The sequence below is a fragment of the Candidatus Defluviibacterium haderslevense genome, from assembly GCA_016712225.1.
GTDB lineage: Bacteria > Bacteroidota > Bacteroidia > Chitinophagales > Saprospiraceae > Vicinibacter > Vicinibacter haderslevensis.
This window is the reverse complement of record JADJRL010000003.1, coordinates 1377501-1608186: the sequence shown is the minus strand read 5'-3', so window position 1 is coordinate 1608186 and position 230686 is coordinate 1377501. Positions and strand designations below refer to the sequence as shown.

The window sequence follows — 230686 nt, the reverse complement described above, 5'->3', positions numbered from 1 at the left end:
TAAGGATTAAATGATCGGAATGTAACTTATAAAAATGTGCAAAATCTATAGCAGATCCATTCGGGATGATATTAATTTTGTTTGAATCTAACAAGTATTTGGAAAGATAATAGGCCTTTATAAACTCTGAGTTAAAAACAATAAAATCAGATTTTGTTAAAATGCGCTTTTCATAATATTTCATCAATGGTTTAAATAAAGGATATAAAGAATTTGTAGGATTCTCTGAATAATTATCACCAATATCTGCAATCCAACATATTTTTGGATTTTTAAGTTTTAATAATAATCCAATTAAATGGGTTGAAAAGGGTTGTGAAATGGTTATAACAACATCTAATGGTTTAGAATATCTTAGCCAATATGAATTGGCTATAGATAAATTATGAAAAACATATGAATCAGGCCAAATAAATTTTTTTAAAACCCTTACTATTCTAGATAATATTGGAGAATTACTTAAATTTTGTTGAACAAATATTTTAATGCCAACCCGTGAAACCAATGATTCTGTTTGATCCTTTGAAGAACAATTTTTTGAGCAAAATAATATTATGGAATAATTCGCCTTTAAAGATTGAATTATTCTGCGAATCCTTAAAGTACGTGGATTGCGAATAGGTAAATAAAATGGATTAAATAAAACGATTCGCATCTAATAATCGATTATAAATATCTATAAGTTTGTTTCCAGTTAAATTTATATTCAATTTGCAAGTTACGCTTTCCTTGGCATGATATGAGTATTGTAGATATTCATTTATGGATAAATGCGCAATCAATTCCAATTTAGAAACAGCTTCTTGGACATCACCTTCTCTAATCAACCAACCATTATAATCATTAACTCCAATGTCAGGAATATCACAATGATAAGTAGTAAAAATAGGCTTCCCTAATACCAATGCATCCTTTAAAAAAACAGGGCATCCTCCTTCCGTATCCATCACTGAGCTTCTCATACTTAAATTGACAGCAATATGCGCTTGACCTAAGGTAATCAAATAATCATCAACCGTTAATTTTTTATTTAATTTCACATTATGTAAAGCATGGGTGTTAATAAAATTCACTAACTCATTATAGTATCTCAGATTCCCAATTTCTCCATAAAATTCCAGAATAAATTGATTTCTATTTTTACACAAAAGCAAGGCTTGAAGTAATATTAGCTGGCCCTTCTTCTCAGTATAAGTTGCAACCTGAATAAGTCGGATTGGTCGTCCAAAATGATTCGAAGAATCTACTCCAGTTCTATTAAAAATCATTTGAAGGATATGGATCTTTCCCTTAGGGATTTGATAAGATAATAATAATTGCTGACTAAAATGTCCTTCGACAATATAATGAGCACCATACTCAGCAAATTTGCTATATAGATTTTTTGTTTCTGGTTTGCGATACACTAAATATTCATAATCGTAACCATATAAAGAAATAATGGACGGTTTAATTTTTGACAAAATTATTGATTCAAATTCAACAGCTACATTTCCAAAATGAAAATGCAATAAATCAATATCATTATTTTGAATATATTGAACAATCTTATTTGAAAAAATCAGGATTTGAACTTTACTCAACAATTTATTACCAAATGTCAAGGGAGTTTCTGCTTTAATACCAATAAAGGGAATTCGTTCAAAAGATACATTTATTTTAGGATCAAAATATTTAAAACAAAGTATATGCTGACATTGATCTGCACTGGATTGCAATAATTTTTCCAACCAATTCATGGTCTCAGGTAGAAAATAATCCAAAAAATGCAATACTTTAAACTGGGTCATGTGACTTCAACTTTTCTCTTGACAACCATAAATAAACCGACAACAAATTAAATTTTTCGTTTAAATTTTTAGGTTTATAACCAACTAATAATGATATGTATTGAACGGCATATTTATCTATTAATAAATCAACTGTATGTTCAAGTTTTGTGTAATTATAAAATTGTCTACTCCTTCCTAGTTTTTGATAGACCCAATTGAGTACTTCTGGGATTTTTATTTTTAAAAAAAATGAATTCAGTCTTTGGTAATAAGGTGCAATTCCCGTTTTTTGCCATTTAAGCATTCTTAAAGGCCTACTTAGGAATTGATTTATGGTGCTCAAATAAAATTGATGATTAGCTTGTTGTGTTTCATCAATACTATAATTATACTTTAACCAATCTAAATTATAAAAGGGAATCCCCACTTTAAAACAATGACTTAGATTATATACATGCAATCCGGCTAGGTTTCTGATTTTTTGATCAATTATATAAGGATCTATTGAATTGAAATTATAAAATGAATCACCTGTGTGGTGTCTATCATTATAACTATAAAAAAATTGACTTGAAATATTCTTGTTTATCCTTGTATTGACCTGATCAGTATTCGCATAAATCCCACCACCAAAAAATCCGGTCATAATAATATCAAACTTCTCTTTAAGTTCCTTGTATATATTCCCTTCATGAAAATGGTTGATTGGTACCATACCATTACATTGCAGGAATGCAAATAGTCTATCTTCTAACCAATTATCATATTCCAATTCAAAATGTATAAGCTGACAATTCAATTCCTTAGAAACTTTTTTTGCTATAGTTAAATCAATACTTTCATTGGTAGAAAATGTAAACGTATGAAAATCAAAATATTTCTTTGAAATGAAAGCAATAATTCTACTATCAAGTCCACCACTTAAACTAAGGCCAATGTTTTGTGATTGGATGGACAAATTAGTAATGCTTTTTTCAAGTAAAGAAAAATAGGTCTCTCTAGATTCGTTAATCAACGCGTTAGTCTTCGTCCATTCATTCCATGACCAATAACGATTTATATTAATTTGTTTAGTAATGAAATCTAAAGTACAAATACTTGCAGCTGGTAATCTACCAATATGATGATACCAAGTTTCGTTATCTAAGAAATGGCCATTATGTACATAATTAAAAATAGCAACTTCATTATACTTAATATCTACTTCTGGAATTGCAATAATATTTTGAAGATTAGATGACCAGCACCATAATTCTTCGTATTGATATAGATAAAATGGAAAAAATCCCAATGGGTCTGTAATGATACAAACTTTTTGTGCTGATACTGTCAACACGGCAGAAATGCCATTGAGATGTCGAAATAACTCATACCAAGATTTAGAACCATTAGAAAGATCGGCCGGTATGATTGTATCCCAAATAGTATCAAAATCCGTATAAAGTATTGGGTTACCAAGTAAATAAAACTGAGTTCCCTCTATACTTTTGGATCTTAAAAAAGGACTATCAGAAAAACCTGTTTTAAAATGCTTGGAGTAATTGTTGTCACTTTTCAATTCATCAACATGTTGCTGGTATTGCAAAAATTCTGTTGAAAATGCAAAATGACACTTATTAATTCCAAAAATGTGTGCCATCATACTATTTTTAAATTCAGCAAATTAAACAAACGCTTGCGATCCAAAATTAAAAATAATAAAACATAAACTAATATACTTAATATGAGTAAAATTATTGGATTGTGCAAAAGCATTTGAAGTCCTAATAAACTTAAGACCAAAAATAACAACATCAAAAAAGCCATGAACCCATTTGATTTTACTTCATCAAAAAATAACGGAAAGTGATAGGATGTTTGAATCATAAGAAACAATAAAACAACAAAACTATATGCAACACTAAAATAGAGAAAATGATCCATAGACCATTGATTCCAATATAATATAAAACAAATGGAATAATTAATCAACAATATTCCAGTATTCCAATAAAAAATTGATTTCGTAGCTCCGGATGCCAATAGATAGGTAAATAAAATATTATTAAAAGCTTTAATTAGTGCTACAAATAAAATAAATGAAGAATAATAATATATTTCAGAACCCTTTTCTAAATATGCCCAAGTTAAAATTGAATTGGAATTCACATAAAGTATTACATACAAGGGAATGATTACACAAATAAAATTAATAAATTGTCTGGCCATCATTGAATCAGGTACTTGATGCTCCTTCTTTGCCTTAGCAATTACAGGAAAGATAGATTTATTAAAAAGTGGGTTCACTTTTGAAAATAAAATAAAACTAAATTCAATGGCGAGATTATATGGACCTAAAATGGATAATCCAAACATCAATATAATAAAAGCTGTATCATAATGACCTTGAATAAAACTCAAAACTTGGTTGTATAAATTAAATCGACTTGAATGAATATGACTATCAAAATCTATTTGATTGCCATTTGTGCTATCCGGTAATGTTATTCCATATAAATAATTGATGAGGTACATGACAAAAAAACGAATAATAATCGAAAATGAAAAACAATAAACTGGGCTATAATACCTAAGTAGAATAAGGAGAACGACTAATTCTATAGAATAAGCTAGCATTTGAATAATAGCTATATCTTTTTGTTTATCCTTTAAAATAAGCACCTGTTGAGTATAAGAGCCAATACCTATGAGGAATAATATTAGAAACGAGAAAGCAATTAGAATGATATTACTAATATAATTTATTTTAAAAATAATAATAGAAAAACACAATATTATGATACAAATAAATAAATATAAGAGCTGATGTCTGGTCAACAACTTCAATAATTTTGAAGTTACTTCGTGTTTTTGAACAACGGAAAAAAACATCCCGGGGTCGAAAATAGCAAGTGCCATTCTAAAGATCATTTGAAAAACAGCAAATGATCCTAAAGCAGTGTTATCCAGATATCTTCCTAATAAAATTAATGTTACTACTTGTAAAATAGTAATGTATATAGTTGCAAAAAATTGCCATTTAAAAGTATTATTGATAAGATTAAAATACCGATTCATTTGATCTGGAATACAAAGATTTTACATTATAATATTATTTCTGGTCACGATGTATAAAATAAACTGTAAAATTCGAAATAACTATCAAAAGTATTCTATTTTTGAAGAAATATTAATTATTTGTTTTAATGATTAATCAGCATACTGAGGTTTTTTTAAATCAAGATTGGTTTAATTTGGTTTCAAAACCAAATTCATCTCTTTTCATTGAATTAAGTTATAAGGGAAGTAAACTCATAGCTGGATTTGAACAAAAGCAATTTGGCTTTTTAAGTTATTTAAAATGTCCCAAGTTCACGCCTTATAATATTTCCATAAATCATATCGATGATAATTCAAATGAATATTCTGTTTATGCGAAAGAAGTCCATTTAATAAATGAATTGAAGCAACAATTAAAAAAATATAATCGATTCCAAATCAAATGTTTACCTACACTTAATATTGTTAGCCCATTTCTAGACAAACATACAAAAGCTTATTATTACACTACCTGCTTTATTAATCAATCCATTCCAATTGAACAATGTTGGAACAATATGGAATCTGCAACAAGAAACCATATACTTTATGGTGAAAAAAATTTAGCTATTGAGCTTAATGGAACCCTAGAAGAAGTAAAATCTTTCATAACCGTAAATTCCTATTATCATAGAGAAGGTTTAAGCTATGAATTATTAGAACTTGTATTTGATGCTTTAAAACCTTTAGGGTTAATAAAACTATTTATTGCTAAAAAAGAAAATGAACTCGTATCTATTGCCTTCTTAATTAAGAGTGGGGATGTTTGGTATTATTGGTTGAATATCAATAATCAAGATATTAAATCAAGGGGTTCAAATGCTGTATTAATTTGGGAGGGCATTAAATTAGCCAAACTCCAAAACTGCCATTTTAATTTTGATGGATCTATAGTTCCACATTTAGAGCAAGTATTTAAATCTTTTGGAAGTAAGAATTTAGCTTATTGCAATATTATTAGTAACCAACATTTGTTTTTTAAACTCATTTCAAAATATTAATTTGAAACGTTTAATCATCAATGAACATTCCATTCAACTTGCTGAAGATCTAGCTAAGTCTTGGTTAATTCATGCATTTAATAAATGCCATGAAACTGGATTTTCGCATAGCAGATGGATGTTCTTACCAAGGATGATAGCGTGGAATAAGCCCTATCCGGAAACAAGTGGATACATCATTGAAAATTTTCTAGAATTCAATTTCAAAAATGAACACATAGATGGCACTATTGGTATTAAAACTGGAAATGCTTTACTTACCAATCAATCTCATGAAGGCTATTTTTACTCAGGAGTGAATCAAATAAAACCTAGTGTATTTAATACCGCTCAAATACTTTTTGGTTTAATGCAATGTTACCAAAAAACGAAGGAAGAAAAATACATGACTGGCTTTAATCTGGCTAGAAATTGGCTGATTAAAATGATGGATAAAAATGGCATATGGCAACATGGCCTTTATGTTGATTCCTTCCTCCCAAGCTATTATACAAGAGCACTTTGGCCTATGTTATTAATCCCTTCAAACGATAATGATGTCATAAAATTAGAAAAATCATTAGATCATTTTTGGAAAAACAAAACTTCAAATTATAGTTTTATCCATTCTGGCTTCCAACCGAATGATAACTTTTATCTAACTCATACCATTGCATATACAATTGAAGGTTTTATGGAATGTGCCCTACTCATGAAACGCCAAGATATTCTAGAGTACTGTTTGCAATCCCTTGAAGTTTTAGCTCAAATCATTGAACATGAAAATGGCCTGGCTGGGAAATATAATGCTGAATGGCAATCATCTCATTCCTTTAAATGTGTAACAGGTCAGGCACAATTCTGTAGCATTTATGCTAAAGCATTTCAAATTAATCAAAATGGTGTCTTTAAAAAAACAGCGCTCTTCCTTTTTGAAGAATTAATGTCCTGGCAAATCAAATCAAAAAATATTGAATTAAATGGTGCATTTCCTGCTTCACTTCCCATTTATGGAAGCTATTTTCCATTCAGATATGTCAACTGGACTAATAAATTTTTTCTTGATGCTTGCTACCAAATAAAAAAAATAATTGAATAGACTACATTTTACCTTAATGATTTCAATCATCTATCTAATGATAACCATTTTCCCTAAATTATTTTTAAAGAATTTATCGGTATCCGTATCATACTTACTGACTTCTTCTCCTGATTTGTTCTTAAATACCATTCGATATAAATAAACACCATTCGCAAGTTTTGCACCAAATTCATCTGTCCCATCATATTCGAATTCGGTCATGTGTGTTCCAATCTTTAATGGACCGATTTCATCTTGAGTTAATTCACGGACCACTCTTCCGGACACAGATAATATTTGGATCTTATAATAATCGGGTACATTTCTACCTGTTAGCGTATAAACAAATTTTGTTTTGGTCGTAAATGGATTCGGGTAATTGAATACATTTGACGCACCACTTTTAGAAATGACCTGGAAAGAAATATTATAGTCATCATCACTGATTGAATTATTTGTGGCATCTTTAGCTCTAACAATCAATCTGTAAGTTCCGTCCATAGTAAAATCATTACTAATAATTACTTTTGCTTCATTTTTGGTTCCATTTACATTCGCAGGAATAAAGCTCACATTTGATGCACCTAAATACACCGGGTGAACGGATCTATCCGGATATTCAAATTTAATCGTAAACAATCCAGTATCAACTAAAGGCTGACCAATATTTTCATCTCGCAATGCTATTTCTATATTGGATTCAGGTGAAATAATTTCTCCATCTGTTATTTGTACTCCATTAAATACGACGGTTAATTTTGGTCTTCTAATATCTTTCCGTACATAATAATCGATAACACCAATATTATTAAAAGAATATAATTCTGCTTGATCTTGATCTGGATTTAATTCAACAAATAATTTATAAGCTCCAACTTGGCGGGTAGTGCTAATATCAAAAGGTATTTTAATAGATGCCAAGGCTTTAACAGGAATAAAACGTCTATATGTATTTACCGTTGCATTTTTTGAATCGACTACACTAAATTTTACTAACAAACTATCCATGTCGTATTCGCTAACATTCTGCGCGAGAATCTCAACTCTCAATATATTTCCTTGATTCAAAGTATCTTTACTTTTAGTAAACCATTGAGCCGGATTCAATGCTACATCCGGAAGTCCCTTATAATGTACCCGCCAAAAATCATTACTTGGAGATGTTCTGCTGATTTCATCCTCCGTCTTCCACTCTAATTTCAACTGGGGATATAATTTCGCATCAACACCCCTCAAATCTTTTTCTAAATCAACAAAAGGTCCGAATAACTTGGTTTCTATACCTTTAGAGTCTATTCCATAAATATTGATTTCTTGCTTGTCTTCATTTCCATTAAACCCTTTATAATTCCATAGAAATTTGTCATAAGAAATTGCAGGGCCAATAATTCTGGATTGAACGTAACCAGACGTTTGACTTATATTTAAATGATGACCTATTTCAATTTCTGTAAATTTATTTCCCAAACTTTCTTTGACTTCAAACTGAGCATCTTCCTTTTTAAATACCATCAAATAAGGAATAGAACCAAAAGTTTTCAATGCTTCAATTTCTTTAGCACCAAAACCTTTTAATACAGTATATAAATTATTGGGTCCATCGCTTTCCCAAAGTTCAGGATAAAAAGAATAATCCAATTGCACTAATGTACTTATAGTTACAACTGAATTCGTTGGAACGACGTTTGTCAAAAAATTTATTAATTGTTGTCTTTGGTCTTTGGTCTCAGTTCTAAATAAAAAATATTTTTGCCCCACAAAGGTTCCATTACCAGAACTGTTGAAATCACTACCTGTTTGGTTAATCCATAAGTGTCCATCCAAAGCATCAAATACAGAAACAAGAATTCCTGATACATCTGTCATTCGGTTCCAATAATCATAATCAACTTCTACTTGAGAATTGATAAAAATTTTAGGCCTAATGAATATACCAGGTATTTCTATATACCCATTATATACTCTAAAGTCTACAACCTCATCATTGTATTTAAACTTACGATCTGGTTCACTTATATTCATTTTAGTAAAGTCATTCTGCGTGTGTTGAAAAAAATGAGATTGATTCCAACCTGTTGAAGAAGAAGGAATATATATGAACGAACTGTTTTTCCATGCAATGATTCCTGAACCACTACTATCAGGTCTAATTCTCCAATAATAAACGGTATTAGGTAATAAGGACTGGTCAATATTCCAACTAATAACGCCTCCAACCTGATTTACTGATTTAGTTCTTTTTAATGAACTATTAAAATATGCTGTTGTGTCGATTTCAAAATAATAATTTGAAGATTTTGCAAAGGTGTTACCGTTACTTGCAATCAATTGTATTTTATCCTTGGTTATGATAGCAAATTCAGTTGGGTAGACGGGAATGGCATCATTTCCAATTACATAGTATTTAAAGCCATTTTCTCCATTTGCAAAAACTAAATCATTATTTTTCTCTGCTTGAGGGCTTGGCAATTCATCAATTTTATCATCTGAATCTACGGTAACAAATAAGGTATTAAATCCAACCGAACTTTGACCAAATAACGGAATTGTAAAGGTATAATTTGATCTAAGTGTTGGTGTCAATATCGAACCATTAAAAACGGTAGTTAATTTACCATCAGGTCCTTGATTTCTAACTAGAACCCGCACACTATCTTTATAGCTCACTCCTAAATTAAGGATATCTACACTAAATTTAAATTCTTTCTGCGATGAGAATAATGGATTAGGACTTGCTTTTGCGGTCAATGGATCCGCTACAATATCTTGACCAGGATTGTTATTTAGTCTTATAGAAGGATCTCCATCAAAACTAGTTGACAATGATTGATGTAAAATGGCTTCATTGGTTAAATTAGCCAAATTTTTATTAGCATCTGATATTAAATTTCTGTTTGATTCCCTTACTGCTTCTCCTACACTTAATCCATAATATTTACCCCCTAATTGTCTATATAGTTCTCCACCAAATGTAGATAGTATGGTAGGAAGACCCGCTGTAGAATTAGATAAATAAATAATAGATCCTCTATCTGGTGTTAGATTATGAACTTCGCTGATACTCCTTATTGAATTATACATTTGTCCGGCATAACATCCCATGGCAACAAACATATGATATCTGCCTTTATTGTTGTAGGAATATATACTTTCAAGATTGAAGTCTAGTTTGAAAGCAACTGAATGGCCCATAAAAGTAATAATCGAAACTCCATTATTTATTAAATTAATGAGTTGTTCTGATTTAGATTCTTCTACAGCACCTGATGTTTGTTTGTAAAAAGTTTCTACTTTGGATCCATACAAATTATTCTCTATTACATCCTCCATATTAAACAACTGAGAATTGATAATAGAATATAATGCTGGATCTCCTCCAGCCAAATGGAGTACTCGCTTCATCCATTCTTTATTCTCAATAGTATGTTCTTTAGTTGCCAAATAAGCTTCATGTTCCTTAACCTTATTGACATAATCAAGAATTTCCTGACCATTAATTACAGGCAATCTTCCGATAGCGTAAAATGGAATTCTCAAAGAATCAGAAATGAGCATGGCATCGGATGCAGGTGCACCATAGGTAGGAACAAAATTTAATTCTGTTAAATTACTATTTTGTCTGTAAACTGGATATTCTAATCCCTTACCAATTATAAAGGCATATTTTACATTGGGCCATATTGTTCTTGTGTATTGGAAAAAATTCCTTAAAGAAATAGCATGTCCCTGTATACCAAATCCAAATGCATTATAAATATTTTCGACTTCAACAATTTTAACTTTATGGTTTCCTCCTGCTGAACTAGATCTATAGCTCGCATAATCTTGCACCTGATTATTTCCCAAGGTTCCATTCAATAATTGACTCGATGTTAAGATAATAAAATCAATGGTTCCATCACTTACATAATTTTCAATGAAGGACTTTTTGATATTATTTACTGACTTGACTTCACTAGGATTTAATAAGATTAGTGTTCGATCTGATGTTGATTCCGGAATTGAGATTCGATAAATGCCGTTATTTTCTCTAGAACTTTTAATAAACAATTTATTGGTTAAATCATAGATTAAAAGTTCAGGTCCTCCATCAAAATTTTCTATTTCAAGATATTTACGAATGATGGATGACGGAATTTTAATCTGGGCATATTTACTTTGATTGAATTTAAATTCAGACGGATAACTATATTTAATTACAGAGACACTCAATTTATCTTCTATATTTCCTTCAGCCTTTATTTTTAAATTCATTTGAGAACTTAAGTCTGCTGCTGCAATTGTCAACGCATTTCTTCTTACTTTATATCCACTAAAAGGATCTGTTTTCAGCAAATTATTATTCAAATAAAATGCAGCCTTATGTGCTGAGGCATCTTCACCATAACCTGTAATGGCAACATTAATATTGGCATCAATATCATTTTTATATACATTTTCAAGCATTAAATCCCAGGCTCTTTCAACAAAATAATCCGTTCCATAACCCTGCCCTTCATCAAAATCTGGTAATTTTTGACTATGCCCATAACCAAAAGAACGCTTAATGGTGACTTCTTTGAATGAAGTTGTTATTTCTCGAATAAAATAATTGTCCTTAGGAATTGGATTGGTAAGATCATTTTGAATTTCTTGATATTTAAATGTACTTGGTGTAGCATTCCAAGTTATAAAATAGGCTGAAGTGTCTGAATAAATACTGTAATCCTCATTAAACACAAAACTTGCTTTCTTAAATAATGGAGCGTCCAGTTCTCCTCTGTTTCTCACTGCAAAAAATTCTATGAAATCATCTTTCCCCATCAAGCCGTTGGTTGAAGTTCTAATTTCAACCTCTTGGCCTAGGTGATACAGGCGTATTTTGTCTAAAGTTATATTTTGAATGGGTAAATCGGCTTTTCTTAAATCATCTAAAGTGATTTTATAGATCCCGTCTGTACCAATGTTAAATTTATAATATTCTTGCGTTGGAATTAACCATTCATTACCATAAATGAACTTTCCTTCAAAATTCATTTGAGCATGGACCGTAAAATACAATAAACAAAGGCTAAGGGTTATAATCCGAGTCATAAATTAATCGTTTTACCTGAAATAATACACATAATCAGCTGCAAACATATAAAGATATTTCGTAATATTTAATATTTAGGGTATATTTTTATTTCTTTGTACTATGATTTTAACTATAATCACTTGGATTGCGTTTCTAACTTTTGCTATCCAATTGGGCTTTTGGATCTTTATTTTCTCAAAAATAGGCTTTTTATCACCAATTCAGCCAATTTTAACACATTTTAAAGAGGTTTCCGTTATTATTTGTGTAAAAAATGAAGCAGAGAATATTTCAAGACTAATTCAATTGATCTTAGACCAAAACTATCCAGAATTTGAGCTTATCATTATTGATGATCATTCTCAAGATCAAACCTGGGAGATCATATCAAATTATGCCAATAAAGATTCAAAGATTAGGGTTTTTAAAAATCCTAAAGCAGGTAAAAAACCAGGAATTATTTATGGAGTAAGCCAGGCTACACACTCTTGGTTATTATTTACGGATGGAGATTGTACACCATCCAGCAAATTATGGATTCAAAGTATGATTGAGCATACATCCGAATCAAAAATAATTGTGTTAGGGTACGCTCCATATTTCAACACGAATAGCTGGCTCAATAAAATGATCCGTTTTGAATGTGTTTTCAATACCATTCAATCCTTTTCTAGTGTATTAATTGGAATCCCTTACATGGGTGTCGGCAGAAACTTAATGTATCATAAGTCCATTTCAGACCCGTTGAAAATGCGGCTTGAATTGGCATTTGGAGATGATGATCTATTGGTCAACCGGCAAGCAACTTCTGAAAATACTACTATTGCTACTCATGTGAATAGCTTTGTTTATACCCATGCAAAGAAAACCTGGTCTTCGTATTTTAATCAAAAAAGGCGACATTTCTCGAGTTCTCTTTATTATAACTTAAAATCAAAAATACTTATCAGTAGCTTTTTTATGAGTCTGTTTGTCTTTTATTTCACCTTGACAATTTTATTTATAAATGGATATTATGGGCTCACTTTTTCATTATATTTCATTAATATTATCATATCCTGGACACTCTATTCTAAATGCTGTAATAAATGGAACGAAAAAGATTTAATCCCTTTATATCCGATCTTAGAATTGCAATATGTATTGTTTTTATTAGTTCAAATTCCTTTTTTATTTATTCCTAAAAAAACGTGGTAATATGGAATCTATTGTCAAATATTTCAATGGTCTGAGTGACCATCAGATACAACAACTATCCCAATTAAAATCTCTATATGAAGAATGGAATGAAAAAATAAATGTTATTTCGAGAAAGGATATGGATGATTTCTATCTTCATCATGTCCTGCATTCCTTAACCTTAACTTCATTTATTAAATTCGCTTCTGGTACCACGATATTAGATTTAGGTTGTGGTGGTGGATTTCCGGGTATTCCTTTAGCCATATTTTACCCGGATGTACATTTTACATTAATCGATGGAACTGGAAAAAAAATAAAAGTAGTTCAAGCCGTTAGTGATGCATTAGAGTTAAAAAATATTACTGCCATTCACACCAGGGCAGAAAGTCATAAGGAACAATATCATTTCGTTATTAGCCGCGCAGTTGCTACTCTTCATGAATTATTAAATTGGTCCTATGGGAAGTGGAAAAAAGAACAAATCAATGCATTACCCAATGGACTTATAGCATATAAAGGTGGCGATCTCAATCTTGAAATCAAAGAAATTAAAAAAGGAAATTATATTGAAAAATGGGACATATTCGACAAATTCCCGGAGCCTTATTTTACAGAAAAGTATTTGATTTATGTACAAAAAAAGTGATATTCTATTTACATTATCCTAAACAATTTGTTGATTTTATTCTGATAAAGACAAATTACAAAGACTTACTCGACAAGTACAAAACCCGCCCATTGATAAGGATCCAGACCAAGATCACGTAATTCTTTCTGTGCAGCATGGAATGCATCCGGAATGTTCAACTTTTCTTCTAACCATTTTTTATAAAACGTGGTCATCAATATGGAAGTTTGTTTATCTGGAACTTGCCATAAAGACATAATAAGATATTTTGCTCCTGCAATTTTGAAAGCTCGTTGCAACCCGTATACCCCTTCATTGCCTTGTATGTCTCCTAGGCCTGTTTCACAGGCAGAAAGGACAACTAGTTCCGTATTTGAGAGATTCATTAGTGATATTTCATAAGCTGTAAGAATTCCGTCTTCTCTTCCTTCCAACGTCTGTTTACCTTGCCAAGAAGCATTTCCTCCAGCCATGATTAATCCGGACCTAAGCATTGGGTGTTCAGACATTTTAAATACAGGTTCATCATGATTTCCGCCAACTAATGACTGACGACTTCCTTTTGGATCCGGAAAAAAATAACCATGAGTGGCAATGTGTAAAATTCTGGGTGAAGATGCATTATTTACTCCGATATTTTTAAATGATTCTTCTGTGGCCTCATATCCTGTTTTCAAAATCACTTTTAAACCTGAAGTTTCCATTATTTTTTCAATCGAATTCACTTCGCGCTCTGTTCCCGCAAGGTAATTCCATGAACCTCCTCTTAAAGTGGAATCTATGGACGAGAAGGATAATTCTCCTCTTGACCGAGAGACAATTAAAGGTTCATTATTTTGAAATGTACTGTCTTGTTCAAATTGTATTCCTCCATACAAAACCGCATCGTTGTTTCCGTTTTTGATTTGTCTGGGAATTACCAATTGACGGGTGCTGTTTAATTCAACTAATTTATATTTGTCCGCCAGAGTTTCCGTTTCTGAGATAGCTATTGCGTCTAAATTGATACGATGCAACAATCCACTGGGTGAAAAATAAATCGTTTTGATTCCTGTTAACTCTTTCTCAAGTGGTTTCCAAAGAATTTCATATAGAGATTTTTTAGGACCTGGTTCTGCAACTATTCCACGTTCAGCAAGTGTGTATAATGAATTTACATAATCTGCTTTACGTTCGGATTTGGAATGTAAAAGTGAGTCCAAAGATTTTGATTCGAAAAGTGGAATAAACTTTGGTTGCTTGTCACCAGGTTTAACCAATAAAGCAGCATAAAGATTACTGTCTGTTGTAAGCGGAAAATTTACTTTAAAGGAAATAAACTCCATTGCAGCGTCTGTTTGTTTCAAAGTAGCTTGAACTTCTTTCCATTTTATTTGTCGAATGGCATCTGCATAACCAGCTACTGATCTGGCAAGTTCCTTTTCAGCAATATTGGCTTTCTCTTCCAATTCGTTAATATCGTTTCTTTCGGCGATGGGCTTTGCATATTCAGTAGCAAGTTGCCGTTGGTAAACTTTAAGACGAACATTAATTTCCTTTGATTCAGTTGAGGCAGCAGATAGTGTATTTTGTCTGGAGGCAGCAGTAAGGAGAAATCCTTTGTAAAAGAGAACATGGTCATAAACCAAAGCGGATAGATTTCCAGTCTGTGATTTCTCAGCTTGACGTGCTAGCAGGTATGCACTTAATTCGGCAGTACTATTTTGAAAGTTTGTAATGTATTTGGAAAGTTCTTTTTCGGAAAGAAATGACATGGAATTTATAAGTCTGGTTTGTGATAGAATAAATGCTTCTTCATTTAAAGGATCCGAGTCTAAATATCTGTTTTGTCTTTCATACAAACGCACTAGATTAGTCAGGCTTGAAGTATAATCAGGATGCTCCTTACCCAGCACCTTCTGTCGTAGGGCTTTGGCTTCAAGATGGAGGGACTCGACTCTTTCATATTTGCCCATTTCATAATAAAGGTTTGCAAGGTTATTCGGGCTTGAGGCATAATCGGGATGATCCTTACCTAGCACTTTTTCCATTATGACTTTGGATTCGAGATAGAGGGGCTCTGCTTTTTCATAGTTACCCATGTCATCATAGAAAACAGCTAAATTGTTTAGGCTATTGGCATAATCAGGATGCTCCTTACCCAGCACTTTCCCCAAAATTGCATTGGCTTCTAAGTAGAGTGACTCAGCTTTTTCATAGTTACCCATGTCATGATAAAGTACCGCTAGGTTGGATAGACTATTGGCATAATCGGGATGTTCCTTGCCCAACACTTTTTCGCGGATGGCTTTGGATTCGAGGTAAAGGGGCTCAGCTTTCTCATAGTTACCCATTTCATAAAAAAAGATTGCTAGGTTGGATAAGCTTTTGGCATACTCGGGATGATCTTTACCCAGCACTTTTTCGCGGATGGCTTTAGATTCGAGGTAGAGGGGCTCTGCTTTTTCATAATTACCCACAGCAATGTATAAGTTTGCTAGGTTGGCCATACTTGATGCATAATCGGGATGTTCCTTCCCCAACACTTTTTCTCGAATGGCCATGGCTTCAAGGTAAAAAGGTTCAGCCACTTCATAATTTCCAATAGTCTTATAAAGGAGTCCAAGATTATGAAGGCTCCAGGCATATTTGGGATGCTCCTTTCCAACGGCTTTTTCTAGGATAGCTTTGGATTCAAGAAACCATTTTTCGGCTTCAGTGTAATCAAATTTATAATAAAATAGCCTACCCTTATTGTAGGCACAATTTCCATATGCGGCTGATATCTTACCAAAATTCACAATAGCAAGTCTTTCAGCAGCTGCATTGACTTCGAGGCCTTTATCGAAGTCGTGTTTATCTACGAGGGCGCGGGAGACCTTTAAAAGACTATCCACCTGTTTCTTTATAGCCACTGAATCGATTGTTTGCGCCTGCAAAAGTCCTAAACATGGCATTAATAGTGTAAGGATCATGAATCTCATTTTAGTTTATTTTTTATCAATTTAAATTAAAAAACTGTTAACTCTCAACTGAGTATCACAAAATCACAACCAATGATGACGAATCCAAAATGCTTATCAACATACCAACTTCAAGTGTCTGCTCAAACCAAGAAAGAAAATATGAGAATGAAAGCAAACACGCAATTTACTATTTATTCTACCAAAACAAATCCCGCCCATTGATAAGGATCCAGACCAAGATCACGTAATTCTTTCTGTGCAGCATGGAATGCATCCGGAATATTCATTTTTTCTTCTAACCATTTTTTATAAAATGTAGTCATCAATATGGAAGTTTGTTTGTCTGGAACTTGCCATAAAGACATGATAAGATATTTCGCTCCTGCAATTTTGAATGCTCGTTGCAACCCGTAAACCCCTTCATTGCCTTGTATGTCTCCTAGGCCTGTTTCACATGCTGATAATACAACTAATTCTGTATTGGATAAATTCATTTGAGATATTTCGTAAGCGGTTAATATTCCATCTTCTTTACCTTCGAGTGTTTGATTTCCCTGCCATGCTGCATTACCTCCGGCCATAATGAGTCCTGAACGAAGCATTGGATGTTCGGATGTTTTAAACACAGGTTCGGTTGTTTCAAATTCAACTTTTAGCTTTGATGATGCAGCTTTCAAAGTTCCCTCACTTGCCGTCCCGCCAGAATAGGCGGGATCATTTGTCATTCTGACTTTGGCAGAAATTGTTCGGTCAGAATCCGGAAAAAAGTATCCATGGGTTGCTATGTGCACAATTCTTGGTGAACCATTTAATGTCCTTCCGATTTCTTTAAATGACTCTTCTGTGCCTTCATATCCTTTTTTAATTTCAACTTTTATCCCTGATGAAGTTAAAATTTTCTCTAGGGAATTTACTTCCCTTTCTGTTCCTAATAGATAATTCCAGCTCCCAGATCTATTTACTGAGACAATTTGACTATCAGCATTATCACTTCGATCGTTGGATGCCATGAGTATACCATGATTTAATTGAGTACTATCATAATCAAAACGAAGCCCTCCAAACAAAACGGCTTCATTGTTTTTTATATCTACCGAATTCGATATCACTAATTGACGAGTACTGTTTAATCCAATCAAAGTATATTTATCTGAAAGGATAATTTCTTGATTAATGGGAATTGCATCTAAATTAATTCTATGAATTAAGCCACTTGGAGAATAATAAATTTTATTTATTCCCAATAATTCAGTTTCCATTGGCTTCCATAATAATTCATACAATGACTTATTTAGACTCTTATCTTCCATAATGCCTCGGTCTGTGGTGTTATATAAACCATTTACATAATCAGATTTTTTAGTAGAATGAGCTTGTAATAAATTGTTTAATTCCTTTTCTTCAAAAAGCAAAATAAATTTAGGTTTTAAATCTCCTTTCCTCAAAATCATTGCTGCATATATGATGCTATCTATTAATTCTGGTGAGTATAATTGATAATGAACAAATTCAACTGCAGCTTCTCCGGTTTTTAATTGATTGCAAATCTGATTCCATTTCACTTGATTTATTGCTGAAGAATATAGTTTATTATTTGTAATGAGTAACTTTTCAAGTGAATTTGCTTTTTCTTCCAAATCCGATACATTCCTTTGAGAAGCTATTGGTTTACTGTATTCTATAGAAAGTAATCTGTGTGCAGCTTTTAATTGGTTAAAATAATCTTCTGAAATAGAATCAGAATTTGCATAATTTTTTAATTGGGATCTAGAATTTAATAAAAAGCCTTTAAAAAATAATATATCATTATAGCATTCCTCAACCAACTCGTTTTTGTGTGGAATAAAAGAAAAACTATAACTCAACCTTTTAGAAAAATCGACAATAAAAGATCTTAACTCCTTTTCTGAGAGATGGGTACTTGCCGTTTGAAGTGAACTTATATCATTGTGCAAGACTTGAATTAAATATTGTGATGCTAAATTAAAATCTTGTTTTTCCCAATATAGAAAAAATAGTGCATTCAAACTATTGGTATAAAATTCATTTTTCTGTCCAAGACTTAATTCAAGAATATTTTTAGTCTCAAGTAAATACTTTTCAGCTTCTACAAAATGATGGTTTATTGTTTCAATATAACCCAAATAGGACAAGACACTGGCATAATCTTGATGACTTTTTCCAACAATTTTATCATATTTATTTAAAGCTATCTTAAATAAAGAATCTGCTACTGGGTAATTTTTTTTAGTCATGTGATATACTCCTAAATTTTTTACAACGGTGGCATAATAGGAGGTTTCCATTGCTGATAATTCTTCCCATATCGATTTAGCTTCTAGAAAATATTTTTCCAAGTTCTCATCCTTACCCATATTCTTATACAAAAGGGCCAAATTATTTAATTCAATTGCAACCGGCTCGCTCCTTCTTCCATATACCTGTTCTCTAATATGTAATGACTGAAGCATCAAATTTTCAGCTTTATCATAATTACGCATGAAAGCATAAAGTGTGCCTAGATTAGATAAACTAGCCGCATAATCCTGATGGTTTGTGCCAACCGTTTTTTTTCTAACATCAATGGCTTGTATATATAATAATTCAGCTTTCTTATATTCACCCATTGTCGTGTACAAAACTGCGAGCGAATTAATACTTACTGCGAAATTGGGATGCTCTGGAGCTTTAGTTTCCCAGATCGATTTACTCTTTATGAAATATGATTCAGCTTTCTCATAATACCCGAATTCCGTATAAATTCCGGCCAAATTATTCATACATTTAGCATAATCGAGATGTTCCGTTCCAATTGTTTTTTCATAATTCAATTTTGCTTCAAGAAAATAGGGCTCAGCTTGAATAAAATTTTTTTGTACATAAAAAAGTACCCCCAGAGCCATAATACATTTTGTATAAACAGGATGAATTTTACTATTCAACTGTTTATAAATTGCTATTGATTCATTATAATAAATTTCTGCCTGATGATAATCTTTTTTGAAATACGAAACCCTTCCTTGCAAAAAACGTAATTCCCCAAATTGAAATGAACTTGATTCTCCTACTTCTTGAATTCCCTTTTCAGCTTCAGTTAATTTAATTAATGCATTAGGAAAATCCTTTTTGTCTATATAAACTTGCGCCTTTAACACCATACTGTCAAAGTTTTTAATCCATACTGAGTCTAAAACTTGAGTAGAGGCACTTATTGGGAAAAAAATAATAAATAAGAATAATATTCGATTCATAGCCACAAAAATAATGGTTAATTATTTAATATGGGTTTAAATTATCAATTAGACTTATAATTGTACTCAACGTTGTAAATACCAACTTACATCTTAAAAGGTTCGTTGTGAATAACTTTAAAAAAACAAAGATCCATTTATGACCCTAAACACTAAATTGAGTTCACTGGGTTATGAAAGATTCGTTGTGAATTCGATTCAATCAATTTTTTTCCAAACATTGAATGAAATATTGAACATTAAAAATGAATATAGTTAACCATTTAAATAGAAATATGCGACGGAATTCTATTCATACCATCAGAACAAATTCTGGCAAAGCCTAAAATTTTATCAGCATGCCGACCGTTTGCGTCAGCACCAAATCTAATTATTTATTTACTCTTACTCCACCAACACAAATCCCGCCCATAAATATGGATTGCTGTATTTCTCCCGCATCTCTTTTTGAGCTATTCTAAATGCTTCTGGAATGCTTAACTTTTCATTTAACCAATTTCTATAAAAGCTAATCATAAATTCTTTGGTTTCTTCATCTGGTACTTGCCATAGACTCATCATGAGATATTTGGCGCCAGCTATTTTAAAAGCTCGCTGCAGGCCGTACACACCTTCATTGCCTTGAATATCTCCAAGTCCTGTTTCACATGCAGACAGAACGACAAGTTCAGTATTGGATAAATTCATTTGTGAAATCTCGTAAGCTGTAAGAATTCCGTCTTCCATGCCTTCTTTAAAAGGTTTACCTTCTTTCCATGCGTAATTTCCTCCAGCCAATATTAATCCAGAACGAATCATCGGATGATCTGACATTTTAAACACAGGTTCTTCCTGTGGATTGACCACTGACGATTGTTGACTTTCCTTTGGATCCGGAAAGAAAAATCCATGCGTGGCTATATGTAATATTTTTGGTGATAATTCATTTGTTCCAATAAGTTTAAATGTTTCCTCTGTTGCCATTGATCCATTCAAAAAATTTGTAACAAACTTAGATCTATTTAAAATACCTGATACTGCATTACACTCCTTTTCAGTACCTGGCAAATAATTCCAATTGTTTCCTTGAAGTTGAATACCACGTCTAAAAGATATTAATGAATTTTGGTAGTCACTTAAGTTTTTCAATTTTTCATTATTTTCGTTAGATTGTACTGAATTAATAACTAATAATTCCTGTGTGTCTTTTGGATCGAAATTTATACCACCATATAATATCGCATTGTAATTTAATTCATTATTTGATAAATCTGGTATAGCAATGGTACGCAAACTACTTAATCTGACTAATTCATACTTATCTGATAGATGAAGGGCTTCATTTAAAGGAATAGCGTCAAAGTTAATACGATGCAAAAGACCGGTTGGAGAATAAAATATTTTCTTCACACCTAAGAGCATAGAATCCAAAGGTTGCCAAATCAATTGATATGTATTTTTTAATGAAACAATTGAGTTTTGTTTAATACCACGACTTGCATATAATTGATCCACCTGTTTCGTATCCTTATTTTTAGATAACAAATTGACAAGTTGGCTTTTATCAAATAAAGGAATTAATTGTGGGTAATCATTTCCAGCTTTAAGTAATAACACAGAATAAATAATGGTATCTGATATTTTCTTTGGATGTTTTTTATATTGCACAAAGTCTAGAACTATTTCTCCTGGTTCAAGCTGTTTTTGAACTTCCTGCCACGTCACTTGCTTCATAGTCTGACCATATTCTTTATTGATTCGCGCTATTTCTTTTTCAAGAATCTTACTTTTTTCTTCTAATTCTTTTACTCCATTTCTTTTGTCAATAGGTTTAGCATATTCTTTTGCCAAAAGGTGACTAAAAGATTTTAGTTGGTCCAATTGCTCTTGACTTGACGGATTAGATAATTGTACATGTTTTTTTTGATTATATGCATTGAGTAAAAATCCTTTAAAAAAAAGTGAATTATCAAAACAAATTTGAGCAATGGCTGTATCATTTGTGGTACTTTGTGCAAAGTTTAAAATTGATGCTTGCATTGTAGCAAATGTTTGAATATACTGATTCATCTCTTGTTCCGTTAGATGATGCAATCCTTTTAGAATATTATTACAAGTAGCTTTTGAAGAATTTGCAAATAATGCTGCAGATTTTGCAGTCTGTCCTAATTTCTCATAAATCAATGCCAAATCAAATTCTCCTGAAGCATAAGAAATATTTTCCTTTCCGAAAACATGGTCGGTAATCTGATTAGATTCCAATTGTAATGATTTAGCCATTTCATAATCCCCTTTTTCCATATACAATGCAGCTAAATAGCTCAAATTTGTAGCGTAAGAAAAATGATTTTTTCCGAATTTTTTTTCTTCTATTGAAGCTGCTTCCTTGAAATAATTTTCAGCAACTTCTAAATTTCCAATATTTAAATTATAGCTAGCAAGTAATGTAAGCGCTGTTGAATATTTAAGACTTTTTGAGCCCGCTATTTTTTCCCAAATTTTATTGAGTTCCATTTGCATTTCAATAGCTTTTAGATAATTTCCTTTACGTGCTTGAATTGTGATGATATTTTGTTGTATGGAACAATACCAATCACTTTCTTTACCCAAAGTTTTCTCTAATATTTCGTTTGCTTCTGATAAATACGAGGCTGCTTCGTCATATTTACCCATTTGTCTAAATAAAGTAGCGCAATTGTTTAAGCTAATAGCATAATCAGGGTGACTCAAACCGATAGTCGTTTTACGAATATTTAATGCTTCCAAAAATTTACTTTCAGCCATTTCATAATTACCCATGATTTGGTACATTTTTGCAATATTATCCATTACTATAGCATATCCTGGACTGTTTTTACTAAATAATTTTTCTCTGATTGTTGCAGCTTGCAGATATGATGCCTCAGATTTTTCAAATTTACCAATTTCAGTATAAAGCCCTCCTAAATTATTCATCACACTAGCATATGTATCAAACTCTTTTCCTAGAATTTTTTCATATAATTCTTTTGATTCCAAAAGTACCTTCTCGGCCTTTTCGTAATTCGCTATATACTGATAAAAACTACCAATATTATTAAGTACTACAGCATAGCCTTCATTTTCTTTACCTTGATATTTTTCTTTAAGTTGTTTTGCTTCCAATAACTTTTCTTCAGCTTTTATAAAGTCACCCTTTTCAACATACAAAGCTCCCAATGTATTGATGGTGGCTGAATAATATGGATGCCCTTCCCCAAGTACTTTAATTTGTACTGCTTTGGCTTCATAAAACCATTTTTCAGCTTTATCAAATTCATTTTTACTTTTATAGACTATTCCACGAAAAAAACAAACATCTCCATAATATGCTGATTCTTTACTAAATATTTCAATTGTAGTCTTTTCCGCTTTATCTAGAATAATAAAAGCATCACTGAATGCACCCGATTGTGAACTTGCTTGAGCAACTTCAAAAAGACTATCCAATTGAGCCATTACAGCATTTGTATCAATTTGTGAATATCCTATTTGTAAAAAATAAGTTAAAAAAATAATCATCTGTAATTTCATTTCAAATATATTTTTTATATGCTTCTGAATTATTTTAATTTTATTATTACAAATCAAATATGATAATGGTTTATGTTATATTAGCAATAAAACCAGAATGCATTCTTGAATGTTCCTGTATAAGTCTTTATTATAATGGCCAAAGGTAGAATTAAATATAGTATATAATTTGCTTGTATTTAATTTATTTAGCTTTAAAATCATTTACTGTTTTCAGCTTAGATTGAATTATATCTTACTCCACCAAAACAAATCCTGCCCATTGATAAGGATCCAGACCAAGATCACGTAATTCTTTTTGCGCCGCATGAAATGCATCAGGTATTGTCATTTTATCTGTCAACCATTTTTTATAAAATGTAGTCATCAGTAACGATGTTTGCTTATCAGGAACTTGCCACAAACTCATGATGAGATATTTCGCTCCTGCAATTTTGAATGCGCGTTGTAAGCCATATACACCTTCGTTCCCTTGAATATCTCCCAGACCTGTTTCGCAAGCTGATAATACTACTAATTCTGTATTAGATAGATTCATTTGCGATATTTCATACGCCGTGAGTATTCCATCTTCTTTTCCTTCCATTGTTTGTTTTCCTTGCCATGCTGCATTGCCTCCAGCCAGTATCAATCCGGAACGCAACATAGGGTGGTCGGAGATTTTGAACACGGTTTCCTCCTGACGGCTGATGACTGATGACTGATGACTTTCCTTTGGATCAGTAAAAAAATATCCATGCGTTGCTATGTGTAATATTCTATGAGATGGATTATTATTTGTACCGATATTTTTAAAGGATTCTTCTGATGCGCTATATCCTTTTTTTAAAGTGGTTTTGACTCCTGCCACTTGCATGATCTTTTCAATGGAATTCACTTCGCGTTCTGTTCCTGCTAGATAATTCCAGCTGCCACCTCTAAGCGTACTATCAATGTAATTAAATGATAATTCTCCTCTTGATTTTGAAGCAAAAATTGGTTCATTGATAGCAGTCAAAGAATCTTGTTCAAATTGTATTCCACCAAATAGCATTGCTTCATTATTCGCAATTTTGATTTGATTGGTGATGACCAACTGTCGAGTGCTGTTTAGTTCTATCAATTGGTATTTGTCGGCCAGGGTTTCTGTTTCGGATATTGGCATAGCATCAAGGTTTATTCGAAGCAATAAACCTGTTGGAGAAAAATATATTTTTTTGATTCCGGTTAATTCTTTCTCCAATGGTTTCCAAAGAATTTCATAAAGGGATTTTTTGGGAGCTTCGATAGCAACTGCACCACGATCAGCAATGGTGTATAAATTATTTACATAATCTGCCTTGCGTTCTAATTTGCTATGCAATAATGAATCCAGCGATTTTTCTTCGAAGAGCGGGATGAATTCGGGTTGTTTTGTTCCCGGTTTTAAAAGCATAGCGGCATAAATGATGCTATCTGTCTTACGAGGAAAATTCACTTTAAAAGAAACAAACTCTATGGCTGCTTCCTCCTTTTTTAAAGTAGCCATGACCTCTTTCCATTTTACCTGCCGCTTTGTTTCTGCATAGCCAACAACAGCTTGTGCTAGTTCTTTTTCAGAGGTATTGGCTTTTTCTTCAAGTTCGGTTACATTTTTTCGCTCGGCAATGGGTTTGGCATATTCGGCTGCAAGGCGGCGGCGGTAACTTTTGAGGTTAAGGCTGATTTCTTTTGTTTCTGGTGATTGCTTCGTCAATGTATTTATCTGAGTGGCGGCTGTAAGCAGGAAGCCTTTGTAAAAAAGGGCATGGTCAAAAGCCAGAGCTGGCAGGATTCCATGTTCACCAACTTCCGCACCGGTTGCTCTTTGCCCAAGACGAACGAGGATATAGGCTCCCAAATTGTTTCCCTGGGTTTGAAAAGTGGCCATATAACTCGCCAGTTCCCGTTCCGAAAGGAATGTGATTGCTTTCGACAGTCTAGCTTGATCCAGTGCGAACTTTTCTGCAAGTAATGGCGCAGATACAGAAAATCGACTTTGTCTTTCATATAAATCCACCAGGTCTTCCAAGCTACTGGTATAATCGGGATGCTCTTTTCCAAGCACATTTTCACGGATAGCTTTGGATTCAAGATACAGCGGTTCGGTTTTTTCATATTTGCCTAGATAGAAATATATGTTTGCCAGATTATTCAGGGCTTGGGCATATCCCGGATGTTCAAGGCCCATAGTCTTTTCATATATCCCTTTGGTCTCTAGAAAGAGTGGTTCAGCTTTTTCGTAGTTGCCCATATTCTTGTAAAGTATTGCAAGGTTGCTAAGGCTTGCTGCATAATCGAGATGCTCCTTTCCCAGCACTTTTTCCGAGATAGCTTTTGATTCGAGGTAGAGCGGTTCAGCTTTTTCGTTGTTACCTAAGACATTGTAAGTGGCTGCGAGGTTGTTCAGACTTGCTGCATAATCGGGATGCTCCTTTCCCAGCACTTTTTCACGAATAGCTTTGGATTCAAGGAATAGGGGCTCGGCTTTTCCGTAGTTGCCCATAGACCAGTAAAGTCCTGCGAGGTTGTTCAGGCATAGAGCATAACCGGGATGCTCCATTCCCAGCACTTTTTCCCAGATGGCTTTGCATTCAAGATACTGCGGTTCAGCTTTTTCATATTTGCCCATATGCCAGTAAAGGGCTGCGAGGTTGTTCAGACTTTGGGCATAATCGGGATGCTCCTTTCCCAGCACTTTTTCACGGATGGCACTGGATTCAAGGTACAGCTGTTCGGCTTTTTCATATTTGCCCATATACCGAAAAAGGTTTGCGAGGTTGTTCAGACTTGCTGCATAATCGGGATGCTCCTTTCCCAGCACTTTTTCACGGATAGCTTTGGATTCAAGGAATAGTGGCTCGGCTTTTCCGTAGTTGCCCATATCCATATAAAGGATTGCAAGGTTGTTCAGACTCCAGGCATAATCAATATGCTCCTTTCCCAGCACTTTTTCCCGAATGGCTTTGGATTCCTGGTACCATTTCTCAGCTTCCTGCATATCCCCTTTATAATAATTGACTCTACCCCGATTGAAACAATAACTGCCATATGGAGCTGACACCCACCCAAATTTTTCCAACGCTAGCTTTTCAGTCACAGCACTGACCTCAAGTGCTTTTTCGAAGTCTCTCTGTGCAGTTAGTTCTCGGGAAACTTTAATGAGGCTGTCCACTTGTTTTATAGAAAGGGAATCAACCGATTGGGCAGCAACGCTAGTTAGGGTTGATGCAATAAAAAATAGATATCCGTATTTCATCAAGGAAGGTATTTTGCCCTTAAAAATAAACTTTTATTTTAAAAATGCAATGCTAAAATATTACCGGCATGTCTACCCATCAACAAACAAGGATTTAAATTTCTGTGACAAAGTGCAATAATATAATTTAACATTGATTATTTTTTCATTATCCAATATTCAACAAACATTTTTCAATATTCAATTTTACTCAACCAGAAAAATGCTGACGAAGCCATAGTTTGTCAGCATGCCGACCTTCAGCGTCGGCATCCCGCCAAAAATCAGAGTGAGAATGATAGCGAAGAATGAGGTAATTTACACCACCAATATAAAACCCGCCCATTGATACGGATCCAATCCCTGATCTCTTAATTCTTTTTGTGCCGAATGAAATGCCTCAGGAATAATCATTTTTTCTTCCAACCATTTTTTATAAAAAGTAGTCATCAATAAGGAAGTTTGTTTGTTGGGAATTTGCCTCAAACTCATAATCAGATTTATGGCTCCAGCGATTTTGAATTTTCCCTAATAATTCATACTATCTACTGACCATGATAACTTCAACCTTGTCTATAGTAAAAATTTGACTAAAGTCTTTTTTACTAAAATGGAAGTACCATTGCCTATTCCATTTAATGACAACAGTTTTAACTTCATTAATTTTTTTCACTTTATTGTAAATATTAAAGTTGACAAAACTCTTTTACATGATATATTGGGTATTAATATTATCATAAAAATGTTTTTTAACCACTTCTTTTCTTGACATGAATTTTTCCCGAAACTTTTAAATATATTTCCATCCTTACTATTGCCAAGCTCAAACAATTTTTTACTCCTGTTTTGATTTGAAATTAAATTAATTAATTGGTCTGAAAGTACCCAAAAAATGATGGTTTACTTATGAAAAAACGCATACTCGTCTGACCTAAAAGACCTGATATATTTGACAACAAAAACGATTTACCCCACTAATGGTTCCAATTACGACAAGATATTCTCAACAGATTTGACCGTTTGAAATTAAAAGAAAAGAATGTCCAATTGCTTTCTGATATCAATACTTCCAATTATATTTTGAAACCAATGTATGGCCATCCATTGGTTTTTTTCATCGGCAAAAAAATACAAAAAATACATGCATATCTTATTTCACTATTCATCTCACTCGTTTTCACTATTTCTGAAAATTTCCACTACATAATGTAGATGGTAACTTTTGCAAATTGTATTGCAAACTGAAAATTGACTGATCTGGACGCTAAAAATAACTTATTCTTCAAATACATTTTGACTTTTACTCGAATTGGAATTTCCTATTATCTTTTTCGTATTTTTTTGAATTCAGTAATAATTATATATATTTGATTGTCCGTTATTCAAAAAGATAAATAAGTTAAAATGAAAACAGCATCATATCATTTATTTATTACATTGAGCATGTTTTGTATTTTCTTGTCATGTATTGTTAGAAAGCCGTTAGAAGATGAATGCAACTCCTTCAAAGTAACAATTACCCAGGAAGGTTCAGATCAGTTGGTTGCAAATCCGGAAAATGGTTTGGGACCATACGAGTTTAAATGGTCAAATGGCATTGGCAATTTACCAAGAATAAGTGTACTTGAATCTGGCGTTTATTCTGTAACGGTTACCGACCTTACCAACTCATGCACTGCCAATGAAAGCTACTCATTCACCAAGGCTTCTGGCAATGGTTGCGGTAGTTTTACTGCTGTGAACGACGCAGAAAACAATCTTTATGATATAGTAACCATCGGTACCCAATGCTGGTTAATGTCCAACCTAAATATTGAAACAGGTATTCCAAAAATTACTGATCCAATGGAATGGGCTTCCGCTACAACTCCCGCATGGTGTTATTACAACAATGATCCTGCCAATGGACCCAGATACAGAAAACTCTATAATTGGTATGCTGTAAATTCAGGCAATCTTTGTCCTCAAGGATGGCATATACCAAGTATGGCAGAATGGGAAACGCTTTTTAAACATTTGAAAAATGATTCACTTGCATCCATTGCGCTTAGAAAAATTGATCCATTATGGAGTGGAACCATACATGCAAGCAATGAAAGTGGCTTCAGTGCATTGCCTGCTGGCAGAAGACAAGCCAACGGATCATTTATTTTTGAGGGTACTGAAACAGATTTTTGGTCTTCGGATGAGAGCTCCCTCGCTGGAAGTGCAAAAGCAATAACGCTTAAGGGGAGCTTTGACGGTATCAGTAGAATCGATTGGGGAAAAAATCATGGATTTAGTTGCAGATGTATTAAAAATTGAAAACTCCATTGACGGAGAAGGAGTATTTTTACTCCACCAACACAAATGCTGACGAAGCTCTGCTTGTCAGCATACCGACCGTCAGCGTCGGCACCTCGCTACAATGAAGAGTACGAATGAAAACATAAGTTAAGTTTATTCCACAAGAACAAACCCCGCCCAATTATAAGGATCCAAACCATTGTCGCGCAATTCTTTCTGCGCCGCATGAAAGGCATCCTGAATATTCATCTTTTCTTCCAACCATTTTTTATAAAATGTCGTCATCAATAATGATGTTTGTTTATCTGGAACCTGCCACAAACTCATAATCAAATATTTTGCTCCAGCGATCTTAAAAGCACGCTGTAATCCGTAAATACCTTCATTACCTTGTATTTCTCCAAGACCTGTTTCACAGGCTGACAATACAACCAATTCTGTATTGGATAAATTCATCTGCGAGATTTCATATGCTGTCAATATTCCATCTTCTCTACCTTCTAATATTTGCTTCCCCTGCCATGCTACATTGCCTCCTGCCATGATCAGCCCACTTCGCAACATAGGATGATCGGAAATTTTGAATACAGGTTCTGAATTGGATAAAGATTCCTTATTTATTTTTGGATCGGGAAAGAAGTAACCATGGGTAGCGATGTGTAATATTTTAGGAGAAGCTGAATTATTTGCACCTATATTTTTGAATGATTCTTCTGTGGCTTGATATCCTTTTTTCAAAGTGGTTTGAACTCCCGATGTTTGCATGATTATTTCGATTGCATTCACTTCGCGTTCTGTGCCAGCAAGGTAAGTCCAGCTACCTCCTCTCAATGTTGTATCCACATTATTAAAAGACAATTCTCCTCTGGATAATGTAACCATCATGTGTTCATTGTTTTGAAACATACTGTCTTGTTCATATTGAATACCACCATACAAAACAGCATCGTTGTTGACATTTTTCATTTGAATGGGAATGACCAATTGGCGAGTACTATTTAGTTCAATGAGTTTATATCTATCCGCTAATGTTTCCGTTTCATTTATCGGAATGGCATCCAGATTAATTCTATGCAATAATCCGCTTGGTGAAAAATAAATCGTATTTATATTAGTCAATTCTTTTTCAAAAGGTTTCCACAATATTTCATACAATGATTTCTTGGGCATTTCAATTGCTACTGCACCTCGATCAGCAAGTGTATATATAGAGTTGACATAATCTGCTTTGCGTTCTGATTTTGAATTCAATAAAGAGTCAAGAGACTTTTCTTCAAAAAGCGGGATAAATTTTGGTTGCAGATCTCCGGATTTAAGAATCAATGCTGCATACAAAATACTATCTGTATTCTTGGGAAAATCAAGCTTACAATGAACAAATTCGATTACAATTTCGGATGGTTTTAATCCTGCTTGCACATTCTTCCATTTAACTTGTCGGATGGCGTCAGCATAACCTGCATCAGATCGGGCAAGTTCCTTTTCTGACGCGTTGGCCTTCTCTTCCAGTTCGGCGATTCCTTTGCGCTCGGCAATAGGCTTGGTGTATTCAGCAGAGAGTCTGCGACGATAGCCTTTTAGTCGAAAATTGATTTCCATGGTTTCAGCTGAAGTCATAGAAGGTGCATTCAGTCTGGAAGCGGCGGTCAAGAGGAAACCTTTGTGAAACAGGGCATGGTCATAAGCCAGGTTGGGTAGAATACCAAGTTCTGCTTCAATAGAATGGCGTGCAATGATGTATGCAATCAATTCATTTCCACTGTTTTGAAATGCATGTGTATATTTAGTAAGTTCTGCTTCGGAAAGAAAGGTCGTGGCATTGACCATTGTGACCTGAGATCGGGTTAGTAATTCTAAAAGCAGGAGTTCGGCTTCTAAAAATCTGGTTTGTCTTTCATACAAATCAGCCAAGTTGTTCAGACTACTGGCATACGCGTGATGTTCCTTCCCCAGGACTTTTTCGCGGATGTTTTTCGCTTCGAGGTAAAGCGGTTCTGCTTTTTCGTAGTTGCCGATATCCTTGTAACCATCCGCCAGATTGTTTAGACACAATGCATATAGGGGATGTTCCTTACCAAGGGTTTTTCCCCAAATGTCTTTCGCTTCGAGGTAAAGCGGTTCCGCTTTTTCATGGGCGCCCAAACCAAAGTAAAGGGAAGCTAGGTTGTTAAGGCTCATTGCATAATCAGGATATTTCTTGCCTAGGGTTTTTTCGCGGATATCTTTCGCTTCGAGGTAAAGGGATTCTGCTTTTTCGTTGTTCCCCATGTTCTTGTAAAGGACTGCAAGGTTGTTCAGGTTTGAGGCATAAGTACGGTCTTCCTTGCCCAAGACTTTTTCGTTTATGCTTTTGGCTTCAAGATACAGCGGTTCCGCTTTTTCGTAGTTGCCCAATTCAAAGTAAAGGGAAGCCAGGTTGTTAAGACAATTGGCATATGCGGGATGTTCCTTACCAAGGGTTTTTTCTCGGATGTCTTTCGCTTCGAGGTAAAGGGGTTCTGCTTTTCCGTAATTGCCTTTATCAGTGTAAAGATTTGCGAGGTTATGTAAAGTTAAGGCATATTTAGGATTTTCTTTGCCCAATAACTTTTCCTTAATGTCTTTTGATTCTAGGAATAAGGGTTCTGCTTTTTCGTAGTTGGCCATATCAAAGTACAAAATTGCTAGGCTTTCCAGGTTCCATACATAAATGGGATGTTCCTTGCTCAAAACTTTTTTGCAGATGTTATTGGCTTCCAAATAAAAGGTCTCGGCTTTTTCATAGTTGCCCATATCTGAGTAAAGAATACCCAAATTGGTGAGGCTCTCAGCATAATCGGGATGTTCCTTGCCCAAAACTTTTTCACAGATGTTTTTGGCTTCCAAATAAAAGGTCTCGGCTTTTTCATAGTTGCCCCTTCTCCTGTAAAACAGAGCCAGGTTATTCATGATCATTGCATAATGGGGATGTTCCTTACCAAGGGTTTTTTCCCAGATATCTTTCGCTTCGAGGTAAAGTGGTTCCGCTTTTTCGTAGTACCCCATGTCCCAGTAAAGAACTGCTAGGTTGTTCAGGCACCAAGCAAAATCGGGATGCTCCTTGCCGAGCACTTTTTCACGGATGGATTGGGATTGGAGATACCAGGTTTCTGCTTCCTGATTGTTTCCTTTAAAGTAATTGACCCTGCCCCGATTGAAAGCGCAACTTCCATATGCAGCTGACGCTCTACCCAATTTGTCGAGGGCCAGTTTCTCGGCGGCTTCATTCACTTCTAGTGCCTTGTTAAAATCTTTTTTGGCAGTGAGGTCACGGGATACCTGGATGAGACTGTCCACTTGTTTAATTACAAGGGAATCAACCTGCTGGGCTGAGGTAGTGCTTAAACAAAAGATATTTAAAATAAACAAAAAATATTTCATTAAACCTTATTTCAATTTTTGTAATTGTATTACTCCACCAACACAAAACCCGCCCACTGATAAGGATCCAATCCAATCTCCCGCAATTCTTTTTGTGCCGCATGAAATGCATCCGGTATCGTCATTTTATCTTCCAGCCACTTCTTATAAAAAGTTGTCATCAGCAATGAAGTTTGTTTATCAGGTACCTGCCACAAAGACATGATCAAATATTTTGCGCCAGCAATTTTAAATGCACGTTGTAAACCATACACACCTTCATTGCCTTGGATGTCTCCCAATCCGGTTTCGCAGGCCGACAGCACCACTAATTCTGTATTCAATAAATTCATTTGCGATATTTCGTAAGCCGTAAGAATGCCGTCTTCTCTTCCTTCCAATGTTTGTTTTCCTTGCCATGCTGCATTTCCTCCAGCCATAATTAATCCCGATCTCAGCATCGGATGTTCTGACATTTTGAACACGATTTCCTCCTGACGGCTGATGACTGATGACTGATGACTTTCCTTCGGATCTGCAAAAAAATATCCATGCGTTGCTATATGTAATATTCTAGGGGATGGATTATTATTTGCACCTATATTTTTAAATGAATCTTCTGAGGCATCATATCCTTTCTTTAATTTGGTTTGTATTCCGCTTGTCAGCATCATTTTTTCAATGGTATTCACTTCACGTTCTGTGCCTGCCAAATAATTCCAAGTGCCACCTCTTAAAGTAGAATCAACATAATTAAATGACAATAATCCTCTCGATCGCGAAGCGACTAAGGGTTCATTGTTAGGAATAATACTGTCTTGTTCAAATTGAATGCCACCATATAAAATGGCATCGTTATTTCCATTTTTTATTTGTGTTGGAACGACTAATTGACGAGTACTGTTTAATTCGATCAATTGATATTTATCGGCTAGCGTTTCGGTCTCAGAAATGGGAATCGCATCTAAATTAATTCTAAGCAATAACCCGCTTGGAGAAAAATAAATGGTTTTGATTCCGGCCAGTTCTTTTTCAAGGGGTTTCCAAAGAATCTCGTACAAAGATTTTTTGGGCGTTTCTAAAGTGACTGCACCGCGATCAGCAAGTGTGTATAAACTATTTACATAATCAGCTTTGCGTTCTGATTTAGAATTCAATAAAGAGTCAAGAGATTTTTCTTCGAATAATGGGATAAAAAGTGGCTGATTATCTCCATGTTTAATTATTAAGGCAGCATAAAAAGTACTGTCTGTTGATTCTGGAAAATTTATTTTAAAAGAAACAAATTCTAAAGCAAGTTCTCCTGGCTTTAATGCTGCCTGAACTTCATTCCAAGTAACCAATTGCTTCGTTTCTGTGTAACCTGCAATTGTTCGTGAAAGTTCTTTCTCTAAGGTATTAGCTTCTTCTTCTAAACTGTTGACTTTGTTTCTTTCCAATATGGGTTTGGAATATTCTTTTGCTAGAAGTCGTTGCTTACTTTTTAATAAATCACTAATTTCATTCGCCTCTAATGTCATTTTTGAAAGCTTTTTTAATCGAGCAACTGATGATAATACAAAACCCTTATAGAAAAGTGTTTGATCATATATCAATGCTGCCATCACGCTAGGATGATTTTGATGGATATCTGAATTCCTTCTAAACATCATAGAACTAACCTTATTATCTTTATCTTTTAGTATTGCTAAATAACTTGTGAGTTCATTTTCAGAAAGATAAGAAATTCCGTTTAATAGCTGCTTTTGTTGCAATGAAAAATGTTCTTTAAGTAATTGTTCTGATTCAGAATACCGCATTAACTTTTCATACAATTCTGCAAGATTAATTATATTTAATCCATAAGACAAATGTTCTTTGCCAATAACTTTTTCAAATATTATTTTTGCTTCTTTGTATAAATTTTCTGCGTTATCAAATTGTGCAATAGCTAAATGTAAATCTGCTAAGTTGAGAATTCCTGTAGCATACGTTGGATGTTGATTGCCCAATTTTTCTTTCCATATTCTTGTACATTCAAATATTAGTGCCATAGCTTTCTCAAAATTTCCATTTGATTTATATAAATCACCCAGATTAAATAGACTGATTGCATAATCAGGATGGTCTGTACCTAAAACTTTTTTTCGAATTTCAATAGTCTCTAACAACAGACTTTCTGATTGTTCATATTTCCTTATACTTTTATAAAGACTTGCTAGATTTGTCAAAACATTAGCGTACTCAGGATGCAATTTTCCTTCATATTGTTCTCTTAAAGATTTACATTCAAGAAATTGTTCTTCTGCTTTAGTAAATCTACCCATTGAAATATACAATATTCCTAGGTTATTTAAGCTTGCTGCAAAATCAGAGTGTTGTTTTCCTAATACTTTTTCTCTAATTTTTTTACATTCAATCATTAATATTTCAGCTCGATCATATTCACACAATGCTACATACAAATTTGCAAGATTGTTGAGACTCCAAGCATATTCAGCATTCTCTTTTCCAACTGTTTTTTCTCGAATTTCTAAGGATGCTTTATAAAGTGGTTCAGCCCTTTCATACTTTCCCATCAAATAATATAGAAGTGCTAAACCATTTATTGCTGCTGCATATGAAGGATGGATTTTTCCCACATTCTTTTCTTGAATTGCAATACATTGTAAAGTAAGCGATTCCGCTGGTATGTAATTTCCTTGATCACGAAATAAAACAGCTAAATTAAAAAGACTCCATGCATAGTCAGGATGGTCTTTTCCTAAAGTTTGTTCTCTAATGATTTTGCATTCCGTCCAAACTTGTTCAGCTTTACTGTATTGCCCTGTTTGCCAATATAAAATTCCTAAATTATTAAGACTGTTTACATAATCCGGATGTTGATTTCCAAAATAATTTTCTCTTATTGTTTTAGATTCAATATAATATTTTTCTGCGTCTATAAATTTGCCTTGATCTTTATATAAACTGCCTAAATTAATCAAACTCCAGGCATAATCCGGATGGTTTTTGCCTATAGTACTTGCTCTGATATCTTTAGCTTCTATATACCATTTCTCCGCTTCTGACAAATTACTTTGCAAATAGTAAATTCTACCTTTATTAAAACAACAAGATCCATATGTCGCTGATAATTTTCCGAATCGTTCTATACTTAATTTCTCAGCAACTCCAATTATTTCCATTGCCTTTTCAAAGGCATTCTTTGAGGCTAATTCACGACAAACGCTAATCAAACTATCAATTTGTTGTATTGATATTGAATCTCCATTTTGTCCATTTAGTGTCATTGTTAAAGAAACAAAAAATAAAATGTAAATAACCTTCATAAAAGTCTAGTTAACATCTTTTAGGTGTTAAAATTACCAAAAATCTATTATTTTATCTATCAGAAAAAGAAAATTTATATTTAAATACCAAATATAAAAATAAATAACATATATTATGGTAGTTAATATAGTTTATTCCACCAACACAAACCCCGCCCAATTGTAAGGATCCAATCCATTGTCACGCAACTGCTTCTGGGCAGCATGAAAAGCATCCGGTATCGTCATTTTATCTTCCAGCCACTTCTTATAAAAAGTTGTCATCAGCAGGGAAGTCTGTTTATCCGGTACCTGCCACAAACTCATGATCAAATATTTCGCACCGGCAATTTTGAACGCACGTTGCAATCCATAAACTCCTTCATTGCCTTGGATATCACCAAGTCCAGTTTCACATGCTGAAAGCACAACTAATTCAGTATTGAATAAATTCATTTGTGAAATTTCATATGCCGTAAGAATTCCATCTTCTCGTCCTTCCAGAGTTTGTTTACCCTGCCATGCCGCATTTCCTCCAGCCATAATAAGACCAGAGCGAAGCATTGGATGTTCTGACATTTTGAATACCGATTCCTCCTGACGACTGATGACTGATGACTGATGACCCTCCTTTGGATCAACAAAGAAATATCCATGCGTTGCTATATGTAATATTCTAGGGGATGGATTATTATTTGCACCTATATTTTTAAATGAATCTTCTGAGGCATCATATCCTTTCTTTAATTTGGTTTGTATTCCGCTTGTCAGCATCATTTTTTCAATGGTATTCACTTCACGTTCTGTGCCTGCCAAATAATTCCAAGTGCCACCTCTTAAAGTAGAATCAACATAATTAAATGACAATAATCCTCTCGATCGCGAAGCGACTAAGGGTTCATTGTTAGGAATAATACTGTCTTGTTCAAATTGAATGCCACCATATAAAATGGCATCGTTATTTCCATTTTTTATTTGTGTTGGAACGACTAATTGACGAGTACTGTTTAATTCGATCAATTGATATTTATCGGCTAGCGTTTCGGTCTCAGAAATGGGAATCGCATCTAAATTAATTCTATGCAATAACCCGCTTGGAGAAAAATAAATGGTTTTGACTCCGGCCAGTTCTTTTCCAAGGGGTTTCCAAAGAATCTCGTACAAAGATTTTTTGGGAGTTTCTAAAGCGACTGCACCGCGATCAGTTAGTGTGTATAAACTATTTACATAATCAGCTTTGCGATCTGATTTGGATTTCAATAAAGAGTCAAGAGACTTTTCTTCAAAAAGGGGAATAAATTTTGGTTGTTTTAACCCTGACCTTAATAGCATAGCAGCATAATTTGTTGTCTCAACTGTATCTTTCCTGTAATATTGAAAAAATTCAATGGCAACTTCATTGTCTTTCAATTTTTCCTGAATTTCCTGCCACTTCAATTGCTTCTTTAATTCTCTATATTTTCTAGCTGACTTGGCCATTAGTTTTTCCAAACTATTGCATCTTTCTTCTAATTCGTCAACTTCCTTTTGTTCCTTAATCGGTTTTGAATATTCTATTCCTAACCTTCTTTGAAAAGATTTATACTGTAAAAAACTTTCCTTAAGATTACTATCCACTTTTGTTAATCGTTTAATTTCATTAATCGATTGCAACATATATCCTTTATAGAAAAGTATATTGTCATAACAAAATCCACCAAATTCAGGATCATTTTCTGCGATCAAATAGTTCAAGTTAAGTTTCTGGTTAAATTCATTTATATATAGGTTTAACTCTTGTTCAGAAAGGTAATTAGATGTCTTAATAAACATTTCCCTTTGTAATAAACCAAATTCCTGTGCATATTTTTTAGCTTCATTAAACTTTCCTGTTTTGAGAAATAAATCCGTTAGCCCAAATGTGGCATTCAGATAATCCATATGATTTTTTCCAAATGATTTTAGAAATATTTCTTTAGCTTGTAAATAATACAATTCAGCCTTAACATAGTCTCCCATTTCGACATACAAATTTGCTAGATAAGCCAAAGCTTCTCCATTGGAAGGATATTCCTTTTCTAAAATCTTTTCAAGAATTATTTTAGATTCTAAATAAATTGTTTCTGCTTTTTTAAAGTTTCCCACTTGCTGATACAATAATCCAAGATTATTATTATACACCGTAAAATCCAAGTTTTCCTTTCCATATACCTTTACTCTTATCTCAATTGCTTTTAAAAACAAAACTTCAGCAGTGTCAAAGATTCCCTGATCCAAATAAATGGTTCCTAAACTTTCAAGGCCTGAAATGTAGTCGGGGTGATTTTCTCCTAGCGTTTTTTCTCTAATCTGGTTAGCTTCACGAATCAGGATTTCTGCTCTTTTAAAGTTTCCCATTTGCTGATAAAGATTAGACAAATTACTTATACACCAGGCATAATCAGGATGATTCATCCCTTTCGAACCTGCGAATATCTCTTTGGCTTGAAGATACATCATTTCTGCTTTTTCTAAATCCCCTATTCGTTTATATAAATTCGCTAAGTGATTCAAACTATAGGCATAATCTGGATGACTTTTTCCCAATACCTTCTCTCTTATTTCTTTGGCTTTTAAATATAGTGGTTCTGCTTTCTCATAATAACCCATATCAACATAAAGTATGGCTAAATTATGTAGTGTCCAAGCATAGTCAGGATGTTCACTTCCAAGTACCTTTTCCCTAATAGAACAGGCTTCTAAATAATAATTTTCAGAGCGTTTATACCTACCAGTTTGCCAATATAAACCTGCTAGATTATTAACGGTCCAGGCATAATCTGAGTTGTTTTTACCTAAGATCAATTCTCTTATTGATTTAGCCTCCAAATACAGCTGTTCTGCCTCGTTTAGATGACCATTAAAATACATAGTTCTCCCATGAAAAAACAAACAAGTAGCATACAAAGTATTTTTTTTACCAAGTGTACTCAATACTAATTTTTGTGCTTTCTCAATTACAATAATCGCATCATCAAACTTAGCTTTTGAAACAAGTAATCTATTCAACTTAATAAGACTGTCCACTTGTTTAATTATTAATGAATCAACTTGCTGAGCATTCAAGGAAAATGAAATAAATATTAAAAAAATGAAGGAACGAATTTTCATAAATTAAGGTCTAATCAATGTAAAAACACAATTTAAAAGCAAATTTGAGGTCTTCTCACCAATGAAGTAACTTTACTATATGAAGAACACCTCTTATAGTCAATTAAGTAAATATGAAACAGTAAATATACCATTTTGAACATTTATGACAAAATAAAAATGGTCAAGCACTTGGATTAATAGAATTACTTCATGATTATCTAATTAATATTGTAAAAATTTTAAGATAACCTGACCTGAAATAACTAGACACAAATAAATGTTTATTGGATGAGAGAATTTGGAATTTATTCTACAAATCATTCAAAAGCAAAGTTGATATAACAAAAGTTTAATCCTAAAGATCTTTTGTGATTGTTGTATTCGGACACGAATGGTAGGGACTATTTGAGTTATTTAAAATTTGGATTGCGTTCATTTTTATTACCAATGCTTAATATTATTATGGATTGTATTGGCGATGAATAAGCCAAACCGAATCTTTTGTTTTTATGAGTCTTGCTTAGATTACTATACCAAAACAAATATTGAAAAAACCTAGCTGTTTATCAACTTGCCGGATGTAAGCTTCGGCAGCTAATCTACATGTTTATTGATTCCAATAAAACAAATGTTGACGAAGCTCTGCTTGTCAGCATGCAGACCGAAAGCGTCTGCTACCCGCCAAAGAAGAAGAAGAGCGAAAATAAATTCGAGAGCGCAATATAGTAACTATTCCACCAATACAAACCCAGCCCAATTGTAAGGATCCAATCCATTTTCCCTCATTTGTTTCTGGGCAGCATGAAATGCATCCGGTATGCTCATCTTGTCCTCCAACCATTTTTTATAAAAGGTCGTCATCAACAAAGAAGTTTGTTTATCCGGAACCTGCCACAAACTCATGATTAAATATTTCGCCCCTGCAATTTTGAATGCGCGTTGTAATCCATACACGCCCTCATTGCCTTGAATATCTCCTAATCCTGTTTCACATGCAGATAGAACTACTAATTCTGTATTAGATAAATTCATTTGACTGATTTCATAAGCTGTCAATATTCCATCTTCTTTTCCTTCCAATGTTTGTTTCCCTTGCCAGGCTGCATTACCTCCAGCCATAATTAATCCAGATCTGAGCATTGGATGGTCTGACGTTTTGAACACGATTTCATTCTGAGGACTGGTGACAGACGCTAGAAGACTTTCCTTGAGATCTGGGAAAAAATATCCGTGTGTTGCTATATGTAATATTCTGGGTGAAGATTTATTATTAGTTCCAATATTCTTAAATGATTCTTCTGTTGCCTCATATCCCTTTTTAAGGTTGACATTAATTCTTGCGGATTGCATTATTTTTTGAAGAGAATTGACCTCTCGTTCCGTTCCGGGTAAAAAATCCCAAATTGTTAATTTCATATCATTATTACTAATCAACAAATGCTCTTTTTTATCTGAATTTATTTCAGTCGGCATTCTATTTTTATTGTTGCTAATAGTATCTTCCTCAAAATTAATTCCTCCAAATAATACAGCATCATTGTTTTTAATTTCAAATGGTATTTGTTGTACCAATTGCCTTGTGCTTCCTAATCCAATAAGGTGATAAGAATCGGCTATTGTTTCCTGATCATTAATGGCTATAGCATCAAAATTAATCCGATGGAGTAGACCCGTTGAAGCATAATATACTGTATTAATACCTGCCAAAAAGGGTTCTAATGGCGTCCATAGAATATCAGCCAAATTCCTCCTTGAATTAGTCTGATCCTTAATACCCCGATCAGTTAATGTATATAAAGTATTTACATATTCAGATCGTCTGGAATTCTCAAATTTCAAAAGGCTATCCAGTGACTTTTGTTCAAATAGCTTTATGTAAACAGGTTCTAATAAATCCTTTCTTATCAGCAAAGCAGCATAAATTATACTATCTGTAAATTCTGCTTTTATAAAATTAAAATGTACAAATTCTATTACCGCCTCATTTGGTTTTAAAGAATGGATTAAGTCTTGAAATCCAATTTCCTTCTGTGTTTCTTCCAGACTCCTTCCTTTTCTAGCCAAATCCTTTTCAATAATATTAATATTTTCTTCAAGTGATTCTATTTTGTCTTTTGATCTATTTTCCAAAGGTAAAGTTAGTTCCCTACTCAAATTTTGATTGCAAAGCTTTAATTCATTAAATGTCTCGATTAAATTGCTATCAAGATGAGCTATCCTACTTATTTGTGCAGCTGCATTTAACAAATACCCCTTATAAAAAAGTACATTATTATAACATTCTCCTTGTAAAGAATGACTTACATCACAGTAAGAAAATACTCTATCAAGACTCGAAGAAAATGCTTTTATATAACTAGACAATTCAAATTCTGAAAGGTGTCTGGAAGCTCCTGTAACTAGTTTTTTTTCAATTCGATTTGATTCAATTAAACTTTCCTTAAGTTCCTTATTTTGATTCGTTAACCAATAATGACAAATTAAATTATTTAATGCCAAAACATAATCTGGATGATCCTTTCCAAAAATCTTTTCCCATATTTCTTTGGCTTGTGACAAATAGGGTCTTGCTTGCAAAGGCATATTGCGATTTGTATAAAAACTTCCAAGATTACTTAAGCTATTGGCAACTTCAGGGTGAACTAAACCAAAAATATTTTTTCTAATTTCAAATGCTTCCAAATATAATTTTTCTGCTTGTTTAAAATCTTGTTTATTAAAATACATATTAGCCATGTTGTCAATCGTCATAGCATAATCAGGGCTTTCCTTTCCCAGTGTTTTTTCAAATATTGCTTTAGCTTTTATATAATAATCTTCAGCTTGATCAAATTGCATTCTTTGACTAAATATTTCTGCTATGTTATTTAAACATCCAGCCAAATAAAAATTGTTTTCACCAACTGTTGACCTATATATTTCCAAAGCTTCTTGAAATAGATTTAAGGCTTTATCTGATAATCCCATGGCAGAATATAAATTACCAAGACAGTTTATACTCGCAGCACATTGTGGGTCGTTCCTTCCATTGAGCTTTTCACGAATGGATAACGAATTGGTATAATATAATTCTGCCTGATTATAATTACCTATTTCAAAATACACATTTGCTAAATTATGCAAACAAAATGCATATTCTATACTGTCTATTCCATTTATTGAACCAAATATTTTTTTTACCTCATTAAATAATGAAATAGCTTTATCATATTCTCCTGTAAATTGATAAACGCCTGCGAGATTGTTTAAAATTCTAGCATAATCTGGATGACTTTTACCTAATTTTTGTTCTCTAATATCTAATGCAATTTTATAATAATTTTCTGCTGGTCCGATCTGACCTTGATCAGCATATATATTCGCGAGTGCATTTAAGGTCTTTGCATACTCAAGACTTTGATTCGCCTTGCCTTGTATTTCAATCGCATTTTTAAACCACTTTTCTGCATTTACAAAATCTCCTATGGTTTCATAATGATCACCATATTCATAGCATATAGATGCATAAGTTTGTGAACTAATACCAAAGGTCTTTTTACAAAGTTTATCTGCTGATTTAAGTATAACTAATGATTTTTCTCCATTGTTTTCTTCAAGCCATTTGTGTGATACCCGAATTAAACTATCTATTGTTTGTGTTATAGTTAAGGTATCAAATGTTTGTGTTATAGTTAAGGTATCAAATGTTTGTGCAAAACAAAATTTAGGTACATAAATCAAAATTATAAAGTAAATCCCCTTCTTCATACCATAAATATTAAATACAACGCAGAAATTATAATATTACTCACACTTTAAAAATTTACTTTATTTAATCTCAAATCTTGTATAAAATAAAATGATTTATCTCTCAATTTATTTGATAAATTGTAACTTAATAATAACATAAAACTTTTTCTAAATGAGTATATCCATTTATAAAATAAATTTTTAAGAAATAAATTCCTTGCGATAGGTGAAGATCTAGGTTGATTTTATTCTCTTTTTGAAATAAACTTTTATGTGGCCTTCCATCCACACTTAATATTTCAATGTGCTCTATCATTTGGTCAGATTCCACGGTTAAATGATCATTGAATGGATTTGGAAAAATAGATAAATTTATATTAGAATTGATTCCAGTACCGGATGAACTACAAATCTCTTTATTGAGTAATTTCACTTCATTACTATTACAATCAAGTTTAGTCATGGTCAATTCTAATGGGGTGGCAACCATATCCATATCTTTAATGTCAATGGGATCTTTAGCAACAGAGGATGATAAGTCTTCACTACATTCATGATCTATGACTGCTTGATTTTCTAATAAAATCAGATCATTTTCATTACCTCCATTTGGCTTTATCATAGTCCATATTTTGTCTGAACCTCTGTCGTATAAGGATGCAGAACTCGTTGCAATACTTGAATTTTTTAATTCTTTTTTAAAATTTTTAAATTGTTCTACGATGGCATTTGCTGAATTTACTTTCAATAAGGCAAATCCCTCGCCTCCCGATTCCACAGGTACTTGACCTCCAAATAAAAAAAAGTTTCCATCAATATTGGCAGATTCCACACGAATAGGCGCTGTGTAATTCCTCCAGGTTCGAAGTGCTAATGAGGTATCGAACATCGTTACCAAAACAGGCCCTTCGCCATCTCTTCCTACCACTGACTGAGAAAATAAATGAATATTTGGTGCTTTGGATTTAACATAGGTCCACCCGTAACGATGACTATAACTCCTATCTGAACTTTTTAATTCAACGCTCTTCAGATTCATTGCTTGACCATCTAGATCTATTTGTGCAAGCATCATTCTGTAAAAAACATCCGTTTCTGATTTAAATGAACCTCCAATTATTAAATTTCCACTAGGTGATAAAGTTATTGAACTTGGAGATTCAGAATGAATAGGATTATTATCATTATATATTTTAGACCATTGCACATTTACACCATCATATTTAATCAAAACGATTTTATTGTTTAGGGCAGATTTGATATTGACATAAGTTTCAGCGAGAATATAATAGCTTCTATTGCTATAAATAACATCTATAGGGTTCAAAATAAAATTGGGGTCCTTATCTAATTTAAGCCAATTCACATTGTGGAAAAAATGAGTTTTAATATTGTAAAACCCAAAAAACATAGATCCAATAGATCCAGCCTCGGAATAGGCTCCCAATAGAAATAGTTCATCAGTAGTTATATGGATTACTTTTTTTAAAGAAAGATTTCCTGTGCTATTAGAGAGGATTAGACCAAACTTTATATCTGTTGGATTGGAATAATTAATCAACAAAATTTCTCCTCGGCTTCTATCTTCATTGGTACAATTCATAGCTCCAAGTTTTAGTCCTTGAGTACTTCCCAGTGAACTGTAACTACTCATATTCACTATTTGATTGATACTTATTCCACCTTGTTCAATGGATATTCTGGTTATGGATTGGCTATATGCATTTGTAACCATGAATATTAATAGTAAAAAAATGACATGTTTCATAATCAATAATTTTTAGATGATAAAGATAATTCTATAAATGAAAATTTTTGCGTTTAATTTTACGAAAACCTAATGATATAAATGGTTGTTTTATCAAATATGCCAATTCAATTTTTACTCTTCCTTTTTTGTGTCTTCAAATTACAACTGACTGTTTCTCAAAATATTAGCAGAGAAAATATTCCTATTGTAGATACAAAAACCCTGTTTTCGTTGATTGATAAACAAGATGATACCCTACGTGTATTTAACTTTTGGGCCACTTGGTGTAAGCCTTGTGTTCAGGAATTACCTTATTTTGAAGAACTTAATCAGGACCAAAAAAATAAAAAATTTATACTCTATCTGGTTAGCCTTGACTTCAAGACAAGCATAGACAAAAAGTTAAAACCCTTCATTCTCAAGAAAAAACTTTCATCAAAGGTCTTGTTATTTGATGGCGGTAATCCTAATGATTGGATAGATCGTATTGATCCCAATTGGTCTGGCTCCATTCCTGCAAGTTTAGTTTCATTGAATGGGAAAAAAATATTTGAAGAAGGTGAATTTGAAAATCTTCAAAGTTTAAATGCTTTTATAAAAAAAATTTACAAATAAATATTTACCATGAAAAAATTAATGTGTGCTTTTTTAATGTTTACGATATCACTTTTTTCAATAAAGGCTCAGGGATATCAAATTGGACAAACCGTTGAGGATTTTAATTTGAAAAATGTCGACGGCAAAATGATTGGCTTGAAGGATTATAAGGATGCGAATGGCTATATCGTGATTTTTACATGTAATCATTGCCCATATGCAATCATGTATGAGCAAAGGATCATTGATTTACATAAAAAATATGCAAAACTGGGTTATCCTGTCATTGCTATCAATCCAAATGATCCAAATGTTGTGCCGGATGATAGTTTTGAAGCTATGCAAAAATTATCAAAGAAGAAAAAATATCCGTTTGCCTATGTTATTGATGAAGGACAACAAGTATATCCTAAATTTGGAGCTACAAAGACACCTCATGTTTATTTATTAGATAAAAACAAAGTAGTACGGTACATTGGCGCTATTGATGATAACGCTCAAGACATCAAAGCAGTTAAAATTAAATATGTTGAAAATGCGATCGCTTCAATATCTGCAGGAACCACTCCAGATCCAGCAGTAACTAAAGCCATTGGTTGCAGCATTAAAAAGAAAAGTTAGACTAAATTATTAAGCTTCTTCAATCCGTTTTTATTCTATATTACTTATGCGTAATAATAATTTTAGCATTGCTTTTTTATTTATGCTCATTCAATTTTCGTCTTCTGAAATCTTGAATGGCCAAAATTTACAATTCAGAACCGTTTGTAAACTACCCCCTGAATTGAAAGAATCTTCTGGTCTAATCAGTAATAATCATGGAGCTACATTTTGGAGTCATAATGATAGTGATGGAAAAAAAATAATTTATGAAATTGATAGCACATGCAAATTATTAAGACAAGTTTTTATTAAAAATGCAAATAGTATAGATTGGGAAGATATCACTCAGGATCCATCAGGCAATATGTATATTGGAGATTTTGGAAATAATAATATAAATCGAAAGGACTTAACCATTTATAAAATTCCAAATCCATCCCTAATTGTTGAAGATACCATAATTGCTGAATCCATACATTTCACCTATTTAAATCAATTTGATTTTCCGCCTGCAAATGATCAAAAGAATTTTGATATGGAAGCGATGATTTGGTATCGAGATAGTCTGCATTTGTTTTCAAAAAACAGAACTACACCATTTTCAGGTTACACCTATCATCATGTTTTACCTGACAAACCTGGTCAATATCAAACAATTTTAAGAGATAGCGTAGTCACAGGATTAGGATCTATGTTTCAGAATTGGGTTACCGGGGCCGCCTTAAGTCCAAATGATGACAAATTAATGTTCCTTTCTTATGATCGGGGTTGGCTATTTGCTCCTTTTGATCCTGAACATATGATTCAGAACCCTCGTTTGGTTACTTTTTCCAATTTCTCTCAGACCGAAGGTATTTGTTTTACCAGTAATAACGACCTTTGGATTACGGATGAATTACAATCTGGAATTGGGGGCAAATTATATCATGCTAATCTAAGTCAAATAATAGCTACAAATAATTTAAATTTTACTTCCTTTCAAATCTATCCAAATCCAAGTTCAAATTATATTTACATCAATGAAAATAATATTCAACAAATTAAATTATTCAGCTATAATGGTCTTGAAATAAATCTTCCTTTTGAATCTATTGATCATCGAATGGATATTTCAACTTTAATCAACGGTTTTTATATCCTAAAACTTCAGAAAAATAATACCTGGTATTCTTTTAAACTAATAAAAACCTAAGCTAAATATGTTCCTTTAATTTTTCTTTTTCACATCAATTTGTGACATGGCTAACATTTGTTTTAAAGTACGTTCCATGTTTTCAGTACTCCCATCTAAGAAAATAACATTTCCCTGACCGTGTTCTGCAAAATTTTTGACTGCTTCTGTCCACATACTAAACATAATTAAAGATGCATCAAGATTCGAATCTGCCATTAGTTTTGCAGCAGAAGACATCCCCTTAGCTACTTCTTCTCTAAAAGAAGCAATACCCATTCCGCGTAATTGTGCAGCAAGTCGCTCTGCTTCTGCAGAAATTTTAATAAAATTACCTTCTGCTTCTGCTGCTTTTGTTTTAGTAATTAATAATGCCTGGCCTTCATTTTCTGCTGCTGCTTTAAGATTATTCGAAGCAACAACTTTAGCCATTGATCGCATAACTTCATCATCAAAGGTAATATCGTTAATTTGCAAATCAATTAAATGATAGCCCCAACCTTCCAAAGTGTGATCCAGCTGTTCTTTCACATTTTCAACGATTTCTTTACGTAATACCAAAACTTCACTTTGTTTTTTTGTAGCTACAAAAGCACGAACAGATCCTTCAATGGAACGAATTAATGCTTGCATAAAGTTTTTCTCATCAAAAAATTTAAAAGCTACATTTTTAATGGTTTCATCATGATTATCCAATACTGAATAAAGTAACATGGATGTAAAATTAACATTAGCTTGATCTATAGTTACTGCTTGAAAACCCAATTCAACACTTCTATTTTGGATCGAAATTCTTTTAAAAATTTGTTCTATGAGTGGAATTTTGAAATTAAGACCGGGACCAATGACTCTTCTGTATTTTCCAAAGACCGTAATAACTGCAACCGTTCCTTGACGTACAGTTACTATCGAACTTACAATTAATATTAAAAATAATAATGGTGGAATAATTGAATAAAAATTCATGTCTTTTTATTTTTATTAGTTTAAAAATTTATTTTTATGTTGTTTAAGTTTATATGACTTAAGAAAATTGTACCGAAGTCATGGTAATAGATCCTGCTAAAGCAACATCATTAAAAAAGGAAATCTTATCTTGCTTATTTTGTAAACCAAGCGTATATATTAATGGTAAATAATGGTCTGGTGAAGGTATTGCAAGTTTTGATGCAGCATTCAAAGATTCGTATTTGATAAGCGCATTATGATCTTGATCCAAAATTTTCTGTTTGAAAATCTGATTCATTTCAATGGCCCAATCATACCCATACTCATTTATAAAACCCTTGTCAAATGATAACATACCAAGATTATGAACCATATTTCCGCTACCTATAATAAGTATTCCTTTTTTCCTTAATGCACTTAGTTCTTTAGCTAATTCATAATGATATTGTGCTGGTTGGTAATAATCAATACTCAATTGTAATACAGGAATATTAGCCTGAGGATACATATGCCGGACTACAGTCCAAGTCCCATGATCTAGTCCCCAATCATGGTCTAATTTAACTTGCGTTTTTTTGATTAAAGCACTTGTTTCTTTGGCTAGTTCAAGATCACCTGGCGCGTTATATTCTACTTTATATAATTCATCGGGAAAGCCTCCAAAATCATGAATGGTTTTGGGATGATCCATTGCTGTTATAAATGTACCTCGAGTCAACCAATGTGCAGAAATACAAATAATAGCTTTCGGAATAGGCATCGATTCTGCTTTCTTTTTCCACTCCTGACTAAATGCATTATTCTCAATACCATTCATAGGTGAACCATGGCCAATAAAAAACAGAGGCATTAAATGATCTTCTTCATTTAAGCCGTTCGTGAATTGGCTAAGTCCTGCTAATGTTATCATACCTGTTGTTCCTGCTATTATTTTAATAAAATGTTTGCGATTCATGATATTTATAAACTGGCCATCAAAAAACAATACCTAATGATTAAAAGTTTCAACACAAATATTTTGCCTCTATCGGAAGCCTTCTGCCTAAACCAAAAGACTTGGATGATATACGAATTACAGGTGGCGATTGATATCTTTTGAATTCTGAACGGTTGACTAGTTTTAAAGCTCTAAGTACAATTGCAGAATCAAATCCCATCTTAATGATCTCGTCAGGTCCTTTTCTCAATTCTATGTATTGGTATAATACTTGGTCCAAAATATCATAATCTGGCAATGAATCTGAATCCTTTTGACCAGGACGTAATTCTGCAGATGGCGGTTTAGTAATTGAATTTATTGGAATACGAATGGACTTTCGATTGATATAATGAGCTAGTTGATAAACCTCTGTTTTGTATACATCCGCCAGAACAGCTAATCCACCACATAAATCACCATAAAGGGTTCCATATCCTACCGACATTTCACTTTTGTTTGTCGTATTTAAAAGTATGGAATTGAATTTATTCGAAAAAGCCATTAACAACATACCCCTAATTCTGGCTTGAATGTTTTCTTCAGTTACGTTAGGTGTTAATCCTTCAAAATAGGGCTGTAATACTTTTTCATAACTTTTATAGACATCTTGTATTGGGATAATTTCATATTGAATTCCTAGATTAATAGCTAATTCTTTAGCATCCTGTATGGATCCTTCAGAAGAAAATTGAGACGGCATCAACAGAACCATTACATTTTCGGCCCCTAGAGCGTCTACAGCTAAAGTGGTCGTTATTGCTGAATCTATTCCTCCTGATAAGCCCAAAATAGCCTTTTTAAATCCCAATTTATTAAAATAGTCTTTTATCCCGATCACCAGAGCTCTGTAAATTAAATCTATTTTTTCTTTTACTTGCTCGCGCGATTTCTGACCTAATATGACATCGTGAAGTTGATAGGTTCTGACACACTCTTCAAAATAAGGCATTTCATCATAAACATTGCCATTTGCAGACATCACAACAGATCCGCCATCAAATACAATATCCGTTTGGGATCCATAATGATTAACATAAAACATAGGTATTTGATATTTCAATACATTTGATCTTATGAGTTCTATTCGTTCCCTGGAATGTTCGTAACTAAATGGAGATGCAGATAAGTTTATAATAAAATCTGGCTTTTGTGCCATCATTTCATCCATTGGACAAGCCGTATATAATGGATTTTCATATCCTATATTCCATATATCTTCACATACTGTAATTGCAATGGTTTTTCCCTTAAATTGAACGGCATTAAAAACTTTGGATGGCTCAAAATACCGATATTCATCAAATATATCATATGTGGGCAAAAGTCCTTTATTAGCTATATGAATGAGCTCTTTATTATAAAGGAAGAAAGCGGAGTTAAAGAGGTCTTTGCCTTCAATTTCTGGATTTATAGAAGGAGCTCCAACGATAATTCCAATATCTTGAGAATATTCACATAATTCCTGAATCACACCCATAGATTTTTGTATAAAATCTCTGAATTCTAGGAAATCTCTCGGTGGGTATCCACATGTTGCCAATTCTCCAAAACAAATTAAATCTGCACCATCATTTAGGGCTTGATCAATGGCTCTTTTCATTAAGGCTAAATTTCCTTCAAAATTGCCGATGTGATAATTTAATTGGGCCATAGTGATTTTCATACGCTGCAGAATTTCTTGCAAAATAAGCTAAATAATTCACCAAATTCCTGTTTATTGATCTACTTTTGAGCTTTAAATATTGTGATTTGGAAGGTTTTCTAGTTTCAGCTCGTAAGTATAGACCGCTACGGTGGACTGATGTCATTGGTCAAGAGCATATAGCCAATACACTTAAAAATGCCCTTAAGCAGGGACATGTAGCTCACGCATTCTTGTTTTGTGGACCTAGAGGTGTTGGAAAAACGACTTGTGCTCGTATTTTGGCCCGTGTTCTAAATTGTGAAAATCCAAGTTCTGAATGGGAACCGTGCAATGAATGTAATACCTGTAAAGCCTTTCAAGAAAACAATTCATTTAACATTATTGAACTTGATGCGGCTTCAAATAATGGTGTAGATGATATGCGGGCGTTGGTTGAACAAGTCCGTTACCAACCCCAGTATGGAAAGTACAAAATCTATATCATTGATGAGGTTCACATGCTAACTTCTGCAGCTTTTAATGCTTTTCTTAAAACGCTGGAAGAACCTCCTCCATATGCAAAATTTATTCTTGCAACTACAGAGAAACATAAAATCATTCCTACTATTTTAAGTCGATGTCAGGTATATGATTTTAGACGTATCCAAGTCAAAGACATTATCATTCAATTACAAAAAATCTGTGATCAAGAAAAAATAACTGCTGATCCAGAAGCACTCTTCGTTATAGCACAAAAAGCTGATGGTGCTATGAGGGACGCACTCTCCATTTTTGATCGTATTACCAGTTTTTCAGGAAAAACAATCAGTTATGAGGATGTATTAGAGAATTTAAATGTTCTTGATCAGGACTATTATTTTAAGTTTTATAATGCTTTTATCTCAGAAGATATAAAGCAGGTTTTTTTACTCTACGACCAAGTCTTAAGATTGGGTTTTGATTCAGAAGTCCTATTGGAGGGCCTCGCTTCGCATGCACGTAATCTTTTGGTTTGTAAAGACCCCGATATGATGAGTCTTTTTGAAGGGAGCAATGTTTCAAAAGACAAATTTATTAACCAGGCAGACACCATTAATTATTCATTTCTGATGCAATGTTTGGATATGATTAATGAGGCAGATGTCAATATAGTGAGATCGAGAAATAAACGCCTGCATTTGGAAGTTTTATTAGCCAAATTATGCCAAAGCCAACACAGAAATATAAACATTTCAGGAGTTGCCCCTGAAAAAAAAACCCTTGACCTGAACGATGATGGAAAACAAGATCAATTAGTTCCAAAAAAAATTCAAGAAAAATCTATTGAAATTGAAAAAACAGCCACTGATATTATTTTACCTTCTATAGAAAATAATGTACTTGCATCTGGCCTTGAAATTAAAACCCCCACACCCAATATTCCTAAATTCAATTCCATCAGTAGTTCAATTCCTAAACTGGGTAACTTGGACTCCATTAAGAAAAAATTAGCGTCCGAAGAAAAAAAAATATCAGAAAATCTGCTCGACTTCAATGAAGATACGGTTAAACAATTTTGGGAAAAAACCATATCCGAACAAACTTCCAATTCACTTATTTCTTATATGCGTTTAGCTAAACTTAGTATTACGGATCAAAGTATTTTGGTTTCTGTGGGCTCCATTCTTGCCAAAGAAGCCATTCGATCCGAACTGGATATTATTGACAAATTAAAAAATAGTTTTAAAGACAATCAAATAAAACTAATTGTCGAAATAGATCCAGAGTTGTCTACCAGAGAGGAAATTTCTAAACCTAAGCAACTCTATTCTGCAAAAGAAAAATGGGATTTATTGATCGCCGTTAACCCATTGTTAGAGGAATTAAAAACAAAACTTGAATTAAAAATTGACGAAGATTAATTGGACTACTATGCTCCAGCTGTAATTACAGTCATATCATCTTCACACAAATACTTTTCAGATAATTCCATAATTTCTTGTTGATCTATAGTTTTAATTTTATGTACGAGAGATTGAAATGCTTCTACAGTATTAAATTCCGTAATCAATATTTTTAAAAATTGCATGGCAGGAAAAGATCCATCCACAAGTCTTAGCACATGACCATTCAGATAGTTCCTAACCATATTCAATTCAAAATCCGGTATAGCTTCTTCCTTTAATTTTTTAATCTCCTTATTAATTTGTGCTATCGTTTCGTCCAAAAATTCCGCATTGAGTTCTGCACTTATATAAAAGCAACCATCGTGCAATTGTGCATCGATAGTAGAATGAATATCATAAGTAAATCCATGATCCTCCCGAATGTTTTTCATCAATCTGGATCCGAAATAATCTCCCAGTATCGTGTTGACCATATACATTCCAAAATAATCTGGATGCGTTTTTGGAAATAATTTTTTGCCATATTTCAAACTGATCTGCATACAAGATGCCATTGGAAAATGTGCTTTCTCTTTTTGATATTCTGGAATGATGAATGGGGGCTTTATTAATTGCATTTGCTTTGGGATCGTTCGCAATGTTTCTTCCCAAAAATTCAATCCATGTTCTATGGGATCTCCGCAATAAAAGACTTTTAGTCGCTCTGCAGTAAAATGATCTCGATGATATTGTAGCAAGTCATTTCTATTCAGTGCTTCGAAAGTTTCCCTCTCTGAATTATACCCATATATCGAATCTGGTCCATATACTTGGGCCGTAAATTCTCTGTATGAAACAAAATCAGGTTCACTTAATTGATGTTGTAACTGTGAAATATAAAACACTTTAGCTTTCTGTAAATTTTCTTCCGGAAATATAGGTTCCGTTAATAATTCAATGACAAAAAGTATCACTTTTTCAACATGTCTTTGCAAACAACTCACCGCAATAACCGTAAAATCTAAATCAGCATGAATACTATACGAACATCCATAAAAATCAAAAAAATCAGCTATTTCTTTGGATGTATGATGTAATGTCCCTTCTTGAATTTGATTCACTGTTACCCTAGAAGCAAGTTTTTTGTGTTCTGTTACCCTGCCATTCTCGAACACAAATTCAAAATAACAAAGTTTTGGTTTATTGGATGTCATCGTATAAACCGATGATCCATTTGATATGGCCAAATGTTGAAACTCAGGAAACCTAATATCCCAATCAGGAGGCCCAATAATTAGAGATGGCTTGGTTTTTGACGATTTTGTTGACAAACGATGGCCTATTTAGCGGAAAAGTGCAAAATTGGTCATAATCTTGATAAAATGGGTAATGTCAGCCATATTTATCTGTAGGATCTAATAAGCCTTGGGGCCAATGAGATTGAATTAGAAGGATTGCAAAGCCTCTGTTTTTCTATAAAATCTATTTGAAATTGATAATTAATGAAAGATTATCTGCTATTTATGGTGCATATCGCTCCTTTGGGCTTATTTTTACGTCGCTTTTCAAATTAAAAATCTTATGAAATTCGTAGCTTCTACTTCTGCTTTACTTCGTCAACTCCAAATTGCTGCTGGTGCGCTGAGTGCCAATCCTGTTATTCCGGTTCTTGAAGATTTTATGATGACCCTCCAAGGTAATAAATTATCAATCGCCGCTTCGAATCTGGAAATGACTATAACTACAGACTTAGAAGTCACAGGTCAGGAGAATGGTAAAATTGCCATTCCCGGAAAGACTTTGCTGGAGACATTAAAGTCCCTACCAGAACAACCACTTTCCTTTGTCATCAATTCTGAGACCAGAGGAATTGAAATTACCTCAGCATCAGGTAAATACAAGTTGGTTGGAGAGAAATCTGAGGATTTTCCGGAAATTGAAACACCTACCGATGAGGATTCTATAGAAATGGATTCCATCCAAATTCAAAAAGGTATCGACAAGACCTTTTTTGCAGCCAGCAATGATGAAATGCGCCAAAGTATGCGTGGAATCAACATCAATATCGATTTTAATCATGTTACTTTTGCTGCCACAGATGCTCATAAATTAGTAAAATATAGTTTTCTGGATGTAGAGTCCAATGTAGCTTCAAGCCTATTATTAACCAAAAAATCCATGCTTGCCCTCAAGGGAATACTTCCTCGTGATGGTAAAGTAAAAATTTATTTTGGCAAGACTAAAGCTTTCTTTTCATTTGACAACTGCCTTTTTGCCACTCGTTTAATTGAAGCTAAATTCCCTGATTTCAACGCTGTGATTCCAACCAACAATCAAAATAAAATGATTGTAAATCGGGAAGAATTAATTTCTGCCTTGCGCCGACTATCCATTTTTGCCAATAAAACCACGAATCAAATAGTCCTTAATATTCAGGATAAGAGCCTAACCATTACCGCTCAGGATCTCGACTTCAACAACGAAGCAACAGAACAATTGAGCTGTTCATTTGAAGGTGAGGCCGTAAACCTAGGTTTAAATGCTAAGTTTATGCTTGAAATGCTGAATGTTATCGAAAGCGAACAAGTCATATTCGAAATCAGTCTGTCTACCAAACCCGCTATCATTCTGCCTTCAGAACAGAATGCAGGAGAAGATCTTCTGATGCTTATGGTGACGAATTATTAATCATGCGCATCGGGCTATTTTTCGGCTCATTCAATCCTGTCCATATTGGACACATGATTATCGCCCAACACATGCTCAACCACACGGATTTGGAGCAAATCTGGATGGTCGTAAGTCCGCATAATCCATTAAAGGAAAAATCAACTTTGGCAAAAGACTATGACCGACTTCACCTTGTCCAATTAGCGGCTGAAGACAATCCGAAAATTAAAGTTTCCAACATCGAATTTGGTCTTCCGAAACCGTCTTATACGATAGACACATTGACCCACCTCAAAGAAAAATTTCCCAATCATCAGTTTTCATTGATCATGGGTGGCGACAATTTAATAAGCCTCCCCAAATGGAAAAATTATGAACTTCTCATCGCTCAATATTCCATTTATATTTACAAGCGTCCCCAATACACAGATCATACGGATCTCGCTAAGCACCCCAATATTATCTTCTGCGAAGCACCCTTACTAGACATTTCTTCAACTTCCATTCGCCAACAAATCCGCCAAGGGAAATCCGTTCGTTATCTGGTCCCAGATAAAGTATTAGAAGAATTAGAAGGAACGAACTTGTATAAAACCTAATATAAAACAATCCTAAATTTACTTTGCTGAAATTATTTGTTTATCACAATGTGATTGCATTAGCTCGGTATAAAATATCATCTAGTGTCTCTTTTACTGCTTTGAAAGGAAAATACTATTGGGGAAAGATGGTGAAGAATTAATAATTGTCTGAACCCTGTCCTTCATCTGAGGGATGGGATTTTTGGGATAGACTGGATTAATTAAAGGCTTTAATCTGAAATATTTATCTTTGAGATATGAAGTTCGAAGAATTAACGGGCAGTATAATTAATTGTGCAATGGAAGTACACAATGTATTAGGAAGTGCCTGCCCGACTGCGTAATTCAGGCGGGGCTTTCAAGAAGTCATTTATCAGAGAGCATTAGAAGAAGAATTTAGAATTAGAAATATTCATTTTAGTCGTGAGTTCGAAATGGGAATATATTATAAGTCCGTTCCTATAGGAACTAGAAGAGTAAACTTTTTAATTGATGGACAGATAAGTGTTGAATTAAAAGCAATAACTCTAATAGAAAAGATACATCTTGCACAGGCTATAAATTATCTTGAAGCATATAATCTTGAAATCGGTTCACATCTGTCCAAAATAAAATATAACTTGGAATAATGTTACAATAAAAATGGGAATATCGTCTTTAGAAAGTCATATTTTGAAATTCGACCCTACCGCTGGGTAAATAAGTCAATAATTGAAGGAGAATATTTTTTTTAATATGGGATTATTCAGCCAAAACCATTGATCAATCTTTACGAATAAATTGAGTCTTAAAAATGAGATCAAATTAGATAAATGCCATTTGTGATTAGCCCTTGATTTGAGATAATTTAAAAGTAAAATGGCAATCATTGAGCACCACTTTTGAATCTTGACTGCATTTTCTGAAGTTCCAATAAAGGACTTCACTCTGAAAAGTTGTTTGAGATATTTGAAAAAGACTTCAACGGCCAATCTAGCCTTATAAAGTTCCGAAACTGTTTGTGCTGTCCAAGAAAAATGATTTGTCAATAAAATAAGGGTTATGTTATTTTTATCGTCGTATACTTTAACAATTCTTAGCTTTTTAGGATGGTTTTGTAAGGTGTAAAAGCCTGTTAATTTGATATCTTCATCAGATAGGATGTGTTCTTGCTTTCCGTTTGTAAGAAAAGATTCTAGTATTTCAAAATCATCATTTGATTTAAGTCTAGTTACAAAAAAAATATAAATCCTATTATTCCGTTGTTTGTATTGTAAAGCAACTTACTAAAACTATATAATATATGTTAAACAATCGCCCTAATGAGATTCCTCGACTATTATTGATACCATGTAATCTAAATTTTGAATCAAGTATTCACAAAATTATATTTTTTTATACATTTCTAATATATAGCCATTTACTTCCTGCTCAAGACGGAACTCTAGATAAATCATTTGGAAAGGATGGTTTTGTCTCAACCAACCTAAGTTATTGGACATCGAGTAGTTGTAGTGCGAAACAACTGGATGGTAAAATATTAATTGGAGGCCAAAGTTTGCAAGTAAATAATCATTGCGCCTCATTATTAAGAATAAATATTGATGGATCTCTTGATTCTAGTTTTAATCAAGTTGGGGGACATTATTTAAACTCCATTTGGAACTCATTCACCGATATATGTATACAAAATGACGGCAAAATATTAGCAGTCACATCTCAAAATAATAATAGAAATCCTGGTTGTGATGATCCTTTTGAATATACAATTCATGTTTGCAGATTTGATTCTAATGGAACTATTGATAATGCTTTTGGGAATGAGGGCATTCGCACAATTCGATTTGGATATCATTTCAAATGTGTTTCAAACACCAAAATTGCAATTCGACCAGATTCCAAAATCTTAATAATGCATAAAGAATCTGAATTAATAAGTAAAGTTTTTAGCCTTTCCGCAGATGGCGAAATAGACAGTACATTTGGCATAAATGGCTCTATAAATATCAAAACGCTTAGCGACGAATGTGCCCCAATTGAAATTGCAGTTCAAAATGAAAAGTATTTTGTGATACTAACAAATCAATATTTAAATACAGAACTAAAACCCTTTCTATCAAGGTATGATATGGATGGCAATATCGACACGAGTTTTGGAATTCAAGGCAAACAATATCTGAGCATTGATGATTACAATAACTTTGGAACACACCTAACGATACAATCAAATAATAAAATTGTATTATGCGGAACTACACTCAACACAAGAAAAGTAATTTTTATTGCAAGATATACTTTTGAAGGAATCCTAGACTCCAGTTGGAATAATACAGGCATTTTAAGTAATATTTCTGAAGACACTGACAGTATAAAATATAAATTAGTTGATGATTATAGTATAGTATCAGATGAACAAGATAGAATTATATTGAGTGGCACTTTTCAAAAGGGGGCTGAAAATTATTTATTTATTGAAAAATATCTTTCAAATGGCGAACATAATATACAATTTGGATTGAATGGAAGAACAACTACACAAATATCAAAAAATATCAACCAATATGAACTTGTAATCGATAAAGATAACGATTTTATAATTCTTGGCAATTCTATCGAAAATTCAAGCAAAATTACTTTTTTTAGATTGAATCAATTAGGCCAAATTATATCAAAACCTAACTTGGTTTACCAACTGGGAAATCAAAAAATTTATCCCATCGGTGCAAAATGCACGAATGATAACAAAATTATAGTTTGTGGTAATTCTCAAATTGGAAATTTCGTGGCCAGATACCTTGGCGACGGGAGCTTAGACCCTAGTTTTGGGCACCTTGGCGTAGTGTTTGATATATTGGAAACCCGAGTCAAAATAATTTCTTTTGATGTTCAGAAAGATTCAAAAATAATCATTACAGGTTTGTATGGGTATGAAATGAAAAACGTTACACTCAGATTAAATACAAATGGCCAATTGGATAGCACATTTGGAACAAATGGGACTTTCATTGAAACCTACACTGTGTCAACTACTCCTATTTCTGTACTAACAGTAAGTGATAATTCAGTAATCGTTGGCGCTGAAATATATTATTATCCAGGTGCTATTGACAGGTACAAACAACTGAGTCTAAGTAAATATGATGGGGCAAAAAAACTTTCAACAAAAATAATAAGCCTAGAAGGATTGGAATATATCAATGAAATACGAATAACAAAAGAGAATAAAATAATCGTTGAATTTGAATCAAACATAAATCAATTTGGAAACCCTGTAAGAACATTAGCCTTTGTTCGTTTTAATGCAGATTTTACTCGAGACGAAGAATTCAATAATGGCAATATTTTAACAACTTCATTATCTCCTTATAATTCAGATGAGTCAACATTAATTCAAAATGATGGAAAATTAATTTGTGTTACAGAATTTACAGAATTCAATGGGCCTCCTTTGGCGAGATATAATTATGATGGATCTCGGGATTGGACATATGGTCCAATAGTTTATAAGAAAATATTTCCAAGCGCTGATGCGTTTAAATATCAATTGATCCAAAAACAACAAGATGATAAAATATTAGTATCATTAATTATCAACAATAAGTACAACGAAAATAATATAATTAGATTTACCAAAGACGGCCATCTTGATCTAACATTTAATTTGACAGGATTTTCACAAATTAATTACCCTGAGGCCTATTCGTCACCAAGAAATATAAGCATTGATACTTACAATAGACCCGTTGTGTGCAGCTCCATAAGTTCAAGCAATATTAGTAAATTTAGCTTATTTAGATTAAACAATACGGTTAATGTTGGTGTCAAAAATATAAGAAAACAAGCTTTAAGCGTGGAATTGATTAATCCGCTAAATAATGGCCATGTCATTTTAAAAAAGAATATAGATCAAATCGTTGAAATTAAATTATTCGACATAAAAGGTAAAGAAATTGCAAAATGCAGTCTAAATAAGGAGCTAACTGAATTGAATTGGAGCAATATTCATCCAGGATTATATATAATAAATACACCCACCCAATACCTAAAATTTGTAAAGCAATAACGGATTTTAACCTGCTTCATTGAATTTATTGTATAATTTACCTCAAAAACAAAGAAGGAGAGAACGCAAAACGTTATTCGGATGCATTGAACCTAAAACTGGAATGATGATAACAAGTATAAAGGAAAGAGGTAATACTATTTCATTTTTTCGCTTTCTTTTGAAGACTACAGAGGTCTATTCAAATCAAAAAGTAATTATGGTAGTTGATAATGTAAGATACCATCATGCTAAGAGGCTCAAACCAATTTTAGAAAAATATAAGCATCGCATTGAGTTGATTTATTTGCCTGCGTATTCACCTGACTTGAATCCAATGGAAAGAATATGGTGGTATATGGAAAAGAAAATAACTCACAATCGGTATGTAGAGAAAATGGCAGAAAGAATATGCCACTTCAACCTTCTGATGAATGATTTCAAAATTGAAAATCAAATCGGTAAAAATCTTTCTAATTTAATTGTAAATATTTAATAGACTTAATATAAGCTGTATAGCTATTTTAGGACAAGACAGGCTTTTTACTTCAGCCGTACCTCGAGGGTAGAGCGACCGTAGATACTTGTCTCGTCCACGACGAGATGAGTTGTACTTTAAATATAGGCTTACTCATCTTGAAATTACTCAAAAAAATCCCATCGTTTTCAAAATTCATTTCCCTTACACTTGCTTCTTAATCACATAAAATCTATCTTTGCCGAATAATTCGTCCATTAATGTCGATAAAATAAACATTGCCATGTTTAGTCGCGCCATACTGCATATGGATCTTGACTCTTTCTTTGTGTCCGTAGAGTGCCTGAAGAATACCAGTCTGCTCGGTAAACCCCTCATCGTGGGGGGTACGAGCAGTCGGGGAGTCGTAGCCGCATGCAGCTATGAAGCGCGGGCCTTTGGAGTACATTCAGCCATGCCCATCAAAATGGCTAAGCGACTATGTCCACAAGCCATTATATTACGCGGCGACATGGATAGTTACAGCAATTATTCTAATCTCGTCACCGATGTCATTACGGAAGAAGCACCCATCTTCGAAAAAGCCTCCATCGATGAATTCTATCTAGACATTTCGGGGATGGATCGATACTTCGGGTGCATGAAGTGGTCCCGGGAATTACGCCAACGCATTACTAAAGAAACCGGTCTTCCAATTTCATTTGGACTGTCAATCAATAAATTAGTGTCTAAGGTGGGCACCGGTGAAGCCAAACCCAACGGCGTTAGGGAAATTCCCTCTGGAACCGAAAAAAATTTCTTAGCTCCACTCTCGACTTCCAAAATCCCCGGAATCGGTAAGGAAACCTACAAGAAACTCAGCTTCATGGGCGTGCGAACCATTAAAGTACTGAGTGAAATTCCGGTCAAATTACTCCACCGACAATTTGGTGAAAGCGGAATACACCTCTGGGAACACGCTAATGCTATAGACAATCGACCCGTGGTTCCCTATCATGAAGCCAAGTCGATCTCTAAAGAGAGGACTTTCGAACAAGACACCCTGGACATGCAACGGATTCGTTTGATCCTCCTCGATATGACGGAAAAATTAGCGTTCGAACTCCGAGAATCAGGCAAATTATGTTCTTGCATAACCGTAAAAATACGATACGCAGATTTCAATACCTTCAATAAGCAAATCAAAATAAATTATACCGCTCTCGACAAACACCTGTGGCCGGTGGTCCAACATCTGTTCAACAAACTCTATGAACGTCGACAACTCATTCGCCTAATTGGTGTCAAATTCAGCGGCCTCGTCCACGGCAGTCCTCAGTTCGATCTCTTCGAAGACACGGGGGAACAAATTTCCTTGATGCGACAAATGGATCACATCAGAAACCGTTTCGGATACGAAGCCATCGGAAGAGCCGCAGCGATAAAAACACCCAAAAAATGAGAATAAAAAACATAAGATTCCTTACTAAGACCACACGATCCATTTGTGTTTTTGCATAAAAAACTGAAGAACAAATAAAACTCAGCCTTTAATAACTAAACAATCTTTAATGATTAATTTAAATCACCATCATTTTAGAAGAGCACAACTTACTATGTTCAGAACTCCTTGCTTTGTTCAATAATAATGGGACATCTGTTGGGCTTGTTCGCAAATTAAATTCAAGTAATTATTATTTTAATGAGTTGTCATAGAAATTTGGAACGGCATTAAGGGATAAGCCGTTAAAAAATGATGGAATGAAACCGTTAAAAATTCAAAACTGTTTGAGCACAATATAAAGATAAAAAAAGAACAGGAATGCGAGCTGAGCAAGTGTTATACTATGCAAAAAAAAGAAGGCCCAAGGCGAGTTTTTTGAATTTAGGTTTCATGAAATCATTTTAGGCTTAGACCTTACAGCCTAGAATTTTTGGTTCTTTTTTTTCATGAAAAAAGAACAAAAAGTTGGTCATAGGCACGTATATTTAAAACATTAAGAGAATGTCAAACAACCAAAATGACTTTTTTATCGCACATTTAGTTTGTGTAGAGCAAGGAGTTCTGATGTTTCTATAAATAATGATTAATAAAGCTATTGATTTAACAATCAACTCATTGTATAAATTCAATATCTGCTTTCAGGGATCCGTATTCATATTTTTATTCCCAAATTTGAGCTATTTAGACTACTTTTGCCAGAAGATTCTAACGCCTAATGACCCACACGCATCTCAAAATGATCAAGTGCTGTTCTATAAAAAACAATACCATTTATATAGATCATCAGACTGTGTATCATACTACAGAAGAATCTTTCGATTCCTTCATTGAATTAGCTTATCGGAACTTTAAATTCAACTACCCTAAGTTTTTTAAAATGGATCGACTCGCCAAACTGGGTTTTATAGCGGCTGAATTTCTATTGCAGGGTCAATCCCTTTTATCCCGATATGCCCCGGATAAAATCGGCCTCATTCTCGCTAACCAAAGTTCAAGCTTAGATACAGATCTAAAATATGCTGACTTAATGCATCAAGGAATTCCAAGTCCTGCTACTTTTGTCTATACACTTCCCAATATCGTCAATGGTGAAATCTGTATCAGACATGGTATCAAAGGTGAAAATACTTTTTTCATTTCTGATGATTTCGAAATCAATACTCAGGTAGACTATATAATGAGTTTATTCCATCAACATCATATTGATGCTTGTATTGGTGGATGGGTTGAACTATTGGATAATCAATATGAATGCTTTATGTATTTAGTTGAAGCCAATCAAGATCTAACTGTTCCGGAATTTTCGATAAATAACATTCAAAATAATTATTATAAAAGTCAATCATATGCATGAGTTAATGTCAAAATTAAAACAACAAATTGTAGAACAATTAAATCTAAAAGATGTCAAGCCAGAAGAAATAGGTGATGATCAACCTTTATTTATGGAAGGACTAGGCTTGGATTCGATTGATGCACTTGAACTCATCGTTTTGTTACAACAACAATATGGTATTAAGTTAACTCGTGCTGAAGACGGACCATCCGTTTTTAAATCTGTGTCTACAATGGCTCATTATATTATGGAGCATAAAAAATAATTATCACTTTTTCTTTTTATCTGTTTTTTTGAACCCTTTCTAAAAGAAATAAATAATCTCCAATTGACTTCAGATAATCATGTTTATATAGGTGGCCTTGGTATTATTTCCGCAATTGGAAATAATATTTCGGAAACGATACAAAGTTTTAAGGAACACAGATCTGGAATTCATTCAACCACATATTTAGAAACACGACATAATCATACATTCCCTCTAGGAGAAGTCAAATTAAGCAATTCAGAATTAGCTCAGCAGCTCAATCTATCACCGAAATTAAGCAGGACTATACTATTAAGTTATCATGCAGTTCTAGAAACCTTATCTCATATTTCAATGGATAAATTACACGAGCTAAATGTTGGTTTTATTTCTGCAAGTACTGTAGGGGGAATGGATAAAACAGAAACTTTTTTTGAGTCTTATAATCAGGATCCTGAATCCGGTGACCTTAGTCAGGTGATTCACCATGATAATGGAAAAGCAACAGATTACGTAGCTTCAAAATTTGGTATCCATGATTTTGTGACTACATTAAGTACTGCTTGTTCTTCTTCTGCAAATGCCATCATGCTTGGTACCCGTTTAATTAAAGCTAATCAACTTGATGTGGTTATTGCTGGTGGAGTAGATGCATTGACCCGGTTTACTTTAAATGGATTTAATTCCCTTATGATTCTTGATAAAAATCAATGTAAACCGTTGGATCAGGATCGTCAAGGACTTAATTTAGGTGAAGGCGCTGCCTATGTTTTACTTTTAAACGAAAAAGCAGTGACTTTCCTAGGCTTATCAAGTTCTGTTGTTGTTTCTGGTTATAGTAATTCAAATGATTCGTATCACCAAACGGCTCTTTCAGATGATGGCCAAGGTCCTTTTTTAGCTATGCAAGGCGCTATAAAAAAAGCCAATATCCAGCCTGGTCAAATAGATTACATTAATATGCACGGCACAGGTACTCAAAATAATGATCAGGCAGAAAGTCAGGCAGTAAAAAATTTATTTCAAGATAACATTCCACCTGTAAGTTCTACGAAATCTTTTACTGGACACACGCTCGGTGCGAGCGGCGCAGTAGAAGCTGTCATTTCTGTTTTAGCAATTCAACATCATTTTATTCCACCAAATTATAATTTTAATTCCAGCATTGAACCCTTTCACATATCACCTGTAACGAAAATTCAAGAAAATGTTAAACTAACTCATGTTCTTTCCAATTCGTTTGGCTTTGGTGGTAATTGTTCTTCACTCATCTTTTCAAGCTTATAACATGGATATTTATATCAATGGGATAGGAAATATTTCTTCAGATTCATCCGTTCATGATGCCTCCAATAAGTTATTAGCCATTGAACCCAATTATAGTGTTTATATCGATGCCAAACTTATTCGTAGAATGAGCAAAATGGTTAAGATGGGTGTTACTGCTTCCTTAATGGCTCTTAAGACTGCAAAACAAAATAAACCTGAAGCCATTATCGTTGGTACTGGGTTTGGTTGTCTGGATGATACCAATTCCTTTTTAAATCAAATGATAGAAAATAAAGAAGAAGCTCTAAGTCCAACACCTTTTATTTTCTCAACTCATAATTCCTTAGCTGGACAAATTGCATTATTGCATAAATGTCAAGGTTATAATGCAACCTATGTTCATCGAAATATTTCTTTTGAATCAGCTTTAATGGATGCTCAACTCTTATTGCAGGAACAATCATATAATACTGTACTTGTTGGTGGTGCTGATGAAACGACAGAGGCCAGTTACAAAATTTTAAGTCGTTTAGGTCATTTCTGTTCGCTTCCTGTTGAATCTAATTCCACAACAAACAGTAGTAAACCATACGCTGGAGAAGGTTCGTCTTTTTTTGTACTTTCGAATCAAAAAACTGAAACCAGCTACGCAAAAATATTATCTATTAAAACACTTTCCTTTAAAACGATTGATCAAATCTATACCGCACTAAAATCAATATTTACTGCAAACCAAGTTAGTAATGTTGATCTTGTTTTAAGTGCTCACAATGGTGATCCTAATGATGACAGGATAAGTCAACATCTATTATCTTCGTTTGATTTCGAATCTAAATATTTTGCTTTCAAATCTGTCTGCGGAGAATATAATACTGCAAGTGCCTTTGCTTTATATATTGCATCTTCCATATTAACTAACACATCCATCCTTGGTATAGAATATTCAAAAATTACAGATAATAAATCCATTAAATCAATACTTATTCATAATCATTATAGAAACACCCACCACTCATTTATACTTTTAAGTGCATGTTAAATTTCAAAAACACAATACTGGCTTATTTAGTAATAATGACTTTCTTATTATCAATCCATTTTTTTGTATCGATACCACTTATAATATTTTTAATCACCAATATTGCCTTTATAATACTTATTGTATATGGCTCCGCATATATCGGTTCGAATTTTTTTATACCTATTTTAACTCAAGGAAATAATCAAAAAAAATGTATTGCTATCAGTTTTGATGACGGTCCGTCCCCTTTATATACTAATAACATCTTAGATATTCTGAAAAACCATAATACACCAGCTACTTTTTTTTGTATTGGAAAAAATATTGAGCAAAATAAAAATTTGCTATTGAAAATGGATCAAGAAGGTCACATAATAGGAAATCATACTTATAATCATCCATTTCACTTTGGTTTATTAAGTAAAAAGAAAGTTAAAGTAGAACTTTTATCCAATTCAGTATTAATTGAACAAATCATTCATAAAAAAATAAAATTATTCAGACCTCCCTTTGGAGTAACAAATCCCAATATTGCCGCAGCCATCAAAGAATTAAATTTTATTCCTATTGGTTGGAGTGCCAGATCTTTGGATACCATTTCTAAAGATCCACAAAAGTTATTAAATAAAATTAAAAAGCAATTAGAGCCAGGAGCCGTTTTTTTATTTCATGATACCCAATTTGTAATCACTCAAGTCTTAAGCCCATTTATTGAATATTGCTATAATGAAGGCTACCAAATTATTCCAATTTCGAAATTATTAAATTGCAACCCATATGAGTAAATTTAGCTTATCGTTTTTATTCATTGCTTGTTTTTCCTTGGTCAATGCTCAACCCTCGGGATATAAAATAGTCAAAGATCTCAACCCATTTAAAACTAAATTTAATCAAGAATCACAGTCGATTTTTAGCATAACTTCAGATTTTACACAAACGAAAAATTTAAAAATGCTTGCTGAAAAAATTGTCAGCAAAGGCCAATTCTCATTTAAGAAAAACAATAAAGTTCGTATGGAATATCTCACACCATATAAATACTTACTTGTTATTAATAATAATACAATTTATATTAAAAAGGATAATAAATTAAACACCTATTCTGCAAAAAGCAACAAAGCATTTAATCAAATTAATAAATTAATACTGGAATGCGTTCAAGGAACTGTTATTAATAATAAGGATTTTAATACATCATTGTTTGAAAATGAAACCATTTTTTTGCTTCAATTAATTCCAAATAAAAAAGAAATGAAGAGTCTCTTTCAAACAATTCAAATTTATATTGATAAAAAAAATTATACAGTTAATAAACTAAATTTAATAGAAATATCTGGTGATAATACAGAACTCCAATTCACCAATAAAGTCTTAAATCCATCTTTATCCGATGATATTTATATTTTAAAATAATTCTATAATGGCGTTTAACCAATTAAATATTAATTTGAATCAACTGTTTTTAATGAATAAGATCCATCTATATTTAATTTTTACATTACTTTTTTCTTGCTCTTCTACTAAATTTCCATATTCAGATTATAATCAAATGATTCCCAATAATACTTGTCAGAATAATATATTTCCTAATTTTGATTTTATTGTTTTTAACACCAATATTGAAATACTCAATAAAAATTTAAGTGGTTTGTTACTTTTAAAAAAGATGCCGGATAGCACGACAAGAATTGTTTTTACAAATGAATTTGGAAACAGTTATTTTGATTTCCAATTCACACAAAATCAATTTAAAATTATCTCTATAATTGATTTCTTAGATAAAAAACCAGTCATTAATCAGTTAAAGACTGACCTTGGATTACTTGTAGGATATCAAAACAGTAATCCGGCAAAAATTTTTAACAACAATAGTAAACTTTATCACACCTATGAATATAATCATTTTAAAAATGTTTACATCACGGATACACTTTGCGATCAACTTTTATCATTAGAATGCTTTAATAAAAATAAAAAACAAACTGAAATTAAATGTTTTGGAACAAAAAATAATTTTCCTGATTCTCTTTTTATAACACATATGAATTATCATTTTAATTTATCATTAAAACAAATCGTTCAATAAATGCTCAAAGATGATTTCTTCTTCATTAGTCATTTTTCACAAAAGGAATCTAATATACTCCTATTTGAAATAAAATTAAATAAGGATCACGAAATATTTGATGGACACTTTCCTGATTTTCCTATTGTTCCTGGTGTATTTACATTGCAAATGATTAAAGAATTAACTGAATATCATTTAAATTTATCGATGAATGTTATTTCAATTAACAAGCTAAAGTTTTTAACTCCAATAAATCCAAACGAACATATCAATCTGCAGGTTGAAATTAATTATACTTTTTCTGAGTCTGAAGTATATATTAATACTGCTTCTATATTTTCAGGTCAAATCACTTTTTTTAAGCTTATTAAAGCTGTTTATAAATATTAATTATGACCGAAATAATAGATTATAAATCACTCTTCAATTCAAGAAAAGTATGTGTTCTCATTCCAACATATAATAATGCAGAAACTTTAAAAAATACGATTGATCAAATCCTATCTTATACTTCAAATATTATTATTATTAATGATGGATCTACTGATGATTCTAAAACCATTTTGTCTGCATACCCTCATTTAATTACATTAAATTATTCTCAGAATGTTGGAAAAGGATGGGCTCTTAGGAAAGGATTTGAATTGGCAATTAAACATAATTACGATTATGCAATCACTATAGATTCTGATGGTCAACATTTTCCATCTGATTTACCCCTTTTCTTGGATAAATTAAATTCAAAAAGCCCTTGCTTAATTATTGGCTCAAGAAATATGAATCAATCTACTGTTCCCGGTAAAAGTAATTTTGGCAATAAATTTTCTAATTTTTGGTTTCTGGTTGAAACGGGCATTAATCTTTCTGATACTCAGTCGGGTTTTCGTCTTTATCCTGTTAAAGAATTAAGCTCAATGAAATTCTTTACTAAAAAATATGAATTTGAAATAGAGGTCATTGTTCGTGCAGCATGGAAAGGTATTCATATAACTTCCGTTCCCATAAGTGTCTATTATGCTCCTAAAGAAATAAGAATTTCTCATTTTAGACCATTTAAAGATTTCACTAGAATCAGCTTGTTAAATACAGTACTTGTTTTAATTGCTATACTCTATGTTTACCCTAAAAAAGCCATTCAATCCCTTTTTTTAAAAAAAACGTATCTGAATATTAAAGATTCATTATTCAATAATTCAGATTCCGCTTTAATAAAATCGTTATCCGTTGGTTTTGGCGTCTTTATGGGAATCGTTCCCATATGGGGTTTCCAATTAATTGTAGGTATATTCCTTGCAGTGTTGTTCAAATTAAATAAAGGTTTGTTTATCCTTAGTGCTAATATTAGCCTTCCTCCTATGATTCCACTAATTATTTTTTTAAGCTATAAATGTGGTTCCGTTTGGATGGGCGATAAGGCTGTTCATCTTCATTTTGATCGTAATATTTCCATTGAAACAATCCATTTGAATATTATTCAATATCTTTATGGTAGTATGATTTTAGCTATTATTGCAGGATTTGTTTTTGGGCTATTGACTTATTTATATTTATCCATTAAAATATCTAAATAATTCCATGAGAAATTATTTTGTAGATATATTCCACTTTTTTGAACATAGAAAAACTATATTTTATTTTACGCTATTCAGTCTTTGCATTTGTTGTATCTATTATGCATCCAAAATAGAAATCAAACAAAATGTCATGCATATGCTTCCTCAAGATAAGAATATTGAAGCATTTGCCAATTTTTTTGAAAATTCAAAATATGCAGATAAGGTTATTGTCGGACTCTCAATGAAGGGAGAAAATGACCTGGATCAACTCATAAATATTACCGATAGCTTATCCTACACATTGCAATCCACTATGGGGGCCTTGGTTGAATCCATTGAACATAAATCTAATGATAGTTTAACTTCAGTCCTATTAGATGTGATCAATGATCACTTACCCATTTTCTTAGATTCCATCGACTATTCAATCATTGATTCATTAATTTCTGATGCTTCGATAAAGAAAAAACTTAACGAGAATCTTACAACGCTTTCCTCCTTTGAAGCCTTAGCATTAAAAGATTATATTTATAGAGATCCTTTGGGTATCTATTATTTAGCCTATAATAAATTAAAAGGCTTGCAATTTACAGAGGATTTTTCACTATACGACGAACATTTTTTAAGTAAAGATGAACGATATGTCGTAATGTTTATTAATCCTTCTTTCCCTTCAGCCAACTCTAAAAAAACAGTTGAATTTACGAATAAACTGGAACAAATTGTTTCTGAATTTAAAAGCAATCATAATCAAACTAATATTATTTATTTTGGAGCTCCCATTGTATCTGCTGGTAATGCAAAACAAATAAATAAAGACACAAGATTGACTTTAGGCATGTCTGTAATTCTTATTGTCTTGTTAATTAGTCTATTTTTTAAAAAACGATTTTCTTCGATTATCATTTTAATTCCTGTAGTATTTGGCGCTCTATTTTCACTGGCGCTTATATATTTAATACAAGGCGATATTTCAGTTATGGCCTTAGCTGGAGGTTCTTTAATACTTGGTATTGCAATCAACTATTCGCTTCATTTTTTAACCCATTTAACTGAACAACCCAATCGTCAACAAACTATTGTTGATCTAACATTCCCGATGACAATCGGAAGCCTTACTACGATTTTGGGGTTCCTTAGTTTACAATTTGTAAATGCACCTGTACTAAAAGATTTAGGCTTATTTGCTGCGTTCAGTCTGATTGGTGCAGCATTAGCAACTTTAATTATTTTGCCACAACTTGTTTCAACATACGACAACATTAATACTGATTCACAAATTTCTAATAAGTATTCAAATTTTATTTATAAATTTCAAACAAGCAAATACACCTTTTGGATTATCATTATTTTAACTCCTATACTTTTGTATTATGCCAAAAATGTAACTTTTGAAAACGATTTAAATAAAATTAATTTCATGAGCCGTGAAACGCAAACAGCTCAAGATACATTTAACAAAATGAGTTCCCAATTTCAAAAATCAGTATTCTTACTCTCCTCTGGAAATTCCCTGGAAGAAGCACAAATAAATAATGAAAAACTACATTCAACTTTAGATTATGCTAAAACATCCAAATTTGTAAATGCATTTATATGTCCAACGCAAATTCTTCCATCATTAAATGAACAACAAAAAAGAATTTCAAAATGGAATTTATATTGGAATCCGTCAAAAAAAGAATCTTTATTTCGAAGACTTCAAGTTGAAGGTATACAACTGGGATATCATTCTAGTTTCACGACTTCCTTTCAAGAATCATTAAATTCCAAATTTACTACCCTAACCGACTCTGAGATTTCAATTTTTAAAAATACTATAATTAAGAATTTTATTGAATCTAAAGATACTACATTCACTATTATTAATATTCTAAAAGCAAACACTCCGCAATTAAATAACCTATATGATTTGTTTAATTCAAATAAAGAAGTCAAAATTTTCGACAGACAATTTGTTACTGACCATTTAATTAAAATTGTAAGTGATAATTTTACATTTATTTCTCTTTTTACTTCATTAATTGTTTTATTTGCCCTTTTTCTAATTTATGGTAGAATTGAATTGACTTTAATCAGCTTTTTACCTATGGTCATTTCCTGGATATGGATACTTGGCATCATGTCCATATTTAATATTAAATTCAATATCATCAATATAATACTGTCTACATTCATTTTTGCTCTTGGTGATGATTATTGCATATTTACTATGGATGGCTTGATTCAAAAATATGCCAAAGGAGTTCACCATTTAAAGTCCATTTCAATTTCCATTTTTCTATCAGTATTAACCACATTAATTGGATTAGGTATCTTGATTTTTTCTAAACACCCTGCTATGTTCTCGATTGCATTGATCTCTATTATTGGAATCTTGTGTGTATGGATCATATCACAGACCCTTCAACCTTTACTTTTTAAAATCCTGATAACAAATCGTACAAAAAACAAATTACACCCATTAAGTTTCTTCAAATTAATTAAAACCATTATTGCCTTTTCTTATTTTGTCTTTGGTGCTTTATTGCTCGTAATAATTGGGTTTGTATTAACCAAACTCATCCCCTTTCAAAAAAAGAAATTAAAATATCTTTACCATTATATACTGTGCAACTTTACCAAATCCCTAATGTATTTAATGGCCAATGTAAAGAAAAAAATAATTAATCCTCATAATGAAAATCATAAAACACCATCAATCATTATCGCAAACCATCAATCCTTTTTAGATATTTTAAGTTTGGTGATGCTTCATCCAAAATTTATACTGCTGACCAATCACTGGGTTTGGAGTTCGCCAATATTTGGACTTGTTGTACAAATGGCAGATTATCTTAAAGCACAAGATGCTGAAATAAATTTACCTTTTCTAAAAGAAAAAATAAAAGAAGGTTACTCCATTGTTATTTTTCCGGAAGGAACTCGGTCTTTTGATGGCCACATGAAAAGATTTCATAAAGGAGCATTTCTTTTAGCTGAACAACTGAATGTCGACATTCTACCGATTGTGTTACATGGGACTGGATATTGCATGTCAAAAGGTGACTTCTTATTAAAAAACGGTCAAATTACCATTGAATATTTACCAAGAATTTTAAATACCAATATTGATTTTGGTGTTTCGTACCAAGAAAAAACTAAAAACATATCAAAATATTTTAAACAAAAATATACAGACCTTGCAGTTCAAATTGAAGATGTGAATTATTTTCATGATCAACTCATCGGAAACTATATTTTAAAGGGACCTATTTTAGAATGGTATATGCGTATAAAACTCAACCTGGAAAATAATTATAAATTCATGGATGAAATTATTCCGTTAGAAAATAAAATTCTTGATATTGGTTGTGGATATGGTTTTTTAGATTATATTCTAGCATTCAGATCTTCCCAAAGATCAATTTCTGCGCTTGACTTTGATGCCGAAAAAATTTCAATTGCTTCAAATGGCTATTTACGACCCAATAACTTAACATTTGAAACAGCAAATATTTTAGAATATCCAATGAAATGTTACGATACCATAATTATTTCTGATGTACTTCATTATTTAAATGATCAACAACAAAATGAAATTTTAGACTCCTGCATAAAAGCCTTAAATCCAAAGGGTCTATTAATTATCCGTGATGGAATTAAAGAAAAAAAGAATAGACATAAAGGAACCCAATTATCTGAATTCCTTTCAACCAAAGTATTTAATTTTAATAAAGTCTCTGAAAGTGGTTTGTCCTTTATTTCATCTAATTTAATTTATAACTTTGTAAAAATTAATCACTTAAGTATCCAAGAAGTGGATTCCACAAAATTAACATCTAATATAACATTTATTTTAAAAAAATCTTAGATCTTAAATGAATCAAAAAGTAGTTATTATAGGTAGTGGGATAGGCGGTTTAATGTGTGGGGCAATACTCGCCAAAGCAGGATATTCTGTTACTATTTTAGAAATGAATAAACAAATTGGCGGTACATTACAAACATACGTCAGAGAAAGACATATTTTTGACTCCGGTGTGCATTATGTTGGTGGATTAGATAAAGGACAAACCTTATATAAAATATTTGATTATTTAGGAATCATGCAAGATCTTAAAATTGTAAAAATGGATGTTGCAGCCTTTGATAAAATTTGCTTTCATTCTGATAATATGGAGTACAGTTTTGGACAAGGTTATGATCTATTTAAAAAGAATTTAATAGACTCGTTTCCATCTGAAGAAAAAGCAATTGTTGAATATTGTAACACCATACAAAAGATTTGTGCAAGCGTACCTTTATATAATTTAAAATTAACAGATAATTTTAAAATTTCAAGTTACTACGAACTAGATACTAAGCATTTTATTGCATCATTAACTTCAAATATTAGATTACAAAATGTATTAGCTGGTAATAATCCCTTATATGCTGGAGTAGGCGATAAAACGCCATTATATGTTCATGCGTTAGTCATCAATAGCTATATTGAAAGTGCCTGGAGGTTTGTAAACGGAGGTTCTCAAATAGCCAGGTCGCTTTGTAAAATAATCAGATCTCATGGTGGCGCGATAAAAACAAGAACCAAAGTAAATAAAATTCATGTCGAACAAGAATTAGTACATCATCTCGAATCAGACGACGGTAACAAATTTTTTGGGGATTATTTTATTTCAACCATTCACCCTTCCCAAACATTAAAAATGATTGATTCAAATATCATTAAATTAAGTTATCGCAAGAGAATTAATTCTCTAGAAAATTCTACCAGTTCTTTTATGATCAACATCAATCTTATTCCGAATACTTTTAAATATTCCAATTCCAACTATTATTGCTACCTCACTGACGATGTTTGGAATGGCATGGAACATGATGACCATTCTTGGCCTAAATTTTATGCTGTTTTTCATTCAGAATTTGCAAAAAGAAATGAATTTGCAGAAGGAATAACAATTATGGCTTATATGAAATATGAAGAAGTTTCACGATGGAGTCATACTCACAATACTGCCACTCATCCTGGTGATAGAGGAGACGACTATGCCCTTTTTAAAAAAATAAAAGCAGAAAAACTTATTGATTGTGTTGAACAGAAATTTCCAGGTTTTAGAAAATGCATAAAATCTTATACCACTTCCACTCCTTTAACTTTCAGAGATTATATGGGAACTACAGATGGTTCCATTTATGGAATCAAAAAGGATTATAAAGATGCGATCAAGTCATTTATCTCTCCAAGAACTAAAATAAATAACCTTTTTTTATCTGGACAAAATATAAATTTACATGGTATCTTGGGTGTGTCAATAAGTTCCCTTGTTAGTTGCTCCTCTTTAATTAATTTGACCGACCTATTAAATAAAATTAATAATGAAGCTTCTTAGAAAAATAAGACGAATATTAGTTTATTTTCTTCTTGGAATAATAGTTTTACTGTTATCTATATTCGTTTATCTATATTTCATCACCAAGATAAATTTCCCTAAAGTTGACCCTCAATTAATTTCACAACTTCACCGAACTAATATTGACTCTACTTCCTTTCAACTTGGAAATAATTGGTTGCGTAAAAGTAACACAGGACTATGGGAAATGTACACAGAAGGGAAGCCTTATGAAAGAGGTTTAATAAACGGCATTTTATCCAAAGAACTAATCTATTCCCAAGAAATGGCATTTCACAATCAAATTTGTAAAATTGTTCCATCAGCTTTCTATCGTCATTTTTTAAAATATTTTATTGGTTGGTTTAATCGAGATTTAATCAATTGCTTGACACTTGAACAAAAAGAAGAAATTTATGGTATATCACAATCTGCCTCAAGTGAATTTAATTATATTGGCAATCCTTATCAACGTTTACTCAATTATCATGCAGCTCATGATATTGGTCATGCATTACAAAATTTAGCACTTGTAGGTTGCTCTTCATTCGCAACTTGGGGGACTGCATCTTTAAATAATGATTTAATCATTGGGAGAAATTTTGATTTTTTTGTAGGTGAAGATTTTGCAAAAAATAAAATCATAGCATTTTGTAATCCAGATTCCGGTTATAAATTTATGACTATTACCTGGGGTGGGATGACTGGGGTTTTATCAGGAATGAATATAAAAGGTATTACCGTAACAATAAATGCTGCTAAGTCAACAATTCCCGAAGGATCTGCCACTCCCATTTCTTTATTATCAAGAGAAATTCTACAATACGCTTCCAACATTAATGAAGCTATCTCTATTGCTAAAAGTAGAAAAACATTTGTTTCTGAATCTATAATGATTGGATCTGCTCCAGATAGTACTACCATAATAATTGAAAAGACCCCTGATAAAATGGATGTTGTCTACCCTCATACAAACAAAATTATTTGTACAAATCACTATCAATCTTCATTATTAAATAATGAATCTAGCAATATTGACCAAAAACAAAATAGTGCTTCCCTATATAGATCTGATAGAATTAATGAATTATTAGCTAAGGTTGAAAAAAATACTGTTACACAAACAGCTCAAATTCTTAGGAACCAATTAGGTTTAAATGAAAAAAATATTGGTTTGGGAAATGAAAAAGCAATAAATCAGTTAATCTGCCATCACTCCATTATTTTCAAACCATACGAAAAATTAGTTTGGATTTCTACAGCTCCTTGGCAACTGGGATCATATATTTCATATGATCTAAATAAAATTTTTGATTCCACTTTTACTTTCAAAAATCATGAAATCTATGTAAGTAATCTAACCATTGAACCAGATACCTTCTTAAATTCAAAAACTTACCTTGATTTTAAATATTTTCAAAAATGTAAAGAACACATTTTGGCTAATGTTGCTGTGGACAGTTCTCAATTTATTAACTCCAATCCAGAATTTTACCAAACCTACCTTCTTTTAGGTGATGCTTTTTTCAAAAAGAAGAATTATCAAAAAGCTGAATGGTACTATAAATTAAGTCTTACTAAAGAGGTTGCAACAAAAAATGAATATCTTTATATTCAAGAGCAATTAACCAAATGTAATAATAAAGATTAAAAAATGATTGTTGGCCTGGGAATAGATATTGTTGATATTGATCGAATTCAGTCAAAACTAGAAAATAATGAAATACTTAAAGAACATATTTTTTCCAAATCAGAAATTAATTATTGCGAAAAACAAAGGAATAAAATGGAACATTACGCTGCTCGGTTTGCTGCAAAAGAAGCCTTATTAAAAGCCTTAGGTAGTGGTTTGAATTCAGAAATAAAATTAAATGAATCGGAAATTATTAATGAAAAATCAGGAAAACCACTTTTCAATTTTATAAACGAAAGTAAAAAAATTATTGAATCTGGCAATTATAAAATCCTTGTCTCATTGTCTCACACAAAAAATACTGCTTGCGCAGTCGTTATTCTTACAAATTAATTGACTATAATGATTCCATTAGATCATCTATCCAAACAACAAATTCTCCAATATCAGGAAGTCGAAATGATTAAGCTATTAAACTATTTAAATACTTACTCTCCTTACTATATAAAATTATTTAATAAACATAATTATGATATTAATTCTTTTAAACATTTAACTGACATTACTCAAATTCCAACTACTTCAAAATATAATTTACAAGCTTCAAATTGGGATTTTTTATGTGTTGATAAAAGTAAAATAATTGAATATTGTACAACGTCTGGCACCTTAGGTGCTCCGGTTATCATAGGACTCACCGAGAATGATTTGAAAAGATTGGCCTATAATGAATGTCAATCATTTAAACAAATAGGTGCAACTGAGTATGATTTATTTCAACTTATGGTTTCTTTAGATCGTCAATTTATGGCGGGCATAGCCTATTATTCTGGTGTTAGACAATTAGGTGCTGGTATAGTCCGCGTTGGGCCAGGAAATATAGCTCTACAATTTGAAATGATTAAGCAACTTAATCCAACGATTTTAATTTCAGTTCCAACATTTATTATTAATTTAATACATTTTGCCAAAGAAAATAATATTAATTTAAATGATTTAAACGTTCGTAAAATTTTATGCATTGGTGAAAATATTAGAGACATAGATTTTCAGAATAACCCCATTGCATCCAAAATAATTGAGAACTGGAATGTTAGTCTATTTTCAACCTATGCTTCAACTGAAAAACAGACGGCATTCACCGAATGTGCTTTTCAACAAGGAGGTCACCATTTACCAGAATTGATTTATTTTGAAATTTTAGATGAAAATGAAAATCAACTACCCGAAAAAGAAATTGGCGAACTAACAATCACTACATTTGGAGTAGAAGGCATGCCTCTTTTGCGCTATAAAACAGGTGATATTTGTTCATTCCATACAGATCCTTGTCCATGCGGTAAATCTACTTTTAGATTAAGTCCTATCATAGGACGAAAACACCAAATGATAAAATACAATGGCACGACTCTTTTTCCACAAACTATGTTTAATATTTTAAATGGATTAGACGATGTACAAGATTATTTTATTGAATTAAGAAAAAGTACTTTTAATACAGATGATATATCAATACATATTGCTACTTATTCCTTGAATGATACAATTGAGAAAAAAATTAAATCTGCATTACAATCAAACTTGAAGGTATTACCTAAAATTGAATTTAAACCTATTAGTATAATTAATAAAATGCAAAGTATACCTGGTCAAAGAAAATTAACTAAATTTATTGACTTGAGATAATTTGTAAACAAATACCTCCAATGAAAAAATACACTTCAGAATATTCAAAACATAAATATGATGCCATAATCATCGGTTCTGGCCTTGGTGGGTTGACTACTGCAGCAATCCTGGCTAAAGAAGGAAAAAAAGTATTAGTACTTGAACGACATTTCAAAGGAGGAGGTTTTACTCATGTTTTTAAAAGAAAAAAATACGAATGGGACATAGGATTACATTATTTGGGTGATCTAAATCAAAATGAGTTTGTTACCAAGATTTTTAATTACATTTCTTCTGATCCATTACATTGGGAATCAATGGGTGAAATTTATGATGTTGCCATAATTGAAGGTGATAAATATGAATTTTCAAGTGGTAAGGAAAATTTAATATCTAAATTAATTGGATATTTTCCAGATGAGACCATTGCAATAAATAAATATTTTGAATTAATTCAAAAATTAAATAATTCTAGTGCCTGGTTTTTTAGCGAAAAGACACTGCCTCCGTTTTTAAGTTACTTCTTTAGCTCTTCAATGAGAAAGACTTTTTTAAAGTATGCCAATCAAACAACTTATGATGTCATTAGTAATTTAACATCAAATAAAAGACTATTAGCAGTACTGTGCGCACAATGTGGAAATTATGGTATGACACCAAAGAAAAGTAGCTTTGCCATTCATGCATTAATTGTTGAACATTACCTTAATGGCGGTTGCTATCCACAAGGCGGTTCCTCTAGTATTTATAAAACTATTTTACCAACTATAGAATCACATGGAGGTACCGTTCTTGTTAATGCTGAAGTGAAATCTATAGTCATTGAAAACAATGTTGCTATTGGCGTAAAAATGATAAATGATGATATTATATCTGCAACCTCAGTAATCAGTGATATTGGTGTTAAAAATACCTTTGAAAAACTAATTTTATCTCCTGTCTCATATTTAGATAAAATTACTTCTGAGGCAAATGAATTAAAATCCTCGGTATCACATGTTGCACTTTATATTGGGCTCAATGCTAGTGATGAATTTTTAAATTTACCAAAGCACAATTTCTGGATTTATAGTAACTACAATCTTGATGATAGCTTTAATAATTATATTGATGATAATTCCTTAGAACTTCCACTTGCATACATTTCATTTCCTTCAGCAAAAGATCCAAGTTGGAAAATAAACCATCCTAATACTGCTACAATACAAGTCTTAACACTTTCATCTTTTGAACATTATAAAGAATGGAGTGATAGTTCCTGGCTGAAAAGAAATATTGAATATACTAATTTTAAGGATGAATTAAAAAATAAACTATTGGATAAAGTACTTTCTGTTGTACCACAAATTAAAAATTATATTGATGTCTGCGAATTGTCGACACCTCTTACAACAAAACATTTTACAAATTATCAAAAAGGTGAAATATATGGATTGGAACATTCAGCAGACCGATTTAACAAATTATGGCTGCGTCCTCGCACTCCCATAAAAAATTTATTTCTTACTGGTCAGGATATTTTAACCGTTGGTATTTGTAGCACATTATTTTCTGGAGTAATAACGAGTATTGCTATTTTAAAAAAGAATTTATATTTTAGAATAAAAAAATCGAGCTAGGAAAATTTATACACTTGCCTCTATTTGTATAACCTTTGCAAGAGCTTTTAAAGCTGACTCATGCTTTTTAACATATGGATTATCTAAATCCCAAACATACCCCGCCAAGACCGAGCAGATATAATTTTTTATAGTTGGATTTTGATTGGGCGCAAAAAATATTCTTGGAAGGGTACCATCATACCAAGCGGTGACGTATGATCTAAAAGTATTAACACCTTCCATTGTTGGTTGTTGAAATTCTGTTTCCCAATTTATATGTTCTCCATTTAATTGCCTACATACTAATAATGCAGCTTTATGACCAGAAACCGTTGCAAGGGTTACTCCTGAAGAAAAAATTGGATCCAAAAATTCAGTGACATTACCAGTTAAAACAAAGCCATCTCCATAAAATTGATCTGTGGTTACAGACCATCCCTCAATAGTTCTCGGTTCAAAAATAAACTCACTTTGATCAAATCGATCCTTTATATGTGGCTCACTTTGTATTAAAGTTCTGAACATTTGCTCTGGACTGCCTTCAAATTGTTGAAAAAAACTTGGTAGCCCCACAAAACCAACAGAGGTATTTCCATTTGAAAAAGGTATCACCCAGATCCAAACACCCTCCTTATGGGATACTATCGTAATCCTGTTTGGTTCATCATAATCCATTCTTCTTGTATCTCTTATATGCGTAAACAAGGTCTTCCTAGCTGGTAAATCTGATGGCCGATCTAAATTAAATAATTTGGGGATTACCCGACCATAACCACTGGCATCAATTATAAATCGAGCGTGAATTTTACTTGAACTTCCATTTTCTTGTTCAACTGTAGTAATTGAATTAGTACCATCAAATAAAATATCTTTTACAGTAGTTTCAAACTGTACCTCCACACCACTTTTCATTAAATCATCTGTCAATATCTGATCAAAATCAGCCCGTGGAACTTGCCATGTCCAATTCCATCCTTTTGAAAATTGATCTGAAAAATTAAAATCACAAACAGTCCCGTGTTCAACAAACTTAGCTCCAAACTTTTCCTGAAAACCAAATTTCTTTAAACTCTCCAAAAAACCTGCTGCTTCAAGTGCCTCCATACATCTTGGAAGTAGACTCTCTCCAATAACAAATCTTGGAAATTTTAATTTTTCCACTAATTTAACTTTATATCCAGCTTTATTAACTATTGCTGCTGCAACAGATCCAGACGGACCTCCTCCAATAACCAAAACATCTACCTTTTCCATCTTATCAAATAATTCAATTTTAACATTGCACAAATATAATATTTAGAGATAACTAGAATTGAATTTAAAACAACAATTTTAATGAATCAGTTAGATTTGTTTCAAAAGATATTAATTTTATCTTAAATTAATACTAGTTTTGATTGATCTAATACTATAAGCATATTTGATTAAATTCATGCCCAACTTCAATAACTTGAATCAGATACTACTGAGCATATGCTTTTTTATGTTACAGTCTTGTTCATCACTTTTTTCACAATCAATTTCAATTATTGGTCAAATTTTGGATGGTAAAACCAAAGAACCTCTTCCGTTTGTAAGTATTTATATTGATCATTCAAATCAGATTACAACTTCTGACTTTAATGGCAATTTTTATTTACATAATATTTCACTTAATGACAAAATTAAAACAATATATCTCGGATATAAATCATTTGAATTTAAAGTTACTAAAGACTCCAACTTTACAATTCTCTTAGTTCAAGATCTGAATTATTTGAACGAAGTAACAGTAACAAGTAAAAAAACAAAATATAAAAGAAAACAAAACCCAGCACTAGAAATTATTAACAAAACAATTGAAAACAAATCAATAAATGAATTTTCAATCAATAATTTGTATGGATTCAAAACTTATGAAAAAATTAATTTCAATATAGTACCATTATCTGAAAAAATTTTAAAAAGAAAAGAAATAAGGCCTTTCAAACAACTTATAAGTTATACAGATTCCTCAAAAAATGAACTTAGTCTACCTATTTACATAAAAGAAACTTTCAAAACAAAATCAATTAACACATTTAATGACTCCATTTTAGAGATTACTGACTCAATAAGATTAGCTACTATAGACAATCTAAATAAATCATTTGATTTAACGATCTATATGAATCAGTTATATCAACAAATAAATTTATATAAAGTCAATATCCACTTATTTGATCATGAATATACAAGTCCCTTGTCTTCAATTGGAACATTATTATACAAATATTACATCATGGATACTTTATATATTAATAATATTAAATCGGTTAAAATAGGTTTTGTGCCTGTTCTTAGTTCAGATTTTTTATTCCAAGGATATTTATATATTGCTCTTGATAGTACTTATGCTTTAATTAAAAATTATTTAACTTTCAATAAAAATATAAACTTAAATTGGATAACACATTTTGATTTAGAACAGACTTTTGTAAAATTATATAATCAAAAATATATAATGAATTCAGAAATTATGAATTTGAAATTTAAAACAACAATGATTGACCTTCCAATAACTGCCAAAAAACTTACTCAACGCTATCAATATATAAATAGATCACCCTCGACAAATATAGATTCAAGTCAGAATATAAGTAAATCAATTTTAGATGTACAGGACAGTATAAACATATCGAAATTATCGTCTGAAAATTCCAAAATATTTACAACTTTTGACTCAATAAAAAATTCAACTTCCTATCGTAATTTAATGAAAATTATTCAATTATCAATTACTGGTTTCTATCCACTAAATTACATTGAAATAGGTTCTATCTTTTCATCAATTAGTTTCAATCCCATCGAAAAAATAAAATTTAATTTGGGATTTAGAACAACATATAAATTCTATAAGTTATTGAGAATTGAAGGATCATTGGCTTATGGCTTAAAAGATAATAAATTAAAATATAATCTCAATTCTACTTTATCCTTAAATCATAAAAATGTTCTCCTATTTCCTAAGAAGTCACTTTCCTTAATATATATAAATGACTTGTTTATATTTGGTCAATCTGTTCTGACTCCATCAAAGTCTAATGTTCTGTTATCATTCGAAAGAACAAAGAATGATTTTTGGATATACAATAAATTAATTAAATTTGAATATAATCAAGAATTTAAAAACCATTTTTCATATAAAGTAGGGCTTACAAATTCTATTATTATTCCCCTGTCTTCTTTACATTTTAATACTAAAAATTATAATAATATTATTGAAGACTTTCCAAATATTAATTCAACTGACGCATTAATAGAATTAAAATTCAGCCCCAATGAAAAATTCTATCAAGGCCCTAACACCAGGTACAGACTTAAATCCTATGCACCGGTATTCACAATTCAATGTACTTATAATTTAATTAATAATATTAATTTGCAATCTAATTATGTGAAGTTAAATTTAAATGTTATTAAAAGATTTAATCTATTTAAATTTGGAAAATTAGACTTTAATTCAGAATTTGGAAAATCTTTTGGCAGAATAAATTTTCCATATCTCTATATTCCTCCTGCAAATCAAACTTACTTTAATGATATTTCTGGTTTTAATTTAATGAACTATTTAGAATTTGTAAATGATCAATATCTTCAAATATTAATCGACCATCAACTTGAGGGTTTCTCATTAAATAAAATACCATATGTTAGAAAATTAAAGCTTCGGGAATTTATTAATTTTAAAATTTTATTCGGTTCATTATCCTCAACAAATAATCCTAGCTCAAATTCTAACCTATTTAAATTTCCTACAAACAATAGTGATGTACCTATTACTTATTCTTTAAATAAATCTCCGTATATTGAAGGAAGTATTGGGATTGGAAATATTTTCCGTGTCTTAAGAATTGATCTTGTCAAACGTTTTACTTATCTAGATCATAAAAATATTGCATCAATAGGATTAAGGGCTAAAATAAATTTTCAGTTCTAGCTTTTGAAGCTTTGAATTATTTAGTTGAAGCCAGAGTAAATAAGAGCTGAATTACATCCCCCAAAACCAGAAGCAATTTTTAAACAATGATGTATTGGTTGCTTAACGTTGTTATTACTTATATTTATTTCAAAACTACATATTTGATCTTCATATCCATTTGTAGATAAAATTATTTTATTTAATAACGATTGTACACATATGATACTTTCTATAATCCCTGCCGCTCCCAAGGTATGACCAAAATATCCCTTCAAACTATTTACTTTACTGTGTTGCAAATTTGATAATTTAATTGCTTTCGCCTCCATTTCATCATTATAAATAGTTGCTGTTCCATGTGCTGAAATAAAATCAATTTGTTGTGGTTTTAATTTTGACTCAAGAAGGGTCTTGTTAATCACTTGACTTAATTCAAATCCAGTTCTTGAAGGGCCTGAAATATGATTAGCATCATTCCCTGTTGCTCCTCCCATAACCATCACCTTCGTTTTTTCACTTATTTGATTTGTTAAACAAATAGTTCCGAAAGCTTCACCTAAATTGATTCCATCTCTATCCTTGCTAAAGGGTGCGCACTTCCTCTTACTTAAAGCTTGAAAAGATTTAAAACCGGAATACACAAATTTTGAAAAGGTATCTCCGCCAACAACAATTGCATGATTATATTTACCTTGTTCAATAAGTCTTTTTCCTAAAATAATAGCATTAACTCCCGAAATACATGCATTTGAAACAAGAATTGGTTTATTAGGATTCTTAAAATATTGAGCAATTTTATTAGCTGAATAAGAAAGTCTTAGTAGATTCACATCAAAAGTTGGATCTTTCCTCAGTTCCAACAGTTCTATATTCCCCTTGGTTGTAGAAATTATGATGATTACATCCTGGTCAGTTGGATTGATGTTTGACGATTTTAATGCTGTTTGAATAGAACAAATGAGTAATTGTTCAAATTTTGAAAAATGACCAATCTGTTGATCTTTCTCTTCAATTTTGAACTGGGTTGTTTCTTTGAAAATTGAAGCCCAGAATTTTTCATCATCGTATAAAATATTATTGTGTTCATTTATACTTGATTTCCCATTCTCCAGATTAGTAAAATTGACTTCGCTAGTCTGACCTAACGGAGATATTATGTTATGTGCTTCTACATAAACTTTGCACTTCATTTAATATATTCCATTTTTTTTCTTCCAATCCATAAAAAAATCTGGATGCGTTAATTGCAACGCTCTTGATTCTTTGTTTAAAAAAACCTGAATAGACTCTCCTTCAGTAAATACGGTATCATAATTTTCCGACAAAATTCGATATTTAAAATATAATTTTGCTGCCTCAACATTAATGAAACTCGTTTCAACCAAAATTTTGTCTTGGTAATTTAAAGGTTTAAGGTATTTGCAATTAATACTTATTAATGGCGTAACATATCCATTATTGTAAATATCTAAATATGAAATTCCATATTTTTCACCGAAGGCTTCTCTTCCATCTTCAAAATATTTTAAATAATGTCCATGCCACATTATTCCTAGTGGGTCCACTTCATAGAACCTTACCTTTAAATGTATTACTTCCTTTAATATATTGCTTTGTTGATTCAATTTGATTTATTACGCCATTTATTATATAAACTGGATTTTATATCTTTAAGAATGCTGTTGATACTTCCAGCCCAATGATTTCGAAAACCAAATCCAGAAGCCTTCCCTTCAACTCGTTCAGAAAATATAAGTGTGTGCTTATCTAAATTGATAAATGCAATCCAAACACTGGCTGACTCTTTATTTTTATTCAATGACTCCACTATAAATAACAATCCTACACCTTTTCCCGCTGAACTGTATGAATCAGAATTGATTATTTTTTTTATGATTTGTTCGTTAATTCTTTTTTCATCCTTATCATTATAGGATAATATATTTCCAGCATTCATATTTTCATTTACCTTTTGGGTAACAGAAATATCATTTGAAATATTGGATTTTTGAAAAGCAGCTCCAATTTTAAATTTGTTTGGTTCCTGAATGATTAAATCATTTATTTTTACAAACAATTTTTTCATTTCTATTGCATCAACGGTTCCTGGATCACCAATATATCTCACTTCAGAAAAATCTAAACCTAACCAGGTTATAGGTAATTCAGAATTTGAAAAAAGATCCTTTGTGTTCTGGGCTGCTAGGTCCATATTTATTATAGCAATACAACAAATCGAAAAAACAAACATTCGCATTTTTTTCATATTATTTAATTTTGAATTATTATTTGCATTTCACAACTTAAAATTTCTAATCCATTTAACGTTACAAAACCATGAATAACACTAATATTCATAATTTGATTGATAACTTTAACCTCGGTTAAAATCTCATCTTCAACCTTAGGCAAAGATACTATTTTAATATCTTTAATGGATGCTATAAAACCAATAGGTATACTGATTTTTTTAATTTTACATTGATAACCTATGCCGGCGGCAGCAGTTTGGGCTACATTTTCAAGTAAACCACTTTCAGAAAATACTTCATTTTTACATAAAATACTTTGCTTGTCTATTTTATATCGACTTCTTGTTATTTTTTCATCAGCTTGTTCCAACATATCTACCAATACAATTGGATATCTTTGAGGAATTAAATCAATAATTCTTTCTTGATCAATCATAAGTAAGCCCATTTAATTCCAAAATTTATAATAATTAAACCATTGTTCCGGGTATACTCTAAGCTTTTCCTCCAAGTCATATAAATAATCATTCAATACGGTTTCTATTGAATGTCCATCCCTCTTAGAATAATATTTTATGTTACTTGAATAAAAATGATACTTTAGTAGATCAGCTTTAAATGCATAAACAAAGGCAACAGGAACCCCAAATTTGAGTGCAAGTTGAAATGGCCCTTCTGGAAAAAATGTTTTTTTTCCTAAAAATTTTGCAGAAATCGTTTTGTTCTTTGTTAAAAATCGATCAGCATGTATACATACTAATTCATTTGACGCTAATGCTTCTGAAATTTTATAAATATGACTTAAATCCTCTTTTACTAATATGATATTGAACGATCTAGCTGATTTCATGGACTCAATATATGATTTTATTTTTGGATCTTCTCCATCAAACATTAGGATATGAATTCGTGTTTCTAATCTTTTGAGTAGATGCCCAGCTGCCTCCCAATTACCAATATGTGCACTTAACAAGATACCTCCTTTTCCTTTTTGAACGATTTCTCTTAAATAGTTTTCTCCAGTAAATTGGAAACTATAATTACCTATTAAGTTTGCTATCACTGCAGTTTTATCTATTAGGGTTTGACCAAAAACATAATAATTTTTATAAAGCATTTTTAAGGATTTAAAAAAATTAAATCCCATCCTATACCTATAAAAATAATAAATATTCTTAGAACTATTTATAGAAAAAAAATAATAGTAAAATGCCACAAAATATAATACAAAATATGCAGTTCTCAATCCAAACACTTTGATTAAAAACACAAAAATCCTGTATCCTGTTGGTGTTCCTTTAGACTTACCTTCCCATTGGGACATTAAACATTTTTTAGGCTAAGTTTTTTATTTATATAATCATAAAAATCTTTGAATGTTATTATCTCTCCAAACTCCTCTGCTTTTACCTTTACGCCAAAGTTACTTTCAATAACAACAACAAGATCAATATAATCTAAACTGTCCAATTCTAAGGTCTCTCTTAAATTAGCTTGTGGTGTGATTTTACTACCATCAACCTCAAATTCATCGACCAAAAATTCATTACTTTTGGCTATTATTTCTTCGTATGTCATAACGTTATCTTATCACTTTTTTTATTATCAATGTCGAATTAGTTCCTCCAAACCCAAAGGAATTAGACAAAAATACATCAATATTTTTATCTACAGTTTTCCCAACGATATTTAGTTTAGCAGAATCTTCATCTGGAGTCTCAAAATTTATATTAGGCGCAATAAATCCTTCTTGCAACATTAACATAGAATACACTATTTCACTTGCTCCTGCCATCCAACATTCATGTCCTGTCATTGATTTTGTTGAACTAACTGGAACTTTGTAATCTCCAAAAACACTGTGTATCGCTTTAGCTTCACTAGCATCACCTACAGGCGTAGAAGTTGCGTGAGCATTGATATAATCTATTTCCTGAACCCTGATTTTAGCATCATTAATCGCCATCATTAATGCTTTTGCTGGGCCGTTTACGGTCGGATTTGAAATATGCCCACCATTTGAAGAAAATCCATACCCGATGATTTCTCCTAAAATTTCTACACCCCTTTCTTTTGCAGATTCTAAACTTTCTAAAATAATGGTTGCTGCTCCTCCACTTGGGACTAAACCATCTCTATCCTTATCAAAAGGTCTTGAAGCTGCAGATGGACAATTTTCTCTGATAGAAAAAGCCCCTAAAGCATCAAAATTTCCCATAGAATAAATATTCACTTCTTGAGCACCACCACATATTATTCTATCTTGCTGACCATATTTTATCATTTGATATGCAAGACCAATAGCATGTGAACCGCTAGCACATGCTGCACTTACTGTAAAATTGATTCCAGTCAATTTAAAAATAGTACTCAAATTCATTGTTACTGTAGAATTCATTGTCTGAAAAACTGAACCAGAACCTACAAACATAGTATCTTTTTTCTCTCGAATAGTGTCAATTGCTTCCATGACTGGCTTCGCTGAACTATCATTACCATAAATAATCCCAACTTCATGCTGCTCTAAATACTGCTCATCAAATCCAGCCTGTTTTAAGGCTTCTAATGTTGAAATATAAGCAAATTCAGCTTGCTCAGGCATCATTATTCTAGCTCTTCTATCTAAAAGTCCTTTTAAATCAGGGCGATCAACCATTCCCATGAGTCCTGATCTGTATCCAAAGGATTTTCTTTCTTGATCTAATATAATACCTGATTTTCCTGTATATAGTGATTTTGATACTTCATTTTGGTTTTTTCCTATACAAGAGTAAATGCCCATTCCTGTAATTACAACTCGTCTCATAAACGCAAAATTAAAATAATTAATCCAAAGAAATCATGAATAGAGCGCTCCATTTACAGAAATGACTTCTCCACTGATATATGATGCTCCCGGTGAGGCTAAAAAACCAACCACTTCAGCTACTTCTTCAGGTGTCCCAAACCTTCGCATTGGAATAATATCAGATAATTGTTTTTCATTTAAATCTTGAGTCATGTCAGTTCGAATAAATCCTGGAGCAACAACATTAACGGTAACACCACGACGGGCTACTTCCTGGGCCAAGGCTTTCGTTGCTCCTATTAAACCCGCCTTTGCCGCTGAATAATTGGTTTGCCCGGCATTGCCTTTCAATCCAGATAGCGATGCCATATTTATAATTCTACCATACCGCTGATGGACCATTTTATTTAATACTAAACGTGTTACATAAAAAAAGGAATCAAGGCTCGTTGAAATTACCTCTTTCCATTGCAAATCAGTCATCCATACAAATAAATTATCTTGCCGCTTACCTGCATTATTTACTAATACTTCTATAGTACTTTCTTTATTGTTCTCAATCCAGGTACCTAATATCTGCTCACATGCTTCCTTATCTGATACGTCAAACTTAATTAATTCACATTTCACTCCTTTTAACATTATTTGTTCTTTTGTGATTTGTGCTTCATCATCATTGTTAATGTAGTTCAACAAAATATGGTATTTCATTTCAGCCAATTTATAACACACAGCCCTGCCAATTCCTCTTGAACCTCCGGTTATTAATGCATATTTCATATTGTGTTCTTTGTGATAATATTCTTATTAATGAATAATAAAAATTTATATATCTGATAAATTACTTTCCTTTAAAAAAATAATAGCAGTACCAATTGATGAAGACAGCGGTTTATCCTCTATTGTTTTTGAACAAACTTTCCTAAAAGATTTATAAATACTGAATCCTTTTGGAGATAACTTTTTACTACAATCAATGACATCAATAGCCTGCATAACTGCAATAGTGTGAATTGCTAAAACTTCAAATGCATTATCAATAACTTTTCTGGTTAGTAATGATCCATTTGTGCCCATGCTTACAATATCCTGATTGTCATTATTATTAGGAATACTGTGTATATAATTTGGCATACTTAATGTCTGTGATTCCGCTACTGTTGATGTTGCAGTAAATTGCATTCCTTGAAGCCCATAATTTAACCCTAATGTACCAAGATTTAGAAATGGGGTCAATTTTTGATTTAATTTATCGTTCAATAAATAATTAAGCTGTCGTTCAGATAACATAGATAATTTTGTAATTGCAATTTTCAATTTATCCATTTCTAGTGCAACATAATCACCATGAAAATTTCCTCCATGATATACATCTTTATTTTTTTTATCTATAATTGGGTTGTCATTTACTGAATTAATTTCGTTTATTACTACTTCTTCTGCCTTAATAATGGTTTCATATATAGGGCCTAGAATTTGAGGAACACATCGAAGCGAATAATATTCTTGAACTTTATCAATTAAAATATGCTCGTCAATTTGTTTATTATATAATACATCTGAACGTCTTTTTATTAATTGACTTCCTTGAGACATTAATCGCATTTTATTGGCAACATAATTCTGCCCCTCATGCTTTTTAACTTGATTTAATTCTTTTGAAAAATGGTCATCATATGCTTCTGCTATCTCATTAATTAATGTTGACAGGATAATTGCCCAGTTTAACAATTTTTTCGAATAAATTAAATTAATACACCCGATTCCTGTCATAGCTGATGTACCATTTAATACTGCTATTCCTTCTCGTTTATAAATAGATAATGCTTTAAGTTTTTCTTTCTTAAATAACAGATCTGTAATGATTATACTTCCTTTATGTTTAACTTGGCCTTCTCCAATCAAAGCTAATGCTAAATGAGCCAATTGTACTAGGTCTCCACTAGCGCCAACTCCACCATGTTGATAAACAAGAGGAAAAATATTCTTATTGATGAGTTGCATTAATAAGTAAACTAAATCTGTGTGTACACCAGAATAACCCAACATTAAGGAATTTAATCTGGCAATCATTAGGGCCTTGGTATCAAGTTCCGTCAATAGATCTCCGGTACCAGCACAATGACTCCGAATTAAATTATATTGTAGTTTTTTTAGATTCTCTTCTCCAATTTTGTATTGAGCCATTGGACCAAAACCTGTATTAATTCCATAAATCAATTTCCCTTTTGAAAAATTAATTAAAAATTGATAAGAATCAGATACCGTCTTTAAAGCCTTGTCAGACAAACTTATTTTATACTTACTAAAAAGTATACTTTCAATTTCCTTTAATGTCAATGGATTTGACCCTATTATTACTTCTTTGCTTATCATGAATTGACCTTGATTTACTATTCCTCTTCCCTTTTTTCCTCTTCCGTCAAGGGATTAGAAATATCCGTTTTGTTTTCTTGTTGATCATCCAAAGTTTTTTGTGCTTCTGAATTCTGAATATCGGATTGATCTTTATTTTCTAATACTATTTTTTTATTCCTCCTACCTTCCTTTATTTTGGCTGCTGCTTGGAGTAATTTTTCCTCTTCAACCTGAATGGCATCTTGGGCTGTTTGAATTTCATTAGTAATTTTGGCTTTAATTTTATTTTCTTCCTCTTTTAAACGGGCATTATCTAAATTTTTTTGTTCTTGTCTTTCAGCTCTTTTTTTAATATTTTCAGTTACTTTTTCAAGATTCACTTTAGTTTTTAATAATTCTTCCAGTTTTTCTTGCTTAGATCGAATCCTGTCTTCAATCATTCTAATTTTAGCAACTCTGATTTGAGATTCCAATTGTTCTGTAGTCGTTTGAATTCGTTTCGTTTCATATTCTATATCTTTCCGATCTCGAGATATTGAACCTTCCATTGTCCGAATAACTTGAATTAATCCTTTATATCTTTTATTAATTCGTTCTTCTGTATTCGATTCTTGGTTAGTAGCGCTTTTTGTTTTATGTTCTCTCTTTTCTCTAATTAAATTGAATAATTGATCAATTCGTACAAATATTAAATCTCGATCTTCTTTAGTCAATGTAAGAGCTTTATACTCACTTTGTATATCTTTTAATTCATTAAATAAAGGCTGTAATGCAGATCCATTATTAATTCGTTCCTCTATTTTTTCCAGTTTTTTAATAATTCCAGAGGCCGTTTCTTTAGATTTTTGAGAAAATTCATTCGCATAAATCTTCCGAAGTTTTTTGAGTTCTTCAAATAACGAATTTGACTTTTCCCTTAATGAATCAGAATGATCTCTTAATAAATTTTTATCATAAATATGCTTTTGTACATGTTCCCAAAATTGTTTCAAATCATTCCATAAATCATTGTCATATACTTCTAATCTTTTTATTTTATTAGAAAGTTCTTCTAAATCATTTTTAAAATTTCTGTATAATTTTGACGACAAAACCACAAAATGCCATTCCATTTGCGCTCTTTGTATTACATCCGTTCTTTCAACACGTAAGTCTTCTGGAAGAATACTTTCTGACATTGTTAATTCTATTGTGCGTTGGACCGTTTCCACTGGCATTTCAAGATTTGCTCCTTCTCGCCATTGACTCATCATTTGATTATAAAAATGTTCTGTACATAATTTCTCAGGTATGATATTAATTTCAATCTTATTATCATCTACATTCAAAGAAATTCCTAAAAGTACTTTTTCATCCTCTGCGTTTGTTCCCCAAATAACCAATCTTGTTCTCATCTTACTCGCTTATATTATTATTTCAATAATTTTAAATATTTGATTTTTTTATACTTTTTAATTTAATAAATGTAACTTAATATTAGCAAAAATCTATCCAAATCAGGAATAAACAAAGGATATTGACTCCTTTTTAATTAAAATTTCCTTTCAATTTTAATTTATAAAAAAATAAAATTATATATAATGTTGATTAACAATATATTGAGCTATTTGGACAGCATTTGTTGCAGCTCCCTTTCTAAGGTTATCCGCACAAATCCATAGATTTATAGTATTGTCTTGTGATTCATCCACTCTAATCCTACCAACTAAAACTTCATTTTTTTCCTTAGCTTGCAATGGTGTCGGATATATGGATTGCTTTGGATTATCCATTAAAATGACCCCTTTGGTGTTATTTAAAATTTTTTTTATTTCATTAATCTCAACTTGATTATAAAATTCAATATTAACAGATTCTGAATGGCCTCCATGAACTGGAACGCGAACAGCAGTTGCTGTTATTCTAATTTGATCATCATTTAGTATCTTTCGCGTTTCGTTAACCATTTTCATTTCTTCCTTTGTATAGTCATTATCTATAAAAACATCACATTGTGGAATGCAATTTTCAAATATAGGATGCGCATAAACTCTATTTTCTAGGCTATCCTTACCATCTCTTTCAGTTTCATATTGATGAACTGCCTTCATTCCTGTTCCCGTAAAGGATTGATAGGTCGAAATAACTAATCTTTTTAATTTATATTTTGAATGGAGTGGGTTCAAAACCATAACTAATTGTATCGTTGAACAATTTGGGTTTGCTATTAACTTAGTTTCTTGATTTATCACATTTGAATTAATTTCTGGAACAACCAAAGGAATATCTGTTTCCATTCTAAAAGCTGAAGAATTATCAATTACAAAACAACCAACCTCTACAAATTTTGGTGCCCATTCTAAAGATGTGCTTCCACCTGCTGAAAATAAGGCAATTTGTGGTTTCATATTAATCGCCTTTTCCATACTATAGATCGTATATTCCTGTCCCTTCCAATGGAGGGTTTTTCCTACGGAACGATCAGAAGCAACCGGAATTAATTGAGAAATTGGAAAATTAACTTCCTCAAGTACATTGAGAATCTTTCTTCCCACCATTCCTGTGACTCCAACTATAGCTACTCGCATTATCTACTTTAAAATTTTCTATTTAAACTGTAAAAATAAGACTGTTTCTGCCATTCTTACAACTTTAATTTATGCCATTTATAAATTAATTGTTAAACCTATTAATTGAATTGAAAATAAGAGGTAGATACTTTCTTTCCTTTAATAATATAAAATATTATAACAAGATCGTTTTAAATATAAAAGAATCATTAAATAAAATACTCATCTTAATAATGTAATTTCCCCAAATAATTCAACAATATCCTTTTCTGTTTTCACCTGTGCATAATACACATACACACCAGGTGTTAATTCTTGTGAATGGAATGTTCCATCCCATCTTGAATTCGGTGAATTAATTGGTTCGTTAATCGCTTCAAATATCTTCTCGCCCCATCGATCATATATGACTAATGTTTTTACTATAGATCCCTCTTCGCCTTGGATGAAAAAATAATCATTTATTTGATCTCCATTTGGAGAGATTACATTTGGTGCATATACTTTTTTAGATTTCTTTATTCGTATATATATAGAATCTAAACTTATACATCCATGTTCATCAATTCCTTGACTATATATCCATGTGTCTTGATCTATCAATATTTCTATTTCATTACAATTTATACAATTGCTGATATTTTTTGGTGTCCAATAAATATTAACCAAAGTCTTGTTCGTTTGCAAATTAACTTTTACTCGCGTACCGCTTTCTATTTCCTTGTCCTGTCCTAATTCTGTTTTTAATTCTTCTGGATTTACAAATTCTATTTTCACTGAATCACTATAACATGATCTTTGATCCTTTATATATATTTCATACCTTCCACTAGCTAGGTTTGTAATTTCATTTTCATTGTTATAGTTTGTTCCATTAACATAAAGTTCATACGGTTCTTTAAAATCGCTACTATTTAGAATTCTAATTTTGCCGTTTTTTTCATTATAACATCCTATAGAATCTATTGCATATTCCAGTTTTAATGGACGATATTGTATATCGCTGTAAATAATGCTATCACATCCAATTCTGTTTTTTAACCACGTTGTATCTTTTCTTGTTTTTGATAAATCACAAGTATATTGACTTATTTCAACCATGTCTCCTGCTTTAAATCGGTAATCAGTAATAATTAAACTATCGCATAATTTTGTAATATATCGAGCAGTGTCGATTCCAATTTTCAATACATCACAAGTGTACTGAATAATATGATTTGTGTCTGAAGGAATAAATGTTGTTACGGTTTCTATTATACTATCACACCCATAACTATTTATGAGTACCTCTGTTTCTTTACCTGCCTCTGATAATTTGCATGTCGTTTTTACAATATTTATATAATTCGTTTTTGCCAATTGTTTGGTTTCAATAACGATACTGTCACAACCCAATCGATTGATTAATTTCTTTATAAATACACCAACTTCATTGGAATCGCAGGTTAATCCATCAATCCTCGTACTATCTAATGGAATTCCAATATGATCTGTGATTATCAGACTGTCACAATTAGCTGTTACTATTTTGTTCGTGTCTATATAAGATTGCAATAAACCACACTCTTGCTTAACTAATCTTGTAATCTGTTGGGCTCGATAAATGGTATTTATTACTACTATACTATCACAACCCAAATTATTTATAAAATGATTCGTTGTAGTTCCTTCCATTGATTTATCACAACTTATTCTTTCAATTTTTACACTGTCTCTTCTCAACGGTATTTGTTCTGTGATGATTAATGAATCACAAAATTGACCTTGTAATATAATGGTATCCGTTTTATATTGAGTTAATTGACAATCATATTTTTTGATTATATTTTGATGTTTTGCTTCTATTTTATACTGCAAAAAAATAATTGAATCACATCCATATACATTTGTTAATCGTAGGGTATCCAATATTTTTTGACTCGAGTCACAAGTCATTCTTATTAATACTACACTATCTGAATTTCTTTTTATCCTTTCTGTGATTACAACACTATCACATTCACTAGTATGATAAATAATGGTATCTTTTGAATTTCTAATATAACTACATGAATAATCTGTAATTTGAAATGTATCATTTCCTGCTCTATAGCTAAAACTTGCCATACTGCTATCTATGTTTCCACATCTATCTGATGTATAAAACATTACATGAATTGGGTTTTTTGTTATATCCCCATCATATTGATAGCTCATAATCACAGTATCACAATCTTTACCAATTGTTGAATTGCCATAACTTTGTAACCACACATTTAATGAGTCTAATTTATTGGGCTTACATACAATATTCTTGTCTTGTGGTCTGATAACAAATTTTGGAATAATTGTATCTCTTACAATAAAATAAGCACTCTCTTGATTTTCTTGTCCACACTGATCTGTTGCTATAAAATCAACCTTAACACTATCACAACTTTTATTTAGAGTATGATTAATTACTTGTCTCCAACTCACTTTATCACATTCATCTATCGCAATTGCATTCCCATTTAATTTAATCCAATCATTAAATTCTTTTGTGACATCTTCTTCACAATATACCATTTTACTCTCAGGCAATTTTATATATTGGGGTGGATTTTTATCTATAATGTCAATGATTTGTTCTTCGTTATTAATGTTGCCACACGCATCTTCCATTCGCCATGTTCTGGTAAGTTTTTTATAGCATGGATTTATAATTTCAATCTTTTCTGTAAAACTAACTTTTGGATTTACATCACAATTATCACTAAACATTAATGTTGGTGTCGCTGGTACATCTTTTTCACATGATACCTCAATATCCTCTGGTGGATTAATGACCATTGGTTTTTCTAAATCACCTGGACATTCAAATATTTTAATATCATCAATTAATACTCCAATTCCGCCTGAAGTGGTTATTCCACTTATATCTTTAAATTGTAGATTAGTACTAGAGGCTTGAGCCGTAAAATTATAAGAAGCTTTAAGCCAAATACTATTTCCGGGATTCCCTGCTGTCCAATTAACGTTTAACCATGTGCCGTTTCCTATACTCAAATTGGCTATAAATCTTCCTGGTAAATTGAATTTTGCATAATAAAATTCAATTGTGTAAAGGAAGCCCGGTGTTAAACCCGTTAATGGATAAATCATAGTACCTGAAGAACCTGGGGAACCAAATAAATCTACATAATTTGAAGGTCCATTTGGATTACCAGAACTAGTATTAAAATAATGTTCTTTATCAACATGGTCAATTGCTCCTGAAATGATCAACCAATCACCCAATGTACTTCCTACTTGATAATTATTAAACCATCCTAAAGGTGGTAGTGGACTTAATTCAAAATCTAATCCTGGAAAATCTAATTCTTTTGGACTGCCACAACAACATTTAACTTGAGCTGACAATATTTGAGCAAAAACAGCAAATAATAAAAATAAACTAATAATAATTATATCATTTTTAATTTTGTAAGAATTAATTTTAATTTTTTTCAAAATTCTTTTTGTTTTCTATTTTTATTAGTGAATTGAATTATTATATTCTTTATTCATTGATCTATTATTTTAATAGTGTTATTTCACCGAATATTTCATTATTCTTTCCCTCAGTCAGAACTAGAGCATAATACACATAAACACCAGGTGTTAATTCTTTTGAATGGAATGTTCCATCCCATCCAGAATTTGGTGAATTAATTGGCCTGTTAATCGCCTCAAATATCTTCTCTCCCCATCGATCATATATGACTAATGTTTTTACTATAGATCCCTCTTCGCCTTGGATGAAAAAATAATCATTTATTTGATCTCCATTTGGAGAGATTACATTTGGTGCATATACTTTTTTAGATTTCTTTATTCGTATATATATAGAATCTAAACTTATACATCCATGTTCATCAATTCCTTGACTATATATCCATGTGTCTTGATCTATCAATATTTCTATTTCATTACAATTTATACAATTGCTGATATTTTTTGGTGTCCAATAAATATTAACCAAAGTCTTGTTCGTTTGCAAATTAACTTTTACTCGCGTACCGCTTTCTATTTCCTTGTCCTGTCCTAATTCTGTTTTTAATTCTTCTGGATTTACAAATTCTATTTTCACTGAATCTCTATAACATGATCTTTGATCCTTTATATATATTTCATACCTTCCACTAGCCAGGTTTGTAATTTCATTTTCATTGTTATAGTTTGTTCCATTAACATAAAGTTCATACGGTTCTTTAAAATCGATACTATTTAGAATTCTAATTTTGCCGTTTTTTTCATTATAACATCCTATAGAATCTATTGCATATTCCAGTTTTAATGGACGGTATTGTATATCGCTGTAAATAATGCTATCACATCCAATTCTGTTTTTTAACCACGTTGTATCTTTTCTTGTTTTTGATAAATCACAAGTATATTGACTTATTTCAACCGTGTCTCCTGCTTTAAATCGGTAATCAGTAATAATTAAACTATCGCATAATTTTGTAATATATCGAGCAGTGTCGATTCCAATTTTCAATACATCACAAGTGTACTGAATAATATGATTTGTGTCTGAAGGAATAAATGTTGTTACGGTTTCTATTATACTATCACACCCATAACTATTTATGAGTAACTCTGTTTCTTTACCTGCCTCTGATAATTTGCATGTCGTTTTTGCAATATTTATATAATTCGTTTTTGCCAATTGTTTGGTTTCAATAACGATACTGTCACAACCCAATCGATTGATTAATTTCTTTATAAATACACCAACTTTATTGGTATCGCACGTTAATCCATCAATCCTCGTACTATCTAATGGAATTCCAATATGATCTGTGATTATCAGACTGTCACAATTAGCTGTTACTATTTTGTTCGTGTCTATATAAGATTGCAATAAACCACACTCTTGCTTAACTAATCTCGTAATCTGTTGGGCTCGATAAATGGTATTTATTACTACTATACTATCACAACCCAAATTATTTATAAAATGATTCGTTGTAGTTCCTTCCATTGATTTATCACAACTTATTCTTTCAATTTTTACACTGTCTCTTCTCAACGGTATTTGTTCTGTGATGCTTAATGAATCACAAAATTGACCTTGTAATATAATGGTATCCGTTTTATATTGAGTTAATTCACAATCATATTTTTTGATTATATTTTGATGTTTTGCTTCTATTTTATACTGCAAAAAAATAATTGAATCACATCCATATACATTTGTTAATCGTAGGGTATCCAATATTTTTTGACTCGAGTCACAAGTCATTCTTATTAATACTACACTATCTGAATTTCTTTTTATCCTATCTATGATTACAATGCTATCGCACTCATTAGTACTATAAATAATAGTATCTTTTGAATTTTTAATATAACTACAAGAATAATCTGTAATTTGAAATGTATCATTTCCTGCTCTATAGCTAAAACTTGCTATACTACTATCTATGTTTCCACATCTGTCTGATGTATAAAACATTACTTGAATTGGGTTTTTTGTTATATCCCCATCATATTGATATCTCATAATTACAGTATCACAATCTTTTCCCGTTCTTGAATTGCCATAACTTTGTAACCACACATTTAATGAGTCTAATTTATTGGGCTTACATACAATATTCTTGTCTTGTGGTCTGATAACAAATTTTGGAATAATTGTATCTCTTACAATAAAATAAGCACTCTCTTGATTTTCTTGTCCACACTGATCTGTTGCTATAAAATCAACCTTAACACTATCACAACTTTTATTTAGAGTATGATTAATTACTTGTCTCCAACTCACTTTATCACATTCATCTATCGCAATTGCATTCCCATTTAATTTAATCCAATCATTAAATTCTTTTGTGACATCTTCTTCACAATATACCATTTTACTCTCAGGCAATTTTATATATTGGGGTGGATTTTTATCTATAATGTCAATGATTTGTTCTTCGTTATTAATGTTGCCACACGCATCTTCCATGCGCCATGTTCTGGTAAGTTTTTTATAGCATGGATTTATAATTTCAATCTTTTCTGTAAAACTAACTTTTGGATTTATATCACAATTATCTGAAAACGTTAATATTGGAATTATAGGTATCTCTTTGTCACATGAAACTTCAGTATCCTCTGGTGGATTATTGACCATTGGTCCTTCTTGATCTCCTGGACAAGAAAAAATTTTAATGTCATCTAGCAACATTCCAATTTGAATTATAGAAGAACTAGATCCTGTATCAGTAAAAGATAATACCGAAGTTGTTGCTTTTGCTATAAATGAATACGTTTTCTTCAGCCACACAACATTTCCTGGATTATTTGCTGTCCAGCTAACATTTAACCAGGATCCATTTTCTATTTTTAAATTTGCTGAAAAATTTCCATTTGCGGTAAACGTTGCATACCAAAATTCAATATAATATGTGTTGCCTGGAATAAGCCCTGTTAATGGGTATATTACCGTTCCGGCAGCTCCACCTGTTGGTGGAGAACCATATAGATCCATAAAAGTCGAAGGACCATTCGGATTACCAGAACTAAGTCCTCCACAGTAATCCTTGTCTCCATGATCGACTGCTCCTTGGGTTACAATCCAAGGCCCAAAAGAACTAACCGCTGTATATGGAATAAAACCTAAGGGAAGCGGATACGGGTCAAATTCAAAATCCAAACCGGGTAAATCAATTTCCATTGCTGCTCCACAACAACATTTGAGTTGGGCTAATACGCTTTTGCTGCTAAAAAATTGAAAGATGATAGTTCCTAAAATCAATCGAAGAAAATATCTATTACTAATTTTCATTTTTAGAAATTACATATTTTTTATATTGAAAATAACCAAATATTAATTTAAATATGGTATGAATTGTAAAATTAAAATATTTTATATGAATGGTCTAATCTGACTATTCAAATCCTAATAATATATAATCAATTTCATTGATGTCATGTATAAAGCTATTGCTAGAAGTAAAAATAACTTGTTTTAAACAACATTTTAAATAAAAATTGAAATCTAGATAACAAAAACAGATATTTTAGGATAAGCTCAATAAATAGTCACACTTTTTTTAAGGAATATTCATGATAAATTTAAAATTAATTATATTGACTCTAAATATCTTCTGTATATCCAATCAATTTTATTCAAATAGATCTAATTCATTTCCTTTTTGTAAATCTTTCCTTTTATCCGTATTTTTTAATAATTCTCTTAGAAATAAAAGCCTTCATATCGAAAATTATCTTTTTAATCCCATTTGATATCGATATTAAAATTTATTGAAAGAAAACCCATGCCGCCATTAAAAAATTTAAATAGATAATATAAATTGAACTCATTTAGCAAGGTATATAATGATAATTTAAATTGTACTTAGATAGTTATAAAAGCAGGAATTCGATTTTGCTATTGACTGATAGAGAATTTTGTAATGGTATTCAAATTAAGAATAATTTTGTCCTTCCATAACATTCATGTATTTTTACTAAATTTATTTGGGTATGTATAAAATATTACGATTCTCCCTGATAATATTTGAATTGTTACCTTGCTTTGGCTTTAGCCAGTGGAATGAAACCTTCGATAAAGATAATTTACTTGAATGGTCCGGTGATACTTCGAATTTTATAATAAATAATTTGCACCAGTTAAATTTACAAGCCCCTTCAGCCGGGAAATCATTTATCTCTAGACCATACCAAAATAAGGATGAATTGATAACATGGGAGTTTTTTGTCAATTTACAATTTGCTCCATCTTCTTCAAATCTAGTCAGAATTTATTTCTTAATGGATCAATCTCAACCTTTATTTAATTCTACTTACTTCATAGAAATAGGAGAAACAGGAAATTTGGATAAATGGAATTTCTTTCTCAAAAATAATTCTAATACTATTTTACTTGGTTCAGGCACTATAGGCAAATTATCTACTGATCCATCAATCTGCCGTTTCAAAATAAATAAAGCTACGGATACAACTTGGCGCATAGAAACAGATTATTCAGGAGGCTCTAACTTTAATTTTGAACAACTAATACTAGATACCTTTTCTGTGCAAATTTCTAATGCCCTTTTTGGTTTAGAGTGTAACTATACTGAAACAAGAAAAGATAAATTTACTTTTGATGATATCTTAATTTATCATTCCGGGATTGATACCTCTGCCCCTGAAATTATTTCTGCAAAAGCAATTTCTGAAAATAAGATACTCATTCAATTCAATGAACCCATTGATTTGTTATCTTCATTATTAGTTTCAAATTATACTGTACCCACCATTGGAAATCCGGATTCAATCATTTTTCTCAGTGGTTCAAATTCTATTTATGAACTTGCATTCTCGAAATTTTTTGTTTCAAATCAAATATATCATCTTGAATATCATAATATAGAAGATTTAAAAGGCAATACCAATTTTAATATAAAAGAGATACCATTTACTTATGAAAAAATAGAAGAGCCCATTAAAGGCGATCTGTTAATTAATGAATTTTTAGCTGACCCTTCGCCATCTATAGGTTTACCAGAAGTAGAATTTATTGAATTAATAAATACAACACATAAAAAATTAAACTTACAGGGTCTCTCCGTTTCAGATGGTGGTTCTTCAAAAGCTCAATTTTCAAATAATATCATCAATCCGAATGAAATTATTATCTGTTGTCCGATTAAAGATACAAGTAGTTATAAATTGTTTGGTTCTGTCGTTGGTTTAAATAATTTTCCAAGCCTAAATAACTCAGGAGATTATATTATCCTAAAAAATTCAAAAGATGAAATTCTTGATGAAATTTATTATTCCGATTCTTGGTTTGAAACATCAGCTCAAAAAGAAGGAGGTTATAGTTTAGAATTAACCAATACCCTTCAATCTTGTAAAGGACAATTTGTTTGGAGGCCATCAAGCAGTTTAATTGGCGGAACTCCAGGTATGCCTAATTCATATACAACTCTTGTTAAAGATTCAACTGGTCCAATATTAATAGATGCTATTCCATTAAGTCAATGGGAAATTAAATTAAAATTTAATGAAGTCTTGGATATAAATAGCGCCACCAATCCATTGAATTATAATATTTTTCCATCACGATCTGTTGCCTCAATTGACTTAATATCATTTTCTGAAAATGAAGTAGTTATTTTATTAGATGAACCTTTAATAAATAGTATTTCCTATACCATTACATTAAAAGATATTTTAGATTGTATTGGAAATAAAATGATTACCATAAATACATTAATAGAATTACCATCCACTCCTGAATATAATGATTTATTGTGGAACGAAGTTTTATTCAATCCAAAGAGTGGTGGATCAGATTATGTTGAAATATACAATAATAGTAATAAATTATTATCGTTAGATCAATTATATATTTCTAACCCTTCATGGCAAAACAATTGGATTAAAATTAATAATGATAAATTAATTTATCCTCATACGTATTTAGCACTGGCCACAAATAAAAAAAACACAATAGAATCATATCCCCATTCTGATTCTTCATTAATCCTAGAATCATCTTTGCCCTTGTTGGATGATGACAAAGGATCTCTTGTCTTGTCCTATTTTAATAAAACTACATTCAAGTTAATTGATTCCTTTTCATATGACAAAAATTGGCACAATCCACTGTTAACTTTAACTGAAGGGATTTCTTTAGAAAAAATAAATCCTTCATTTGTTTCTGATAAAGCTCAAAATTGGCAATCAGCATCAAAACAAATTTATTATGGCAGTCCAGGATTAAAAAATAGTCAGTTTATAGATACTTTTTTAAATGATAAGCACAAGCTATATCAGTTATTAAATACTACTATTAGTCCAAATCAAGATGGATTTCAAGATGTGCTGTCAATTCAATTTAATTTGGATTTGGCCGGATACAAAATAAATGCAGAAATTTACAATCTATCTGGATTTCTTATAAAAACAATATCTCAAGATTTAATTGCTACAAAAGATTTTATGAATTGGTTTGGAGAAGACAATAATAATAAACCCGTTTTTTCTGGCAATTATATTTTAAATTTGATTTTGATTCATCCCAATGGATCAAAAAAACATTTTAAAGAAAATATTAAAGTAGATAATAACTAAAATAAAATATTTATCATTTTTAATGAATACTTTTTTCAATTCAATTAATAAATCTTCAATACAATGGACTGCAATAATTCTCATTTGTTTGATTACATTATTATTTGTACTTCCATTTGATTTTATATTAATAAAAAAAATATCTCCCTTTGCTATTTACTGGATGTATTTTTGTTTGTTTTTAGGGATATGTTGTTTGATGTTCAATCTGACTGATTTACTTTATGTTTCTTTTTCATGTTGTGGCTTAATTGCCTTGTTTTTATTAACCTCATTTAATTCTTCAATTCGGTTTTCGAATGAAGAATCTTTCAATTCCGTTAGCATTGTTTTTATTAACCCTACACTTGGAAATGAAGATTTAACATCAAATGTTTTTCTTTTTCAACAACTAAATCCAGATATAATTTGTATTGAGGAATTAACACCAGATTGGGTTGACTTTGGATTAAAAAATAAAACAAAATATCCTTTCCAAACCACACTACTCAGAGTTGATCCATTAGGTAAAGGCATTTATTCGAAATTGCCCTTTATTCATGTTGACACATTAAATTACCAAAACAAACCAATACTATTATGCACGATTCAAAATGAAAATAATGATAGTGTATGCATTGGTGTTTGTAATACGCCTCCTCCACTAACATTACGAGATTTTCAACGCCTAACTATTTACTTAGATTCATTTGCATTATATTTAAAGAAAAGCCCTAAACTACAATTAATCGCAACCAATTTAAATATCGTACCATGGTCGTCAGAATTTAGAACATTTAAAACAACATCAAATCTTTTCTCCAGTCGTCGAGATAATAATGAAGGCATCAATTCATCTTTTTTTAGTATCCCAAATAACGAAATATTATTTTCTAATTTAGTCGAATGTACTTCTTTTTCTGTTATACAAGATTCTAAAAATAAAACTATCGGAATATTTGGTAAATATCAATTTAAAAAATCAAATTGACTTTTTTAATTTCATTGATATACACATAAATTGAAAAAAACACTATACATATTATTGAAATACAAGAAGAAAAAATAAAGCTAAGTTGAAGTAGATGATAAATTTCTTTTAATAGAAACACCATTACAATTACACTGATCAAATACAGGCTCATACGAATTAATGGATAAGGAATGGGAAATTTTTTCTGCCCTTGAACATATGAACAAATGGTAATGAATAAATATGTTAAACAGGCAATCCATGCTGCTGCATCAATACCAAAACGGGGTATCAATAAGATATATAAAATTATATTTAATAATAACCCGAACAGGCTAATTATTGAAGCCGTTAATGTTTTATCAGTTAATTTATACCAAGAAGAAAAATTGGTGTATATACCAGAAAAAATATTTGCGATTAATAATATGGATACTAAATGTATGGATCCCCTATAATTGGGACCTAATAATTGAGCAAAAACATCAATATATAAGCAAGTAAATAAATAAATAAAACAACATGTAATCACAAAATATAACGAGACCTTAGCATAGAGTTCTGGTGCCTGTTTGTTTTTTGCATGTCTAAAAAAAAATGGCTCTGCAGCATAATTAAAAGCAGTAACGAATAAATTCATAATAACCGCTAAACGCACAGCTGCAGCATATCCATCACTATTCGATAAATTATCAATTGTTGTCCCAGGTAATAAATATTTAAGAAAACTTGTATATCCATTTAAAATAATCGAATACGAAGTAGTGACAATAATCAAAGGCCATGAATACTTCAAAACCAACCCTGCCATAGTCCAATCTACTTTTAAAAAGCTTTCATATAATTCATGTCTTAATTGAAATATTGTCAGCAGACTGGAACATAAATTTGCAAGTAAAATATAATATAGTTTATCTGATGATAATTGGTCAGACGGTCTAAATTCAGGTTGAATGATACTTATTCCTTCGAAAACGAATAGAATTAAAAGGATATTGCAAATCACAGATGCAAGTTTTATCCAAGCATATTTTCGTGCTTGTTGCTTAAATCTTAATTTTGAAAAGGGTAATGAAGCAATTACGTCTAATACAATTATAAATAATCCAATAATAATATGTTTTTCTAAATGAGGATATTTTAAAAAACCTTTAATTGAATCAAAAAATAAAAAACAAATTATTAAAAATATTAAACTTGCAGACCAAACCATTTGAGAAGCAAGAGGATATATCTTTTTTTCATATTTCTCATCAGAAACAAACCTAAAAAAGGTAGTCTCCATTCTAAGTGTCAATATTCCTAGAAAAAGTCCAATATAAAAATATATGTCTTGATATATTGCAAAATAACCATCTTGATTAATAAAAACGCGATGTGTTAAGTATGTTGTAATCAATAAAAAATTGATGACTCGACTTAAGGAATAACTCAACCCATAAATAGCTGTTTCCTTAACTAAGGACTTTATAATTGACAATTTAAATTAATTTTTAGTAAAGATAAAGGACTTTTTTATATCCCCTTGAATAGTCCATCTTTTATAAAATAAAACTAATTAGCTTGTTTCTTTGACCGTATCATTTCGGAATAATTCTGCTTTTTTGATAATGCAATAATTGTTTCACTTATCCGATTAGCTTTAGTTATTGGGCTTTTAGCAGAAGAAATCCATTTTGAAAAGTAATTTTGGTGAGATCTGGTTAACGTATTAAAAAATTTAAAAGCAATTTTTTCTGTTTCCAAATACTCTATAAAGTCTTTATCTAATTCAAAACTTGTCAAATCCAAATTAATTTCAATTTCAACAGTATCGCTTTCTTTCTTTTTTATCCTTCTACGGACCGTTTGATTTATTGGCATTATAAATATACCACTTCCCATTGGAAGTAAATTCAGACCATTAAATTCATAAGCATCAATTTTACCCTTAACTCGAAATGTTTTTCTTATTCCCGGATTTAGGCTTTGAATGAATACTTCAGAAAATTCAATGTAAGTCCATCCAGTTTTTTCACCTTGTTTTCCAAATTTCTTTAGAGTAAACCGCATTTTGTCTATATTTAACGGTGTTTTTAAATTTACATTTCTGTTTGTTCCACGTGGAACAATTGTTTCAATAATTATATCTTTAATCTAGCACTCTTGATCTTCCTTGATTTAATTAGACCAAATAAGCATTTTATTCTTAAACGTCAAATATTAATCTTAACCGCTTTATACCTTTGTCCTAGATTGTAAAAAGGAACATAAAATAATCAATTACTAGGATTATTAATTAAATTCATTAAAAAAAGTAGTTATTAGATGAATTGTTCCACGTGAAACAAAACTTAGCCAAGCCAAATAAAATCATATAACGTTCAAAAAAATTCAAATCTTTTTGATTCAAAAAACGGATTTAAAACAAAAAAAAACCCACAATAAAATTGCGGGTTATTTTAAAAGAAAAGACTTCTTGTTATTTAATTCTATATCTAATTCCTGCTATTAACCCGACTTGCATATACTTATGAGTTAATGCATAAGATGATGATGCAATTGAACCCACATAATACCTAATTGAAGGTTCTGCTAAAATCATAAATCGGTCATTTATCTTATAGTTAAGCCCAAAACTACCAATAATGCTTAATCCTACATTCTTTTTATATATTGAAGCAACAGCTTCATTTTCTTCCTTCAGAGAAAGTAGCTTCATAATGTCAGAAGCATATACACTTCCAGCATGATTAGTCGTAACATTAATTCCAACACCACCATTTACAGCAAATTTAAAATCTGCTAAATTAATTTCGTAGCCAATTGTAATTGGAATGTCAACAAACCTATATTTATTATAAATATGTCCAGGAATAATGATTTCTTCCGTAATTGTATCAATTGGTTCATTCTGGGGATTTTTAATGATTACACTTTTTGTTTGTCTTTCCTTGACAAATTCAAAACGCTCTTTAATAGTCGAAAAATTAACCCCTGTCCTTAATGAAAGTCCAATTGGAAAAACAATAGAACCGCCAAAGCCAAATGAATAAGCATTTACATACCTTTCTGATCCATTTCGTTCATTAGCATATTTTATACCTGTTTCACTTTTTGAATTTATCCTTTTTTGAGATATTTCTGGAGCATAATACACATCAAGATAATATCTTTTATGTGTCTCTCTTTTAACAAAACATGGATTCTCTTCTGTCACTTTCATCTTTTTTGGAGAATTAACCATATACTTAATTAAGCTCTGCTTTTCCTCTACCTTCTCAACCTGACCCATTATTCCAGGATATAAATCCTGGCTACCAATAATCAAATTAGCTTCCTCATCTATAGATTCATTTAATCCTTTTGATGACTCTAAACCGGAAAAACCTTTAACCGTCATTTGTTCTTTATTCCTCTTAACCGCCTTATAGTCACTAATTTTTTTATTGCTTACTTTTTTATTACTGCTAATTTGACTATAATTCTCTTTTTGTTCTACCTTATTATCACTTATTACATTATAGTTGTCTGACTTTAAACTATTTTTAGACTCGTTAATATTATACGTATTTGACTCAAAAGTCAAATTTTTATCTTGAATGAAACTTGCCTCTTTAAATTGTTCCTTCTTATTTTGCTCGTCCTTAGAACTATTCTTATTGATAAAATAATACAAAGCCAAAGCTCCAAGACTCAAAATCATTAAACTAACCAAAAATTTATATATCCAACCGAAATTAAATATTCTATTCTTTTTCTGTTCTTGATTAAGTGCGGTCACTATTCCCTCCCAAAGATGATCTTGAGCAGGCTCAACAGCATCTACCAACTTCTCTCTAAATAATTGGTCTGTAAAATGTTCAAGACCATTTATATCATTCATACTCTAGTTTTTTGACTTTTTAATAATTTTTCTTGTAAAGATTTTCTAGCTTTAACTAATTGGGATCTGGAAGTGCTCTCTTCAATATGTAATAATGTTGAAATTTCTCCATGATTATACCCTTCAATAGCATACAAATTAAATACTAACCTATATCCATCTGGTAAAGAATTAACCATTGTTACTAATTCACCATATTCCAAATCGTTAACAGCATTTATCGTATCACCCTGCTCAACCATTGAATCTAATCCAGTATTCTCAAATTGATTACTTTTTTTATGGTACTTTTTAATGGCATTATTTATCATTATCCTACGAACCCACTGTTCAAAAGGCCCTTCAAATTTATACTGATCTAAATTTAAAAACACTTTTATAAAACCATCTTGTAACAAGTCTTCTGCCTCCATTCGGTGCTTAGAATACCTCATACAGACTGCCATCATCTTCCCTGAAAGTAGATCGTATAATGCCTTTTGGCAGATTCGATCTCCCCTAAGACAGCCCTTTATGATATTATCCATTTCCATAAGTAGCAGCAGCCCTATATAGTAAGATTCACTTTTCTTTTAAAACGCTGCCTAAGGTAAAAAATAATTATGTATTCTTTTCCAGAAATGATTTTAATATTTCATTGAACTCATCTGGCTTTTCCATCATAGGAGCATGACCACATTTATCAATTAAATATAATTTGGCATCAGGTAACAATTCTTCGAACTTTTCTCCAACAAAAGGTGGTGTTACAGAATCTTCCTTGCCCCAAATAAGCAATACCGGGATTTTTATTAAATGTAATTTATCTCCCAAATTGTGCCGAATTGCAGATTTTGCAGTTGCAACAATTCTTATTGCTTTATTTCTGTCATTTACAACATTATACAATTCATCTATCAATTCTTTGGTTGCAATAGCTGGATCATAAAATGTATCTTCAGCTTTCTTTTTAATAAATTCATAGTCCCCACGTTTTGGAAAAGTATTACCCATTCCACTCTCAAATAATCCCGAACTGCCAGTTAAAATTAAACTTGACACCTTCTCTTGGTGCGCTAATGTGTACAATAAACCAATATGTCCACCTAATGAATTTCCTAATACATTAACTGCATTATAATTCTTATACTTAACAAACTCAGCAACATAATCTACAAGTCCCGTTACAGAAACTTGGAATAAAGGCATTTCATATATAGGTAGAATAGGAACAACTACCTTATAATCATCTTTAAAAGCTTCAATAATACCTTTGAAATTACTAAGTGCTCCTAAAAGTCCATGTAGCAACATTAAAACCGGTCCAGTTCCTTCTGACTCAATATATTTAAATTTTCCTTCTTCAACGATTGTATATTCCATTCACTTATATTTCCTTTACTACAAAATTAAAAAAAATTACATCAAACTCTTAAAAAATAACTATTTCCAATATTAAACTTAAGCTAACCATCTATTTTTAGAGAAATACAATATATACAAACTATAACAAAATAACAAAATCCCAAACATTTGATGCATAACACCATAAAACAAAGGGATTTCACCAACACAATTAATTAATGTCATAACACCTAAAATAACCTGCACTAGAACCAAGCTTAAATATCCTAAATTAGCCTTAAAGTAATTTCTATTCTTATTATAAAAAATGTTTAAACAAATGACAAAACCCAAAATAAAATAAGCGCAACTTCTATGAATAAATTGAATAACTATAGGTAAGGTAGAACTTTCATCATAATTGAGTATCATTTCTTTATCATAAGTAAATATAGCTTTTACTTCCATTGGAACTAATAATGAATTAATCCTGGGCCAAGTTGGAGCAACTAACCCAGCTTTCATACCACTCATTATACCTCCAAAAAACAATTGAATAAATATGATACAAGAAATGATTAAATAAAACAAATTGATCTTATTATTAACAACTTTTATATAACAATAATTTAAATAAGTCCAAAAAAGGTAACCCAGTAAAATCGTTGCGGCAACTAGATGAAAACTCAATTTATATGCACTAACCCATGGTCTATTGACAAAACCGCTTGCCACCATTATCCAACCTAAAGAAGCAACAAATAATGCCAAGAGAAAAGTAATACTTAATTTAATCCCTAAGGTCTTATCTATTTTATTTTTAAATAAAAAATAAATTAAAGGTATTACAAAAACTAAACCCATAATTCTTGCCCATAAACGATGTAAATATTCCCAAAAAAAAATAAATTTAAAATCATCCAAACTCATTCCAGTATTAATTTTGCTATACTGAGGTGTCTTTTTATATAATTCAAAATGATAATTCCAAGACTCATCAGAAACTGGAAATAAAATACCAGTAACTATGTCCCACTTTGTAATTGATAAACCACTACCAGTTAATCTTGTGATTCCACCTAGCAAAATTTGAAAAAGAATCATTATTAAACCAACGAATAACCAAATTTTTACAGATTTAAACTTCATGAGCCCTAAAATATTTCTCAAAGATCAACCATTTTAAATGAAAAAAAAAATTCACATCATTAGACATCTACATTATATTAAAAGAAAATATATAAATAAATATTGAATATATAATGATAGTGTTAGTATGTTTATAAACTCATTATGTTTAAAAAATTAACAAGTAATACACAAAAAAAAAAATTACAAATTATTATTTTACAACAGATTAACTATTTTTTAAACATAGTGTTAATAAAAAAATGTGAGTAAAAATTAATTATATTTATGTTAGTAAAGAATCTTTTATTAACAAGTTTAAATCAATATTATGAATAAATTATATATAAACAAATATCTTATAAATCAAAAAATAGAAAATGTTTAAAACGTATAAAATATTTAGAGTCAATGTCCAAAAATAAAAAATTCAATATCTAATAGTTAACTCTTTAAATATATCAAAAACAATAAATGTGAATAAAATAATTTTCATATTATAAAGATTTTTAATTTAAATTTGTTGAAACTTTATGAATGAGGGTTATTATACAGAGAGTGGATTATACTGAAATTAGTATAAATAATATGGTACATTCGTCTATTCGTAAAGGTTTATTATTGCTTTTAGGAATTGAAGAAGCAGATACCCAAGATGATATTGATTGGTTAATTAATAAAATTCTCCACTTGAGAATTTTTTCAGATGGGGACGGTCTTATGAATTTGTCTATTTTAGATGTACAAGGGGACATCATGGTAGTAAGTCAATTTACATTATTTGCATCTACTAAAAAGGGAACAAGACCTGGTTTTATAAGAGCAGCAAAGCCAGATTTTGCAAAAACAATTTATCAAGATTTTTTAGATAATATAAGAAGTAAGTGCAAATTAAATATTGAATGCGGAGTCTTTGGTATGGATATGCAGCTGAAGTTATTAAATAATGGACCAGTAACTATAATTATTGATACAAAAAATAAGGAATAAATGAATGATTTACAATTAGAAGTAGATACTTGGATTAAAACTTATGGAATTAGGTACTTTAGTGAGTTAACCAATTTGGGAATTTTAATGGAAGAAGTTGGAGAATTATCCCGATATATGACAAGAATTTATGGAGACCAATCTTTTAAAATTAATGAAAATGAGGAAAACGCAAAAGCTAATATAGCTGAAGAACTTGCAGATATTTTATTTGTAACTTTATGTCTATCCAATCAAATGAATATTGATATAGAAAAAGTTTTTAAAAGTAAAATGGAATTAAGAACAATCAGGGATAAAGAGAGACATTTGAATAATCCAAAATTAAATTGCTAGTGGTTAATTATTCTAGAAATGTAATTTACATTTTTTCAATATGCTTTTTATTTTTATGTACTTGCTGTTTGCTTTTCGGATATCTGATTTGTACCGATAAAACAATTTATGCAAATACTCAGGTGCCAGAAATATCTGTTATGAATCCTGGTTTTGTTTCATGTTTTGAATGGAATACCAATATAAATGTTTCAAAGCAATCGCTAATCTCAATCATGTTTTATGGAGATCAATCGATACAAAAACCACAAATTAATAATAATAAAGATAACACGAATTGTATTAGATATTATTTAGGAACAGATAGGTATGGCAGAGATGTATATAGTAGATTAATAATTGGTATTAGATATACATTAATAGTTGGTTCAATCGCTGTTTTATTTTCCTTAATTATTGGAATAATTTTAGGTTTGCTTGCAGGATATTTTGGTGGAAAGACGGATCAACTCATTTCATTAATAATAAGTTTATTTTGGTCATTACCAACTATTTTATTAGCTTTTGTTATTTTAATGGCTTTTGGTAGAAATATGATTTCTATCTTTATTTCTATAGGCTTGACTATGTGGGGCGATGTAGCCCGATTAGTAAGAGGTTTGGTTTTACATTATAAGGAACAGCATTTTGTTCAAGCTTGTAAAGCAATGGGTTTTTCACATTTTAGGGTAATGGTTTTTCATATTTTACCTAATATATCTGGACCCATCTGGATACAAGCTTCTTCAAATTTTGCTTTAGCTATTCTTTTAGAATCAGGTCTGTCTTTTTTGGGTATGGGTTTGCAGCCACCTATTCCAACACTAGGTAACATTTTACAGGAGCAATATAGTTTGGCTTTTAGTGGTAAGATTATTCAAGCTATAATACCATCAATTGTAGTAGTTTTGCTAATATTGTCTTTTCAGATAATAACTAACCATTTTAGGGATAGAACAGATATAAAATTAAAGAGTAATTAGTTTATGAGTAGGGAGCAGAGCATACTTTCCAAAATGGAAAATGAATTAAGTCTAAAACAACTTCAGATTACGTCTCTGTTGAATATTACTCAAGCAATAAATGAGAATCTTCCTCAAGAAGATTTACTTAGTATGTATAAAAATTTTCTTACTTGGGAATTAAGTATTGAAAAAATAGCACTTTTTATAAGAGAAGATAACGGTTGGTCATTAGTAGTTTCATCAAATCTCAATGCAACAAAAAATTTATTAGAACTTCCAAAAGAATTTATTAAGTTTTCAAGATTACATACCGTAAAAAAGGAAGACCACCCTATTTTACAAGATTTCGAATTTATAATTCCAGTTTATCATAAAAAGGACCCAATTGCATACTCTTTAATTAATGGAGTAAAAAGAGGAGATGATATTTTTAACAACATACAATTTATAACTTCAATAACAAATATCATTGCTGTAGCATTAGAAAATAAAAGATTAGTAAGAAAACAAATAACACAAGAAAAGGAGTTGGAATTTGCAACCGAAGTAACAAAAATGTTGATTCCTGAAGAAATGCCTTCAGGAAAACAATATCAATTAGCTAACGTATACAGGCCTCACTTTAAGGTTGGTGGAGATTATATTGATTTTATAAAGTTTTCAGAAGAAAAAATATGTTTTTGTATTGCAGATGTTTCGGGAAAAGGGATTGGGGCAGCAATGATTATGGCAAATTTTCAAGCGCTTTTACAAAATTTGGGCCAACAATATAGAGATTTGGAGACTTTAGTTATCGCATTAAATGAAACGGTTTTAAGAATTACTAAAGGTGAGAAATATTTAACTTTTTTTATTGCTGTAGCCGATATTAAACAAAAAAAATTATATTATGTAAATGCAGGGCACATACCTCCGATTCTTATAAAAAACAATCAATGTTATGAACTTAAAGCCACGTGTACAATAATTGGTCATTTTGAAAATTTACCGGAAATAAATGAAGGTGTAGTAGATTTGGATTCTGATACTATTTTGGTTGCATTTACAGATGGTTTGGTCGATATTAAAAACCACTTAGCCGAAAATTATACAACAGAAATGTTGCAAGAATTAATTTTGCAAAATAAGAAAAAGTCAGTTCAAGAATTGTCTTCTTTGGTCATGGAGACTTTGATGGATTATAAAGGAAACGAAGAAGTTCCGGATGATATAGCCATTTTAAGTTTTAAATTTATTTCAGATGAAAAATAAATGGATTGCCACTTTGATGGCTGTTTTTTTAGGTACTTTTGGAGTACATAGATTCTATTTAAGACAAACCGAAATGGGTTTATTTTTTATAGGTATTTATATTTGGGTAAAATTTATTAATATTTTAGGCTTCCCCTTTTCAACGCTTTGGGGATGGTATGATGCATATCGTTATTTAATGATGGATCAAAATGAATTTGATAGAAAATATAATAGTAAAAATTTTAGAGACAGATATGGAAATAGAAGGGAAAACGCTAAAAATGATACGTATAAACAAGGTCGATATATTATCTTAGAACAAGATCAAAAAAATGAAAAAGAACGTTCAGGATCAGTTTTTGAAAAATATAGGCAGCGTAAAGAAATAGAAACATTTAAGCAAGCAGGAATAAAACATTTTAATAATTATGAACTGAAGGAAGCTATTGAGTCATTTCAGAAGGCTATATTAAAAGAGCCTAAAGATAATTCTTGTCATTTCTATTTGGCTTGCGCATATTCATTAAGTGAAAACGTAAAAAAATCATTTGAGCATTTGAATCAAGCTATAATTAATGGTTTTAAAGATTGGAATAAAATATTAACTCACGAGTCTTTAGCCTTTATAAGAGTTCTACCGGAATTTGAGTTATTTAAACAAAATCAATATAAATTAACAAATGAAATAATTGAAAAATTGGATCTTCGTGAGAATAGAATTCTTGAAGATTTAAAATTAGAGAGAGAAAACTTATTGCAAAATCCTAAAAACGCATATGGTTCCTATTTTCAACAAATAGTAAATAATGAATTCAAATGAAGGCAAATACTTTAATTTCAAAACATATATTACCATTATCTCTAAGTGATCATATTGACACCGCATTAGATAAAATGATTGAATTTAAAGTATTACAATTATATGTATTATTGGATCAAAAGATCATTGGAATGGTTACATGGCAAAAGTTGAGTAAACACAATGGAAAAGAATCTATACAGCAATTTTTAGAAACCGATTTTCAACATGTTTCATCTGATGACTATATTTTTGATATATGGTCGAAAATGTTACAATTCAAATTAAACAATATACCGGTAATATCAGATGTAGATCAGTTTATAGGATGTATATCAGAAAATGAATTAGTCAAATTCTACCTATCATGTTTAATCGAAATAGAACATGGATGTATTATATTGCTTTCAATGAGGAAAATGGATTATTCATTGGAAAAAATAGCTCAAATTGTCGAAGAACATAAGGCAGTTATTTTATCCAGTTTTGTTTCAGAAAAGGCAGAGAAGAATGAAATTTACCTTTCCTTGCAAATAAATCTTAATGATCCAACATCAATTCTTAATGATTTTGTAAGATATGATATAGAAATTGTGAAAGTTTTTTCAAAACAATCTGTCCAAAATGTTCATGAGGAAAGATATAATGAGTTGATGCACTATTTGAATGTATAGAAATCAATGGTATGTTTTACTTGGTTTGCAATTATTAATTTTAATTCAAATTCATTCCCAAAATATAACTTGCCCTATATTACTTGTAGATAAAATAAATATTATTGGAAATGAAAAAACCAGATCTTGGTTAATTGAAAAGGAGTGTGACCTTCATATAGGTGATACAATATCAATAAACAGAATTGGAATTAAATTAGAAGATATAAAATTTAAACTAAGTAGATTGGTTAATTTTTCAAATGTAACTGTAAAGTATAAAATTTACTTTGAGGATAAATGTTTTGTGATAATTGATATTATAGTAGATGAAAATTGGTTATTATTTCCTTCAATTATTGGCGAAATTGCAGATCCTAATTTTAATATTTGGTGGGTGGAACAAAGACATTCACTTAAACGTGTTAATTATGGAATAAAACTATTGCATTATAATCTTACAGGCCGAAGTGATAAACTTAGAATAAAGTTCCATACAGGGTATACTGATAAGTATGAAATTTCTTATGATTTCCCATATTTTTTTAATAATAAAAATTATAATCTTTCAATTGGTTTATTATATAGTTCGTACAAAGAAATTGATGTACAGACTTTAGCAAATAAATTTGTCTTTATTCAAAATGATCATGATGACTTACTACTTAGAAGAGAATTCAATTTAAAATATTATTATAGGAATGAAACAAATTGGACACATAGTTTGAATTTTAGATTATATCATAATAGAATTAATGAAAGTATTGCACTTTTATACCCTGAATATTTTTTAGCATCAAAATATAAATTTGATAAATTAAAAATTGATTTAAATACTACTTATTCAAGTTTTGATATTGGAATACGACCACAAAAGGGAATTAAATTTAAAGCCACTATTGAGACAATAAATGAGCCTTTTGTAGAGAGAAATAATTATATTTTTTTTTCCCAAGAGTTTATTCATGCTAAAGCATTTAATAAAAGAATAAGTTTATTATCTAGAATAAATTGTCAGGAATCATTAAATCGAATTAAACCTGCTTATTATATATATAGAACTTTAGATAATAGTCGTCAAGTCGTACCAGGATATGAATACTATATAATAAATGGAACAGATTATGTTTTAGTAGATCAAGCCGTCAGACTTTTTATATTAGACTATAAAAAGTCTTTTTTCAAACTATTAGCAAAAGAACCAAGAATTAAAATTAAATCTGAATTGGATTTAAGATTTAACTTTACAGGTGCATATTTTAATGAGCCCTATTATTATCAGACAAATTCATTAACAAATAAACTTATATATAGTGTAACTTGTGGACTCGATTTAACAATTAACAATGGCATTATGCTACAAATGAATTATTCTTTGAATCATTTGGCTAAAGGCGGTTTCTTTGTTCACCTTAATTCAGCATTATGATTAAAGTGTTTATTTTTGGTCAAAAAGCTAAGGGAGAGGACATAACACATATTAAAAGCCTTTTATACCATTTAAAATTAAATCAATTTGAAGTTTGCATATATAAAGAATATCTAGATCAACTACCTATCGAAATTAGTAAAACGCATCAACATTCTTGGTCTACATATCAAGATATAGTCGACGCTAAGCCAACATTTGTAATAACTTTGGGAGGAGATGGTACTATTTTACAAGCCATTACATTCATACGTAACAGTAACATACCTATCCTTGGAATAAATTTAGGCAGATTAGGTTTTTTGGCCAGTATAGATAAAACGATTATCCCTGATGCAGTATATCAATTAGTGAACGGTAGCTATACAATTGAGGAAAGAAGTTTAATAAGCTTAGAGAGTAATTTTTCTCTTTTTGGAGAAATCAATTTTGCATTGAATGATTTTACAATCCTCAAGAGAGATAATTCTTCAATGATAACAATTCATACTTATGTAAATGGGGATTTTCTAAATTCTTATTGGGCCGATGGCATAATAGTTTCTACTCCTACCGGGTCAACAGGTTATTCCTTATCATGTGGTGGACCAATTATTTTTCCTGATGTGGCCAGTTTAGTAATTACTCCTGTTGCGCCTCATAATCTAAATGTCAGACCCATTGTTATACCCGATCATTCTATTTTATCTTTTGAAGTGGAAGGAAGAACAGAAAATTTTTTATGCACATTGGATTCAAGAAAAGAAACTATTAGTTCTGAACATCAATTGGCAATAAAAAAGGCAGATTTTAAAATTAGATTAGCACAATTGCATCCAGTAAGTTTTTTACGTACTATACATGAAAAATTAAATTGGGGTTTAGATCAGAGAAATTAATGTTCGTTTATGAATATCGAAGTAGAAATTCTAAAGCAGAAATATAAGGTAAATTTAAAAGCAGGAATAGATATTTCTATTCCATTAAGTGATTCCTTGGACCAAGTAAATTGCTTTTATGCACCTCTTTTTAAATCAGAACCAGTTAGAATGGGAACATTTGTAGGTTCAGTATTAGAGGGAGGACCTGTAAATTTTAATAATATACTTTTGAATGTTCATGGTAACGGAACACATACCGAATGTATCGGCCATCTAACAAAGGAACTAATTTCAGTAAATAGTATTTTAAAAGAATATGTTTTTATTAATCATTTGATTAGTGTTACTCCTGAAAAAAAAATTAATGGAGACTTGGTAATTGAAAAACAAACTCTTGAACCAATACTAATTGATTTGAACATACAGACGTTAACCATTCGGACGTTGTCTAATGATATACTGAAAAGATCAAAAAAATATTCTGGTACCAACCCGATATATTTTTCAAAAGACGCTATGGACTATATAGTTTCAAAAAATGTGAAACATTTACTTGTAGATATACCCTCGGTAGATCGGGAGGAAGACAACGGACTATTATTAGCTCATCGATCTTTTTGGAAAGATGAAAGAGCGCTTAATTGCACGATAACAGAATTAATTTATGTGCCAAATGAAGTCCCTGATGGGGTTTATTTACTTCTTTTGCAAGCAGCACCAATGGAATTAGATGCCGTTCCTTCAAGACCAATACTGTATCCATTAACTTATGAATAAGTTCTTTCATCAAAATATTAATAGCTCATTATTGCTTAACAAATTTAAACATAGGTCTATTCAAAGACACAATGATTTTATACATTTTTATATTCAATATTTTAATGAAATAGGGCAATTAGAATTTAAAGAATATTTAGAAATCAAGTTAATATATTTAGAGGCACTACTATTTTTAGGGAGATCAAATCTTTTTCACGATACGGTTGATCAAATACTAGAGGATATCATATTTCATCCAATTATTAATCCCTATTTAAAAAATTTGTATATTGAAGCGCTTCTTTTGAAAGCTAAAATGTATCGTGAAGAAAAATTATTAGAAAAAGCGCTGAACATTTATTTAGAAGTCAACCGTATAAAACCTAAAAGTAGAAAAATTAGAATTGAATTATTTCTATTACAATTTAAAATGGAACAAATAAAGAATATCTTATGGATTAAAATAACACTTTTGACTCTTATTTTAACGCTTATCATGTCTGTTCTTATTGTTTTAAATATAAATTTTTCATATCCATTTTGGCAGAATAATTTATATGTTTTTAGAAATTCCTTTTTTTATTGCGCACTTATTATTATAATTTCCACTAATTTAATTTCATTAAAAAGAATCATTCCAATAATTAATAAATCATGAATAAGTAATTTCTACTTATTTTTGAAATATATCTAAAGTAATATCAATTCCGAAGTATCAATTTCAATATTAGAATTGGTGGAATTTATAATGTTGATTAATTCAGATGAATCTATTACTATTTCATTTTGACTGGAAAGAACTGAGATTAAGACAGTATCAATTTTATTTTTATTATCAGAAATAATGATGGAATCAGATTTAAAAATTGGGTTTTTTTTGGATGTAAGTAAAGTTTTTGACTCCTTACTATGATTTGCCTTCTTCTTAACAACCGATTCTTTAGAGGTAATAAGTTTTGTTGATTTTGAAACAGATTTAATATTACGATTATCGTAACAAGAGATTAGAAATAAAACAATAAATAGGGTAAATAAATTATTAATGGAAAAGAGTCGATATTTACATAATAAGAGGTTCATAACAATTTTTTTTAATTTGACTGTTCATAGCATAAAGAGTTGTATTCGTCAAAGTTAAAAGATTGTTAAAAGGAGAAGTTAATTTATTGATATGTAATATTCTTTATTATTCAATATATAAAGATCTGAGGAGTAGCGTGAGGGAGACTTGAACTCCCGACCTTGCGATTATGAATCGCACGCTCTAACCAGCTGAGCTACCACGCCTAATACTAATTCTAAGAGTAATTTTACTATTAGAGTGCAAAAATATACTTTTTTACTAAAAATTCAAATAAGTTTATTTAAAATGACGGTACAATTGGATTGAAGCGTCTAAATTAAGTTCAATTAAAAGAATTGATGTCTAATTATAATAGAATTTTCAATTTTCTTATTTTTAGAGGTGTATTAATTTTCCTTAAGTATTTTTTCGCCAATACATCAATTTTGGTATGCCTTTATTATAGGATATAGCCAGCTGTCTAATTAAAGAATGGATTATTAGTATAAAAATTAATTTGCTCATTATCTTGGAATTTTTCATTTCTAATGGATATGAAAGAGATTCCTTGTAAATTTTTATTATATACACACAACACTATTTAGTAAGATTAATTTATTACAGGTAGAGTTAAGATTTCTATTTATATGATTAAATTTGAAAATTAAAATAGTTTATAAGTCTAAATAAATTATAAATTTTAGTCCATTCAAATTAAATGTTAGAGTTATTTATTTTTAAAGAAATTAAATTAAATTAAATTATAATTACCTTCAATTGGGCAATGGTCAGAAAAGCGAATATCGTAGTGATGTTTATAATTTACGACACAAGCTGAAAAGGGTTTAGAAATAGATTGATAATCTATTCTCCAGCCTTTGTTTTTTTGATAAGATCCTGCGCGGTAACTCCACCAACTGAATTCTTGTTTATCAGGATATAAAATTCGAAAACTATCATCAAACAATTCAGAAAACCATGCATTTAGCCAAGCACGTTCTTCAGGTCTATACCCACTAGGATTATCTTTTCTTTCGGGATTGTGAATATCAATAGCTTGATGTACAATATTATAATCTCCAACTAATATTATTTTTTTTCTTATATATAATAGTTCTTGAATCCAGGGATAAAAATCTTGAATGAATTTCATTTTAAAATCATGTCTTTCTTCACCGGAAGAACCTGAAGGAAAATAGGCATTTATTATACTCCAGTCTCCGATATCAGCTCTAATTACCCGTCCTTCCTGGTCATATTCAGGATTTCCTGTACCGATGAAAATATTATTTATTTTTTCTTTAGATAAGATCATTACTCCACTATAGCCTTTTTTTGTTGCACAATGCCAATACGAATAATAACCCTGATTTATAAAAAAATCAGGATCTGCGTAAGAACTATCCATTTTTATTTCTTGTAAACAAATAATATCAAAATCGTTCTCCTTTATCCAGGCTGTAAAACCTTTTAATATTGCTGATCGCAAGCCATTTACATTTAAGCTGATAATTTTTTTCATAAGTTAAAGTTAATAATAGTTTTTTATAAATTTAAAAATAGAGCCAATGTCCTTTTAAAACGCCTTTCGAATTAAGTTCTAAGGTTGGTGATGGAAATTTAATAATATTTAGAATTCTAAGACTTGTTTTTAAAAAATGATTTTTCACATGAATTTTTCTTAAGTCCAAATCAAAAGAAAAATAATACTGATGTAATCTTGGATTTGACTGAGCGTCTAGATTTATATTAAGGCCTTGATTATCTATCCATGCATTTTCATAAGCACCATATAGTCCGGAAGAACCATATCCAATTGAAAAATTTAGAAATGGAGGCCAAGGTAACTTTGCAGCAAATAGATTGGGGTTAAAGGACAGCCAATATGTTTGGGCATTATAGTCCTTAAGTAATTTTTCCAATAAATGGGTGCCATAGATTTCTTTAACTCTTTCTTTGATGACTGGATTCAGTGAGTATTTTGTAGGGAAAGTTGAAAACTTTAAGAGTAATTTTTGTTTATGCCAAAGGAGATCTTGACCTAAAAAAAATGTTGAACCTACTAAATTTGCAGCTATGTCAGGCCAGGAAAAGCCCCAGTCCTTAGAATGCCCATCAAAAAGTTCAATTGTGGTTTGAAATAATTGACTGATTCCAATTCCTATCCACAGACTTTTTTTCCTGTTGACTCCAGTCCACAAAGCCCCGTTGTAGCAGAAGTCACTTTGAAAATAACCATTAAATAAATGGCCCAATTTATCCATTTGTTGCCACTCTCCAAAATCGTTAAAATAATGAAATTTAGTTAAGTTGTGTTTTTTATACCACGCATGATAAAGACCTATCGAAAAAGTTGAATAAGTACAAAAAGTAAAAGCGCCAGCTAATAAAATTCTGGTGTGATTTAACGAATCTGATGGTTTAAAAAAAATACGTGGGTTTAATTGGGCATTTATATAAACTGTCTTAAATAAGCAAAAGTAAAGGAACAAATAAAGGGTTTTATTACTTTGCATAAAATACAAATTAAAAAAAGCCGCATTGAATTTTAATCAAAGCGGCTTTATTCCTTGGAAACAATATGTTGATTTTAGTATCGATAATAATCAGGTTTAAAGGGACCAGATTTATTGACTCCAATATATTTAGCTTGATGGTCTTTAAGTTCTTCAAGTTCAACTCCAATTTTACTTAAATGAAGTCTAGCAACCTGTTCATCGAGATGTTTTGGTAAGGTATAGACTTTATTTTCATATGCATCGGAATTATTCCACAATTCTAATTGTGCAATAACTTGGTTTGTGAATGAATTTGACATAACAAATGATGGATGACCTGTGGCACAACCTAAATTAACAAGACGTCCTTCTGCAAGAAGTAAAATATCATTACCATCAATAGTATATTTGTCTACTTGAGGTTTAATTTCAACTTTTGTTGCTCCATAATTTGTATTTAACCAGGCAACATCAATTTCATTATCAAAATGTCCAATGTTACATACAATAGTTTTATCTTTCATTAATCTGAAATATTTTTCAGTAATGATGTCACAATTTCCTGTTGCAGTAACTATGATATTTGCCAATTTGACAGCATTTTCCATTTTTAATACTTGGAAACCATCCATAGCAGCTTGAAGCGCACAGATAGGATCAATTTCAGTAATTATAACTCTACAACCAGCTCCTTTAAGCGAAGCTGCGGAACCTTTACCAACATCACCATATCCAGCAACAACCGCAACTTTGCCAGCCATCATAATGTCTGTAGCACGACGAATAGCGTCAACACATGATTCTTTACAGCCATATTTATTATCAAATTTCGATTTTGTCACTGAATCATTAATATTGATTGCTGGGATAGGAAGCGTTCCGTTCTTTACTCGTTCATATAATCTATGTACACCAGTCGTTGTTTCTTCCGAAATACCTTTAATTGAACTCGTAAGTTCTGGATATTTATCAAGCACTAAATTTGTTAAATCACCACCATCATCAAGGATCATATTTAAAGGAAGCCCTCCTTTAAAAGCAAATAAAGTTTGCTCGATACACCAATTAAATTCAATTTCGTTCATTCCTTTCCAGGCAAAAACGGGAATTCCAACAGCTGCGATTGCAGCTGCTGCATGATCTTGGGTTGAAAAAATATTACAAGAAGACCAACTAACTTCAGCTCCAAGAGCAGTTAGAGTTTCAATTAAAACAGCTGTTTGGATGGTCATATGCAGACAACCGGCAATCCGAGCACCCATTAAAGGTTTGGATTTACTATATTCTTCTCTTAATGACATTAGCCCTGGCATTTCGGCTTCTGCAAGTTCAATTTCCTTGCGTCCCCATTCTGCTAACTTTATGTCTTTAACTTTAAATTCTAAATGAGTGGCAGTTTGATTCATATTATTTTTTTGCAAATATATAAAAAATATTAATTGACAATGTATTAATAACTAATACAAGGACAAAAAATATTTATAGAAGTTCAAATTGAAGCTATAATAATGTACAATATCTCGATTAATTTAATGTTCTTTTAATTTCAAACCCAAAATAGAAACAGATCAAACAACAGCTAATACTTAGGATAATATATATAAAAAAATGCCAAAATTGATGGTTCCAAATATATTCCATTAATTCTCCGGAAAAAGTAGAAAATGTACTTAAGCCACCACAAAAACCTAACATAATGAAATATTTAATCCATGCTTCATTAGGATTTGTTTTAAAGTTATAAAAATAGATTCCTAAAACAAATGATGCAAGTCCGTTGGCAATTAATGTTGCTATAGGAATCGTTTTTATTATATTAGGGTTCAAATAAACAATTAGAAAACGTACGCAACTTCCTAAACCACCGCCAAGAAAAATTAGAATAAGCTTGATTAGCATGTTTAAATTTTTTGTTTACCTACATTTTTCTTAATTCTTAAATATTCTAAAAACAGGGCAAAAAACAAACTGAAAGACAGAATAATTATGACTAAATTTAAATTCCCAAGAAACTGCAAGGAAACAATAATTCCAAGAATAATAACATTAATAATTAATAAAAGCGCAGTTGTTTGAAGATGATTTAAGCCTGAATCCAATATGATATGATGGACATGTTGACGATCTGCTTTAAATGGTGATCTTTGATGTATTAAACGTACGATAAATACGCGCAAAGTATCAAAAAGAGGCAAAAAAAGTAAAGCAACACCGATGGCTGGAGAAGCATTGATTTCAAAATTAAACTCGTTGTATATATTTGGGTGTTCAATAAATCGAATAACTAAAATGGAGCAAATAATGCCAATTAACATAGATCCAGTATCACCCATAAATATTTGAGCTGGAGTTAGGTTAAATTTTAAAAAAGCCATTAATGACCCTAATAATGCCGAAGCAATAATGCAAAGCACTATTTGATCTGTCATTTTGAACCAAAATCCTAAGGTTATACATATTAGAATGCCGACGCTAGCACAAAAGCCATCAATACCATCCAATAAATTGAATGCATTAATAATAACTAAAATGGTAAATAATGAAAGAAATATGCTGATCCATTCGGGTAAAAGATTAATTCCAAAAATTCCATATAAACTAGTAATTCGAATATTTGCTTTAAAAACTAAAATAAAAGCAGCAAACGTTTGACCGATCATTTTTTTATAGGGTGTTAAAGGAAGTAAATCATCTTTTGCGCCGATTAAAAAAATGATTACGAAAGCACATAAAATATATTGTAAATTTCCAAAAACTTCAAAGGGAGTCCATAAAATAATACTAAATATTACACCGGCAAAAAGTCCAATTCCACCTAAAGTTGGAACACTTTTATTATGAGATCCGCGCTCCCCTGGATCATCAGTTAGTTTTTTAACTTTTGCGATTCTAATTATCGAGGGAATAGCAATAAAAGTTACCATGAAAGAAGTTAAAAAACAAAGTATGATATGATACATCGTATAATTCAGAATTACCAATACAAAGAAACGAATAAATCATATCAAATCTTAGAAGTTTATTTGATACAAAATTAGTCCTAGACTAACAATTAACCAGTGAAATGAATGATTTGGTTTTAATTAAATCTTAAAAAGCAGTCAAAGTTTATGCTTTAATTCAAGTTATGTATCTTTACTTAATGATTTCAATAAATGAAGGATAAAATAGATTTAAAAAGATTGCCAGACCATATCGCGATAATAATGGATGGAAATGGGCGTTGGGCAAAAAAAACCGGTCAGCCAAGATTGTTCGGTCATAAGAATGGAGTAAAAGCCGTACATCGAGTAACGGAAGCATGTGCAGAAATGGGAATCAAATATCTAAGTTTGTACGCCTTTTCTACTGAAAACTGGAATAGACCTATTGCAGAAGTAACAGGATTGATGTCCTTATTAGTCGAAACATTAAAGGTGGAATTAAAAACTTTAACAAAAAATAACATTAAATTATCAACAATAGGTGATTTGAGCAAACTTCCGACTAAAACGCAAGAAGTTTTGAAACAAGCCATTTTAGATACAAAAATGAATGATGGATTACATTTAATTTTAGCATTAAATTATAGTTCTAGATGGGAAATTGTTTCTGCGATAAATACTATGTTATTAGATTTTGACTCACAGCAGAAAAAAGGGCCAATAGATGAAATGCAATTTGTTCAATATTTAAATACTGCAAATATTCCAGATCCAGAACTTTTAATAAGAACTAGTGGAGAGCATCGAATTTCAAATTTTTTATTGTGGCAGTTGGCGTATTCTGAACTCTATTTTACTGAAACGCTTTGGCCTGATTTTAGTAAGGAAAACCTATACGATGCAATTATTGATTATCAATCCCGAGAAAGGAGATTTGGTTTAACTTCTGAACAACTAGAAATTAAAAAGGCCAAATAGAGTAATAATTAATGGAAAAAAATATTTTTTATAAAGTCTTTTAAAAAGTCACCATAATTTAATCTTTTCTTGGTTGTACTTATTGTTCTAATAAAGCTTTATTAAACTAACATCAATAATTACGTAAATATAATAAAATCAATTCATTATACATCTTGATTAAAATTTATATAAACTTAGCTTTAAATAAGTAACACATAAGTTTTGAGATTTAAATTATTTTAGTGAAATTTGCATTGGAAAACAAATTACCCAATATAATAATTTTATTAGTTATATATATATTTTTTTAATTTGTTTATTAGAATATTTCACATATATAATTCTATTTAATGTGTTTAATATTGAATTTTATAAACAAATTAAATTTAAATATTAAACTTTAATAATAATCCAACTTTTTCATATGCAAACACAACAATTGTACAAAGTTATAATTCAAGGGAAACTGGAGTTTGGAAATGATAGAAGTTTTCAAAAAGTTGTACAATTATACAATCAGAGGTTAGAGACAATTCATAAGAGAGAGTTGGTATTCAAAATTTCAGATGAAATCTTTTTTGAAAAGGACTTTACCATGAACCTTGGACGTTTTATTGGTAATATTTCGGAAAAAATGTGGAAAAACACAATATTATCATTAGAGTATTGCGCTCAATTTTCTTTTTCTGGTGTCATAAATGCTTGGATGACTGATAATGGTAAAATTCTTCAATATGCTCACATTGAACCTCTTGGTGAAAAAAGTACAATAGCATTATATCAAGAAGGTAAAAGAAAATCAGAAGAAATCGGTTCGGAAGTAGAAGCTATAAAAATGTTGACCGAGGCCATTGAAAAATATGAAAGGCATTCCCAAGCATATGAAAAGCGAGGCTATATGAATTACCATCTTAAAAACTTTGAAGATGCGATTTATGATTTTAATAAGAGTATTGCCTTTGATCAAATGAATGCCTCTTCACATTATGGTTTAGGAAGGACCTATATGGTAAAGAAAAATTTTAAGGAAGCTCTTATTTGTTTAGAAGAAGCAACAAAACAATCAATTGCTCTACAACCCATTTATTGGGCAGCAAGACGAGTTAAAGCAATATGCTATATTGAATTAAAAGACTTCGAAAAAGCGGCATTTGAATATAAATTATTTACATCAAGGACCTTCACAGAATCAGATCCTAATTTTAAACATTTGGCTATGGCTTGGTTTAATTATGGAAAAGTTTTCTTTGCATTGGGTCAAATTGATGAATCTCTGGCAGCTTTTGATAAAAGTCTTGCTTTAGAACCAACAGCTAAAAAGGGGACTCATCCAGAATTATTTATGCAACGAGGATTAGCAAGAAAGGCAGCAGGAAAGTCAGATTATATATTGGATTTTAAAAAAGCATCTGAACTGGGTTATGAACCAGCAACCAAACTATTAGCAGAAATCAAATTATCATAATATTTATTTTGTGATAATATATGACAATGAAATATGTTTTGATTATAATTTTTTTTTACAACTCAATTCATGTTTCCTTTAGTCAGAATTACAAAACAATAAATACAATATCAGCTAAGATCCTAAAAGTTTATAAAAAGGGAGATCAAGCATACAAGGAAAATCAACTTAAATTAGCTGAAGAATATTTTAAAAAAACTATTCAAAAAGAAAATCATTTTATTGACTCTTATATCAAATTAGCCTCAATTAATTATGATTTGGCAAAATATGATCAAGGAATAAGATATTTTCAAAGTGCTTTGCAATTAGATTCTTTTTATAATAATAAAATTTATTATACACTTGCTTTATCTTATTATCAGATAAAAAAATACGATAGTGCAAAAGTAAATATGGAAATTTATTTATTAAGTGAAAAAGAAAATTCAGATCTCATAAATAAGGCGAAACGATTTTTACCAATTTATTCATTTGCGGATTCTGCAATTCAACATCAAGTAGATTTTAAACCATTATTGGTAAATAACTTGAACAGTTCATATTCTGAATTTTTACCAAGCTTTACAGGAGATGGCAAAACAATAGTTTTTACACGTAGGATTCGCGATAATGAAGATTTATATATTTCATATAAAGCAGATACCAATTGGACTTTTCCTCAACCAATAAAAGAACTTAATTCAATTTACAACGAAGGAGCGCCGGCAATTTCACCAGATGGTAATATACTGATATTTACATCGTGTGACAGAAGAGATAGTTACGGAGGGTGTGATTTATATATTAGTAAGAAAATAAATGGTAAATGGACAACAGCGATAAACTTAGGTGAGAAAATAAATTCCGCATCTTTTGAGTCTCAAGCATGTTTAACAAATAATGGTAATGAGTTATACTTTACAAGTAATCGAAAAGGTAGTATTGGAGGAAAAGATATTTGGTTTAGTAAAAAGTTGCAAAACAATTCATGGTCAACACCTCAAAATTTAGGGGCAAAAATTAATACCATATGGGATGAAGAATGCCCATTTATGCATATGGATGGAAGGACATTATATTTTAGTTCTGATGGTCACATCGGGATGGGCTCAAAAGATATTTTTTATTCTAAACTTATTGGGATACATCAATGGAGTAAACCACAAAATTTAGGTTATCCAATAAATACACCAAACGATGAATCATCTTTGAGGGTTGATTTTAATGGAGCCACAGCATATTTTGTAAGCGATAATGAATCTATTCTTAATAACCAAACAAAGAATTTGGATATTTATCAATTTGATTTACCAAAAGTATTAAGACCTAATCACAGTATATATTTTGAAATTACTGTAAAAGATAAATTGACCTTGCTACCCATTGAGAAAGCATTCGTAAAAATTGTTAACTTACAAACAAATCAAGTATTCTTTCAAGATCATACGGATATTAATGGTCAATTATTTATCTCCATTCCTTTGGGTAATATATTAGGAATACACATAACAAAAGCAAAGTATGTATTATTATCTGACCAATTCAACAGTCTGGAATTAAATCTAGAATATTATCCTAGAAAAATTTCCTGGTTTTTAACTAAAGAGGATGAAGAGGAACAATCCATTGTTTTAAAAAATATATTATTTGAATCAAACTCGGTCAAATTGAGAGATGAATCTATTTTTGAACTCAATGAATTATATCTTATGATCAAACAGAAATCGAATTTTAATATAGTAATTATAGGCCATACAGACAATATAGGAAGCGAAGAAGATAATTTATTGTTATCTCTAAATCGAGCACAAGTTGTCGGTGATTTTTTGGTAAATAAAGGGATATTAAGAGAGCGAATAAGCTGTTTTGGCAAAGGGGAATCAAATCCTATTGACGATAATTTGAATGAGGAGGGGAGGCGAAATAATAGGAGAACAGAATTTATATTAAGTAAAAATAAATGAGAAAAAAGACTTATAAAAAAGTTGAAGTAGACTTTACTGGAATTGCACATAAAGGATTAGCAGTAGGAAGAACGGAAGAAGGAATAGTTATTTTTGCAAAAGGAGCAGTTCCTGGGGATCTTGCAGTAGTATCCCTTAATAGGAAAAGGAAAGGAGTCTGGACAGGTCAAACAGAAAGTATAATTAAATATTCAAGACATAGAGTAAATCCAAAATGTGAACATTTTGGCGTATGTGGTGGCTGCAGTTGGCAACAACTAGAATATACTGAACAGATCCAACAAAAAGAGCAATTAGTAGGAGATGCAATGTTGAAAATTGGAAAATTGGATCCTTTGATTATAGAAAGTATTCTTCCATGTGAAAATATTTACAATTATAGAAACAAATTGGAGTTCACCTTTTCTACCTTTAAATGGTTGACAAATGAAGAGATAAAGAGTGAAAAAAGGTTTGAATTAATTGGGGCATTAGGATTTCATAGACCAGAGACATTTGATAGAATTGTCGATATTAATCAGTGTCATTTACAAATTGAGATATCAGATCTAATTAGAAATTTCATACGATCATATGCTCTTGAACATTTTATTTCATTTTATAATATCAAACAACATACAGGAATTTTAAGAAATTTGATTATTCGCACAAATCAAATAGAGGAAGTTATGGTTGTATTATCTATATCAGAACCTATATCTGACCAAATTACAGAATTATTTCTTGAATTAAAAAATAGATTTTCTAATATAGTATCAGCATATTATACCATTAATAAGAAAAAAAATGATTCCTGGTTTGATTTAGAATGTTGTAAAGTATTTGGGAATGACCATTTGTTAGAAAAAATGGAACATGTTACATTTCAAATAGGTCCAAAATCATTTTTTCAAACAAATACTTTACAATCAATAAAATTGTATCAGTTAATTAGGTCATTCGCTGAATTATCTGGTCAGGAAATAGTGTATGATTTATATTGCGGAGTGGGAAGCATAGGAATCTTTTTAGCAAAAGACGCTAAATTAATTATTGGAATTGAAGAAATTCCTGAAGCTGTATTAGATGCTGAATGTAATGCTAGATTAAATAATATTAACAATATTCGATTTTATTCAGGAGATGTAAAAATGATTTTGAATGAAGAATTAGTGTTAAACCATGGCAACCCAGATGTAGTTATAATCGATCCTCCAAGGGCAGGATTACATCAGGATGTCATTCAAAATTTAATTCTATTTGGACCGCAAAAAATCGTTTATGTTAGTTGTAATCCAGCTACTCAAGCAAGAGATATTGCCTTGTTTAGTGGATATTATAAAGTAACTCGAATTAAACCTGTCGATATGTTTCCTCAAACAAATCATACTGAGAGCATAGCATTATTAATAAAATTGTGATGAAAAACTTGATTCTTTAATATTAATTATTCCATTTATATTATTTAGAGATGTTAAATCCGAGTATTGAAAAATTTTTGCAACTTGAAGATGATTTACGAAGATATCGAAAAGCATTAAATGCAGCTCTTGATATAATGTTAGAAGAAGATGTTTCATTGTATCCGATTTTTATTTTACATCAACAAGAATTATCAATGGGTGTACCGGTAATAGATGGCAATGGAAATAATGGTATTTGGTCAGTACACGCTTCTAGTCTGGAAGAATTCGTGATGAAAAATATTATACAAAATGATAAAGTTTTGGATTTTCAAAAAGTTTATAAAGATCATAACCATCACTTTTGTTTGTTTGTATTATCAGAATTGGGAGCACAGTTTATATTTTATCCTAGAATAGAAGAAATCTATCAAGAATATGGAGCCCTCAATTGATTTAACATATATAAGGCGAATGGCCTATATGGATGATTTACTTATGGTAGAATTATTACAAAATTGGGTATTTGATGTAAATGAACGAATAATCTTTATGGAACAGGCCATTCAAAATAATAAATCACATCATTTTTTTAAGATTATTCATGAAATAAAAACTAGTTTTTTAATTATTGGCTCAGGTCATGGTCTAAAGTATTGTGAATTTTTAATGTTAAATTTATCAAATGGAGAGACCCTAACGCATCAGGATATTTTAAAATTGAAGGATATTTATACAGAAATTGTTCAAACTATAGCGATTCAAAAATTAAATCTGAAATTAATATGAAAGGATTTTTGTTACTATTTATTTATTTTTCATTACTTATTGAAAATTATTGTCAGACGAATGATACAAGGAAGGGCCAACTTTATTTAAGTTGGGGATATAATAAGGAATGGTATTCAAAGAGTGATATTAAAGTTATACAGCCTGAATTAGGTAATCATTTTATTTTTACTCAAGTACAAGGAAAAGATAAGCCTGGATGGAACACTGGGATCTTTAATAAACCATTAACCATCCCACAATATAATTACAGGTTGGGCTATTTTCTTTCAGATCATTGGCTATTTGAGTTAAATTTTGATCATACAAAATTTATTGTACCGAGTCAAAAACTACATCTTACAGGATTGATAAATAATTTGACTGTTGATACCTTAATTGAGAGAAATGATCAAGTATTAGCATATCAGCTAAATAATGGTGCAAATTTCTTTTTATTTAACCTTGGTTATAGATGGACTGTTAAAAAGCTTACAAATAAATATTTTAATAATTCTATCTTATTAAAAGGTGGAGCTGGTTTTTTATATCCACATGTACAAAACACAATATTAGGAAATGATAATGTCCCCGACTTTCAATTTGGTGGTCTTGATATAGGCATAGAAGGAGTCTGGAGGATAACTTTATACAAATATCTATATATTGAATATGCTTTAAAAGCCCTTTACGCAGATTATAATCAATTGAAAATATATAAAGGACGAGCTAGCCAAAATTTTTCATGTTTTGAAATGATATTAAACCTAGGCATTGAAATTCCTACTAATCGTAATTAAAAATGTTTATAATGAGTGAAATTCATAAATAATTTAAAATAATGATAATACTGGATTTTTAAATATTCTTAATGGAATTATTTTAGAAAATATATTTATATAGGCTATTTAATTCCATTTATTTTAAGACATAATAATTAAAATATCTCCATATGGGAAATAAACAGTTAATTTCTTTTTATAATTTAATCAAATAATAAATTGATAGAAAAAATTATTGGATGACAATAATATTTAAAAATGGTGTTAAAAAATGAGAAATTAACTAATAAAGTGTTAAAATGAAATTCAAAGACTTCTTAGAATTTACAAATCATATCTTTGTTAAATGATACAGAAAATTGTTTTATATAATAGCCTTACCAGAGAAAAGGAAATATTTGTTCCACTTATTGAGGGTCGAGTAGGAATGTATGTTTGTGGCCCAACAGTTTATAATGATGTTCATTTGGGAAATTGTAGAACATTCGTTTCATTTGATATCATATACAGGTATTTAATGGTATCAGGATATAAAGTAAGGTATGTTCGAAATATAACGGATGTCGGACATTTACTAGACGATGGTGAAGATAGAATGGCAAAAGGGGCCAGACTAGAACAATTAGAGCCAATGGAAATAGCCCATAAATATACTAATGGATTTGAAGAAATGATGAGGATATTCAATACACTATCCCCAAGTATTGAACCAAGGGCAACTGGTCATATAATTGAACAAATATCAATGATAGAAGACATTTTGAAAAGAGGATATGCCTATCAGCAAAATGGTTCTGTATATTTTGATACATTAAAATTTATAAATGATAAGCATTCATATGGACAATTAAGTGGCAGAATAATTGACGAACTTTTAACAGAAACAAGAGATAACTTAAAAAATCAAGAGGAGAAAAGACATAATTCTGATTTTGCACTTTGGATCAAAGCGTCAGAAGAACATATAATGAGATGGCCATCTCCATGGTCTATAGGATTTCCGGGATGGCATCTTGAGTGTTCAGCGATGAGTACAAAATATTTAGGAAAAACATTTGATTTGCATGGAGGAGGAAATGATTTGAAGTTTCCACATCATGAAAATGAAATAGCACAAAGTATTGGTGCCTGTGGTCAAGCTCCTTCGAAATATTGGTTACATACCAATATGTTGTTGTTAAATGGTAGAAAAATGTCAAAAAGTGAAGGAAATACGATTTCTCCTGAAGAATTATTCACGGGGAATAGTGTTCATATTACAAAGGCATATACACCAATGGCCCTCAAGTTTTTCATGCTTCAAGCTCATTACAGAAGTCCATTGGATATAACGGATGAAGCACTGCAAGGTGCAGAAAAAGGATATAAAAGGCTAATGGAAGCTTACAGGTCGGTTGATAAAGTTACCGCAGGAATGTTAGAAAACAATGGTCCAAAAGATAATGAAATATTAATGTTAATTTCAGAATCATATCAACATATGAATGATGATTTTAATGTTCCTAATGCTTTAGCATCGATATTTGAATTGGCTAGTGTAATAAATTCTGTTAAAGATGGTCATATAAATCCGGCATTATATAGTGTTGAAACATGGAAGGAATTAGTATCACATCTTAAGATTTTTATTGAGGGGATTTTTGGGTTAAAAGATGAATCAAGTGCAGATCAGGATGGAACCATAGATGGATTGATGAGTCTAGTAATTGATCTTAGGAAGGATATCAGGGAGCGAAAGGACTGGATCTTTGCTGATAAAATACGAAATACCCTTCAAGAACTTGGTATTCAACTTAAAGACGGGAAAGAAGGAACCCAATGGAGTAAACTATAAATTAAGTTTTTTGGTTGATTTCAATTTGTAGTGTATTACTATAAAAAGAAACAAGTAAATTAATTTTAATCACAAATCTTACTAGTTAATTTACGACCAAAAAATTATGATTTCTAAATGATCTGGGATAAATATTTATTTTAAATCCATAATATATTAATCTATAATTTAGTTGTCGTTCCTTAGAAGATGCTAAATGTATAATAAAAATGGTAATGCATCACACCAGTTTAAAGTTATTCTATGATAAAAACCCTAATAATTATATAGGGTAATAATTTTGGTTTGCAGTTGGTTTTGTTATAAAATTTGATAAAACATTATGAGTCCAAATATTTTTAATGTAATTAGTAACAAATTTGTCAAAGCCACTATTGTAACACAGATTACGCATAAAGATTCATACCAGATGAAGATTGAAAATGATTTTAGATCTTATGTTAATTTTTTTTATTGATCAATTAATAATTTAAGAAAATTCATATTAATATTTTTATCTTTGAAAAATTATGTCAAATTACTTAGTTAATTCCTTAGCAAAAAAAAGATCCATTGGGATTAAAAGTTTAGCAATTCTTATTGATCCGGATCATTTAAAGGTGAAAAACTTAGAAATTATTTTACTAGAAGCTCAAAAATGTCAAGTCGATTATTTTTTTGTTGGCGGTAGTTTAATTTTGCAAGATAGATTAGAAGAGTCCATAAAATTAATAAGGGAGCTTACAAAAACACCCATTATATTATTTCCCGGAAGTGGTTTTCAAATTAGTCAACAAGCTGATGCCCTTCTTTTTTTATCATTAGTTTCAGGGCGTAATGCAGATTTTTTAATTGGAAAACAGGTTGAAATAGCCCCTAAACTTTATCATACCAAGTTGGAGATTATACCAACAGCCTATTTATTAATAGATGGAAAAAAGAGTAATACTGCTGCCTATATAAGTCAAACTCAACCCATTCCGAGAGATAAGCCAGAAATAGCTGTTGCAACTGTATTGGCTGCCCAGTTTTTAGGTATGAAGTTGGTTTATCTAGATGCAGGAAGTGGTGCTTTGAAATTGGTTTCTGAAGAAATGATTTCAAAAGTATCAAATGTAATAGATGTGCCTCTTATTGTAGGCGGAGGAATTAAAGATGGATTAAGTGCCACAAGGGTATTAAATGCAGGAGCTGACTTGATTGTAGTTGGAAATGCTATAGAAGAAAATCCCAAATTGATTCAAGAAATGTCTCATGCGGTTCATGGCGGAAATCCTGTTGAATTAATGACGAATTGATGAAAGGTATTGTTCAAAGATCTACAGGGAGTTGGTATGAAATTCGTGAATTGAATTCGCAACAAATATATAGTTGCAGATTGGTTGGAAAAATGAAACTTGATAAACATGATTTAACAAATCCAATTGCTGTTGGAGATCATATCCTTTTTACAATAGATTCAAATCAAGTTGGAATTATTTCAGAAATATTGCCAAGAAGGAATTACATAATTAGACAATCTCCAAAAAACAAACATCAGTTACATTTAATTGCAGCGAATATAGATCAAGCTATTTTAGTAACAACAATTATTGAACCACAATTAAAACCTGGATTTATGGATCGATTTCTTTTATCCACAGAACCTCAAAACATTCCTGTTACAATAGTTTTTAATAAGGCTGATATCTATGGGAAAGAGGAATTGGAAATATTCCACGCACATAAAACTATTTATGAAAAAATTGGATATAATGTTTTGTTAACTTCAAATATTGATAAAATTGGAATTAAGGAATTACACGAACAATTAAGAAATAAGATAACACTATGTAGTGGACAGTCAGGAGTTGGAAAGAGTAGTTTATTAAATGAAATGCATGAAGGGCGTGCACAAAAAACTGGCGAAATATCGGGTTTTAGTGGGAAAGGAACACACACGACTACTTTTTCGGAAATGATACCATTGATAAATGGAGGGTATATCATTGACACTCCCGGTATAAAGTTAATGTCGTTTAATAATCTTCAATTAATGGATGTATCCCATAATTTTAGAGAACTATTTGAAGCATCTTTATTGTGTCGTTTCGGAGCTCAATGTTTACATAGAAATGAACCTGACTGTGAGGTCAAGTTAAGAGTTTCTAAAGGCATTATTTCAGGAATAAGATATGATAACTATCTAACGTTAATAGAAGAAATAGAAGCACAAAATCATTGGGAACGAAAGAAAAGGTATTAAAAGCCTAACATTGAATTTTAATATTAGGCTTTTTACCAAGTTACTTTATTTATATAAAGATTGCTTATTAAATTTAATGGTTAAGAGGTAATAAACCAAAGCCCTGTGTTTGTTTTTATTTGAGGTCCCCATTATTTTTAGCACTTCATGGATAGCATCATTTAATTCAGGACCATCTTTTAAACCTAGTTTTTTGATTAAAAAATTATTTTTTAGTCGGTCTAATTCAGATTGATCAGTACCAGCTACGGTAGAAGCATCTTTACTGTAGATAGATGGTCCTAGCCCTTTGGTTACCAATTTTAGTAAATTTTCATCAATTGCAATACCAATTTTCTTTGCATCTTCAACATATTGAGCTAATTTTTCATCAAATTTATTCATTTTATTAAAGTTTAGTTTAATTAATTAAAGTATAAAATAATATCACCATTTAAGTTATTCAACCTAATAATATTTAATTTAATATCTTACCATAAATATAACAATAAATAATTATTATTACTAAAAGGAATGGATAAAATACTTAAACTATTTATAGTTAAAGTAAACAGTTAGGCAATGATACACAAATTTGTTATAATTTTGACGAAATCTTAAAAAATGAATAAAATATTTTTGTATTTATTTTTATTAATCTGGGGAAATGGTCTTTCAGCGCAAAAGAGTTATTTTCAACAAGAAGTAAATAATATTATAAAAGTTAGATTAGATGATATTTCTAATACCTTAACTGCAGAAATACAGATTGAATATATTAATCATAGTCCTGACGTATTGGATAAAATAGGAATTCACTTATGGCCTAATGCATACTCATCAAAACAAACTGCTTTTTGCAAACAAAAGATATTACAACGGGACTTAGAATTTTATGATGCTCCTAATGAGCAATTGGGAAAAATATCAGGTTTGGATTTTGAAATTAATGGTATTAAAGCAAAATTAGAATCAGATTCAAAAAACCCAGATATGGCTTGGTTAATATTACCATTTCCTTTACTACCGGGAGAAAGAATTTCTATTGTCACACCATTTAATGTTAAAATTCCAAAAACTTTTTCACGTTTAGGCCACGTTAATCAGACATATCAAATTACACAATGGTATCCGAAACCTGCGGTATATGATCGAAAAGGATGGCATTTAATGCCATATCTGGATCAAGGCGAGTTTTTTTCAGAATTTGGAAGATTTGAAGTACAAATAAGTTTACCAAGGAATTATGTAGTTGGTGCTACCGGAGTCCTTCAGAATAATGAAGAAAAGGCATTCTTAAATGATAGAATTGAGGAAAGTTCTTTAGCAATCAAGCAAAAAGTTAATTTATTTTCAAACGAGATCCCAAGTTCAAAAGAATATAAAACGATTACATATATAGCGGAACAAGTTCATGATTTTGCTTGGTTTGCAGATAAATCATTTTATGTTCAAAAAGGAGAAGCGATTTTAAACTCAGGTAAAAAAATTGAAACCTGGGCTATGTTTAATTACAATGAATATTGGTTTAATGCAATTCATTTCATAAACCGTGCAATTAAATTTTATTCTGATCATGTTGGGGAATATCCTTGGCCTCAAGCTACAGCAGTAGAAAGTGCTTTAAGTGCTGGCGCAGGAATGGAATACCCTATGATTACTGTAATTGGAAATGAAGCATCTTTTCGATCCTTAGATAATGTGATAACCCATGAAGTTGGTCACAATTGGTTTTATGGAATATTAGCTTCAAATGAAAGAGAACATCCATTTATGGATGAAGGGATAAATACATACTATGAAAATAGATATATGAATAATTTTTATAGAGATGTTAATCATTTTTTACCTCCGGTTTTAGAAAAGTGGTTAGGAAAAATAGATGAAAAGGAATTAAGTTATTTGATTTTTGCAAGAAAATATATTGACCAATATCCAAACCAAAATGCAGAAAATTTTAATTTGTTAAATTATGGAACGGATGTTTATATGAAGACGGGTGGATTGTTTTTATATTTGGAGAAATATATTGGAATAGAGAAATATGATGAGTTGATGCAATTATATTATAATACATGGAAATTCAAACATCCGTATCCTGAAGATTTAAAATCTATTTTTGTTAAAAGTGATACGAACAATCTAGATTGGCTTTTTGATAACGCATTAAATAATAATACTAAGGCGGATTATAAAATTTGCAAAATCAAATCGAGACCAAACGAGAGAATTATTACTATTAAAAATAAGGGAGCTTTAAAAATGCCTTTTATATTATCAGAAATAAAGAATAATAAGGTCGTTGACCAAAGATGGGTAACAGGTTTTATCGGGAAAAATAAAATAAAAATATCGAAGAAAGATATTGATATGATAATGATTGATCCAAAATATGAGTCCTATGATTTGTATTCTAATAATAATATAATTAAAACTCAAGGATTGTTTAAAAAAACGGAACCCATAAAATTAAGCTTACTACCAATTATAGATAATAAAGCTAGGACTGAAATCGGAATAACACCCATTATAGGATTCAATAGTTATAATGGTTTTATGACAGGACTTTATTTTTCAAAACCATTATTACCAACTAGATATTGGGACTTTAATATAATGCCAATGTATGCTTTTAAAAGTAAAAGTATAGCAGGTCGAGTTCATGCATCCATTAGGAAGCATTTTTTAAATGGTCCAATTCACAATATTAACATTGGTGTTAGGGCTAAAAGGTACGGGTATGATGATGATAGAATACATTTGTCAACATTACATTATAATAAAATTATGCCATATATTGAATTTAATTTTAGGACAGATTTAAAGAAGTCAATTGACTCAAGATTTGGTTATTACATAAACTATATTAAAGATGAAGTTCTATCTTTTAAATTAGACTCAGGATATGTGACATATCAGGATTATTTTATTCACCAAATGAGTTATAAATATAAAAATGATAGAATTTTGAGTCCGTATGAATTTAATTTGGCAATGGAGTTTCAAAAATTTGAATCAGCGACTTCTTTGGAAAATAAATATTTGAGAATAGATCTGGATTTAACCAAGAAATTAAGAATTGCTAAAAAGCGCTATTTCGAAATACGTTTTGCAAGTTCTTTTTATCCTCTAAACACTCAAATAAAATCTACAGCGATATCATCTAGAAATGTATTAAATACTACAAGAGGATCCGCTGGCTTGGCATTTCAAGGATATCATGATAATACAAATGATGAACTATTTTTAGGGAGGAGTGAAGTTTCTGGTATTTGGTCTCAACAAGTTCAAATAAAACAAGGAGGATTTAAATTTGCTCATGGATTAACTCAGCGCGATAATCTTGGAAATAGTAATTCCTTTATCCTTGCAGTAAATTTAAGTTCAGATTTACCAATTAAGAAAATTGGCAAATGGGTTAGACCATATTTTGATATCGGCTATTCAAAAATAAATTTAGCAGGAAACCCACAATACCTATTTAGTGGGGGTATAAATATTTCAATATTTCAAGATTATTTGGATTTATATTTGCCAATTATCCAATCTAAAGCAATTAAAGAATTATACCTTTCATTAGATCATCCTTCATATTTAAAGCAAATTACCTTTTCTTTGAAATTAAAAATGTTATCAATGAAAGAATTAACGCAAATGATAAATTAACAAGTAACTTTACTAAATATGAACAAAACAGTTTTTTTTGAGATTCAAAATAACATTGCATTTATCACTTTAAATAGACCTGAAGTTTTTAACAGTTTTAATAGGACGATGGCGTTAGCCTTACAAGAGATAATTAAAGAATTAAATGATAATGATGATGTAAGAGCTATCACTATAACGGGGGCAGGAAAGGCATTTTCTGCTGGGCAAGATCTTGCTGAAGCGGTGGAGAAAGATGGTCCTTCCTTTGAAACTATATTAGTGGAACATTATAATCCCGTAATTAGACTTTTGCGTTCTAGCAGAAAACCAATTATTGCGGCAGTTAATGGAGTTGCTGCTGGGGCCGGAGCTAATATTGCATTAGCATGTGATATTGTAGTTGCAAGCAAAAAAGCAAGTTTTATTCAAGCCTTTAGCAAGATAGGTTTGATTCCGGATAGTGGAGGAACATATTTTTTACCAAGGCTAGTTGGAATCCAAAAAGCTATAGGAATAATGATGACTGGAGATAAAATATCAGCAGTTGAAGCAGAACAAATGGGACTGATTTATAAAGTATTTGAAGAAGAGGATTTCAAGAATGAAGTTGAACGCTTTGTTTTGCAAATTGCTGAAATGCCAACTAAAGCACTTGGATATATAAAATTGTTAATTAATGAATCATTGAATAATAATTTGGAGCAGCAATTATTGTTAGAAGTTGAATATCAAAAGAAAGCAGGTTTAACATATGATTTTCAAGAAGGTGTAAATGCATTTTTAGAAAAAAGGAAAGCTATTTTCAAAGGAAAATAAATCAAACTTGTAGGTCCTTAAACTTACAAGTTTGATTTTCTTTGTTTTAATTATTCACCATAAGATTATGTCCTGGAAGTGCGCCACCAGTTCCTCCAATAAGCCCTTTTGTATAAATGGTATATTTTTTGCCAGCAGGTACTTTAAATGAATTGATACTAGCAATTAAACTGTTAGTTTGAGAATCCTTTATTTCGATTTTTTGTCCTGCAGGATTTACGGGAAAAAAGTCAATAACAGATTTATAATTTATGTTGGATGCAATGACAACACCATCCACGAGTAAATTAACTCCTGTTGAATTTGAAATCAAATTGATAAAACGAACATAAGCCTTAGAACTGTCAGAGACTGATAGGTTATCTTCTAATTTCAGTAATTCAATTTTTGCTTTAGTATTAGCTGCAATTAAGGTATAATTTTTATTGTTATCAAAAGTTATATTTGAATTAAAAAAAGCGGTACTTGAATCTCTTATAGAAATACTAAAAGGATGAGTTCCGGCAGGTAATGATGCGTATGGAATAGAATTTGGGTGTGATACATTATTATTTACAAAGACTGAAGAGTCTTTAAGGAAAATTCTCAGGAATGTGACATCGGTACCTGAACAGGTATGGATAAAGGCAACTTTGGGGTTGACAAGAGGACCTTCTTCTTCCTTTTTACAAGATGCTATAAGTCCAAAAACGAATAAAGCAGCAAAAGTCCAAAAAAATAAATTTTTAGTTTTCATAAAATAAATTTTAGGTAAAAAAAATGCGTGAACTTGAAATAAAGAAAGGGTATAAGGTGTAACGTTCAAAAAAGCATTATTATTGTTGTTTAAATTCTAATAATAAAATTAAAAAATTGGGTGTATTATGGATGTAATGATTAAAGAACCAATTACAAAGCAAGCTGGATTCAAATTAAGCGGTCCACTCATTATTGCTTTGATTGTTGCAGGAGTATCAACTTTAAAATATTGTACTTCAAAGACTTATAATGAGTATTTAGGAATTTATCAACATGTAAGTATTTCACCTGAACAAGAAATTTCGATCGGTTTACAAACAAAACCTGCAATGATTCAAGAATATGGAGGGATTGATCCGGATCAAAGAAGTCAGCAATTAGTTAATGAAGTAGGACAACAACTTGTTAACCAAAGTATCGCCAGAAATACTCCGTATCAATATGAATTTACGGTATTAAATGACCAAAATACGATTAATGCTTTTGCATTGCCGGGAGGACAGGTTTTTATTACAAGGGCTCTTTTTGATCAATTAAAATCCAAAGACCAATTAGCAGGTGTTTTGGGGCATGAAATTGGTCATGTAGTAGGAAGGCATGCTGGAGAAAGAATGCAAAAAGATGGATTACTTCAAGGCTTGGCTGGAGCAGCTGGAGTTGCGTTTGGAGATTACGGGTCCAATCAAGCGGCACAGCAAGTTGCAGCATTAATTGGCCTAAGTTATGGAAGAGACCAAGAATTACAATCTGATAATTTGGGGGTAAGATTTATGATAGACGCAGGATTTAATCCTGAAGAAATGATTGGCGTTATGGAAATATTGAAAGCAGCATCTGGAGGTCAACGACAGGATGAATTTAGATCATCCCACCCAGATCCGGAAAATAGAATTGACAAAATTCGAGAGGCAATACAGCAATATAAAAAAGGGTAATTTTAAAACTGAGGAGAGAGATAACTCAGGAGAAATTGAGAGGTATAAAAATTAAGAATTTTGAAGTAAAAGGGATAATTTCGTTTTGTCAACATCTCATGTATATCGAGAAAACCTGCAGTCTAGCAAAGCTAAAAATTGTTTTTCCGGTGATAATTCTGGAAAAAAGATAAAAATTAAATTAAAAGTTCTATAAATAAAAAAAGCGTTCAATTGAACGCTTTTTTAACAAGTACCGAAAGTGGGACTCGAACCCACACGACTTTGAGGTCACTGGATTTTGAGTCCAGCGCGTCTACCAGTTCCGCCATTTCGGTGGTTGGCTGTTATAATTGCAAAAGTATATAAAATTATATTAATAAATTATTGTTTCTCTCAAATTTGTAAATAATTCAAAATTTATAAATAAAAAAGTAAAAAGTACACTAAAGGGAATTCAATAATTTTGAAACACATCAAAATTTAAGACGATCCCAGGAACGTAAATTAGAATGCTTTATATAAAAATATCATTTATAAAATATCATTTTAAAATGTTAAAAAACGATCACTTATAACAAGTATATAAAATAAAATTTTAAACAAATGATAATCTAATAATAGGAACTGTAGATTTAAAAGAGGCATTCAATATTTTAAACTAACATCATAATATAAAACAACTATTCAAATGAATCATGTTATTTTATCTCACATGAAAAAAGTTGTTTCTTTTCAATAAATCCTTCGAAAATTTCGCCTTTATGAATAGGTCCTACTCCAGAAGGCGTTCCAGTAAAAATCAAATCACCTTGACTTAATCTAAAAAATCTAGATAGATAATGAATTATTTGTTCAAAACTGAATAACATTTCATTGGATTTTCCATATTGGACTTGTAATTTGTTTTTATGCAATTCAAATTCAATATTATTTAAATTGAGATCGTTTTTGTCAAGCCAATTGCCAATAATTGCTGAGTGATCGAAACCTTTAGAAATTTCCCAAGGAAGACCTTTTTCTTTACATTCTTGTTGCAAATCTCTAGCAGTTAAATCAAGTCCAACTGTTATGTGGCTATAATAATCACTACATTTAGCTAGTGGTATGCTTTTGCCACTTCTACAAATTTTAAGTACAAGTTCAATTTCGTATTGAATATCGGTGCTAAAATCAGGATAAAAAAACGGTTTGTTTTCTCGTAGTAATGCACCTGAAGGTTTACAAAAAACCACGGGTTTTGTTGGAATTGGGTTATTTAATTCTTTAGCATGTTCAGAATAATTTCTACCGATGCAAAATATGGTCATAAATTATTATTTTAAAAATTAACCCAATCCTGATAAAGATTTTACTTCTTTTATAGTAGTCTGAGCATGCTCACGAATCTTAGCTGAGGCTATTTTTATTTGATCTTTAATGTTTTTTTTATTTTCATTCAGTCTTACTTTTTCTTCCTGAATAGGGGTAACGACTGAAATTACAGCATCCGAAACAGCTTCCTTTAATAAACTATATTTAATGGTTCCTAATTCAAATTCGTGATAAAGTTCTTGGTATTGAGTTTCTGAACCACAAGCTTTCAAAATGGCAAATAAATTCTCAACACCGGGGCTAAGTTTGTTGTCAGACCCTGCATCAGTTACTGCAGAACGAATTTGTTTTTTTATTTGATCAATGGGCGCAAAAATATTAATATTATGCTTATCACCTAAACTAGCACTCATTTTTTTGAAAGGGTCAGCAGTAGACATTATTTTAGGAGTTTCAGTATATAATGCTTCTGGTGTATTAAAGTATTCTTTACCAGTTGTATGATTAAACCGTAAAGCAATATTTCGAGTTAATTCTAAATGTTGGTCCTGGTCTTTTCCAACAGGAACATAATCTGCTTTATATATTAGAATATCTGCTGCCTGTAAAACAGGATAGGTAAATAAACCGGACGAAATGAATACATCTTTGTTTTTATCCTTGATTTGTTCTGATTTATCTTTAAATTGAGTCATTCTATTAAGCTCTCCATAACTGCACATGCAACCAAGTATCCAGGATAATTCAATATGTTCTGGGATCAAAGATTGAATAAATAGATTTTCTGTTTTTATTCCACAAGCTAATAGGTTAACAGCAAGGTCCCAAACATTTTCGCGTAATTTATTGGGATCGTAAGGCATGGTAATGGCATGGTAATCAACAATACCATAAAAACAGTCAAATTCTTTTTGTAATCTGATCCAATTTTCCACAGCACCAAAGTACCGTCCAATATGCAAATTACCGGTGGGTTGAATACAAGAAAGGATACGTTTTTGCATAATAAATTATTTGTAGGCTATACAAGAGATCTCAATATTTACGCCTTTCGGAAGTTGAGATACTTCCACTAATTCTCGGGCTGGAGCACCGACTTTTGGGAAATATGTGGAATAAACAGCATTGATATTAGTAAATTGGCTTATGTTTTTTACAAAAACGGTACATTTTACAATATCCTTAAATTCCATTTCTGCTTCATGAAGTATTGCTTCAATATTGTCCAAAACTCTATGTGTCTCCTCCTCAATATTGGACATAAGTAATTCACCACTTTTAGGATCTAAGGCAATTTGTCCAGAAACATACAAAGTGTGACCAACTTTAATGGCTTGACTATAGGGACCAATTGGAGGTGGGGCATTTGGAGTAAAGATAATTTTTCGCATAAAAGGTGAGTTTAAATTTTAAAAAAAAAGCTCCAATAATTGGAGCTTTCTAGTTATTATTTGATTATATTATATAACAACGGAAACGAAAGTCTCCAATTGAAAAACTAAAGGACAATATAATATAATATAAAATGATTCTTATGCTTCAGATGCAGTAGCCTCTTCAGCAGCTTTTATAACAACATGTCCTCTGTAATACATACTTCCTTCATGCCAATGTGCATGATGCATAACATGAAGCGCTCCAGTTGACTTACATGTAGCTAATTGAGGAGTTTCAGCTTTGTAATGAGTTCTTCTTTTTCTTTTTCGCGTTTTCGAATGTCGCCACTTCGGATTAGGCATAATTAATTTTTTTTAATTCGTTTTCAAATTTTTGAGTATATCCCAAGTAGAGTTATCCTCTTTATTATTTACAGTATTCTCATAATATTTTAGAAGTTCAAAATTGCATGGTGGATTTTCTATATTGTCACAATCAATTAAATTACTAATAGGAACCGACACACATGCAAATTCGTAAAGCAGATCAGCAATATTATATTCATGTACATCAGGAGATATAAAAATAAGATCAGGATCATCAGAAACCTCATCTTTTTGCTTAACTACCATATTATACTCACCAAAAATTGGCAACTCTATGCTAGCCAAACAACGATCACAATCAACATTCACAAAACCTGTTATATTAAAACAAAATGAATATATATGGTCTTCTTTATTAAGATCAACTGTGACAGAAATAACTCCATTATTTATTGGGCTTAATTCAAAATGATTGAAAAATTGACTATCCAATCTAAAGTTATAAGAGTGGAACCCATTTTTTAAACCCTCAATAGGTAAAATAAACTGCTTCAAATAATCCATAAAATGAACGTTTCCAAATTTAGGACTGCAAAGGTACTGTAATTTCTATTATTTTTTTAATAATTATTGAAAAAAAACATACCTTCGTGAATAATTTTAAATTTATGGGCAGAGGTGATAAAAGAACAGCTAAAGGAAAAAGAACTAGATCTTCATATGGAAATAGCCGTCCAAAAAAGATTGCTGTTATAAAAAAGGCTAAATCCGCTTAATTTAGGAAGATTTTAGATATTATCAATGATAAGACCTAATTGGTTAAGTCAAAGAATCTTAATTTTTCTACCTTTGATTTTTAATCAAGGGTTATTGTGATTTGATGAAAATAGGGATATTATTTGGTGGTGTTTCTAGAGAACGTGAAATTTCTTTTGCGGGTGGTCGTACCGTTTATGATAATTTAGATAAATCTTTGTTTGAGGCTATTCCTATATTTATTGATAGTTGTGGCCATTTTATTAAACTTGATTGGAAATATATTTATAAAGGGACGATAAGAGATTTTTTTCCTCCGTTAAAATATATACCTAATACTAAGAATTCATTTCAAATTTACTGTGAAAGTTTAGAGAATAATCCTAATCTGGATTGGGATCATTTAATTGATGAAGTCGGTCAGCGAATTCCAATTGAAGAATTAAAATTACATATTGATTTTGCATTTTTAACTTTACATGGAAACCTTGGGGAGGATGGACAAATTCAAGGCTTACTGGAATTTATTGATATACCATACACCGGAAGTGGTATATTACCATCAGCCATTGGAATTGACAAATCTTTTCAAAAGAAGATCATGGACCTTGCAAAATTTCCAACTCCAAAGGTAATGGTCATTTCAAAAAAGCAATGGTTAAATAAAAACGTTCATACAATCTATTCAAATATCGAAAAACAAATTGGTTTTCCTTGTGTGGTCCGCCCTTCCAATCAAGGATCTTCAATTGGTGTATCCATTTTGTCCTCAGATGCTTTAATGAGTGATGTTTCAACCGCAATTGACAAAGCTTTTTTTAGATATAATTTAGAAATGGCAGAATGGAAAAATCTAAATGAAGCTAAAAAATTAGATTTTATAAATAAAATTCTAGATATTAGAGATGGAATTGGATTACCACTATTAATTAATAATGAATGGACATATCATCCAGAAGATTTATTAATGAAATTGAATTCAATTGAAGGTGGAATTGCAACTTTAGAGAGTAAATTTACAGAACAAAAAGTAATTGTTGAGTCATTTATAAATGGGCGTGAATTTTCATGTATTGTAATTCGAAATGAAGATGGTACAGCAGTAGCCTTGCCGCCAACTGAAATCATAAAAGGCCACCATATCTATGATTACCGATCAAAATATTTGCCAGGACTTTCCAGAAAGCAAACACCGATTGAAATTGATGACAAGCAATTAAACTTAATTTGTAGCGAGTGTATCAGGCTTTTCGAATTATTTGAATTTAATACATACGCAAGAATAGATGGTTTTATAAATAGTTCTGGAGTTATTTACCTTAATGATCCAAATACAACATCAGGTATGTTGCCCTCGTCATTCTTTTTTCATCAAGCCGCTGAGATTGGATTAAATCCATCTCAATTTTTAACGTACATAATTAGAACGTCAATTTGGGAAAGAAATAGAAAGCAGTTGGTTATTTCACAAAAGTTTAATTTATTAGAACGAATAGATAACGACATTTTACAATTGCAAACAACTAATAAAAATAAAATAAGAGTAGGAGTAATAATGGGTGGCTATTCATTTGAAAGACATATATCATTGGAAAGCGGTCGAAATATATTTGAAAAATTGTCTAGCTCTGATAAATATTCTCCTATACCTATTTTTCTTTTGGGAGATGAGAATGGGTTTGACTTATACAAGATTCCAATAAATCTGATGTTAAAGGATAATGCTGATGACATCAAAAAACAAATATTAAATGGATCACAACATAAAATAATATCTGTTATCAGAGATCAATGCAAAGAAATTATTGCAAAATATAGCTCAATTGATTATCAATTTCATCCGAAATTAATTTCAATTGAAGAATTAAAGGATGAGGTCGACGAAGTGTTTATTGCATTGCATGGCCGACCAGGAGAAGATGGTACCTTACAGCAGGTATTAGACAATAACAAAATACCATATAATGGAAGTGGACCAAACTCATCATCATTAACCATAAATAAATATAATACACTTCAAAAATTAAAAAGTAATGGTTTCACAGTAACCGATCAATGGATAGGTTATTCACAAGATTATTATGCATCCAAAGAGCAATTTGTTTCTCAAATTGAATCGAAATTTGATTACCCATTTATAATTAAACCTGTTGATGATGGCTGTAGTAGTGCTGTCCTGCGTATTAAATCTCAAGAACAATTAATTAATTACTTAGATGCTTTATTTAGATTAGAATCAGAAATTAACAAAGATTCTAGGGATAAATTAAATTTAGCATGGAATGAAGAATTTCCAAAAAAATCTGAAGTTTTGATTGAAGCATTGATTGAATCAAATGGTGCTAAACAATTTATGGAAATCACAGGAGGTTTATTAACCAAAAAAACAGAAGATAAAATTATTTATGAAATTTTTGAGCCATCTGAAGTATTAGTAAGTGGAGAAATATTAAGTTTAGAAGAAAAATTTTTAGCTGGAGAAGGTCAAAATATAACACCACCTAGATTTGGTAATAGTGTAGAGGAATATAATATAATATTTCAACAAGTAAAAGCACAGTTTTTAAATGCAGCAAAAATTTTAGATATTAAAGGATATGCTAGAATTGATGCGTTTGTGAGAGTATATGAGCGTTTAAAAGTTGAAACGATTATTATAGAAGTTAATTCATTACCAGGAATGACCCCAGCAACTTGTATTTTTCATCAAGCTGCTTTAAATGGTTACAAACCTTATGATTTTATTGATAAAATTTTAGAATTTGGTATGAATGAAAATTGAAAAGAATCAATTTAAGTGGACTGAAATTGTTCCTTTTTTACGAAGTAAATTATTTTTATATACTCTAATTCGTATTGGAATTTTATTGATCATTTTATGGATTTTACACTCCTTTATTTTAAATTTTTACACCAACCATGGTCAAAGATTAAAATTAGCTAAGTATATTGGAGTGTCCGTAACTAATGTTATTAAGCACGCAGAACCGCGAGGATATGAAATCATTATTACGGATTCAGTACATGTTATTGGACGTTCAGGTGGTATCATATTATCACAATTGCCAAAACCAGGAAGTTATGTAAAACGAGGAAGAAAAATTTATGTAAGTATTACTAGATATAAAGCAGATGAAATTTTATCGGAAGTATTACCGATATTATATGGTAAAAAATATGAGCACAAGAGAATCGAATTGGAAAATAATTTTGAATTAAAATCTAAAATTATTGGATTTGAGTATGACCCGGGACCAATAGGACATATTATAAGTGTAAAATATAGAGGCCAAACATTAGTGGATGATAAACATCAAGAATCAAACGTATTAATTTCAAAGGGAGACACTTTAGAATTTATTTTGTCTCAACAAAAAGGAGGAGAAGTTGAGATACCAAATTTAAGATGCAAAACAATGGATGAAGTAAAATTTTTATTAATTGCATCTAATTTAGAGTTGGGAAATATAAGTAAAATGTTAGAAACGCTTAATCCAAATGAAGGCATTGTTGTAAATCAATTTCCTGAATATCAAAGTGGAAAAATGATTAACATGAAGGAAGCTATAAATATAACAATTTCAGATGAATTTCCAATAGATTGTGACGAACAATAGTTGTTGATATTCCAGAATAGGGTTAATTATAAATTTACGATTTAGTTTATCAAGATAATATGGAAAGTGTTAATAGTTGAAGATTAGAGTGGTGAATTTATTTATTGTTTGTTTTTATATAAACAAAGTATTGCAATTTATTAACAGAAATGGATTTCAAATAAAACTAGAAAGGTGACTCAACATGAAATATTCGATGTACTCAACTAGAATAAATTGTCAATTTTTTCATAAGAGTTTAGTTAAATGACAAATAAACAAAATTAACTATTAACATTTTTCGTTATGAAATTAATGATTAGATGTCTAATTATATTTATTGTAATAATTTTAAGAACTTTTCAAGTTTTTGCTCAATCACCGTATAAGGAATTTATAACAATAGTTGACGGAGAACCAGTTAAAGTATTGGTAATAGATGGAGATACCTTGGTGATTGCTAATTTAGAGCTGATTTCTGTTACCGCACCACGAGAATTTGACTATTCTGAGGATAGAGATAGGTATAGCAAATATAGAAGATATGCTGCAATTGTATATCCCTATGCAGTGCAAGGTCTTAGAATTTATAAACAACTTGAAAAAGAATCTGAAGGGAAATCTAAAAGAGAAAAGAGAAAGATGATTAAAGAAATTTCAGGAAGACTGAAGGATGAATTTGAAGAACCGTTAAAAAACCTAACGAGAACACAAGGATTAATTCTTACTAAAATGATGGAAAGAGCCCTGAATAAACCATTTTATGAAATTATAAAGGAATTAAAAGGAGGATTTACAGCAATGTATTGGAATCAATTGGGAAAGATGTATGATTATCAATTAAAAGATGAATATAGAGTTGGCAAAGATCCAATATTAGATGCGGTTTTAGAAGATTTTGATGTATTGAAAGACTTGAAATAATGAGCAACCATGGTGAAATAGTTTGGAGAAGCCCGTCCAATTTAGCTATTGTAAAATATTGGGGAAAGAAAGAACAACAAATACCACTTAATCCTTCATTGAGTATAAGTTTAGCTAAAAGTTATACAGAAACAAAAATGAATTGGGAAAAGGGGAATGGTGAAATACATTACTTATATGAAGGCATTGTAAATAGTACATTTCAGAATAAAGTCATTCGATTTATTAAATCATTAAATCTTGATTGGTTAAATCAAGTTAATTTGCGATTTAATTCTTTTAATACATTTCCTCATTCTGCAGGAATTGCTTCTTCAGCATCATCTATGAGTGCTATTGCACTGTGTCTTGCGTCTCTTGAAAATCAGATTACCGAAACACAAGTTGATTTCAATCAGAGAGCGTCATATTTAGCCCGATTGGGAAGTGGATCGGCATGTCGGTCAATTTATCCAAAGGCGAGTCTTTGGGGCAAAACCGAAGGAATTGATCAGTCTTCAGATTTTTATGGTTTGGATTGGTCCGAGTATATTCATGAAGATTTTAGTTTCTTGCAAGATTATATTTTTATTGTAAACAAGAATCAAAAATCTGTTTCATCATCGGCAGGGCATGAATTAATGAATCAACATTCATATAAATTGGGAAGAATAAATCAAGCTCGGGAGAATATTAAATTATTGATAGAAGCTTTAAAAAATGGCAATTGGTCAGATTTTATTTACATAGCAGAAGAAGAAGCTTTAAGTTTACATGGTTTAATGATGAGTTCTCGACCGGGCTATTTATTATTAGAGCCTGAATCAATAAAAATAATCAATGCCATCCGGCAATTTAGAACAGAAACTAAATTACCATTAACATTTAGTGTAGATGCGGGGCCGAATATACACATGTTATTTCCAAGCTACATTCAAACGAATGTTCAATCATGGCTTGAGGAAATGTTTCCTGATTATTTAAAAGAATCCAGGATTATTTATGATTGTATTGGTGAGGGACCGATAAAGTTAATCTAATGAAAAACAAGGTTTATTTTTTAACGCTAATATTTTATGGAACATTTTCATTTTTGAATATTGTTGCCCAACCTAGAGTGTTAAATCCAAAATATCAAAAAACTTTAGATCATTTGTTAAAACATAATGTTCCAGAAATATCAGTTTCCGAATTAATGGGGTGTAAAGATTCCTTTTTAATTTTAGATACTAGAGAAGTAGAGGAATACAATATTAGCCATATTGAAAGTGCTCAATTTGTAGGATTTGACCATTTTGATATTGAAAGTCTAAAAAATATTCCTAAAAATAGAAAAATTGTTTGTTATTGTTCAATAGGATATAGAAGTGAAAGGATTGCGAGCAATTTAATGCAGAAAGGTTACACAAATGTATACAACCTTTATGGTAGTATTTTTGAATGGGCAAATATGAATTATCCACTTGTTGACCAAAATGATAAATTAACAAACAAATTACATCCATATTCTCGATTATGGGGAAAATTTATTGATAACCCAAAGACAATTAAAATTTTTAAATAAATTATTTTTTATATCTGAAGTAATAGTTATAAGTAAATAGAGCAATTAAAAAGATAATTAACACAATTTGACCAATAATGATCATCTGTTGTTCCTCTTTCTTGTTTTTCTTCAATTGTAAATTATAAGGTGTGTTCGATTCAGTATCCACATTAAGTTGATATACAAATTCATCATTATCTGGAACAATGCTTAATTTCATAAGCTCGTGTCCTATATAAAAGTGATAATGCTTTATATAAAATATATTGAAATCAATAATTAAAATATTGTTATTCTGATATATAATAACATGACCAGAATCTTCACCATGATAGAGACCAATCGTATAGTTTGTTCCTGTAATATCATTGAATGTCCAAACTTGTTGACCCATTTGTAAAGATAACCAGTTGGTATTTATTTTTATTGTTTACTTAGGTATAATTATTTAATTAGTCGACATAGTTGAAATTCTAATTTTAATAAAAAGTAGTATCTTTATTGTGAAATAAAATATATGATATCAATAGATCTAAGTAATAAAAACGCAATAGTTTGCGGTGCAAGTAAAGGTATAGGAAAGGCCATAGCATTATCATTGGCTGAATGTGGAGCATCAGTGGTATTATTGGCAAGAGATAGCAATTTGCTACAGAACTGTAAGGATGAACTTTCAACAGTTAATAATCAAAAACATCAAATTTTGATGGTTGATTTTGACGACCCGGAAGATTTAAAAATTAAAGCGACTAATTTATTGAAAGACTTAAAAGTACATATATTAATTAATAATACTGGTGGTCCCCCGGCTGGAAAAGCAATATTGTCAGAACCAAGTCAGTTTGAAAATGCGTTTCGACAACATTTAATTTGCAATCAGATATTAGTTCAAAGTGTTTTAGATTGTATGAAGGAACAATCTTACGGAAGAATTATTAACATTATTTCTACCTCCGTTAAGCAGCCATTGGATAACCTAGGGGTTTCTAATACTATAAGAGGAGCTGTTGCAAATTGGGCTAAAACTTTAGCAAATGAATTAGGCCAATTTAATATTACTGTCAACAATGTGCTTCCTGGAGCCACCCGTACATCTAGATTAGAAGCTATAATAGAGAAAGAGTCAAATATACAAAATAAATCTATTTCGGAAATAACAAGTCAAATGTTAAATACTATTCCAATGAAAAGATTTGCCTTACCAATAGAAATAGCAAATGTTGTTGCATTCCTAGCATCACCCTTAGCAAGTTATATTAATGGGATCAATTTACCCGTGGATGGTGGCAGGACTAAAAGCTTATAATCATAGGATACCAAATTATGATGATTACTTATTTTGTATAACTTTTTCAAATAGATGATTATAATTACTATTAAATTTGGTTAAATAAAAAAGAGATGCCTAGACACATCTCTTTTTTATTTATTCCAATAAATGATTAATTTTATTTACAGCTATGTTGAAGTCTTTTTAATTCTTCAACTGAAGATATAATTACTAAATCACCACTATCTATTAATTTGACCTGAATAGGAAAATTAAGTTTGAATCTTACTTTATTTGTTCTTAATTCCTGGAGATCTAATTCACTACTGATGTTTTTAACAGAACCATCGGATAATGTTACAGTATATGGAAATTGTAGTTCAAAGCAATGTGCGGTATGATTGGGATTTCCACGTTTTACTTTGCATCTAGAAGCAATTTGATTTAATTCTTCTTGATTGTTAATAGTTTGAGTAGTGCCATTATCTAGTAAAACATCTAAAGGAAATACAAATGAAGGCCTCTGAGTTGCTTTTGGATTTAATTTATGCCATTCACGCAATATAGTGGCTAAATTTTCCGCACTTGTAGCAGATTGAGTAGTTCCATCAGCAAAACTCAATGTAATTGGAAATACAAATTCAAAGCACGGAGTTTTATCTGGGTGATTTTTATCTGTAGGATTACAAGAATCAAGAAGTAATTTTAGTTCTTCTTTATTTGTAATAATAGAATTTGTACCATCATCTAATATAACTTCAAATGGAAAAACAAAATTAATGATTGATTTTAACTTATGGGCAAGTCTTCGAGTTTTCAAATTTAAATCTCGTAATACACCTTCATTGTTAATCACTTTAATTGTTCCGTCATGTAGCTGAACCTGAACTGGAAAAACAATAGTAAAGCAAGGTTTTCCTAATGAATTACCTGGTTCTGGTACTGTTCTACTTACAAGATCTGTTGATTCTTCTGTTGTCTCGCTACTTAATAATTCCTTTTGACAAGAAGAAAATAGAGTTATTAATGTAAGTACTAAAATTGATAAAAATCCATTTTTAATTAATGTCATAATAATAATATTTAAAAGTTATAAAATAATTCTTACAAATGGATAAGTACTGATTTTAATTTTTGTACTCAATTTAAAATATTTATTTTTGAAAAAATTTAATAAAGTGCATTCTTATTTGGATTTTTGTGTTATATGTTAGAGCAAGAACTTTGGACCAGACTAAAAAATGGAGATCAAAATGCCCTTAAATCTATATATGACCAACATTATAGTAATTTGTGTCAATATGGATTAAGGTTAGTAACACATACTGATATTGTCGAAGATGCTATTCAAGATGTATTTGTCGAATTATGGAAATACAAATCCAACTTATCAGAAACAGATTCAATTAAAAGTTATTTGTTTGTATGTATAAAGAGAAAAATCATTAAACTTGTAAAAGATTACCAAAAGCATTCTTCAAACGAACAAATAGAAGAATATTTTGATGCTGGTTATTTCGAAGATAGCTTAATTTCATCTGAAATTGTCGAAGAACAAAATTCTAAACTTAAGCAAGCTGTGTCCAAATTATCTAAAAGACAACAAGAAGTTCTTTATTTAAAATTTGAAGAAGGTCTTGATTATGAGCAGATTAGTAAAATTATGGACTTAAAATATCAATCCGTAAGAAACTTGGTTTCAACGGCTATTATTAAAATAAAGGAACATTTAACGATTTTAAGTGTAATAATATTCTATTTTATCAGTACAAATTTGTTAAATTTTACTCTTAATTATATATCAAATGATTACAGAATGATAGGAAAATGAACAAAGATTATATAAATTTTACATGTGAAGATTTTATTGAAGATTCTCTTTTTAGAGAATGGGTTATGAATCCGAACGATGAGCAAGGAAAATATTGGGATGAATGGATTTTGACACATCCAGAGAAAAAGGATGATATCAATGCTGCTAAAATGATATTATTAGGGTTGAAGTATCAAAAAATACCAAATCTTGACCTTAAAAAGGATAAGATTTGGAACCATATAGAATCTACAGTAGATCCAAAGCAACCAATATTCAAAGTGATTCTTCGACCAACGTTTATTCCATGGCTTGTTTCCATAGCTGCAAGTTTATTTTTAATTGTATATTTTTTTATAAATAGTAGCAACACGATTCATGTAGAATTGGTTAATGCAGAAGTTAAGTCAGTTACTTTACCTGATCTTTCTATAATAGACATAAATGCAAAGTCAAATGTAAATTTTAAGGATAAAAACTTTATAAAAAATAGAATTGTTAATCTTTCAGGTGAAGCATTTTTTAATGTAGTAAAAGGTTCAACATTTAAAGTTTTAACACCGTATGGTGAGATTGAGGTTTTAGGTACATCCTTTAATGTTTATGCGAGAGATTCAATTTTAGAAGTGGAATGTTTTACAGGAAAAGTGTCAGTTAATTATAAGGGAAATTATAAAAAATATATTTTATTACCTGGTGATAAAATTAATATGTTTCATGATGAAGTAAAAATTACTAAAAAAGAAAATTCAATACAGCAAATATGGAAGAGTGGCTATTTTTATTTTGAAGAAACGAAATTGATACGTGTATTAAAAGAGTTAGAAAGACAATTTGATATTAAAAATATTAAGACTACTGTTGAAATTGAAAATAAAAATTACACCGGATTTTTCACTAAATTGGATTTACAGCAAGCATTGATATCTATTTGTGAACCGCTACAACTTAGGTATCAAATGGTGAACGACACTTTAATTATTGAACAATAGGAATTAATGAGGATTCCTTATTTCATTTTCTTTTTATTTATGGTGGGCATTAACCTTTGTGCTCAAGTAAAACCTATTGACCTAAAGATAACAGAATCTTTTAAAGAGATTAAACTTGATAAAGTCATTGAACAAATTAGTAAGAAATATCAAATTCAATTTGCATACGATCCGGATTATTTAAACAAATTCACAATCACAAAGGAATTTTATAATATAGAATTTTATGATTGTATGAAGAAAATATTTGAACAAACACCATTTATAATAATGGAGCAAACTAATTCCCATTTTTTAATTTCTATTGATAAATCAAAACTGGATAAAACGAATTTTCTTAAAAGTAACAATTTAAAGATTAATGGAACAGTTAGAAATTCAAGGAATGGTGAGCCATTAGAAAATGTGTCTGTAATTTTATTCCCCAATGGAATATCTGTTAATTCTGATGAGCATGGACATTTTGAGTTCAGTGTTGCAAAAGTATCCAATCAAAATTGGTTGGAATTTAGATATTTATCCTATGAACTTAAAAGAATTCAGTTAACTAATAATATGAATTCTACAGTCGAAATATATTTAATTCCAATTGTCCAAAAGTTAAATTCTGTCAATATTAATGAAAAAGCTATAGAATCAATAATGTTCAAAAATAAACATTCAATATTGAATCAGAGTACATTAAACCAGTTTAAAATTCCTGAAGTTTCAAAAGATGTAATGAATTTCCTTAAGAGAGAAGTCGGTATTGATGCAACAAATGATTTGTCCTCAGGATTAAACATTAGAGGTTCTGATGATTATCAGCATTTGATATTATTAGATGGGATATCCTTATACAAAGCTGAACATTTCTATGGTTTGTTTAGTGCAATAAATCCTAATATTTTGTCAAATATTGATTTATATAAATCTTATTTTCCTGCTGAATATGGTGGAAGAACATCTTCCTTGCTCAAAATGAAATCCATGGCGGACATAAATAAAATTGGCGGTGGAGTGGATTTAAATTTACTCTATTCAAATTTACATGTCAAAATTCCAATTCATAGTAATTTTGGATTGTTGGTAGGTGCGCGCTTTTCTAATCAAAATTTAGGTAAGTCTAATGTGTCCAATTTGTTATTTCAAAATGCGCAAAATTCGAGTGAAATTAATCAATTAGATAGAGAAAAGCAATCATTAATTGCTATTAACCCTCTAAGTAATTTTTATGATATTTTTATAAAAGTTTATGGAAATATTACATCTAGGTTAAATTTTTCATTGAGTTACCTTCAAATTGAAGATCAATACAAAGCGGAGTATACAAATGAATATCAAGTTAATAATCTATTCTTTAACGAAAATTTTAGTGAATTCATAAAATGGAAATCAAGTGGTATTAGTAATCAATTTAAATTTACTTGGAATTCAAAGATTTATACAACATTATCAACTTCTTTTTCGAAATATAGTTTTAATCAAATGATTAATTCTTCATTAACTGAAACTGATCGCAATTTTTCGAAATTAACATCTCAATTCAATAAGAATTCTAATCGTTTAAGTTCGATAAATTTAACCTTGAAAAATTCATTGAGCATTAACTCAATGATGTTGATTAATTTTGGTTATGAAGGTAATTGGTATTCAGATAGTTTAAGTTTTGCAACCGATGGTAAAATATTTTATAGAAATAGGATTAATAATTCAAGAGATCAAAATGGATTTATTGAATTGTTAAGTACACCACATCAAAAAATTGAAATTCGAACAGGAATTAGATTATGTTATTATAATATTACAAATAAAATGTATATCGATCCAAGAATAGCATTGAATTATAAATTAAATACTAAAAGTATTTTGGGTATTAATTTTGGACTGTATCATCAATTTCTTAGTCAAACAACTCAGGAAGATCGATTTGGAAGACCATTTGATTATTATATATTAACTGATGAAAAACTTTATAAGGTGCCAGTTTCATATCAGTGTGAATTGTTTTATAAAGTGATAAACTCATACTTTAACATCAATCTAAGTATATACAATAAATTTTTGAAAGGGGCCACAAATCACATTTTTGTAACTCCAACTTTCGTACAAAAACCTGGTAGCCAAGTTCCAAATCCAAGATACATTATATTATCAGGTCTTGAGGAAACTTATGGCGCAGAATCAGAGCTTATCCGAAAATGGAAGGCAATTAGTATGACATTATCATATAGCTATAATAAAAGCTACCAATCATTTGACAGTTTAAATAAAGGAACTTTTTTTCCTTCTCAAGCTGTTAGAACGCATCAAGTCAAAATGGGTAGTGGTTTTAAGAATAGTCATTGGTTTATTAATTTATTTTACGTTTACGGAAGCGGGCATCCATATACAGATATTTCATTAATACAATCTAATAAAGATAGAAGGGATTTGACAGTGAAAGAGTCCATAAATTATTTACCAGATTATAAAAGAATTGATACGGATTTGCAACTTTATGGTAGTCTAAAGAAATTTAACTATCATATTGGAATATCAATATATAATTTGTTTGATTGGGAAAATGTTAAATATGTGCAGTATATCTATTCGTTACCAATAAAAAATCCAAATCAAGGATCAAATGAAAAAGTTGTAGGAGCGCAAATCAATCTAATTCCTAGAACTTTTAATTTTTCAATAGGAATAAATTTTTAATTAAGACCTAGTAACATTATTCAATTCAAGTTTTTGTTGTTGGATTTTAAAAAATTTATCATATTTTGTTTTAATTTTATCCAAGTCGATTTGAGCTTGATTAACTTGAATTTGAAGAGATTTCGTTCGTTCAATCGATAGATTGGAAGGTGCTTGTTCGGAAGCAATCACATTACCATAACAATCAGATATTTCTTCTCTAAGTTTTTTCTCATCGGCAAAAATGGATTTTTGTTTAGCGGCAAGTAAAGTTGTTCTTAATTTTTCTAATTCTTCAAAGTAAAGATTTAGTAATTTCTTATATTTTGAATTAGTTATTTTGGGCAATAGTTCTTTTATTTTTATTTGTGTTGTATTTATTTCTTCAACAGTTTTAGCTAGATTCTCATGCATATTGTAAAGCTTCATTGAAGTTTCATATTGTAATTTTCTATCTTCTAGATTAAATCCTTTTTGATCTATATGAACTACTTCGAAAGGTTCAACAAATTCTTTTGCTCCAACAGATAACTTAATAAAATAATTACCTGGTAAAACTTGCGGAGATCCAAAACCACCAAAATCGATTTTTGTGCCCCCTTCTGCAACTTTAGGTGGATTTATTCTCATATTCCAAAAAACTTTATTTACTCCTTTTCTTTTGGATGCAGGAATAATTTTAATTACTTTTTTATTTGCATCAAGTATTTCAATTTTTACTTCTGCGTTCATTGGACGTTCCTTAAAATAATATTGAAGCGGTATTAAATCATCAGGATTTGGAGCTATCCAACCTCCAGAGAATGGATTTGATCCTCCAAATGTTCCATCAGTTAAAATCATTTTGTTGAGTGAAAATAAGTGAACATCTTTGTCCAATATTTCTTGAGTCATGGTTCGCATGATAGAAATATCATCATATATAAAGATACCCCGGCCATGAGTACATATAATGAGTGCATTCATTGTTGGGTGAATTTGTAAATCTCTAACTAAAGCAAATTCTGGGAAATTATTTTTCATTCTAAACCAGCTTAAACCTGCATCTAAACTGCAGAATAATCCCATTTCAGTTCCAAGAAACAGTAAATTTTTATGTATTGGGTCTTCAATAATTTTATGTGCAAACCCTGTGAATTCTTTATTTTTAATTTGTTCCCAAGATTTACCAGCATCGCTAGATTTCATTAAATACGTATTATGATCTCCATACATATGGTTATCTAAAGTAACATAAATGGTATTTTTATCGAAGTGTGACAATGCAATACTACTAACCCAAATTTGTTGGGGAATATTTAGGTTTTTGAAATTGTCTGAAAGTTTATACCAATTAATACCGGCATCGGGTGTCATTTGAATATTACCATCATCAGTACCAATGCATATCATTTTTTCATCCAATGGTGATTCTGAAATTGTGAATATAGTGCAATGGTTTTCTGCACTGGTATTATCGGCGCTTAATCCACCTGATTCCTCTTGTTTAAGTTTTGATGGATCATTTGTTGTCAGGTCAGGAGATATTTTAGTCCAATTTCTACCTTGATCTTTTGAAATAAAAAGATATTGAGCTCCCATATAGAGATTGTTTATATTTTTATTTCCCTTAACTAATGGGGTATTCCAATTCCAACGCAATTTATCTTCTGATGAGGTCTGTTGAGGTTGAATACTAAATGACTTATTTGTTTTAAGATCTATTCTTGCAGCATTACCTCCTTGATATTCAGCATATGCAATTGTTGAATCTATTAAATCTGGAATAGTCCAAAAACCATCTCCCCAATAAATACCTTTCCAGTCGCCGTTTCCAATTCCACCAGCTTTTGCAGATGGTGCTGTCCAACTTCCATTGTCTTGTAGTCCACCATAAATATTGTATGGATGACAATGATCAATTGCCACATGATAGAATTGCCCCACAGGTAAATTTTGACAAAATGTAAATGTTGCACCCCTATCATTACTAATGTATACCCCACCATCAGTTCCTAAAAACATGTGATTTGTATTGTTGGGATTTATCCATAAAGCATGGTGATCAGAGTGCACCCAACCTCCATCATTAGAGGCATCATTAAAGGAATATCCTCTGTCATCAGAGTATGAAAATGTAAATGCAGGTCGATATACCCGTTTAGCATCTTTCGGGTCAATAACTATTGTAGAGAAGTAGAATGGCCTTGAAACAATATTCATGGTAGCAGATTGTTGTTTCCAACTTTCACCATAATCAGATGAAATAAACAAACCCGTATTATTTGATTCCACAATAGCTATAAGATTATTCGGTTCACTAGGTGCTAAAGCTAAGGCAATTCGACCAAATTCACCCGTTGGTAGTCCGTTTATAATTTTTTTCCAAGTAACTCCTCCATCAGTAGATTTATAGAAACCACTTCCTTTCCCCCCAGAATTAAAAGAATAGGGCTTTCTTCTGAATTCCCAAGTTGTTGCATAAATTATATTTGGATTCATCGGGTCAATTGCAATATCTGCACAACCTGTTTTTTCATTTATGAAAAGAATTTTATTCCATGACTTTCCTCCATCGGTAGATTTATACAAACCTCGATGTTTACTATCATTCCATAATGGTCCTGGAACAGCTACATATAAAGTGTTGCTATTTTTTGGATCAATTATAATTTTACTAATGTGTTCAGTACTGTCAAGACCAATTTTTACCCAATTATTTCCTGCATCTGTGGATTTATATAGTCCTACACCTATTGATACCGAATTGCGCATATTGCTTTCCCCGGTCCCCGCATAAATTACGTCTGAATTCAGTTGGTCAATTGCTAAAGCACCTATTGATTGGCAATATTTATCAAAAATAGATTTGAAAGATGCACCAGCATTAGTGCTTTTCCAAATACCGCCCCCAGCAGTACCTACATAAATAGTTTTTCCATCTTTATTAACCCCTTCAATTGCCGTTATACGACCACTCATAGTGCCAGGACCTAGAGCCCTAGATTCCATACTTCCAAATGTAGAACCATTTATTTTAGATTGTGAAAATGTTAAATTTGACGTAATAAGGAATAGAAGAAATAAAAAAATAGGTTTCATAAAATATAAATTTAAAATCTAATTATGAAAAAAATCCCACACGAAAACAGAAGTTTAAGGTGGGATTTTAATAAATTTTATATAAAATTAATTAATGGGTTTAAATGTATTTTCAGGAATTTCGCTGTTAATTGTTATTTTTTGGAATTCAATGGGTCCATTTTGACTTGCAATGGTGAATGGAAAAATTAAGCCACCATCAACAGGTTTATAGTTACTAAAATCACTAATAATATCCATTTCCTTTCCTCCTGCTTTTTGCTTAGTAATGGTTCTAACTAAAAAGTTGGAAGCCGGATCAATTAAAAAGTAAGTAATATTACCTGATTTATGAGTTACTTTTAATTTGTGACATTCTGTCCCCTCTACATCATCTAATCCAATATACTCTACGGTATGTCCTTTAGCTTTATAATTACATAATGATCCTGATAAGTCTAATTGATCCACACCTTCTTTGATAGCATCTCCAGGCATAGCTTCAGGTTTCGTTTGACCTTGAAATGGCATAAAAACCCATCCAGAATCTGGAGTCATAATAACCCATCCAGTCATTCCCATTACATTAATATCAAATCTAAATCCCTTTAAATTAGATCTTGTCATGGTTACTGGTAATTCCGCACCGCTAGCGTTAATTTTTCCCTCCATAACAATCGATTTAAGTTGGGTTAATTTATCAACACCACCAACTGCACTCAAATACTTATTAATAATGTCATCAACATTTTGAGCTGATAGAGAAGAAGATATTCCTAAAAATGAAAGGAAAAGAAACAATAAAATTTTTTTCATAATTTGTTTAATTTTTGACAAATGTAACTTTTTATAATAAATGACAACATTAAATTATATCAACAAAACAAATATTAAGATAAAATTAATAGTTTTATCGACCAATTGATGTGACCTTTTTAGTTCTATTTTGCATGAATGATCAAGTGATCATTCAAAATCTTCATATCTTCTGTCATACATTGAATCCAATATGATCCATTTGGAAAGTTCGAAAGGTCTATAGAAGTATTCTTTACAGTAGAATTTTGAATTTCAATAGATTTCATTAAATATCCAATAGAATTATAAATATTTATTTTTCTAAACTTTCTTGAATCTTCACAAGAAACTTGAAGGTAATCAAAACATGGATTTGGGGATAAAATGAGTTCAGATTTTGAATGATTTATGGTTAGAACCGTTCCACAATTAGGATCATATTTTGCTCCCGGAGAACCACCAAGGCAACCTGCAAACCAATTTAAACCATCATTTATATTACCATTGTAATCTTTTAATTCTAAAGTGTTACCAAAACCATCAGGTTCTTTTGGAAATGGCGCACTATCATCAAAGCAAACGGAATAAATTAGTTTATTATTTGCATTAAAGAATCGTATAATATCACCATTTCCATCTAGTCCAAAATTAAACGGTCCAGAAGTATTATTTACAGACGGAAAAAGGGTTCTGAATTTTTGCATATCTTGAACTAGAACAAGATATTTATGGGAAGGGATTATTGTATTCTTGGGTAATTTATATTCGTTTGATCGACTATCTGTTATAGTCCAGTTACTTAAATCAATTAAGTTTGGAAGATTATTAAATATTTCAATCCAATCGCCACAATCTTTAACAGAACTGGATTTATAATTTATTTCAGTTGTAATAATAGAATCGAAACAAACCATATAAGCTGAACCAGGGGAACCTCCAATACACCCGTCAAACCATGAATTAGGATCATTTGGATTTTGTTTTTCGGCTTTCAATTCTAAGGTACGGCCATATCCATCTGCCGTACAAGGCCACGGTAAAGAATCAACATAATTCATTGAAAATATTTGATTTTTCAATCTATCTTTTATTATAATAGAATCAGATTGATTATTTAATGAAAATCCTAAAGGACCAACAACATTATTTAACGATGGATGATATATTTTAAATTTGGACAAGTCACTACAAAATACTAGAAAATCATTTTTTTTGATAACAGTATTATTTGGAATACTATACGAATTGGTTGAACTTCCATCTTGGATAGAGTATCCGGACAGGTCAGCATCAAAGTTTGTTAAATTATGCAGTTCAAACCAATCTCCAGTTGAAATGGTACTGTCTGAATTATAATTAATTTCTGAAATTTCAAGGTCTAAAATATTGTGAGAACCAATAAAATTTGCTTTAAATAGAGCATTATGACTTATATCTAAGTTCATTGAATGACTCAATGTATCAATTATTATTCCATTTGATGACCAATGTGAAAAGGTATATCCTGGATTAGGAATTGCATTAATTTCAACAGGATTGCCGTTAAAGTAAATACCTTTCCAAGGTAATTTTTCAGGAATAATAGTGGATACTTTAATAACTCCAGCTTCTTTGGGAAAAACATCTAAAGTAATTTCAACCTGATTTTTTAGTTTGAAATATTTGAGTATATGGTTTCTTTGAAAAGTGGGTCTTGATGCATGGAATTGCTTCAAAGACATAACATTTGATCTCCATGAAGAAGAATCTAAACTATTCCATCTAACTCTTTGTGCATTGATTTCTGATGCTATTTCTGAAGCATTAATTTCAATAATATTGTTTATTTTTGTAGGAGTCCAAAACTCATTTAATAAATCTGCAAATCGATTAATAAAATAATTTTTAAATGCTTTATTTTTCAATAGGGATTTCATCATATTGGTATATCTATTCGAAATATTAGGATATTCTAGACAAGTTGTTAATAAATCTTCTTCTACTCCAGTACCATTTCCTTGAGAAACGCCCATATCCCATAACATAAATTTCCATTTGATGTTTGGTTTAGAAGAATTAGCTAAACGAATATTATTAAAATAAATTGATGGATACCAATCTTGATTGTTATTGTAAATTTCATTGGCAAAATAATCTACCCAATTTGCGATATCTATTTGTGCATTTGCAAGAGAAAAACTGGATGAATCACTTAAATCGGAATTTATAATAAAATCACTCATTTGAAAGAAGGATTGTGTTGTTCCTTCTTCAGGAAAGTAATCAGGTTTAACACTATATGCTGTTTTGATTAAATTTACGGAGTCTGGATTGGCTCCATAATTGTCACGCATAAAATATTTGTCTAATAATTCTCGTGCAGCATAATGACCCCAATATTGGCCATTAATATAAACAGCAACATTTTGATATGCTGCAGAACCAGAATAGGTCAATAATCCCATTCTATTAGCTATTAAATCTCTCATTCTAGTACTTGCCCAATCATCATCCATATTTCTAATACGGAAACCATGCAAAGAATTTAATTGAGGTTTGTCAAAGGCAAATATATTTGGTATTTCTTCGTCCGTCGCCCCATAATCTTCATCGAATATAAACTGGATTGACTTTTGACCAAAGTCTAATGAATAATTGCCAACGGGTGTAAAACTAGCATTTTCTTGGAAGTTTAGAATTTGATTTGTGTCAAAATATTGAATGTGACAAGTAGTTTTATCGGATTGAGTAAAACCTCTAGCTTTATCATATACTGCAGGACCATTAGTTCCATCATTAAATAGATTTCTTGGTTCGGCAGAAATTGAAATAACTGGTAACTTAGTATTTTGATTAATAAAATAACTTCCTATAAAAATTTTACTTGGTAGTTTTCCAGATTCATAATTTCTAATTTTTATTAATGTGTTTTTAGAAATAGAGATTGGACCTTTATATGGTGTAGAATTTGTTGTTGGATCCGAACCATCTAATGTGTAGAAACAATTTGTACACATCACTTCGATAGATATGTTGTTTTTAAAAAAACCTGATCCTGGCGTCACGTTGGGACTTGTAGAATATGAATTAAAACAGTCACCAAAATTGCTAAGTTTTGGAGTTGGTATTTCTGTGTAACACCAATTACCACCATCTGGTATTCTTAAACGACTTTGCCCAAATTGTGCATTTGATCGTATACTGTCAACTAGATTATTATTATTATCAAATAATGATATAATTTCATCAAACTTAATTTTAAAATTTGTATGAAGGTATTTTATTTTATTAGTATCGGTTAAATTTTTAAACCAGATTGGATTATTTTTAAAATAGGTATTTGATGATTTGATTCCAAAATGCAACCAGGTTCTACCACTGAGATCGCTAGAAGTCACACTTGAATTATTAATTTGAATGGAGAGTACGTTTTTGCCTAAATTAAGTATTGATTTTAAAAGACTTGTGTTGATTTTAAAAGTTTCTGGGATGCCACCGGAATAAATAACCGCTTCATGATCAGTTGTTGAAAGATCATCAAATGAAACAGGAGACCCAACAATATTGTTTCTTGCTATTTCGATTCCGTTCAGATAGGCTACAAATGAATCATCGTAATCCATACTTAATATAGCTTGGCTTATATTAGAAGTATCTTGAATTAAAAATTGTTTATTATAAAATACGCTTAGTGATTTATCTGGAATCAATGTTTGATCATCATTGTCTCCATAGCCAAAGCCTCCAATCCCTTTCATCCAAGATGAATTATCAAAATTTAATTTGTACCAATTAGAGGGTGGTTCATGCGTTCCAACAAAATAACTAAATGTATCATTTTCAAATATAGCTGTTTCCCAATGGTCAAGATTAGAATTATTGGTTATTTCATTCTTGTTTTTACCGGAAGCAAAAACTAATAAATGTGAATTACTTGGTATAGTTACATTTGGAAAAACCCATTTATTTGGTAAAGGAGAATCACTAAAACTCCAATTTATTAAATTAACAGAAGTATCATATGCATTGTACAATTCTATCCAGTCGGGGTATTCGTTGTCTTCATCGCTAATCCATTTATTATTAGTACTACTTAATTCATTAATTAAAATTTGTGATGATAAATTAATTAAATGAATTTGAAAAAATACTATAGCAGCAAACCATTTCATAGAGATAATTTTTTGTAATATTACGTTTTTATTATGATTAATGGCATCATAATTTAGGTAAAAATATTAAAATATGTAATTATGGCAGACACACCAGAATCAAAGCATATATTCAATAAATATTTTGATCATATTTTTGTATTAACAATTGATTCTTCTAAAGAAAGACAAAAGCTTATTGAAACGCAATTAAGTGATGTCGCATTTAGTTTTTTTTATGGGGTTAATAAAAATCAAATAAAGAAACAGGATTGGATAGCTTTAGGTTTTTATGATGAAAAAAAGGCTATATCCATGGAAAGATTTAGTAAGTCAATGAGTTTAGGTGAGCTTGCGTGTGCACAAGGTCATTACTTGATTTATAAAGAAATAATTGAAAAAGGTTATTCAAATGTACTCATTCTTGAAGACGATATCATTCTTAAAAAAGGAACATTAGAAAAGCTCAATCAAATGATGAATGAAATTCCAAAGAAATGGGATATACTATATTTAGACTATGATAAGAATGAAAAGAATCATTTAGGCACTTTTTTAAAACAATGTTTTTATAGTTTTCAACATTTTTTCGGACTGATGAAATTTAATTATAAAATGATTTGGAATTATTATAGTAAGCCGTTTTCGAAACATTTGAGGAGAGCTGGGTATCATTATTTTGCGGATGCTTATGCTATTTCTAATTATGGATGTAAAAAAATAATCGAATTACAAACGCCATTAATTTTTCCAGCTGATCATGTTCTACCTTGGGCTATTACTAATGAACATTTAGTTGGATTCTTATGTGTTCCTAAATTGGTTATGCAAACATCACAACAAGGGGATGGAAGTACATCAATGGTTATAAATCAATTTTAATGGATTGGACTTTTTACTTAACATAGATAATATCTACTTCGCCAAAGTCAAATATTAGAAGTTTATCAACTGTATAGATAATTAATTGACCAATAGTATTTACTCCAACCAATTGACCCTTTCTAAGCTCATCCGTTTTGGTTTTAAATTGAATTTCCATATTTTTATTATATAAATGATCATTGTATTCTTTAAGTAATTGATCATGGATTGTATTTTTTAGGATATCATTGTAATACATTAAATTTTTATGTAAAATTGCAAGCAATGGTCTTATTTCAATGTCATTCCCTATTTCATTTTTGATTGAACTCACTAGATTATTTGTGTTGAATTGCAATTGATTTACATTTATACCTATTCCAATTATACTTGAAACTAATTTTGTTCCACGTATTACATTTTGTATGAGAATTCCAGCTATTTTATTATTACCAACAAAAATGTCATTTGGCCATTTAATCTTAAGCTCTTTAATTGATAAATCATTTAATGTTTTAAAAATGGCCAAACTGGTTATTACATGTAGTTCAAATAGGTTTTCAATTTTTAAGTTGCTTGGCTTTAAAATTATACTACATAATAGGTTTTGCCCAGAATTACTTTCCCATTGTCTGCCATATTGTCCTTTCCCTGCTGTCTGATAGTCAGTAAATATGCAGAAACCATCCTTTGGATTGGTTTTTGTTATGTAATTTAGAGCAAAATTGTTGGTAGAGTCTATTTCTTTCACATGAATAAAATCAAAGTCAAAGAGCATGTTATCGTCAATTTAGATCATCAAAAAATTAAAAAGAATTAAATTTTGGAAAGAAACATTAGGGAAGTTCCGCAAAGAGATGCTAAAGATAATGCATTTCTAGATTTAATAATTGACAGTATCCAGGATATAAAGGGAAAAGCCATTGTACAAATTGACTTGAGACATATCCCTGATGCTCCTGCCAAATTTTTTGTTATTACAGAAGGAGAGAGCAGTACTCAGATAAAGGCAATCGCCAATAATGTTAACAGAAGGGTTAAATCTGAATTTGGAGGTATAGAAGGAAGATCTGAAGGTCAAATCGGAGCAAAGTGGGTATTGGTCGATTTTTTTGATGTAGTAGTCCATATTTTTGACAAAGCGACAAGACATTATTATGATTTAGAAGATCTTTGGAGTGACGGAAAATTTAAAGAATATCAAAATATTTAAAAATCAGCAACTGTTTACCACAAATCTTCGTTATTAGATAAATTTTTATTGAGAACACGAATTTAATTAGAAAACATGGAAAATCAAGAAAATAATCCGCTTCCGAAAAAAAAGGATAATGGAAACAAAGGATTTAATTCCTATTGGATATACGGCATACTATTTTTAGCAATAATTGGAGTTAATCTATTTTATATAGCCAACCCCACTAAGGATCCGGTTAGTTTTAGCCGATTTGAAGATATGGCTCTTAAAGGCGACCTTGATAAAGTCGAAATTACGAATAAAAAATATGCTTACATATATCTCAAAAAGGAGGCATTAACTAAAGATGAATATAAAGATGCCGGGAAATCATCACTAGGAGTAAAACCCCATTATTTTTTTAATATTGGACCCGAAGAAAATTTTGCAAATAAAATTGATAAACTAAATGAGCGTTTGCCTAATAAAATAGAACTTAGTTATGTTGAAAAACAAAATTGGTTAGGGCCGATATTATCATTTGTTTTACCTTTTTTATTAATACTTGGTATTTGGATGTTGATAATGAGGAAAGTAGGTGGTGGTGGATCTGGACCTGGAGGCCAAATATTTAATATAGGTAAATCAAAAGCTATGTTGTTTGAAAAAAACAGTATGACTAATACAACTTTTGAGGATGTAGCGGGACTTGACGAAGCTAAGGAGGAGGTAATGGAGGTGGTTGATTTTCTTAAGAATCCAAAAAAATATACTTCTTTAGGAGGCAAAATTCCAAAAGGTGTATTATTAGTTGGACCCCCGGGTACAGGAAAAACCTTATTGGCTAAAGCTGTAGCTGGAGAAGCAGGTGTACCTTTTTTTACTATTTCTGGTTCTGATTTTGTTGAAATGTTCGTCGGCGTTGGGGCTTCAAGAGTTAGAGACTTGTTTAGACAAGCCCGTGAAAAGGCACCTTGTATAGTCTTTATAGATGAGATTGATGCAGTAGGCAGGGCCAGAGGTAAAAATCAAATGCAGGGCGGGAATGATGAAAGAGAAAACACCTTAAATCAATTGTTGGTTGAAATGGATGGCTTTAGTACTGACAATGGTGTAATTTTGATGGCAGCTACCAATAGACCAGATATTTTAGATAGTGCTTTGTTGCGTCCCGGTCGATTTGATAGACAAATATCAATTGATCCACCAGATTTAAAGGGTAGAGCTGAAATTTTCAAAGTACATTTAAAAAAATTGAAACTTTCTGCAGAGGTTACACCTGGAGTCTTAGCTGAGATGACGCCAGGATTTGCAGGTGCAGATATTGCAAATGTTTGTAATGAGTCTGCCTTGGTTGCAGCCCGAAGAAATAAAAAAGAAATTGATTTGGATGACTTTAATTTTGCATTAGATAGAGTCATCGGTGGCTTGGAAAAGAAAAACAAATTAATTTCACCAGATGAAAAACAAGTTATTGCTTTTCACGAAGCAGGACATGCAATTTGTGGTTGGTACTTACCTTATGCAAGTCCGTTAGTTAAAGTTACTATAGTTCCTAGGGGTATAGGGACCCTTGGGTATGCTCAATATTTACCAAAAGAAGAATATATAACTAGAACTGAAGCAATGCTAGACAGAATATGCATGACAATGGGTGGTCGAGCAGCAGAAAGAATAATATTCGATAAAATTTCAACAGGGGCTCAATCTGATTTAGATACTGTAACTAAGATGGGATATAGTATGATTTCAGTTTTTGGTATGAATGAAAAAGTTGGCAATGTTTCATTTTATAGTATGGCTCAAGAGAATTTTCAAAGACCATATAGTGAAGAAACCGCTAAACTAATGGACGAAGAAGTTAGAAAACTTATTGATATTCAGTATATTAGAGCACAAAATTTATTAGTTGAAAAGAGACCAGAATTGGATATATTGGCTGCTGAACTTCTTAAAAAGGAAGTATTATTAAGGTCTGATGTTGAAAGATTAATTGGCCCATCTCCTTATCATAAGGATAAATCAGCGGAGCCAGTGCCTTTAACCGGACAGCATGTTTCTGATGAAAAGACCAATATTGAATCTATTGAAAAAGAAGCTTAATTTTTTTAATTCTATTATTAATAGTTAAGTTCACGTTAAACAAATAAACCAACAAACTATTGCAATAAATTTTAAGTTACTAACATTATTGGATGAAATATTGTGCTTTCATCAATGACAATGTACTTGATTTTAAAATTCTATAATTTAAACAAAATGAAACTAGTAAAATTTTTTATCGTTATTTTTTCCATTGGATTCATTATTAATGGTGTAAAGGCTCAGCGATTTGTATTAGTAGATGTTAATAAAGTATTAGACAATATTGATGAATACAAAAAGGCTCAAGACGAATTGGATCGTGTGGCAGCAACTTGGAAGCAAGAAATAGCAGTAGAGTATGATAAAATAAAAGCATTATATAATAAATATCAAGCCGAGCAAGTGCTTTTAACAGAAGAACAACGCAAAGGAAAGGAAGAGGAAATTATGAATCGCGAAAAGGAAGCTCGTAAAATGCAAAAAGATAAATTCGGAGAAGAAGGAGAATTATTCAAAAAAAGGCAAGATTTAGTAAGACCCGTTCAAGATAAAGTTTATGCAGCCATTCAAGAATATGCAATTTCAAAAGGTTTAGAAGTTATTTTTGATACCAGCGGATCGGCAGGTGTCATCTATTATAGTAAAGAATTAGATAAGACCGATGACATCATCAAAAAATTCAAACCAACAGGTAAATAATTATGTCAATATATTTTTAAAAAAAATGTATATTTGCGCGAATAAAATTTTATAAAATCATGAAAATCAATATATTAACTTTATTATTTTGTTTCATAATTGGTTCAGGAACGGTAATCCATGCACAAAAATTTGGATATTTAAATTCTCAAGCATTGTTGTCAGAATTACCTGAAGTAAAACAAGCTGATGCAAACCTTCAAGCCCTTCAAGCTCAATTGGAAAAAAAGGGGCAACAAATGGTTCAAGATTTAGAAGGGAAATATAAAGACCTTCAAAGAAAAGAACAATCTGGTGAAATTTCTCCAAAAGCGTTGGAGGAAGAAGCTAAAAAATTAAAAGAACAAGAAGGAGAATTGGGTAAGTTTGAACAAGAGATGCAAAAACAGTTGCAAACAAAGCGTCAAGAAACTTTACAACCCATTTTAGATAAAGTAAATAATATTATTAAACAAGTTGCTACAGAAAATCAGTTTACCTATATTTTCGATTCAAGTGCGGGAATTCTATTATATGCTCAAGAAAGTATGGATATAACTGCATTAGTGAAAACCAAATTAGGCATTTAAAATTTGTCTATTTACTCGGATCGCCCAATTGGAGTTTTTGACTCTGGAATTGGAGGCCTTACTGTAGCACAAGCAATCAATAAAATCCTTCCAAACGAACAAATCATTTATATTGGCGATACCAGTCATATGCCATACGGTGATAAGTCGATGGATTTGATTAGATATTATGCATCGCAAATTGCAAATTATTTAATAAAAGAAAAGTCTTGTAAAGCACTCGTAATAGCATGTAACACAGCTTCGGCAGCAGCCTATGAGCTTTTGAGAGATCAACATAAAGGAAGTATCCCTGTAATTAATGTCATCGATCCCATGATCGAAATTGTAGTAGCCGACGAAAGTATAAAACATCTTGGAATAATAGCTACTAAAACAACAATTCAGTCTAATGTTTACCAAAACAAGCTTATAAGAAGAAAAAAAACACTGAAATTTTCAGCAGTTGCTACGCCATTATTAGCTCCAATGATTGAAGAAGGGTTTTATAATAATTCCATAAGCAATGCAGTTTTACATGAATATCTGGACCTTCCAGAATTAAAGGGTATTGATAGCTTAGTATTAGCTTGTACCCATTATCCATTAATTAAAAATGAAATTGAAGCATTTTATAATTATAAAATAAAAATTTTTGATTCTTCACAAGTTGTTGCAGCTAAGCTAAAATCAATTTTAATTAAGGAAAATTTATTGAATAATGAAATAAAAAATAAAAGAGATCAATTTTTGGTTACCGATTGGTCAGTTCATTTTGAAAAAACAACAAAATTGTTTTACGGTGAAGAAATTCATTTAGAGAAACTTAGTTTATAATTGATAATTTTCTAAAAAGCGATGGTAAAATATGAAAAATAGAATCGATAAAAGAATAACAATTGGTATTGGTTGTTTTTTAATTTTAGTTATGTTTTTGTTGATTAGTTCTAAAACACCCACATCCCAATATTTTGATTCATTAATACAAAAAATTGTACCTATACCCTTAGATTCAAAATATTATTTTGCAGATGAAATAATTCCAATTGAAAATTTTGATGTTTCTGAAAGATTAGAAAGAGAATTATTATCCAATACCTATCAACATACTTCAACAATACTCCATTTAAAATTAGCAAAACGATATTTTCCGTTTATTGAAGAAGTTTTTGAGAAAGAAGGTATACCTGACGACTTGAAATACCTAGCTGTAGCAGAGAGCTCTCTTAGAAATTCGATGTCATCTGCCGGAGCAAAAGGTTTTTGGCAATTTATGAATCCGACTGCAAAAGAATTAGGTCTTGAAGTTACAGAATTTGTTGATGAGCGGAATCATTTTGAGAAATCAACTTTTGCTGCTTGTCAGTACCTTAAAAAAATAAAGCAAAAATTTGGTTCCTGGACCTTAGTCGCGGCAGCTTATAATATGGGACCAAATGGCTTGCAAAGTGCAATTGAGGAACAAAAGGAAGATAATTATTATGATCTTAATTTAAGTGATGAGACCAATAGATACGTTTTTAGAATACTGGCGATTAAAGAAATAATGCAGAATCCTGAAAAATATGGCTTCTATATGGATTCTCACTTAGGATATGGAAAAATGGATAAGTATAAGTCTGTTGTCATAGATACAACTATAGAAAGTCTGGCTGATTTTGCCCACGATCATGGTATAACATATCGCAAGTTAAAATTATATAATCCTTGGTTATTGAAGTCAAGTTTACCAAATAAGATGCGCAAGGTCTACGAGATACGTATTCCAGATTAAAATATGCTATTTTTATATGTCAATTTGTTAATTTTGAGGCAAATATCCATCAAGATCAATAAATGAATAGCTTAATTAACGCCATATGGTCACAATACTTAAAAGTGCATCAAGGCCAAATTGAGAATTTTATTGAAAAACCACATGAAACCCAAACTGCCCAATTAAAGACCATACTAAAGACAGCCAGAAATACTGAATGGGGTTTAAGATATCAATTTGATAGTATAACCAAAAAAGAAGAGTGGCAGCAAAGAGTTCCTATTCGTGAATACGATTTGTTTAAAAATGATATAAATCGTATGATGCAAGGTGAAACGGATATATTATGGCCAGGAAGGGTAAAATATTTTGCTAAATCATCGGGGACTACAGCCGATAAAAGTAAATTTATACCCATCACTAATGAAAATCATAAAGATTGTCATACAAAGGGGAGTTGGCGTTTAGTGGCTAAGCTTTATGAGAATCTTGAGAATCCAAAAATTGTAGAAGGAAAAAGTATACTATTGGTTGGTAGCTTAAATAAAGACCTCAAAGAATATCCAGGTAGTATTATTGGAGATGTATCAGCTGTTATTTTACAAAGAACTTCAAAATTTGCTTTACCATTTATTAGTCCAAGTTTAGATATTAATTTAATACCTAATTTTGAAGAAAAATTAGAATTAATAGCAACTAATTGTTTGAATGAAGATATTCGAATGATAGCTGGAACACCTACTTGGGCTATGGTATTATTCAAAAAATTGCTAGAAATTACAGGAAAGCAGAATATCCAAGAAATTTGGCCCAACATACAAGCATTTGTGCATGGTGCAGTAAGTTTTGTTCCTTATAGGAAGCCATTTGAAACTTTTTTTCCAAATCCAGGAATGTCATATATGGAGACCTACAATGCTTCTGAGGGTTATTTTGCAGTTCAGAATGATTTTGGGCACGATGATATGTTGCTTTTATTAGATAATGGTGTGTATTATGAATTTATTCCAATGGCTGAATGGGAAAAAGAGTTTCCTGAAACTAAATTACTTCATGAAGTTGAAGTGGGAAAAAATTATGCAATGGTTATAACCACAAATTCTGGACTTTATCGTTACAAAATAGGAGACACCATTCAATTTACTTCAACTTCTCCATATAAAATTAAAATAACGGGGCGGGTTAAACAATTTATTAATGTATTTGGAGAGGAGCTAATGGTAGCAAATACAGATGAAGCACTTGCAAAAACAAGTAAAGAATTTGGGGTTTTAGTACGAGATTATACGGCAGCGCCTATTTTTTTAAATACAAATAGTAAAGGTGGACATGAATGGGTTATTGAGTTTGAGAAACCCCCTGAAGATGCTGAAGCTTTTGCAAATGTATTGGATGATAATTTGAAAAAATTAAATTCGGATTATGAAGCTAAAAGGTACAAAGGTTTAGCAATGGAGCGATTAAAGTTGCACATAGCACCTTCTGGTACATTTATGAAATGGTTAAAAAATAGAAATAAAATTGGAGCACAACAAAAAGTACCCAGATTATCTAATGAACGTAATAATATTGAAGAAATTATTAAATTAATTTCTTAGGATTCAATCATTAATATTTTTAGACCCCAACATAATACCCTAAATTAAAATTAATTAAAAATTAATCCTAAAGCCCAGCTGCTAAACTTATTTCTAACATTCTATCGATTGCATTTTTTGCATTTTTTAGAACATAATCTGAAAGAATAATTTCAGGTAACTCATATTTTAGACAGAGATATAATTTTTCCAAAGTATTGCGTTTCATATGTGGACATTCATTACATGCACAATGATTCGTTGGTGGGGCCGGAATAAAAGTTTTATTTGGAGATGCTAATTGCATTTGATGAATGATTCCTGATTCAGTGGCAACAATAAATGATTGGGATTCATTTTTTTGAATAAACTTAAGCAAACCACTTGTTGAACCAATATAATCTGCTAATTCTAATACAGCAGATTCGCATTCAGGATGGGCAATAATTAGAGCTTCAGGATGTTTAATTTTTAATTTGGTTATTTTTTCATGCGAAAATATTTCATGAACCATGCAAGAGCCATTCCAAAGGATCATTTTACGACCTGTTATTTTTTCTAAATATGCACCTAGATTTTTGTCAGGAGCAAAAATAATATCACGATCAATAGGGATACTGTTTATAATATGGACAGCATTAGATGAAGTACAGCAAATATCAGTTAATGTTTTTAATTCTGCACTGCAATTTACATAACTAACCACAATATGATCTGGATATTTTTCTTTGAATTTTGCAAATAAGGGAGCTGGACATGAATCCGATAAAGAACAACCCGCTTTTAAATCCGGGAGAACAACTTTTTTATTTGGAGATAAAATTTTTGCAGTTTCAGCCATGAAATGCACACCTGCAAATACAATCATATCTGCAGTTGTCCTTTCTGCTTCTTGAGATAATTGAAGGCTATCTCCAACAAAATCAGCGATATCTTGAATGTCAGGATCTTGATAGTAATGAGCTAAGATGACAGCATTTTTTTCTTTTTTTAAATGATTAATTTCTGAAATTAAATCCAAATTGGGATCTACAAAAACATCTAAATAGCCAATTTTATCTAAATTGTCTATTTGTTCATCATTCACTAAATTAACATTCATAATTATTCTATTTGAAAAATGAGTAATTTAAATAGATGGATATTTTTTCTTTACCATAGTCAATATGGTGGCTATTGCTACTGAATCACCGGATTCATCAAAAACATCAACCAACCATTTAACAATACCCTTATCAATATCGTCTTCAGATTTTTTTTCTTGTTCGATTTTTTCTTTAACTATTAGTTTTACACAAATGGTCATCCCCGGATAGACTGGTTTTGTAAAGCGGCACTCATCTATTCCATAATTTAATAAAACAGGTCCTTTTTTTGCATCTACAAACAAACCTGCGGCTTTTGATAAAATATAATATCCATGTGCTACGCGTTGATTAAAAATGGTTCCTTCCAGTGAAGTAGCATCCATGTGGGCATAAAAATGATCTCCACTAAGGTTTGCAAAATTGGTAATATCAGCATCGGTTACTGTGTGTTTAGCAGTTACTAACATATCGCCAATATTTAATTCTTCAAAATACTTTTTGAATAGATGAATTTCTTTTTCATGGCCAGTTGATCCATATTGATGAACTTGAGTAATTTGAGTAATCATATCTGGAGAACCTTGAATAGCAGTTCTTTGCAAATAATGTTTCACACCACGTAAACCACCCATTTCTTCTCCACCACCTGCTCTTCCAGGACCACCATGAACCAACATGGGCATTGGTGATCCGTGTCCGGTACTTTCTTTTGCACAGGATTCATTTAATATTAAAATCCGTCCATGGTGCGATGCAGCATTTAAAACATAAGAAGTAGCAATTGTTTTATCAGAGGTAATGATTGAACTTACTAATGACCCCTTACCTAATTTTGAAATTGCTATAGCTTCATCTAAATCATTATATGGAATCAAAGTACTTGCAGGGCCAAATGCTTCTAACTCATGTGAATCTAAATATTTAAAAGGTTGCTCATTCAACATCAAAATAGGAGATATAAAAGAGCCTTTACTTCCATCTGCATCAACAACAGAAATTGGATCTAAAGTACCATAAACAATGGGTGTTAATTTAGATAGCGCTATAATTTTTTCTTTTACTTCTTTTAATTGAATTGGACCAGCTAGGGCACCCATCTTGACTTCTTCGTTATTAGGATTCCCAATAATTGTTTTTTGTAGTCTTAAACTTAATGCAATTTGAACATCTGATAAATAATTTTGGGGAACAATAATCCTTCGGATGGCAGTACACTTTTGACCACATTTAGTAGTCATTTCCCTATGCACTTCTTTAATGAATATATCAAAATCTTTACTACCTGGAGCAGCATCCAATCCAAGTATAGAACAATTTAAAGAATCTGCCTCCATGTTAAAAGGAACAGACTCACTAATTATTTTAGGATGTGCCTTTAACTGTCTACCAGTTTGTGATGAACCCGTGAAGGTGACAACATCTTGAGAAATGACATGGTCCAGAATACCATTTGCAGACCCGCAAATTAATTGGATGGATCCTTTCGGTAAAATACCAGAAGAAATGATATCTTTGAAAACGGCTTCTGTTAGAAAAGAAGTTACAGTAGCAGGTTTTATTATAGCAGGAACACCTGCCAATAAATTGACTGAAATTTTTTCCAACATTCCCCATATTGGAAAATTAAATGCGTTTATATGAATGGCAACACCTTCTTTTGGAACCATAATATGATGTCCAATAAAAGTATTTGATTTCGATAAAGAAACCGGGTCTCCGTCCACATAAAATTTTTGGTTGGGAAATTTTTTTCTTAAACTTGCATAAGCGAAAAGGGTACCAATTCCTCCATCGATGTCAACCCAACTATCAGTTTTAGTTGCACCCGTCATATAACTAATAGGATAATATAAAGATTTGCGTTCTGTCAAAAATAATGCTAAGGCCTTTAACATCCTACCTCTTTCATGAAAGGTTAATTTTCTTAAATTATTGCCTCCGACTTTTCGACCATACTGTAGCATTTTTTCAAAATCAATTCCGGAAGATGAGGCTATGGCAATGGGTTCGCCTTTAACTGAATCCATTAAAATTTGACCATCATTATTTCCTTCAATCCATTGATCTTCAATATAATTTTTTAATTTTAATAACATATTTCAATTAATTTATAATGGTAATTCCAAATTGTTTACAATGGTGTGTAACATGCTTAAATAATAAAGCTTCATTTAAACTAAGATCCAAATCTCCAAAAAATGGATTTCTCAATTTAGAATTTGGATTAACATCATAGAAATGATACATTTCATTGATTTCAAATTGTAAATTTTTTAATGAAGCTAAATAGTCTATATTTATGATCGGAGCAGGTGTATCAGGCATTAACGCATTTTTTGTATTTTCTTTAAAAGGTATTTCAGAACGAATAAAAGATTGCATTTTTTCTAGTTTTTCTAAAGGGGTAATAATTTCGTTCACTATAACATTTCCATTAGCAACTTTAAAAGATTCTATTAAATGTTCTACCATTTGATGAACATTCATAAGTCCCCACTTCCCGTTTGAATTTGGGTCAAGAGGTTGCAATAAGTTTATAAATTTTGATGTTAAAAACAATTTTTTATCCATTATAAAAATGTTATTTTGTAGGAAAATAAATATTCAGATAGATTAAACCCGTTGAATAATAACGGCATATCCCTGGCCGACCCCAATACACATAGTACATAATGCAAATTCAACATTTTTTTCATGTAATTCGTGAGCTGCTGTCAGGATTAATCTTGAGCCAGACATTCCCAATGGGTGACCTAAGGCAATGGCTCCACCGTTTGGATTAATTCGATCGTCACGATCATCTATACCTAATTCACGGGTACAAGATAGTACTTGTGATGCAAAGGCCTCATTGATTTCGATAATTCCCATCTGTTCTAATTTAAGATTTGCTTTTTTTAAGGCTAATCTACTAGCTTCAACTGGCCCTATTCCCATAAATTTGGGTTCAGTGCCAATTACCGCTGAGGAAATAATTTTAGCTAAAGGTTTGAATTGATATTTATCAATAATAGTGGATGATCCAATTAATAATGCTGCAGAACCATCATTCAATCCGGATGAATTACCTGCTGTAACTGTACCATTGGTTCGAAAAGCTGGTTTTAAACTGCTTAGTTTTTCTAAAGTCGAATCAGGTTTAGGAAACTCATCTTTCTCAAATAACATAGAATTATTTTTTCCAAGAGGAATAGCAATTGGTACTATTTCTTTAGAAAATCTTTTTGCTAAAAAAGCATTTTTTGTTTTTTCCTGTGACCAGAAAGCAAAAGAATCTTGATCGAACCTTGAAATATTGTATTTGACAGCTAGATTCTCAGCCGTTTCACCCATGCTATCACAGCCATATTGTTGTTCTAAAGAGGGATTGATAAAACGCCAACCAAAGGTACTATCATACATTTTAGCATCTCGACCAAAAGCAGAGCTTGTTTTAGAAATGATCCAGGGACTTCGAGTCATACCTTCAACGCCACCAGAAATAAATAAATGACCGTCGTTTGTTTGAATAGCTCGATGAGCATGAATAACAGCCGACATTCCCGATGCGCATAATCGATTTATAGTTTCGCCTGCAACTTTATAATGTAATCCAGCTAATAAAGAAGCCATTCTAGCAATGTTGCGATTATCTTCTCCAGATTGATTGGCACATCCTAGTATAACATCGTCAATATCTAATGGATCTATAAAGGGATATTTATTCATTAATGATCGAATGCTGTGAGCAGCGAGGTCATCAGTTCTAACCAAAGCTAAAGATCCACCTAATGAACCTATTGGAGATCTTGTTCCATCAATTATAAATGTATCCATATATTTTAAATTACATTTTGACTAGTCCTGTAACAAACGCCTTTAAAAACTGCAACAATAATGTCTTCTTGATTTTTAACAATTACTTCGTAAGTACCAATTTTTTTTGATTGGGTAATCAATTTTGCTTCAGCAATTAATATGTCGTTTTCACGGATCGCATTAGTATGGGTTATTGATGTCTCTATAGAAAGGCTTAGTTGATCATAACTATTACAGGCAAATGCAAAAGCACTGTCAGCAAGCGAATAAGAAATACCGCCATGAGCCACATTATGTCCATTCATCATATCTGATCTAACGTGCATTTTTAATATGCAATGTCCTTCATTAGTAAGTATTTTTTCTATATTTAACCATTGACTAAACTTATCTGAGTTAAACATTTTATTAAACACTAATTCTGCAGTTTTCATTTATGAAACAAGTTATTGAAAAAAAGTCATATTTTTTGCAGCATATTCTCTTAATAGTACACAACATCGATATCTGGTATCATGATATTTGTTAAACAATTCATCTAATTGATTAACGCAATTTTGTATACCTATTTCGTCAGCCCAAGTCAATAAACCTTTTGGATAATTTACACCCTTTGTCATCGCAAGTTCTAAATCCTCCTTAGTTGCAACTTGTAAAAGTAAAGCTTCAGCAGCTTCATTAATGAGCATTACCAAAATTTGATTCACTATATTTTTACCGAGTGTGAAATCTTTATTTGGAGTTGATTTAATTTCAGAATTATGGTATTGATAAAAACCACGACCAGATTTTCTACCTAAAAATCCTGCTTCCAATAATCTTTTTTGAGTAAACGAAGGTTTATATCTGCTATCATAATAAAAAGCATTAAAAATACTTTCAGTAACAGCATAATTTATATCATGACCAATGAAATCCATTAATGTGAACGGCCCCATTTTAAAACCTCCAATTTCGGTCATAGCCCAATCTATTGTTTCAATGTCAGCTATTCCCTCTTCATACATTTTTATAGCTTCTCCATAAAATGGTCTTGCTAATCGATTTACTATAAATCCTGGAGTATCTATTGCTTGTACAATTACTTTTTTACTTTTCAATAAAATTTGCTTCACAGTATCAATAGTTTTTTGCGAAGTTTGGATAGCTGGAATTACTTCCACTAAAGGCATTATTGTTGCAGGATTAAAGAAATGCACTCCGATAAACCTGTCAGGAAAAAGAACGGTTGATGCCAGAGCAGTAATAGACAATGAAGATGTATTTGTAGCTACTATACAAGTATCTGAAATAATTTTATTTAATTGACTAAAGAGTTCTTTTTTCAAAGATAAATCTTCTTTTATTACTTCAATAATAAGTTCGCATGAATAAAATTCATTTAAATTAGATTTCCAATGAAATTTTGATTCAATAATTTTTGCTTCAGTAGTTGATAATTTTGATTTTTGAACCAATTGTTCTAATGATTTTTCAATGGAAAGTTTGGCTTTTTGAGTGGCACCCTCAAAAGTATCAAACAACATTATTTCATATCCTGCTGTTGCAAAAACTTGAGCTATTCCTTGCCCCATAGTTCCTAATCCAATGATTCCAATTTCCATAAGTTTAATTAAAGTAAAAATTATAATGGGAGTCTAAAGTTTGAGATCGTTTAAAGAGTGATTTGAAATTTTTTAATGTAAACATATATTTTAGAGTGTTTTTGTAACTAGTAAAATTGGTATTTTTAAAAAATCAGTATTAGTAAATAATTTTTTAATTCTATTTTCTTTTCTTTGAAGGCAATTATTACAAAATAAGGAAATATATTTGATTTTAAAAATTGTGTATAGACTAATCCAATTCAGATTTAGTAAATTATTCATTTTTTGATTTTGAATTACTAATGCAATTTGAATAGAATCATTTAATTTTTTGGTGAAGTACTTTATTTTTTGGATTATATCAATCTTATTAAATAATCTAAATTTTACATTACTAGAATCAATGTCTATAAATTGAGTTTTAGAAATATATTTTATTGCAAATTGATTCAATGGTTAGTGTTTATATGAACTTTAATTTATTTAATATTGAATTTAATTAATGATAATAAAATTGAGGTTTTTACCATTCAAGACCTGGATAAGCTCTTTGCATAAATTGCAAGTCAGATAAAATATATCCCAAATGTTCCGAGTGAACTCCTGACTTCCCTCCATTTTGCATCCACACAGAATCAGGTTTAATTAGAGTGGCTTCTAAAAAGACGCGATCAATAGTTTCATTCCAAATTTTATGAATTAATTGTAAATCAGGGCATATTCCTTGTTTTGTCATTTCTATTTCTGATTCAACAGGTTTGAATAATTCCTGGGTATATGTCCATAAATTATTAACTGCAGTCTGAACTTTGATATGGCTTAATTCGGTTCCATCACCAAGTCGAATAAGCCACTCGCTGCACCACCTCAAGTGGTAGGTTGTCTCTTTTATAGATTTCTGTGCAATTTCTGATAAATTAATATTTTGAGAATTTATTAATTGATTAAAGAAAGGGTGATTGAATGCTTCTAAAAGAAATTGTCTTACAATGGTATATGCAAAATCTACATTTTCTTGTTCAACCAGCAGTACATTTTTAAAATCCATTACATCTCTTAAAAAAGCAAGATCATCTTCAGTACGATTATTATTTTCAATTTTTGCTGCAAGTTGATATAATAATCTTGCCCTGCCAATATAATCTAAAGCAATATTAGTTAAGGCTATGTCTTGTTCTAGAACGGGACCATGTCCACACCATTCTCCAAGTCTTTGACCAAGGATTAATGAGTTATCAGCATGGATCAAAATAAAATCAAAAATTGCTTTATCGGAATTATCCATTACATATGTTTTAGCTCATCTGGCAAGTTATAGAATGTAGGATGTCTATAAATTTTATCTTGAGCAGGATCGAAAAGTGATTCATTTTCTGCAGGATCTGAAGATACAATCAGATTAGACTCTACAACCCAAATACTTACTCCTTCTTGTCTTCTGGTGTAAACATCTCTTGCATTTTCAATGGCCATCTTTGCATCTGTTGCATGAAGGCTACCAACATGTTTGTGGTCTAACCCATTTTTACTTCTAATAAATACTTCAAAAAGTGGCCAAGTATTCAAAATAGATTATTTAATTTAGTTAATAAATATTGGCTAAGAAGCCATTTTTTTAAATTTTTTTGAAGAATAAGCAACAGCAGCATCCCGAACCCAAGAACCGTTTTCATGTGCTTTTTTTCGAGCATCTAAACGCTGTTTATTGCAAGGTCCATTTCCATTTAAAACATTCCAAAATTCCTCCCAATTTATTTCACCCATGTCGTAATGATTTCGTTCACTATTCCAAGACAATTTTTCATCTGGAATAGTTAAACCTAAAATGGTTGCTTGAGGAACTGTCATGTCAACGAATTTTTGACGTAAATCATCGTTTGTAAATCGTTTTATTTTCCAAGTTATGTTTTGACTTGAATTTGGAGATTCTGAATCTCTTGGACCAAACATCATAAGTGATGGCCACCACCATCTGTTAAGTGCGTCTTGGGCCATTTTTTTTTGAAGTTCACTTCCATTACATAAAGTGAGCATGATTTCAAATCCCTGCCGTTGATGAAAACTTTCTTCTTTACATATTTTCACCATAGCCCTAGCATATGGTCCGTAAGAAGTTCGGCAAAGTGCAACTTGATTTAAAATTGCTGCACCATCGACTAACCAACCAATTGCACCCATATCTGCCCAGGTTAAAGCAGGATAATTGAAAATACTAGAATATTTTGACTTACCAGAATTTAATTCTTCATATAAAGTCTCACGATCAATCCCCAGTGTTTCGGCAGCACTATATAAATATAGACCATGACCAGCTTCATCCTGAACTTTAGCTAAAAGGATGGCCTTTCGCTTAAGTGTTGGTGCCCTGGAGATCCAATTTCCCTCAGGAAGCATTCCAACTACTTCAGAATGAGCATGTTGAGCTATTTGGCGGATGAGTGTTTTTCTATAACCATCTGGCATCCAATCCTTCGCTTCAATCTTTTCTTCAAGATCTATTCGATGTTGGAATTTGTTATTTAATACTGATATATCCATAAGTCTTTGTTTTAAAGCAAATTTGCACCCAATAGATCAAAAGTACTTTATAATATTTGTTACAATAACAGAAAACTTTAATTATTGATCAAAATCAATGTTAATTTCTGTAGTTTTTGGATAAGATTGGCAGGTTAAAATATATCCATTTGCTATTTCATCAGGTTCCAAACCATAATTAACATTCATGCTTACTTCACCATCTATTAGTTTTGCCTTACAGGTACAACAAACACCTCCTTTACATGCATAAGGTAAATTCGCATTTTTATTAAGGGCCGCATCAAGTATACTTTGAGTTCCAAAGGGTAATAAAAAACTTAAGGTTCTACCATCAATTTTTAAATTAATTTTTGAAACTTGACCAGAGGATTCCTGAGGTTTTAATTTTGTTAGGTTTAAAATAGGAGCACCAAAGAGCTCAAAATGAATTTTATGTTCATTAATACCACATGAAATCAATACTTCTTTTACAGTCATGATCATTTCTTCAGGGCCACAAATAAAAACTTCGTCTAATTGATCAGGAAAGAATATTTTGTTATTAAAGTTAATAATTTTATCAGCATTTATCCTACCGTTAAATAGTTCCTCATCTTGAGCTTCCTGACTCAAGATAAAATGTACTTGAAATTGATGTAAGTAATTATCTTTTAAAGCTAAAAGTGTATTTTTAAAGATAATCGCATCACTTTTTTGATTTCCATATATGAGTGTTACTTGGCTATTTTTTTCAATTAATAAAATAGATTTGATTAAAGATAAAATAGGTGTTATTCCACTACCAGAAGCTATAAACAGGTATGATTTAGTGTTTATTTCATTAATATTCGTAGTGAATTTGCCATCAGGAGGCATAATTTCGATTAAATCTCCTATTTTAAAATGATCATTGGCGTAGGTAGAAAAAACGCCTCCTTCAATCTTTTTAATGGCTACGCGCCATTCATTATCAAATGGGCTGGAGCAAAGAGAATAAGATCTGTGAAAATCAGTCCCATTTATATTCTTAATTATTGTTATATACTGACCAGGTTTATATTGAAAAAGGTCTTTAAGCTCATCATTAATATCAAATGATATGGAAATACAGCTTTCTGTCTCTTTTTGAACATCTTTGATTTTAACCGGAAAACTATGTTTCATAACTTGAATAAAAGCGCAAAGATATCATTTATTGGAAATGAAAGATTAAGAAATTTGTTGTCGATGAATGTAATTTAAATAAAAATACCTGATCAAAAAGACCAGGTATAATTTATTATCTACAATGGGATAAATTTTAATTTAAATCAAAATGCTGAACCTTCTTTTGTTCCAAACCTAAATGATATTCAACATCAGTTATTCGCTGTACATTTTCCAATATTTTATCTTCATAGCCAGTCATTGAAATTTTAACTTTAAATCCACCATTTGGTGCACCGATCAGAAAAAAATAACCTTCAACATCGCTCATTGTGATAAACTCATTAGTTTGATTTTCTATTTTTATCATGGCGCCTTCAATTGGAAGGTTGGTAGATAAATCATAAATTACACCACGAAAATTTGCTGGATGCGTAATCTCCTTATACTGTGCATTAGAAAACGCGCTTAATAATAATAACCCCCCTAATAGTAACTGTTTCATAATTCAAATATTTATTTATTAATAATTCTTAATTTATTTATAACAATGATTATATTAATCCAATAATGCTGCAAAGTTTTGCATTATTCTTAACATAAGACAAGTATGATCGACAAAAGGTTGCTTTTATTCTACTAAAATATCTAATTTTAAAAACTATTAACATTTCATAAATCAATTATAATAATATGAATATGAGTACTATTTTATATTATGTAATAATTTAATATGTTTTAAAACAATAAGATAATGAAATAGAAATTGGAACATGAAATTATACAAGTGGTTTTATTTTATAATTATACTTATCATCAAAATCTATTTTTAACGCAGCTCAATTTTTATCGAAGAAATTTTAAAATATATGTAGACGATTCTAATTGGATCATATGGTGTTAAAATAAAGTTAAGTCAAAATTATTTGATTGGATGCATAAAACTCTTTTGAATTGATTAACAAAAATTAACGAAATCCATTTATAAAAAATAATGATATGTTAATTTTTATCCGCTCAAAATAATTTGATATCAAGGTTAAGACTATGAATAAATGTGTATTGTGGTTTAAATTATTCTAAAATTTTAATTGATCAATTATAGAAAATTATAATTATCTTTGGTTTATGAATTTTATTTATTGGTTAACCTTACTTAATATTTACTTTTCAGAACCTTTATTACCCTCAAAAGCGATAGAGGGTAAATCTGTAGCGGTCACAGAATATGAAAATTTATATAAGGAACTCAAATTAACAAATATTATTGGATTTGAAGCTTTCAAGAAATCCATGGAGGGATATGCTAAATATAAACCTTCAAAGCCAATAATTGCAATTTGTGATTTTACAAAACCATCAAATCTAAAAAGATTTTGTGTTATAGATTTGGAACATAAGTCATTGATAATCAATTCTCTTGTTGCGCATGGAAAGAATTCAGGGGGTCTTATTCCTACTTCATTTTCAAATCAACCTGAATCCTTAAAAAGCAGTTTGGGATTTTATAATATTGGAAAAATTATCCAGAGTCCAAAACATGGCGAAGCCATACTTTTAAATGGATTAGAAAGGGGTGTTAATGAAAATGCTAGAGCAAGAGAAATTATAATACATGGAGCTCATTATGTTTGCAATAGTTTTATAGAAAAATACGGTAGATTAGGAAGAAGTTTTGGTTGTCCCGCATTACCAATAGACGTGATGATTAAAATTGCGCCCATTATTGCAAATGGTGGATTATTAAATATATACGCAGAACATAATTAAAACAATAATAAGTAGGATTAATAATAGTATAAATGTGCTTTTCGCTAAAGCCATTATAGTGTTGTTGTTTTTAATTTACTTTTTGATGTTTAACTCTTGTAAGAAAATTAAAATTGAAAGAGTCATTAGCCAAGATAGTCAAGTCTATAGGAATCTTGATTACAGTAGTCAAAAATTAGATAGTTGTTATGTATATGATTTTTTAGAAAATCAGTCGTCTCTCACTAAATTTAAGGAAGACATGAGCTCTTTTTACAGAAGAAGAAATTTCCAGTTTGCTTGGTTTAGCAATAATATCTTTACTGTAGGAGCTAATACATTTATAAATGCATTATATGAATACCAAGTAATTTTTCATGACTCAACCTTAATAGATGAGTCGTTACTAAGTTTGATCAATCCTTTTTTAATGAATGATCAGGATTGTAAATTGAATGATGATCAAAAATTGTTAATTGAAATACACTTAACGGCCATTTTTTTTAAGTATGCAAATCGAGTATATTATGGAATTGATAAAAATATTAAAGATTTGGAATGGTTTATTCCTAGGAAGAAAAAGAACTTTTATTATTTGATTGATACATTAGTGAATGCTAAAGCAGGTTACGAAATATATGAACCCGTAAATAGTTTTTACAAAGCTCTAAAAAATGAATTAAAGAAATATAGTCACATTGAAAAGGAAGGCTTATGGTGTTTAATGGGAGCACTGCCAAATACATTGATTAAAGGTGATCGTTCGCCCATAGTAGAAATGGTCAAAGATAATTTATTTTTAACTCAAGATTATTTGGAGTTTGATCATGATGATTTGTTTGATGAATGTATGGAAGAATCCATTAAATTATTTCAAAAAAGAAATGGTTTTATTGAGAATGGTGTGCTTGATGAAAGTACATTTTATGAATTAAATCAACCAATATCCTATAAAATCAAGCAAATTATGATAAATTTGGAACGGTTACGTTGGATGCCGGATACGATTCCAAATAATTATTTATTAGTAAATATTCCAGATTTTAGATTAAAAGTTTACGAAAATGGTATTGAACAGTGGAATTTAAAGGTTGTTGTTGGTAAACAAGCTACAGCTACTAATATATTCATGGGTATTTTATCAATGGTTGTTTTTTGCCCATATTGGAATATCCCTTCCAGTATCATTATAAATGAATTGATTCCAAAAATAAAAAGAAATGAGAACTATTTGTCCCAAAACAATATGGAAATATTAAAAAATGGCAAGCGCGTTTCTGCATCGTCGATTCAATGGAGTAATTATAAAAAATCATTTCCTTATACTATTCGCCAAAAACCAGGAAAGAACAATGCACTAGGGCAAGTAAAGTTTGTATTTCCAAATCATTTTAATATCTATCTTCATGATACACCAGCAAAGGAATTATTTAATCAAACAACTAGAGCATTTAGTCATGGATGTATTCGATTAAGTGAACCACAAAAGTTGGCTAAATATCTTTTAAGGTTTGAAGAATTTTATACAGAAAATAAAATAAATGAACTCATGTATTCTGAAAAAGAAACCATCGTTCAGATTAAACCTCACATTCCTGTAATTATAACGTACTTAACTTCATGGGTAGACGATTCGAAGCGATTACAATTTCGTAAAGATATTTATGGTCATGATAAGAGATTATATTCAGAAATTTTTGGAAATTGAGTAAGTCGTTTGATTAAATTTTTTGAATTCTTAAATGGTGTGAAAGAAACCTACTTCAAAAAATGTTAGTAATTTCTTATTGTTTTTGAATGATTAAGATTTTAATTTTAAATTCAATGTTATGACGAGGGTATATTATTCAATTTTTATTTCAAATAAGGTGGGCCAAAATTTCCCAGTAATATAGAAAGTTTTGGATTCAGAATTGAATGCAATTCCATTTAATACATCAATATTAGAATATTTTGTTGCAGCTTTATTTTTTAAATCAAATAGATTTAAGATACCAACCACTTTACCATCTATTGGATCAATTTTATAAATATCATTTCTATTCCATTGATTTGCATAAATAAAACCATCAACATATTCCAATTCATTCAATTGACTTATCATTACATTTTTATTTTTTACATAAATCTTTTTTATTAATCCAAGATCATTTGGATTATAATAATATAAGGTATTTGTGCCATCACTAACCCATAAATTTTGACCATCTGAACATATTCCCCAACCTTCAGTTGCAATATTGAATGTTTTTATTAGGTCAAAATTGGATTTACGATAAACGAATACAAAATGATTTTGCCAAGTTAATTGATATATAAAGGAATCTAATACACAAATTCCTTCCGCAAAAATATGATCATCCATATGAATCGTATCATAAGCCTGTCCAGTAATCATATCTACTTTTAATAGCTTTGATTTATTTTCTAAACCAATGCTTTCATATAAAACATTATTTTCCCAAACCAGACCTTGAGTAAAGGATTGAGGATCATGAGGATATTCATGAATAATGGTGAATTTGAGTTTTTTTGGTTTATTGTCATTATTGCAATTTAATCCAAGAATAACAATACACACAATTGCATAAATATTAAAATTCTTCATGCTACAAAATTAATAACAAATTATTGAAATTGACTTTATTTATAGCTGGTAAATGATTCAAAAATGTATTTTTACAATGGAATATTAAATGATTAAGGAATTATTCTTAAATCTTATATTCCGTCGTGATTCACAATTTGTTAAATATAATAAATCTTTATTAAAAATGTCTAAATTTGTCATTTGTTAAAGTTTTTATCATAATTAGAGTAATGAATTTTTTAATAAATGGATAGACCCAGTTTCTTATCATGGATTGTATTACTTATACTTACTGTCATTTGGGGATTTAGCTATTATTTCATTAAACATAGTCTAACTAGTTTTTCACCAATCCAAATATCAGTATTAAGAATGATAATCAGCGCAGTAGTATTAAGTCCTTTTTTACCAAGGGCATTACAAAAAGTTAATAAAAAACAGTACCTAACCATAATTATTATAGCAATTATCGGTTCATTTCTACCCGCTTTTTTATATCCACTTGCACAACAAAGGATATCCAGTTCATTAGCAGGAATTATTAATGCTTTTACTCCTATTTGTACATTTGGTATTGGTGTTTTCTTTTTTGGTATTAAGAATGAGTTATCAAAAAGATTAGGTGCAATCATTGCCTTTATAGGTGCGTTAGTGTTAATATTATTTAAATCTAAAGTCGAGTTAAATGCTGAATTATCTTTTCTGTTAATTGCATTTATAGTACCATTTTTATATGGAATAAATTCAAATGTAATTAAGAAAAATTTAAATATGATTTCCGGATTACATTTAACTGCTTTACTCTATTTTTCCTTATCAATATTTTGTATACCAATTGCTATTTATACAGAATCATTCGATCAAATTAAAATTGCTCTAAGTGAGGGCAATGCTTTTTACCATTTATTAGCTCTAAGTATTTTAGGAAGTGCTCTAGCAATGGCTTTATTTAATATTCTTATCAAAAAAGTGAATATAATGTTTGCTGCAAGTGTTACATATCTGATGCCAATCGTTGCATTAATTATTGGATTTTTTGATGATGAAAAAATAGTTTGGAATGATATAGTCGGATTGATTTTAATTTTAATAGGAGTTCTTATAATGAATAATGTTATTTCCTTAAATACAATTAAGAAAGCAATGACCAATTGAATATTAAAACAAATTAATTGATTATAATAATTCTTTTCTGAGATATTGGCCTGTAAAAGATTTTTCTTCTTTTGCAACATGTTCAGGTGTGCCGAAGGATACGATATGACCGCCTTGTTTTCCTCCTTCTGGACCTAAATCTAATACAAAATCTGCTACTTTAATTACATCCAAATTGTGTTCAATAACCATGACGGTGTTCCCTCTATCTACTAATTTTTGTAATACGGCGAGTAGGTGTTTTATATCTTCAAAATGTAGTCCAGTCGTTGGTTCATCCAGAATATATAATGTTTTTCCTGTATCTTTTTTTGATAGTTCTTCTGATAATTTAACTCGTTGTGCTTCACCGCCAGAAAGTGTGGTCGCTTGTTGTCCTAAAGTAATATAATCTAATCCAACATCACGTAATGTACTTAATTTTCTATAAATATTTGGAATATGTTCAAAAAAGGAAGTTGCTTCTTCAACAGTCATAAGCAAAATATCTCCTATTGATTTTCCTTTATATAGAATTTCTAATGTTTCTTTATTATACCTTTTTCCGCGACATGATTCGCATAATACATAAACATCAGGAAGGAAATTCATTTCTATTACACGCATTCCGCCACCTTCACACAACTCACATCTTCCACCTGCGACATTAAATGAGAATCTTCCAGGTTTATAACCTCTTATTCTAGATTCAGGATGTATGGAAAATAAATTTCTAATTTCTGTAAATACTCCAGTATACGTTGCGGGATTTGATCTTGGTGTTCTTCCAATAGGATTTTGATCAATTTCAATAACTTTATCTAGAAATTCAATTCCTTCAATTCTATCAAAAGCTAATGGTCTTTGCAAACTATTATAAAAAAATTCTCTTAAATATGGGTATAAAGTGTCATTAATTAATGTGGACTTTCCACTTCCCGAAACTCCAGTAATTGCAATAAATGTACCTAGTGGAAACTTAATGCTTAAGTTTTTTAGGTTATGACCAGTGGCTCCGTATATAGTAATAAAATTGCCATTTCCTTTGCGCCTTTTTTTAGGAATTTCAATTTTTAATTGACCATTTAAATATTTTGCAGTAGAAGAATCAGAATTTTTTAAAAATTGTTTTGGTGTTCCTTCAGCTACTATTTGTCCTCCATGTTTGCCAGCTCCCGGACCAAGGTCAATAATATAGTCGGATGCCAACATTATATCCTTATCATGTTCCACTACTATTACAGTGTTTCCAATGTCTGTTAATTCTCTTAATGATTTTATTAGTCTTTGATTATCTCTCTGATGCAAGCCAATGGAAGGTTCGTCCAAAACATAAGTAATTCCAGTGAGTTGTGAACCAATTTGAGTAGCTAATCTTGTACGCTGTGATTCACCACCAGATAAGGTCATTATAGGTCTGTTTAAATTAAGGTAGTCCAGTCCAACGTATAATAAAAAATCAAGCCTGACTTTAATTTCTTTTAATACATCTTTACTAATTAATTTCTGACGGTCTGAAATTCTTGATTCTAGATCATTTAACCATTTGGCCAAATCAGAAATGTCCATATTAGCTAATTCAGCAATATTCTTATTGTCTAATTTGAAAAAGAGCGATTCTTTTTTCAATCTAGTTCCTTTACAAGAAGGACAAGGCAGAATCGTCATAAAATCACCAGCAAACTGTCTTATTTTTTCGGAGGTAGAATCATTATACCATCTTCTAAGCATATTTGATAGGCCTTCATTAGCTAAATGATAGTTTCCTTCAAACCAGGTACTTCCCGGAGGTGCAGGGAAACTATCATCTCCACCATTTAAAATTATATCTAATGCTTGCTTTGGAATTTTTTTTATAGGGGTATCATAATTGAATTTATGACGATCTGCAATTTGTTTTAATTGTTTAAATGTTAAGGTATCTCTTACTTCTCCAAGTGGTACAATCCCTATTTCATTTATACTTTTGGTGTCATCTGGTATTATTTGATTGATATCAATTTCATGTACCTCTCCTATTCCTTTGCATATTGGGCAAGCACCATATGGAGAGTTAAAAGAAAATGAATTTGGAGAAGGTTCATCATAAGATAAACCAGTTACAGGGTCCATTAATCGTTTGCTTAAAGGGTGTAGCATTCCATTTTCAATGGTTTGAACAAATACAACCTCATTTCCTAAACGTAAAGCGGTTTGTAGACTATAAATTAATCTTTCTTCCCTTTCTTTAACAATTTGAATTCGATCTACAACAACTTCAATGTCATGAATTTTAAATCGATCCACCTGCATTCCGGGTGTGAGGTCAACGATATTGCCATCAAGTCTAATTTTGTTAAATCCCTGTTTTCTTATTTGATCAAAAAGTTCCCTATAATGTCCTTTTCGTGATCTAATGACAGGAGCCAATATAGTTATGTGCTGTTGATTAAATTGTTCAAATATTAATTGAACCATTTGCTCTTCAGTATATCGTACCATTTTTTCTCCAGTAGCATGAGAATAAGCATCTCCTGCCCTTGCATACAATAAGCGAAATAAATCATATATTTCAGTTATCGTGCCAACGGTTGATCTTGGATTCCAACCGGTTGTTTTTTGTTCAATTGAAATAACGGGACTTAATCCGTCTATTTTCTCCACATCAGGTCTTTCTATAGAACCAATAAATTGTCGGGCATAATGTGAAAAAGTTTCCATATATCGTCGTTGCCCTTCAGCATATATGGTATCAAAAGCTAAAGATGATTTTCCACTGCCCGAAATTCCTGTCAAAACGATTAACTTGTTTCTAGGAATTCGGATTGAAATATTATCAAGATTATGTTCATTTGCACCAATGATATCGATGTAATCCAGATCTAGAACTTGATTTATTTTATCCATAATATTAAAAAGCAAAGATATTAAAATACCAACAAGGCGAACGCTTAAAGTCTAAAACAAGGAATAACCTATAGGTTTTGGTCGTCCAATTCATTATAAATGAAATATTAACAAGCTAAATCTAATTAGCTTTACATCTTATTGGTAAAATAAATGTTTTGGTGAATTTTAAAAATAAAAGCCTATATGTCTATAATAAAGGTGAACGATTTGAATTTTAAATTGATTATTAATTCAGAACAAATTCAAGCCAAAGTTAGAGAAATTGCTTTACATCTCGAACGAAAGCTGATTCAAAATAATGATATTATTACATTAGTCATTATGGATGGAGCATTCATATTTGCTGCAGATCTGTTCCGTTGCATTAACCTAGAAATGCAACCAAAGTTTATCAAAATTAAATCTTATCTCGGGGAAACTCAATCTACAGAAATTCTTATAGATCATATAAATATTGAAATATTTAAAAACAAAACGATCATTATCATTGAGGATATTATTGATTCAGGAAATAGTATGTTTGAGTTAATTACCAAATTGAAAGCTGCATCTGTAAAAGAAATATTCTTAGTAGCAATGATTATAAAGTCAAGTCAAATAAGATCTGAAATAAATGTTGATTTATTTGGATATAACTTAGGTCCAGAATTTATAATTGGCTATGGAATGGATTATCAAGGTTGTGGAAGAGGGTTGCAAGGGATTTACCAAAAAATGATATGACAGGTAAATTAGGTTTTTAGATAGATTTCTTTTCATTTTGAAATCCCATTTCTTTTTTTTTGTATTGAGTAGTATATTATGATACATTTTTTGAATGAGCATAAAATCATTTGATTTTAAGTATATTGACTTCTAAAACACTTACATTCAGTACATTATATAAATCAAAATGTAACAAATTATGAAAGCATTATGGTATAAATGTAATTTTTTACACAGAATGGAATTAATTTTGTATCATTGCAATGGTTTTAGTAATCTTTTTTTTTGCTCTAACCAAGTCATAAGGGAGTTCTCGGATAGCACCACGTTTTTATTTAATTTATTAACTTAATTACGATGAAAAAACAACTCCGCTTTTTCTTAGGGCTATTTATTTTCCATTTTTTATTTTTGTTGTTAATTACTGGAATCCAAGCTCAGTCTCAATACAAAGCTTTTTATTTATTAAAACCACCCGGTTCATGTACAGAACCACCAATAATCACTTGTCCATCTGATTTTAATTCTTGCCCAGGAGCTTCCACCGATCCTTCAAATACAGGAAATGCAACTGCAAAACCAGGGGGAATAACGTGTAATCAACCCATAATTAAATATGTTGATATAGTTGTTTCCCAAGGTCCGTGCAATGGAAGTATTCATTTGAATCGCGTATGGACGGCCTATGATCCACAGGATCCAAATTTAAATTCTTCTTGTTCTCAATCCATTAAATTGTTTGATGACCAAGCACCGATTATTTCAAATTGTCCTGTAGATATTACAGTAAATGTTAATAGTAATTGTAAAGCAAATGTGAGTTGGACCTCACCAAGTGTAACTGATAATTGCGGCAAACTATTTCTTACAGTTTCACATATAAGTGGAGATGTCTTTCCAATGGGTGTTACCAAAGTTACGTATACAGCAGAAGATTTATGTAATAATAAGTCTACTTGCTCTTTTAACATTAACGTTGTAGGAGTATGTTGTACCAAACCACCAATTATAAATTGCCCTGTAGATTTTATTGGATGTCCAAACGATACAATACTTCCGAAAAAAACCGGTACTGCCATAGTAGTTCCTGGATCACCAGAATGTGGAACTCCCATTTTGACTTTTAGAGATTCAATATTATCCAATGGTCCTTGTCCAGGAGCTTTATCATTGATTCGTATTTGGACAGCAATAGATCCATTTGATTCAATATTAGCATCTAGATGTATGCAATCCATTATTTTAAAGGATGATATTTCTCCAACAATTCTAAATTGTCCAACAAATATTACTGTGAGCCCTGGAATTGATTGCAAGGCACAAGTAAATTGGACATTACCATCTGTTTCAGATAATTGTAAGGTTGTATCTTTTGTAAGTAATTTTGCCTCTGGGAGTTCATTTAGTGAAGGCACAACTACTATAACATATGCAGCGACTGATATATGCGGACATGTTTCAAATTGTTCATTTACAATTACAGTGACTGGTTGCTGTCAAAATGCACCTAATATTATTTGCCCAAGTTTATTTAAAGCATGTCCTGGAACTTCATCTGATCCAACGATAACGGGACAAGCCATTGCTACAAAATCCAATGTTATTTGTTCAGAACCACTTTTAAGTTATACAGATTCCATTATACCTGGAATATGTTTAGGTTCAATGACTATATTTAGAACATGGAAAGCTACAGATCAAAACAATTCAAATTTATTTGCAACTTGTATTCAAAAGATCGAATTAATAGATGATATAGCGCCTTCTTTTACCAGCTGTCCGGGAAATATTACGATAAACCCTGATCCCATTGATTGTAAAGCAATAGGTCAATGGACACCACCAAATGGGATTGATAATTGCTCTTCAAATATTGTCATTTCGTCAAGTCATACTCCAGGTTCAAGTTTTGGTGTTGGTGTAACCACAGTTACATATACAATAACTGATGCCTGTGGTAATTCAGCGCAACATGTTTTTACTGTTACTGTTCCTAATACATGTTGTAAGCAACCACCCTCTATCCAATGTCCATCCAATTATAAAGGATGCCCAACAAATGATTGTTCTCCTATGGTATCGGGTACAGCTACTGCCATACCAGCCCATCCAACTTGTGGAACACCAATAATAACATATAAAGATTCTTTGATTAATCTCTATTCTTCATGTCCAAACGGAAAAAAATTTTTAAGGATATGGAAGGCAAGAGATCCAAATGATAGTACGCTCGCAACTTATTGTAGACAATTAATCGATCTATATGATAATATTCCACCTACTTGGATATCATGTCCTCCTAACATTACCGTAAATGCAAATGGGGCATGCGAAGCAATTGTGAATTGGACAGAGCCAACTGCAACTGATAATTGTAGCAGTATGATTCAAATTACTTCAAATTATAAGCCTGGTCAAGTTTTTACTTCTGGATCTCATAATGTAGTTTATACTGCAAAAGATGCATGTGGTAATTATATTAATCATAGTTTTATTGTTACCGTAATTGGATCTGGTTTAAAAATTAAATGTCCATCTGACATTATTGTTAATAAGGATCCAAATGCTCCAGGTGCATATGTAAATTGGAGTCATCCAACGGTGAACGTTTGTAGTCCTTGTGTAGATGTGATTCCAGGTTTTATTTATATGGGAACATATGGAGGAAGTAAATATTTCTGCTCTAATAAAGCATTAACCTGGCAGGAGGCAAAAATAAATTGTCAAAATGTTGGTGGTAAATTATGTGTAATGAACACACAAGCCGAAAACAGTTGGGTGGCTAGTAAATTAATGGGTCAAACAGCATTTATCGGACTTCATGATTCTAATTTTGAAGGTAATTTTGAATGGATTGATAATAGTCCTTTAAATTTTACTAATTGGTATCCAGGGCAACCCAATAATGCCAATGGTGATCAAGATTATGTTGAACTCCTTCCAGATGGAACTTGGAATGATCAATATTCAAACTGTGTTCGCGAATATATTTGTGAGGTACCTTGTTATGAGATTAAACAGATTGCAGGGCCTGAATGTGGAAGTTTTTTCAAATGTGGAACAACGAAAGTTACCTATGTTGCCACTCAAGGAAATTATAGAGATACATGTAGTTTTAATGTTACTGTAAAATGTAATAACAATAATTATTGTGAATCTCGAGGACAAAGTTGTAGTTATATGTGGATTCAATGTGTAAATTTTTGCAATGTTAATAATTGCTCCGGCAATAATGGAGGATATGCATATTTCCCAAATGTTTGTGGTCAACTTAATTGGGGGCAAACATATTCCTTATGCCTAACACCTGGTTTTTCCGGATCTTCTTATCAGGTTTATTGGAAAGTTTGGATCGATTATAATGAAGATGGTGATTTTGTTGATGCTGATGAATTTATTGCTTTTGGTACTGGAAGTTCAACACTGTGTGGAACTTTTACGGTTCCAAGTAATTGTCCTTGCCCAAGTAGAAATACTCGAATGAGGGTATCAATGGCTTATGGTGGATATCCAAGTAACCCATGTTGTAGTTTTGCATATGGAGAAGTAGAAGATTATTGTATAAATATTGCACCTAGTAATGTTACAGGCCCAATTATTAGCAGAAGTTCTAATTCACCGGTTACAGAATTATTTAGTAAAACGGATTTAAATCATACTATAGAAATTAAAGATCAGAAAGCAGGAGGAGCTCAAATTGAACAAATTGGTTCAAGCATTGACATATTCCCAAATCCCGGGAATCAATTGATCCAAATTAATTCTTCAGGATTTTTAAACCATCAATTTAAAGTATTTGATTCATCTGGAAAACAGATATACTTGGGAAATCAATTGACCACTAATAATCAAATTAATGTAAAGGATTGGCCAAATGGATATTATTTATTGTGTATCTATAATCCAAGTGGGGAACGAACAATTAAAAAATTTGTAATTCAACATTAAATTGTAAAAAGTAAGTAGAGTAATTCTAATTACCTTGAAGACCAGCTTTCTTGTATTAGAAAGCTGGTTTTTTTTTGCCTTAGCGCAACAGAACATGACATAATGACACATTTAGCTGATTAAATCATGACACAATGTCATTATTTAATGTAATTTCATGTCAGGATTTCTTAAAATTTGCATTGGTACGCAAATTGACTTAAGTTGTTTATTAAAAAACATTTAAAAATTAAATCTTATGTGGACCAATTCAAATATTCTAAACCGTACTCAAACAAACAGAAATAGGATGAATGAGTGTTATCCCGGACGAGTGAATCAAAGTCAAAAATTCAATTTCATTCCATTAAATGCTTACGAGTCAGAACAGTATTACACACTTGATTTTGCGCTTGCTGGATTCGTAAAATCTGAAATTTCTATTAAAATAGAAGATCAAGTTTTAAAAATTTTAGCAACACCGGCACAAACTTCAAATGAACTTGATAACGAAGGAAGAACTTCAAAACTGAATTCGTTACAACGAAATGTAATGATACCTTCAGACGCTATTACAGATTCAATTCAAGCAACATTAGAAAATGGCATTCTGAAAATTAAATTTTCTAAAAATCTAGAATTAAAAAAGGAAATCAATATTAAATAACTAAATAAAATTAAACTTATGAAACAGCATTCAGTATATTCTTTTTATCCAATCGCTCAACAAGTAGGTAGTGTTGTTGATGATTTATTAAGTAAAGGATTAAATGACTTTTTTGGAGGACAAATGATTCATAATACCATGCCTTCAGCAAACATTAGTGAAGACGACAAATCAATTGCTTTACAATTAGCTGCACCAGGACTTAACAAGCAAGATTTTAAAATTTTATTCGAAAAAGGTATCTTGACAGTAAGTGCTTCGAAAGAAGAATCTAAGTCAGAAATTGTTGAAAACATAACTCGTAAAGAATTTAATTATTCAACATTTAAAAGATCCTTTCAAATGCCAGATTATATCGATTCAGATCAATTTCAAGCATCTTATGAAAATGGCATTTTAAAAATTTCAGTTCCAAAGAAAATTGAGATTAAACAAGAAAAACAAATTGAAATTTTGTAGTTTGATTTATATCAGGGATTTGTTAAAGAAGGGATCTTGATATTTCAAGATCCCTTTTCATTTAATTCTTTATATGATAATTCACTTAGTGAATTTAATATTTTTTTTATGAACCATGGACCTTTATAAATCAGTCCACTATATATTTGAACAAGATCTGCACCATGATTAAACTTAAATATTACATCTGAAACAGATACAACTCCGCCAACAGAAATTATAGTAAATTGTTTGTTTTTATTTAGTTCTGTTAAAATTTTATTTGAAAGTTTTTGAACAGGTAATCCACTTAATCCCCCTTGTTCCCCTAAGATATCAATTTCTTTAAGTTCTGATGGTCGCTGGATTGTTGTATTGGTAGCAACTATACCATTAATTTTTGTTTTAATCACCACATCGATTATCTCTAATAAAGCCTGATTATTTAAATCTGGAGCAATTTTTAAATAAATGGGTTTTGGAAATGAATAAGATTTATTAAGTAATTGGATTTGACTTAATAATTCAAACAAAGGTTCTTTATCCTGAAGATTCCTTAAATTTGGTGTATTTGGTGAAGAAACATTAATCACAAAATAATCAACATAATGAAATAATTTTTCAAAACAAAATAAATAATCATTTATAGCTTCTGCATTGGGAGTATTTTTATTTTTTCCAATATTTCCTCCAATTATTACTTTTTTGTTGGTATTGAACTTTTTTAATCTCGAGATTAGAGCATCAACACCCTCATTATTAAAACCCATTCTATTAATAATTCCCAGATCTTTTATTAATCTAAAAAGCCTTGGTTTGTTATTTCCAGCTTGTGGCTTTGGAGTTACGGTTCCGACTTCAATAAAACCAAAACCTAAAGATGAAAGCAGGTGTAACCATTTTCCATCTTTATCAAAACCAGCAGCCAGACCAATTGGATTTTTATAAACAATTCCATCCACAGTCTTTTCTAAATGATTATTTCTGTGTGCAAATGATTTTTTAAGAAAATAAGATAATATGGGAATTTTGAGCGCAACAGCGAACAAATTCATAGATAAATAATGGGCGCGTTCAGGATTAAACAGAAAAAAAAACGATTTTAACAGCGACCAAAACATAACGAAAATATATTATATTATAAGAAAGGGTTGCACATTTTTTCTTGGCCAATAGTAGTAATTCCACCATGACCAGAATATACTTTAGTTGAATGGGGCAATATTAGTAATTTTTTTTGAATAGAAGAAATCAATGTCTTATGATCACCTCCAGGTAAATCAGTTCTACCAATGCTTCCTTCAAAAAGCACATCACCTGAGAATAACACCCCATGTTCTTTATTATAAAAACTTATACTTCCGGGACTGTGTCCTGGTGTAAATAATACTTCAAAATTCAAGTCAGCTAATGGATACTCTAGCTGTTCATCTATCCAGCCTCCTGGTTCTGGGTAGTTAAATACATTCATACCATACATTTGGGAAATTTGACCACCTGCAAGGTATACGGGTTTTTCAAATAAATTCATCCATGGTTGAAGTCCAAATTCTTTAAAAATAAATTCAAGACCAAAAATATGATCTATATGTGCATGAGTCAACACTACTTTTTCAAGTTGTAGTCCATTTTCAAGTATAAATTCTTTAAATGCATATTGTTCAGCCAGTGTATAGAAGCCAGGATCAATCACTATCGCCTTTTTTGAATCAGACCAAATTAAATAACTGTTTTCAGAAAAAGGATTGACTGTGAAACAATGAATTTCCATAATTCGTTATACTTTTATCTCATAAATAATATTTTCATTGAATCGTTCATTTTTATACCTTTTATTTATTGTTTTCTGGAGTCAGTCAAAAGTTACTGCTCAAAATGCTACGGAGATATTTGGAAAAAACAAAGTTCAATACAATGACGATCTGCAGGATTGGTGGGTCTATGAAACCAACAGTGTAATTTATTATTGGTATGGCAAAAGTAGGCAATTAGCCCAATTTTATATTGAGATAGCAGAACAAGAAAATACAAAGATTCAGACTTTATTTGAATATCATCTAAAGGAAAAAATTGAATTAGTCATTTATTCTGATCTTTCAGACTTATATCAAACCAATTTAGATCTTGATGCCTCATATACTTCGGAAAATTGGTCACAAGAACCAAAAGTTACAGGTCAAAAAATACTGTTGTATTTTGATGGAAATCATGAACATGCCATTAAACTATTACAAAAAGGATTGATTCAGATCTATTTTAATGCTTTATTTTCGGGAACCAATTTACAAGAAGTAGTACAAAAGGTAATTTCCTTAAAATTACCTTTATGGTTTGAAAAAGGATTAATAGATTATTTAGGAGACGGTTGGGAAGACAATGACCTTGAAGTGTTAGGTGAGACTTGGAATCAAAAACTTTCATTTAGAAAATATTCTGCAAAATATCCAAGCATTGCTGGTAAGTCCTTTTGGAGGTATTTAGTTTTAACCTATGGAGATCAAATTATTTCTAATTGGCTTTATATGATTAGAATTCAAAAAGATATTAGTCAATCCACTAGACTCGTTTTTCAATTAACCCTTCAAAATTTACAAGAAGATTGGAAGGACTATTATATAAGAGAGCTTCAAACGAATAAAAGCAATCAATCGATACCTACAATTAAAATCAAATTGAAGAAAGAGGAACAAATAATTAAAGTAGTTTTTAGTAAAATTGACAGTAATTTTTTATTAATAACCAATCAAAATGGTTGTAAAAGAATCAAAACATTAAATACCAGAAGCGGTAAAACTAAAACAATTTATAAGTATGGATATCGCAATAAAGTTACATTACCGGATTTTAATTATCCCATCTATTTTGAAAATCAAATTGATAAAAGTATAAATATTATAGATGAAAGGAGAAATAAACCATTTATTAAATCTTTTAATAAAAATTTAAATAAAAGCAAAAAACTTTATTTTCCTGAAGATATTGAAAGAATATATGATGCCATTTCTATGAATCAAGAAAGTATAATACTTTCGGCTACTAATAATGGGTTTTCAGATATATTTGAATACCAATTGAAATCAAGAACATATAAAAAATGGACAGATGACATTTATGATGATTTGGATTTGCATACCAAGGATAATATCAATTCAAAATTTTTATTTAAATCAAATAGAACAGATACCATTTCAAAAATAAATAAAATTGATAGTATTTTACCATTAGACCCATTTCAGTTATATAACTTTAATAATAAATTGAATTCTAAAATTGGAAATGAATTAAAAGTATTAAAAGACGCCACTCTAGAATCCTATTCATTTATTGATACAAATTATTATGTTCTTAAAGTTAATTTAAAACCTAATAATATATTTTATTTATATAACAATGGGAAGAAAATTGAAATGAATGTAAAACAGTTAGATTTAGTTGGTTTTAACACAATTCAAAATGAAATATTAAGAATTTATAAAAATACAAAAAACAAATATCAGTTTTCATTAATTGAACTGAAAGAATTAATACTTCAAAATAATCTAATAGAAGAGATTGACAGTCAAGAAAGCCTTCAACAAAATAGATCTGATGGAGAATTATATAAAACGGATAGTCTAGTAGAATCAACCAATATTCATTTTATTTCGAAATTTGGAGATCCTTTAAATGTTAAAAATATAGTTCAAGAATTTGAAAATAAAACAGTTAAACTCAAAAGAGATTTTCATAGAAATGATACGAAGGCTAATATTTACTCAGGGACATTAAATCAGTTTAATTCAAATCTATCAATTGCTTATAGAAATAAATTTCAAATTGAAGAAATATCATCGACATTGAATAATGATATACTTTTTGGTGGTTTGACAACATATTCAACTTTAAGTCAAAATTATTCCCCACCTCCTTTAGGAATTTTATTAAAAGCTAGAGTTAAAGAATTATTTGAAAATTATTTTATTGAAGTTGGAGTTCGAATTCCAACAAACCTTGTTGGCTCAGAAAGTTATGTAAAATTTGATTTCTTTAAGAAGAGATGGGACCATACAATGGCTTTTTATAGAAAAGTGGATCGAGAAATAGTTCCATCTTTAGGGATTTTGGATTGGCAATTAACAACTAAAACGCTGCTTGTTAATTATCAAATTAAGTATCCATGGGATATTTATAAGAGGTTTTCATTGAATACGACGATACGAAATGATCATGAATATTTAAAAGCCATTGATAAGGTAAGTTTAGATAGTGCGGGTCGGAATATACCTTTAATAGGTACCAGATTGGAATATGTATTTGATAACTCATTAGATCTTTCTTTGAATTTAAAACAAGGAACTCAATTTAAAATATTTTTTGAAACTGCTAAACGATTTCTAAAATCTGATGAACAATCTGGTAAATTTATACCATTTGATGGTTTATTAATGGTTTTGGGTTTTGATGCGAGATATCATGTTCCAATTTTAAAACATGCTACCTTTTCTAATCGGATTTTTTTTAATTCATCTTTTGGTAAAGATCGGATTTTGAGTAATGTTGGTGGTACTGAGAACTGGTTGTTGCCTAAATATAATTATGAATTTCAATCTAATGCAAACTCCAATTATGCTTATTCACAATTAGTTACAGAAGTACGTGGTCATCCTTTAGGAGCAAGAAAGGGAAGTTCCTCTTTGGTTTGGTCTTCTGAATTTAGATTTCCAATTATCCAGTATCTTCTAACTCAAAATGTTAAAAAGAGTTTTCTAAGAAATTTAATAATCGTTGGTTTTTTTGATAGTGGTCTATCTTGGAATGGATTTATTCCTAATATAGCAGAGGCTCAAAAATTTGTTTATCATAATGAAAACCCCGCAGTTATAGTTGATGTAATTATTAATAGAAACCCAATCATTTCCGGAACAGGAATTGGTATAAGGTCATCTTTATTAGGATATTATTTTCGATTTGATTATGGGTGGCCAATAGATTTAAAGGGATTTCATAAACCGTTACCTCATTTTTCTCTTGGACTTGATTTTTGAAAAATTTTATTTGTCTTGTTTTGAGAATACTCGTTTGAGTAAATCTGATGTCCTTGAAGCAAAATTATGTCTAATATTTAATTCTTCTTCCGCTATTTTCTTAAATAAACCCTCAAGTGCTTTGTTAGTAATATGATCTGATATATCAGGATTCATTTGCTTAACCAGTGGAATTTTATTATATTTCGAAACAGCTGAAGACCAATAATCTAATGCTCCAAATTTATTCAACGATTCCACTATTACAGGTTTAAATTCATTGTATAAAGGTTGATTGGTATTTTTAATTAAATATTCAGTAGCTGCATTATCTTGTCCTTTAAGGATATTCCAAGCATCTTTGATGGTCATTTGTTTTATGGCTGATAGAAAAATTGGTTTTGCTTTTATAGCAGCATCTTCAGCAGCTGAATTAATTTTTTCTATTAAGGTAACTTCAACTTTCTCAAAACCAGGGACTATACTCAATTTGTCCATGATCATTTTGGCATCAGGCGGCAGTAAAATTTTATATGCACTATTTAAGTAACCACCTTTTGCTGATAATTGATCTGATCCTGCTGAAGTGCCCTTATTTAAAGCTTCTTTAAGACCTAATGCTACTTCATCTGTACTTAATTCATCTAAGTCTACAGCTTTTTTTACATCCTTTAATATCTTTCCAAATTGACCTGAGCTACATGAGGTAGATAAAAATGTGATTAGACAAACCCAGATTAACGTTAAATTTTTCATTTTTTTCTTTTATAGCTGTAAATGTATTAAATGGCGTTCAATTCATTAGTTAAAATTTTGTGAAGTTTTATTTGTTTTAGCGTTTGAAAATGTCAAATTTATTAATAAGAGGTCAATACAACATGCTTTTAATAGTGATAAATTAAATTTAAAATACATTTAAAATGCCTAGATCTTAAATTAAATTTAATCAATTTGTCATTCCATTTGTGCAAAGTCCTATTACATTTGGGTGTGATTACATACAAAACATTTAGGAAAAAGTTATTCAATTGGTGTGAAGAAAACCCAAGACTTATGCCATGGGTAAATGAACAGGATATATATAAAATTTGGATTTCAGAAATTATTCTTCAGCAAACACGGTCTGAACAGGCTCAACCCTATTATGAAAAAATAATTAAAAATTACCCGGATGTCCACGCATTAGCTTCAGCAACTCAAAATGAACTTTTTAAAGTTTGGGAAGGACTGGGATATTATAGAAGAGCAGTTAATTTGCATATTACAGCACAATATATAGTTTCTAATTTAAATGGGAATTTTCCTAAATCATATGATCAAATTTTAGGGTTAAAAGGTGTTGGTCCATATACGGCTGCTGCAATAGCATCTTTTGGATATAACTTACCATATGCAGTTCTAGATGGAAATGTTATCCGTGTGCTATCTAGAATTTTTGGAATCGAACAAGATCCTAAAACAACCAATGGTAAAAGAATTTTGCAAGAATACGCAGATAAATGTTTAGATAAATTGAATCCAAGTAAGTATAATCAGGCAATTATGAATTTTGGGGCCATTTGGTGTACTCCAAAAACCCCAAAATGTGGTCTTTGCCCTTTCTACGAAACATGTATTGCCTTTCAAGAAAACTTAATCACCTTATTACCCTATAAAGCTAAAAAAGCCAAACTGAAAAAACGATTTTTTCATTATTTGCTCCCAGTATTTAATAATTCGGAAACGCCTATTAGACAAAGAAAAGAAAAGGATATTTGGAATGGTTTATATGAATTTATTCTACTAGAGACGAAAAGCCCAAAAGTATTATCAAAAGATCGAATTATTAAACATACTAACTTACAGCAAATTCCAATTACTTCAGTTAATGGTATTGAGGTTTATGAAACAAATCAAAAATTAACTCACCAATCAATTCATGTTAAATTTTATTTATATAAAGTTGACAAACAATTAAAAATAAAAAAAACTGACCAATTTATAGTGTTAAATAGCGAAAACTTAATGAATTTTGCTTTTCCTCGAGTAATTCGAGTATTTTTAAACCAAATTGCTAATAAAACCAGTCTAAATGCTTAATAGAGTTACTTTAATCGGGAATTTAGGCAAAGATCCTGAAATTCGGACTACAGAAAGTGGAGTGACCAGGGCAAATTTCACATTAGCTACCAATGAAAATTATAAGGATAGAAATGGAAATTGGCAAAAAAGTACGGAATGGCATGATCTTGTAATGTGGCGGAGTATGGCAGATCGGGCAAAGGTTTTAAGAAAAGGTATGTTAGTTTATGTTGAAGGAAAGTTAACCCATAGAAAATGGCAGGATAAAGAGGGCAAAGATCATTACCTTGCGGAAGTAACAGTTGAAATGTTAAGAATATTGGAAAAGAAAGAACATTGGAGTACAAATCTTTCAAATGGGGCATCTGACCAAGCTAGTGATCCTAAGAAAGAAGAAACCACTCATCTCGATGATGTCAACCTTGATGATCAAGTAACATTTTAATTGTATTAAAAATAACTAACATTTGGAAGCTGATCCCGCACAATTTATAGTAAGTTCAATAATTTGTATATTTAATTTAATGTCACTCACTGATTTATTTAACCTGGTCCTATTATTTGTATTTCTATTAGGGGCAGGTTTATTTTCTGGGGCTGAAGTAGCCATGTTTTCATTGAGTCCTGCTGATTTAGAAGATATCAAGGAAGAAAAAACAGAATCTTCTAAAATGTTGATTTATCATAAGAATCATCCTCGAAAGCTTCTTGCATTATTATTGATTTGTAACACATTCGTAAATATTGGAACTGCCCTGGTTGTTGAACAACTTTTGGAACATTTTTTACCCATGTCATCATATACGAATATTGCTATGTGGTGTGTAGAAACATTTGGTTTAAATTCTATTTCTGTTGATCAAATTATTAATTTCTTCTATTTTTTAGTAGCTGTAGTTGGAGCGACATCACTTATTTTACTTTTTGGTGAAGTAACTCCCAAAATATATGCTCAGTTAAATAATAGAAAATTGGCACTTTGGATGGCTATTCCGTTGCGTTTTGTTGATATCATTTTAAAGCCTTTGACATTTGTTCTTGTCGGGATGACCAATAAAGTTGAAAAGAGATTACTAGAAAGGAGAGTTGGGATGAATACTTCTTCAAAAGAAGAATTGGATGCAGCTATTGATCTGGCGGTCAGCCAAGATATAGGATCTTTAAGGCAAGTTGATATGTTGAAGGGAATTATCAAATTTAATGATGTTTCAACAACTCAAGTAATGACTTCAAGAACAGAAGTCTATGCAGCTGCATTTAATGATAATTATTTTCAAGTTCTAGATTTAGTCAAGGAATGTGGATTTTCAAGATTACCTGTATATCATGATGATATTGATCATGTAACTGGAATTTTATATGCTAAAGATTTGATTGCACATTTAGATAAAGATAAAGATTTTGAGTGGCAACAATTAATTCGAACAAATTTATTTTATGTCCCAGAATCAAGAAAGATTCATGATTTATTAAATGACTTTCAGGTTAAAAAAGTACATCTCGCAATAGTTGTTGACGAGTATGGCGGAACAAGTGGTATAGTAACCTTAGAGGATATTATGGAGGAAATTGTTGGTGAAATTCAAGACGAATTTGATGATCAGCATGAATTAAATTTTACACGATTAGATAGTCACAATTTTCTATTCGATGGAAAAACTTTGATTAATGATATGTGCCGTGTTTTAGGTATTGATGCCTACGTTTTTGATGCTGTAAGAGGATCTGCAGATTCAATTGCTGGATTAGTATTAGAACAGACTAATGAAATGCCAAAGGCAGACCAAGAGATAACTATTGTAAACTTTAAATTCAAAGTAATTAGCGTTAATAAACGAAGAATAGAACAAATTAAAGTTACTATTTAAGTTATTTTTTTACCACACCAGATTAATAAATCATAAGTTGAGCATTAGAGATTATAAAATCAATAAAATAATATGGATTATTCTGATTGTTCTAAATATTAATTGTAAAGAACAAATCAATACGCCAAAACCTAGAATGTATCCATTTATTGACTTTCCTGAAAAATCATACATACATTTCAGTCAAGAATCTTGCCCTTTTAACTTTAATTTTCCAAAGTACTCCAGTATTGAGAAGGATACTACTTTTTTTGATGAAATGGCAAAAAGTGACTGTTGGTTTAATATAGTATTTGAAAGTTTTAATGGTAAAATTCACTGTTCGTACTTTCCTATTCAGGATAACAAACAATTAAAAAAATATATTGATGACGCCTACAAATTAATGAAGGAACACCAGCACAAGGCAGACTTTATCGATGAATTACCCATTCATAAACCCAATCATGTTTCCGGAATGTTATTCAACATTGAAGGAGCTGCAGCCTCTCCTTTCCAATTCTATTTAACAGATTCTATACATCACTTCTTAAGAGGATCTTTATATTTTAATGCGCAGACTAAACCAGATTCTATGGCTCCAATATTTCAATTTGTAAAAAAAGATATCATTGAATTAATAAATACTTTCGAGTGGAAATAAAAATAGCGAGATATTGGTCATCTCGCTATAAAGATATATTAATAGGATAAGAAAAACTTCAATTAACTTTATTTATAAATAAAAATTCGTTATCATTTTATCTAAGTATTGGTTAAATAGCAAAAATCATTTGTAAAACAAAATCTAAATAAAATTAATTAAATATATTAAAACATTCATTCTGGGAAAAAATATAATTTTGTATTAATCTTCTCCAACTGCAGTTTCCACTTTAATTAATTTACCCGAAGCAAGTTTTAGTTTTATTTTTTCTTCAATTTCTTTAGCTACCTCAGGATTATCTAACATAAATTGTTTAGCAGCATCTCTTCCTTGAGCTACTTTAGTACTTTCATAAGCGTACCAACTACCGCTTTTAGTTAATACATTAAGGTCAGCTCCTAAATCTACGATTTCACCTGCCTTACTGATCCCATGTCCATATTCAATATCAAATTCAGCTACCCGAAATGGTGGAGAAAGTTTATTTTTTACAACCTTAACTTTTACACGATTTCCTGTTACTTGACCATCCTTGTCTTTTATTGCTGAACCACTTCGTCTAATATCTAAACGTATTGAGGCATAAAATTTGAGTGCATTTCCTCCTGTAGTAGTTTCAGGATTACCAAACATTACACCGATTTTTTCTCTGAGTTGATTAATGAAAATACAACAACAACCCGTCTTCCCAATTGTACCGGTCAGTTTACGTAAGGCCTGTGACATTAATCGAGCTTGTAAGCCCATTTTGGAATCACCCATTTCTCCTTCAATTTCACTTCTTGGAACTAAAGCAGCCACCGAATCTATAACAATAATATCGATTGCTCCTGATCTGATTAAGTTTTCAGTAATTTCTAATGCCTGCTCACCATTATCAGGTTGAGAAATGAGTAGGTTTTCAGTATCAACTCCTAAACCTTCAGCATAAGCTCGATCAAAAGCATGTTCTGCATCAATAAAAGCTGCAATACCGCCTTTTTTCTGACATTCAGCAATGGCATGAATGGCCAATGTAGTTTTACCAGAGCTTTCCGGGCCATAAATTTCTACAACTCTTCCTTTAGGAAATCCACCTATTCCTAACGCCATGTCTAAACTGATAGATCCGGTTGAAATACTATCAACTTCGTCTAAAACAGGTTTATCACCAAGCTTCATAATGGAACCTTTACCATAGGTTTTCTCTAATCGATCAACGGTCAATTGGAGGGCTTTTAATTTTTCATCGCGTTCTTTTGACATATATGTTTTTTTTATATAAATGCAAATGTAATATGAAAATTTATTAAATTATTAAATGTTTCAACTGTCAATAAAAAAATTATTGAAAAAGTAAGAAAAACAGCTAAAATTTAAGGATAAAAATCTTATTTTAGGATTCCAAAATTGGTAGAAAATCAAACAGATAACTTTAATTTTTAATAAAAGTTTATTTATGATAGGATTTTAGCTTAAGTCAATGGGTAATACAATTATATTTACACCATGAAATCTATTTATGTAATCGAAGACAAGGATTTAGGCTTTGAAGCTTTAATTCACATATGGCAAAATGAACCAAAGATTGCATTATCAAATGCATTAATAGAAAAAGTTACTTTAGGACGTAAACATTTAGAACAAATATTAGCTACAAATGAACAAGCAATATATGGAATTAATACTGGTTTCGGTTCTTTATGTAATACAGTAATTCCAGAAAAACAATTGGATTTATTGCAAATTAATCTTATAAGATCACATGCTTGTGGTAGTAGTAAGTTAAGATCTATTCAGAGTTCCAGATTGATATTATTATTAAAAATAATTAGTTTATCAAAGGGTAATTCCTGTGTTAGAATTGAAATTGTACAGTTCCTAATTTGGTTGTATAATGAAAACATCATTCCATGTATTCCTGAGATGGGATCTCTTGGTGCTTCAGGAGATTTAGCGCCCTTAGCTCATATGAGTTTACCTATAATTGGTGAAGGAGAAGTTTGGTATCAAGGAGTTATAACGCCAACATTTGAATTGGTCCTTAATCATGTTATTACTTTACCAGGATTAAAGGCAAAGGAGGGATTGGCATTGCTTAATGGAACCCAATATTCATTAAGTCTATTGTTGGAATCTTGCTTTAAAGCTAAAATGATTTATACACAATCAAATTTAATTGCTGCATTATCCATGGAAGCTTTTAATGCTTCAACAGATTTTTTAAATCCAGAATTAAATCAGATTAGAAGACAATTAGGTCAAATCGAAACAGCTAAAAGTATTTCGGAAATTTTGAAGGGAAGTGAATTATATACTAGAACAAGATCCACCGTACAGGATCCGTATAGTTTTAGATGTATTCCACAAGTACATGGTGCAAGTTTGGATGTCATACTATATTGTATCGATATTATAAATCGTGAAATAAATTCAGTAACTGATAATCCTGTGTTGATCGAAGATAAACTTATATTATCTGGCGGAAATTTTCATGCCCAACCATTGGGATTTGCTTCAGATTTTTTAGGAATTGCAATAGCCGAATTGGGAAATATTTCTGAAAGAAGAATTTATCAATTGATATCAGGAAGTAGAGATTTACCTGAATTTTTGACAAATAACCCTGGATTAAATTCGGGTTATATGATTGTACAATATGCCGCAGCAGGATATGTTAGTATTAATAAGCAATTTGCATCACCATCTTCAGTTGATTCAATAGTAACCAGCAAAGGGCAAGAAGATCATGTAAGTATGGCAGCAAATGCCGGATTAAAATGTGAAATGATTGCAAAAAATGTACAATTTGTTATGGCAATGGAATGGATGACTGCAGTAAGAGCTTGGTCATTTAGAACGAATTGGAAATTAAATACTTTGCTGAACGACAAGGTAGTTCAATATTTGGAACAAGTTCCTTTAATAGAAGATGATCATATTCCATCACTTCAATATGATACCACTATTGAATTTTTAGAATATAAATGCAGTCAGGTTTGAGAATTTTATTTTTTATTTGGTTTTTACTTACAGCCATTTGTGTAAAAAGTCAAAACAATATTAAAACATATCAGTTAGCATTTCAAAGTGCTAAATTGATACACCATACTAAAAAATTTGCTTTTGAATCTAATGGTTATTCTCTTTTTCTTGATGCAAAAATATGTGCTCAAACAAATGGAAAAAAAGCATGGCAACAATATTATGGATACCCAAGATATGGCATTAATCTAGTGTTTCATGATTTAGGAAAGCCTTCAATTTTATTAGGAAATGCAATTGGGATATATCCATTTTTTGATTTTGGATTTTTGCATAGGAGAAAAAGTTCTTGTCGTTTTGTAATTGGAAGTGGTGCAACATATGTCTTCAAACCATATAATATTAAAACAAACGTAGCGCAAAATGCTATAGGAACACATTGGAACAACTCTGCAACTTTTCAATTAAAGTATGAATATAATATTTATCGGAAAATAAATTTGTTTTTTGGAGTTGGATTAAGTCACATTTCAAATGGCGGATATGCTTATCCAAATTTAGGATTAAATTATTATAGCATCATTGCTGGATTGGGTTATAATTCAAATTATGCAAGAATTAAAACATTATATAATAAGCATTCTCAATCAAAATGGTCTTTAAGTTTAATATATGGAATTGCATATCGTGAAATTAAAGTAGTGGGTGGTCCAAAATATCCTGTTAGAATTTTTAGTCTTGAACCTGCTTATCATTATAATAATTTTAAATCCATTCGAAGTGGGATTGAAGTTGAGTATCATTTTGTTTCGGCATATTTTGCAGCTCATACTGAATTGGCCAATGATATTAATTCTGCTTTTAAAGCCGGATTAAGATTACAAGGATTTGTCGGTCATGAATGGTTGATTGGACCTGTTTCCATAGAATTACGAATTGGATATCAGTTTCTGAAGAGTTCCATTTATGCAGGATATCCACTTTATAATAAATTTGTAATTCAATATCATTTACCGATTACAATTGCTAAATATTTTAAAGTTCAAACTGGAATTGCATTAAAAACACAATATGGCGTAGCGGAATACATAAGTATTAATTCAGGAATTAGATTAAAAAACTATAGTTTAATAAAGACTTAACCTCATTTAATAGTAGGGAACCCCATATTATTTTCAAATAAAACACCTTTTATTTTTTGTGATTGGTATCAGTTTGATAGTTATTGTGTGCCCTTTAATCATTAAGATTCCAATCATAGGACATATAATTTTTTTTAGTATTCTCATTAATTTTAATAAGTGAATATTTATTAATGAAAGCATTAACACCACCCATTTTTTTGAAATCACCACTATACCATTTGAAAATCATTGAAATTTCAGCTTCTTTTGGGTTGATGTCATTTCTTGTAGAATCTTTTAGAAAGTTGCGACACTGATCATCTAATTGGATATCTAAGTTTTGTTCTGTATAAGCTTCATTTCTTAAAACTGGACAAGATCTAGAGGCACATACTAAAGCCATATGTATTCTTGGATCATCAAACTTCCTTCGTAAAATATGATGTTCAATATAATTTAAATCCTTGTTTTCTCCTTTGATTTTAATAAATTTAATGTCCCAGGTTGAATTCACAAAGGGAATTTTTCCTCCTATTTCTTTAATTCCTTTAACAGGATAATTCATTAGAATAAGTTTTACTGTATATGCATTGTATGCATTAATCCAATAAGCTAGCAGTCTATTTTTGGCCCAATCTTCTTGCGGAGGGTTCTTTTCTAAATTAGAAAGATAATAATTTAATTTAGTGCTGTCATTCAGGAATGTCTTATAACTAACTTGTCCATTATTAGATACGTGTTTTTTTAATAATTCTGTCCATTCATTATGAGATAGCTGACAATATGAAACGCTAGAAGTAAGTGTTAATATGATAAAAATTAGTAATTTATTCATTTAATATTGTTTGTTTTATTATATACGATATCTTGTATAATTTAGATTTAAATATGACAACATTTAATAGATACAATATTAGTAATTAATCATTGCTAAAATAAAACGATTAAACGTGGTTTTAATTATTTATAATATAGTATATTTTTTTTAACTTAAATTAAATGTAAGCATATAGTATTATATATTTCATGTTTTTTTGAAGAAAATTTTTGTTTTTATAGAATGTGATAGTTTTAAAACAACTAAATAGTGCTTTTAAAATGCTTCACCTAATGTGAGATAAAATCCATTGCTGTTTTTTCCAAATCCATAATCTAATCTTAAATTGTATTTTTGTTTTTGGTCAAGAACGATTCTCAATCCCACACCAAAATTAGGATAAATGTATTTAAGTTTCAATTCATCATAATTGGGACTAATTTCTCCAATTCCCCAGAATGCAACCATTCCAAGATATTTGTTTAATTTTTGTCTAAGTTCAAATTGAAGTATTAATAACATTTTATCACGATATCGACCATCAATATATCCTCTAAGTTTTTTGGGTCCCCCGATGGTAGGTAATTGATGAAAAGGAACATCTCCAAAACTAATTTGATGTATAATATTTGTTGCAAATATTAAATTCTTTTTTAAATTCATATATTGAGAAAAGTCAATAGATACTTTTGAAAAATGGTAGTCGCTTGCAAGTCTTGTATTTTCTGTGTATACATAGGATTCAAACAGAATACCTTTTGATGGATAAAGGGGTATATCACGTGAATCAAAGTTATAAATAATTCCAAGATTTGAGCTGGTTCCAGAGATTGAACCTAAAATTGAATGAGCTATAAGTTGCCCTGAAGTATCATATTTTAAATATTTGAATTGATCTCTTGAGAAACGCATACCAAGGTAATGGTTTTTCATCAATTTTATTAATGGTGCAATCCGAATTCTTGGAAACTGGACACTATATTTTTCTTCCAATAATATAGGTGAATTATTTCCTATTCCATAAAACGAATAAATATAATTGTAAAATCCAAGTTCACCATAAATCCATACTTTTCTATTTAATACATACAATTGATACGGAATATAAACCGATAATTGTTTATTTTGTGTGTAGGCAAAACCAAAGCTTATATTTGAATACCGAGCATTTAGCGTATCTGATTTAAAATTAAATGAAAAGACTCCAGCAGCTCCAAACCCCCATCTGGTGTCAGGAGTATAATAAATAACAGGTAAAGCAATTAGTTTTTTTCTTTTTAATGTTGAATCAATGGTAATTGATGAATAGGCGAAATGAATACTTATTAAATAAAATATTAGTATAATTGGTATCCTATAGTAAGAATGGAGAACAAATTCCATTTATATTTGTCTTAATTATTATTTTTAAACAAATTCAATATCATGAATACTTATTATAATCCCGAGGATTTAAAAAAATTTGGTAAAATTGGCGAATTTCAGCCAAATCTTGCAAATAAGTTTTTTGAATATTACAATGATGTATTTAAAGAAGGAGCTTTAACGGTTCGTGAGAAAAGTTTAATTGCCTTAGCTGTGGCACATGCTATACAATGTCCATATTGTATTGATGCATATAGTGTGGATACTTTAGAAAAGGGATGTGATGAAGCGCAAGTCATGGAAGCAGTCCATGTAGCTGCGGCGATAAGAGGTGGAGCATCTTTGGTTCATAGTGTTCAGATGATGAATAAGGTTAAAGAACTTTCAATGTAATTATAAGTGCAAGAGAATACTAAATCTTTAAAAGGCAGGCACAGTACTTATTCAGATTCATTTCATCAATTAGATGTGTTGAGTCAGTCGATCAATGAGCAGATTGGTCATATGTCATTTAGCCATAAACTTAGGGAAGTTAATTTATTCCCATTAAAGCCAACAAAAATTGAAATATTTCAAATAAATGTTGGTAAAATGTGTAATCAGGTTTGTAAACATTGCCATGTAGATGCGGGTCCTGACCGAAAGGAAATCATGACTCGCGAAACCATGGAATTGTGTTTAAGAGCAATTCGATTATCTGGAGCGCATACCGTAGATATAACAGGAGGAGCACCGGAAATGAACCCTGATTTTAGATGGTTTATTGAAGAAATTTATATATTGGGTGTACAAAAAATAATTGTAAGATGTAATTTAACAATTATATTGGCTAATAAAAAATATCATGACCTACCTGATTTTTTTAAAAAGCATAAAATTGTAGTAGTTTCATCGCTTCCATATTTTAGTGCAGGTCGAACTGATGCCCAACGTGGAGAAGGAGTATTTGAGAAATCCATTCAAGCATTACAAATGTTGAATAAGGTTGGATATGGAATATCAGATAGTGGTCTAGTACTTGATCTTGTTTATAATCCATCCGGTGCATTTCTTCCAAGTTCACAAATGGTATTGGAACAAGAATTTAAAAAGAAATTAAAAGCAAATTATAATATTAGTTTTAATCAACTTTTTGCAATTACTAATTTACCCATTAGTCGATTTTTAGAATATCTTATAGAAACTAATAATTATAAGGGCTATATGGACAAATTGATAGAAGCCTTCAATCCAATCGCAGCAAGCGAAGTTATGTGTAGAAATACCATCTCAATTGGGTGGGATGGATTTATATATGATTGTGATTTTAACCAAATGTTGGATTTGATGGTTTCATGCCCTTCAAAACATATTTCCGATTTTCACATCAATGAATTGCAATCTAGAAATATTGTAATAAATCAACATTGTTATGGATGTACAGCTGGAGCAGGCTCGAGTTGTGGCGGGAGTTTATCATAAAAAAGGAACATATCAGCTAAGAGAATATATATGAAATTAAGTATTATTATTCCGACTTTGAATGAGGAAGATAATATTGGTGGATTATTAAAATACCTTTTAGAAAATACCTCTAATAAAAACGTTGAAATAATCATTGTAGATGGAGGTAGTAAGGATAGGACTCAGCAAATTGTAGCTTCTTATCCTGTTAAATTTATTGAAGCTCCCAAGACCAGTCGTGCTAGTCAAATGAATTATGGCGCTTCTTTGTGTTCAGGAAATTATATATACTATGTGCATGCTGATGTTTTTCCACCTTCCAGTTTTTATTCGGATTTTCTAAAATTAGCATCAGAAGGTATCTTAATGGCAATGTATAGACAAAAGTTTAATAGTTCGAATCCCATCTTTCTGATCAATTCCTATTTTACTCGATTTAATAGACTTTGGTGTCGCGGTGGAGATCAAACCATTTTTATTTGTAAAAAATTCTTTGATTCATTAAATGGATTTGATGAACATTGGATTATTATGGAAGAATATGATTTAATACAAAGAGCTATGTTATTAACATCCTTGCATATTTTACCTGATTATGTTTTAGTTTCTGTAAGAAAATATAAAACGAATTCATGGATTAGAGTAATGCTCGCAAATATGAAAGCATATCAATTATTTCTTAAAAAAGTATCACCATTAAAAATTAAGGAAACGTATCAACGAATGTTGAATTCGTATTAATTTTCATTACTTAATTTGGTAACGAAATGTAAGGCGATTAATTAGAAATATACATCCAATTTGAATCCATTTTCACAATATACCGATTCGGAAAAATTGTAATAAATTTTGAATCAAAATCCAAATTATATATAAGATCATTTTTATTTTCTGCCAACCTATTATAAATAAGAATTCCTTTTGTGGAAAGTAAGTTTTTAATTTGTTTTATGAATTCAAGCGTTTCAAATTCAATTGGAATATGAGCGTCTTCAAAAATATCCATACAAATGATATCATAAGATTTATTATGATTTTTCAAAAATGAAGTTGCATTGTCATTAATAATATCCAACTTGGATTTTAATGACATTCTGATATATTTGTTAAATAATCTAATGATTTCTGGATCTATTTCAATACATGTATATGAGGCATTAATATTAAATTTTTTTTCCAACATGAAAGGGATACTTCCCAAGCCTAGACCCAACACTAAAATCGAATCAGGGGAAATAGTATGAAAATTAATTGATTTAAAGGCTTTATAATAGTTATCATATAAGTCTGCATAGGAATAGATGGCATTTTGACTTACCAATTTAAATCTTCCATTTGATAAAAAGACGTTTAATTCAGGATTAAATTTAGATGTGGTCCTTTCTATGGGAATATCTATAATATAACTAAAAAGCAGTTTTAGTTTAAATAAAATTTGCATTAATTTAAATAAAATTTACTTAACTGAGAAACCTAATGTCCAACCATTTTGTGGGGTAACGAATGAAAGTTGACCAAGTTCATTTTCTGCCATTAAAATCATACCTTTTGATTCTACTCCTCTAATCGTTCGTGGTGCAAGGTTTGCAAGAATTAATACTTCTTTACCAATAATTTCTTCAGGTGTAAAATGTTGGGCTATTCCGCTGGCAACAGTCCTTTGTTCAAAACCAAGATCTAATTTGAGTTTTAGTAATTTATCTGCTTTTGGTATTCTCTCTGCTTCGATAATTTTAGCTGTTCGAATATCCATTTTATCAAAATCTTCATAATTGATTTCAGGTTTTAATGGTAAGTAGCTGAAGTTTTGTTGAATATCATTCATTTCATCTTGAATTAATTTCGTTTTTTCGAGTTTTGACATTTGATATTCAATTATTTCATCTTCAATTTTAACAAACAAGTAATCAGGTTTTTGAAGTTTATGACCCGGTTCAGCAATGATAATTCCTTCCGCTAGTTCATTTAATAGATTTACTAATTCACCTTTACCCTCTATTAATGGCAGATTTAGCATTTTTCGAAGTTTGTCTGAAGCTTTGGGTAGAAATGGATGCATGGCTACACTTATTACAATTACATAGTGCAAAGCCAAGTTCATAACTACTTCTACACTTTCTGGATCGCTTTTGTGGTTTTTCCAGGGTTCATTATTTTGTAATAATTGGTTTCCTGCAGTGCAAATTTCCATCAAATATTTCAATCCACCTCTAAAATCAAATTGTCTTAAGCATTGATTTAATTCTTGAACTTGATCAAATAAGTAGATACATTCAGAATCATGATAACCACCAAAATCATCTTCAATTACACCATTAATAGAACAATTCGGATCAAAATCAGGAATAGAACCTTTATAATACTTATCCGTTAAAACCAAGACCCTATGAACAAAATTGGAGAGATTATTAACCAATTCATTATTGACTGCATCCTGAAAAGTTTTCCAAGTAAATTCGCTGTCTTTTTGTTCAGGCATGTTTTTAATAAGATAATATCTCAATTCATCTACATGACCAGGTAATTCAGTTAGATATTCATGCACCCAAACGGCCCAATTTCTAGAAGTAGAAATTTTTTTACCTTCAAGATTCATAAATTGGTTGGCGGGCACATTAACTGGTAAATTAAAATCACCATGTGCTTTTAAGAGTACCGGAAAGATGATACAATGAAAAACAATATTATCCTTACCAATAAATTGTATAAGTTCGGATTCAGGATCTTGCCAATATTGTTTCCAATCTTTATTATTTTCTTCAGCCCATTTTTTGGTTGCGGAAATATATCCAATTGGTGCATCTAACCAAACATAAAGTTTTTTGCCAAGACTGCCAGGGATTTCTTGAGGAACATCAACACCCCAATCCAAATCTCTTGTCATCGCGCGGGCTTGTAATCCACTATCGATCCAGGATTTGCATTGGCCCAATACATGGTTTTTCCAAGTTTCAGGGTCATGGTGTTCAATATGATTTATGGTCCCTAATTCGAGCCACTCTTTAAGCCAATCTTCATATTGATCTAAAGGAAGATACCAATGTTTGGTTGTTTTAAGAATAGGTGTAGCACCTGTTAAAACAGATTTCGGGTTAATTAATTCTTGTGGACTAAGAGATGAACCACAATTTTCACATTGGTCACCGTATGCATTATCATTTCCACATTTCGGACAGGTACCCACAATATAACGATCAGCTAAAAATTGGTTAGCTTCTTGATCAAAATATTGATCTGACTCTTTTTCAACAAAAGTTTCTTTAATATATAATGTTCTAAAGAAATCCTGAGATGTTTGGTGGTGCAAATCAGATGAAGTTCTATGATAAAAGTCAAAACTTATTCCAGCCCCTTTGAACGTCTCAACAAATTGTTGATGATATATATCAATAATTTCTTGTGGTGTCTTTTGTTCTTTTAAAGCGCGCATTGTTATAGCCGCACCATGTTCGTCGGAACCACAGATGAAAACAACTTCTTTATCCATAATTCTTAAAAACCGTGCATAAATATCAGCAGGCAAATAAGCACCGGCGAGATGGCCAATATGTAATGGACCATTTGCATATGGCAATGCTGCTGTAATTAAATGCCTTTTATATTCGACCATAGCAAAGGGTATATTATAAAACGTTGCGAAGATAGCTAATGGAAGGCGCCAATTTACCTTCAAATTAATATTTTTTTTATATAATAAAATTTATTACCTATATAGTTAGTTTTCAACATTTAATAAATAATAATATAAATGATTTATTAAACGATTTATAATATAAATTCTGTTGAATATTCAATAATTGCATATCTTGTTTGATTAATTTATACCTATGCCTTTACAAGAAGAATTCGAGCAACAAGGAAATTTTCTATTTAAACATCGAAGCTATATTCCAATTTTGATATTGTTAGCTAGTTTTATAATTTATACGATTAGTATTAGAGATGGTAAAGACCCATTTGGTAATGGGATTATCTATTTATCGCTTGGCGTGTCAATAATTGGATTGTTGATAAGAATTTATACTGTTGGTCATTCACCTGCCAATACATCTGGAAGAAATACTGCGGCTGGTCAAGTGGCTGATACATTAAACCAACAAGGAATTTATTCAATAGTTAGACACCCACTTTATCTTGGAAATTTTTTAATGTATTTGGGTTTTGCTTTATTGCCAATGAGTATTTTTTTTGTTATTATTTTTTGTTTATTGTTTTGGATATATTATGAGAGGATCATGTTTGCAGAAGAACAATTTTTAAGAGGAAAATTCAATACCATGTATTTAAATTGGGCATTGAAAACTCCGGCTTTTATTCCCAATTTTTCACTATTTAATAGTACAGAAATACATTTTAGTTGGAAGAAAATACTTAAGAAAGAAAAGAATGGATTGGCAGCATTGTTTTTTATTTTTTGGATTTTTTATATACTTAGAAATTATTTAATGGGTAAGGTAATTTTGGATTATTCGTTTTGGACTTTAGCCATGGTTATTTGTATACTTTTATATTTCATATTAAAAATCATTAAACAAAATACTAATTGGTTGGATGAAGCAGAAAGATAAATGCAATGCAATGCAATGTATTTATCAAATCCTGATCTCAATATGAGCGTTTATTTTTTTATAGGTTTCTAAATTTTATTTATTGCAATACATTTAAGTCTTATATGAAAGAATATCATTTAATTGTAGTTATAGTAATATGTTTTTTTGCTTGTAAAGAGACTACAAAAGTCAATAAACCAGAATACTTGGGAGTTAGCCCTCAAAGTATACAAGGCATATGGAAGAACACAATAAGTCAGTCTGCAGATTTTAAAATACTCAATGACAGTATGTATTTTTTGCAAGAAGTCAATCAACCAGGATTTCCGTATTCAATTAAGGGTGATTCCTTAATAATTTCGTTTCCAACTTTTAAATATAAATTCAGAGTCATTAGATTTGCTGGGGATTCCATGCATTTGTTGGATGAACAGAATTTAAATTCTTTTCATCGAATTTAAATTCTGTCCAATATTTTATCTTAATAATTTTAACTTGTAGGTCAATTTAAAGACTAATTAATCAGTTTAAATTTTAGTGGAAGTGAATACTTTACAGCAACTGTTTTATTTCTGTGTTGTCCAGGATTCCATTTAGGCATTTGAGAAATAACTCTAACTGCTTCTTCATCACAACCACCACCAATTTTTCTCATAGCTTCAACATTAAGTATTTCACCAAATTGAGAAACTATAAACCCAACGATAACGGTACCTTCAATTCGGTTTTCTCGAGCAATATTAGGGTAGTTAATATTTTTTTGTAAATATTTATATAATTTTTCAGCACCACCAGGAAAACTGGGCATGACTTCAGCAAAATCAACAAAAGTGGATTCAGATGATCCAGTTAATGTTCCAGTTTTAATAATATCACCTTGCTCGATACCATTTATATTTGTAAGAGTATCACCATCAGAAGTTTCAGTCCCGATGGATACCAATCTGATTTCATCGACGGTTGGAATATTAATTTCTTTTATGTCTTCTTTGTCATTAACAATTCTTGGAGTTACAACTTTTGTGGTTTTAAATTTATGATTTTGATTATTGAAGTAAGGTTTAGTTTTTGGTATAGTAGGAAAGTTTATAATTATTAAAGAATCCGGTTTAACATTTATCACCATTGGGTCGATTATTTTTAATTTAGTTTTAGCTAAAATATTTGAAGAAACAATGAAAGTTATTATCATAATTATTGTTAAACACATTGCCTTAGCCATATGATCATTATAGGTTCTTCGAAGTTGATAAGCACCATAATTTTTGTTTCGATTTTCGAAGATGATATCATCGAATAGATTTTCTGAATTAATGTTAGTTTTCATAATTTTTTGTTTTAGATGAATCTTATTTATATAACGTAAGATTAATATAAAACGTTGCCAACGTAATAATTTTCAATATAATATATTGAAATAGCAAAAATTATAAAATTATTGATTAGAATGAGATCGTAATTGTTGAATGATCAATATATTATTTTTGAATTTGAAATAAAAAAAAGTCTTAGGATTAACCTAAGACCTTTTTTTATTAATTATATATTTTTACTTTTTTGCGAGCAGATCTCTAATTTCTGTTAATAGTTGTTCTGAACTTGGACCAGCAGGTGCTGCGACTTCTGTTTTCTTAGTAGAATTTACAGCTTTGACTATTAAGAACATTACAAACGCGATGATTATGAAATTAATAATTGAGGAAATAAAAGTTCCATAATATATTGCATTTTCAGGTGTGGCAATTTTTCCATCAGCTCCTAAAACAGCTTGATCTAAAACAATTTTTGCTTCTTTGAAGTCACCAAATTGGAATATTTTAGATACTAATGGCATAAACATACCATCCACAAAACTAGAAACTATAGTACCGAAGGCAGCTGCGAGTACCAAACCTACTGCGATGTCAATTAATCCACCGCGCATTGCAAAATCTTTAAATTCCTTGAACATGATGAGTTTGATTTAATTAATTAAATGAGAAAAAATTTTAGTTTAAATTCGAATCCAGCGATTGTAAGTTGCATTCGTAAAAATAATATTAATTGACTTGTATTTATTCAAGTCACAACAAAAACGGTATGTTTTTGTCATCATTTTTGTAAAAATCAGGCAAAAATGCCGCCAAAAACATTATATATTTACTTTTTACGACGGATTTTATCCATCGCAAAAAATTAATCGCCCCTACAGGGCTAAGACTTGAATAGTTACAATTACTAAATTATTTAAGCTAATTCTTTTCTGATTTTATTCAAGGCTGACCCTTCTCTTATCCATGAAATTTGTTGTTCATTATAAGTATGAAGTAATTCAATTCTGTCTGAAGAACCATCGTTATGCTTAGCAATTAGAATTAAAGGTTCTCCAGGATTCATAACATCAAATCCTTCAAGATCCAGTAAATCATCCTGACGGATCAGTTCATAATCTGAAGGTTGTTTAAATGTCAAGGCGAGCATTCCTTGTTTTTTCAAATTGGTTTCGTGAATTCGAGCGAAGGATTTTACGATAACCGCTTTAACACCTAAATACCGTGGTTCCATTGCAGCATGTTCTCTAGAAGATCCTTCCCCATAGTTTTCTTCACCGATTACGAAAGTACTGATATTGTTTGATTTGTAAGTTCTTGCAGAATCGGGAACGGTCATGTATTCATTCGTTACAAAATTCAAAACCCTATTGGATTCACCATTATATGAATTCATTGCACCGATCAGACAGTTATTTGAAATGTTTTCCAGGTGGCCTCTAAATTCTAGCCATGGTCCAGCCATTGAGATATGATCTGTAGTACATTTTCCTTTGGCTTTTATTAAAACCCGAACATTTCTTAATTGATCAGAAGTAATTTCTTTGAAGGGTTCCAGTAATTGGATTCTTTTACTTGAAGGATTGACTGCGATTTTGATTTGAGATCCTTCTCCAGCTGGTGCTTCATAACCAGCATCGGCTACATCAAATCCTTTTGGTGGTAGTTCAAATCCGGAAGGCGGATCCAGTTTGACCATTTCACCATTTTCGTTCATTAAAGAATCAACTAATGGGTTAAAGCTCAATTTTCCGGCTACAGCAAGAGCAGTTACAATTTCAGGTGAAGCAACGAAAGCGTGTGTGTTCGCATTTCCATCATTTCTTTTGCTAAAATTTCGATTGAATGAAGTAATAATTGAATTTTTTCTAGTTGGATCGAGATTATGACGTTTCCATTGGCCTATACATGGACCACAAGCATTAGCCAAAACAATACCACCAATCTGTTCAAAGGCATTTAACAAACCATCCCTTTCTACAGTGTATCTAATCAATTCTGAACCCGGAGTCACTGTAAACTCTGATTTAACTTTAAGATTTTTAGTTATGGCTTGTTGTGCAACAGATGCTGCTCTGGAAAGGTCTTCATAAGATGAATTGGTACAAGATCCAATCAGTCCAACATCAAGTGTTTCAGGATAATTATTATCCTTTACAGCGGCAGCAAATTTAGATATTGGCCATGCTAAATCAGGTGTATACGGTCCATTCACATGAGGTTCTAGCGTGTTAAGATCTATATGTATGACCTGATCAAAATATTGCTCAGGATTTAAATAACATTCTGGATCACCATTTAGATCAGCTACAACGCTGTCTGCTAATTCAGCAATACTTGTTCTATTGGTTGCTTTTAAATATTTGGCCATTGCTGCATCATATCCAAACGTAGAGGTTGTAGCACCAATTTCAGCACCCATATTACAAATAGTACCTTTACCAGTGCAAGAAAGTGATTGTGCTCCTTCACCAAAATATTCAACAATGGCTCCGGTACCACCTTTTACAGTTAGGATTCCAGCTACTTTTAAAATGACATCTTTAGCCGAAGCCCAGCCACTTAAAGAACCAGTAAGATGAACTCCAATGATCTTAGGCATTTTAAGTTCCCAGGGCATACCCGTCATAACATCCACCGCATCTGCTCCCCCTACACCAATAGCAAGCATTCCTAATCCTCCGGCATTTGGTGTATGTGAATCGGTTCCAATCATCATTCCGCCAGGGAATGCATAATTTTCCAGTACAATTTGATGAATAATACCAGCACCGGGTTTCCAAAAACCAATACCATATTTATTTGAAATTGATTTAAGAAAATCAAAGACTTCTGCATTTTCAATATTTGAGCTTCTTAAGTCAGCATCAGCACCGTCTTTTGCTAATATTAAGTGATCGCAATGTACAGTTGAAGGCACAGACGTCTTGGATTTACCACAAGTCATAAATTGTAACAGTGCCATCTGAGCCGTTGCATCTTGCATAGCCACCCGGTCAGGTGAGAAAAAAACATAATCTTTGCCTCGGCTATATTCCTTAACAGGAGAGTCTGGATGCAAGTGGCTATATAGGATTTTATCAGTAAGAGTCAATGGTCGACCCAATATTTTTCGAGTATTAGATATTTTTAATGATAAAGAATGATAATGCTCTTTAAGCATATCAAAATCAAAAGGAGTTTCCATTTTTTATATATTAAATTATTATGTAATATGATTTCAAAATTCCCACAAATTTAATACCCAAATATTTTAAATCAAAGTATAATGGATCTTAAATTTAAATATGGAGTAGAATATAGAAAAGCTTATCATTTTCACTAACAGAAATTCATAATCTTCACAAAAGTTCAAAAGTATTACCTTAAATATCAATTTATAAAAGGAATTATTAAATTATACCTTAATAATAAAAAGCTTCGTTATAGTAGATGATTAATCAAGGTATGAAAAAACTAGCATGTGTTCTAATGATTGCAGTCTTGGGCTTGAGTTGCCATAAGCAAGACAGTGGACAATTTGAATTGGAATATATTATGGATTTTGAAATTGAAGCTGGATTAAATCCACTGCTTACGCATTACTATACTTTTAATGTTAATACCAACTGGAACGAATTTTTAAATGCCCATCAATTAAATGAAGACCAAATAAGTAAAGTCCTTATTAAAGGAATTAGTATTTCACCTATTTTTAGTGGACCAATCAGTTATTCCTTTATAGAATCAGCAAAATTATTTATCTATTTACCAAATCAAAGCAGTTTTAAATTACCAATTGGTGAAGTATTTACTGAACCTAATGAGAAATCAAGAGATTTACAATTTTTACCAGGATTTCCTGATGTTCATACATATCTCAAAGAATCCGTTTTTATATCTGAGCTGAGATTAAATTACAGAGGAATAACGTCCACAAATTCTAACCACAGAATGACGGTAACATTTGATGTTTATATAAAATAATTGAAATAATTTTTGGAATATAAAATGATTATATCTGATTATTCCTCAAATCCTTTACTTATAGTAAGTCAAGATTTGAGGAATAATCAGATAAGTCAAAATTATTTATTTAACGCCATGCATTCTCTTTTCCAGCCATCTATACATTGCAAATAATAAAATTGCAGCTATTCCACTTAAGGCGATGAACACACAGAAAAATGTAAATAAATTGGTTATTTCAATGCCCATGAAATTAGGGACTTGTGCACCTATTTCTGCTGGGCTTTCTCCAGCACCAGGAGGTATTAAAGCTGATAAAGTTCCTGCGAATTTATTGGCTACGGCATTAGCTAAAAACCAAGTACCCATCAATAAGGAGGCAAATCTTAGGGGAGCAAGTTTTGAAACCATGCTCAATCCAATAGGTGACAAACTCAATTCACCCATAGTATGAAGAATATATAGGGCAATGAGCCACCACATGCTAATCTTAGTTTGAGAATCAACACCATGAACACCATAGGCTATAACCATAAAGCCTATGGATACTAAAAGTAATCCAAAGGCCATTTTCATTGGAGAAGAGGGTTCGAGATTACGTTTATGGAGCATATTCCAAAACATAGAAAACAAAGGTGCTAGAATAATGATCCCCAATGGATTGATGGATTGAAACCATGATGCGGGCATAGTCCATGAACCAATTTGCCTATCCGTTTGGGTATCAGCAAATAAGGTTAATGAAGCTCCAGCTTGTTCAAAACATGCCCAGAAAAATATGACAAAAAAGGCAAGAATAAAAATAACACTAATCCGCTGTTTTTCATCACTAACCAAGCTTTTATCACTAAAAATCACAATAGGCATAACTATAATAGCCGCATAAATAAGGTAGCCTATGATATCTACATCGACATTAAAAAGTGTCTTAAAGTTAAGTAGAAAGAAAATCAAGCCAGTACTTCCGATAATAATACCTGCTGTTTTAGCATCCATTTTCTGTTTTGGCATACCAACATGTTCACCATCGGGAGTTTTTAATAATTTATTTTTTAGTAATTCAAATGATATCACACTAATTATCATTCCTATACAGGCTGCAAGAAAACCCCATCTGAAATCATGCACATTTCCGGTATCTCCAATTCCTCCACAGATAAGTGGCGCAAAAAACGCACCCAAGTTTATACCCATATAAAAGATAGTAAAAGCACCATCAATTCTGTGGTCCCCTTTTGGATATAACTGACCAACCATGGTTGATATATTGGGTTTGAAAAATCCATTACCTATAATTAGAAAAGTTAATCCTGCCCACATCATAGAAACTGAAGATGCACTTTCCATACCATCGATTACTGTGCTTCCACTTAGAAACATAAGGAATTGACCTAAAGCCATTAATAGACCACCTATTAATATACTCCTTCTATTTCCCCAAAAACGATCTGCAATATATCCTCCCAATAAAGGGGTGAGATATACTAAGCCAGTAAAGCTTCCATAAACATTTGAGGCGTCAGCACCTTTCATGAGAAGGGCTTTAGTCATAAATAGGATAAATATAGCGCGCATACCATAGTAGCTAAAGCGCTCCCACATTTCAGTGAAAAAAAGTAAATAAAGTCCCTTTGGATGACCAGTATTAGTACTCATTGTTTTGTTTGTTTTGTTATAAAATAGCTTTCGTGACGCTAAAATAGTTTATAAATTAGAATTTGAGGATTCTATTTTAAACAAAGTACTATTTTAACAAAACCGACAACTAATGTTCAAGTTGCTCTTTTATAACAAGTCGACAAATGATATTAATTCAAGACATCTGAATGATGAAGACTTAAAAACCTTGTAATTTAAGAACTGACCCTAATATAATAACTTATTTGTTTTGTTCTTTGGATTTTAACTTTTCTTGTTTTTTAAAAAAACCACGCAATAAGAAATTATGTTTTAGGGCTTCCAGATTTTGATTTAAGAGTATACTTGCTTCATTGATATTATACATTGTTGAATCAATTTTTTGGACGAGCATAGTATCATTTGACAAATAATCAAAAACACCATTACCATCTTTAAAATTAGAAACTGTAGAATTTAGATTGCTAACTACTGAATCAATTTCAAGGCTAGAGTTTTCTAAATTATTTATTATTGCTTTTACCTGATTTGCGACGGATGTATCCTTGAGTACTCCAATGATGTTATCTTTATTGTCCAATGAATGTATTAATTTATTTAGTGAGCTCATTGATGCTCCAGTTTTTTGACCGGTAATTTTGATATATTGTAATATTTCTTTTAGATCTTTAACTAAAAGTGAATCATAAGTAATGGATCCTAGTAGGCCATTACCACTGGTAATTTGATGAGTTATTTTTAGTAAGTCAGCACTTAGTAATGCTACATTTTCATTTGAAACATTTAGTGTGTTTAATGCATCATCAGTTTTTAAACGATTTGAAGAAATTAATATGTCTCCAGGTTCAATTGGAACATTAGAATTTTTTCCCGGACTAATATTAATGATCATATTTCCTACAAGGCCATCGGAATTAATTGATGCAATAGCGTCTTTTTTAATATGCTTTAAAAATTCATTATTAATGATCATGTCAACTTTAACTGTAGTGTCATTATACATTTCTATTCCTTTTACAGTTCCAACACTGACTCCTGAATATCTAACATTACACCCAATTTGAAGTCCGTTTGCATTGTTGAATATAGCTTGTATATTAAATGTTTTACCAAACATATTTTGTTTGTTGCCAATATAGTAAGTTGCAATAATGAACAAGGTCATGCCAATGATTACAAATAAACCTAATTTGAATTTATATGAATTATTTTTTTCCATTTTAAGATTGTTTAAAGAAAGCTTTAATTTTTGAATCATTAGAACGTGATAATTCTTCAAAAGTACCTTCAGCATAATTAATTCCATCAATAAGAAGTATCATTCTATTAGCAATAACTCTCGCACAATCTACATCATGAGTGATAATTATAGAGGAGGTATGATATTGTTTTTGAATGGACATCATAAGTAAAATGATTTCTTTTGAGGTAATCGGATCTAAACCTGTAGTAGGTTCATCATATAATATAATTTTAGGTTGAAGTATGAGTGTTCTTGCAAGGGCAACTCTACGTTTCATACCTCCGGAAAGTTCGTCAGGCATTAGATCAATAGCATCAACAAGTCCAACACTGTTCAGGGCATCTTCTACGAGTGAAGTTGCATCGATGATATCACCAAATTTTTTAGGATGTCTTCGTAACGGAAATTCTAAATTCTCTCTCACAGACATTGAATCATAAAGTGCACTTCCTTGGAAGAGAAAACCAACTTCAGTTCGCAATTCATTCCATTCAGTTTGATTTATTTTAGTGATATCTTTGCCCATTACTTCGATACAACCGCTATCAGGTTCTTCAAGTCCTATAATACATTTGATCATAACGGATTTCCCGGAACCTGATTTACCCATTATAACTAAATTTTCACCTTCATACAAAGTCATATCAAAGCCACTTAGTACTTTATGTGGTCCATAATTTTTATTCAGATCTTTAATAATAATAATAGGCTTAGGTATCAACGTATAAGATTTATACTGTAAAAAAAATATTTGTAATAAATACTGCTATAAAATCAATAACAAATAATAACATAGAAGTATATACGACTGCTGAGTTCGCTGCTAAACCAACCCCTGCTGTTCCTTTACTACAATAGTATCCCTTATAACATCCTACCAAGCCAATAGCAAATCCAAAAAAATAGGTTTTAATCGTGGTAGGGATGATGTCTGTAAATGTAATCGTTTTTAGAACCAAATTAAAGTAGAG

180 protein-coding genes, 2 tRNA genes and 1 pseudogene (2 of these 183 only partly in view) are annotated in these 230686 nt (G+C 30.9%); 94 read left to right on the top strand and 89 right to left on the bottom strand.

Features of this window, described 5'->3' with window-relative positions:
• The 4 genes in view from IPK88_06490 to IPK88_06475 are tightly spaced (each overlapping or abutting the next) and all read right to left on the bottom strand, a layout consistent with a single transcriptional unit that may run on beyond the window.
• On the bottom strand, window positions 1–655 hold the 5' portion of the coding sequence (locus IPK88_06490; protein MBK8243052.1) for a glycosyltransferase. Its footprint begins 512 nt before the window's first position; 655 of the gene's 1167 nt are visible here — the first part of the coding sequence; it begins with the start codon at window positions 653–655; the stop codon falls past the left edge of the window.
• Entirely contained in the window at window positions 636–1790 is a 1155-nt protein-coding gene (locus tag IPK88_06485) for a glycosyltransferase (protein MBK8243051.1), read from the bottom strand. The genes IPK88_06490 and IPK88_06485 overlap by 20 nt, the downstream gene beginning before the upstream one ends.
• Complete coding sequence (locus IPK88_06480) at window positions 1777–3414, bottom strand: hypothetical protein (protein MBK8243050.1); 1638 nt, start codon at window positions 3412–3414, stop codon at window positions 1777–1779. Before IPK88_06480 ends, IPK88_06485 begins: the two co-directional genes overlap by 14 nt.
• On the bottom strand, window positions 3411–4829 hold the full coding sequence (locus tag IPK88_06475) for an oligosaccharide flippase family protein (protein ID MBK8243049.1): 1419 nt from the start codon (window positions 4827–4829) through the stop codon (window positions 3411–3413). Before IPK88_06475 ends, IPK88_06480 begins: the two co-directional genes overlap by 4 nt.
• A 128-nt stretch (window positions 4830–4957) precedes the next feature.
• Here IPK88_06475 and IPK88_06470 point away from each other — a divergent pair, with 128 nt between their 5' ends.
• Together IPK88_06470 and IPK88_06465 are read left to right on the top strand one after the other, a co-directional pair.
• Window positions 4958–5851, top strand: a complete 894-nt coding sequence (locus IPK88_06470) for a GNAT family N-acetyltransferase (GenBank protein ID MBK8243048.1) — start codon at window positions 4958–4960, stop codon at window positions 5849–5851.
• A gap of 1 nt (window position 5852) precedes the next feature.
• Window positions 5853–6929, top strand: coding sequence for a hypothetical protein (locus tag IPK88_06465; GenBank protein MBK8243047.1), 1077 nt, complete (start codon window positions 5853–5855; stop codon window positions 6927–6929).
• 30 nt (window positions 6930–6959) lie between these two features.
• On the opposite strand, the gene IPK88_06460 is transcribed toward IPK88_06465, so the two are convergent.
• Entirely contained in the window at window positions 6960–11984 is a 5025-nt protein-coding gene (locus IPK88_06460) for a hypothetical protein (GenBank protein MBK8243046.1), read from the bottom strand.
• A 103-nt stretch (window positions 11985–12087) separates the two neighbouring features.
• Here IPK88_06460 and IPK88_06455 point away from each other — a divergent pair, with 103 nt between their 5' ends.
• Both IPK88_06455 and rsmG read left to right on the top strand, forming a co-directional pair.
• Complete coding sequence (locus IPK88_06455; protein MBK8243045.1) at window positions 12088–13164, top strand: glycosyltransferase; 1077 nt, start codon at window positions 12088–12090, stop codon at window positions 13162–13164.
• Window position 13165: 1 nt separating this feature from the next.
• Window positions 13166–13795, top strand: coding sequence for a 16S rRNA (guanine(527)-N(7))-methyltransferase RsmG (rsmG, locus tag IPK88_06450; GenBank protein MBK8243044.1), 630 nt, complete (start codon window positions 13166–13168; stop codon window positions 13793–13795).
• A 65-nt stretch (window positions 13796–13860) separates the two neighbouring features.
• Here rsmG and IPK88_06445 read toward each other — a convergent pair whose 3' ends face one another.
• From IPK88_06445 to IPK88_06425, 5 genes are all read right to left on the bottom strand, one after another.
• Window positions 13861–16740, bottom strand: coding sequence for a CHAT domain-containing protein (locus tag IPK88_06445; GenBank protein MBK8243043.1), 2880 nt, complete (start codon window positions 16738–16740; stop codon window positions 13861–13863).
• Window positions 16741–16913: 173 nt separating this feature from the next.
• Window positions 16914–19973, bottom strand: coding sequence for a CHAT domain-containing protein (locus tag IPK88_06440; GenBank protein MBK8243042.1), 3060 nt, complete (start codon window positions 19971–19973; stop codon window positions 16914–16916).
• Window positions 19974–20357: 384 nt separating this feature from the next.
• Entirely contained in the window at window positions 20358–23504 is a 3147-nt protein-coding gene (locus tag IPK88_06435) for a CHAT domain-containing protein (GenBank protein MBK8243041.1), read from the bottom strand.
• Between the two features lie 235 nt (window positions 23505–23739).
• Entirely contained in the window at window positions 23740–26760 is a 3021-nt protein-coding gene (locus IPK88_06430; GenBank protein ID MBK8243040.1) for a tetratricopeptide repeat protein, read from the bottom strand.
• A 297-nt stretch (window positions 26761–27057) separates the two neighbouring features.
• A complete protein-coding gene (locus IPK88_06425) occupies window positions 27058–27231 on the bottom strand; it encodes a CHAT domain-containing protein (GenBank protein ID MBK8243039.1) in 174 nt (57 codons plus the stop codon).
• A gap of 912 nt (window positions 27232–28143) precedes the next feature.
• On the opposite strand from IPK88_06425, the gene IPK88_06420 reads away from it, so the two are divergent.
• On the top strand, window positions 28144–29043 hold the full coding sequence (locus IPK88_06420) for a fibrobacter succinogenes major paralogous domain-containing protein (GenBank protein MBK8243038.1): 900 nt from the start codon (window positions 28144–28146) through the stop codon (window positions 29041–29043).
• A 135-nt stretch (window positions 29044–29178) separates the two neighbouring features.
• Here the strand turns inward: IPK88_06420 and IPK88_06415 are convergent, their stop codons facing one another.
• From IPK88_06415 to IPK88_06395, 5 genes are all read right to left on the bottom strand, one after another.
• A complete protein-coding gene (locus IPK88_06415; protein ID MBK8243037.1) occupies window positions 29179–32424 on the bottom strand; it encodes a CHAT domain-containing protein in 3246 nt (1081 codons plus the stop codon).
• A gap of 29 nt (window positions 32425–32453) precedes the next feature.
• On the bottom strand, window positions 32454–35714 hold the full coding sequence (locus IPK88_06410; GenBank protein ID MBK8243036.1) for a tetratricopeptide repeat protein: 3261 nt from the start codon (window positions 35712–35714) through the stop codon (window positions 32454–32456).
• Window positions 35715–35846: 132 nt separating this feature from the next.
• A complete protein-coding gene (locus IPK88_06405; GenBank protein MBK8243035.1) occupies window positions 35847–38822 on the bottom strand; it encodes a CHAT domain-containing protein in 2976 nt (991 codons plus the stop codon).
• Between the two features lie 711 nt (window positions 38823–39533).
• Window positions 39534–42551, bottom strand: a complete 3018-nt coding sequence (locus IPK88_06400; GenBank protein MBK8243034.1) for a CHAT domain-containing protein — start codon at window positions 42549–42551, stop codon at window positions 39534–39536.
• 127 nt (window positions 42552–42678) lie between these two features.
• Entirely contained in the window at window positions 42679–44301 is a 1623-nt protein-coding gene (locus IPK88_06395) for a T9SS type A sorting domain-containing protein (protein ID MBK8243033.1), read from the bottom strand.
• A 99-nt stretch (window positions 44302–44400) separates the two neighbouring features.
• Here IPK88_06395 and IPK88_06390 point away from each other — a divergent pair, with 99 nt between their 5' ends.
• Genes IPK88_06390 through IPK88_06380 form a run of 3 tightly spaced genes read left to right on the top strand, consistent with a single transcriptional unit; the run spans window position 44401 to window position 46675 of the window.
• Window positions 44401–44898: a TlpA family protein disulfide reductase gene (locus tag IPK88_06390; protein ID MBK8243032.1), complete on the top strand. Its 498-nt coding sequence runs from the start codon at window positions 44401–44403 to the stop codon at window positions 44896–44898.
• A gap of 9 nt (window positions 44899–44907) precedes the next feature.
• Window positions 44908–45501 (top strand): thioredoxin family protein, encoded by a 594-nt coding sequence (locus IPK88_06385; protein ID MBK8243031.1) that lies wholly within the window; start codon window positions 44908–44910, stop codon window positions 45499–45501.
• Between the two features lie 46 nt (window positions 45502–45547).
• Window positions 45548–46675: a T9SS type A sorting domain-containing protein gene (locus IPK88_06380; GenBank protein ID MBK8243030.1), complete on the top strand. Its 1128-nt coding sequence runs from the start codon at window positions 45548–45550 to the stop codon at window positions 46673–46675.
• Window positions 46676–46690: 15 nt separating this feature from the next.
• On the opposite strand, the gene IPK88_06375 is transcribed toward IPK88_06380, so the two are convergent.
• From IPK88_06375 to IPK88_06365, 3 genes are all read right to left on the bottom strand, one after another.
• Window positions 46691–47620, bottom strand: a complete 930-nt coding sequence (locus IPK88_06375; GenBank protein MBK8243029.1) for an SPFH domain-containing protein — start codon at window positions 47618–47620, stop codon at window positions 46691–46693.
• A 58-nt stretch (window positions 47621–47678) separates the two neighbouring features.
• Window positions 47679–48512, bottom strand: a complete 834-nt coding sequence (gene ygiD, locus IPK88_06370; protein MBK8243028.1) for a 4,5-DOPA dioxygenase extradiol — start codon at window positions 48510–48512, stop codon at window positions 47679–47681.
• A 94-nt stretch (window positions 48513–48606) separates the two neighbouring features.
• Entirely contained in the window at window positions 48607–50244 is a 1638-nt protein-coding gene (locus IPK88_06365; protein MBK8243027.1) for an NAD+ synthase, read from the bottom strand.
• A gap of 86 nt (window positions 50245–50330) precedes the next feature.
• On the opposite strand from IPK88_06365, the gene dnaX reads away from it, so the two are divergent.
• The gene (gene dnaX / locus IPK88_06360) at window positions 50331–52106 is read left to right on the top strand and encodes a DNA polymerase III subunit gamma/tau (protein ID MBK8243026.1); all 1776 of its coding nucleotides are present in this window, start codon (window positions 50331–50333) and stop codon (window positions 52104–52106) included.
• An 8-nt stretch (window positions 52107–52114) separates the two neighbouring features.
• On the opposite strand, the gene IPK88_06355 is transcribed toward dnaX, so the two are convergent.
• Window positions 52115–53401, bottom strand: a complete 1287-nt coding sequence (locus IPK88_06355; protein ID MBK8243025.1) for an insulinase family protein — start codon at window positions 53399–53401, stop codon at window positions 52115–52117.
• A 250-nt stretch (window positions 53402–53651) separates the two neighbouring features.
• Here IPK88_06355 and dnaN point away from each other — a divergent pair, with 250 nt between their 5' ends.
• The 3 genes and pseudogenes from dnaN to IPK88_06340 all read left to right on the top strand — a co-directional run bounded on the left by dnaN (window position 53652) and on the right by IPK88_06340 (window position 55950).
• On the top strand, window positions 53652–54758 hold the full coding sequence (gene dnaN / locus IPK88_06350) for a DNA polymerase III subunit beta (GenBank protein MBK8243024.1): 1107 nt from the start codon (window positions 53652–53654) through the stop codon (window positions 54756–54758).
• A 2-nt stretch (window positions 54759–54760) separates the two neighbouring features.
• Window positions 54761–55339 carry a nicotinate-nucleotide adenylyltransferase gene (locus IPK88_06345; GenBank protein MBK8243023.1) on the top strand — a complete coding sequence of 193 codons (579 nt, stop codon included), beginning with the start codon at window positions 54761–54763 and terminating at the stop codon, window positions 55337–55339.
• A 239-nt stretch (window positions 55340–55578) separates the two neighbouring features.
• A pseudogene (locus IPK88_06340) lies at window positions 55579–55950 on the top strand (GxxExxY protein).
• Between the two features lie 75 nt (window positions 55951–56025).
• Here IPK88_06340 and IPK88_06335 read toward each other — a convergent pair.
• Entirely contained in the window at window positions 56026–56550 is a 525-nt protein-coding gene (locus IPK88_06335; GenBank protein ID MBK8243022.1) for a transposase, read from the bottom strand.
• Window positions 56551–56603: 53 nt separating this feature from the next.
• Here IPK88_06335 and IPK88_06330 point away from each other — a divergent pair, with 53 nt between their 5' ends.
• The 18 genes from IPK88_06330 to IPK88_06245 all read left to right on the top strand — a co-directional run bounded on the left by IPK88_06330 (window position 56604) and on the right by IPK88_06245 (window position 79092).
• Entirely contained in the window at window positions 56604–59363 is a 2760-nt protein-coding gene (locus tag IPK88_06330) for a hypothetical protein (GenBank protein MBK8243021.1), read from the top strand.
• A gap of 19 nt (window positions 59364–59382) precedes the next feature.
• Window positions 59383–59838 (top strand): IS630 family transposase, encoded by a 456-nt coding sequence (locus IPK88_06325; GenBank protein MBK8243020.1) that lies wholly within the window; start codon window positions 59383–59385, stop codon window positions 59836–59838.
• Window positions 59839–60097: 259 nt separating this feature from the next.
• Window positions 60098–61261 carry a DNA polymerase IV gene (dinB, locus tag IPK88_06320; protein ID MBK8243019.1) on the top strand — a complete coding sequence of 388 codons (1164 nt, stop codon included), beginning with the start codon at window positions 60098–60100 and terminating at the stop codon, window positions 61259–61261.
• Between the two features lie 757 nt (window positions 61262–62018).
• Window positions 62019–62657 (top strand): 3-oxoacyl-ACP synthase, encoded by a 639-nt coding sequence (locus IPK88_06315; protein MBK8243018.1) that lies wholly within the window; start codon window positions 62019–62021, stop codon window positions 62655–62657.
• Window positions 62650–62904 (top strand): acyl carrier protein, encoded by a 255-nt coding sequence (locus IPK88_06310; GenBank protein ID MBK8243017.1) that lies wholly within the window; start codon window positions 62650–62652, stop codon window positions 62902–62904. Before IPK88_06315 ends, IPK88_06310 begins: the two co-directional genes overlap by 8 nt.
• A gap of 63 nt (window positions 62905–62967) precedes the next feature.
• Complete coding sequence (locus IPK88_06305; GenBank protein MBK8243016.1) at window positions 62968–64173, top strand: beta-ketoacyl-[acyl-carrier-protein] synthase family protein; 1206 nt, start codon at window positions 62968–62970, stop codon at window positions 64171–64173.
• A gap of 1 nt (window position 64174) precedes the next feature.
• The gene (locus IPK88_06300) at window positions 64175–65194 is read left to right on the top strand and encodes a beta-ketoacyl synthase chain length factor (protein ID MBK8243015.1); all 1020 of its coding nucleotides are present in this window, start codon (window positions 64175–64177) and stop codon (window positions 65192–65194) included.
• 35 nt (window positions 65195–65229) lie between these two features.
• On the top strand, window positions 65230–65961 hold the full coding sequence (locus IPK88_06295) for a polysaccharide deacetylase family protein (GenBank protein MBK8243014.1): 732 nt from the start codon (window positions 65230–65232) through the stop codon (window positions 65959–65961).
• Entirely contained in the window at window positions 65954–66589 is a 636-nt protein-coding gene (locus IPK88_06290) for an outer membrane lipoprotein carrier protein LolA (GenBank protein MBK8243013.1), read from the top strand. The genes IPK88_06295 and IPK88_06290 overlap by 8 nt, the downstream gene beginning before the upstream one ends.
• A 52-nt stretch (window positions 66590–66641) precedes the next feature.
• A complete protein-coding gene (locus tag IPK88_06285; GenBank protein ID MBK8243012.1) occupies window positions 66642–67262 on the top strand; it encodes a hypothetical protein in 621 nt (206 codons plus the stop codon).
• Complete coding sequence (locus IPK88_06280) at window positions 67263–67634, top strand: hydroxymyristoyl-ACP dehydratase (GenBank protein ID MBK8243011.1); 372 nt, start codon at window positions 67263–67265, stop codon at window positions 67632–67634.
• Window positions 67635–67636: 2 nt separating this feature from the next.
• Window positions 67637–68815 (top strand): DUF2062 domain-containing protein, encoded by a 1179-nt coding sequence (locus IPK88_06275; protein ID MBK8243010.1) that lies wholly within the window; start codon window positions 67637–67639, stop codon window positions 68813–68815.
• Between the two features lie 4 nt (window positions 68816–68819).
• Complete coding sequence (locus tag IPK88_06270; GenBank protein MBK8243009.1) at window positions 68820–72653, top strand: 1-acyl-sn-glycerol-3-phosphate acyltransferase; 3834 nt, start codon at window positions 68820–68822, stop codon at window positions 72651–72653.
• 7 nt (window positions 72654–72660) lie between these two features.
• On the top strand, window positions 72661–74172 hold the full coding sequence (locus tag IPK88_06265; GenBank protein MBK8243008.1) for an NAD(P)/FAD-dependent oxidoreductase: 1512 nt from the start codon (window positions 72661–72663) through the stop codon (window positions 74170–74172).
• Window positions 74159–75823 (top strand): peptidase C45, encoded by a 1665-nt coding sequence (locus tag IPK88_06260; protein MBK8243007.1) that lies wholly within the window; start codon window positions 74159–74161, stop codon window positions 75821–75823. The genes IPK88_06265 and IPK88_06260 overlap by 14 nt, the downstream gene beginning before the upstream one ends.
• Window positions 75824–75829: 6 nt before the next feature.
• Window positions 75830–76198: a holo-ACP synthase gene (gene acpS / locus IPK88_06255; protein ID MBK8243006.1), complete on the top strand. Its 369-nt coding sequence runs from the start codon at window positions 75830–75832 to the stop codon at window positions 76196–76198.
• Between the two features lie 9 nt (window positions 76199–76207).
• The gene (locus IPK88_06250; GenBank protein ID MBK8243005.1) at window positions 76208–77491 is read left to right on the top strand and encodes an AMP-binding protein; all 1284 of its coding nucleotides are present in this window, start codon (window positions 76208–76210) and stop codon (window positions 77489–77491) included.
• A gap of 20 nt (window positions 77492–77511) precedes the next feature.
• Entirely contained in the window at window positions 77512–79092 is a 1581-nt protein-coding gene (locus IPK88_06245; protein MBK8243004.1) for an NAD(P)/FAD-dependent oxidoreductase, read from the top strand.
• Window positions 79093–79098: 6 nt separating this feature from the next.
• On the opposite strand, the gene IPK88_06240 is transcribed toward IPK88_06245, so the two are convergent.
• Window positions 79099–80328, bottom strand: coding sequence for a tryptophan 7-halogenase (locus tag IPK88_06240; protein MBK8243003.1), 1230 nt, complete (start codon window positions 80326–80328; stop codon window positions 79099–79101).
• Between the two features lie 229 nt (window positions 80329–80557).
• Here IPK88_06240 and IPK88_06235 point away from each other — a divergent pair, with 229 nt between their 5' ends.
• Entirely contained in the window at window positions 80558–83032 is a 2475-nt protein-coding gene (locus IPK88_06235; GenBank protein MBK8243002.1) for a carboxypeptidase-like regulatory domain-containing protein, read from the top strand.
• Between the two features lie 20 nt (window positions 83033–83052).
• On the opposite strand, the gene IPK88_06230 is transcribed toward IPK88_06235, so the two are convergent.
• From IPK88_06230 to IPK88_06170, 13 genes are all read right to left on the bottom strand, one after another.
• Window positions 83053–84204: a beta-ketoacyl synthase gene (locus tag IPK88_06230; protein MBK8243001.1), complete on the bottom strand. Its 1152-nt coding sequence runs from the start codon at window positions 84202–84204 to the stop codon at window positions 83053–83055.
• Window positions 84205–84561: an acyl-CoA thioesterase gene (locus IPK88_06225; protein MBK8243000.1), complete on the bottom strand. Its 357-nt coding sequence runs from the start codon at window positions 84559–84561 to the stop codon at window positions 84205–84207.
• A 74-nt stretch (window positions 84562–84635) separates the two neighbouring features.
• Window positions 84636–85280 (bottom strand): hypothetical protein, encoded by a 645-nt coding sequence (locus tag IPK88_06220; protein MBK8242999.1) that lies wholly within the window; start codon window positions 85278–85280, stop codon window positions 84636–84638.
• A gap of 5 nt (window positions 85281–85285) precedes the next feature.
• On the bottom strand, window positions 85286–85702 hold the full coding sequence (locus IPK88_06215) for a 3-hydroxyacyl-ACP dehydratase (protein ID MBK8242998.1): 417 nt from the start codon (window positions 85700–85702) through the stop codon (window positions 85286–85288).
• A 12-nt stretch (window positions 85703–85714) separates the two neighbouring features.
• Window positions 85715–86590 (bottom strand): lysophospholipid acyltransferase family protein, encoded by an 876-nt coding sequence (locus tag IPK88_06210; GenBank protein MBK8242997.1) that lies wholly within the window; start codon window positions 86588–86590, stop codon window positions 85715–85717.
• Entirely contained in the window at window positions 86590–86844 is a 255-nt protein-coding gene (locus tag IPK88_06205; GenBank protein ID MBK8242996.1) for an acyl carrier protein, read from the bottom strand. The genes IPK88_06210 and IPK88_06205 overlap by 1 nt, the downstream gene beginning before the upstream one ends.
• A gap of 4 nt (window positions 86845–86848) precedes the next feature.
• The gene (locus IPK88_06200) at window positions 86849–88072 is read right to left on the bottom strand and encodes a beta-ketoacyl-[acyl-carrier-protein] synthase family protein (GenBank protein ID MBK8242995.1); all 1224 of its coding nucleotides are present in this window, start codon (window positions 88070–88072) and stop codon (window positions 86849–86851) included.
• A gap of 33 nt (window positions 88073–88105) precedes the next feature.
• Entirely contained in the window at window positions 88106–88834 is a 729-nt protein-coding gene (fabG, locus tag IPK88_06195; protein MBK8242994.1) for a 3-oxoacyl-ACP reductase FabG, read from the bottom strand.
• A gap of 45 nt (window positions 88835–88879) precedes the next feature.
• Window positions 88880–90430: an aromatic amino acid lyase gene (locus IPK88_06190; GenBank protein ID MBK8242993.1), complete on the bottom strand. Its 1551-nt coding sequence runs from the start codon at window positions 90428–90430 to the stop codon at window positions 88880–88882.
• 17 nt (window positions 90431–90447) lie between these two features.
• Window positions 90448–91806: a hypothetical protein gene (locus IPK88_06185; protein ID MBK8242992.1), complete on the bottom strand. Its 1359-nt coding sequence runs from the start codon at window positions 91804–91806 to the stop codon at window positions 90448–90450.
• A gap of 177 nt (window positions 91807–91983) precedes the next feature.
• Window positions 91984–92979: an aspartate-semialdehyde dehydrogenase gene (locus IPK88_06180; GenBank protein MBK8242991.1), complete on the bottom strand. Its 996-nt coding sequence runs from the start codon at window positions 92977–92979 to the stop codon at window positions 91984–91986.
• Window positions 92980–93183: 204 nt separating this feature from the next.
• Complete coding sequence (locus IPK88_06175; GenBank protein MBK8242990.1) at window positions 93184–96432, bottom strand: gliding motility-associated C-terminal domain-containing protein; 3249 nt, start codon at window positions 96430–96432, stop codon at window positions 93184–93186.
• Window positions 96433–96496: 64 nt separating this feature from the next.
• Complete coding sequence (locus tag IPK88_06170) at window positions 96497–99739, bottom strand: gliding motility-associated C-terminal domain-containing protein (GenBank protein MBK8242989.1); 3243 nt, start codon at window positions 99737–99739, stop codon at window positions 96497–96499.
• 701 nt (window positions 99740–100440) lie between these two features.
• Between IPK88_06170 and IPK88_06165 the strand changes: the two genes are divergently transcribed.
• Window positions 100441–103041 (top strand): lamin tail domain-containing protein, encoded by a 2601-nt coding sequence (locus tag IPK88_06165; GenBank protein MBK8242988.1) that lies wholly within the window; start codon window positions 100441–100443, stop codon window positions 103039–103041.
• Window positions 103042–103063: 22 nt separating this feature from the next.
• Entirely contained in the window at window positions 103064–104011 is a 948-nt protein-coding gene (locus tag IPK88_06160; protein MBK8242987.1) for an endonuclease/exonuclease/phosphatase family protein, read from the top strand.
• Here the strand turns inward: IPK88_06160 and IPK88_06155 are convergent.
• The 6 genes from IPK88_06155 to IPK88_06130 form a co-directional block, all read right to left on the bottom strand.
• Entirely contained in the window at window positions 103995–105473 is a 1479-nt protein-coding gene (locus IPK88_06155) for a polysaccharide biosynthesis C-terminal domain-containing protein (GenBank protein ID MBK8242986.1), read from the bottom strand. The genes IPK88_06160 and IPK88_06155 overlap by 17 nt on opposite strands.
• Before the next feature lie 74 nt (window positions 105474–105547).
• The gene (locus IPK88_06150; GenBank protein ID MBK8242985.1) at window positions 105548–106045 is read right to left on the bottom strand and encodes a DUF1905 domain-containing protein; all 498 of its coding nucleotides are present in this window, start codon (window positions 106043–106045) and stop codon (window positions 105548–105550) included.
• A gap of 409 nt (window positions 106046–106454) precedes the next feature.
• Window positions 106455–107858 (bottom strand): hypothetical protein, encoded by a 1404-nt coding sequence (locus IPK88_06145; protein MBK8242984.1) that lies wholly within the window; start codon window positions 107856–107858, stop codon window positions 106455–106457.
• Window positions 107855–108391 (bottom strand): RNA polymerase sigma factor, encoded by a 537-nt coding sequence (locus IPK88_06140; protein MBK8242983.1) that lies wholly within the window; start codon window positions 108389–108391, stop codon window positions 107855–107857. The genes IPK88_06145 and IPK88_06140 overlap by 4 nt, the downstream gene beginning before the upstream one ends.
• Before the next feature lie 67 nt (window positions 108392–108458).
• Entirely contained in the window at window positions 108459–109220 is a 762-nt protein-coding gene (locus IPK88_06135; GenBank protein ID MBK8242982.1) for an alpha/beta hydrolase, read from the bottom strand.
• Window positions 109221–109298: 78 nt separating this feature from the next.
• Window positions 109299–110351, bottom strand: coding sequence for a COX15/CtaA family protein (locus IPK88_06130; GenBank protein MBK8242981.1), 1053 nt, complete (start codon window positions 110349–110351; stop codon window positions 109299–109301).
• Between the two features lie 495 nt (window positions 110352–110846).
• On the opposite strand from IPK88_06130, the gene IPK88_06125 reads away from it, so the two are divergent.
• From IPK88_06125 to IPK88_06080, 10 genes are all read left to right on the top strand, one after another.
• The gene (locus tag IPK88_06125; GenBank protein ID MBK8242980.1) at window positions 110847–111299 is read left to right on the top strand and encodes a D-tyrosyl-tRNA(Tyr) deacylase; all 453 of its coding nucleotides are present in this window, start codon (window positions 110847–110849) and stop codon (window positions 111297–111299) included.
• Window positions 111300–111635 (top strand): nucleotide pyrophosphohydrolase, encoded by a 336-nt coding sequence (locus IPK88_06120; protein ID MBK8242979.1) that lies wholly within the window; start codon window positions 111300–111302, stop codon window positions 111633–111635. It begins immediately after the preceding gene.
• A gap of 140 nt (window positions 111636–111775) precedes the next feature.
• Window positions 111776–112597, top strand: coding sequence for an ABC transporter permease (locus IPK88_06115; GenBank protein MBK8242978.1), 822 nt, complete (start codon window positions 111776–111778; stop codon window positions 112595–112597).
• 33 nt (window positions 112598–112630) lie between these two features.
• On the top strand, window positions 112631–113830 hold the full coding sequence (locus tag IPK88_06110) for a SpoIIE family protein phosphatase (protein ID MBK8242977.1): 1200 nt from the start codon (window positions 112631–112633) through the stop codon (window positions 113828–113830).
• Window positions 113820–114632 (top strand): TM2 domain-containing protein, encoded by an 813-nt coding sequence (locus IPK88_06105; GenBank protein MBK8242976.1) that lies wholly within the window; start codon window positions 113820–113822, stop codon window positions 114630–114632. The genes IPK88_06110 and IPK88_06105 overlap by 11 nt, the downstream gene beginning before the upstream one ends.
• Window positions 114629–115285 (top strand): CBS domain-containing protein, encoded by a 657-nt coding sequence (locus IPK88_06100; protein MBK8242975.1) that lies wholly within the window; start codon window positions 114629–114631, stop codon window positions 115283–115285. The genes IPK88_06105 and IPK88_06100 overlap by 4 nt, the downstream gene beginning before the upstream one ends.
• Window positions 115278–116693 carry a BamA/TamA family outer membrane protein gene (locus IPK88_06095; GenBank protein MBK8242974.1) on the top strand — a complete coding sequence of 472 codons (1416 nt, stop codon included), beginning with the start codon at window positions 115278–115280 and terminating at the stop codon, window positions 116691–116693. Before IPK88_06100 ends, IPK88_06095 begins: the two co-directional genes overlap by 8 nt.
• The gene (locus IPK88_06090; GenBank protein ID MBK8242973.1) at window positions 116690–117571 is read left to right on the top strand and encodes an NAD kinase; all 882 of its coding nucleotides are present in this window, start codon (window positions 116690–116692) and stop codon (window positions 117569–117571) included. The genes IPK88_06095 and IPK88_06090 overlap by 4 nt, the downstream gene beginning before the upstream one ends.
• A 9-nt stretch (window positions 117572–117580) precedes the next feature.
• A complete protein-coding gene (locus IPK88_06085; protein ID MBK8242972.1) occupies window positions 117581–118330 on the top strand; it encodes a cyclase family protein in 750 nt (249 codons plus the stop codon).
• Window positions 118323–118970 carry a hypothetical protein gene (locus IPK88_06080; GenBank protein MBK8242971.1) on the top strand — a complete coding sequence of 216 codons (648 nt, stop codon included), beginning with the start codon at window positions 118323–118325 and terminating at the stop codon, window positions 118968–118970. The genes IPK88_06085 and IPK88_06080 overlap by 8 nt, the downstream gene beginning before the upstream one ends.
• Window positions 118971–119002: 32 nt before the next feature.
• Here IPK88_06080 and IPK88_06075 read toward each other — a convergent pair whose 3' ends face one another.
• From IPK88_06075 to IPK88_06045, 7 genes are all read right to left on the bottom strand, one after another.
• Window positions 119003–119392, bottom strand: coding sequence for a hypothetical protein (locus IPK88_06075; GenBank protein MBK8242970.1), 390 nt, complete (start codon window positions 119390–119392; stop codon window positions 119003–119005).
• Window positions 119393–119525: 133 nt separating this feature from the next.
• Window positions 119526–119599: transfer RNA gene (locus IPK88_06070), tRNA-Met, on the bottom strand.
• Window positions 119600–120126: 527 nt separating this feature from the next.
• Entirely contained in the window at window positions 120127–120897 is a 771-nt protein-coding gene (xth, locus tag IPK88_06065; GenBank protein MBK8242969.1) for an exodeoxyribonuclease III, read from the bottom strand.
• Between the two features lie 31 nt (window positions 120898–120928).
• Window positions 120929–121891 carry a DUF2279 domain-containing protein gene (locus tag IPK88_06060; GenBank protein ID MBK8242968.1) on the bottom strand — a complete coding sequence of 321 codons (963 nt, stop codon included), beginning with the start codon at window positions 121889–121891 and terminating at the stop codon, window positions 120929–120931.
• A 74-nt stretch (window positions 121892–121965) separates the two neighbouring features.
• Complete coding sequence (locus IPK88_06055; protein ID MBK8242967.1) at window positions 121966–123279, bottom strand: adenosylhomocysteinase; 1314 nt, start codon at window positions 123277–123279, stop codon at window positions 121966–121968.
• 118 nt (window positions 123280–123397) lie between these two features.
• Window positions 123398–123772, bottom strand: a complete 375-nt coding sequence (locus IPK88_06050; protein MBK8242966.1) for a CrcB family protein — start codon at window positions 123770–123772, stop codon at window positions 123398–123400.
• Between the two features lie 2 nt (window positions 123773–123774).
• On the bottom strand, window positions 123775–124833 hold the full coding sequence (locus IPK88_06045; GenBank protein MBK8242965.1) for an undecaprenyl/decaprenyl-phosphate alpha-N-acetylglucosaminyl 1-phosphate transferase: 1059 nt from the start codon (window positions 124831–124833) through the stop codon (window positions 123775–123777).
• A gap of 195 nt (window positions 124834–125028) precedes the next feature.
• On the opposite strand from IPK88_06045, the gene IPK88_06040 reads away from it, so the two are divergent.
• The 10 genes from IPK88_06040 to rsgA all read left to right on the top strand — a co-directional run bounded on the left by IPK88_06040 (window position 125029) and on the right by rsgA (window position 136158).
• The gene (locus IPK88_06040; GenBank protein MBK8242964.1) at window positions 125029–125775 is read left to right on the top strand and encodes an isoprenyl transferase; all 747 of its coding nucleotides are present in this window, start codon (window positions 125029–125031) and stop codon (window positions 125773–125775) included.
• A 406-nt stretch (window positions 125776–126181) separates the two neighbouring features.
• Window positions 126182–127222 carry a tetratricopeptide repeat protein gene (locus IPK88_06035; GenBank protein ID MBK8242963.1) on the top strand — a complete coding sequence of 347 codons (1041 nt, stop codon included), beginning with the start codon at window positions 126182–126184 and terminating at the stop codon, window positions 127220–127222.
• Between the two features lie 26 nt (window positions 127223–127248).
• Window positions 127249–129168, top strand: a complete 1920-nt coding sequence (locus IPK88_06030; GenBank protein MBK8242962.1) for a PD40 domain-containing protein — start codon at window positions 127249–127251, stop codon at window positions 129166–129168.
• Window positions 129165–130568, top strand: a complete 1404-nt coding sequence (gene rlmD, locus IPK88_06025; protein MBK8242961.1) for a 23S rRNA (uracil(1939)-C(5))-methyltransferase RlmD — start codon at window positions 129165–129167, stop codon at window positions 130566–130568. The genes IPK88_06030 and rlmD overlap by 4 nt, the downstream gene beginning before the upstream one ends.
• Before the next feature lie 50 nt (window positions 130569–130618).
• Window positions 130619–131005, top strand: coding sequence for a hypothetical protein (locus IPK88_06020; protein ID MBK8242960.1), 387 nt, complete (start codon window positions 130619–130621; stop codon window positions 131003–131005).
• Window positions 130989–131339: a hypothetical protein gene (locus IPK88_06015; GenBank protein ID MBK8242959.1), complete on the top strand. Its 351-nt coding sequence runs from the start codon at window positions 130989–130991 to the stop codon at window positions 131337–131339. Before IPK88_06020 ends, IPK88_06015 begins: the two co-directional genes overlap by 17 nt.
• Window positions 131336–132118, top strand: a complete 783-nt coding sequence (locus IPK88_06010; protein MBK8242958.1) for a hypothetical protein — start codon at window positions 131336–131338, stop codon at window positions 132116–132118. The genes IPK88_06015 and IPK88_06010 overlap by 4 nt, the downstream gene beginning before the upstream one ends.
• Window positions 132119–132446: 328 nt before the next feature.
• Window positions 132447–133934 (top strand): cysteine--tRNA ligase, encoded by a 1488-nt coding sequence (locus IPK88_06005; GenBank protein ID MBK8242957.1) that lies wholly within the window; start codon window positions 132447–132449, stop codon window positions 133932–133934.
• Window positions 133935–134443: 509 nt separating this feature from the next.
• Window positions 134444–135211 carry a geranylgeranylglyceryl/heptaprenylglyceryl phosphate synthase gene (locus IPK88_06000; protein MBK8242956.1) on the top strand — a complete coding sequence of 256 codons (768 nt, stop codon included), beginning with the start codon at window positions 134444–134446 and terminating at the stop codon, window positions 135209–135211.
• Window positions 135211–136158 (top strand): ribosome small subunit-dependent GTPase A, encoded by a 948-nt coding sequence (rsgA, locus tag IPK88_05995; protein ID MBK8242955.1) that lies wholly within the window; start codon window positions 135211–135213, stop codon window positions 136156–136158. The genes IPK88_06000 and rsgA overlap by 1 nt, the downstream gene beginning before the upstream one ends.
• A gap of 45 nt (window positions 136159–136203) precedes the next feature.
• Here rsgA and IPK88_05990 read toward each other — a convergent pair whose 3' ends face one another.
• Window positions 136204–136542, bottom strand: coding sequence for a DUF2853 family protein (locus tag IPK88_05990; protein ID MBK8242954.1), 339 nt, complete (start codon window positions 136540–136542; stop codon window positions 136204–136206).
• A 219-nt stretch (window positions 136543–136761) separates the two neighbouring features.
• Here IPK88_05990 and IPK88_05985 point away from each other — a divergent pair, with 219 nt between their 5' ends.
• Entirely contained in the window at window positions 136762–139803 is a 3042-nt protein-coding gene (locus tag IPK88_05985) for a M1 family metallopeptidase (GenBank protein MBK8242953.1), read from the top strand.
• Between the two features lie 18 nt (window positions 139804–139821).
• A complete protein-coding gene (locus tag IPK88_05980) occupies window positions 139822–140601 on the top strand; it encodes an enoyl-CoA hydratase/isomerase family protein (GenBank protein MBK8242952.1) in 780 nt (259 codons plus the stop codon).
• A gap of 46 nt (window positions 140602–140647) precedes the next feature.
• On the opposite strand, the gene IPK88_05975 is transcribed toward IPK88_05980, so the two are convergent.
• On the bottom strand, window positions 140648–141337 hold the full coding sequence (locus tag IPK88_05975; protein MBK8242951.1) for a DUF4397 domain-containing protein: 690 nt from the start codon (window positions 141335–141337) through the stop codon (window positions 140648–140650).
• A gap of 136 nt (window positions 141338–141473) precedes the next feature.
• Here IPK88_05975 and IPK88_05970 point away from each other — a divergent pair, with 136 nt between their 5' ends.
• Entirely contained in the window at window positions 141474–142274 is an 801-nt protein-coding gene (locus IPK88_05970) for a M48 family metalloprotease (GenBank protein MBK8242950.1), read from the top strand.
• Window positions 142275–142507: 233 nt separating this feature from the next.
• On the opposite strand, the gene IPK88_05965 is transcribed toward IPK88_05970, so the two are convergent.
• The 6 genes from IPK88_05965 to IPK88_05940 form a co-directional block, all read right to left on the bottom strand.
• Window positions 142508–142591, bottom strand: a tRNA-Leu gene (locus IPK88_05965).
• A 363-nt stretch (window positions 142592–142954) separates the two neighbouring features.
• Complete coding sequence (locus tag IPK88_05960; protein MBK8242949.1) at window positions 142955–143563, bottom strand: fumarylacetoacetate hydrolase family protein; 609 nt, start codon at window positions 143561–143563, stop codon at window positions 142955–142957.
• Window positions 143564–143581: 18 nt separating this feature from the next.
• Entirely contained in the window at window positions 143582–144571 is a 990-nt protein-coding gene (gene trpS / locus IPK88_05955) for a tryptophan--tRNA ligase (GenBank protein ID MBK8242948.1), read from the bottom strand.
• A 6-nt stretch (window positions 144572–144577) separates the two neighbouring features.
• Window positions 144578–144958, bottom strand: a complete 381-nt coding sequence (locus IPK88_05950; GenBank protein MBK8242947.1) for a RidA family protein — start codon at window positions 144956–144958, stop codon at window positions 144578–144580.
• A 141-nt stretch (window positions 144959–145099) separates the two neighbouring features.
• Window positions 145100–145306, bottom strand: a complete 207-nt coding sequence (gene rpmF, locus IPK88_05945) for a 50S ribosomal protein L32 (GenBank protein MBK8242946.1) — start codon at window positions 145304–145306, stop codon at window positions 145100–145102.
• A gap of 12 nt (window positions 145307–145318) precedes the next feature.
• Window positions 145319–145834, bottom strand: coding sequence for a DUF177 domain-containing protein (locus IPK88_05940; protein ID MBK8242945.1), 516 nt, complete (start codon window positions 145832–145834; stop codon window positions 145319–145321).
• Window positions 145835–145938: 104 nt separating this feature from the next.
• Here IPK88_05940 and IPK88_05935 point away from each other — a divergent pair, with 104 nt between their 5' ends.
• The 6 genes from IPK88_05935 to IPK88_05910 all read left to right on the top strand — a co-directional run bounded on the left by IPK88_05935 (window position 145939) and on the right by IPK88_05910 (window position 152089).
• Window positions 145939–146046 carry a 30S ribosomal protein THX gene (locus IPK88_05935; GenBank protein MBK8242944.1) on the top strand — a complete coding sequence of 36 codons (108 nt, stop codon included), beginning with the start codon at window positions 145939–145941 and terminating at the stop codon, window positions 146044–146046.
• Window positions 146047–146150: 104 nt separating this feature from the next.
• Entirely contained in the window at window positions 146151–148808 is a 2658-nt protein-coding gene (locus IPK88_05930; protein MBK8242943.1) for a D-alanine--D-alanine ligase, read from the top strand.
• The gene (locus IPK88_05925; GenBank protein ID MBK8242942.1) at window positions 148798–149643 is read left to right on the top strand and encodes a hypothetical protein; all 846 of its coding nucleotides are present in this window, start codon (window positions 148798–148800) and stop codon (window positions 149641–149643) included. Before IPK88_05930 ends, IPK88_05925 begins: the two co-directional genes overlap by 11 nt.
• A gap of 285 nt (window positions 149644–149928) precedes the next feature.
• Window positions 149929–150546 carry a DUF4294 domain-containing protein gene (locus IPK88_05920; protein MBK8242941.1) on the top strand — a complete coding sequence of 206 codons (618 nt, stop codon included), beginning with the start codon at window positions 149929–149931 and terminating at the stop codon, window positions 150544–150546.
• Window positions 150546–151565 carry a diphosphomevalonate decarboxylase gene (locus tag IPK88_05915; GenBank protein ID MBK8242940.1) on the top strand — a complete coding sequence of 340 codons (1020 nt, stop codon included), beginning with the start codon at window positions 150546–150548 and terminating at the stop codon, window positions 151563–151565. The genes IPK88_05920 and IPK88_05915 overlap by 1 nt, the downstream gene beginning before the upstream one ends.
• A complete protein-coding gene (locus IPK88_05910; protein ID MBK8242939.1) occupies window positions 151565–152089 on the top strand; it encodes a rhodanese-like domain-containing protein in 525 nt (174 codons plus the stop codon). The genes IPK88_05915 and IPK88_05910 overlap by 1 nt, the downstream gene beginning before the upstream one ends.
• A gap of 1 nt (window position 152090) precedes the next feature.
• Here IPK88_05910 and IPK88_05905 read toward each other — a convergent pair whose 3' ends face one another.
• Entirely contained in the window at window positions 152091–152465 is a 375-nt protein-coding gene (locus tag IPK88_05905) for a hypothetical protein (GenBank protein ID MBK8242938.1), read from the bottom strand.
• A gap of 126 nt (window positions 152466–152591) precedes the next feature.
• Here IPK88_05905 and IPK88_05900 point away from each other — a divergent pair, with 126 nt between their 5' ends.
• Window positions 152592–153377, top strand: a complete 786-nt coding sequence (locus tag IPK88_05900) for an SDR family oxidoreductase (protein ID MBK8242937.1) — start codon at window positions 152592–152594, stop codon at window positions 153375–153377.
• Between the two features lie 142 nt (window positions 153378–153519).
• On the opposite strand, the gene IPK88_05895 is transcribed toward IPK88_05900, so the two are convergent.
• Window positions 153520–154413 carry a hypothetical protein gene (locus tag IPK88_05895; protein ID MBK8242936.1) on the bottom strand — a complete coding sequence of 298 codons (894 nt, stop codon included), beginning with the start codon at window positions 154411–154413 and terminating at the stop codon, window positions 153520–153522.
• Between the two features lie 135 nt (window positions 154414–154548).
• Between IPK88_05895 and IPK88_05890 the strand changes: the two genes are divergently transcribed.
• Genes IPK88_05890 through IPK88_05880 form a run of 3 tightly spaced genes read left to right on the top strand, consistent with a single transcriptional unit; the run spans window position 154549 to window position 158825 of the window.
• A complete protein-coding gene (locus tag IPK88_05890) occupies window positions 154549–155172 on the top strand; it encodes a sigma-70 family RNA polymerase sigma factor (GenBank protein ID MBK8242935.1) in 624 nt (207 codons plus the stop codon).
• Window positions 155169–156146: a FecR family protein gene (locus tag IPK88_05885; protein MBK8242934.1), complete on the top strand. Its 978-nt coding sequence runs from the start codon at window positions 155169–155171 to the stop codon at window positions 156144–156146. The genes IPK88_05890 and IPK88_05885 overlap by 4 nt, the downstream gene beginning before the upstream one ends.
• A gap of 6 nt (window positions 156147–156152) precedes the next feature.
• On the top strand, window positions 156153–158825 hold the full coding sequence (locus IPK88_05880) for a TonB-dependent receptor (GenBank protein ID MBK8242933.1): 2673 nt from the start codon (window positions 156153–156155) through the stop codon (window positions 158823–158825).
• Here the strand turns inward: IPK88_05880 and IPK88_05875 are convergent, their stop codons facing one another.
• The 3 genes from IPK88_05875 to IPK88_05865 form a co-directional block, all read right to left on the bottom strand.
• Window positions 158826–161885: a glycosyl hydrolase gene (locus IPK88_05875; protein MBK8242932.1), complete on the bottom strand. Its 3060-nt coding sequence runs from the start codon at window positions 161883–161885 to the stop codon at window positions 158826–158828.
• An 87-nt stretch (window positions 161886–161972) separates the two neighbouring features.
• A complete protein-coding gene (locus IPK88_05870) occupies window positions 161973–162680 on the bottom strand; it encodes a hypothetical protein (protein ID MBK8242931.1) in 708 nt (235 codons plus the stop codon).
• 125 nt (window positions 162681–162805) lie between these two features.
• The gene (locus IPK88_05865) at window positions 162806–166813 is read right to left on the bottom strand and encodes a lamin tail domain-containing protein (protein ID MBK8242930.1); all 4008 of its coding nucleotides are present in this window, start codon (window positions 166811–166813) and stop codon (window positions 162806–162808) included.
• Window positions 166814–166894: 81 nt separating this feature from the next.
• Between IPK88_05865 and IPK88_05860 the strand changes: the two genes are divergently transcribed.
• Window positions 166895–167674, top strand: coding sequence for a glycosyltransferase family 25 protein (locus IPK88_05860; GenBank protein MBK8242929.1), 780 nt, complete (start codon window positions 166895–166897; stop codon window positions 167672–167674).
• Between the two features lie 13 nt (window positions 167675–167687).
• On the opposite strand, the gene IPK88_05855 is transcribed toward IPK88_05860, so the two are convergent.
• On the bottom strand, window positions 167688–168434 hold the full coding sequence (locus tag IPK88_05855; GenBank protein ID MBK8242928.1) for a biotin--[acetyl-CoA-carboxylase] ligase: 747 nt from the start codon (window positions 168432–168434) through the stop codon (window positions 167688–167690).
• 45 nt (window positions 168435–168479) lie between these two features.
• On the opposite strand from IPK88_05855, the gene rsfS reads away from it, so the two are divergent.
• From rsfS to IPK88_05820, 7 genes are all read left to right on the top strand, one after another.
• A complete protein-coding gene (rsfS, locus tag IPK88_05850; protein ID MBK8242927.1) occupies window positions 168480–168869 on the top strand; it encodes a ribosome silencing factor in 390 nt (129 codons plus the stop codon).
• A gap of 75 nt (window positions 168870–168944) precedes the next feature.
• Window positions 168945–170936, top strand: a complete 1992-nt coding sequence (gene ftsH, locus IPK88_05845) for an ATP-dependent zinc metalloprotease FtsH (GenBank protein ID MBK8242926.1) — start codon at window positions 168945–168947, stop codon at window positions 170934–170936.
• Between the two features lie 156 nt (window positions 170937–171092).
• Window positions 171093–171617 (top strand): OmpH family outer membrane protein, encoded by a 525-nt coding sequence (locus IPK88_05840; protein ID MBK8242925.1) that lies wholly within the window; start codon window positions 171093–171095, stop codon window positions 171615–171617.
• A gap of 59 nt (window positions 171618–171676) precedes the next feature.
• Window positions 171677–172186 (top strand): OmpH family outer membrane protein, encoded by a 510-nt coding sequence (locus IPK88_05835; GenBank protein ID MBK8242924.1) that lies wholly within the window; start codon window positions 171677–171679, stop codon window positions 172184–172186.
• A 9-nt stretch (window positions 172187–172195) separates the two neighbouring features.
• The gene (murI, locus tag IPK88_05830; GenBank protein ID MBK8242923.1) at window positions 172196–173002 is read left to right on the top strand and encodes a glutamate racemase; all 807 of its coding nucleotides are present in this window, start codon (window positions 172196–172198) and stop codon (window positions 173000–173002) included.
• 91 nt (window positions 173003–173093) lie between these two features.
• Complete coding sequence (locus tag IPK88_05825; GenBank protein ID MBK8242922.1) at window positions 173094–173939, top strand: lytic transglycosylase domain-containing protein; 846 nt, start codon at window positions 173094–173096, stop codon at window positions 173937–173939.
• Between the two features lie 62 nt (window positions 173940–174001).
• Window positions 174002–175519: a GH3 auxin-responsive promoter family protein gene (locus IPK88_05820; GenBank protein MBK8242921.1), complete on the top strand. Its 1518-nt coding sequence runs from the start codon at window positions 174002–174004 to the stop codon at window positions 175517–175519.
• Window positions 175520–175586: 67 nt separating this feature from the next.
• On the opposite strand, the gene nadA is transcribed toward IPK88_05820, so the two are convergent.
• The 11 genes from nadA to IPK88_05765 form a co-directional block, all read right to left on the bottom strand.
• Window positions 175587–176600 carry a quinolinate synthase NadA gene (nadA, locus tag IPK88_05815; GenBank protein ID MBK8242920.1) on the bottom strand — a complete coding sequence of 338 codons (1014 nt, stop codon included), beginning with the start codon at window positions 176598–176600 and terminating at the stop codon, window positions 175587–175589.
• A 27-nt stretch (window positions 176601–176627) separates the two neighbouring features.
• Window positions 176628–178682, bottom strand: coding sequence for a phenylacetic acid degradation bifunctional protein PaaZ (gene paaZ / locus IPK88_05810; protein ID MBK8242919.1), 2055 nt, complete (start codon window positions 178680–178682; stop codon window positions 176628–176630).
• A 7-nt stretch (window positions 178683–178689) separates the two neighbouring features.
• Window positions 178690–179157, bottom strand: a complete 468-nt coding sequence (locus tag IPK88_05805; protein ID MBK8242918.1) for a hypothetical protein — start codon at window positions 179155–179157, stop codon at window positions 178690–178692.
• 42 nt (window positions 179158–179199) lie between these two features.
• Window positions 179200–180402: an acetyl-CoA C-acyltransferase gene (locus IPK88_05800; protein MBK8242917.1), complete on the bottom strand. Its 1203-nt coding sequence runs from the start codon at window positions 180400–180402 to the stop codon at window positions 179200–179202.
• Between the two features lie 5 nt (window positions 180403–180407).
• On the bottom strand, window positions 180408–180818 hold the full coding sequence (locus tag IPK88_05795) for a hotdog fold thioesterase (GenBank protein MBK8242916.1): 411 nt from the start codon (window positions 180816–180818) through the stop codon (window positions 180408–180410).
• 12 nt (window positions 180819–180830) lie between these two features.
• Entirely contained in the window at window positions 180831–181988 is a 1158-nt protein-coding gene (locus IPK88_05790) for a 3-hydroxybutyryl-CoA dehydrogenase (GenBank protein MBK8242915.1), read from the bottom strand.
• A gap of 505 nt (window positions 181989–182493) precedes the next feature.
• Window positions 182494–183255 carry a phenylacetate-CoA oxygenase subunit PaaC gene (paaC, locus tag IPK88_05785; protein ID MBK8242914.1) on the bottom strand — a complete coding sequence of 254 codons (762 nt, stop codon included), beginning with the start codon at window positions 183253–183255 and terminating at the stop codon, window positions 182494–182496.
• Entirely contained in the window at window positions 183255–183539 is a 285-nt protein-coding gene (gene paaB / locus IPK88_05780) for a 1,2-phenylacetyl-CoA epoxidase subunit B (GenBank protein ID MBK8242913.1), read from the bottom strand. Before paaB ends, paaC begins: the two co-directional genes overlap by 1 nt.
• Window positions 183540–183569: 30 nt before the next feature.
• Window positions 183570–184508, bottom strand: a complete 939-nt coding sequence (gene paaA / locus IPK88_05775) for a 1,2-phenylacetyl-CoA epoxidase subunit A (protein MBK8242912.1) — start codon at window positions 184506–184508, stop codon at window positions 183570–183572.
• Window positions 184509–184589: 81 nt separating this feature from the next.
• Window positions 184590–185654 carry a 2Fe-2S iron-sulfur cluster binding domain-containing protein gene (locus IPK88_05770; protein MBK8242911.1) on the bottom strand — a complete coding sequence of 355 codons (1065 nt, stop codon included), beginning with the start codon at window positions 185652–185654 and terminating at the stop codon, window positions 184590–184592.
• Window positions 185655–185790: 136 nt separating this feature from the next.
• The gene (locus IPK88_05765; GenBank protein MBK8242910.1) at window positions 185791–186141 is read right to left on the bottom strand and encodes a carboxypeptidase-like regulatory domain-containing protein; all 351 of its coding nucleotides are present in this window, start codon (window positions 186139–186141) and stop codon (window positions 185791–185793) included.
• A 623-nt stretch (window positions 186142–186764) separates the two neighbouring features.
• Here IPK88_05765 and IPK88_05760 point away from each other — a divergent pair.
• Both IPK88_05760 and IPK88_05755 read left to right on the top strand, forming a co-directional pair.
• Window positions 186765–187406 (top strand): murein L,D-transpeptidase catalytic domain family protein, encoded by a 642-nt coding sequence (locus IPK88_05760; protein MBK8242909.1) that lies wholly within the window; start codon window positions 186765–186767, stop codon window positions 187404–187406.
• An 85-nt stretch (window positions 187407–187491) separates the two neighbouring features.
• Complete coding sequence (locus IPK88_05755; protein ID MBK8242908.1) at window positions 187492–189093, top strand: L,D-transpeptidase family protein; 1602 nt, start codon at window positions 187492–187494, stop codon at window positions 189091–189093.
• A 135-nt stretch (window positions 189094–189228) separates the two neighbouring features.
• Here the strand turns inward: IPK88_05755 and IPK88_05750 are convergent, their stop codons facing one another.
• Window positions 189229–189993, bottom strand: coding sequence for a glutaminyl-peptide cyclotransferase (locus IPK88_05750; protein MBK8242907.1), 765 nt, complete (start codon window positions 189991–189993; stop codon window positions 189229–189231).
• Window positions 189994–190221: 228 nt separating this feature from the next.
• Here IPK88_05750 and IPK88_05745 point away from each other — a divergent pair, with 228 nt between their 5' ends.
• Complete coding sequence (locus tag IPK88_05745; GenBank protein MBK8242906.1) at window positions 190222–191130, top strand: DMT family transporter; 909 nt, start codon at window positions 190222–190224, stop codon at window positions 191128–191130.
• Between the two features lie 21 nt (window positions 191131–191151).
• On the opposite strand, the gene uvrA is transcribed toward IPK88_05745, so the two are convergent.
• Entirely contained in the window at window positions 191152–193995 is a 2844-nt protein-coding gene (uvrA, locus tag IPK88_05740; GenBank protein ID MBK8242905.1) for an excinuclease ABC subunit UvrA, read from the bottom strand.
• 186 nt (window positions 193996–194181) lie between these two features.
• Between uvrA and IPK88_05735 the strand changes: the two genes are divergently transcribed.
• The 4 genes from IPK88_05735 (at window position 194182) to IPK88_05720 (ending at window position 199756) form a co-directional block, all read left to right on the top strand.
• A complete protein-coding gene (locus IPK88_05735; protein MBK8242904.1) occupies window positions 194182–194721 on the top strand; it encodes a hypothetical protein in 540 nt (179 codons plus the stop codon).
• 339 nt (window positions 194722–195060) lie between these two features.
• Window positions 195061–198651 carry an HYR domain-containing protein gene (locus IPK88_05730; protein ID MBK8242903.1) on the top strand — a complete coding sequence of 1197 codons (3591 nt, stop codon included), beginning with the start codon at window positions 195061–195063 and terminating at the stop codon, window positions 198649–198651.
• A 238-nt stretch (window positions 198652–198889) separates the two neighbouring features.
• Window positions 198890–199297 (top strand): Hsp20/alpha crystallin family protein, encoded by a 408-nt coding sequence (locus IPK88_05725; GenBank protein ID MBK8242902.1) that lies wholly within the window; start codon window positions 198890–198892, stop codon window positions 199295–199297.
• 18 nt (window positions 199298–199315) lie between these two features.
• On the top strand, window positions 199316–199756 hold the full coding sequence (locus IPK88_05720) for an Hsp20/alpha crystallin family protein (GenBank protein ID MBK8242901.1): 441 nt from the start codon (window positions 199316–199318) through the stop codon (window positions 199754–199756).
• Between the two features lie 44 nt (window positions 199757–199800).
• Here the strand turns inward: IPK88_05720 and IPK88_05715 are convergent, their stop codons facing one another.
• Together IPK88_05715 and IPK88_05710 are read right to left on the bottom strand one after the other, a co-directional pair.
• Window positions 199801–200856 (bottom strand): quinone-dependent dihydroorotate dehydrogenase, encoded by a 1056-nt coding sequence (locus IPK88_05715; GenBank protein MBK8242900.1) that lies wholly within the window; start codon window positions 200854–200856, stop codon window positions 199801–199803.
• 17 nt (window positions 200857–200873) lie between these two features.
• Window positions 200874–201506: an MBL fold metallo-hydrolase gene (locus IPK88_05710; protein MBK8242899.1), complete on the bottom strand. Its 633-nt coding sequence runs from the start codon at window positions 201504–201506 to the stop codon at window positions 200874–200876.
• A gap of 37 nt (window positions 201507–201543) precedes the next feature.
• Between IPK88_05710 and IPK88_05705 the strand changes: the two genes are divergently transcribed.
• Window positions 201544–204759 (top strand): hypothetical protein, encoded by a 3216-nt coding sequence (locus IPK88_05705; GenBank protein ID MBK8242898.1) that lies wholly within the window; start codon window positions 201544–201546, stop codon window positions 204757–204759.
• A 6-nt stretch (window positions 204760–204765) separates the two neighbouring features.
• Here IPK88_05705 and IPK88_05700 read toward each other — a convergent pair whose 3' ends face one another.
• Window positions 204766–205494 (bottom strand): DUF4197 domain-containing protein, encoded by a 729-nt coding sequence (locus tag IPK88_05700; GenBank protein ID MBK8242897.1) that lies wholly within the window; start codon window positions 205492–205494, stop codon window positions 204766–204768.
• A gap of 195 nt (window positions 205495–205689) precedes the next feature.
• Here IPK88_05700 and mutY point away from each other — a divergent pair, with 195 nt between their 5' ends.
• Genes mutY through IPK88_05680 form a run of 4 tightly spaced genes read left to right on the top strand, consistent with a single transcriptional unit; the run spans window position 205690 to window position 209310 of the window.
• Entirely contained in the window at window positions 205690–206817 is a 1128-nt protein-coding gene (gene mutY / locus IPK88_05695) for an A/G-specific adenine glycosylase (protein MBK8242896.1), read from the top strand.
• On the top strand, window positions 206810–207244 hold the full coding sequence (gene ssb, locus IPK88_05690) for a single-stranded DNA-binding protein (GenBank protein MBK8242895.1): 435 nt from the start codon (window positions 206810–206812) through the stop codon (window positions 207242–207244). Before mutY ends, ssb begins: the two co-directional genes overlap by 8 nt.
• Before the next feature lie 22 nt (window positions 207245–207266).
• A complete protein-coding gene (gene gldE / locus IPK88_05685) occupies window positions 207267–208667 on the top strand; it encodes a gliding motility-associated protein GldE (protein ID MBK8242894.1) in 1401 nt (466 codons plus the stop codon).
• A gap of 37 nt (window positions 208668–208704) precedes the next feature.
• Complete coding sequence (locus tag IPK88_05680; GenBank protein ID MBK8242893.1) at window positions 208705–209310, top strand: hypothetical protein; 606 nt, start codon at window positions 208705–208707, stop codon at window positions 209308–209310.
• Between the two features lie 204 nt (window positions 209311–209514).
• Here the strand turns inward: IPK88_05680 and recA are convergent, their stop codons facing one another.
• Window positions 209515–210558, bottom strand: a complete 1044-nt coding sequence (recA, locus tag IPK88_05675; protein ID MBK8242892.1) for a recombinase RecA — start codon at window positions 210556–210558, stop codon at window positions 209515–209517.
• 243 nt (window positions 210559–210801) lie between these two features.
• Here recA and IPK88_05670 point away from each other — a divergent pair, with 243 nt between their 5' ends.
• On the top strand, window positions 210802–212295 hold the full coding sequence (locus IPK88_05670; protein ID MBK8242891.1) for a histidine ammonia-lyase: 1494 nt from the start codon (window positions 210802–210804) through the stop codon (window positions 212293–212295).
• Window positions 212292–213419: an acyloxyacyl hydrolase gene (locus IPK88_05665; GenBank protein MBK8242890.1), complete on the top strand. Its 1128-nt coding sequence runs from the start codon at window positions 212292–212294 to the stop codon at window positions 213417–213419. Before IPK88_05670 ends, IPK88_05665 begins: the two co-directional genes overlap by 4 nt.
• Window positions 213420–213513: 94 nt before the next feature.
• Here IPK88_05665 and IPK88_05660 read toward each other — a convergent pair whose 3' ends face one another.
• Both IPK88_05660 and IPK88_05655 read right to left on the bottom strand, forming a co-directional pair.
• Window positions 213514–214236, bottom strand: a complete 723-nt coding sequence (locus tag IPK88_05660) for a DUF547 domain-containing protein (GenBank protein ID MBK8242889.1) — start codon at window positions 214234–214236, stop codon at window positions 213514–213516.
• Between the two features lie 258 nt (window positions 214237–214494).
• A complete protein-coding gene (locus IPK88_05655; GenBank protein ID MBK8242888.1) occupies window positions 214495–215601 on the bottom strand; it encodes a BamA/TamA family outer membrane protein in 1107 nt (368 codons plus the stop codon).
• 42 nt (window positions 215602–215643) lie between these two features.
• On the opposite strand from IPK88_05655, the gene IPK88_05650 reads away from it, so the two are divergent.
• The 3 genes from IPK88_05650 to IPK88_05640 all read left to right on the top strand — a co-directional run bounded on the left by IPK88_05650 (window position 215644) and on the right by IPK88_05640 (window position 217767).
• On the top strand, window positions 215644–215976 hold the full coding sequence (locus IPK88_05650) for a carboxymuconolactone decarboxylase family protein (GenBank protein ID MBK8242887.1): 333 nt from the start codon (window positions 215644–215646) through the stop codon (window positions 215974–215976).
• Between the two features lie 111 nt (window positions 215977–216087).
• Window positions 216088–217044 carry an arsenosugar biosynthesis radical SAM protein ArsS gene (gene arsS, locus IPK88_05645; protein ID MBK8242886.1) on the top strand — a complete coding sequence of 319 codons (957 nt, stop codon included), beginning with the start codon at window positions 216088–216090 and terminating at the stop codon, window positions 217042–217044.
• A 30-nt stretch (window positions 217045–217074) separates the two neighbouring features.
• Window positions 217075–217767 (top strand): TIGR04283 family arsenosugar biosynthesis glycosyltransferase, encoded by a 693-nt coding sequence (locus tag IPK88_05640; protein ID MBK8242885.1) that lies wholly within the window; start codon window positions 217075–217077, stop codon window positions 217765–217767.
• A gap of 37 nt (window positions 217768–217804) precedes the next feature.
• Here IPK88_05640 and IPK88_05635 read toward each other — a convergent pair whose 3' ends face one another.
• On the bottom strand, window positions 217805–218467 hold the full coding sequence (locus IPK88_05635) for a fused MFS/spermidine synthase (protein MBK8242884.1): 663 nt from the start codon (window positions 218465–218467) through the stop codon (window positions 217805–217807).
• A gap of 15 nt (window positions 218468–218482) precedes the next feature.
• Window positions 218483–220636: a methionine--tRNA ligase gene (gene metG / locus IPK88_05630; GenBank protein MBK8242883.1), complete on the bottom strand. Its 2154-nt coding sequence runs from the start codon at window positions 220634–220636 to the stop codon at window positions 218483–218485.
• A 217-nt stretch (window positions 220637–220853) separates the two neighbouring features.
• Between metG and IPK88_05625 the strand changes: the two genes are divergently transcribed.
• Window positions 220854–221594 carry a lipid A phosphate methyltransferase gene (locus IPK88_05625; protein ID MBK8242882.1) on the top strand — a complete coding sequence of 247 codons (741 nt, stop codon included), beginning with the start codon at window positions 220854–220856 and terminating at the stop codon, window positions 221592–221594.
• A gap of 104 nt (window positions 221595–221698) precedes the next feature.
• On the top strand, window positions 221699–222037 hold the full coding sequence (locus IPK88_05620) for a hypothetical protein (GenBank protein MBK8242881.1): 339 nt from the start codon (window positions 221699–221701) through the stop codon (window positions 222035–222037).
• A 53-nt stretch (window positions 222038–222090) separates the two neighbouring features.
• Here IPK88_05620 and IPK88_05615 read toward each other — a convergent pair whose 3' ends face one another.
• The 3 genes from IPK88_05615 to IPK88_05605 all read right to left on the bottom strand — a co-directional run bounded on the left by IPK88_05615 (window position 222091) and on the right by IPK88_05605 (window position 226073).
• A complete protein-coding gene (locus IPK88_05615; GenBank protein MBK8242880.1) occupies window positions 222091–222903 on the bottom strand; it encodes an energy transducer TonB in 813 nt (270 codons plus the stop codon).
• Between the two features lie 222 nt (window positions 222904–223125).
• Complete coding sequence (mscL, locus tag IPK88_05610; protein ID MBK8242879.1) at window positions 223126–223527, bottom strand: large conductance mechanosensitive channel protein MscL; 402 nt, start codon at window positions 223525–223527, stop codon at window positions 223126–223128.
• 275 nt (window positions 223528–223802) lie between these two features.
• Window positions 223803–226073: an aconitate hydratase gene (locus IPK88_05605; GenBank protein MBK8242878.1), complete on the bottom strand. Its 2271-nt coding sequence runs from the start codon at window positions 226071–226073 to the stop codon at window positions 223803–223805.
• Between the two features lie 260 nt (window positions 226074–226333).
• Here IPK88_05605 and IPK88_05600 point away from each other — a divergent pair, with 260 nt between their 5' ends.
• Window positions 226334–226852 (top strand): hypothetical protein, encoded by a 519-nt coding sequence (locus IPK88_05600; GenBank protein MBK8242877.1) that lies wholly within the window; start codon window positions 226334–226336, stop codon window positions 226850–226852.
• A gap of 105 nt (window positions 226853–226957) precedes the next feature.
• Here IPK88_05600 and IPK88_05595 read toward each other — a convergent pair whose 3' ends face one another.
• The 4 genes from IPK88_05595 to IPK88_05580 form a co-directional block, all read right to left on the bottom strand.
• Window positions 226958–228490: a peptide MFS transporter gene (locus IPK88_05595; GenBank protein MBK8242876.1), complete on the bottom strand. Its 1533-nt coding sequence runs from the start codon at window positions 228488–228490 to the stop codon at window positions 226958–226960.
• 223 nt (window positions 228491–228713) lie between these two features.
• Entirely contained in the window at window positions 228714–229691 is a 978-nt protein-coding gene (locus IPK88_05590) for an MCE family protein (protein MBK8242875.1), read from the bottom strand.
• A 1-nt stretch (window position 229692) separates the two neighbouring features.
• Window positions 229693–230358 (bottom strand): ATP-binding cassette domain-containing protein, encoded by a 666-nt coding sequence (locus IPK88_05585; protein MBK8242874.1) that lies wholly within the window; start codon window positions 230356–230358, stop codon window positions 229693–229695.
• Between the two features lie 88 nt (window positions 230359–230446).
• Window positions 230447–230686: the 3' portion of an ABC transporter permease gene (locus IPK88_05580; protein MBK8242873.1), read on the bottom strand. It continues 531 nt past the right edge of the window; only the last 240 of its 771 coding nucleotides appear in the window; the start codon falls outside the window, past its right edge; the stop codon is at window positions 230447–230449.

Coding starts and splice junctions, on each gene's coding strand:
- IPK88_06040 (MBK8242964.1), top strand. CDS start 125,029: ATGAAGGATAAAATAGATTTAAAAAGATTGCCAGACCATATCGCGATA.
- IPK88_06230 (MBK8243001.1), bottom strand. CDS start 84,204: ATGAAGTGCAAAGTTTATGTAGAAGCACATAACATAATATCTCCGTTA.
- IPK88_06400 (MBK8243034.1), bottom strand. CDS start 42,551: ATGAAGAAGGGGATTTACTTTATAATTTTGATTTATGTACCTAAATTT.
- IPK88_06110 (MBK8242977.1), top strand. CDS start 112,631: ATGGAAAATGAATTAAGTCTAAAACAACTTCAGATTACGTCTCTGTTG.
- IPK88_06365 (MBK8243027.1), bottom strand. CDS start 50,244: ATGAAAATCACTATGGCCCAATTAAATTATCACATCGGCAATTTTGAA.
- IPK88_05735 (MBK8242904.1), top strand. CDS start 194,182: ATGTCTATAATAAAGGTGAACGATTTGAATTTTAAATTGATTATTAAT.
- IPK88_06390 (MBK8243032.1), top strand. CDS start 44,401: ATGCCAATTCAATTTTTACTCTTCCTTTTTTGTGTCTTCAAATTACAA.
- IPK88_06420 (MBK8243038.1), top strand. CDS start 28,144: ATGAAAACAGCATCATATCATTTATTTATTACATTGAGCATGTTTTGT.
- IPK88_06440 (MBK8243042.1), bottom strand. CDS start 19,973: ATGAATCGAATATTATTCTTATTTATTATTTTTTTCCCAATAAGTGCC.
- IPK88_06190 (MBK8242993.1), bottom strand. CDS start 90,430: ATGATAAGCAAAGAAGTAATAATAGGGTCAAATCCATTGACATTAAAG.
- IPK88_06455 (MBK8243045.1), top strand. CDS start 12,088: ATGATTTTAACTATAATCACTTGGATTGCGTTTCTAACTTTTGCTATC.
- IPK88_06045 (MBK8242965.1), bottom strand. CDS start 124,833: ATGTATCATATCATACTTTGTTTTTTAACTTCTTTCATGGTAACTTTT.
- IPK88_06220 (MBK8242999.1), bottom strand. CDS start 85,280: ATGAAAAAAATGCGAATGTTTGTTTTTTCGATTTGTTGTATTGCTATA.
- IPK88_05620 (MBK8242881.1), top strand. CDS start 221,699: ATGAAAGAATATCATTTAATTGTAGTTATAGTAATATGTTTTTTTGCT.
- IPK88_06430 (MBK8243040.1), bottom strand. CDS start 26,760: ATGAAATACGGATATCTATTTTTTATTGCATCAACCCTAACTAGCGTT.
- IPK88_05600 (MBK8242877.1), top strand. CDS start 226,334: ATGAAAAAACTAGCATGTGTTCTAATGATTGCAGTCTTGGGCTTGAGT.
- IPK88_05930 (MBK8242943.1), top strand. CDS start 146,151: ATGAAAATAGGGATATTATTTGGTGGTGTTTCTAGAGAACGTGAAATT.
- IPK88_06015 (MBK8242959.1), top strand. CDS start 130,989: ATGGAGCCCTCAATTGATTTAACATATATAAGGCGAATGGCCTATATG.
- IPK88_05990 (MBK8242954.1), bottom strand. CDS start 136,542: ATGAATAAATTTGATGAAAAATTAGCTCAATATGTTGAAGATGCAAAG.
- IPK88_05915 (MBK8242940.1), top strand. CDS start 150,546: ATGAGCAACCATGGTGAAATAGTTTGGAGAAGCCCGTCCAATTTAGCT.
- IPK88_06280 (MBK8243011.1), top strand. CDS start 67,263: ATGCTCAAAGATGATTTCTTCTTCATTAGTCATTTTTCACAAAAGGAA.
- IPK88_05790 (MBK8242915.1), bottom strand. CDS start 181,988: ATGGAAATTGGAATCATTGGATTAGGAACTATGGGGCAAGGAATAGCT.
- IPK88_05760 (MBK8242909.1), top strand. CDS start 186,765: ATGAATTTTATTTATTGGTTAACCTTACTTAATATTTACTTTTCAGAA.
- IPK88_06240 (MBK8243003.1), bottom strand. CDS start 80,328: ATGGAAAAGGTAGATGTTTTGGTTATTGGAGGAGGTCCGTCTGGATCT.
- IPK88_06470 (MBK8243048.1), top strand. CDS start 4,958: ATGATTAATCAGCATACTGAGGTTTTTTTAAATCAAGATTGGTTTAAT.
- IPK88_06020 (MBK8242960.1), top strand. CDS start 130,619: ATGTTAAATCCGAGTATTGAAAAATTTTTGCAACTTGAAGATGATTTA.
- IPK88_06095 (MBK8242974.1), top strand. CDS start 115,278: ATGTATAGAAATCAATGGTATGTTTTACTTGGTTTGCAATTATTAATT.
- IPK88_05700 (MBK8242897.1), bottom strand. CDS start 205,494: ATGAAAAATTTAACGTTAATCTGGGTTTGTCTAATCACATTTTTATCT.
- uvrA (MBK8242905.1), bottom strand. CDS start 193,995: ATGGATAAAATAAATCAAGTTCTAGATCTGGATTACATCGATATCATT.
- IPK88_06160 (MBK8242987.1), top strand. CDS start 103,064: ATGAATACTTTTTTCAATTCAATTAATAAATCTTCAATACAATGGACT.
- IPK88_06410 (MBK8243036.1), bottom strand. CDS start 35,714: ATGAAGGTTATTTACATTTTATTTTTTGTTTCTTTAACAATGACACTA.
- IPK88_06180 (MBK8242991.1), bottom strand. CDS start 92,979: ATGCGAGTAGCTATAGTTGGAGTCACAGGAATGGTGGGAAGAAAGATT.
- IPK88_05755 (MBK8242908.1), top strand. CDS start 187,492: ATGTTTAACTCTTGTAAGAAAATTAAAATTGAAAGAGTCATTAGCCAA.
- IPK88_06265 (MBK8243008.1), top strand. CDS start 72,661: ATGAATCAAAAAGTAGTTATTATAGGTAGTGGGATAGGCGGTTTAATG.
- IPK88_06250 (MBK8243005.1), top strand. CDS start 76,208: ATGATTCCATTAGATCATCTATCCAAACAACAAATTCTCCAATATCAG.
- IPK88_05585 (MBK8242874.1), bottom strand. CDS start 230,358: ATGACTTTGTATGAAGGTGAAAATTTAGTTATAATGGGTAAATCAGGT.
- IPK88_05975 (MBK8242951.1), bottom strand. CDS start 141,337: ATGAAAACTAAAAATTTATTTTTTTGGACTTTTGCTGCTTTATTCGTT.
- IPK88_05615 (MBK8242880.1), bottom strand. CDS start 222,903: ATGAAAACTAACATTAATTCAGAAAATCTATTCGATGATATCATCTTC.
- IPK88_05725 (MBK8242902.1), top strand. CDS start 198,890: ATGTGGACCAATTCAAATATTCTAAACCGTACTCAAACAAACAGAAAT.
- IPK88_06425 (MBK8243039.1), bottom strand. CDS start 27,231: ATGAGTTTGAGGCAAATTCCCAACAAACAAACTTCCTTATTGATGACT.
- IPK88_06445 (MBK8243043.1), bottom strand. CDS start 16,740: ATGAGATTCATGATCCTTACACTATTAATGCCATGTTTAGGACTTTTG.
- IPK88_06090 (MBK8242973.1), top strand. CDS start 116,690: ATGATTAAAGTGTTTATTTTTGGTCAAAAAGCTAAGGGAGAGGACATA.
- IPK88_06150 (MBK8242985.1), bottom strand. CDS start 106,045: ATGCGGTTTACTCTAAAGAAATTTGGAAAACAAGGTGAAAAAACTGGA.
- ssb (MBK8242895.1), top strand. CDS start 206,810: ATGCTTAATAGAGTTACTTTAATCGGGAATTTAGGCAAAGATCCTGAA.
- IPK88_05880 (MBK8242933.1), top strand. CDS start 156,153: ATGAGGATTCCTTATTTCATTTTCTTTTTATTTATGGTGGGCATTAAC.
- IPK88_06475 (MBK8243049.1), bottom strand. CDS start 4,829: ATGAATCGGTATTTTAATCTTATCAATAATACTTTTAAATGGCAATTT.
- IPK88_05595 (MBK8242876.1), bottom strand. CDS start 228,490: ATGAGTACTAATACTGGTCATCCAAAGGGACTTTATTTACTTTTTTTC.
- IPK88_06480 (MBK8243050.1), bottom strand. CDS start 3,414: ATGATGGCACACATTTTTGGAATTAATAAGTGTCATTTTGCATTTTCA.
- IPK88_05870 (MBK8242931.1), bottom strand. CDS start 162,680: ATGAAAAAAATTTTATTGTTTCTTTTCCTTTCATTTTTAGGAATATCT.
- IPK88_05960 (MBK8242949.1), bottom strand. CDS start 143,563: ATGACCATATTTTGCATCGGTAGAAATTATTCTGAACATGCTAAAGAA.
- dnaN (MBK8243024.1), top strand. CDS start 53,652: ATGAAATTCGTAGCTTCTACTTCTGCTTTACTTCGTCAACTCCAAATT.
- IPK88_06200 (MBK8242995.1), bottom strand. CDS start 88,072: ATGAGACGAGTTGTAATTACAGGAATGGGCATTTACTCTTGTATAGGA.
- IPK88_05625 (MBK8242882.1), top strand. CDS start 220,854: ATGCCTTTACAAGAAGAATTCGAGCAACAAGGAAATTTTCTATTTAAA.
- IPK88_06050 (MBK8242966.1), bottom strand. CDS start 123,772: ATGCTAATCAAGCTTATTCTAATTTTTCTTGGCGGTGGTTTAGGAAGT.
- IPK88_05710 (MBK8242899.1), bottom strand. CDS start 201,506: ATGGAAATTCATTGTTTCACAGTCAATCCTTTTTCTGAAAACAGTTAT.
- IPK88_06055 (MBK8242967.1), bottom strand. CDS start 123,279: ATGAATCAAACTGCCACTCATTTAGAATTTAAAGTTAAAGACATAAAG.
- IPK88_06185 (MBK8242992.1), bottom strand. CDS start 91,806: ATGAGAACAAGATTGGTTATTTGGGGAACAAACGCAGAGGATGAAAAA.
- IPK88_06035 (MBK8242963.1), top strand. CDS start 126,182: ATGCAAACACAACAATTGTACAAAGTTATAATTCAAGGGAAACTGGAG.
- IPK88_06415 (MBK8243037.1), bottom strand. CDS start 32,424: ATGAAATATTTTTTGTTTATTTTAAATATCTTTTGTTTAAGCACTACC.
- IPK88_06225 (MBK8243000.1), bottom strand. CDS start 84,561: ATGTGGCATGGACATTATTTAAAATATTTTGAAGATGGAAGAGAAGCC.
- IPK88_05660 (MBK8242889.1), bottom strand. CDS start 214,236: ATGAATAAATTACTAATTTTTATCATATTAACACTTACTTCTAGCGTT.
- IPK88_05770 (MBK8242911.1), bottom strand. CDS start 185,654: ATGAAACATAGTTTTCCGGTTAAAATCAAAGATGTTCAAAAAGAGACA.
- IPK88_06115 (MBK8242978.1), top strand. CDS start 111,776: ATGAATCCTGGTTTTGTTTCATGTTTTGAATGGAATACCAATATAAAT.
- IPK88_05640 (MBK8242885.1), top strand. CDS start 217,075: ATGAAATTAAGTATTATTATTCCGACTTTGAATGAGGAAGATAATATT.
- IPK88_06105 (MBK8242976.1), top strand. CDS start 113,820: ATGAAAAATAAATGGATTGCCACTTTGATGGCTGTTTTTTTAGGTACT.
- IPK88_06235 (MBK8243002.1), top strand. CDS start 80,558: ATGTTACAGTCTTGTTCATCACTTTTTTCACAATCAATTTCAATTATT.
- IPK88_06030 (MBK8242962.1), top strand. CDS start 127,249: ATGAAATATGTTTTGATTATAATTTTTTTTTACAACTCAATTCATGTT.
- IPK88_05820 (MBK8242921.1), top strand. CDS start 174,002: ATGAATAGCTTAATTAACGCCATATGGTCACAATACTTAAAAGTGCAT.
- IPK88_06385 (MBK8243031.1), top strand. CDS start 44,908: ATGAAAAAATTAATGTGTGCTTTTTTAATGTTTACGATATCACTTTTT.
- IPK88_05730 (MBK8242903.1), top strand. CDS start 195,061: ATGAAAAAACAACTCCGCTTTTTCTTAGGGCTATTTATTTTCCATTTT.
- IPK88_05805 (MBK8242918.1), bottom strand. CDS start 179,157: ATGGATAAAAAATTGTTTTTAACATCAAAATTTATAAACTTATTGCAA.
- IPK88_06290 (MBK8243013.1), top strand. CDS start 65,954: ATGAGTAAATTTAGCTTATCGTTTTTATTCATTGCTTGTTTTTCCTTG.
- IPK88_05895 (MBK8242936.1), bottom strand. CDS start 154,413: ATGACATTAATTAAAAATGGATTTTTATCAATTTTAGTACTTACATTA.
- IPK88_06205 (MBK8242996.1), bottom strand. CDS start 86,844: ATGACATACGAAGAAATAATAGCCAAAAGTAATGAATTTTTGGTCGAT.
- fabG (MBK8242994.1), bottom strand. CDS start 88,834: ATGAAATATGCATTAATAACCGGAGGTTCAAGAGGAATTGGCAGGGCT.
- rsgA (MBK8242955.1), top strand. CDS start 135,211: ATGAAAGGTATTGTTCAAAGATCTACAGGGAGTTGGTATGAAATTCGT.
- rpmF (MBK8242946.1), bottom strand. CDS start 145,306: ATGCCTAATCCGAAGTGGCGACATTCGAAAACGCGAAAAAGAAAAAGA.
- IPK88_05940 (MBK8242945.1), bottom strand. CDS start 145,834: ATGGATTATTTGAAGCAGTTTATTTTACCTATTGAGGGTTTAAAAAAT.
- IPK88_06005 (MBK8242957.1), top strand. CDS start 132,447: ATGATACAGAAAATTGTTTTATATAATAGCCTTACCAGAGAAAAGGAA.
- IPK88_05970 (MBK8242950.1), top strand. CDS start 141,474: ATGATTAAAGAACCAATTACAAAGCAAGCTGGATTCAAATTAAGCGGT.
- IPK88_06300 (MBK8243015.1), top strand. CDS start 64,175: ATGGATATTTATATCAATGGGATAGGAAATATTTCTTCAGATTCATCC.
- rlmD (MBK8242961.1), top strand. CDS start 129,165: ATGAGAAAAAAGACTTATAAAAAAGTTGAAGTAGACTTTACTGGAATT.
- IPK88_06485 (MBK8243051.1), bottom strand. CDS start 1,790: ATGACCCAGTTTAAAGTATTGCATTTTTTGGATTATTTTCTACCTGAG.
- IPK88_05865 (MBK8242930.1), bottom strand. CDS start 166,813: ATGAAATGGTTTGCTGCTATAGTATTTTTTCAAATTCATTTAATTAAT.
- IPK88_06345 (MBK8243023.1), top strand. CDS start 54,761: ATGCGCATCGGGCTATTTTTCGGCTCATTCAATCCTGTCCATATTGGA.
- IPK88_06285 (MBK8243012.1), top strand. CDS start 66,642: ATGAATAAGATCCATCTATATTTAATTTTTACATTACTTTTTTCTTGC.
- IPK88_06245 (MBK8243004.1), top strand. CDS start 77,512: ATGAAAAAATACACTTCAGAATATTCAAAACATAAATATGATGCCATA.
- IPK88_05750 (MBK8242907.1), bottom strand. CDS start 189,993: ATGAAGAATTTTAATATTTATGCAATTGTGTGTATTGTTATTCTTGGA.
- IPK88_05910 (MBK8242939.1), top strand. CDS start 151,565: ATGAAAAACAAGGTTTATTTTTTAACGCTAATATTTTATGGAACATTT.
- IPK88_06395 (MBK8243033.1), bottom strand. CDS start 44,301: ATGAAACATGTCATTTTTTTACTATTAATATTCATGGTTACAAATGCA.
- IPK88_06375 (MBK8243029.1), bottom strand. CDS start 47,620: ATGAATTTTTATTCAATTATTCCACCATTATTATTTTTAATATTAATT.
- paaZ (MBK8242919.1), bottom strand. CDS start 178,682: ATGTTATTAAAATTAAAAAATTATATTGAAGATCAATGGATTGAAGGA.
- IPK88_06275 (MBK8243010.1), top strand. CDS start 67,637: ATGACCGAAATAATAGATTATAAATCACTCTTCAATTCAAGAAAAGTA.
- IPK88_05885 (MBK8242934.1), top strand. CDS start 155,169: ATGAACAAAGATTATATAAATTTTACATGTGAAGATTTTATTGAAGAT.
- IPK88_06310 (MBK8243017.1), top strand. CDS start 62,650: ATGCATGAGTTAATGTCAAAATTAAAACAACAAATTGTAGAACAATTA.
- IPK88_05860 (MBK8242929.1), top strand. CDS start 166,895: ATGGCAGACACACCAGAATCAAAGCATATATTCAATAAATATTTTGAT.
- IPK88_06075 (MBK8242970.1), bottom strand. CDS start 119,392: ATGAACCTCTTATTATGTAAATATCGACTCTTTTCCATTAATAATTTA.
- IPK88_05920 (MBK8242941.1), top strand. CDS start 149,929: ATGAAATTAATGATTAGATGTCTAATTATATTTATTGTAATAATTTTA.
- IPK88_05635 (MBK8242884.1), bottom strand. CDS start 218,467: ATGCAAATTTTATTTAAACTAAAACTGCTTTTTAGTTATATTATAGAT.
- paaA (MBK8242912.1), bottom strand. CDS start 184,508: ATGGATATATCAGTATTAAATAACAAATTCCAACATCGAATAGATCTT.
- IPK88_05855 (MBK8242928.1), bottom strand. CDS start 168,434: ATGCTCTTTGACTTTGATTTTATTCATGTGAAAGAAATAGACTCTACC.
- IPK88_05800 (MBK8242917.1), bottom strand. CDS start 180,402: ATGGATACATTTATAATTGATGGAACAAGATCTCCAATAGGTTCATTA.
- IPK88_05825 (MBK8242922.1), top strand. CDS start 173,094: ATGTTTTTGTTGATTAGTTCTAAAACACCCACATCCCAATATTTTGAT.
- IPK88_05840 (MBK8242925.1), top strand. CDS start 171,093: ATGAAACTAGTAAAATTTTTTATCGTTATTTTTTCCATTGGATTCATT.
- IPK88_06270 (MBK8243009.1), top strand. CDS start 68,820: ATGAGAAATTATTTTGTAGATATATTCCACTTTTTTGAACATAGAAAA.
- IPK88_06330 (MBK8243021.1), top strand. CDS start 56,604: ATGTTAAACAATCGCCCTAATGAGATTCCTCGACTATTATTGATACCA.
- IPK88_06000 (MBK8242956.1), top strand. CDS start 134,444: ATGTCAAATTACTTAGTTAATTCCTTAGCAAAAAAAAGATCCATTGGG.
- IPK88_06315 (MBK8243018.1), top strand. CDS start 62,019: ATGACCCACACGCATCTCAAAATGATCAAGTGCTGTTCTATAAAAAAC.
- IPK88_05745 (MBK8242906.1), top strand. CDS start 190,222: ATGGATAGACCCAGTTTCTTATCATGGATTGTATTACTTATACTTACT.
- nadA (MBK8242920.1), bottom strand. CDS start 176,600: ATGAATGTTAATTTAGTGAATGATGAACAAATAGACAATTTAGATAAA.
- IPK88_05720 (MBK8242901.1), top strand. CDS start 199,316: ATGAAACAGCATTCAGTATATTCTTTTTATCCAATCGCTCAACAAGTA.
- IPK88_06295 (MBK8243014.1), top strand. CDS start 65,230: ATGACTTTCTTATTATCAATCCATTTTTTTGTATCGATACCACTTATA.
- IPK88_05875 (MBK8242932.1), bottom strand. CDS start 161,885: ATGAAACCTATTTTTTTATTTCTTCTATTCCTTATTACGTCAAATTTA.
- IPK88_06145 (MBK8242984.1), bottom strand. CDS start 107,858: ATGAATGATATAAATGGTCTTGAACATTTTACAGACCAATTATTTAGA.
- IPK88_06215 (MBK8242998.1), bottom strand. CDS start 85,702: ATGATTGATCAAGAAAGAATTATTGATTTAATTCCTCAAAGATATCCA.
- IPK88_06380 (MBK8243030.1), top strand. CDS start 45,548: ATGCGTAATAATAATTTTAGCATTGCTTTTTTATTTATGCTCATTCAA.
- metG (MBK8242883.1), bottom strand. CDS start 220,636: ATGGTCGAATATAAAAGGCATTTAATTACAGCAGCATTGCCATATGCA.
- IPK88_05950 (MBK8242947.1), bottom strand. CDS start 144,958: ATGCGAAAAATTATCTTTACTCCAAATGCCCCACCTCCAATTGGTCCC.
- IPK88_06125 (MBK8242980.1), top strand. CDS start 110,847: ATGAGGGTTATTATACAGAGAGTGGATTATACTGAAATTAGTATAAAT.
- ygiD (MBK8243028.1), bottom strand. CDS start 48,512: ATGATAACATTAGCAGGACTTAGCCAATTCACGAACGGCTTAAATGAA.
- IPK88_06085 (MBK8242972.1), top strand. CDS start 117,581: ATGAATATCGAAGTAGAAATTCTAAAGCAGAAATATAAGGTAAATTTA.
- IPK88_06010 (MBK8242958.1), top strand. CDS start 131,336: ATGAAAGGATTTTTGTTACTATTTATTTATTTTTCATTACTTATTGAA.
- IPK88_06210 (MBK8242997.1), bottom strand. CDS start 86,590: ATGTCCCAATGGGAAGGTAAGTCTAAAGGAACACCAACAGGATACAGG.
- IPK88_05715 (MBK8242900.1), bottom strand. CDS start 200,856: ATGTTTTGGTCGCTGTTAAAATCGTTTTTTTTTCTGTTTAATCCTGAA.
- IPK88_05795 (MBK8242916.1), bottom strand. CDS start 180,818: ATGAAAACTGCAGAATTAGTGTTTAATAAAATGTTTAACTCAGATAAG.
- IPK88_05980 (MBK8242952.1), top strand. CDS start 139,822: ATGAACAAAACAGTTTTTTTTGAGATTCAAAATAACATTGCATTTATC.
- IPK88_06460 (MBK8243046.1), bottom strand. CDS start 11,984: ATGACTCGGATTATAACCCTTAGCCTTTGTTTATTGTATTTTACGGTC.
- xth (MBK8242969.1), bottom strand. CDS start 120,897: ATGAAAAAAATTATCAGCTTAAATGTAAATGGCTTGCGATCAGCAATA.
- IPK88_06135 (MBK8242982.1), bottom strand. CDS start 109,220: ATGGAATATACAATCGTTGAAGAAGGAAAATTTAAATATATTGAGTCA.
- IPK88_06080 (MBK8242971.1), top strand. CDS start 118,323: ATGAATAAGTTCTTTCATCAAAATATTAATAGCTCATTATTGCTTAAC.
- IPK88_05905 (MBK8242938.1), bottom strand. CDS start 152,465: ATGGGTCAACAAGTTTGGACATTCAATGATATTACAGGAACAAACTAT.
- recA (MBK8242892.1), bottom strand. CDS start 210,558: ATGTCAAAAGAACGCGATGAAAAATTAAAAGCCCTCCAATTGACCGTT.
- paaC (MBK8242914.1), bottom strand. CDS start 183,255: ATGGATAATTCCGATAAAGCAATTTTTGATTTTATTTTGATCCATGCT.
- IPK88_05925 (MBK8242942.1), top strand. CDS start 148,798: ATGAAAATTGAAAAGAATCAATTTAAGTGGACTGAAATTGTTCCTTTT.
- ftsH (MBK8242926.1), top strand. CDS start 168,945: ATGGAAAATCAAGAAAATAATCCGCTTCCGAAAAAAAAGGATAATGGA.
- rsmG (MBK8243044.1), top strand. CDS start 13,166: ATGGAATCTATTGTCAAATATTTCAATGGTCTGAGTGACCATCAGATA.
- IPK88_05935 (MBK8242944.1), top strand. CDS start 145,939: ATGGGCAGAGGTGATAAAAGAACAGCTAAAGGAAAAAGAACTAGATCT.
- IPK88_05985 (MBK8242953.1), top strand. CDS start 136,762: ATGAATAAAATATTTTTGTATTTATTTTTATTAATCTGGGGAAATGGT.
- IPK88_06405 (MBK8243035.1), bottom strand. CDS start 38,822: ATGAAAATTCGTTCCTTCATTTTTTTAATATTTATTTCATTTTCCTTG.
- IPK88_05655 (MBK8242888.1), bottom strand. CDS start 215,601: ATGGAATTTGTTCTCCATTCTTACTATAGGATACCAATTATACTAATA.
- IPK88_05590 (MBK8242875.1), bottom strand. CDS start 229,691: ATGGAAAAAAATAATTCATATAAATTCAAATTAGGTTTATTTGTAATC.
- arsS (MBK8242886.1), top strand. CDS start 216,088: ATGTCATTTAGCCATAAACTTAGGGAAGTTAATTTATTCCCATTAAAG.
- IPK88_05670 (MBK8242891.1), top strand. CDS start 210,802: ATGAAATCTATTTATGTAATCGAAGACAAGGATTTAGGCTTTGAAGCT.
- IPK88_05650 (MBK8242887.1), top strand. CDS start 215,644: ATGAATACTTATTATAATCCCGAGGATTTAAAAAAATTTGGTAAAATT.
- IPK88_06165 (MBK8242988.1), top strand. CDS start 100,441: ATGTATAAAATATTACGATTCTCCCTGATAATATTTGAATTGTTACCT.
- IPK88_05835 (MBK8242924.1), top strand. CDS start 171,677: ATGAAAATCAATATATTAACTTTATTATTTTGTTTCATAATTGGTTCA.
- mscL (MBK8242879.1), bottom strand. CDS start 223,527: ATGTTCAAGGAATTTAAAGATTTTGCAATGCGCGGTGGATTAATTGAC.
- IPK88_06120 (MBK8242979.1), top strand. CDS start 111,300: ATGAATGATTTACAATTAGAAGTAGATACTTGGATTAAAACTTATGGA.
- IPK88_06060 (MBK8242968.1), bottom strand. CDS start 121,891: ATGCAAAGTAATAAAACCCTTTATTTGTTCCTTTACTTTTGCTTATTT.
- IPK88_06170 (MBK8242989.1), bottom strand. CDS start 99,739: ATGAAAATTAGTAATAGATATTTTCTTCGATTGATTTTAGGAACTATC.
- IPK88_06260 (MBK8243007.1), top strand. CDS start 74,159: ATGAAGCTTCTTAGAAAAATAAGACGAATATTAGTTTATTTTCTTCTT.
- trpS (MBK8242948.1), bottom strand. CDS start 144,571: ATGCAAAAACGTATCCTTTCTTGTATTCAACCCACCGGTAATTTGCAT.
- IPK88_06100 (MBK8242975.1), top strand. CDS start 114,629: ATGAAGGCAAATACTTTAATTTCAAAACATATATTACCATTATCTCTA.
- IPK88_05605 (MBK8242878.1), bottom strand. CDS start 226,073: ATGGAAACTCCTTTTGATTTTGATATGCTTAAAGAGCATTATCATTCT.
- IPK88_06435 (MBK8243041.1), bottom strand. CDS start 23,504: ATGAAATTACAGATGATTATTTTTTTAACTTATTTTTTACAAATAGGA.
- IPK88_05765 (MBK8242910.1), bottom strand. CDS start 186,141: ATGAAACAGTTACTATTAGGGGGGTTATTATTATTAAGCGCGTTTTCT.
- IPK88_05890 (MBK8242935.1), top strand. CDS start 154,549: ATGTTAGAGCAAGAACTTTGGACCAGACTAAAAAATGGAGATCAAAAT.
- IPK88_06140 (MBK8242983.1), bottom strand. CDS start 108,391: ATGGAAATGGATAATATCATAAAGGGCTGTCTTAGGGGAGATCGAATC.